Origin of the sequence: Mesorhizobium sp. M0698, assembly GCF_040320455.1 — a bacterium.
Taxonomy (GTDB): Bacteria; Pseudomonadota; Alphaproteobacteria; order Rhizobiales; family Rhizobiaceae; genus Mesorhizobium.
The window spans coordinates 557,690-784,705 of the sequence record NZ_JAMYPQ010000001.1; the positions used below are offsets into that span (position 1 = coordinate 557,690).

Below are 227,016 nucleotides of genomic sequence, written 5' to 3' on the forward strand. Positions count from 1 at the left end.
TCCAGCTCGTCGTCGGAAACCAGCCGGGTCGGCGCCAGCGGGTTCTTCAACTGCCGAAACGGCGGCTGCTCGAACGCCGCCGATCCGCCGGCACGCTTTCCCGCGCGGCCGCCGCGACGGGCGCGGTCGTTTGCCAATGCAGGTTCGGCGGGCTGAAGGGCGGCGGTCATGATAGTCCTCGTACGCTGCGGCAATGCGGCGGCATAATGGACTGCCGGCCGGCCAGCCATTGCGGAGGCGGCGACCACTAGGACGAGGGAAGCGACATGCCTGAAGGGCAGCCGGAGGGATCGTCAGGCTCTTATCTCTTCCGGCTGGCGCAAGCGGTTTTCGTTGCCGGTGCTTACCGCGATGAAAGCGAAACGCTAGTCCTGCATCATGGACCGGGCGAAACAGGACAGCGGCGAGACAGTGCAATGGGCGGCGATCACCGGCGTGATCGCCACCGTCTCGGTGTTCGCCATCGCGCAAGGGCTGAGCTATCCGCTGTTGAGCTTCATCCTGCAGCGCCAGGGCGTTTCGCCGGCCATGATCGGCCTGTCGGCGGCAATGACGCCGATCGGCTTCATCGTCTCGTCGCCGCTGGTTCCGGCGCTGGCGCGGCGTTTCGGGGCAGGGCGCACCGCGCTTACTTGCGCGGCACTTTCCGCGCTGGTGCTGGCGCTGATCGGCTGGACGCAAAATGTCTATCTGTGGTTTCCTCTGCGCTTTTTGATCGGCGCCGTCACCAACCCGCTCTACGTGCTGAGCGAAGTCTGGGTGATCGCACTGGCGCCGCCGACACGCCGCGGCCGCGTCATGGGCATCTATTCGACCATCATTTCGGCGGGCTTTGCGGCGGGGCCGCTGTGCCTGCTTGCGGTCGGCACCGAGGGATGGCCGCCGTTCCTCGTCGGCATCGCCGCATTCCTGTTTTGCGGCGCCTGCCTCGCCTCGGTGCTGGCACGGCTGCCCAAGGTCGACGAGAGCGGGCACCGCGTTTCGGTGCTGGGGTTCGTGCCGCAGGCGTGGCTGCTGTTATCGGCAGTGATCGTGGCCGCCGGTTTCGAACAGGCGGTGCTCGCCTTGCTGCCGGTCTACGGAACACATTATGGCATCGCCGAAGCGCGCATGTCGGCGCTGCTGTCGGTGATGATCGCCGGCAACATCGCTATGCAGGTGCCGCTCGGCCTGCTGGCGGAACGACTGACGGCGCGGCTGGTGCGGTTCATCTGTGTTTCGATGACGGTGCTGGGATGCGTTCTGTTGCCGGTTCTCATCGAGACGCCGCTGATCTGGCCGTGCGTCTTCATCTGGGGCGCGGTTTCCTACGGCATTTACACGATGTCGATCATTGAACTCGGCGAGCGGTTCACCGGCTCGGCACTGGTCGCCGGCAACGCCGCCTTCTCGCTGATGTGGGGCGTCGGCGGCATCGCCGTGCCGCCGCTGGCGGGCAGCGCCATGGATGTTGTTGGCGCCGGCGGCCTGCCAATGACGCTCGGTGCCATTTGCCTGGCGCTGGCAGTTGTAACGGTCATTCGAAGACGGATGGTGTGAATGCCAGAAAGCCGCCGTTTCTGACGAATGGCTTGAATGTAAGCGGCCCCATGTCGATCTTGGCTATGTCGCCACCCGACTCAACCGGAGACCTCATGACCAAATCGAATACCAAGGGCCAGCCGGGTTCGGCGGCCGAAGACCCGTTTCTCTGGCTTGAGGACAGGAGGGGCAAGCAGGCGCTCGACTGGGTGCATCACCAAAATGCAGTTACGGTCGGGGAGCTGCAGGGTGATCCGTCCTATCAGACGTCGTTCGAGACGGCGCTCGACCTGATGACAGCCGAGGATAACATCGCCGTCGGGGCCGCTATCAACGGCTATGTCTATAATTTCTGGCAGGACCGGACGAACGTACTCGGCCTCTGGCGGCGCACCACCGTCGCCTCCTACAAGACCGACAAGCCGGAATGGCAGACGATCATCGACTTCGACAGTCTGGCGGCGAAAGAGGGGGTGAAATGGGTGTTCAGCGGCGCCAGCCGGCTCTACCCCGACTTCAGCCGCTGCCTGCTCAACCTGTCGCCGGATGGCGGCGATGCCAGCGAGATGCGCGAATTCGATATCGAAAGCAGATCGTTCGTCGATGGCGGCTTTCGCGCTCCTGCCTCGAAATCGAGCTTTAGCTGGCTGGACGAGGACACGGTTATCGTTTCCGCCGCCTTCGAGGAGGACGACAAGACCCAGTCCGGTTATCCGCGCGTGGTCAAGCTTTGGCGGCGCGGCACGCCACTGGAAGCGGCGATGCCGATCTTCGAGGCGCTGAAGCAGGATCTTGCCGCCGGCGGGTCCGTCGAATTCGACGGCGACAAGCGTCATGTCTTCCTCGCCCGGACCATCGACTTCTTCGCCTCGCACAGCTTCCTGCGGCTGCCTTCCGGCGGAAACAGGCGCATCCCGTTGCCGGACGACGTCACCGATACGGCGCTGTTCAAAGGCCAGCTCGTCTTTGGCGTGCGTACCCCGTGGACTGCGCCGGACGGCACGCTGTGTAAGCCCGACGGACTCTATTCACTCGATTTCGAGCGCTGGATCGAAACCGGGCTATTCGGATCCCTCGATACCGTGCTCGAGCCGGCGCACCGCGTCTCGATCGCCGGCATTGCCCGCACGCAGGACCGGCTGTTCATCAATTTGATGGACAATGTGCGCGGCAAGGTCGTCGCCGGCAAGCGCAGCGACAGCGGCTGGGAGTTCAAGCCCGTGGCGTTGCCCGAAAACGGCAATGTCGGCATCAGCCATGCCGAGCATTTCGGTTCCAGCGTCTCCTTCTCCTTCACCGATTTCCTGACGCCGAGCTCGATCATCTGGTCGGACGACAACGCCGCGGGGCTGGCAACGGTGAAGTCGCAGCCGGCGCGTTTCGACGCGTCGTCCCTGGTCTCCGAACAGTTCGAGGCGCGCTCGAAGGATGGCACGATGATCCCGTACTTCGTCGTCAGGAGGCGCGACTTGCATGGACCCGTGCCGACATTGCTTTACGGCTATGGCGGCTTCGAAGTGCCGCTGCTGCCCGGCTATGCCGGCGTACGCGGCAGGCTGTGGCTGGAGAAGGGCAATGCCTATGTGCAGGCCAACATCCGCGGCGGCGGCGAGTTCGGCCCGAACTGGCACCAGGCGGCGCTCAAGGCCAATCGCCAGAATGCCTTCGACGATTTCGCTGCCGTCGCGCAAGATCTGGTCAAACGCGGCATCGCTACGCCCGCCACACTGGGCATCCAGGGCGGATCGAATGGTGGCTTGCTGACCGGCGTCTCGCTGACCCAGCACCCGGAATTGTTCGGTGCAGTGATCATCGACGTGCCGCTGCTCGATATGCTGCGCTACACCGAGCTGCCGCCCGGCGCGTCATGGATGGCCGAGTATGGCGATCCGGCGAAGCCGGAAGAGGCAGCCTGGCTCGCCGCCTATTCGCCCTATCAGCATGTAGACACGGATGCAGCCTATCCGCCGGTGTTGCTGACGACCTCGACCGCCGACGATCGCGTCCATCCCGGGCATGCCCGCAAGATGGCGGCACGGCTGCAGGCGGCCGGCCACGGCAAGACGCTGTTCTTCGAGGAGACCGAGGGCGGCCATGGCGGACGCGGCGACCGGCGGCCGCAGGCCGCACAGGCGGCGATGAAGTACGTCTTCCTGCAGCGGGCCCTGACTGGCACCAATTGACCGGCGTCGCTTGACCGGCACGGCTTGAACTGAGGGCTCGAGGCAGCCTAAGGTGCATGCATGGCTCGGCTGGCGAAATCGGGTTGCGCATTTGGGGTGGCGGTGACGCCGTCGTCGCGCACGCTACGCGCCGAGCTGTTGCGGCTCTGCGCTCGCATCGGCTATTCGCCGCCCGCTGTCCTCTGACGAATCCGCCCCGGCGCGAAAGCTGCCGGATTGGTTCAAGAGGAAAGACCAGACATGACCTACCAGAATTATTCGCTGAAGCAGCTTCAGCAGATCGATGCCGCGCATCACCTTCATCCGTTCACCGACCACAAAGAGATGCGCGAGACCGGCTCGCGCATCATCACCCACGCCAACGGGCCGTTCATCTATGATGCCGAAGGGACGGAAATCCTCGACGGCATGGCTGGGCTGTGGTGCGTCAATGTCGGCTATGGCCGCGACGAGCTGGCCGACGCCGCCTACGCCCAGATGAAGGAATTGCCCTACTACAACTCTTTCTTCAAATGCTCGACGCCGACGCCGGTTCTGCTGTCGAAAAAGCTGGCGGAGATCGCGCCAAGGCACATCAACCAGGTGTTCTACGGCTCGTCCGGTTCGGAGGCCAACGACACGGCGCTGCGCCTGGTCCGTCACTATTGGGTGCTGGAAGGCAGGCCCGAGAAGAACCGCATCATCTCACGCAAGATGGGCTACCACGGCTCGACCATCGCCGGCGCCTCGCTCGGCGGCATGGATTTGATGCACAAGCAGCTCGGCGGCGCCGTGCCCAACATCGTCCATGTGATGATGCCCTATGCCTATGAGCTCGCACTGCCCGGCGAAAGCGACCATGATTTCGGCCTGCGCGCGGCAAAAGCGGTCGAGGACGCGATCCTCGAAGCCGGCGCCGACAAGGTGGCCGCCTTCATCGGCGAGCCGGTGATGGGGGCAGGCGGGGTGAAGATCCCGCCGATGAGCTATTGGCCGGAGGTGCAGCGCATCTGCCGCAAATACGATGTCCTGCTGATGCTGGACGAGGTCATCACCGGATATGGCCGCACAGGCGAGTGGTTCGCCGCACAAGCCTTCGATGTCGAGCCCGACACCATCACCACGGCCAAGGCGCTGACCTCTGGCTATCAGCCGCTGTCGGCGCTGCTGGTCGGCGACCGCATCGCGGCGACGCTGGTCGAAAAGGGCGGCGAATTCTATCACGGCTACACCTATGCCGGGCATCCGGTGGCCTGCGCGGTGGCGCTGAAGAACCTCGAGATCATCGAGCGCGAAGGCCTGGTCGAGCGCGTGAGGAACGACACCGGGCCTTACTTCGCCAGGGCCCTGCAGGAACGTCTCGGTGGGCACGATCTGGTCGGCGAGGTGCGCTCGTTCGGGCTGATGGGGGCGATCGAGATCGTCAAGGACAAGGTGACCAAGGAGCGCTTCCTGCCGGCCGGCAGCGCGGCGGTGATGGTTCGCGACCACGCGATTGTCCAGGGCATGATGCTGCGCGCTACCGGCGACACGATGATCCTGTCGCCGCCGCTGATCTGGACGCGCGAGACGATCGACATGGCCTGCGACCGCATCGCCACGGCGCTCGACCTGGCGCAAGCAGATTTGCGCAAGCGGTAAGATGGAACGTTTGCCGGGCGCCCGGTAATCGGGGGCCCGGAGATTGAATGCCGCTTCATGCGAAGAGTTCGCCAGACGAGGATCTTTAAATATCTGTCTCGGGAAGGTCTCACGCGCGAACAATCGGAAGCCCTGGAAAAGGCCGCGTTCTTGATCATTAGCGCGCGGAAAGAAGCCGCGGCGCTACTGGCGCGGGCGGGAGTAACTTTACCTGATGATGGGTTTGGGTTCGGGAACCCTTGCAACGCGCACATAGAGGCGCACGGCAACTGCCCGTGCAACGATTACACGGGCGATGGTGGGCCATGTTTGACGCAGACTACCCTCGATACGGCCTTCCCCCCGTCCCGGAGTTGCGGCCATCCACCATCAAAACATCTCTCCACGTAAGGCGTATTGGAGACAGTTGATGCGCACCATTTCTTTGATCCTAGCCTTGGTTATGCAATCGGTCATCACTGTATGTCTTGCGCAGGACGCCAAAACACCTTTCAAAAGGCCGGTTCCAGAAGAGCACAAGGGCTTCGTGTCAGAAATTGAGAGTGTTTTCAGGAAATATCCAAAGGCGATCGCTCGCTACAAACTCGTGGATATCGGCCTCGTAAATATTGGCGAGATGCCGCGCGTGGAGTGCACAGTGGAATGTGAGTTTGATTCTACTTGGGGCGGATGGTGTAAGACCGTTGTGATACGGAACGAGAAGAATAGCACCCTGCCGGTTTCCATTGCCCGGTTGCTAGTCGACAGACACGCGCTTTATGATGGCTGCTGAAGCGCCGATCGGGCCCGTTGCCCGAGATCGTTGTGCGGGAGGGACACTATGGCCAAACAGGAGCAGTGGCAGCTGGAAGGCAGCGCCGCCGACCTCTACGAGCGCTACCTAGTCCCGGCAATCACAGCCCTGTGGGCTGCGGACCTGATGGATCGTGCTGCGCCTCAATCTGGTGAGCGGATTCTGGACGTAGCTTGCGGCACCGGCGTGGTGGCACGCTCGGCGGCCGAGCGTATGGGAAGTGGGCAGGTCGTCGGCCTCGACATCAATACGGGCATGCTCGCCGTTGCTCGGTCGCTCCCGAGAGGCGCTGGAGCGCGTATCGACTGGCACGAGGGAAGCGCGCTCGAAATGCCGTTCCCTGACTCCGCCTTCGATCTGGTTCTTTGCCAGCTCGGACTGCAGTTTTTTCCGGATCGATCTAGTGCGCTCCGTGAGATGTTCCGGGTTCTGGTGCCTGACGGCCGACTGGCTTTAAACGTTTTCAGCGCTATTGAGCACACTCCTGCGGCGAAGGCGCTGGCGGATGCCTTGGATCGACAACTCGGTCCAGGCGCTTCGGCAACGAAAAGGTCTGAGCATTCACTCGCTGATGCGGACGAGCTTTACCGATTGGTGGCCGAGGCGGGATTTCGTCAGGTGACCATCCACACGACGACACAGAACATCCGATTTCCCTCGTCAAGGGAATATGTGCGACTACAATTGGCGGCGACTCCGCAGGCCGGGCTGGTCAGCGGAATGGATGCCGGACATCGGGAAGCAGTCATCGCAGCGATCACCGGTGATCTAAATTTTTCGCTGGCAATCTATTCAACTGAAGGGGAGCTGATGTTCCCCCAAGAGGCCCACGTCGTGCTCGCACGCAAGTAGCGTAGCTGACCGATGAGCCATGGCACCGACGCGCTGGGGGGTTGGGGCGCGACCACCTGTGGGTCGACGTAGCTCAGGACAGCAGCCACGACGCCGACGATCATCTGGAGACGCGCCAGGGCGATCGCCTCATTGTCCTTGAAGAATGCGAAACGCAAAAACCGCGCTCCATCGGAACGCGGCTTTGCCAGATACGCATGGCGCTTCGCCAACAATACACTTGCGAAACTAACGGCGAAACTTACGGGCTCCGGTACGCGAGACCTGATCCGGAGCGCCGGGCGGATGTCCGCCTCGCAATCCGTTTTAAACGCATATCGTTACTGCAGGGTTAGCAAGAGCTTAAGCAAACCTAAATTTGCCGGCTTTCCGCTTTGGGCAGATCGAAACCTGTGAACTTGGAGCTTACGCCGGGTTACCACGGAGGAAATTAATGATGCCGGAAAAATCCGCGCCGGCATTCCCTTGTGCGTTGAACAGCGCATAGAGCTGGGCTGCCTCGGCGCCGAGCGGCGTTGCTGCACCGACGCTCTGTGCGGCCTCCTGCGACAGTTTCAGGTCCTTCAGCATCAGTGCCGCCGCGAAGCCAGGCTTATAGCCATTGTTGGCGGGCGATGTCGGCACCGGGCCGGGCACCGGGCAGTAGGTGGTCAGCGACCAGCACTGGCCGGACGAGGTCGAGGCGACGTCGAACAGCGCCTGGTGCGACAGGCCGAGCTTTTCCGCCAGCACGAAGGCCTCGGCAACGCCGATCATCGAAATGCCCAAAATCATATTGTTGCAGATCTTCGCCGCCTGTCCTGCGCCGTCGTCGCCGCAATGAACGATGCGGCCGGCCATCGGCTTGAGGATTGGTTCGGCCTTGGCGAAGGCCTCCTTCGAACCGCCGGCCATGAAGGTCAGCGTGCCGGCCGCCGCACCGCCCGTGCCGCCGGAGACCGGCGCGTCGATCGTCAGCAATCCGTGCTTGGCGGCGATGGCATGGGCCTTTCGGGCCGACTCGACATCGATGGTCGAGGAATCGATGAACAGCGCACCTTTTTTCGCCTTGGCCGCGATGTCTGTGTAAACCGACAGAACATGCTTGCCGGCCGGCAACATGGTGATGACCGCATCGGCATCCTTCACCGCCGCAACGGCATTGGCCATGACGACGACGCCGTGCTCCCTGGCAATGACGAGGTTCTCCGGCACCAGGTCGAAGCCGTGCACGGCATATCCGGCCTTGACCAGGTTGGCGGCCATCGGATTGCCCATATTGCCGAGGCCGATGAAGGCGATGGTGGTCATAATGGCGCTCCGTGGTTTGAGTAGGCAGTAGGCAGTAGACAGTAGGCAGTAGGCAGTAGGCAGTAGCAGTAAGCGACCTATTCGGGCGCAAGTTTGCTAATAAGTTGGCGAAGCATTTTCCCGATGCCCTCGGTCGCTAAAAGCACGTGATAAGCTTGATCATGCGTAGCAAGGCCAATGGGTTCAGCGATCTGGAGGTGTGTCTCGAACTCCTTCAGCGATGCCTGGGCAATCCTGAGAAATTGCTGATAGGAGCCTCTGTTGTCTCGGCCGTAACCTTCCGCGATGTTTGCAGGAATAGAGGTTGCTGAGCGGCGGATTTGGCTGGTCAACCCATACAATTCCTCTTTTGGCCATGCCTTGGTCAGGGAGTAGGTGGTGACGGCCAGATCCATCGCCTGCTGCCATACGATAAGATCCTTGTACGAATTGATCTTGCCGGTCATCTTTCTGCCTACTGCCTACTGCCTACTGCCTTACCGTCCGATCAGCGCGCGTGCGATGATGACGCGCATGATCTCGTTGGTGCCTTCGAGGATCTGGTGGACGCGCAGGTCCCGCACCAGCTTCTCGATGCCGTAATCGTGCAGATAGCCATAGCCGCCATGCAGTTGCAGGGCATCGTTGGCGACGTTGAAGCCGGTGTCGGTGACGAAGCGCTTGGCCATTGCCGACCATTTCGAGGCATCCGGCGCGTTGCGGTCGAGCTTCGAGGCGGCGGTGTACAGGAAGATGCGCGCCGCCTGCAATTCGGTCTCCATGTCGGCAAGCTTGAACTGCAGCGCCTGGAACTGGTTGATCTTCGAGCCGAAAGCCTTGCGCTCGGCGGTGTAGGCGAGCGCCTTGTCGAGCGCCGATTGCGCGCCGCCGAGCGAACAGGCGGCGATGTTCAACCGGCCGCCGTCGAGCCCGGCCATGGCGATGCCGAAGCCGGCGCCCTCGACCGACAGCAGGTTTTCGACCGGCACCTTGCAGTCCTCGAAGACGACCTGGCGGGTCGACTGCATGTGCCAGCCCATCTTGCGCTCGTTGGCGCCGAAGGAAAGGCCGGACGCATCGTTCGGCACGACGAAGGTGGAAATGCCTTTCGGCCCGTCGGCGCCGGTGCGCGCCATGACGACATAGAGGTCGCTGTCGCCGGCACCGGAGATAAACTGCTTGGCGCCGTTCAGCACATAATCGCCGCCGGTTTTGACCGCGCGCGTCTTCAGCGCTGCCGCATCCGAGCCGGAGCCCGGCTCGGTCAGGCAGTAGCTGGCCAGCCATTCCATCGAGGTCAGTTTCGGCAGGAAGCACCGGCGCTGCTCGTCGCTGCCGAAGCGGTCGATCATCGATGCCGCCATATTGTGGATCGAGATGAAGGCGGAAAACGCCGGATCGGCCCGCGAAAGCGCCTCGAAGATCAGCACGGCGTCGAGCCGGCCGAGCCCCGAGCCGCCGACGTCGTCGCGGACATAGATGCCGCCAAGGCCGAGCGGACCTGTCTCGCGGATCACATCGGCGGGGAAATACTTGTTGCGATCCCAGTCGAGTGCGTTCGGCGCCACACGGTCGGCGGCGAAGGCTTGCGCCATCTCCTGGATGGCGCGCTGGTCTTCGTTGAGTTCGAACTGGCTGGTGCCCGCATCGACAGCGGCGTCCATGGCGTGCTCCCTGATGTTTCCGGCCTGCTGGCCTGTCGTTTTTGGCTTTGCGCGCCGTCCAATCTAGACCAATGATGCCGCCGCGCAACCCGACCAGTCTCGATCCAACCATCTGGGCAGCCGCTGTGCGCGAATGCGCTTTGGAGCAAAGTGTGACGACAAATTTCGACGAACTGCTTGGACGCTTCCATGCCTATCTCCAGATGTTCGACGATGCGCTGGTGCGCGACGCCGTGGCCCGGATCGGCTGGGACATGCCGGGCCGGCAGCTTGAACCGCATGCACTGCCTTGTCTCGTCCAGCTCGACCGTATCGTCGAACTCGCTCCCGCTGCGGCCAAGCCGCTGGCGCGGCTGGTTGCGGAGCGTCGCGGCGATCTGCGCTGGGGGCAGACCTATGGCGAGGCGGATTTCGGCAAGGTTTTCATCGATAATTACGGCTGGCTGGAGGTGTTCGGTACGCGCGGCCATTTCGTCAATGAAGAGGTCGCGGCCGGCCTGCTGATCCTTGGACCCGACATCGTCTACCCCGATCATCACCATGTCGCGGAGGAGATCTACATCCCGCTGACCGGCGGCACCGAATGGCGCATGGGCGACGGCGGTTTTCGCCTTCGAGCGGCGGGCGAGGTGATCCACCATGCCTCTGACGTCAGCCACGCCATGCGCACCGGCAAGGAGCCGCTGCTGGCGCTCTATCTCTGGCGTGGTGGGCCACTGGCGGCCAAGTCGACGATCACCGGAACCGTTGCGCAGGGCAGGGACTGATATGGCCAAGGCGATCATGCTGCAGGGCACGGGTTCGGATGTCGGCAAGACGGTGCTGGTTGCCGGCCTCTGCCGCGTGGCGAAGAAGCGCGGCTTGAAAGTGCGGCCGTTCAAGCCGCAGAACATGTCGAACAACGCCGCTGTTGCCAATATTCCAGGCGATTCAGGCGGCGGCGAGATCGGCCGCGCCCAATGGCTGCAGGCGATCGCCTGCGGCGTGGCGCCGACCGTCCACATGAACCCGGTGCTGCTCAAGCCGCAGACCGATGTCGGCGCTCAAGTCGTCGTGCAGGGCAAGGTGTTCGGCGAGGCGCGGGCGCGCGACTACCAGGCGCTGAAGGGCCGGCTGATGGATGCGGTGCTGGACTCCTGGGCAAAGGTCGGCGAGGGCGCCGATCTGGTCATTGTCGAGGGCGCCGGCTCGCCGGCCGAGATCAATCTCAGGAGCCGCGACATTGCCAATATGGGCTTTGCGACGCGCGCCGGCGTGCCGGTGATCCTGGTCGGCGATATCGATCGCGGCGGCGTCATCGCCTCGGTCGCCGGCACCCATCTGATCCTGCCGGACGAGGACCGGCGTATGATCGCCGGCTATCTCATCAACAAGTTCCGTGGCGATGTCTCGCTGTTCGATGACGGCATCGAGGCGATCGAAAGATTCACCGGCTGGCGCTGTTTTGGCGTCGTGCCGTGGCTGAAGGCGGCGGCGCGGCTGCCATCGGAAGATTCCGTCGTGCTCGAACGACTGGCGTCCGGCGAGAAGCGCGCGCTGAAGGTTGCCGTGCCGATGCTCTCGCGCATCGCCAATTTCGACGATCTCGACCCGCTCAAGGCCGAACCGCAGGTCGAGGTGGTGTTCGTGCCGCCTGGTGAGCGCTTGCCCGAAGATGCGGGTCTGGTGGTCATTCCCGGCTCGAAGTCGACGATCGGCGATCTCCTGAAATTGCGCGAGAACGGCTGGGACCGCGACCTTGCCGCGCATAGGAAACGCGGTGGCCACATCGTCGGCATTTGCGGCGGCTTCCAGATGCTTGGTCATATCGTGCGCGATCCCGACGGCATCGAGGGCAGCGTTACAGAAACGCAAGGCCTCGGGCTGCTCGACGTCGAAACGGTGATGGAGCCGGAAAAGACGGTGCGCAACGTCAGCGCGCGCTCGGTGCCGTTCGATCTGCCGCTCGAGGGCTACGAAATCCATCTCGGCCGCACCACCGGGCCCGACACGCTGCGGCCGTCCGCCGTTATCAACGGCGTCGATGACGGCGCCATCTCGGCCGACGGCAAGGTATCGGGCACCTATATGCACGGGCTGTTTTCCGCCGATGCCTTCCGGGCGAAATTCCTCGAAAGCCTCGGCGTCAAAGGCGGCGGCATCGACTACCGCGCCGAGGTCGAACGGGCACTGGACGAGATCGCAGCCGAACTGGAAACCCACCTCGACTGCGACGCGATTTTTGGGCTGGCGCGTTAGATACTTTGCTTGAGCATGATCTTGTCCGAAAACCGGTCTCCACTTTTCGGGATCATGCTTTCTCGTCAGCCTTCGGCCAGTAGGTGCCGAACGACCAGACATTGCCTTCCGGATCGCGGCAGATGAATTCGCGGCTGCCATAGTCGCGGTCGGTGAGTTCTTCCAGAATCTCGGCGCCGGCGGTCTTTGCCCGCGCGTATGCCGCGTCTGCGTCAGCGACCGCAACATAGATCGACTTGCCGCCGCCCGAACCGGGCGCGCCGACCATTTTGCCGTAGGCGTCATCGCGCGCCGTGCCGAGCATGATGATCGAAGAGCCGAATGCGAGTTCGGCGTGGTGCACCACGTCGCCTTCGCCATGGCGGGCGCGGATGCTGAAGCCGAAGGCCTCGCACAGCCAGTCGATCATGTTGCCGGCATTTCTGTAGCGCAGCGCCGGGTAAACCCGCGGTGGTTCGGTGATGTTCGGCATGGCAGATCTCCTTCAACGGGTTGATCGATCAACCCAGTCTGGGCGAAGGCCGGTTGCGCGTCTTGAAGAAATGTTACCTAGCGGCAAGCGCCGTCGGCGCGACGCCTGCCAGATCGCGAAACTCGCGTACCAGATGCGCCTGGTCGGCATAGCCGCAGTCGGCGGCGATGTCGGCCCAAGCGCTGTTCGCCTGTCTCGACAGGCCAAGCGCATGGTTGAAGCGGACGATGCGCGACAGCGTTTTTGGGCCGGTTCCGACCGCATCCGTAAATTTTGCGGCAAGATGCTTGCGGCTCCAGCCAAGTTTTTCGGCAAGCGTCGAGATGCGGGTCCGGCCACTCGTCGAGACGATCGTCTCATAGGCCCAGACCATTTCGACTTGAGTGCGGTCTGCGGTTGCCAACCGATCCGCGACGAAGGCCTCAACGATGGCGAAGCGTGTGCTCCAATCCGGCAAATTGCCGAGCCTTTCGCGAAGTGCAATGCCGTCAACGCCGAGCACGTCATCCAGGCCGACCATGCGGTCGGTCAGTTCGCTCATCGGCCGTCCGAAGAAGCGACGAGCGCCGAGCGGGCTGAAATTGATCTGCACACAGCAGGCGCCGCCGAAGGATTCGATCACTACCGGCCCGGCATAAAGGCCGGCGGCAAAACTGGCGAAGCGGTCATTGTCGCCCGGGTCATGGCCGAGCCCGATGGCAAAGGGTTCGGCAAAGCTGATGACCAGCGGCACGGTCAGCGAGGCATATTCGATGGCGCGGAAATGGCCTGGCATGGTTTCGCGAAAGCCGCATATGTCGGTGACGGCGCCCTGAAGCCGATGGCTCGGCGCGCGCCGCACCATCTCGAACCGATCGAGGCCTGGGCTTTCGTGGCGCCTGCCGTCTTTGCTGTCGGCGGGCATCAAGCTTTCCTTCCGCCAAGCGACTTTAACAGACCATCCGTCGGAATCAAAAGCGCCCGGCTTTTGGCCGGGCGCTCCGAGTTGCCTGAGATTCTGAATTGTCTGGACGTGTTTAGGCGCCGCGCATCAGGCAGCCGGCGGCCAGCACGATGTAAGCGATGACGACAATCCACACAGCAGCCAAAGGGATGAACGCAAGGACGCCAAGCGCGGCGAGAACGCCGATAATGGCGATAACAAGGGATATAATGAAAATAAGCTGGGTAGGCGCACTGAGATTCATGTTCGGTCCCTCCTCAACATGATTCGTACAACGGCATAGTATCAGGCGCGCGGTCACACACCAATGAGCGCACGCAGGCGGCTTTTCCACCATCGCACCACCGTTTGCGCCAGGCCGATTCCGCGCTACCTTGCCGACGAATCGGAAGGGGCTGATGGCGATGGGATTGCTGGACCAGATACGCTCGATCTTCGACGGCGACCCCGGCGTGCGCAAGGTCGCGGACGATCCGGTGCTGTCGGCGGAGCTGCTGATGCTGTTCCGTATGATATTGGCCGACGGTTCGGTCAGCGAAAGCGAAATGACCGCCTTCAGGCGTATCTGCCGGGACGCCTTCGGCATTCCCGAAACCAGCATCGACAGCGTCATCGAATATCTCAACGAATTCGGCTACGAGACCAACGGCTCGCAGGCCGTCGCGCAGTTCCGCGACCTCGACGTCGAACGGCGCAAGCTGCTCGCCCGCCACATGGCCGAAATCGCCAAGGCCGATTCGCAACTCGCCGGGAGCGAAATGCAGCTGTTGCGCCGCACTCTCGACCTGCTCGACATCAGCCCGGCCGATGTGGTGAAGCCGCAAGGCTGAGGCATCGGCTGACTGTTGACGTTCTGAACGTCATTTGTCTGTCATAGGCCATCCTCCAAGGATAGCCTGTCACAGAAATTACCGTGTCTCACTTAAGGGGTGCAGTCCAGCACTGTCACCATAGTTCCCGTTTTCTACATCTGGCGAAAAAAATCTTTAGGCATCTAATTGCTCTATTTACCTTTGCGTATCCATCGCAAACTTTTTAAACTCTTCGATAATCTTCGACAAGTTCCTTGCCCCTCCAAATCCCTTGAAAGTACCGTCCTTTACTGTTACAAAAAACCAATCTATTTCGTCGCCATACTGAAAGCTTACGTCTGTAAACTTTCTTCCATAGAGCTGCGTCCCGTGCAAATCTATTGAAACTTCCCATCCAGGGTTGTCGATCGTATCAATTTTTATGCCGTATTGGTGTTCCCAATCGCCGTTGCACTGCCCTTGGTACCACTCCTCTAACCACTCGAGCATTGATAGGTCGACCATTAGCCCCTCCTGTTAGTCGTTTGGAACAGAGGGAGGTTTATCGCCTCCTTTGTTGGGGGACTAGGCGAAGGCGACAAAGTGCACCCGTCACCCCATCCCCTAATTCGTCACCGCAATTTAGAAAAGTTCGCCGGCAAAGTCCCGTCGCGCAATCAGATGTCGTTCAGGCCGAAAGCTGGCGTCCTGTAGCCTTGGGAGAAGGACAGTGCCCTCGAAGTAGTCACGTTTCTCACAGTCGAAGCCGCTACAATCTTCATGATCTGACTTCATTTACTTATTGAATTATCCACTATTATTATGTTATCCTCGCCGTGATAGACAAAGCTCTCCGGAGAAATCCCGCGCTCAATTACTCGCGATATGCGAATCTCAGATCTGTCAGAGAATATAATGGAAACCCATCCGGAGTCGGTGACAACGTCAATAATATTGATAGACTGCATGTATGCCAGGATAGAGCATGAAATTTTGGTATTTACTGCGATAGAACCTCTCTCAAGTACGATCATGATACTGCCGTTTTCGTACTTAATTGATCGAAATTCTTTTCCAATGAGATTTTCTTTTAGGTAGTCCATATGACGTTTACCCTCTCGCGTTCAGTTTGGAATATGTGCGAATTGACGTTCCCTTGAACTCGCCCCCCCGGAAGGTACCAAAAGTGGGGCCCGTGTAAGGGTTCAGAGATTGTCTGGCAGGACTGCCCCACTCGGGTTTGTCGCGTTCATCATTCTCAGATTCGTCGTTTCCTTGGTCAGGCAGCTTTGCTCCGCTCCGCGTCAAGCCCTTCACTTCGTGCGGCATTCATGCAAGCCCGAACGCCAGGACCAGGAAGCCCATCGCTCCGAACCCGGCGTGGATAACCATCCCGGCCCATGTGCTGCGACGCCGCTGGACGACATAGGGCAGCAGCAACGTGATCGGCACAAGGGTCAACAGGACTTGCCAGGGGAAGGCAGCGTGGAACAGCAACCACGGGATCCCGTTGACCAGCCAAGCCCGCCTGCCGAAGGCAATCTCTTGCCGCGGTAGCGCGAAACCCCGCCAGACAAACTCTTCCCCAACGATGTTCAGCACAAAAAACGGAAGCCACGCGCCGAGAATCCAGTATCGGCCGGGACCGAGCGGCTCGAAAGCCATGAACGAGGGATTAAAATTCATCCCGTCTTGCAGCATCCGGAGCGCGGCGCCGATGCCGCCGGTCAACACGCCGACGGCCGCCAGCCCTCCAACAGCCCAGAGCCAGTCGCCGCCATTCATCGGGCGAAGCCATAGCCGCGCGCCCAACGACCCCGGCCTTCCTGAACGCCGTTCCCGATACAACAGCAGGGCAGCCGTGAGAAGCAGGGGGCCAAAAAGGACGATGCTTGCGGCCAGGAACCACATCACCACAGGCTCTGCCCCGGTGGCGGAGACGAACGCCGGGACGGCTACCCGCGTTGTCAGGAACAGCAGCAGAGCACCCGCGCCGAACAGAGCAGCGGAGCCGCCCAGGCCCAGCGGAGGAACCCGATCAGGCTCCGGCCCGTCGCGCCTTTCATAACCGTTTGCTGTCAATGGCCATTCTCCCGCCCGTGTGCCGAACGAATAAGGTTAAGCCGTGCCACGAAGCGACACAGCCGGGTCCTCACTGCTCCGCAGCGTCCCGGCGTTCGCTGGCCTTTCATCGTGCCACCGGCACGATGAACTCGCTTTGCGAACCGGCTGCTCAGCCCTGTTCGTGCAGCCGTTTTGCAATCGCCCGGTGCAGGTCTGGAGCAGCAGTGACCAGCGCCTTGGCCGCCTCGGACTGCGGGTGGTCGAGCACTTCGTTCGTCCTGCCGCGCTCGACGATCTTGCCGTCATGCATGACCATCACCTCGTCGGTGATGGCGCGGGCGACGGTCAGATCATGGGTGATGAACAGATAGGCGATGCCGAGTTTTTGGTTGAGCTCGGCGAACAAATCGAGGATCTGCGCGCGGATCGAGACGTCGAGCGCCGAGACCGGCTCGTCGGCGACGACCAATTTCGGCCGCGTGATGATGGCGCGGGCGATCGAAAGGCGCTGGCGCTGGCCGCCCGAAAACTCATGCGGGTATTTGTCCATGTCGCCTGGTGAGAGGCCGACCTCGTGCAGCGCATACGCCACCATCTCGCGCCGCGCGGCGGGCGCCGGCTTCTTCTCCAGCACATGCAGCGGCTCGGCCACCAATCTCTCGACCTTCTGGCGTGGGTCGAACGAGCCGTACGGGTCCTGGAACACGACCTGCATGTCGCGCCGCGCCGGCTTCAGCTCCGCCTCGCTCTTGCCGGTGAGGGTGTCGCCGCGGAAGCGGATTGTCCCTGATGTCGGCCTGTCCAGCGCCAGGACCATGCGGGCAAGCGTCGACTTGCCGCAACCGGAGCGCCCGACCAACGCCACCGACTGGCCGGGCGCCATGGAGAAGGAAACATCGTCGACGGCGCGGATGGGAGCCCCTCGCTTGAGCAGCGATATGCGCCGTGCCGGATAGTCGCGCGTCACGCTCTCTACCTCAACCAGAGGTTTTCCTTGGCCGACGCTGTGCCTAGCCCGCGCGGGCACATGCATCGAGGCCTGCGCCAGCTGGCGCGTATAGGGATGAAGCTGTCCGGACAGAATGCGCGCCGTGTCGCCGGCCTCCATCACCTCGCCATGGCGCAGGATGGTGATGCGGTCCGCCATCTCGGTCACCACGGCGAGGTCGTGCGAGATCAGCAGCAGGCCCATGCGGTTTTCCGCTACGAGGTCGCGCAGCAGGTCGAGGATCTGCGCCTGCAGCACCACGTCGAGCGCGGTCGTCGGCTCGTCGGCGATCAACAGCTTGGGTTTCAGCGCACAGGCGATGGCGATGACGACGCGCTGGCGCTGGCCTCCGGACAACTCGTGCGGATAACGCGACAGCGGGAACTGCGCCGCCGGCAGGCCGACCCGGTCCAGCATTTTTCGCGCCCGTTCCTCGGCGTCGCCGCGGCTCGCCCTGGTGTGCCAGCGAATACCCTCGGCGACCTGCTCGCCGATGGTCTTGACCGGGTTGAGCGCCGTCATCGGCTCCTGGAACACCATGCCGATGTCGTCGCCGCGCAGCGCGCACATCTGGTCCTCGCTCGCCGCCAGGATGTCGATGCCGTCGAAGGTGACGCGTCCGCTGGCGTGCGCCGCCCAGGGCAGCAACTGCATCACCGCGAGCGCCGTCATCGACTTGCCGGAGCCGGATTCGCCGACCAGCCCCATGACTTCGCCGGGCGCGACGGAAAGTTCGATGTCCCTGAGGATGGGCGTGCCGCCGATGGTCAGCGACAGCTTGTCGATTTCGAGCAGGCTCATCGCTGCCGCCGCGATTTCGGATCGAGAATGTCGGCAATGCCGTCACCAAGCAGGTTCAAGCCAAGCACGGTGATGACGATCGCCATGCCGGGAAAGATCGCCATCCACGGCGCCACCACCATGCGGGTCTGGGCGTCGAACAGCATGCGGCCCCAGCTCGGCATTGGCGGCTGGGTGCCCAGCCCGACATAGGAAAGCCCTGCTTCGGCCAGTATGCCCAGCGCGAACTGGATGGTGCCTTGCACCAGGAGCAGCGTGGCGATGTTGGGCAGCACATGTTCGATGCTGATCAGCGTCCTGCTCTTGCCGGCGGCGCGGGCGGCGAGGATGAATTCGCGCGGCCAGATCGCCAGGGCGGCGGCCCGGGCGACGCGCGCGAATACCGGGATGTTGAAGATGCCGATGGCAATGATGGCGTTGAACGCGCCCGGCCCGAAGATGGCGGTGATCATGATTGCCGAAAGCAGCGCCGGAAAGGCGAAGACCAGGTCGTTCAGCCGCATCAGCACGTCGTCGACGATGCCGCCACGCGCCGCGGCAAAGGCGCCGAGCGGCACGCCGATGCCCATGCCGATGCCGACCGCCACCAGCGCCACGGCAATCGAGTTGCGGGCGCCGACCATGATCATCGACAGGATGTCGCGACCGAAATGGTCGGTGCCGAACCAGTGCGCCAGCGACGGCGCCTGGGTCTTGTCGGATATGACCAGTTTGGTGACATCGTAAGGCGTCCAGAAGAAGGAGAGGATCGCGACCGCGGCCACCAGTGCGGTGATGGCGAAGCCGGCAAGGAACGAACGGTTTTTGAACGCCTTGGCCAGGATGCCGGCAAGATTCTCGTCGGGGATGTCGATGTGCAGCGTCATTGCCGGCCTCTCAGGCGCGGATCGACCACTGCATAGGAGAGGTCGACAACGAAATTGACGACGATGACGGCTGCAACCAGCAGCATGACGACGCTCTCGACCACGATCAGGTCACGCTGGTTGATCGCCTGGAACACCAGGCGGCCGAGGCCGGGCAAGTAGAAGACGTTCTCGATGATGATGGTGCCGGCAAGCAGGAAGGCGAATTGCAGGCCTAAAATGGTGACCACCGGGATCATGGCGTTGCGCAGCGCATGCCGCCACAAGACAAGCCGGTAGGGCAGGCCCTTGGCGCGGGCGGTTCGGATGTAGTCCTCGTTCAGCACTTCGATCAGCGCCGAGCGGGTGACCCGGGCGAGGATCGCCGCCTGCGGCAGAGCGAGAGCGACTGCCGGCAGGAGCAGCGACTTCAGCGCCGGCCAGACACCGGCGCTCCAGCCAGGAAAACCGCCGCCCGGCACCAGCCGCAGCCAGACGGCGAACAGATAGATGAGCATCAGCGCGAACCAGAAGTTGGGCACGGCGACGCCAAGCTGGGCGGCGCCCATCGCAATCGTGTCGCCGGCCCGGCCGCGTCTGCTGGCGGAAAACAGCCCGACCGGAATGGCAATGACTGTGGACAGCGCCAGCGCCATCAGTGCCAGCGGCAGCGAGACGACGAGGCGCTCGCGGACCAGATCGATGACCGGCACCGAATAGGTGTAGGAACGGCCGAAATCGAGGCTCAGCAAGCCGCCGGCCCAATGCAGATAGCGCAGCATGACGGGAGCGTTGAGGCCCATCTGGTTGCGCAGCAATTCGATCTGGTCGGCGCTGGCGTTCAGGCCAAGCATCAGCCGCGCCGGGTCGCCGGGAATGATCTCCAGCACGGCAAAGACGACCATCGAGGCCAGAACCAGCGTGACGACGGCGATGACGAGGCGCTTGAGGAGATAGGCGGTCATGGACGTTGAGGAACCGCTGTGTTGCCGGACGCAAAACCCGGGCGAAGCTTGCGTTCCCGCCCACCCCCCTCTGTCCTGCCGGACATCTCCCCCTCAAGGGGGGAGATTGGCAGTTTCCACGCCGGCACAGTCCTTGCAACGCTAGTGGTTAGCGAAAGCGGCGGTGAGGGCTCAATCTCCCCCCTTGAGGGGGAGATGTCCGGCAGGACAGAGGGGGGTGTGACGGAGTGCAACTTTCGCCCTTCTGTCAGCGATCAATCCGTCCACTTCACCTTGGTCAGGTCGTTGGCCTGGATCGGGGCGTTTTCCCACAGGCCCTGCAGTTTGGCGTCCCAGACGCCGACCTTCGGCAATTCGTAGAGGAAGCCGACCACGGCGTCATCGGCCAGGACCTTCTGCGCCTCGCCGAGCAGCGTCATGCGCTTGGCCTCGTCGGAGGTAAGGTTCAGCTCGTCGATGATCTTGTCGAAGGCCGGGTTGTCGTAGTTGAAGTAATAGTCCTTGCGCGAATAGATATCGATGTCGTTAGGCTCGGTGTGGGAAACGATGGTCAGGTCGTAATCCTTCTTGGTGAAGACCTGGTCCAGCCATTGCGCCCATTCGACCGGGATGATCTCGAGATCGATGCCGATTTCGCGAAGCTCCGAGGCGATGATCTCGCCACCAAGCCGCGCATAGGAGGGCGGCGGCAGCTTCAGCGTCGCCTTGAAGCCATTCTCCAGGCCGGCTTCCTTCAGCAACTCCTTGGCTTTCTCCACATTGTGCGGGTAGAGGCCGGTGAGGTCGACATAGGCCTTGCTGGCGGGCGACATGTGCGAGCCGATCGGCACGCCGAGGCCGGCCGAGGCGCCGTCGATGATCGCCTTGCGATCGAGCGCAAAGGAAATCGCCTGCCTGACCTGCAGCTTGTCGAAGGGCGGCTTCTTGTTGTTGATCGACAGGATGGTTTCACCCTCGGTCGAGCCGATCACCACCTTGAAGCGTGGGTCGTCCTTGACCTGGGCGACACTGTCAGGATCGAAGAACGGAAAGGCCTGGACGTCGCCGGAAAGCAGCGCCGGAACGGCGGCGGCGGCATCTGGAATGATGCGGAACTCGGCCTTGTCGAGGAACACCGGGGCGCCCCAGTAATTTTCCGACTTGACCAGCGTGATCGACGAGCCCTTGGCCCAGTTCTGGAATTTGAACGGGCCGGTGCCGATCGGTTTTTCCTTGTTGGTGTCGGCTGTCTCAGGCGCGACGATAACCGCGTCGCCCCAGCCCATATTGTAGAGGAACGAGCCTTGCGGGTTCTTCAGCGTGACATTCACCGTCGTAGGATCGACGACCTCGACCTTGTCGATGGCGGCGAACAGGCTCTTTTGCGCGTTGACGGAATTGTCGGCGCGGGCACGATCGAGCGAGAATTTCACGTCGTCGGCGTTGAAGTCGCTGCCGTCATGGAATTTCACGCCTGTATGCAGCTTGAAAGTGTAGACCTTGCCGTCGTCGGAAATGCTCCAGCTTTCGGCGAGATCGGGCAGCACCTCGCCGTTCGGGCCGATGCGGGTCAGGCCCTCGAAGACATTGGCATAGAGTACCTCGTCGATTGCCGCGGCGGCACCCGCGGTCGGGTCGAGATGCGGGGGTTCGAGCGTAATGCCGATGACCAGGTCGGTGCGCGCGGCCATCGCCGAGGTTCCGGCGGCCAACGCCAGCGCCGCGGCGGCCAGAATGGTTTTCCACAATTTCATCGTGCAACTCCCCATATGCTAAAACACGTGCTCAAAACCCGGCGGATAGAAGCGTGAATTCGCCGCCGAGTAAATTGCGTTTCGTACCGTCCGCCGACGCCGGGAGGAATGTTTTTTCGCCCATGGCCGGATCATAGCGGGCCGGCGCCCCTCAGCAGCACGTCGAGGCCGATCGCCATCACCTTTGCCGAGTCCAGCATGTCGGCAATGCCGACCCATTCGTCGGGCCGGTGGGCGAGATCGAGAATGCCCGGGCCATAGGCGATGCAGTCATAGATGTGGCCGATGCGGGCGATGTGCTTCTGGTCATAGGTGCCGGGCGAAATCACATAATCCGGCTCGCGGTCGAATATCTCCATGATGCCTTGCGCGACCGCCTTAACCACCGGCGCGTCGCGCTCGGTCATCAGCGGCAGCACCTCCATCAGATCGCGGATTTCGTAATCGAACTTTTTGCGCTCGCGCTTCAGCCGTTCCAGAATATCGGTCACCTCGCTCTTGACCGCAGCGAGATCCTCTTCGAGCAGGAAGCGGCGGTCGATGGTCAGCCGGCAGGAATCGGGCACGTTGGGCGAGGGCAGGCCGGGCCGGAAATCCTCCGTCTGGCCGCCATGGATCGAGTTGATGTTCATGGTCGAGCGTTTTGCGCCTTCGGGCACGACCGGCATGCGCGTCATCTTGCGGTCGAGCGCCGGAAACAATTCGTCTTCGAAGGCCCGCAGCACGGCGCCCATATGGCGCACTGCGTTGTCGCCGAGGAACGGCATCGAGCCGTGCGCGATCTCGCCCTTGGTCTCGATCTCCGCCCACCAGACGCCGCGATGGCCAAGGCAGATGCGATCCTTGTTGAGCGGCTCGGGAATGATGACGTGGTCGACCTTCGGCCTGGAGAAATAGCCGAGCTTCGCCAGATGCGCGACGCCGCCAAAGCCGCCGGACTCCTCGTCGACCGTGCCTGAAATCTCGATGGCGCCGGGAAAATCGGGAAAGACCTCCATGAAGGCTTCAGCGGCGATGATCGAGGCGGCAAGCCCGCCTTTCATGTCGCATGCGCCGCGGCCATAGACCTTGCCATCCCTGACGATGCCGGCGAACGGATCGAGGCTCCAGCCGTCGCCGGGCTCGACGACGTCGATATGCGAATTGAAGTGCACGCAAGCACCCGGCGCCCGGCCATCGAAACGGGCGACGACGTTGACGCGCGGATAATGGTCAGTGTCGCCAGGCGTGCCTTCAGCACGGATGAATTCGATCTCAAAACCGCGCTTCTTCAGCCGCGCGCCGATATATTCGGCACATGGCCGATAGGCTTCGCCGGGCGGATTGATGGTCGGAAAGCGGATCAGATCCGCAGTCAGTGCAACCAGATCATCGGCTCGGTCATCGATAGCCTTGAGGAGCCGTTCGTTCGGTTCGTTCATTCGGCGAATTGAGCAGCGGATGAGGGGGTTTTGCAAGCCCGATGGCGAATTGCGAGGCGATTGCGTGTCGTTACAGCAACTATTGCGGGAAATCGTTCAAATTCGCTGCTTTGGATTGGTGAAATTGTCAGGGAGTGGGTGTTAGCTCGCTGGCTTGCCATCAAAACGCTGGAGAACAGCGCGAGGGCAGGCAGGCAAGGGGCATCAAAGGGGTTTGATTGCATGAAAAACACTGTTCTCATGGCAGCGGCATTGATGGCGATGCTGTTCGGTTCGTCGTTCGAGAGCCGGGCGGCCAGCCTGGTCGCGAACATCGATATTTCCTCACAGACGATGACGGTAAGATACGGGCTTTCGTATTACCGGTGGAGCGTTTCCACCGCCCGCAAAGGCTACATCACGCCGCGCGGCAGCTATCGCCCACAGCGGACGGCCCGGATGTGGTATTCGCGCAAATACGACATGTCGCCGATGCCCTATTCGGTGTTCTTCCGCGGCGGCTATGCTATCCACGGCACCGGCGCGATCCGGCAATTGGGGCGCCCGGCATCGCATGGCTGTGTGCGCCTCCACCCCAGCAACGCCGCCGCGTTCTATTCGATGGTGCGCAAAGCCGGCTTCGGCAATACGCGGATTCTCGTGACGAATTAGGGCCTGCTCCTCGGCCCGCAATAAAAAACCCGCCGGAGCGGCGGGTTCGTCGGGGCCAAATAGCACCATACCGAAGTTAATAGCATAGCTGCCGGCACAAAGCAAGAACAAAATAGGGCCTGTGCCCAAAAAGATCGTTCCGCTCAGGCGGCTTTGTCGCGCACTGTCGCCGGCCGACGCTTTTTGCGGCCGCTGATCTCCCAGCGCTTGTGGAACCACATCCACTGGCCGGGGTCTTCTCGCACCCAGCGCTCGACCACGTCGTTGAGAAGCTGGGTGGTGGCGCGGACGTCGACACTGCCGCCGGCGGTGCGCGGCAAGGTGAGCTTGTCCTCGATCTCGAGCCGGAAACGGTTGTTCGGCAGGCGCACGCAGCGCGCCGGGTAGACATCGCAATCATAGTGCCGCGCCAGGGTGCCGAGAACCCGGTTGCTCTCGCAGGGGCGGCCGAAGAATGTCGTCTCGAGCCCGCCCGTGAATTTCTGGTCGACCAGCACGCCGATATTGCCGCCTTTCTCCAGGATGGCCGCAAGCGCGAACGAGGCACCGGTCGAAGACGGCAGCAGCGATCCCATGCTCGAGCGGCGGGTCGAGAGGATGTAGTCGGCGAGGTAAGGGTTGTTGGGCGGGCGAAAGAGCGCCGTGATGTTCATGCCGAAGGTCGCCGCCGCCACTGGCAGCAGCTCGAAATTGCCGAGATGCCCGGTGAAGACGATATGCGGCTTGTCCTCGCCGGCAATGCGCACGAAATGCTCCACGCCCTTGACCTCGACACGGCCCGGCTTCGTCGCAGTGGGATCGTAGTCGAACAAAGCATCGAGAAAGATGTATTCGGTGGCCAGGCGGGCCATGTTGCCCCACATGTCGGAAGCGATCGCCTCGATCTCGGCATCGCTCTTTTCCGGATAGGCCTTGCGCAGATTGTCCACAGCAACCTGATGGCGCGCTACCCAAGGGCCGATGCGGCGGGCAGCGCGGTCGGCGAAATTGAGCGCCCTGTCGGGCGGCAGCAGGCGCAGCGCGGAGATGATGATCATCGCGACGCGCGCGACCAGCCAGTAGTTGAACTGGCGAAGCCGCCTGCCATAGCGGAATCCCACGTCCCTGCGGATCTTCCTGAAGGCGTTGCCGATCATTTCAGCCGACGCGCAGGATGATCTTGCCGAAGACGTCGCGGCCTTCCATGCGCTTCAGCGCCGCATCGATTCCGTCGAAGCCAACCTCGGTGTCGATCACCGGCGCGACCAGGCCCGCCGCCATCTTCTGCATGGCGTCAGCCATGTTTTCCATGCGGCAGCCGAACGAGCCTAGCAGCTTCAGCTGCTGCTGGAACAACTGCATCAAATTGATCTGCGTCGACACGCCGGAGGTCGAGCCGCAGGTGACCAGCCGACCGCCGCGTTTGAGGCACAGCATCGAGGCGGCAAATGTGTCGGCGCCGACATGCTCGAACACCACGTCGACGCCCTTCTTCTTGGTCAGCTTGCGCACGACGCCTTCGAAGCGGTCGTCGCGGTAATTGATGACGTGGTCGGCGCCGAGCGCCTTGGCCTTGTCGATCTTGTCGTTCGAGCCGACGGTGGTGATGACCGTGCAGCCCATCTTCTTGGCCAGCTGAATCGCGGCGGAGCCGATGCCGGAGCCGCCGGCATGGACCAGTATCGTCTCGCCGGGCTGCAGCCGGGCATTGTCGAACAGCATGTGCTCGACCGTGCCGAAGGTGACAGGCGCCACCGCCGCGCCGATTTCGCTCACGCCGGGCGGAGCTGGGACCAGAAGGCGCGCCGGCAGGTTGATCTTTTCCTGCGCAAAGCCGTCGAGATGGAAGCCGTGCACGCCCGAAACATGCTCGCAGAGATTGTCGCGGCCTTCGCGGCAGGCGCGGCAAAGACCGCAGGTGCGGGCGCCATAGATCGACACCAATTGCCCGGTCACAAGGCTGGAAACGCCTGGGCCGACCGCCTCGACCTCGCCCGAGGCCTCGGCGCCGACAACCAGCGGCAGCTTGCGCTTGGCGAAGGCCATGCCGCGCCAGCCCCAGACATCGATATGGTTCAGCGCCACGGCCTTGATGCGCAGCGTCACCTCGCCGAGCAAAGGCGGCGGCGGCGGCGGCAGGTCCACCGTTTCAAGGCGGCGGTCCTCGATAAGTTGCAATGCGCGCATGGTGCCTGTCGGTTCAGTCTGGCTGAAAAAGGTCGCTTAGACCGGTTCCCGCGCCATGACAAGGCAGGTGTTCTGGCCGCCGAAGCCGAAGGAGTTCGACAGGACCGTGCCGACCTCGGCGTTGCGCTTGGTGTTCGGCACCACGTCGAGGACGATCGCCGGGTCGGGATTGTCGTAGTTGATGGTCGGCGGAATGACGCTTTCGCGCATCGTCATCAGCGAAAATGCTGCCTCGACAGCACCGGCAGCCGATAGGGTATGGCCGATCATCGACTTGTTCGACGAGACCGGCATTGACGAGATCCGCTCGCCGAACACCGTCGACAGCGACAAATGCTCCATCTTGTCGTTTTCGGGCGTCGAGGTGCCATGGGCGTTGACATAATCGATCCCGTCCTCGCTCAAGCCGGCATCGGCAAGAGCGGCGCGCACCGCCGCGATCGCCGGCGAACCGTCCGGCTTGGAGCGGGTGCGATGGAAGTCGTCGGCCTTTTCGCCGCAGCCGCGCAATATGCCGAGAACGGTGGCGCCGCGGGCAAGTGCTGCCTCCAGCGATTCCAGCACCAGGGCGCCCGAGCCTTCGGCGAGCACGAAGCCGTCGCGATCCTTGGAGAAGGGTTTTGAGGCCTTTTCAGGGATGTCGTTATGGGTGGAGAGCGCGGACAGAAGCGAGAAGCGGATCAGCGCCTCGGCGGTCGCCGAGCCGTCGGCGCCGATCGACAGCGCCCTGTCGCATTCGCCGCGGCGGATCGCCTCGACGCCGAGCTGGATCGCCGTGGCGCCCGAAGCGCAGGCTGTCGACAGCGTGATCGGCAGGCCGCGCGTGCCGAAACGGTCGGCAAGCCGGTCGGCAATCGAGCCGAACTGGGTGGTCTCGAAGATGTCGAGTTCCCTGAGGCCGCGCGCCACCCGCAGCAGCCTCTCGGCACCGGTGTCGTGCGTGTCGGAATTGTAGAGCGAAAAGCGCTCGCTCCAGTCGAGCTCGACCGGCGGCGAAGCGAGGAACAGCGGTCCGCCGAAATCGCCGGCATCGAGGCCTGCCTCCGACATCGCTTCCTGGGCGGCGGTTTCGGCAAGCTCATAGGTGAGGAGACTGGCGCCCTTGGAGCTCGACGGCAGGAAGTCGACCATGCCGGAGATGCGGGTGTTGAGATGATCGACCGGGAAGCGGGTGATCGGATGGATGCCGGATTTGCCCGATGTCAGCGCCGCCCAATTGTCGGCTTTGCCGACACCGAGCGACGTCACCACGCCGATGCCGGTGACGGCGACGATGGGCCTGCCCATGTGGTCGTTCAGATTGGCCATTTGTTGTCCAAAAACCTGTTTCTCTTGGAGCGTCGGATCGCCCGAAAACCGCGTCACACTTTTCGGTCCGATGCTCTAGGCGGCTTTGATCAGCGCCATGCCCTCGAATTGGTGATAGCCGATCGCCGTTGCAAGGACGGTCTTCGGGACACCGGCAAACGGTTTTTCGACTGTGGCGTCGAAGACAGGGTAAGCGGCCTTGCGGTCGACAGCCAGGGCCGCCAGCGCAACGGCAAAGGGGAACTGCGCTTCCTTCATGTGGCCGGTCAACGTCGAAAAGCCGCGTGCGGCGATCGCCGGATTGGCGTCGAGCGCCGATTTCTCGGCGGCGGTCGCGGCATGGGCGCCCGAAGCGCCGGAGATCGCGAGCAGCTCGCCATTCGGCAATGCGGCCTGCTTCAGCAGCGTGTCGATCTCGCCATCGAGTTCGCCCCGCCGGCGCCTGGCGCGGCCGGACAGGACCGGGCCGAGTTCCGCATAGATCTTCCGGCCACGGCTTTCCGCATGCTCGCGTTGCTCCAGGACGAGAAACGCGCCGCCGGATCCGGTCACCACGCCGCCGCCTTCGGCACCTTGCCTTTGCCAGACCGGCCGCCACGCCCCGCGATGCAGGTAGCCGGCCAGTTCATAGCCGAGCAGCATGTCGGAATGTTCGGTCTGGAAAGCGCCGCCGACCAGTATATGCGTCGACTGGCCGGAGCGGATGCGCGCGGCCGCCGTCTCGACAGCGGCAACGCCGGCACCTTCCTCGCCCATGAAGGTGCGCGACGATCCCGTCACCTTGTGGACGATCGAGATGTTGCCGGCGAGCAGGTTGGAGAGCTGTGCCAGAAACAGCGTGGGGCGCAATTCCGTGGTCAGCTTCTCGTTGAGCAGCACGTCGCGGTCATTGCGGCTTTCCGATGCTGCGAGAATGGCCGCGTCGACCGCCTCGTCGCGCTCGCCGCCGCCGGCGGCCACCACCATGTCCATGGTCGCGCAGAGTTCGTCATTGCCCTTGATGCCGGCATCGTCGAGCGCAAGGCCGGCCGCATAGGTGCCGAGCCTCTGCCAGGTCTCCATCTGCCGCTGGTCGCCACGCTTGGCGATCTGCAGGTTCCAGTCGATCTCCGGCAGCGGGTGGACCGTATAGGGCGAGAAGCGCGAGGCCTCCAGAACCGGTTCAAGGCGCGGCTGGACGAGCTTTTGCCAATGCGCATCCGGACCCTCGCCCAACGACGAGACAAGGCCGATGCCTGATATGACGACGTCGCGGGGGTTCATGGGCGGCTGTTGTGGGTGAGGGCGCGTCAAGCGCTGTGCTTAGATGGCGTTCTTGGCGGCGACGAGCGCGTCGATCTTGGCGCACAGGTTCTTCATGACGAAATAGTCGTCGGTCGAGGCCTTGCCGTCATTGACCTCCTGCGTCCACTTTTCCAACGGCACCTTGATGCCGAATTCCTTGTCGATGGCAAAGACGATGTCGAGGAAGTCGAGGCTGTCTATGCCGAGATCGTCGATGGTGTGGCTTTCGGGCGTGATCGTCTCGATGTCGATCTCGCTGGTGTCGGCGATGATCTTGGCGACTTTGTCGAACGTGGTGGACAAGGGCTTTTCCTTCGATTGCGGGCGGAATCTGTCCGCATGTGTTTTGGGCTGTCTAATCGGTTTTTCCGGGCAGGAAAAGGCCTGATACGCCGGGCGCAGATGGGATTGCTGCCCAGGCAGAGCAAGATGAGATCGGAATCCAACCACGGCTTCTCGTGGCAGTGGCATTTCGGCAACACCTATCTCGCTCGACGCGAGGAGCGACCGGCCCGGTCAGAAGGTAACGCGGCCGAGCACGCGCAGTCCGTCGCCTTGCGGCTCGACGACCACGGCTTCGCCTTCGCGCGGCGAGATGCCGGTCAATTCCTTGATGTCTTCGAGATGCGTGACCATGACCAGATTGTCGGAGCCGGAATAGCCGCGGATCTCTGCCAGGATCGCAGCGATCTGAGCGGCCTTCTCCTTTTCGTCGGTCTTCAGCAGGTCAAGCGGTGCGAACGGCTCCGGCTCGCTTTCGAAAGCGATGCGGGCGGTCTCGAGGCAGCGGCAATAACGGCTGGACAGCACGCGCTCGACCGGTGCCGCGCGGGCGCCAAACAGCGCGCCGATCTTGCGCGCCTGTTGCTTGCCGCGCTCCGAGAGATTGACCTGGGTGGCGCATTTGCCGAGGTCGAAATTGGCCGCATCGGTGGTGCCTGTGACCATGGCATGGCGAAGCAGCACGACGTGCCCGCCGTCGCGCAGCAGCGCCCAGCCGGCTTCCGTCGCATGGGCTGTGGCGGAAACGGCAAGCAACAGCAGCGCCAGCACAAATCGAAGCATCAGACATCCTTTTCGGGTGACCGGCAGGCAGGTCCCCGGTGACCGGCATATAGGGACGGCAAAGCCGGCTGAAAGACAAGCCGAGTGCAACCTGCGGCCGAGACGCCTATTTCTTCGCTATCTGCTTCTTCACCAGATCGATCTTGCGGTCGGTCAGCGGGATCGGGAGTGTGTAGCCGGCTTCGGTAAAGCCCTGCTTGGCGTTCTCGAAGAATTCGATCGCCTTTTGGAATTCGGCATTGCCGCCGCCATAGCTGCCGCGGTTCCAGTGGACGTCGCCGAGATTGTTCTGCTCGAAGGCCCATTGCATCGGCTGGCTTTCGCGGGTGAAGACCTTGAGCGTTGCCTCGAAGGCGGCTTCGGCTTCGTCCAGATATTTGCCGGTGCGTTCGAGATTGCCGAGATTGATCAGGCTCATGCCGATGCCGTTCTGCGCGTTTGCCCAGTCGACGGGCGAGGTCTCGAAGGTCAGTACCTCCAGCGCCGCCCGGCGCGCGGCGATCGATGCGGCCAGTTTGCGGGGATCGGCCTCGCTCATGCTTAGCCATTGCAGCGCCGAGCCTAGACCGGCCTGCGCCAGTGCCCATTGCCGCGGCGTCGTCTCGCGCTTGTATTCGCGCAGCGCATCGCGATAGGCCTCGATCGCCTCCTCGTAATGCACCGGCTTGTCGGTCACGCCGCCGAGCAGTTGCAGCGTGTTGGCGAGATTGTAGTGGGTCATCGCCCAGTCGAGCGGAAACTCCTTTTTGGTATAGACGCGCCGTGCCGCCCGGTATGCAGCAGCCGATTGCTCAAGCCTGGCAGGATCGCGCGTGCGCTGGCCGAGCGTCTGGTAGATCGAGCCGAGATTGTTCTCCGCCGAAGCCCAATCCGTCGGAAAACGTTGGCGTGTGAATATGGTCAGCGCGTCGCCATAGGCGGCAGCCGCCTCTTCGAGCAGGCCGGTGCCGAAATCGAAACGGGCAGCACTGCTCAGCGCGTTACCGAGATTGAGACGGCTGCTCGCCCAGGAGAGCGGGAAGGTGTCGCGGGTGCGGATTTCGAGCGCGGCGCGGAATGCCGCGGCTGCCTCGTCGATTTTTGCCTTGTCGTTGCGTTGCGTGCCGAGAGACACCAGCGTGTTGCCGAGATTGTTCTGGACCATCGCCCACTGAACGGGGGCTTTTTCGCGCGTGTATTCTTCAAGCGCCAGCCGATAGGCGGCCTCGGCCTCAGTCAGGCGCTCGCCGTCCGGTTCGCGCTCCGAAAGCGCGTAAAGCGCAAGGCCAAGGTTGCTTTGCGAGGCGGCCCAGTCCAGCGGGACTTTGTCGCGCGGCCGCTTCTCCAGCGTGGCGCGCATCGCCACCACCGCCTCGTTCAGGCGTTTCGGGTCGCTCTCGCGTTCGCCGATCTTCAACAGCACATTGGCCAGGTTGTTCTGGGCCGCGGCCCAGTTGATGTCGTCCTTCTCGCGCTCGAACACGGCAAGCGAATCGCGAAAGATTTTCGCTGCCTCTTCCAGCCGGTCGGTTTCGCGCTCGCGCTCGCCGATCGTCTGCAGCACCACCGCCATGTTGTTGCGGGTGATTGCCCAGTCGCGGTTCTGCTCGCCATTGGGGATGAAATTCAGGATGATGCGGTAGGCGTCGATGGCGCGCTGCAGCGCTTGCCTGTCGCCGGTGGCGTTGCCATGCGCGTTCAGCGCTTCCGCCTCCTGGTTCTTGTAGTTCCAGCGCAGCCTGTCGTCCCATTTCTCGACCAGCGAGAAGGCCTTGCCGTAATCGTTGGCGGCCGACAGATAGTCGAAGACCAGCGCCGAAGCGTCGGCGCGCCTGGCATAGACCGTCGCGTCGGCAAGACGCTTCTGCCTGACCAGATCCTCTGCCCGATCGACCACGCCGCTGGCCTGCTCGACCCGGCCCACCGCCTGGTCGAGGAAGTTGCGCGCGGTGACGATGGCGCCCTGGCCGATCGCCTTGTCGGCCGAGGCGACGAGGCGGCTGATCTCGGGGTCGTCGGTGCGCAGCGCGTTGCGCTCGGAGATCATCTTCTTCAGGCGCTCGGCCTGCGCATCGAGCAGCTTTTGCAGGTCGGTGGGGTCCTCCGGCATCTTTTCGGTGCCGAGCGCCTTCAGCACGCCATAAAGCGCGTCGAGCGGCACGCCGTCCTGCAGCGAGGCCAGTTCGACCTGTGCCCGCTTGGGGTTCGGCAACTCGGCGATCGTCAGCAGCAATTGCCGCCGCTCGCCGGTGATCAGGTCGTCGTCGCCGGTCGGCTCCTGCGGTGCAACGCCGAAATAGAGCAGCCGGCGCAGGCTTTCATTGACCCATGGCCGCTGCCTTGCCTTGGTGTCGAGATAGACCTCCTCGGTCACCATGCGCATGACCGAGCCGAACTCGGTGCCCTTCATTGCCGCTAGGTGGCGCAGAAGTGCCGCTGCGTAGGGGCTGTTTTCGCCGACGATGCCGTCGAGTGCCGGCCGCCCCGGCTCGGCGGCAAAGCCGATCACCGTTCCCAGATTTTCCGTCGCGGTCGCGTTTGCCAGTGCCCTGGCACCGCGCACCGGCTCCAATCCGCCGGCGCTGATCGGGGAGGCCGAGGCCGTCGGCGCCCGGCGCAGCACCGCATCCGCCGGAAACGGGTTGGTGCGGCAGGCATCGAGCAACATGATCGTTACCGGCACGGTCGTCTTCAATTCGTCCATGACGGCGGAGATCGGCACCAGGGCCTGATCGGCGTCCTTCAATGAAGAAACGTCGGCGTCGACCGGCACCAGATAGTTTTCGCCGCCGGCCTCGATGCCGTGGCCGGAATAGTAGATCAAGGCGACGTCGGCGTCCTCTGCATCCTCGGCGAAACGCTCGAGGTCGCGCTTCAGCTTTGCCGTGTCGCGGTCGGTTACACTGCGCGCGTCGAAGCCGAGGTCGGTCAGCATCTTGGCGATGTCGCGGGCGTCGTTGGCGGGGTTGGGAAGAGCCGCTATGTGCTGGTATTTCGACTGGCCGACGATCAGCGCCACACCCCTGAGGCTCGCCGGCTCCGCGGCATGAGCCGAGGTCACCACGAGGCAAAGCATGGCGCCGACGAAAGCCGTCAGCCACGCCTGCTTGAAGAAGTGCTGATTTCCGACAAGGCCCATTCGCCGCGTGTCCCCCGACAACCCTGTATAGCGCTGGCATCCAACCATGAGCAAATTCGGGCAAGATCCGAGCGGCCGGATTGTTGGCCGGTACATTCGCGAGGGAAGGGCGATTGCGCCGCCGCCGGGGCTCGCCTATCACGGGAAAAATGTCTCCGCTTACCGAAACCGTCCTCTTCGTTTTCAGTCTTGTCGGGCTCGGCTATCTTGCCGGGTTGACCGGTTATTTGAAGCCGGCGAGCGGCGAGGGCGTATCCGAATTCGCCATCAACGTGGCAATGCCGCTTTTGCTGTTCCAGACCATGGTAAAGGCCGATTTCCACGGCGTGGCGCCGTGGTCGCTATGGGGGGCTTATTTCGCGGCGGTCGCGCTTACCTGGGCTGCCGGCCATCTGGTCATTACGCGCATTTTCGGACGAGACGCCCGCGCCGGCGTCGTCGGCGGCGTATCGTCGTCCTACTCCAACGTCGTCCTGCTCGGCGCGCCCTTCATGATCGGCGTGTTCGGGCCGGCCGGGTTCGAAGTGCTGTCACTGCTCGTCTCCATTCACCTGCCGGTGATGATGATGGCCTCGATCATCCTGTTCGAGATGTTCGGCCGCGGCGGCAGCGAGCCTGTGCATCCGCTCCGCGTCGTCAGGAGCTTTCTCAGGAGGGTATTCATCAATCCGCTGATCATCGGCATACTGGCCGGGCTGGCGTGGCGCTTCACCGGTGCGCCGCTGCCGGTGCTTGCGACGCGGCTGAGCGACGCGCTGGCCGGCACGGCCGCCCCGGTGGCGCTGTTCGCCATGGGGCTCAGCCTGCGCCGTTTCGGCATTTCCGGCAATGTAAGGCCGGCGCTGGCGCTGTCGGCTCTGAAACTGTTCCTAATGCCGGCGCTGGTTCTCGGCCTGGTCTGGCTGATCGGCCTGCCGCCATTGACGGCCAAGGTGGCGGTCATGGTTGCGGCGTTGCCGTCCGGCATCAATTCCTATCTCATCGCGGTGCAGTTCAACACCGGCCAGGCGCTGGCGTCGAACCAGATGACCATCGCCACCGCCTGTGCGGTCGTGACCACTGCGTTTTGGCTGACCGTGGTCGTCCATGTTTTTGGATAAGAGCCCGGGTTTTTGGATAAGAACCCGGCTGCATCGCTCTCGCTTTGGCTGGCCCAAACCCTATATGCCATCTTGTGATTGCTTGCGGGGCTTGCCCTGGGCTAAGAGCAGTGGCTCTAGCGATGCTATCGCGCACGTCCATTCACGAAATCAGCGACCGGCCCGCCAGGTGCCGAACGGAGGCGAGATCATGCTTCAGAAAACCAGCCATTTCATGCGGCAGGCCAATCTCATCAATGGCGAATGGGTGCAGGCCGATTCAGGCCAGACGGTCGACGTCAACAATCCTGCCACCGGCCTCAAGATCGGCACCGTGCCGAAGTCGGGCAAGGCCGAGACCCGCCGCGCCATCGAGGCCGCCGACGCTGCCTTCAAGACATGGCGCAAGACCACCGCGCTCGAACGCTCGAAGCTGTTGCGCAAGCTGCACGACGCGATGATGGACAATCAGGACGTGCTGGCCGAACTACTAACCATCGAGCAGGGCAAGTCGCTGTTCGAATCGAAGGGCGAGATCGGCTCGGCCGCGTCCTACATATTGTGGTTCGCCGAAGAAGGCCGCCGCACTTATGGCGACGTCGTGCCGTCGCCCTGGGCGGACCGCCGTATCCTGGTGACCAAGGAACCGGTCGGCGTCATCGCCGCTATTACGCCATGGAATTTCCCGTCCTCGATGCTGGCCCGCAAGCTCGGTCCGGCGCTTGCCGCCGGCTGTACCGCCGTGGTTAAGCCGGCGTCGCAGACGCCTTACTCCGGCCTTGCCTGGGGCGCGCTTGCCGAGGAAGTCGGCTTCCCCAAAGGCGTGATCAATATCCTGACCGGCGCCGCCGGTGAGATCGGCGACGAGATCTGTGCCAACCCGCTGGTCAAGAAGATCACCTTCACCGGCTCGACCGAGGTCGGCAAGATCCTGATCCAGAAGTCGTCGGTGACCGTCAAGAAAGTGTCGATGGAGCTCGGTGGCAATGCGCCGTTCATCGTCTTCGACGACGCCGACATCGAGCGGGCCGTCGCTGGCGCCATCACCGCCAAGTACCGCAATTCCGGCCAGACCTGCGTCTGCACCAACCGCTTCCTGGTGCAGGCCGGCATCTATGACCAGTTCGTCGAAAAGTTGGCTGCCGCGAGCGACGGCCTGAAGGTCGGTTCCGGCCTCGAAGACGGCGTCCAGCAGGGGCCGCTGATCGACGAAAAGGCGGTGGAGAAGGTCGAGGAGCTGATTGCCGACGCTACCGCCAAGGGCGGCAAGGTCGTCGCCGGCGGCAAGCGCCACGCGCTCGGCGGCTCGTTCTTCCAGCCGACGGTGATCGCCAATGCGACGCCGAGGATGCGCTTCATGAAGGAAGAGATCTTTGGCCCGGTAGCGCCGGTGTTCAAGTTCGAGACCGAGGAAGAGGCCGTGGCACTCGCCAACGACACCGAATTCGGCCTGGCCTGCTACTTCTACACCGGCGATCTCGGCCGCGCCTTCCGGGTCATGGAAGGGCTCAAATACGGCATGGTCGGCGTCAATGAAGGGCTCATCACCACCCCTGAGGCGCCGTTCGGCGGCGTCAAGGAATCGGGCCTCGGCAAGGAAGGCGGCCATCAGGGCATCGAGGACTATCTCGACACCAAATATGTCTGCATCGGCGGACTTGGTCTCTAGAAGCCTCATGCGGTAATACCGAAAAAGACCCTGAGCCGCTTCGGAAAAGGCCAGGCTGGCGTCGAGCAACGAACTTGCGAGCATGGCGATGAAGGACGGCGAGGTTTTCGGTACGACGCAGGCGGGCGAGGAAGTCCGCCGTTTCACCATTCGTGGCGGCGGCCTTACCGCCAATATTATCGGCCTGGGTGCGATCATCCAGGATCTGCACCTGGCCGGGCACGAGGCGCCATTGGTGCTCGGCTATGATCGTTTCGAGCACTATGAGACGGATACCGCCTTCTTCGGCACTGTCGTCGGGCGCTATGCCAACCGTATCCGCGACGGCCGCTTCACGCTTGCCGGCAAACGCTACCAGACCGAGCGCAATTTCCTCGAAAAGCACACGCTGCATGGCGGTTCGCAAGGTTTTTCGCGCCGTGCCTGGGCGGTTTCGCTGCATGGCAGGGATTTTGTCACGCTGACATTGCACGACCCGGACGGCATGATGGGCTTTCCCGGCGCGCTCGACGTGACCTGCACCTACCGGCTCAAGATCCCCGGCACGCTCAGCGTCGAACTGACCGCCACCTGCGAGGAGCCGACGCTCTGCAATCTCACCCAGCATTCCTATTTCAACCTGGACGACGGCGGCGCCGGCGACATTCTCGATCACCGGTTGATGCTGAATGCCGGCGCCTATCTGCCGGTCGACGCGGATCTCATTCCGACAGGCACGGTAAAGCCGGTCGACGGCACACCTTTCGACTTTCGCCAGGCGCGGCCGCTGCGCATGGAGACCGAGGGCGAGCAACTCCCCTACGACCAGAATTTCTGCCTCGCTTCGACGCGCGGGCCGCTGAAGCAGGCATCGTGGGCGCAAGGCGCGAATTCCGACGTCGAGATGGAGCTCTGGACGACCGAGCCGGGCGTCCAGCTCTATACCGGCCAGTATCTGGCACCGTCCTCGCCTGGACTGGGCGGACGCCAGTACAAGGCGTTTTCAGGCTTCTGCCTGGAACCGCAAATCTGGCCGGATGCGCCGAACCGGCCGTATTTCCCGCAAGCCACGCTGTGGCCGGGCCAGATCTATCATCACGTGACCGAATACCGGTTCAGGCTGCCTTAGGGCATGACCCCCGGAAACCGGCATGGTTTTGCTGCGCTGACCTCCGGTTCGGAAAGGATCATGCAAAATTCAAAGTGTTATAGCGTCCTTTGCGCGTCCAATGACGCGCGGCGCTCTGGAGTCAAAACGCAATCACTCTGAACGACCGACTTCGAACCCTCTCGGACCTTTGACGCCGAGAGCCCTGACGACGCAAGTTGACCCTGAGCTGCCCTTCGTCAGCCCATTTCACTGCCCGATAGCCGACATTTGCGGCACTCGGCACTGGCCCCTTGCTGACCTTCTCCAAGACGAGCCCCAAGCGCAAGTCGTGACCCCAGTGGGGACAATCGACAGGCGCGATCACCCTATGTAGCTGCTTGGCGATCGAGCCTCGAAGTCAACCTGATAGACTTTTGAAATGGGCGGCATAAAGTTCGCTTTTCTGCTTTCAATGAAAGCAACGCGAAATGGCCGAAGAACGCGCCCAACGCCGCCTTGCCGCCATATTGGCTGCCGACGTGGTGGGCTACAGTCGACTTCTGGACCTGGACGAGCAAGGAACGTTGGCCGCTTTAAGGAGGAGGAGGAAGGAAATCCTCGAACCACTCGTCCGCGACCGTCATGGCCGTATTGTGAAAGTGATGGGTGATGGCGTTCTGGTCGAGTTCGGAAGCGCGGTGAACGCCGTGTCATGCGCCGTGGACCTTCAGAAGCGGATGGCGGCCGCAAACGAGGGTGTGACCGCCGACCGGAGAATCTACCTGCATATCGGCATCAATCTGGGCGATGTCGTTGTCGAGGACGGCGATCTGTTCGGCGACGGCGTCATTATCGCAGTGCGGCTCCAGGCAATGGCCGGGGCAGGAGATGTCTGTGTGTCCGGCAGCGTCTACGACCAAGTCAAGCGGAAGCTCGATTGCGGCTTCGACGAACTTGGTCCGCAAGCGATCAAGAACGTCACCGAACCGGTGTCTGTCTACCGGATCCGGCTGTCGACCGCATCGGACGATGGCGGGCTCGCGGAGAAAGCGCCTCTGCAGCTCCCCGCCAAGCCCTCCATTGCCGTCCTCCCCTTTACGAACATGAGCAATGATCCGGAGCAGGAGGCATTTGTCGATGGCCTCACCGAAGACTTGATCACGGATCTGTCGAGGACAAGCGAGTTGTTCGTCATCGCCAGCAACTCGGCATTTGCATACAAAGGCAGGCACGTGGATGTGCGTCGCATCGCGCGAGAACTGGGAGTTCGCCATCTTCTTGAAGGTAGTGCACGGCGGGCCGCTGGACGGGTGCGTATCAACGCCCAACTGATCGACGCGATCGCGGGTGACCACCTTTGGGCCGAAAGATTCGACCGGAGCCTAGAAGATATCTTCGCCGTTCAGGACGAGGTGACCGGCAAGATTGTCGAGGCTCTGGTTGGCCGCCTGATCGCCGCGCCGGCGCGCAACAGACCGAGCAACCTGGAGGCCTATGATCTCTGTGTGCGTGCCCGGGCCCTTGGCCTGCAAACGGCGCTCACCGCGAAAGAGGCCATTTTGCTGCTGAACCGGGCAATCGCGCTCGACCCGGAATACGCGGAGGCGCACCGTTGGCTGGCACTCAACCTCTGGCTGGGCTGGGAGTTCTGGGACGAACCGATGGACCCCAACCGCGCAAGAGCGCTCGCCGAAGCACAGCTGGCGGTCGAACTCGACCCGAACGACGCCGGGAACAGATGGGTATTGGGCGTCATACTGGGACATGAGAGTCGCTGGGTGGAATCGGATGCCGAATTCGATGCTGCCCACGAGTTGGACCCCAACCACGCCGACGCTTGGGCAATGCAGGCCGAGTTGACGACGGAAAAGGGCCGACCTGCCGAAGCCATAGAGCAGGTCCGCAGGGCACTGCGACTCAACCCTCACCCGCCCGGTTGGTATTACTGGATGTTGGGCCAGGCCCAATATGCCATGGGCGACTACGAATCCGCGATCCAAACGCTGCGCAGGTCCGAAACCTATCGCACGACTTCACGACGCCTGCTTGCAGCAAGCCTTGCGCAACTTGGCCGTTTGGAGGAAGCGCGCTGGGAGGCGAAAATGTTCATGATAAGCAATCCGCACTTCACTATCCGGCACTGGTCGGATTCGCAGCCATTCCCAGCCGAAGACGTGCGCCGGCATATCGTGGAAGGTTATCGCATGGCGGGGCTGCCAGAATGACTGTCATTGGTTATACCTTCGGCCTGCTGTCGACAGGCGTCCCAAGGCTGCCGCAGCGAATATTTTGGTCTTCTGACGGAACGAAATTCGCCATATCGTGCGTTTGTTTCGCCTCATGGTGTGCTTGAACATGGCCAGTGAAGACTTTCGGCACCGGATAGCGCGACGCGAGGACCTCGCCTCCATGATTGCGCTCATGGATGCAGCGATCTCCGAACTCCAGAAACCGTTTCTCGACGATGAACAGATCCGATCCAGCCGCGCAATCATGGGGCTGGACACGCAGCTTGTCGATGATGGCACCTATTTCGTCGTGGAGCACGACGGCGTCCTGGCAGGGTGCGGTGGCTGGAGCCGGCGCACGACCATGTATGGTGGTGATCAGTCACCGGGACGCAACGCGGCACTGCTTGATCCAGCCACGGACGCGGCGCGTATCAGAGCCATGTATACGCATCCGGATTTTGTCCGGCGAGGCGTCGGCCGCCTTATCCTTTCGCTGTGTGAACGTGCCGCTAAGGCTGAGGGCTTCCGCCGTGCCGATCTGGCAGCCACGATGGCAGGAGAGCCGCTCTATCGAGCCTGCGGCTACCAACCCGCCGAGAAATTCGTCGATGACCGTGGCGGCGCTCCGGTTCCGATCCTGATGATGAGCAAGACGCTCTGAGCTACGCTCAAAGGCCACTCGCTCGCGGCCGGCACTCGCTCCGGCCAGTATGGCAGGAGGAGGATGCTGGAGATTGAACCAGGCCATCTCGAACGAAACAGGACTTCGCCTGTACTTCCGCTCCATGGTCGAGTCGCGACCGACGTGGAGGTTTTCGCGAACGTCTCGAGATGGCGCACGTGGTAGGGTGGCGCGTTGAGTTTAACCGGATCAAACGACCATCCGCTTCGGGTCCGCATCAGGTCGTAGCGAGAACGACCGCAATGGTGAAGCGCCATGATTGTCAGCAAATGGCGCTCTGTGCTCATTCCCGCCGACTAATTCAAACGGCAAGTTCCGCCCATCTGGGCCATTGGCGGCAGCCAGTCTGATTGAGTTTTGACCCTAATCCTCAAACGCCGCCCTCAGCGTTTCGAACGTCGCAAACACGCACAATGCAGCGCCCTCGGGATTCTTGGTCGGTGGCAGAGCTTCAGCTATCTGGCGGGTTATCTCAGAACCGGCTGGAGCGTTCTTTCGGCTGAGGCGACTTCAAGCCGTGACAGGAGCATTCTGGATCAGCGGGAAGTCGCGCGGCGGTCTCCAGCGCGACCCGCGAGGCTGTCATGGAGAGACTGGGCAGCACGTCCTCCTGCAGCAATTTCTGGCGATTGCGATCCATATAGTCGTTGAAGCCTGCCGTCACGAACGCGCAAGGCACGAAACACGCGCCGATCTCGCGCGACAAGGTCGCCTCAGGGGCGATGGAATGGTTGAGTACATCCGCCCCCATGCCCCGATATGCCAAGGCTTCGGCAGGCGTTGTCAGCCGGGGCCCATAACAATGGGCAGCCACCAACTGCTGTTCGATGCCATAAACGCGGCATTCGGCTGGCCAATGACGGCGGGCCGTTTCGACCAGAACCGCCGCACATCTTGGACACACGATTTGCTTGCCCGAACAGTCAAAGCTCTGACGGTCAGGAAGCAGTGAAAACGGGGTCTGCGTCAGTTCAATGATATCGGCGGTCACCACCATGTCGCCCGGCTGGATCGCCTTGTTGACGGCGCCTACAGTCGAGCAGGCGAGAACTTGCCGTACACCCGCCCGCATCAATACCCAGAACGCGCGGCGATGGCAGGAATGGTCGATACGGTCGCGGGGATTGCCGTGCGAATACATGCACAGCGCGCGTTTTGCTCTCCCTTCCGCTGTGATCGACGCATCGAACTCGAGCAGCTTCCAGTTGTCGGTGCGACCGAAAGGTGTTTCAAAACTCATGTCGCGCCGCAAGGTGCGCACACCATCGAATTCGACATCTTCCGGGAAGGCAAGCCCCCAGTTTGCCGACCCGGTGATGATGGCCAACCCTACCTGAGGGATGTCCGTCGAATGATCCGTCAGATCGTCGGCTGCATGATAATTGGTGGGCATGTTTCCAGTCTCGGTCAGGATTTTTGGCGAAGGGTCACAATCAGGACCACGGCCACGACGATGACGGTCCACAATGTCGAGATCGCCGCAATGGTCGGATCGATCTGATCGCGCAGCGACAGGAACATAAGCTTCGGCATCGTGCTGTTGCGACCGCTTGCGATGAAGATCGAAATCACGGACTCGTCGAGCGAAGTCAGGAACGCCATCAATGTCGCTGACAGCAAGCTGATCCGAAGTTGCGGAACGATGATTCCGCCAATGGACCTGGCCCAGTTTGCACCGAGGCTGCGCGCCGCCTGAACCTGGTTCCAGTCAAAGCGGGCGAGAGCGGGTAGCAACACAATGCAGGCGACCGGAACGGCCAGCACCACATGTCCGACCAGCACACCGAATAGCGTTCCGATCAGATGTTGTGCGGCCAACACAAAGAAGAGACCGATCGCAAGCAGGATACCTGGGGTGATCGAGGGGGTCAGCAGGACGCTCTGGATGGCCGCAGCGGTCTTTCCGCCCAGCCGATTCATTGAAATGCAGGCGAGCAGCGCGAAAGGCACCGCGATCAACGCCGTCAAAGTCCCAAGGATCAAACTCGTTCTGAGCGCGGCCATCCACGTTGCCGAGCCGAAGAAGTTCTCGTACCAGCGCAACGAGTAGGCGTGCGGCGGAAACTCGAGGAGATTCGACGCCGAAAAGGAAAGCGGCACCACCACGAGCGTCGGCAGCATCAGAAATGCCATGACAAGAGCGGCAAAGCTCCAGAGCAAAATGCGGGCGAGCCTGTTTTGCGGATAGGCTTCAAGCATGGGAGGCTTCCACGGTGTTCTGGGCCACCAGACGGCGTGCCGCCAGCAACATCACACCGATCAGCGCCATAAGAACGAGGAGCAGAATGCCCAGGACGCTTGCCGACCCCCAGTCCTGAAAGGTCGATAATGTACGCTCGATCCGGGTAGAGAGCGGATTTACCTTGCCGCCGCCAAGCACCGCCGGCGTGATGAAAAAACCTATGGCGTAGATGAGGACGATGATCGAACCCGAGAAGATGCCGCCCGCCGAAAGCGGCATAATGACTGTGCGGATGACCTGCCTGAGAGTGGCTCCCATGCTCGCAGCCGCGCGAATGAGATTTGGGTCGATATCGCGCATCGCAGCATAAACAGGCAGCAGAAAAAGTGGCAGCATGTAGTGCACCATGCCGATGAGCGTTCCCGTGAAGTTGTAGACCAGCGGCAATGGCTCCGCCGTCAGGCCTGAACCGGTCAAAGCCGCGTTGATCAGGCCGTCGCGCCGCAAGAGCACGAGCCAACCATAGGTACGCACCAGAATAGAGGTCCACAGCGGCAGCATAACGAACGCCATGAGCACGTTGGCCAGCCTTGGTCTGACACTGGCCAGCGCCAGCGCCAGCGGGGTGCCGAGAACAATGCAGCCCGCCAGCGTACCCAAGGACAGTTCGAGGGTCGTGACGAGCGCCGACCACGTCAGTCCGCTCGAAAGGACCTTCTGGTAGTTGCCGACGGTGTACTCACCCCCGGTGGTCAGGAAGGATTGCCGGATGATCCAAAGGATGGGCAGTATCGCCGCCAGTCCAACGATGAACAGCGCCGGGAGCGAAAGTGAAAGAAAAAACCGCCGCTCGCGCCGCGCATCCGCCGCGAGCGCCGGGTCCCGGACGACGATCACGCCATCGCTCCCGGTATCGCGTGAACCTTCGCTGCTGGTGCATATGCGGTCATCCGCTGACCGGCGGCAAGCTCGGCGCAGCCGCCGGCCAGCGCTGCCGGAATGCAGACAAGAACCTCTTGCCCGCCGTCAAGCGCCAGCGTCAAAAGCCAGTTCTCGCCGCGGAACGCTTTGGCGCGCAGTATTCCTTCGAGAGCCACTCCGTCTCCCCCGACGAGCTTCGCATCAAGATGGAAGCTTTCGGCGCGGATCATCAGAGTTTCGCGTGATGCTTCGGCGCCGTCGATTCTGCGCGCTGAGCCCGGGGCCACAATGTTGGCCTCGCCCATGAACTCCGCGACGAAGCGGGTCGATGGACGATCATAAATCCGCTGCGGCGTATCTATCTGCTGGATGCGGCCAGAATTCATCACCGCAATCCGGTCAGACATAATCAGCGCTTCGCGCTGGTCGTGGGTTACATAGATCGTGGTGATCCGTAGATGATCATGCAGACGCCGGATCTCATACTGCATGGTCTCGCGCAGGTTCTTGTCGAGCGCCGACAGCGGCTCGTCCATCAACATCACGCGCGGTTCGAAGACGATAGCCCGCGCCAATGCCACCCGTTGACGTTGGCCGCCGGATAGTGCGGCAATATTGCGCTCCGCCAGACCATCCAGCTTCACGCGGGCCAAGGTATCAAGCGCCCGCTGACGCGCCTCCGCTCTCGGTACCTTGCGCAGCACCAGCGGATACGCGACATTCGCCAGGACATTCATGTGCGGAAACAAGGCGTAATTCTGGAATACTATGCCGATGTCTCGTTTGTCGGGCGGCAGGCGGGTGATGTCTCGATCGCCCAAGAAAAGTTTACCGGAATCCGGCCTGACAAAACCGGCCAGAGCCATGAGTAACGTGGTCTTGCCCGATCCCGATGGTCCAAGCAGCGTGAGGAATTCGCCAGCCTGAATGTCGAGCGAAACATCATCCAGTGCGACGTAGGACCCATAAGCCTTGTGCACGCTTTCGATGGTGATCGCGAGCGACTTCATCATGTGCTCCAGCCTTGAAGCGCATCGCGTTCGACCGGCTTCACGCGACGCGCTTTAGGTTCTTGTTTTCATGCATGTCGTTGTCGCGCTGCACATTTTTGCGCGACATGCGTCAGAGCTGAGAGTCAGCGAGCCATCATTTCATCGAAGGCTCTTTGGGCAGCCTCGCCATTCTTGACCCACCATTCTGAATTGGAAAACACCGAAGTGCCAGCATTTTCAGGTGCGGTCGCAAGGGTCTTCAGACGGTCCTCGGGAATAAGGCCACCCTCATATGCCGCAGGATTGACTGGGCCGTAGGCAATGAAATCGGTCAGCTTGGCAACCCGCGCGGGCTGCGTCATCGCTGCGATGAGCTTCATCGCGGCTTCCTTGTTCGGCGCTCCCTTCGGCACCCCAAGACAGTCCGTGCCGATGACCGAACCCTTGAACGTGTAGTCAGCCGCGCCGCCATCTGCTTTCACGGTTTGCGCGCGTCCGTTCCAGGTAATGACCAAATCCGCCTCACCGTCTTTCAGCAACTGCGCGGACTGGGCGCCCGAGGTCCACCACACGGCGACATCTGGTTTGATCGCTTCAAGCCGCTTGATGGCGCGCTCTAGCCCTTCCGGGGTGCTGAGCACGGAATAGACGTCCGCCGGTGCCACGCCATCGGAGAGCAGCGCGATCTCGATCGAGTCTTGCGCATTGGCGCGCAACGCGCGACGGCCAGAAAATTTGGCAACATCCCAGAATTCCGCCCATGTCTTCGGCGGGTTCTCGCCATAGGTCTTGGTGTTCCACGACATGACGGTGCCATAGGAGTCAAACGGATAGCAGTAGTCGGACTTCGCACCCTCCGGGACGGATTTCGGATCGATGATCTTGTAGTCGAGTGGCTCCAGCAGCGATTGTGCGGCGGCCTGGGCACCTTCCGGTGAGCCCAGGTGAATGACGTCGGTCGTGACCGCACCCGAGGTGACCTGCATCTTCAAGGCGGCCAGGCCGTCGCTTAGGGTCTCCTCGCGGACATCATAGCCAAGCTCTTTTGCAGCAGGGCCCCACATGGCTTCCTTCATGGCGTTACCATAATCCCCACCTGCGGTCGTGATGGTGACTGTTTGCGCATGAACGGGCAGGGCAGCCGAGATTGCGAATGCTGTTAAGGAAATGCGTAGCCAGGACATAGGTTCTCCTCCCCAACTTTATCAAACATCGCTCAAAAGAGCCATTATTTTGTAATCGTAACGTTACGATTGCATCTCAATGCGCTGGAGTCAAGCTGCTTCCTACGGGAGTTTCGATTGACCGGGATGTCGAATTCGGTAACGTTATGGCGGTCAGCAAATCAGCCGGCGCTTTCGCAAATGAAGTCGGGCGAACAATGGCCAATCTAAAGCAGATCGCCGCGGAACTTTCCCTGTCGGTGACCACGGTTTCCCGCGCTCTGAAAGATGGACCGGAAGTGCAGCCCTCGACCATAGCCCGCGTCAAGGAGGCGGCTAAGCGGGTCGGCTATTTACCAAATCATCATGGTCGCGCGCTCAAAACCGGTCGAACGCAGACGCTGACGGCCGTACTCCCGATGGAAACACGAGACCATCTGTCCGATCTGTTGAAGCTTCCTTTAATCGAAGGCATGACGCTGGCGGCGCGGCAAGCCGGTTATAGTCTGTCCATCTATTCCACCACTCCCGACGACGATCCCGTTGAGAGTGTGCAGCGGCAGCTTCAGGCTCGCAGCGCAGACGGCCTGGTCATCACGCGCCTGGTGTCGGCTGATCCGCGCGTCAAGCTGCTGCTGGATAAACGCATGCCGTTCGTCGCGTTTGGAAGAACCGACATGGATATCGCGTATCCTTATGTCGATGTCGACAATGAACAGATTGCCTACGAGGCGACCCGGCGGCTCATGGATAAGGGCTGTCGACGCATTGCGCTGCAACTTCTCGTTCCGGAGGACCAGGCGAGTGCCATGCGTCTTTCCGGGTATGGAAGGGCAATGGCCGAGGCTGGTATTCCGATCGACCCATCGTTGATCGGTCATGGCATGTTCACCATGGAATCGAGCGCAGGCTGGTTCGATCGCTTGCTGGCGTCATCAGATCCGCCAACGGGCTTGGCGTGCGCCAACGAACTGGGCCTTCTGGGAGCGTTGCACGCTCTCGGCAAGCGGGGTCTTACACCAGGCCGCGACGTCCACATCGTCACCCGTGACAGCACGCGGCTGGCACGCTTCCTGCCGGCAAAGATCGGAGTTCATTCCGTGGATATGGCGGGTGTTGGACGCAAACTTATCGAAGTCCTGGAGAGCCGGATCATCAATCCGCTTGGGCCGGTGGAGACAGTCTTGGTGCAAGGCAGATTCGAGCCGGCCGAATAATCCGGGCTGCCCTCAGGGGGCCACCTCGTCTTGAACCGGCCGGATCAGCGCCTTTGCGGCAACTGCTCCCGCCGCAAGGATGCGATCCGACAATTCCGTCCCTTCCACGGCGCGCGCGAGTTGAAGCGCGCCGATGAGCGTTGCAAACATGCCCAACGCAGCGCCCTCGGGATCCTCGGTCGGCGGCAGAGCTTCGGCTATCTGGCGCACCAGGGATTGAACGCGCTCGGCATAGAGGGCTCGCGTTTCAGGCGGCTGCCGCGCGATTTCCGGCAACAACGCGGCCGAAGCACAACCCTTTCCAGGATTGTCCCGGTGCTCGGCCGATAGATACGTCTCTATGGCCATTTCCGGACCGCCGGCGGCCAACGCTTCCTGCACTTGATGCGACTGCGCGTCCAGCGCCGCCGCCACGCTTTCACGGACGAGCTCCGCCTTGGACTGGAAGTGCGGATAGAAGGCGCCGTTCGTCAGCCCGGCGTCGCTCATGATGGTCGCCAGCCCGGACGCCGCGATGCCGTCAGATCGAAAACGTTCGGCGGCGACCTCCATGATCCGGCTGCGTGACGCGTCTTTTCGGCCCTTTTCGTAGCGCATGGTCTTTCTTTCCTGTCCTGCTATTGCATTATGTTCATAATCTGATATTACGACCATAATTCAATTCGTGGAAATAAGCTAGACCTCTCGAACCTGGAACATCAAAAATGAATGGGAATTCTGAAAAAACCGCAATCGTGACCGGAGCCTCCTCGGGCATCGGCCGCGCCAGCGCCGAGGCCTTGGCGCGGGCGGGTTTCACTGTCTTCGGGACAAGTCGCCGCAAGACCAGTAATGGTCCGGGCGGAGTGACCATGCTGGCATGCGACGTGACCGATGATGCGGCCGTCAATGCGCTCGTTGCCACCGTGCTTGCGCAGACTGGCCGGATCGACCTCCTGGTCAACAATGCCGGTGTCGGTCTGCTAGGAGGCGCCGAGGAATCCTCGGTCGCACAGGTACAAGCCCTATTCGACGTCAATCTGTTCGGCGTCATGCGGATGACCAATGCGGTGTTGCCGTCGATGCGGCGGCGCGGCGAAGGGCGCATCATCAATATCGGCTCGATTCTGGGACTGGTACCCGCGCCATACACAGCTCATTACTCGGCGGTCAAGCACGCGCTCGAAGGCTATTCGGAATCGCTCGACCACGAGGTGCGCGCCTTCAACGTCCGCGTTTCCGTCATCGAGCCGGCATTCGTCCGCACCGTCTTCGACCAGAACGGCATCGAGCCGGATTCGCTGTTGAAGGAATACGATCGGGCTCGAGCCGGGTTCAAGGCGCTGCTGGGCGATGTGATGCCCAAGGCCGATCGGCCGGAAGTGGTGGCGGATGTGGTTGTCAAGGCAGCGACCGATGCCCGTCCGCGGCGGCGCTATACCGCTGGTAAGGCAGCGCGCCAGGTCAGCCTGCTGCGCCGCTTTGCCCCCGCGGGGATTTTCGACAAGAGCCTGCGCAAGCAGTTCCGACTGCCGGTCTGAACAACGGCGAGCCAGAGGATTTCACGCACATGCGACTAGCAACTACGACACATTTGGCCAGGCCCTTCGAAACGGAGGCGCCAAGCATGACACATAGATCCAATCGGTCGCCGCGTTCACCGGCGTTGTTCCAGGACGCGCCAACGCGCTCGGTCGATGTCGGCGGCATAGCTTTTGCGTACAGGGAACTCGGGCCCAGGACGGGCGTGCCGGTGATCCTGCTCAACCATCTGGCTGCTCAGCTGGACAATTTTGATCCGCGCATCGTCGATGGCCTCGCTGCGACCCGGCGGGTGATTGCCTTCGACAATCGCGGCATCGGTGCTTCGGGTGGCAAAACTCCGTCGACCATTTCCGGCATGGCGCGGGATGCGGTCGCCTTTGTCCGGGCGCTGGGGTTCGAAGAAGTCGATCTCTTCGGCTTTTCACTCGGCGGCTTCGTGGCGCAAGAGATTGTGCTGACCGAGCCCAAGCTTGTGCGCAAACTCATCCTGGCTGGCACGGGGCCGGCCGGTGGGCAAGGCATCGACAGGGTGACGCCGCTGACGATCGTGGACATGATCAAGGGCGCGCTGACTTTTCGGGATCCGAAGTACTATCTCTTCTTCACAAGAACGCCGAATGGCCGCCGCGCCGCAAACGCATTTCTGCGACGGTTGAAAGAGCGCCGGAATAACCGGGACAAAGCGGTATCGCTGAGTGCGTTCGGCGCGCAACTCAAGGCGATCAAGGCCTACGGACTCCAGGCGCCACAAGACCTGAGCACCATCCGCATTCCCACTTTGGTTGCGAATGGCGACCAGGACAGGATGGTGCCGAGCAGCAATACCTATGATCTCGCCGGGCGTATCCCGGGGGCGCATCTGGTTATCTATCCGGATGCCGGGCATGGCGGGGTATTTCAGAACTACGCCGATTTTGTCCCGAAAGCCCTGTCCTTCCTCGAGGCTGAGGCCTTGCCGCAGGGCGGCCATGCAGCTGAAAACGTTCGGCTTGTTTCGTCCCGAACAACAACAGACATTCTTAGAAAGTAACTGCCATGAAGGCATTCGTTGTCGATAAGTATAATAAAAAGGGCACCCTGAGGCTGGCCGAAATGCCGGAGCCGGAGCTCCAGGACAGCGATGTCTTGGTCGAGGTCCATGCCGCAGGGGTGAACCTGCTCGATTCCAAGGTCACAACCGGAGAATTCAAGCTCATCTTGCCCTACCGCCGGCCCTTCATCCTGGGCCACGACGTGGCTGGGAAGGTTATCCGCGTGGGATCGAAAGTCAGCAAGTTCAAGGCAGGCGACGAGGTCTATGCGCGGCCGCGCGATGGCCGGATTGGGACATTCGCCGAATTCATTGCCGTGAATGAGGCCGACGTAGCCTTGAGGCCCGAGAATCTCAGTATGGAAGAGGCGGCGTCGATTCCCCTGGTCGGTCTCACCGCCTGGCAGACGCTCATCGAACGGGCAAACCTGAAGAAGGGACAGAAGGTCTTCATTCAGGCTGGTTCCGGCGGCGTCGGGACATTTGCTATTCAGTTAGCCAAGCACCTCGGCGCGACCGTTGCGACAACCGCGAGCGCGGCGAGTGCCGATCTGGTCAAAAGTCTCGGCGCCGATGTCGTCGTCGATTACAGGAAAGACGACTTCGAGAAAGTTCTGTCGGGCTACGATGTCGTCTTGAACAGCCAGGACGCCAAGACACTGGAAGAATCCCTGAGCGTGCTGAAACCGGGTGGCAAGCTCATCTCCATCTCCGGTCCACCGGATCCCGAATTTGCCAGGGAAAAGGGACTGAACTTGATGCTGAGGCTGGTGCTGCGCTTCCTGAGTCGCGGAATTCGGGCCAAAGCCAAGCGCCGCGGCGTGCAGTTTTCGTTCCTTTTCATGTGGGCGCAGGGCGATCAGCTGAGCAAAATCACCGCTCTCATCGAAGCCGGCGCGATCCGCCCGGTTGTGGATCGGGTCTTTCCATTCGAAGCGACCAATGACGCTCTGGCCTATGTCGAAACAGGACGCGCCAAGGGCAAGGTCGTCATCAAGGTCAGATAGCAGTTGCCTCGAACGCAGCCTTGAGCGTCTCGAACGGCGCCAGGGCGCCGCGCACCTGCACGACGGCGGCGGCGACGCGATGGGCGCGCAGCACCGCCTCTGCCGGGGCATGGCTGGCAAGGCGAGCGGCGAGATAGGCGCCGTTGAAGGAGTCGCCGGCGCCGGTGGTGTCGACCGGGGTGGCGACGTGTACCGCCGGCACCGATTGCAAGGTTCCGTTTTGCGCGATCAGCGCCGGTTCCTCGCCGTTCTTGACGACGACTTCGCCGACCAGCTTTCGCAGCCGTTCAGCTGTTTTCTGCGGTGTCGTATCACCAAACAGCATCTGCTCGTCGGGAAAGGTCGGGAGCGCGATGTCGGCGACGGCGAGCGCCTCGAGGATCGCGGCCTGCGCTTCCTCGCTTTGGCGCCATAGCCGCGGCCGGTAGTTGGGATCGAAGGCGATCAGCGAGCCGGCCGCGCGCGCCTTGGCCACGGCCGTCAGCAGCACCGTGCGTGCGTCGTCGTCGAGGATTGCCAAAGTTATACCGGAAAAATAGACAAGCGCCTGGTTTTCAAGGCTTTTCTGCAAAGCGGCTGGGTCCGAAGCCAACTGCCTTGCGGCCGCATCGGCCCGCCAATAGGTGAAAGAACGTTCGGCGCCGGTCAGCGTGATCGCATAGAGGCCGGGGCGGGCGCCCGCTATCACCGGGCTGGCGCCGATGCCGATGCCGTTCTCGGCCAGGAACTTGATCTGGTCGCGTGAGAACGGGTCGTCGCCGAAGGCCGACACATAGGTCGCCGGCCGGTCGCCGCTCAAGGCATGCAGCGCCCATAAAGTGTTGAACGTGTCGCCGGCAAAGCCCATGCGCCAGTTCGGCCCGGCCTGGCCCGAAAGCTCGAGCATGCACTCGCCGATCGAGGCGATGCCGTTTCCTGCCATGAAGCACTCCTCCATCCTGCAATTGCGGTGCTGTAGCTTTTTGCAACCGGCAGCGCCATGCTTGGCAACGGCGGATTCTTGCACTGGGCGCGATTTCCCACAGGGGCGTGGGACGCGATCTGCCCAGCGAAACGTTATCCGCAGAACAGGAATGGGTTTGGCATCGTTATGGCGTTATCTTCTTGGAGGCCTCGGCCTGGCTGCCTTGCTCGCCGGCGTGCTGGCAATCGTCTATCTGACGGCGCCGCGTGCGCCGCAACCAAGCTCGGATGTAGGCCGTTCCAAGACGACGGCGAACAAGCTGTTCGTGGCGACTTTCGAGCCCGAGAAAGGCGTCATCCGGCAGGGCGAACTGGAATCCTGGCTGCTCACGCTCAAAACCGTCGAGGGTGCGCCGGTGGAAGGTGCTGCGATAACGATTTCCGGCGGCATGCCGCAGCACAAGCACGGTCTGCCGACCAGCCCGCAGGCGACCGATTACCTCGGCGAGGGACGCTATCGCATCGACGGCGTGAAATTCACGATGAGCGGGTGGTGGCAATTGCATTTTGCCATCTCCGCCGCGGCCGGCTCGGACACTGTCGTCTTCAACGTGGTGCTGTGAGCCATAGATGAGCCGGTTTTCCAGTCTTCTCGCGTTGGTGATGGTGGCGGTGCTCGCCGGCTGCGGCAGACCGGAGTTTTCCGACGCCGAGAAGCAGACCATCGCCTCATTGGCGCTGTCGAGGCTGCCGCCGCTGAAGCCCGATACCACCAATCGCTTTGCCGACGTGCCGGCCGCCGCGGCACTCGGCTCGACGCTGTTCTTCGACACCGGGATGAGCGGCGGCGGCACGGTATCCTGCTCGACCTGCCACAAGATCGACCGCCAATTCCAGGACGACCTGCCGCAAGCGGTCGGCGTCGGCCGCACCAACCGGCGGACCATGCCGCTGGCCGGCGTCGCGCATGATCCCTGGTTCTTCTGGGACGGGCGGCGCGACAGCCTGTGGGCGCAAGCGCTGACACCGCTCGAAAATCCGCTGGAGCAGGCCGGCAACCGCGCCGCCTTCGCGCATTACATCAAGGCCCGCTTCGGCGAGCGCTACGAGCGCATCTTCGGGCCGCTGCCGGACCTTTCGGGCGTGCCGGCCAATGCCAGCCCGCTCGGCACCGATGCCGAGAGGGCGGCCTGGAACGCCATGCCCGCCAGCCAAGCCGAGGAGGTCAATCGCGTCTTTGCCAATATCGGCAAGGCGATCGCCGCCTTCGAGCGCTCGATCGCGCCGCCGCAGACGCGCTTCGACCGCTTTGCCATTGATTTGGTGGCCGGCGCCAAGCCGAAAGGCGACGCCGCCTTTTCGTCGGAGGAAATCCTCGGCCTGAAATTGTTCATCGGCAAGGCCAATTGCGTGACGTGCCACAACGGCCCGCGTTTTACCGACGGCAGCTTCCACAACACCGGCGTGCCGCCGGTCGCGGGCCTGCCGCCGGATCGCGGCCGCGTCGACGCGGTGGCGCAGGTCGAGGCCGATCCGTTCAACTGTTTCGGCGCCTTTCGCGACGGCGATGCCAGCGCCTGCCGCGAGTTGCGCTTCATGGTCAAGACCGGGCCGGAACTCGTCCGCGCCTACAAGACGCCGTCGCTGCGCGGTGGCGCCACCCGTCCGCCCTACATGCATGCCGGGCAGTTTTCCTCGCTGGACGAGGTGGTGGCGCATTATTCGAAGGCGCCGGCAAGTGTCGAGGGTGTGTCAGAGGTCCACCCGCTGCAGCTTTCGGATCGCGAACGCGCGGCGCTGGTGGCGTTCCTGAAGACGCTGGCGGAGTGAGGGTGGCGGGGTAGCGATCCTTCGCGCCCCCCTCTGTCCTGCCGGACATCTCCCCCTCTAGTGGGGAGATTGGCAGCTTCGGTGCGCCGTTCACTCCTGCGACGTTTAGAGATTGGCGAAAGCGGCAGTGACAACCGATCTCCCCCCTGGAGGGGGAGATGTCCGGCAGGACAGAGGGGGCGCTGTCCCGCCGGCGTTTCCTACCGATCCTTCACCGTCTCCATCGCGACAAACGTCGAGGTCTGGGCAACGTGCGGCAGGGCGGAGATGCGCTCGCCGAGCACGCGGCGGTAGGCGGCGATGTCGGTGGTGCGGACCTTCAGCAGATAGTCAAAGCTCGACGCCATCATGTGGCACTGCTCGATCTCCGGCACCGCCTGCACGGCGCGGTTGAAGGCGTCGAGCGCGGCCGAGCGGGTGTCAGACAGTTTCACCTGGACGAAGGCGACATGGCCTTCGCCCATGCGCTCGCGGTCGATGATCGCCTGGTAGCCCCTGATGAAGCCGTCCTTCTCCAGCCGTTTCACCCGCGCCTGCACCGGCGTCTTCGACAGGCCGACTTTCGCCGCCAGTTCCGACATGGAAAGCCGGCCATTGCTGCCCAGAGCCGACAGGATGTTCCTGTCGATCCGGTCCAATTGGTCTTCTGTCACTGGATTCCTGGTCGAATTGGAGGTGATCAGTCGTAATGATAGATCGATCGATCTGTCTTGTCGATTTCTTTGGACCGACCGCAATCCCTACTTATGTTAGCTTGCGCCATTCGGTCCGGTGACCGCCGGCCCGCTCCCTTATGCTCGTTCTACAGGACCGCCATGCCAGCGCTCGACACCATCCGCCAGCAGATCCGTGCCAATTATTTGCCCGACGAAGACCAGGCGGTGAAGCGGCTGGCCGAGGCGGCCGGGCTGTCCGTGCAAGACCGCAAGGCGATTTCGGCCCGTGCCGCCGATCTGGTGCGCGCGGTGCGCGGCTCGTCCGATCCGCGGCTGATGGAGGTCTTCCTGTCCGCCTACGGCCTCTCGACCAAGGAGGGCGTGGCGCTGATGTGCCTGGCCGAGGCGCTGCTGCGCGTGCCCGACACCGAGACGATGGACGACCTCATCGCCGATAAGATCGCGCCGCACGACTGGTCGGCACATTCGGGCGGCTCGAGCTCGATCTTCATCAATGCGTCGACCTGGGCGCTGATGCTGACCGGCCGCGTGCTCGACGAAGGCGAGGGCGGCATCGAAGGCACGCTGCGCGCCATGGTGCGCCGGCTCGGCGAGCCGGTCATCCGCAAGGCGGTTGCGGCGGCGATGCGCGAGATGGGCGAGCAGTTCGTGCTCGGCCGCACCATTGCCGAGGCGGTCAGGCGCGGCCGACCGATGACGCAGAAGGGCTATCTCTATTCTTTCGACATGCTGGGCGAGGCGGCCCGCACCGAGGCCGACGCGCTGCGCTACCTCAAGGCCTATGCCGATGCCATCTCTTCGCTCGATGCCGGCGCCAACGGCCCCGACATCCGCCAGAACCACGGCATTTCGGTAAAACTGTCGGCGCTGCATCCGCGCTATGAAGTGACGCAGAAGGAAACGATGCTGCCCGTCATGGCCGAGCGGCTGCTGTCGCTGGCGCTGGCGGCGCGCCATTCGCGCATGGGCCTCAACATCGACGCCGAGGAAGCCGACCGCCTCGATTTGTCGCTCGACGTCATCGAGCGGGTGCTGGCCGAACCGGAGCTTGCCGGCTGGAACGGCTTTGGCGTCGTCGTCCAGGCCTATGGCCCGCGCGCCGCCTTCGTCATCGACTGGCTCTACGAATTGGCGAGGAAATACGACCGCAGCATCATGGTGCGGCTGGTCAAGGGCGCTTATTGGGATACCGAGATCAAGCGGGCGCAGACGCTCGGGCTCGACGGCTATCCGGTTTTTACCCGCAAGGCCAATACCGACGTCTCCTACCTGGCCTGCGCGAAGAAGCTTTTGTCGATGACCGACCGCATCTACCCGCAATTCGCCACCCACAACGCCCACACCGTCGCCGCCATTCTGTCGATGACGACGGACCGCGATACATTCGAGTTCCAGCGGCTGCATGGCATGGGCGAGGCGCTGCATGAGACGGTGCGGCGGACCGAAGGCACGCGCTGCCGCATCTATGCGCCGGTCGGCGCGCATTCCGACCTGCTCGCCTATCTGGTCCGCCGGCTGCTGGAGAACGGCGCCAATTCCTCCTTTGTCCACCAGCTCACCGACGAGGAAGTCGAGCCCGAGGATATTGCTCGCGACCCGCTCGAAACCGTCGAGAAACAGGGTCCCGCCGCCAATCCGGCTATCCCCCGCCCGCCGGCGATCTTCGGTGCGGCCCGCCGCAATTCCAAGGGCTTCGATATCACCGACACGCCGACGCTGGCGGCGATCGACAAGGCCAGGGCCGAGTTCGCCGGGCCGGACCGCTGGCACGCCAAGCCGGTCAGCCGCGCTGCCGGCTATGGCAAGCAGCGTCCGGTGGTCAATCCGGCAAAACCTTCCGAAGTGGTCGGCACGGTGAGCGAGGCCGGCGCCAAGCAGGTCGAGACCGCGGTACGCATAGCGGTGGAGGCACAACCGGCATGGGCAAGACGCCCGGTCGCCGAGCGCGCTGCCATCCTCAACCGGGCGGCCGATCTCTACGAGGCGAACGCCGTCGAGTTCTTTGCGCTCGCCGCCCGCGAAGCCGGCAAGTCGCTCGCCGACGGCGTTGCCGAGGTGCGCGAGGCGGTCGATTTCCTGCGCTACTATGCGGCCGAGGCCGCCAATGCCGAGGCGGGCACCGAGGCGCGCGGCGCCATCGCCTGCATCTCGCCGTGGAATTTTCCGCTCGCCATCTTCACCGGCCAGATTGCAGCGGCACTCGTCACCGGCAATTCGGTGATCGCCAAGCCAGCCGAACAGACGCCGCTGATCGCCTTCCGCGCTGTCCAGCTGCTGCGCGAGGCCGGCGTGCCGGAAGACATCATCCAGCTTCTGCCCGGCGACGGCCCCACGGTCGGCGGCCCGCTGACCGCCGATCCGCGCATTGCCGGCGTCTGCTTCACGGGCTCGACCGAGGTCGCCAAGCTGATCGAAAAGCAGCTCGCCGAGACCGCCGTGCCCGACGCCATGCTGATTGCCGAGACCGGCGGCCTCAACGCCATGATCGTCGATTCCACCGCACTTCCCGAACAGGCGGTGCGCGACATCCTCGCCTCCGCCTTCCAGAGCGCCGGCCAGCGCTGCTCGGCATTGCGCATTCTCTACGTGCAGAAGGACGTCGAGAAGAAGATGCTTGAGATGCTGAAAGGCGCGATGGAAGCGCTCAGCCTCGGCGACCCGTGGCGGATATCGACCGATGTCGGCCCGGTCATCGATGACGAGGCGCAAGCGTCGATCCGTGACTATTGCACCAAAATGGGCCTGCAGGGCCGGCTGATCGCCAAGCTCGAAGCGCCGAAGGACGGCCGCTTCGTTGCGCCGCACGTCTTTCGGGTCAAGGGCATCGAGGAGTTGGAGCGCGAGGTGTTCGGGCCGGTGCTGCATGTCGCCACCTTCGATGCCGACGAGATCGATGCGGTGATCGCTGCGATCAACCGCAAAGGCTATGGCTTGACCTTTGGCCTGCACACCCGCATCGAAGGCCGCGCCCAGCATTTCGTCGATGGCATCCATGCCGGCAACATCTACGTCAACCGCAACCAGATCGGCGCCGTCGTCGGCGCGCAGCCGTTCGGCGGCGAGGGCCTTTCCGGCACCGGGCCGAAGGCCGGCGGGCCACATTATCTCCGGCGCTTCCGCAAGGGGCCGGAAGCCGGCACCCATCTTGCCGAAGGCCGCAAGGTGACGGCGACCGAGCTCGCCGACAATCTGCCGGACCCGGCCTTTGGCGGCTGGTCGACGCGGCCGGATCGCGTCGCCATCCTGAGGAAACATCTGCGCGGCAAGGGTGCCGCGGCTATCGGCACTGCCGCCGGCATCGATTTCGGCCAGGTCGACCTGCCCGGGCCGACCGGTGAGGCCAACACGCTGTCGCTGTCGCCGCGCGGCCGCGTGCTCTGCCTTGGCCCGGACGCAGATACGCTGCTTGCCCAGACGATCCAGGCGCTGGCCGCCGGCAATGCGGTGCTCGCCGTCGCGCCCGGCGCGCCGGCAGCACTTTCGTCACTGACCGGCAAGGGACTGCCGCTGGCGGCCATCGACGGCAGACCGGACCCGGTCGAAGCGCGCTCGCTGCGGGTCGATGTCGTTGCCTTTTCCGGCACGCCCGAGGCCGCGCGCATCGTGCGCAAGGTCATCGCCGAGCGCGCCGGCCCGATCGTGCCGCTGATCAGCGAAGTCTATTATCCGGCCGCCTACGCCCACGAGCGCGCCGTCTGCGTCGACACCACGGCGGCGGGCGGCAATGCCAGCCTGCTGGCCGCTGCGTAGGTTCGCCAGGGCTCGCGTATCGCGGGCAGGGCGGCGCCAACTTTGGTGCCGGCATGGGGACGGTCGCTATCTGATACCGAGCGGCACTTCGAACTGCCAGGCCGAGCGACCGGCTCCGTCTGGAATAGGGGGAAAGGGAGAAGCCCGGCGGACTGCGTCGAGTGCGGCCTTGTCCAGCGCGGCAACACCCGAACTGCCCGTCAGCCTGGCCGACCGGACGCTGCCGTTCGAGCCGACGGTAAAGGCAACCGTAGCTGTGCCGGTGGCGCGCGTGCGTGTCGAATTGAAGGCCCTCACCAGCTTTGACCTGATCTTGCCGGGATAGTTCGTGACGGCTGCATTGCCGATGCCTGATTTGCCGCCCCTGCTGGCGGTCAGGATCTTGCCGTCCTTCCTGCCGTCGGCCATGCCGCGCGCGACATCCGTTTCGTGACGGCCGCCGGAGCCGGTCTTTTTCTTCTTGGAATCGGCTTTCGCAAGTGCCTTGCTCGCCTTCCTGCGCAGGGCCGGCTTTTCAGGCTCGTTTGGTTCGGCCTTCCTGGCCGGCTTGTTCTTTGCGGTTGCCTTCTTCGGCTGCTTGGGCTCCGGCCTGTCCGGCTTCGGTTCTTCCGCCGCGCCGACTGTCTCGGTCGTCTGAACTGTTTCCGCCGGCGCCGGGTCGGCTGGTGCCGGTGCGCTTGTCTCGGCAGCCTCGGCCGTTTCGGCCGCGCTGACTGGCGGCGGCACGGCATTGTCGTCGGCAGACACCAGTCTGTCGGTCGCAAGAACGTCGGGCGATGGGTCCTGGCGCGCCGGCTGCGCAGGTGCTGGTTCGGTGCGATCGGCAGGCGCAGCAGTTTCCGTGGCGGCCTCGTTGACCGGCTCAACCACTTCTTTGTCCGATGTCTCCGCCGCATCGGTGACCGGCTGGAGCGTCTCCTCTGCCGCGGCCGCCTGCGCCTCGACCGTTTCGACCGGCTTGGCGTCGAGCATGGTCACCATCGTCACGTTGGACACTTCCGGATCGTCTCCGACATCGCCGGCCGCCTGCTGCGGGTCGGCGCCGAGCAGCATTTCGCCTTGCTGGTCGGCACCTTCGATGCTTGGCCGGTCGTCCGGCAGCGTGAGGAAGGCCAGCGCCACCGCCACGTGGAATGCGCAAGAGCAGGCGATCGCCACCGTCCAGTTGCGGCGCCGCCGCGTCTGTCGTGCCTGCCGCAATGGCTCCATAGGTACCGCAGTCAAGTCGCCGTCGGCATCGGCGATGTAACTGTCTTCCGGCCTGTCGCGCGGCGAAACACGCAGGGCCCCGCGCGGGATGGCGAAATCCGGATCGTCCGGCTCCGGCGGCAGGAAACCGGCTAGTGGCCACGCCATGGTGTTTCGTGCGAATGCGGGTTCCGGTCCCAAAATTCAGACCCCGAAGGCGATGCCGGTCCTGGTCTGCGTCTTCAGCCCGCGCATGCAGGCATTCGGCTCGGCGCCGGCGCATTCCGTGGCGCTGTTGATCAACACGCGGCTGACCTTGCCGCAATCCGTGCCGGCAAGATCGAAACGCGTCACCTTGGTCTTGCCTGCCGGCAGATCCTTGAAGTCGAGCACGGTCAGCCGGTCGGCGACGCCGGCCTCGTTGAACAGCGCGATCTCGAATGCCGCCTTGGAAAGGTCGGCGCCGAGATTGTTGGTGACCACGAAGGTCAGGCGGCAGCCCTTGTCGGAGGGCCGCGCGCCGTTCAGCTCGAGGATCAGCGCCGGTGCTTGCTGTTGTGTCCACGCCGGAGCCGCCGCAAGCAATATTGCCAGCACCGCGGCGAACAGATGAAGGGATGCCGTCATGCCTTTCATTGTCTCAGCCTCCAAACCTCATCGTCGCCGCCAGCTTCAGGGTGACGCCTGGCTCGTAGACAACACTGGTGGTCGATGCGTTCAGCGGGTTGGCGTATTTGACGTCGAACAGATTGTCGGCGCGGAAATCGACCTTGAAATTGTCGGTCGCCTGGTAGCTGGCGAAGGCATTGACCAGCGTGTAGTCCCTGGCCACCGGGTTGCCCTGCGGCTTGCCGTTGTATTGCACCTCGCCGCCGATGGTCAGCCTGTCCTCGAGGAAGCGAAAGCCGAGTTGCCCGGTGACCTGGGAGGAGGGGACGGTGACAAGGTCCGCCCGTTCGCCTTCATAGGAAATCGTGTGGCCGTCGGTGAACGACGCCGAAAGCCCGGCAAAGCCCCAGGCGGCATCATAGACGCCCTCCATCTCGAAGCCGTGAATCTTGGCCTTGGCGAAATTCTGATACTGGAAGCAGATCGGGATGCCCGGACCGAACGGGCAGCCGCTGGTCGGGTCGAACGGCGAGAGCGTCACGCCGTCGATGTAATCGTCGACATTGTTGTTGAAATAGGCCGCCTTCAGCCGCAGCGCGTCGTCGGCCACAATGACGCCGTTGGTGCTGTAATTGACGCCGAATTCCACGGTCTTGCCGGTTTCAGGCTTGAGATTGGGATTGGGGAGGAACGGGAAGCTGACGCCGGCCGGATGATTGCCGCTGATCAGGGTCTCCGACAGTGAGGGAGAACGGTAGCCTTCCGCATAGGTGCCGTAGAATTGCAGGCCGGAAAGGCTGGCAGTTTCGAAGGGCGAAATGCCCACTGTGATGCGTGGCGACAGCCGGTCGCCAGAGGTTTCGCCGACATCGCTGTCGAGCTTGTAGCTGTCGTAACGCAGCCCGGCGATGACCTCGAGCCAGTCCCAGGTGAGCTTGTCCTGAACGTAAGCGCCGGAGACGTTCCTGTTGCCCGAGGGCGTATAGAAGCTGTCGCCGCCCGCCGTGCCGCCTGTCTCGACATCGTCGCCAACCCAGTCGCCGCCATAGGTCAGCTCATGCGCGATTCCAACGGTCTCGAATCTCGACGTGTTCCAAATGTCGATGCCGGAGGTGCCGATGTCGAACGTCGATTTCGAACCCGCCGGCAAAACCACGGGCAGGCCGGTGACCGGATCAAACCGGTTTTGCGCGACAAGGGTCGTCAGATCGAGCTTGGTCTTGTTGTAAGAGGCATTGATGTGGAGATCGAGCCAGCTCTTGTCTTCGTCGGTGATGTTGTAGCGGGCCGTGAACGTATTCGCCTTCAGGTCGGCGTCGTTCACCGGCGCGCTGCCGCTGGTCTCGGTCCATCCGTCGTTCGAACCGATCCAGCCCAGCTTCAGCTCGCTGTTTTCGCTGGGGCGGATGGTCGTCTTGAGGAGGCCGCTCAAAACGTCGAAGCCGGTGCCCGCTACAGTGTCGCCGCCGCCATGCTTGTAGTCGTCATAGTCGCGGTAGACGATATTGCCGAGCACGTCCCAGTTCTCGTTGATCCGATAGGCGCCGGTGGCGCTGGTGGTCCAGCCTTCGCCGTTGGTTTCGTAGCGCCCGGTCGCGGATGCCGCCCAGGTCTCGTCCGGCTTGAGGAAATCCTGCGCATCCTTGGTGTCGAAAAATACGACGCCGCCGATCGCCCCGGAGCCATAGGTGTTGGCGACCGGGCCGCGGATCACATCGACGGATTTGATCAATTCCGGATCGATGTAGAAGGTCGATTGCGTACCGTGATCCGAGCGCTGGAAATTCTGGCGGGCACCGTCGACGATGACGGAGACGCGGCCGAAATCCTGCAGGCCGCGGATGTTGATGCTGGAGCTGACACGCCTTGCGTCGGCCTGGACGGCGACACCCGGCACACCGAACAGCATTTCGTTGGGCGTGGTCGCCATGCGGCGCTCGAGCTGTTCCTCGTCGACATGGCTGGCTGAAGCAAGCGACTCGATCGCCGTCTCGCCGGTACGGCTGAGGATCAGGATCTTGTCGAGCAGTGTGGTACCCGCCGGGGCCGGCTTTACCTTTTCGGGCTGTTGAGACGGGTCAGTCTGCTGCTGGTCGGCTGCCGGTTGGGCGACCTGCTGGGCGCCGGCCGGTGTGGCGAGCAGCGGGATCGCCGCCGTGCCGGCCAGCAACGCGGCCATTTTGCTTGTCATAGAACAATGTGTCAGGCCGCTGCCCGCCAGCCGTCTCCAATTCGCCAACCCCATGCTGCAACTCCACGAATCCATGTTCGATGCTGGCTGGCTTGGGGCTCGCTGGCATTTTTCATCGCGTCCGGCGTCTTAAATGTTGACTCATTTACTCCGGTATTGCACTGCTAGATAACATGATCATTCGAGTCAAGAATTGAATCGGCATTTCACGCAGGCGCCGAGCCAGATGCCAGGCACAGGAAAGGGATCGAACCCATGAACACGCACAATCCCAGCGACTTTCGCTATCGCGTCCGCCGTTCCGACGAAAATTCCGTCCGTTTCGACCGGGTCCAATCGGCCGTGAGAATGCTGTCCAGCAACACGCTGTTCCAGGGGGAGCACGAGATCGGCATCGAGCATCATGGTGCGCTGTACCGGCTGAAGATCACCCGGCAGGGCAAGCTCATCCTCAACAAGTAGGTGGTAGAAATGGACCAGCGCGTAAAACCCGCCCCGCACGAGATCCGGCGGGCACGGGCAGACAATCCGAAAATGCGCGAGCGCGACCTCGCCGCCCAGCTCGGTATTTCGGAGGCCGAACTGGTCGCCGCGCATTGCGGCGACGGCGTCGTGCGCGTCGAGCCGCATGTCAACGACCTTTTGACTGGCCTCGAAGCTGTCGGTGAGGTGATGGCGCTGACCCGCAACGAAAGCGCGGTGCACGAGAAGATCGGCGTCTACGACAAGGTCGTCACCGGCAATCACAATGCCATGGTGCTCGGCGAGAATATCGACCTGCGTATTTTCCCAAAAGTCTGGTCGCACGGCTTTGCCGTGGAAAAGCGCGATGGCGCCGACATCCGCCGCAGCCTGCAGTTCTTCGACACCGCAGGCGAGGCGGTACACAAGGTGCATCTCAGGCCAGCCTCCAACCTCTACGCCTATCAGAAACTGGTGGCCGGGCTGGAATCGCCGAACCAGGAGCCGACGGTGGCGATTTCAGCGGGCACGGCTGACGAGACCGAGACTGCGGACAACCCGGCGAGCATCGACGATCTGCGCGACCGCTGGAGCCAGCTGACCGACGTGCACCAGTTCTTCGGCATGCTGAAGACACTGAAGATCAGCCGCCGACAGGCGGTGCGAATGGTCGGCCAGGACTACGCTTGGCTGGTCGACAAGGATGCGGTGAACGCCATGTTCAACCACGCCGCTGCTGGCGCCATGCCGATCATGTGCTTTGTCGGCAATCGCGGCTGCATCCAGATCCATTCCGGCCCCGTCGCCTCGATCAAGCCGATGGGACCATGGCTCAACGTGCTCGACCAGACCTTCCATCTGCACCTGCGGACCGACCACATCGATGAGGTCTGGGCCGTGCGCAAGCCGACCAAGGACGGCTATGTCACGTCGCTCGAAGTCTATGGCGCCGACGGCAAGATGATCATCCAGTTCTTCGGTAAGCGGCATGAAGGCGAAAGCGAGCGCGAAGACTGGCGCTTTCTGGCCGAAAACCTGCCGCGTATCCCAAGCCCGACCGCAGCCTGAGGAAAACGACGATGGTTCTTTTCTCCAGGCTGGCATCGGTCTCCAGGTCGGCGCCTGGTCCTGCGGCCGCTGTTTTCCTGGCCTTCGCCGCGCTGATGCCGGCTCAAGCCGCCGAGGGCATCGCGACTTTCGCCGACCGCTCGAGGATCGTGGCCATTGGTGGCTCGATCACCGAGATCGTCTATGCGCTCGGTGAACAGGATCGCCTTGTCGCGCGCGATTCGACCAGCCGCTATCCGCAAGCGGCGGTGGAACTGCCTGATGTCGGCTACATGCGCCAGCTGTCGCCGGAGGGTGTGCTGTCGGTCAATCCGTCGGGCATATTGGCGCTGCACGGCAGCGGACCGAAGGAAGCCGTCGACGTGCTGAAGAAATCGAGCATCCCGTTCATCGAGGTGCCCGAGCGCTATGACAATCAAGGCATTCTCGAAAAGATCCAGATCGTCGGCAAGGCCCTCGGCGTCGGCGCCAAGGCCGATGCCTTGGCCGCCGAGATAGACGCCAAGCTGAAGGCAGCTGAAAAGCAGACCGCCTCGATCAAGGAGCGCAGGCGCATCCTGTTCGTGCTGTCGATGCAGGGCGGCAGGCTGCTTTCCGCCGGCAGCGACACCGCCGCCGACGGCATCATCAAGCTTTCGGGCGGCATCAACGCCATCGACGGCTTTGCCGGCTACAAGCAATTGTCGGACGAGGCCGTCATCACCGCCAGGCCCGACGTGATCCTGATGATGAACAATGCCGGACCGGCCACCGCGGATGACGAACTGTTTTCGAACCCTGCCGTGGCTTCGACGCCGGCGGGTGCCGCCCGCAAGCTGATCCGCATGGACGGCGGCTATCTGCTCGGCTTCGGCCCGCGCACGGCCGACGCCATCCACGACCTTGCCGTCTTGCTCTATGGCGGCCAGGTCACGGATTGAGCGCGATGGCCGATCATTCGATCGCCGGTGCGGCGGGCATCATGGCGACGGCAGCCGAGGGTGACCGTTCGCGGCGCGCCCGCCTCGTCGTCGTGCTGCTCTGCGTCGGGTTGACTATCGCCGTGCTGTTGTCGCTGACCTCCGGCGCATCCGATGCCTCGGCCATCGGCGTCATGCACGACTGGCTGTTCGGCGCGTTGCCCGGCGACGCGGCATTGAGCGCCCGCGACCGCCTGATCATCCATGACATCCGTCTGCCGCGCATCATTATGGGCGTGCTGATCGGCGCATCGCTTGCTGTCTCCGGTGCCGTCATGCAGGGGTTGTTCCGCAATCCGCTGGCCGACCCCGGCCTGATCGGGGTTTCGGCCGGATCGAGCCTCGGTGCGGTCGCCGTCATCGTGCTTGGCTCGACCATGCTGGCGCCGCTGACTACGGCGCTCGGCACGCTGGCTTTGCCGCTGGCTGCGTTCTGCGGCGGGCTGGCGACGACATTGCTGCTCTATCAGGTCGCGACACGGCAAGGCCAGACCTCGGTCGCCACCATGCTGCTCGCCGGCATCGCGCTGGCGGCGCTTGCCATGGCGCTGACCGGCATCCTGATCTTCATGGCCGACGACCGGCAGTTGCGTGACCTGACCTTTTGGCAGCTCGGCTCGCTGGGCGGCGCAACCTGGCAGAAGATCGGCTCGGTCGGGCCGGTCATCGTGCTGGCGCTGGCGGCAATGCCGTTCCTGGCGCGCGGCCTCAACGCGCTGGCGCTCGGCGAGGCCACGGCCGGCCATCTCGGCATTCCGGTGCAGCGGCTGAAATACACCGCGATCGTCGGCGTCTCGGCAGCGGTCGGCGCGTCGGTCGCCGTCAGCGGCGGCATCGGTTTCGTCGGCATCGTCGTGCCGCATCTGCTGCGTCTGCTGATCGGCCCCGATAACCGTTACCTGCTGCCGGCATCGGCCCTGCTTGGTGCGGCGCTGCTGCTTTTGGCCGACGCCGTCGCCCGCACCATCGTCGCGCCGGCCGAATTGCCGATCGGCATCGTCACCGCTGTCGCCGGCGCACCGTTCTTCCTGTGGATACTGCTGCGCAAGCGCGGCGTCATCGACCTGTGAAAGTTTGCCTATGATCGAAGCGCGCGATGTCTCGGTGGCGATCGGCGGCAAGCGCATTGTCGCCAATGTCGATTTCGAGGCGCGGCCCGGCGAAATCGCGGCCATCGTCGGCCCCAACGGTTCGGGCAAGACGACCTTCCTCAGAGCACTGTCCGGCGATCTTGGCTATTCGGGAGAGGTCACCGTCAACGGCCGCAATCTATCGGCGATGAAGCCGATCGAAGCGGCGACGCTGCGCGCCGTGCTGCCGCAGGCGACGACGCTGTCCTTCCCGTTCACCGTGCGTGAGATCGTCAGGCTAGGCCTGGTCGGCGGGCGCTCCGGCGCGTTGCCCGGCGAGGACCAGCGCCTGCCCGCACGGGCGCTGGCGCGCGTCGACCTCGAGGGTTTTGCCGGCCGCTTCTACCAGGAGCTGTCCGGCGGCGAGCAGCAGCGCGTGCAGCTTGCCCGCGTTCTGTGCCAGGTGTGGGAGCCGGTGCTCGACGGCAAGCCGCGCTATTTGTTCCTCGATGAGCCGGTGTCCAGCCTCGACATCAAACACCAGCTGATCATCATGGACATCGCGTGCGATTTCGCCAGACGCGGCGGCGGCGTGGTCGCCATCCTGCACGACCTCAATTTGACGGCGATGTATGCCGACCGGATTTTCGTCATGCATCGCGGCAGGCTCGCCGCTACAGGTTCGCCGCAACAGGTGCTCAGCGACGAGCTGATCGAAAAGGTCTTCGATTGCCGGCTGAAGGTCGGTGTGTTGCCGGCCGCAAACATGCCGTTCGTATTGCCGCAGTCGGTCTGTTGATATCCAGGTGATGCCGGCCCGCAAATGGCGGTTTCCTGCGCTTCCGGCCTTCGCCGGCCGAAGCATTCATGAGAGGCGCGGCAGTTAAGGCTATGGCCGGCGCAGGCCGGTACTCACGTACCCAAACGTACGCTCCGTTCCGGTTCTCGGAACCCACCATTTTCGGCTCGGCCTGACCTGAATCTCAACAGACCTCACCAACTGAGATGCGACCAGAAATCAGGCGGCCGGCGCCCTTTGCACCAGCATGTCGATGCCGAGCAGGTGCCGCACATTCGGGCGCGCCGCCACCAGATCGGCGATCGTGTAGCGCGACAGCACGGCGAAGAAGGCGTTGAGCGCTTCGCGCAATGCCGAATTCAGCGCGCAGCTATCGACCAGCGGACATTCGGCGGCGTCGTTCTCGAAGCACTCGGCCATGGCAAAGCTTTCCTCCGTTACCCGCACGACATCGAACAGGCTGATTGATTCGGCCGCGCGGCCGAGCCTGACGCCGCCATTCCTGCCGCGCACCGTTTCGATCAGGCCGTTTTCGACCAGCGGCTGCAGGATCTTGAACAGGAAAAGTTCCGATACCGAATAGGCGGCGGCGATCTCGGGGATGCGGCTCAACCGCTCGGTGTTGGCGGCGCAATACATCAGAATGCGCATGGCGTAGTTGGTCTGACGGGTAAGCCGCATTGTGTCCTCACATAACAGTGGTTGGCGTCAATATGGCCTATAGTTTGGAACAATTCCAGACTGGCGCTGCATAATAGATGAATTCCGGCGTCAAGTTTGCGTGCACGATTGCGCGCACCGGAACCAGCGGCGCGCTTTCTGGGGCAGGCGACACTAGATAAGTTCGCATACACGATCAGGAGCGGCCCCATCATGTCACGACCAGCCCCGGTATTTGCATCCGTCGTGTCCGTCCGGTTCGACGCCGATGCCGACGCCAAGCTTTCGGCGCTCAGGCGCACCAAGTTCGTTGCCGCCGCAGCGCTTGCGTTTTGCGTGCTGGTCTTTGCGGTGGCGAAATCGCTCGAGAGCCGGCATGCGTGGTTGGGCTTCGTCGCCGCTTTCGCCGAGGCGGCGACGATCGGCGGCCTGGCGGACTGGTATGCGGTGGTGGCGCTGTTTCGGCGGCCGCTTGGCCTGCCGATCCCGCATACGGCCATCATCCCGGAAAACCAGAATCGCATCGCCGACAATCTCGGCCGCTTCATCGAGGTGAATTTCCTGGCGCCGGAACCGGTGCGCGAAAAGCTCGCCGAGGTCGACTTTTCCGCGCTGGTCGCGGACTGGCTGGCCGACCCGAACCGCGCCGCCGATTTGTCGCGCTTCGTCGGCCGGCTGGTGCCGCAGACGCTGGCGGCGGTCGAGCAATCCGGACTGCGCGGCTTCGTCACCAGCCGTATGCTGGAGCAGATCGAAAAGGTGCCGCTGGCGCCGCTCGCCGCCGAGCTGCTGTCGGCGCTGACTGACGATCGCCGTCACCAGAAATTATTCGACGAGTTCACCAAGGTGGTCGGCCGCTTCCTGAGCGACGAGCAGGCGCTGGCGACGATGCGCGAGAAGATCCGCGAGGAACTGCCGTCGCTGTTCAACCTGTTTCGCGCCGACGCCTATCTGTTGAAGAAGATCATTGCGTCGGCCGGCTCGCTGCTCGATGAGGTGCGGGCCGATCCGCACCATCCGATGCGAGCCGAATTCGACCTTTTCGTCGAAACCTTCGTCGAGCGGTTGAGGACATCCAAACAATATGCCAGGCGCGCTGAAAAGCTGAAGCGCGATTTCCTTGCCCGGCCAGAGCTCAGCGCGCTGGCCGGCGATATGTGGGACAGCCTGCGGCTGTTCATCGAACAGGACGCCAAGGCGCCGAATTCGATGATCCGCGACCATCTCGCCACCATGTTCGTCGAGGTCGGCCGCCATCTTGCCGACGACGCGCAGATCAGGGCCGACATGAACCAGGGGTTCATCGTGGCGCTGGCGTCCTTCGTCGAAAGCCAGAAGAGCGGCGTGTCGAAGTTCATCGCCGACCAGGTCAAGCGCTGGGACCTCGCGCAACTGACAAGGCTTATCGAAATGAACATCGGCAAGGACCTGCAATATATCCGCTTCAACGGCATGATCATCGGTGGCCTTGCCGGGCTCGTGCTCTACACTGCCGAACGGCTGTTTCTTGTCGGCTGACTCGTCCGAATGGACCGCTGAGCTTCGCTGCACTATCTTCCGTGCAGTGGCGGCGTTCACGGCAACAAGGGGAGAGAACCAGCATGGCAAAACGACCGGAGTCCGAGTCCTTCATCGACATGTTCGGCAAGTTCGGCCGCGACCTGAAGCTGCCGAATGTCGACGTCGAGGCGATCCTCGCCCACCACGCCAAGAACCTGGAAGCGCTGGAGAAGTCGGCACGGGCGAGCGCCGCTGGAGCCTCGGCGCTGTTGTCAAGGCAACGCGAGATGCTGCAGGACACGCTGCGCGAAATCACCGACATGGCACAAAGCTACAGAGCGCCCGGCAATCCGCAGGAAATGATGCAGAAGCAGGCGGCGTTCGCCAGGAAATCCTTCGAGACCGCGCTGAAGAATGCCGGCGAGATGGCCGAACTGGCGAGGGCGTCCGGCACCGAATCGATCGAAATCCTGCGCAGCCGCATCAAGGAGGCGATGGAGGAGATCCGCGCCGGCCACGACAAGAGGTAGCTGTTCCCCGGCAGCACACTTGCCGGCGGCGAAGACTGGCGGTTCGCGGGCCGAAGATTATGCGCTGGAATCGCATTGGCGAATTGACAGGGGCGGCCCGTCGTGGTCCGGAACAGGCAAGCGATCGGGAAAGCAGGAATGACGCAGATACGGCCGAGGACGCCGCCGACCTTCGAGCAACTCAGGGCGATGGCCGGGCAGGAGTTGGGCGTTTCGGACTGGACGCTGGTCGATCAGCACCGCATCGACCAGTTTGCCGAATGCACGGGCGATCATCAATGGATCCATGTCGATCCCGAGCGGGCGAAGCGGCAAAGCCCGTTCCGCACCACGATCGCGCATGGCTATCTGACCCTGTCGATCATCGGCGCGCTGGCGCTCGAGATGGGGATCGTACCCGAAAACACGCAGGCCGCGTTCAACTACGGTTTCGACAAAGTGCGCTTCGTGGCGCCGGTCAGGGTCGGCTCGCGTATCAGGCTGCGCACCACGCTGTTGTCGATGGAAGACAAAGGTCCGGGGCAATATCTAATGAAGGCCGCCAATACGGTCGAGATCGAAGGCGAGCAGAGGCCGGCGCTGACCGCCGAGACGCTCGTCATGCTTTATGCACGCCGCAAGCGGGCAGGGGCCTGAGAGCACAGCCTCAGGCCAGCAGGGTTCCGGCAGCGCGAATCAACGCGACATCGCCTGTTCAAGCGCCCTGAAAATCCGGTCATCTCCGGACTGCGCGACGTTGAAGCGCATGAAACGGCTGGCCGACCGGGACAGGCTGAACGCATTGCCGGGCGCAAGCACGACGTTGGCCGACAAAGCGTGACGGGCGACGTCCGCGGCATCTATTCCCTCCGGCAGCCTGCACCATAAAAACATGCCGGCCGGCTGATCTATCCACGGCACGATGCTGATTGCCCTGAGCCGGGTGCCGGTTTCTTCCATGGCGCGCGAGAGCCGCGCGCGCAGCAGATCGACGTGCTTGCGATAGAGGCCGTCCTTCAGCAGCGTCAGCACCAGTTCGGATGCAAGTCGCCCGCTGCCAAAGGACGTGGCGATCTTGAGATCGGTCAATCCTTCCATCCAGTCGCGAGGAGCGGCGATGAAGCCGCAGCGCACCGATGCCGACAGCGTCTTGGAAAAGCTTCCGATATGGATGACCCTGCTGAGGCCGTCGAAGGCCGCCAGCCTGGGCGCGGACGTGTGTTCGAAATCGGCGAAGATATCGTCCTCGATGATCGTCAGCCCCGACTGGTCGGCGAGCTTCAGCACCCGATGGGCAACGACCGGGGACAATATCGCGCCGGTCGGATTATGGAGCGCCGAATTGGTGATGTAGAGGCGCGGCCGGTGCTCGTTCAGCGCCTGCGCGAACAGTTCGATGTCCGGCCCCGAGCGCGTGTAGGGGACGCTGATCACCTTGGCCCGATGGGCGCGCAACAGGGCATGGAAGTTGAAATAGCAGGGATCGTCGACCAACACCGTGTCACCCGGTTCGAGCAGGAACCGGCACAGCAGGTCGATCGCCTGAGTGCCCGATTCCGTCAGCATGATCTGGTCCGGGGAGGCTTCGATGCCGTGCTCGGCCATGCGCCGCGCCAGCAGATGGCGTAGCGCCGGCAAGCCGAGCGGCGTGCCGTAGTCGGTCAGCGCGGCGTCGTCGGCGCGGGCCGTCGTCCGCAGTGCCCGGCGCAATCCAGCCTCGGGCATCCATGTTGCCGGCAGCCAGCCGCAACCCGGTTTCAGGACGCCGTCGCCGGCTTCCAGCGATTGGCGCGAGACCCAGAGCGGGTCGACGGCACGGTCAAGCCTGGGGCCGATCTCGGCCAGCGACAACGGAGCCAACGGTCCGGCGGCATAGAAACCCGAGCCCGGCCGCGAGCGGATCATGCCTTCCGCCGCAAGACGCTCATAGGCTTCGACCACGGTGGATTTGGAAACCTGCATGGCCTTCGCAAACGCCCGGATCGAAGGCAGCCGCGTTCCCGGCGTCAGGCTGCGCGCGGCGATCCTGTGCCTGATCGTCACCATGACGCTTTCGACAAGCGTCCGGCTGCCTTCATCAGTTGTCGTCTGCTCATCCATCCGTACTGCTCGCCCTACCATGACGGTTTTGTCAAACTGTACCTGATTGTCTCTGGCGGAGCCAGACGCCCGGCCCGATAGAGGGCGAAATCAGCGGGGCATCGATGGACAAGGCGGCGAGTAGTTGGGCGGCGAGTAGTTGGGCGGCGAGTGGTTGGGCGGCGAGTGGCTGGGTCAACGGGTTCATAGGCGTGCTGATCTTCAGCGGTTCGCTTCCGGCGACGCGCGTGGCGGTGATGGATTTCGATCCGGTGTTCGTAACGGTCGCCCGTGCGGCTTCGGCGGGCATCCTCGGCCTGGCGCTGCTGCTCGTTTTTCGTCAGAAGCGCCCGGAGCGGCGAGATCTGTTCCCGCTGGCGATCGTGGCGCTTGGCGTCGTGGTCGGTTTTCCCCTGCTGACGGCGCTGGCGCTCAAGCACATCACGTCGGCTCACTCCATCATTTTCGTCGGCCTGTTGCCGTTGGCGACCGCGATCTTCGGTGTGGTTCGAGGCGGCGATCGCCCGAAGCCGGCGTTCTGGCTGTTCTCGTGCCTCGGCAGCGCCCTTGTCGCCGGTTTCGCAGTCACGCAAGGCCTGTCGGTCTCGCCGCTCGGCGACATCTTGATGCTGGCCGCCATCATCGTGTGCGGATTGGGCTATGCCGAAGGAGCGGCGCTGTCGCGCAAACTCGGCGGTTGGCAGGTGATTTCGTGGGCGCTGGTGCTGTCGCTGCCCCTCATGCTGGCGCTGACGTTCATCACCATGCCGCCGTCGCTCGAAAGTGCCGGCAGGGGCGCATGGATTGGTCTGGCCTATGTCTCGCTGTTCAGCATGCTGATCGGTTTCGTGTTCTGGTATCGCGGCCTGGCGCAAGGCGGCATCGCCGCGGTCGGGCAGTTGCAACTGCTGCAGCCCTTCTTCGGCCTGGGGCTGGCGGCAGCGCTGCTGCATGAGCAGGTCAGTCCCGCCATGATCGCCGTCACCGCCGCCGTCGTGCTTTGCGTCGTCGGTGCCAAGAGATATGCGAGATAGGTGCGCCGGCTGCCGGAGTTGCATGCGAACCGGGTGGAATCCTCAAGGATGCTTGGCAACGATATCAGTTCGCCCGGCAGTGGCGCGGGCTGAAAATACCGCAAGGATCAGCGCCATCAGCACCAGGCCCGTCGCCACCTGGAAGGTGACCTGCATCCCTCGTGCCGCTGCCGCAGGTGCCAACACTGCCAAGCCAGTGCCTTCCCCAGCCGATGCGAAGGCAAACACTGCGCCCATCACGGACGCACCGGTGATCAGGCCGAGATTGCGCGACAGATTGAGCAGGCCGGAGACGACGCCGCGCTGGTCGGATGCGACGCCCGTCATCACGGCCGAATTGTTGGAGGTCTGAAACAGGCTGTAGCCGGTGCAGACGATGATGATCGGCACGACATAGCCGGCAATACCGAATTCCGCCCGCGACAGAGCAAAGGTGCCAATAGCGAGATCGAACAGGCCGACGATCATGATCCGGTTCGCCCCGAAACGATCGACCAGGCGTCCGGCCGGCAGCGCCGCCAATGCGGTAACCAGAGGGCCGGTCGACAGAACCAGCCCGACCATGGCTGCGTCCAGCCCGAGCGCGCGCGACAGATAGAATGGTGCGACCACCAGCGTCGCCATCATCACCGTGGCGACGATCAGGTTCATGGCGAGGCTTGCGTTCAACGCCTGGTCGCGGAACCTCGCAGGTTGGATCAAAGGGTTCTGGACCCTTGTCTGCGCAATGACAAACAGCAGGCCAGCCACGGTTGCGGCAATCAGCAAGCCGACATTGAGAGAACCAAAACTGCCACGCCCAAGGGTCATGGCGAGCGCATAGGCGGCTAGCGTCAGCGCGAGCAAAGCCGTGCCGATCCCGTCGAAACCGCGCCGACCTGGCGTCTTTTTTCCGGCCGACAGGAAGCGCCAGGCAAGCGCAAAGGCCAGCACCCCCAACGGCAGATTGATGAGGAAGATCGCGCGCCAGCCGAGGCCGGCAATCAACAGTCCGCCAAGCGAGGGGCCAAGCGTGGTGCCGATCGCCGACATGGCGCCGAGCAGGCCCATGACGCTGCCGGTTTTATCCCGGGGAACCGCGTCGGCGACAAAGGCCAGCGTCAGAGCCATCATAATGGCCGCGCCGAGCCCCTGTGCCGCCCGTGCGGCGATCAGCAGCCAGAGCGTCGGCGCGAGCCCGCAAAGCACCGATGCGAAGGTGAACAGGGCAATGCCGCCGAGCAATAGCGGGCGGCGGCCGAATATATCGGCGAGCCGCCCGGCGCTTACGATCAAGGTGGTGATGGCGAGCAGATAGGACAGGACGACCCATTGCACGAGCTGGAACGATGCGTCGAACGCCTGCATCAGCGATGGCAGCCCGACGCTGGCGATGCTGGTGGCGAGCGACGACAGCAGCGTTGAAAGCGACAGGCTTGCCAATGCCCATCGGGTCGAGCGTGCGCTCACCGGGGCAACTTCGTCCCAGGTCTTTTCAGCGGTCGATGCCAAGGTGAACTCCTTTGCCGGCAGCCCCCAATCGGAGCTGTCGGACGCTATTCCCTCGCATGATGTGGCGGAAGGCGCAGTATTTGCATCTTATTCGTGCATGAAACGCCACATCGCGGCCGAGCTGTGCTACGGTCCTTCCATGTCGTCGCCAGATCTCAATCTGCTTGTCGCCCTCGATGTGCTGCTGACCGAGGGCAGTGTGGCGCGCGCGGCCGGGCGGCTGCGCCTCAGTCCCTCGGCGATGAGCCGGACGTTGGCGCGGTTGCGCCAGGCGACAGGCGACCCATTGTTGGTCCGGGCCGGCCGTGGCCTGGTTGCGACGCCGCGCGCGCTCGAATTGCAGCAACAGGTAGGCCGAGTCGTTCAGGATGCGGAAGCGCTGCTGCGCCCGGCCAAGCTCCTCGACCTCTCTGCTCTCGACAAGGTCTTCACGCTGCGCGCCAACGAAAGTTTCGTCGAGGAGTTCGCACCGCGTCTTCTGACCCGTGTCGAAGCGGATGCACCTGGCGTGCGGCTGCGTTTTGCGCCGAAATCCGACAAGAACGACATGTCGTTGCGTGACGCGGCGGTTGATCTCGAAATCGGGGTTGCCAGTGAAACGAGCCCCGAAATGCGCATTCAGGCGCTGTTTCGCGACCGCTTCATCGGTGCGGTGCGAACGGGTCACAGGCTGGGCGAGGGCCCAATGACGCCGGAACGCTATGCGGCCGGCCGCCACATCAGCGTTTCGCGGCGTGGCCGCGAAAAGGGCCCGATCGACGAGGCCTTGAAACTGCTCGGTCTCCAGCGGACGATCGTGTGCATGGTTTCCAGCTTCTCGGCCACGCTCGCCATGGCGCGCGCCTCCGATCTGATCGCCAGCGTCCCCGAACGGCACACGCTGGGCGCGCGCACGGGCATGTACAGCTTCCCGTTGCCGGTCGATATCGAGGAGGTCACCATTTCGATGCTGTGGCATCCGCGACTCGATGCCGATCCGGCACAACGCTGGCTGCGAGCCTGCGTGCGGGAGGTCTGCGCGTCGTTTCGCTGATCCAGACTCAGGGCGTGATCTAGAATCTGGTCACCACGCCGATGCCTATGCCTTCGAAGCCGCCCATCGCCATCAATGCGGCCGGCGCCTCTTCGAGGCTGATCTTCTTGCCGACCAGCAGTTCGGGTTTCAGCTTGCCGGTGCGGATCATCTCCATCATCGCCTGGTAGCGGAAGGCCTGCATGCCGTGGCTGCCGCGGATTTCGAGCTCGAATGCGATCACCTTGTCCATCGGTATCTGCGGCCTGGCATGGTCGCCGAGCATCAGGCCGACCTGCACGTGGCGGCCGCGGCGGCGCAGGTTTGCGATCGAGTTGAACGAGGTACTGGGGTGGCCGAGCGCGTCCATCGACATGTGCGCGCCGCCATTGGTGATCTGCTTGACCGCCTTGACCACGTTCGGCGTCTTTGCCGCGTTGATCGTCGCCACCGCGCCGATCTTTTTGGCAAAGTCCAGCTTCTCGTCGGTGAGGTCGATGGCGACGACATTGGCGCCCATGGCGCTGGCGATCATGATCGCCGACAGGCCGACGCCGCCGCAGCCGTGCACCGCCACCCATTCGCCGGGCGTCACCCGGCCCTGGTCGACGATGGCGCGGAACGAGGTGACGAACCTGCAGCCGAGGCTGGCGGCGGTGGCGAATTCCATCTCATCGGGCAAGCGCACGAGATTGGTGTCGGCATGGTCGATGGCGACATATTCGGCGAACGAACCCCAGGCAGTGAAGCCGGGCTGGAATTGGTGCTCGCACACCTGGTGATTGCCCGAGGTGCATTCGAAGCAGCGGCCGCAGCCGACGGCAAACGGCACGGTGACGCGCTCGCCGCCCTTCCAGCGGGTCACCTGGTTGCCTGCGGAGACCACGACGCCGGCCAGTTCGTGGCCCGGCACATGCGGCAGGCGGATGCCGTCGTCGTGGCCCATCCAGCCATGCCAGTCGCTGCGGCAGAGGCCGGTCGCCTCCACCTTGATGACGACGCCTTCCGGTGCCGGCTCCGGATCGGGAACGGTCTGGATCGTTGGCGTTTCGCCGAACTTTTCGAAGACGACGGCTTTCATCGGCAGTTCCTCATCACTTCATGCAATTTGCGGTCTATTCGGCATCGATCTGGTTCTCAGGCGCGGCCTTCTGGAACGCCGGCAGCGCCATGCAGGCGGCATTGATGCGCGAGATCGTCGGGTAGGGCGTCATGTCGACGCCGAAGCGGGCATTGCTGGTGACCTGTGCGACCAGGCAGATGTCGGCCAGCCCCGGCGTGTCGCCATGGCAGAATGTCTTGGTCTCGGGCGAGGAAGCCAGAATCTTTTCAAGCGGCTGGAAGCCTTCGTTGACCCAGTGCCGGAACCAGTTGACGACATCCTGGTCGCCGGCGCCGAACAGTGTGCGCAGCGAGGTCAGCACGCGCAGATTGTTCACCGGATGGATGTCGCAGGCGATCATCTGCGCCAGCATCCTGACGCGGGCGCGGCCAGGCGCATCCTTGGGCAGCAGCGGCGGCTCAGGCGTGGTCTCGTCGAAATATTCGATGATCGCCAGCGATTGCGTCAGCAGCGTGCCGTCGTCCAGGACCAGTGCCGGCACCAGCCCTTGCGGATTGACCGCGAGGTAGGCGGGTTCGAGATGCTCGCCGTGGCGCAAATGATGCGGCACGTAGTCGTAGGACAGGCCCTTCATCTCCAGCGCGATCCGCACCCGGTAAGAGGTCGAGGAGCGGTAGTAGTTATGGAGGACGATGTCGCTCATCGGATCGGTTGGCCGATGGTCAGTTCGATTTCGCCGATGCCGTCGACGCCACCGGTGATCTTTTCGCCCGGCCCGACGGCGCCGACGCCAGCCGGTGTTCCGGTGAAGATCAGGTCGCCGGGCTTAAGCTCTAGCGCCTCGCTGCAAATCGAGACGATGTCGGGAACCGGCCAGATCAGTTCGGCAAGGTCGCCGTCCTGCCTGATCTCGCCGTCGACCGCGAGCCAGATGCAGCCCTTTTCGGGATGACCGGATTTTTGCGCCGGGACCAGCGGGCCGCAGGGCGCTGAACGGTCGAAGGCTTTCGACCAGTCCCACGGCCTTGCCGCCTTTTTCGCCTCGTCCTGAAGGTCGCGGCGAGTCAGGTCGACGCCGACGCCGTAGCCCCAGACATGGTCCAGCGCGCGCTCGCGCGGGATGCGAAAGCCGGCTCTGCCGATCGCGACGACCAGCTCGATTTCGTGATGCAGGTTTTGGGTCAGTGGCGGGTAGGGGATCGTGGTGCCCGAACCGACCACCGAGTCGACCACTGCGTCGCCTGGTTTGGTGAAGAAGAAGGGAGGGTCGCGCTCGTCATTGCCGAGCTCGCGGGCATGGGCTGCGTAGTTGCGGCCAACGCAGAAGATCCGGCGCACCGCAAAACGCTCCGGCGAGCCGGCCACGGCCACCGACGGGGTTGCGGGCAAGGGAAGGACGAAGCCGGTCATGCACTGTCTCTGTTTCAGTGGATATGTCGCCGGCACATTCGACCGATTTGGCCGGTCGGGCAAGGCATTGCATCGCGCAAAGGCTAGGCCTGCCGCACGGTGCCGCGGAAATCGCCGGTACATTTTGCTCTGCCGGCCAGATGGCAATGTACCATTTGGGAATAAGCCGGCCACGGCGCGAAGCGCCTGCCGCCAACGCCTGAGACTGTCGACCGTTGGTTTCGGGGAACGGACGTGACAGCCCCTTTCGGTCCGTCCTGTGCTTCGGGCGTGTCGTTATCTCGCACTTGCACAAAGTTCTGGTGCGCTGCAATATAGCTGGAGGAATGCGGCCTCCAGCCCGCCTTTCGCAGGTTCAATGAAGGGACCGGCATGACGGACATTTCCGCGACGCGTCTTGTCGTATCCAGGCCTGTGGCCGACAGCTCGGCAAGAACCAGGCTTGCCTATCTCGACGGCTGGCGCGGCCTGTCGATCGCGCTGGTGCTGATCGGCCATTTCTTCCCCGTTCCCGGCATCAATCTCGGCGTCCTGGGCGTCGAATTCTTCTTCGTGCTCAGCGGCCGGCTGATGGCCGAGATCCTGTTTGTCGAATACTATCCGCTGAAGAAATTCTTCAAGCGCCGGTTCTCCCGCATCTACCCGGCACTACTCATCTTCGTCGTCGCCGCGATGGTTGCCTTGTCCGGCACATTCATCGCCTTCAAATGGAAGGCGGCGCTGACGGCGCTGACGTTCACCTACAACTATGCCGGAATTCTCGTCACCCGCGCCGGCGCGCTCGACCATATCTGGTCGCTCTGCGTCGAAGAGCACGCCTATATCATCCTGGCGCTGATCAGCGTCGTCGTCTCGGGGCGGTCCCGGGTCATCATGTTGCTCGGTGCATTGTCGGTGCTGGCCATGGCAAACGGCGCCATCTCCTACTGGGTGCTCGCAATAGGCTACGAGGGCACCTATTGGCGCACCGACGTGCACATCGCCTCGATCCTGCTGTCGGCGGTGATATGCCTGCTCAAGGCCGACGACAGGCTGCCGGCGCTGCTCAAGGGGCCGCATGTCGCCCCGGCGGCCTCAGTAGTGGCTGTGCTCCTTTTCATGGCTGCCGTGCCAACCCCGATCCACTATCTGGTCGCGGTGCCGCTGTTGGCACTCGCCGTCAATTTGCTCGACTTCAGCAGCCGGTATCTGACCGGGTTTCTATCGTCCCTGCCGATGACGATGCTGGGGCTGTGGTCGTATTCGCTCTATCTTTGGCAGCAGCCCTTTTATCAAATCGTCGACATAAAAGGCAGTTCGCCGTGGTTGATGCTTGCGGCGGCGTTCGCTTGCGCGCTGTGCGGCTACTACATCATCGAAAAGCCGGCCCGCTCCTGGCTGAACCGCAATTGGTAGGGCGAACGGCGCCCGCCGTTCAGCCGGCGATCCGTCTTGCATAATACCGCACGGCTTTCCTGCCGCCGTGGATTACCGCGTCGCCCACTTCCGCAAAGCCGAGTGCGGCATGGAAGGCGTCCGAAGCCGGATTGGGTGGCTCGGCATTGACTTCGCAGGTGACGATCGCCTGGCCCGCGCGTGACGCCTGCTCGAACAGATCCTCATACAGCCGGCGGGCATGGCCGCGGCCGCGCGCTTTGGCGCCGACCACGACGCGGTCGACGTAGACGAACCGCGGATAGCGCTCGCGAAACCACAGGAAGTTGGGGCTGTCGTAGCTCGCGTCCTGGTCGAAGGTCATGATGAAGGCTTCGAGTGCACCGATGCGGCGCGTGTAAAACGCTTCGCCGAGCAGGAAGGACAGGCGCTCAGGTTCGAGCCATGATAATTCCGCAGCGTGCTCGTTGTTGAGCGCGAGGATGGCGGGCTCATCCTGCGGCGAAACCCGTTCGATCGGCAAACGCATTTCGATCATGTTTTTTCTTCGATCTTCCAGGATCATGTCCGGGCAGCGGCGATGGTCGCCGCCACCAGCGCCTCGTCGGTCACGGTGTTGCGGTATTCGCGGTCGAGGTCGGTGCCGCCCATGCCGACTTTCGGGTTGCGGTAGCGCATGGCACTCGGCACGTCCTTGAGCGCGGCGAAGTGCATTTCGCTCAACCCGGTTTTCCTCCGCACCTTGCTGATGTTCTCGGGATCAAGCCCGCCGCAGCCGAGGATGATGATGCGGTCGCCGGCCTGCCTGACAAGCTCGGCGAGCAGGTCCGCGCCTTCCAGTGCCGTGTCGCGCTGGCCGCTGGTCAGCACGCGGCCGACCTTGCAGCGGATCAGCGCTTCCAGCGCCTCGGTCGGGTCGCGGGTCATGTCGAAGGCGCGGTGGCAGGTGACGTTCAAGCGTCCCGCCGCCTTAACCAATTCGCTCATGCGCTGTTCGTCGATAGTGCCGTCGGCAGCGAGGCAACCGACGACGACACCGGCGACGCCGAGCTCGGCAAGCGCGCCGACATCGGCGAGCATCGAACGATATTCGGCTTCGCCATACAGAAAATCGCCGCCGCGCGGCCGCACGATGACGTGGAACGGGATCGTCGCCAGCTCGAGCGCGGCGCGCACCGTGCCGAAGCTCGGCGTGATGCCGCCCTCGATCAGGCTGGCACAGAGCTCGACACGGTCGGCGCCTGCGGCTTGCGCGGCCAGCAGGCCGTCTATGCCTTCGACGCAGATCTCGATCAACGGGAGGCGAGGGCGTTCGGTCTCGGTCATGGGCGATCCGTCGATGATTTCAGCTGGCCAGCGGTAGCATCGGGCATGGTGCGATGAAAGCCGGAAGTGTTGGCTCAATGTGCTTGCGGGCGCGCCTGCCATTCCGCCGCTTGACACATTCATAACTTAAGCGTTATACGTAACTCATAGCTGGTGGGTTATTGGTTCTCATGGAGAGCGCGTTGTTGATAGCCCAGCCAAACCGCAAACAACGGGTCCGAAGTCATGACTGAAGCAACCACAATCGAAACCAAATCCATTGTCGTCGAGCGTCTGATCCCGCATGCGGCTGAAAAGATATGGCGCGCACTGACCGTGCCGCATCTAGTTGCCGAATGGCTGATGGAGAACGACTTTGCGCCTGAGCAAGGCCATCGCTTTACCTTTCGCGCGACGCCGGTGCCTGGCTGGTCCGGCGTGACGAACTGCGAGGTGCTGAAGATCGAGCCGCCACGCCTGCTAGCCTACAGCTGGGGCGACGGCACCGAATCCGACAGCGGTCTGAAGACCGTGGTGACATGGTCGTTGACGCCCGAAGGTACAGCGACGCGGGTGCGCATGGAGCATTCCGGGTTCCGGTCCGAGGACGAGCGCGGCTACATCGGCATGGGAAGCGGTTGGCCGCGCATTCTCGAGCGGCTTGAGCGGGTGACTGCCTCGCAAAGCTGAAGATCCCGGCGCTCGCCTTGCCGCAACGCGGCGGCCGGCGAACTGACAGAACCAAGACATATCGAGACCCCGGATGTTCGTCGTCCGGGCTTGAAAAAACACGCCCGAAGGAGACCACTATGCAAGCACGATTGAAAAACCCGGTGGTGCTCATTCCCGGCGCCTTGCAGGCGCTGCTCGCGCTGGACAAGTCTACGGAAACGGCTGACCTGTCCTATGTGACGCGCAAGCTCGTCCATTTGCGCGCCAGCCAGATCAACGGATGCAGCCTCTGCGTCGATATGCATGCGCGCGAATTGAAGAAGGCCGGCGAAAAGGACGAACGCATCTTTGCCGTGTCCGCATGGCGGGAGACACCCTACTTCACCGACGCCGAACGCGCCGCGCTGGCACTGACCGAGGCGGCAACCCGGTTGGCCGACCGGCCGGATCCGGTGCCGGATGCAGTCTGGGACGAGGCCGCCCGGCACTATGACGAAAAGGCGCTTGCCGCCCTGGTCGTCCAGATTGCCCTGATCAACGCATTCAACCGGCTCAACGCAACCACCAGGCAGATGGTCGGCGCCTGGGGCTGAACGGGGCCGGATTCTCGAAAAGCCACATCAGATCCGCAGCTTGTGCGAATTCGCGCGGACGAAGTCGATGAAGGCCCGCAGCTTCGGTGGCACGAGGCGGCGGCTGGGATAATAGAGGTGGAGCGGCTCGTAAGCGGGACAGAAAGGCTCCAGCACCTTGACCAGCGCGCCTGAGGCGAGAAGCGGCGCGGCGAGGCCCTCGACCGCGAAGGCGAGGCCAAGCCCTTGCGCGGCGGCGGTAATGCACAGCGGAAGCGTGTTCACGACCAGGCATGCGTCCGGCGTGAATGCGACTTCGCGTCCCTCCACAATGAACTCCCAGGGCGAAATCGCGCGCGTGCGGGTCAGGGCGAATGCGATGCAGCGATGGGCGGCGAGGTCGGCCGGCCGCTTCGGTGTGCCGTTGCGCGCCAGATAATCGGGGCTACCCACCGCGACCATCTGCAGTGGCCCGCCCAGACGCGCGCCGATCATGTCTTTCTCGAGAAGTTCGCCGATGCGCAGGCCGGCGTCGAAGCCATCGGCGGCGATATCGACGAAGCTGTCGTCGAAAATCAGACTAAGCCGCACTTCGGGATAAGCATCCATGAACGGCCGCATCAGCGGCTCGATCAGCAGCGGAGCGGCGATCCACGGCAGGCTGAGCCGCAGCGTGCCGGCGGGACGATCGCGGCTGTCGCGCAGAGCCGCACCAGCCGCCCAGATATCTTCGGCTGCCGGACGCACATGGTCGAGGTATTGGGCGCCAGCTTCGGTCAAGCCAACGCTGCGGGTCGTCCGGTTGAGCAGCCGCACCCCCAGGCGCTCCTCGAGCCCCTTGACCGCCTCGCTCAACGAGGCCGGAGCGACGCCGAGCTCGGCGCCGGCGCGGGTGAAGCTTTTGGCCTCCGCAACCTTGACGAAGGCGACGATGCCGCTGAATTGGTCGAGGCGCATTGTAAGGATTTTCCAAATAGCCCTATCGAACTCTACTGGTTTTTCCGGCGAACGAAAGGCGTCATGTTGGGTCCGACGAACGGGCCTCGGTGTTGGGAACGGCTCGAACGGGCAAGGAGACAGGACCGATGACCAGGCTTGCTTTACTCGCCGCCGGCACTCTTCTGGCGGTGTCTGCCGCCCCGGCGCACAGCGGGCCACTGGAAGACCGCAATATCCAGCTCATCAAAGACTACTACGCAGCTTACGCGACCGGCAATCCCGAGGCCGTGCGGCCCTTCCTCGCGCCCGACATCGTGTGGCGCATTCCCGGTCATCATCCGCTCGCCGGCGACAAGCGCGGGCCGGACGAGGTGGTCGCCTTCTTCCGCGGCCTGGCCGATGGCAAGTTCAAGGCCGAGCCGATCTTCTTCCAGGCGCAAGGCGACCTCGTGGTCGACGTCCATCGCGGCTGGTCGAATGTCGGCTCAGGTCCCGAGATCGACCAGTTCTACGCGCTGATGTTCCGCATCACGGACGGCAAGATCGCCGAGGCACAGAATTTTTTGACCGACATGTACCAGTCGGACGCTTTCTACTGGGCGCATTACCCGCTGAAGCCACTGCCCAGCCGACTGGCTGGCGAGCGCTGAGACGGCGGTCTTTCTCGCAACGCGCCGCGCTTCTCATTCCAAGCCAAAGGAGACTTGCGATGCTTAAAACCCTGACACTTGCCGTAGCAACCGCCGCCGCGCTCGCCGCCTCCAATGCCGTCGCCGCACCGCGCGTCGAGCGCGTCACTTTCGCCTCGCATGGTGATCAGATCGTCGGCGAGCTCTATCTGCCTGAGGATCTGGACGCGGCAAAACCTCGGCCGGCGCTGGTCGTGACCGGCGCCTGGATGACGGTGAAGGAACAGATGCCGGCCCGCTACGCCCGCGAGATGGCCGATCGTGGCTTCGTCGCCTTGACCTTCGATTTTCGCGGCTGGGGTGAAAGCGGCGGCGCGCGCCGCCAGTATGAGGATCCTAATGCCAAGATCGCTGACATCGAAGCGGCCGTCGCCTATCTCGCGACCCGGCCCGAGACCGATCAGGACCGCATCGGCGGGCTCGGCATTTGCGCCAGCTCCGGCTATATGGTCACCGCCGCGGCAGGAAACGCCGCGATCAAGTCGGTCGCCCTCGTTGCGCCCTGGTTGCAGGATGCCGAAGTGGTCGAGCAGACCTATGGCGGCAACGACGGCGTCGCCAGGCTTGAAGCCGCCGGCGATGCGGCCGAGGCCGAGTATCGCCGCACCGGCAAGCAAGCGTTCTTGCCGGCCGCGAGCCTGACCGACGAGCGCGCGGTCATGTTCAAGATGCCTTACTACACCGAGCCCGATCGCGGCATGCTCCCGGCCTGGCGCAACGAGGCCGATCCGGCGTTCTGGCGCGGCTGGTTGAGGTTCGATGCGATCCGGGCGGCTCCGCGCCTGAACCAGCCTTTTCTGATGGTGCACAGCGAGGCGGCTGCCATTCCGCAGGGTGCGCACAAGTTTTACGCGCGGCTGACCAGCTCCAGGCGGGAGCTGTGGCTCGACAACGTCACCCAGTTCGATTTCTACGACCGTGCCGCGCCGGTGAAGGCGGCGAGCGATGCCGCCGCCGCGCACTTCCGCGCGACGCTGGGCAGTGCGGGGGAGGCGGGACAATGAGCCTCGTCACCCGCCGGCATGTCCTGGTCTCGGCGATTTCCGCTGCGATGATTTCCGCCGTCTCGGCGCCCGCCTCGAGCGCGCCGGGAGATGCGCTGACGGTCAAAGACAGGATCGCAATCACCGAGGCAGTGGCCGGGATCGGCCTCTATGCCGATCTGCGTGAATGGAACCGGGTCAGATCCTATCTCGCGGCCCGTGTCACGACCGACTATACCAGCCTCTTCGGCGGCGAGGTCACGACCAGCGGCCGCGACGCGTTGATCGCCCAGTGGCAAGGGCTGCTGCCGGGCTTCGACGCCACCCAGCACCTCATCACCAACATCACCGTCGAGGGCGCGGGCAATGACGCGGTCGCACGCAGCCATGTCCGCGCAGCCCACTGGATCGACGGGCGGTTCTGGACGGTCGGCGGCAGCTATCTCCACCGGCTGGTGCGGACGCCGGAAGGCTGGCGCGTCAACGCCATTGCCATCCATCGGTTGTACGAGGAGGGGGATCGCGCCGTTCTGGCCGCCGCCGCCGACCGGGTGAAGGCTGCGGAGTGAATCCGGTGTTCCTTGCTGGAGTGCCCGACGACCGCAGTTACTGGCGCAACACCGTGTTCTTGGTGCCTTCTTCGACCTGGTCGATGACCAGCAGCTTGACCGGATCGGCGCCGACATTGGTCGCCTGATGCCATTGCCCGATCATCTCGATGATGAAATCACCTGTTTGATAGGTGTTGCTCTTGCCGGTCTCGACGTTGGTGACCTGAAGCGTGCCGGCCTCAACATAGGCATAGCGCGGAAACGGATGCTTGTGGACCGGCAAGGTCGCGCCCGGCGCGATCTGATAGGCCGAGACCAGGACCTGGACGTTCTTCTGCGGCAGCGTGATCGGCTGGCCGGACGCGGTCTCGGTGCGAGAGGCAAGCGGGGTCACGATGACCGGCGTGCCGCTGGCATCCAGCGCCTGGGCGCTGTTTGCAAACAGTGCAGCCGTGAGCAGCAGCGTCGGCGCCAAGATTTTTCGCATGATTCCCCCCGAACTGCGTCAGCATTGCGCAGCAAGCTTTGAGGCGCAAGCTTGTCTGTTCAGGAGCGTCTTATCCCGCTCTTCTGAACATGCCTGGCGTCATGCCATGCATGGCCCGGAATGTACGGGACAGATGGCTCTGGTCGGCGAAACCTGCCGCGATGGCGGCATCGGCAAGGCCAAATCCCCGTTCGATCAGCGCGCTCGCCCGGCGCAATCGCCGGTCGCGGATATAGGCCGCCGGCGTCAGGCTAATTACCTTGTTGAAGTCGCGGATGACCTGGAACCGGGTCACGCCAGCCGCGCCGGCAAGCCGCTTGAGGTCGAGCTGCGAGCCAAGCTCGCTTTCGACAAGATCGCGGTAGAGGGAAAATCTTCGCTGCGATCCGGAGCTTTCGATCTCTTCGGCCTGTCCGCTCGAGTCGCCATGCCGAACGATCAGCCGTCGCAGCGCCACGAGCAGGGACGTCTCGGCCGTCATTGTGTCCGGGGATGTCGAGCCCTGGTGTGCTGCCGTCAATGCTGCGGCGAGACTGCTGTCTTCGATCGTCGCGCGCGAAAACACCGGAGCGCCGTCGCGGCCGAGTTCGCGGGCAAGCGCGGTCATCAGCGGCACCGAAGGATAAAACGTCCGGTAGGCCCAGCCTTCATCCGCCCCGCGTTCGCCGTCATGCCACTCCTCGGGATTGACGACGGCAATGGTGCCTGCCGGAGCGAGAACGCTTTTGCGGCCGATGCGAATGCGCTCGCAGCCAGAGGTGATCAGGGCGATCACATAGGTCGGATGCGTGTGCAGGTCGTAGCGGTGCCGGGTGAAGCGCGCCTCGAACAGGCCAAGGTCGGGGAAGCACGGATGGCGCCAGTATTTCCCGGTCTCTGCCGCTTCGTTTGTCCTTGCCATGGTCAATCCGGTTCAAGACGCCTCTCGCCGGGCCTTCTATGGCTGGCAAACCAAGCCGCTTTTTGTCGGCGGAAAGGAGGCATCATGTTGCATAATGACCCCATCGCCGCGCTGACACCAGAGGTCGTAGGCTGGCGGCGCCATATCCATGCCAATCCGGAGCTCGCATTCAATGAATACGAAACGGCGCGTTTCGTTGCAGAGAAGCTGCGCTCCTTCGGCGTCGACGAGGTGCATGAAGGGATCGGCGGCACCGGCGTCGTCGGTGTCCTGCGCAGCGGTGGCGGCGCACGCGCCATCGGCCTTCGCGCCGAGCTCGACGCGCTTCCGGTGCTGGAGAAAACCGGCTTGGCCTATGCCTCCAGGAAAGAAGGAGTAATGCACGCCTGCGGCCATGACGGCCACACCGTCATGCTGCTCGGCGCCGCCAAACTGCTCAGTCAATCGCGCACCTTCGACGGCACCGTCGCTTTCATTTTTCAGCCGGCCGAGGAAAACGAAGGCGGCAGCATGCGCATGATCGAGGACGGCCTGTTCAACCGCTTTCCGGTCGAAGCAGTCTATGCGGTCCACAACTGGCCGGGCATCAGACTGGGGGCGATCGCCGCCCGCGTCGGGCCGCAAATGGCGGCCGTCGACAATTTCGAGCTGACCTTCGAGGGTCTTGGCGCTCATGCCGCCATGCCGCAGCTCGGTGATGACCCGATCCTGGCCGCGGGCGCCTTCGTGCAAGCCGTCCAGCGCATCGTCAGCCGCTCGGTCGACCCGCAGAGCGCGCTTGTCGTCAGCATCACGCAGATCCATGGCGGCAATGTTGGCAACATCGTGCCGGGCAAGGTCTGGCTGCAAGGCACCTGCCGCTTCTTCGAGCACGGCCTTTCCGACCATTGCGAGAGGCTGATCGGCGAGATCGCACAAGGTATTGCCGCCGCGCATTCGCTCAAGGCCAGGCTCGACTACAGGAAGGGCTATCCGCCGCTGATCAATACGGCGGATGCGACGGCCCGCGCCGTCGAGGCCGCCGCCTCCGTCGTCGGCCGGGAGAATGTCTTGACCGCGTTCAGCCCCAGTCTCGGCTGCGAGGATTTCGCTTTCATGATCCGCGACGCCGGCGGCTGTTATGCGTGGATCGGCGCCGGCGAGGTCGGCCCGGGCGAAAGCCTGCACGGCGACCGCTACGTCTTCAACGACGAGATCGTGCCGACGGTAATGCGCTATTACGTCAACCTCGTCGAGCAGACGCTTCCGCGGGCCGATCCTTCTACAGCAGTTTTTCCGGCGTGATCGGCAACTCCCGGATCCGCTTGCCTGTGGCGTCGAAGACGGCGTTGGCAACAGCAGCGGCAACGCCGGTGGCGCCGAGTTCGCCGATGCCTTTGCCGCCGATCGGGCTGGCATGCTCGTCCACCTCATCGACGAAGTGGATTATGATGTCGCCGGGAATGTCGGCGTTGACCGGAATGGCGACCCCGGAAAGGTTCTTCGACAGGAACCGGCCAAGCACCGGTTCGTGCCTGCTCTGCTCCATTGCCGCCATGCCCCAGCCCCAGATGATGCCGCCCGTCATCTGGCTGCGTGCGGTGCGGGGATTGACGATGCGGCCGGCGCTGTAGCTGCCGACGGCGCGACGAAGCCTGAGCAGGCCGAGCCCCGGATCGACGCCGACCTCCATGAAAATCGCGCCGAAAGTGCGCATGGCGAGGCCTTTGCCATGCTGCGCCGGATCGAACGAGCCGGAGCCGACGATCTCGCCGATGTCGGTATGGCTCATCACGTCGGCGATCGTCTGACCGCCGGCAGCGCCTCTGCGGCGAATCTTGCCGTCCTGCATCTCCACCTCGTCCGGCAGCAGATTGGCAAGACGGGCAAGCTGCGAACGCGCATCTTCGGCAGCGGCAAGCACGGCCGCGCCCACCCCCATGGTCGATGACGAGCCATAGGTCGGCCCCGCCTCCGGCAGCTGTGTATCGCCCATTTCCAACTCGATCCTCTCCATCGGCAGGCCCAGCACGTCGGCCGCGATCTGCGGAAAGATGGTGAGTGTTCCGGTCCCTATGTCCTGGGTGCCGGTGCGGATGAGCACCGTGCCGTCCCTGTGCAGCCTGACCTCGGCTGCAGGCGTCGGGTTGCGGAAACAGCCCATGCTGCAGGTTGCCATGCCGTAGCCGATCAGCCAATCGCCGTCGCGTTGTGGCTTGCGCGGGCGCTCGCGCCAGCCGAACAGGCGGGCGCCTTCCTCATAAGCCTCGCGCAGCTTCTTCGATGACCAGGGCTGGCCGGTGGCCGGATCCGTGTCCGCATGGTTGACCAGACGCAGGTCGAGCGGATCGATGCCGAGGCGGTGGGCGAGCTCGTCCATCGCGCTTTCAAGCGCCCAGGTGCCCGGACCCTCGACCGGCGCGCGCAGCGGCGTCGGCATGGCGACGTTTGCGCGCTCCACGCGCTGGCTGAGACGCATGGCCGGCGTGGCGTAGAGACCCTTCGAGGCTTCGGTGGCGAACTCGACGAAATCGTCGGTCACGGTGGTCAGGTTGACCACGTCCTGTTGCACGGCGGTCAGCTTGCCCGACCTGTCCGCCGCCAGCACGATCTTCTGTGCCATGCGCGGCTGATAACCGAGGCAGGAATAGGCATTGGCTCGGCTTAGCGCCAGCCTGACCGGGCGCTCCATGATGCGCGCGGCGGCGGCGGCCAGCACCTGATGCGGCCAGATCCAGCCCTTGCCGCCGAAGCCGCCGCCGGTATGGCGGGAAATCACGCGGACCTTCTCGGCCGGGACATTCATGCGGGCGGCAACCACCTGGCGGACACCGTAGACGTGCTGCGTGGCGTCGTGCAGCGTCAGCTCTCCGTCATTCCATTCGGCGAGCGTCGCCGAGGGCTCCATGGCGTTGTGATGGCGCGACGGCTGCAAATAGACGGCTTCGACCGTGGCGGCGGCATCAGCAAGCCCGCGGTCGACCTCGCCCTTCGTAAACGTCGGCTCCAGGAACAGGAAGCCGCTCTCCCTCGGCACGACAGCAGCCTTGTCGATGGCGGTCCACTCGGGGGGTGCCGGCAATTCCGGCTCGGCGAACTCGTAGCGCAACGCGACGCGGCGAGCGCCGGCCTCCGCCGCCTCCAGCGTCTCGCCCAAAACAATGGCAAGCGGCTGACCCTCGTGACGTATCTCGTCGCCCTGCATGGGCATGAAGCTCTGCGCTGCCGGCGGGCCTTCGGCCTGCTGCATCTGCGTATCCGGCTCGGCCCTCGGCGATGCGAACCGGCCGAATTTGGGCATGTCCTCATGCGTGAGCACACGCACGACGCCTTCCTCGGCGAGCGCATCGTCGACGACGATCGATGTCACGCGGCCGGCGGGAACGGGCGCGGTCACGAGTACCGCATGGAGCAGATCGGGGGCAAAATAGTCGGCCGCATAGCGGGCGCGGCCGGTCACCTTGACGCCGCCGTCAGGGCGGGCAACAGGCTGGCTGATCATCATGACGGCATCCTCGCTGCTCTTTCGATCGCCCGCAAAGCGGCGGTCTTGGCCAGTTCGATCTTGTAGGCGTTCTGCGACAAGGGACGCGCTTCGGCGAAGGATTGCTCGATAGCGGTGCTCAACGCCTCGCGATCGCCGATTTCGGCACCGGCGAGCTGCTCCTCGGCGGCGCTCAGCCGCCACGGCCGCAGCGCGACGGACCCCAGCGCCAGGGCAGCCCGACGAATGATTTGGCCGTCCATCTCCAGCACAACGGCGGCGGAGACGATGGCGTATTCGTAGGATTCGCGCTCGCGCACCTTGAGGTAAGCCGATCGCGGCGCCGGCGCCGGCAGCTCGATTGCCGTGATCAGTTCGCCTTGCTGCAACACATTGTCCGACTCGGGCCGCGTATCGGGAAGCAGGTGGAATTCGGCTGCCGGAATGCGCCGGCCGCCGCTGCGGTGCGCGGTGACGATGACCGCATCAAGCGCTGCCAGCGCCACCGCCGGGTCGGATGGCTGGGTGGCGACGCAATCCTCGGTCCAGCCGAATATCGCGTGATTGTCGTTGATGCCATGCAATGCCGAGCAGCCGGAGCCGAGCTGACGCTTGTTGCATGGCAGCTGCTCTTCGGCGCGGAAATAGGCACAGCGCGTCTTCTGCAGCAGATTGCCGCCTATCGTTGCGAGATTTCTCAGTTGCGGCGATGCGGCGTTGAGGATCGCCTGGCTCAATACCGGATAATCGCGCATGACCAGCGCATGCTGCGCGACATCGTTGAGATGCGTCAGCGCGCCGATCGTCAAGCCGCCGCCGGGCAGTGCCTCGACCTGATCCAGCCCGTCGAGGCGGGAGATATCGATGATCCGCGCCGGCCCGGCAATGCCAAGGCGCAGCCAGTTGAGCAATTCGGTGCCGCCGGCGAGAAAGGCGCTGTCGGGCGCCGCACCGGCCGCGATCGTGTCGCCCAGGCTATCGGCGCGCGCGTAGACGAATGGGGTCATTGGCTCACCCTCCCGGCCGCCGCGCGCACCGCCTCGACGATTTGCGGATAGGCCGAGCAGCGGCACAGATTGCCGCTCATCCATTCGCGGATCTCGGCATCGGAGCCGGTATGTCCCTCCTCGATCAGCGCCGCCGCCGACATCACCTGGCCGGGCGTGCAGAATCCGCACTGAAAACCATCATGATCGATGAACGCCTGCTGCACGGGATGAAGCGCATCGCCGTCTGCCAGCCCTTCGATCGTCGTGACCTCGCGTCCCTCGCAGGACACGGCAAGTATCATGCAGGCATTCACACGCCGTTCGTCGAGATGCACGGTGCAGGCGCCGCACTCGCCGAAATTGCATCCCTTTTTCGTTCCGGTCAGATGAAGCCGCTCGCGCAGCAGGTCGAGCAGCGTGACGCGGGGATCGAGATCGGAAAGGCTGTGATCCTCTCCGTTCACCCGCAACCGCAATAGGTGCCGATCGTGGAAGTTCATGTGGGGTACCTCGAAGCACATGCCGTACTCGCCGCAAGGACTCGTCCAGCAAGCAGCCACCCACCTGTCGAGGCGAAAATAGGGCGGTCGATTCCGGTGAAAAGGCGCTGCCGGTCAGGGAAGGCTAAAAAACGCGCATTTGAGATTTGCGGCGGAGCGGAAAGGCCCTGCATAACTGTGGTTCACGGCCGTCCCAACATGAGCCGAATGCAGACGGTCCCCCCTTTAGGGACGATTACCATGAGCTGAAGTCACCTGGTGAGGTCTAAGATTATCTTTCCGGGAGCATGGCCGGTGCGATTGCGCTCGATCGCGGATGCCAGATCGTCGAAGCCGACCACTTCTGCAATCGTGGACCGCAGCGAGCCGTCAGCGATCTCTTGAGCGATTGTGGCTAGGCGCGCGGTGTCAGGTTTGACTGACAACCAGATGCCATGACGGCCTGCCGGGGCGCGCGAAACCACATCAGTTGCAGCGATGCTGGCCAGGATGCCGCCAGGCGATAGGACCGACCAAGATTTGTCTAAGACCTGGCCCCCGACAAGATCGACGATAAGGTCAATGTCGCTCGCAAGAACCTCGAAGTTCTGTTTCTGGTAATCGATCACTTCGTCAGCGCCCAAGGCTTGGACATGGGCCACGCTCTTGGTTGAGGCTGTAGCATAGACGGTCGCTCCAGCCGTCTTGGCGAACTGGACGGCGAAGCTGCCCACCCCACCAGCCGCGCCGTGGATCAACACCCGCCGCCCCCGAAGGTCGAAATCGGCGACCTGAAGGACTTGCCATGCCGTCATCGCTGCCACCGGTACTGCCGCCGCGTCGATGTCTGACAGGACCCCAGGCGTCTTGACGAGTTTTTCGGCATTTATCAGCAAATGGTCAGCATAAGCGCCCAGGCCACCCAGCGCGGCCATGACCCGGTCTCCGACCCTCACGCCTTCGACGTTGGAGCCGGTCCGCAGCACGACCCCCGCCATTTCGATGCCAAGCGTCGCGGGCAAAGATAACTTGAACTTGTCGCGGACGTAGCCGTCACGGATTTTCCAGTCGATTCCGTTTACTCCGGCAGCCTTGACCTGGACGAGCACTTGGTCGGGACCAGGTTCGGGGGCGGATAGCCAATCGACTTTCAAGCTCTCTGTGCCGCCATATGCTTGAAGACGTAGGGCCCGGCCGGAGCCAAGCGGTTCAGACCGGCGGGGGGCGCTTTTGAAGCCATCGGGTGGGTTCAAGAGGTTTCTCCTTCCTGTGGAAGACATGGATTGGAAGTCCCCCCGTGCAGGACTTCATTAGGCAGTCCGTCTCAGGTAAGAGACATCTATTGGACTACTGGCGTCTGGGGATTTACTTGCTTGCGCTTTACGCGCTCAAAGCAGGATAGTCGGTGTAGCCCAGGGCGGTGCCACCATAGAAAGTGGCTTGGACTGCCGCATTCAGCGCCGCATTGGTCTTCAACCGTTCCACAAAGTCCGGATTGGCCAGGACCATCTGGCCGTAGGACTCCTGATCGGCCAGCCCCGAAGCTACGTCGGCGCCGATCTGGTCACGCGGACGACTTGGCCGATTGAGGATCAACGATTGGTGCCAGAGCTTACGGATATCGGCCAGCAGCGCCTCGTCGCCCTGGTGCATGATGTGCACGTAAGCGAGCCCGAGCTTGTCGAGTTCGGCGACCAGATAGCGGTAGAGGTCCGGCCCTTCGGCGCCTTCGTCGATCCCCCATATCGTCGTCCCGGGTGACAGGCGGATCGCGGTGCGGTCCGCGCCAATCTCCTCGGCGATCGCCGTGGCGACTTCGATGGCGAAGCGCGCTCGGTTCTTGATCGACCCGCCATATTCGTCCGTGCGCGTGTTGGCGCTGGGCGCGAAGAACTGCTGGACCAGGTAGGCGTTCGCGCCGTGAATCTCGATGCCGTCGGCGCCGGCCTCGACCGCCGAGCGCGCGGCATGGCGGAAATCGGCGACCGTCTGGCGCACCTCTTCGGTCGTCAGCGCGCGCGGCGTGGGAATGTCCTGCATCCCCGTCATGGTGAACATACCCGTCCCCGGCGCTATCGCGGACGGCGCGACCCCCTGGCGGTGATGCAGCGTATTGTCGGGATGCGACATGCGCCCGGCATGCATGAGCTGGATGAAGATGTGGCCGCCCTTGTCGTGCACGGCAGAAGTGATCTTCCGCCAGCCGGCGACATGGGCAGGCGTGTAGATGCCCGGGGTGGTGAGATAGCCCTGGCCGTCATCCGAGGGCTGGGTGCCTTCGGTGACGATCAGGCCGACGCCGGCGCGCTGGGAATAATATTCGGTGGCCAGCTCGCCCGGCATACCGTCGAAGCCGGCGCGGCTGCGGGTCATCGGGGCCATGACGAGGCGGTTAGGCAGAGTGTAGCGGCCGACGCGGACAGGGGTGAATAAGGGACTCATTGGGATCTCCATTTGCTGGAGCGCTTGTCTACTATTCCAATGTCGGGATAAATCCGGCAAAAGTGAAATCAATATTCCAAATATGGAGCAATAGCGTGAGCCACTTAAACGACATGGCGCTGTTCGTGGAGGTGGCGAGAGCGAGGAGCTTCCGAAAGGCGGCTGAGGCTCTGGGCATGCCCAACTCGACTCTGTCGCGACGTATCAGCGCGCTGGAGAAGGCGATCGGCCTGAGGCTTCTGCATCGAACGACGCGCAGGATCGAGCTCACCGAGGCCGGCCAGCTCTATTACGAACGAAGCAAGCGCATCGTCGACGAGGCACGGCTCGCACACGAGCAGCTCGGCGCGATGCTGGAGCAGCCGAGCGGTGTCCTGCGGGTCTCGCTCCCGGTCGACTTCGCCACGCTTTACCTGACGCCGATCGTCGTCGATTTCGCGCGGCACTATCCCGGCATCACCTTCGAGTTCGACCTGACCCCGCGCCGCGTCGATTTGGTGGCCGAGCCGTTCGATGTAGCGATCCGCATCGGCGAGCTGGAAGACTCCAGCCTGATCGCTCGCCTGATCGGGCGCCACGCGCGCCACCTCTATGCATCTCCTGGCTACATCGAAGCGTCCGACGAGCCGGCGACACCGGCGGATCTGGCGGAGCATGAATGCATCTGCATGCCGAAGATCTGGACCTTGCATCAGGGGATGAACAAGATCGAAGTCGAGGTTGGAGGCCGCTTCACGGTCAATAGCGTCGGGATGATCCGCGCCCTGGCGGTCAACCACCAGGGCATCGCCCTCCTTGCCGAGAAGATCGTCGCCGAAGATTTGGCCTCGGGCAGGCTCCGGCGTGTCCTGCCCGAATGGCAGGGATCGTCGGTCAGCATTCACGCCGTCACCGAAACTCGCCTCATTCCAGCCAAGACCCAGCGCTTCATCGAATTCCTGTCCGCCAGGCTGGTGGAAACTTGACCCAGATCGTTACGCGGAGAAAGTCGCACGGCGGCGCGCTGCATCGCGCCTTAGCGTCGAAAAGACGGTGGCTCGCCGGAGTCGATGAAGCTGAGAAATACGAATTTGCCATACCCCTACACCAGAATGCACCAGAGTCGCCAAAAATGCGCAAACGTGACCGGACGGCGCAGAAGCCCTACGCCTCGCCGGCGGGCCGACACCGACGCTCAGGGAGCGGGCCATCGCTCTACCGCGAGGGCGGGCGAGGTGCGCACGGCTGAACTCACGGCCATCGGCATCCCCGATGCTATCTATCCAGGATGTGCGACGAGCGACTGCTCGTGAAGGTGGGTTCGGCATCACAAGGCTTCCCTGTGAGGTGAGATGGCGAGGGCCGGCAAACGGATCGATTCCGACCCTCACCGAAATGCTCGCCATCCCGGCCCGAATCAGCCTTCGCTCGGCACAGGCGTCTTGAGGAGTTGTTGCTCCCACAGGAAGGCGATGCCGCTGCCGCCGAAGTGCTGGATGAGAATCTCGGTCAGCTCTTCGACATGCTCGGTGCGCGCCCAGTCGCGCTGCCATTCGCCAGCGAGCGCCATCACGGTCATCATGTTTGCGCCAGCCGCGATCATCCGCTGGATGGCGATCTGGTGGGACTCGGTCGAAACGCCGCCCGACGCATCGGTGATCACGGACACGTCCCAGCCTTCGCCGAGGGCTTGGATGACAGGCATCGCGACGCAGACTTCGGTCCAAAGGCCTGCGATAATCAGTTGTTTGCGGCCGGTCGCCTTGACCACGTCCACCACCTTCTCGTCCTGCCAGGTGTTCACCCAAGTCCGGTCGATCACTTCCTGCCCCGGGAAGACGTCAGTGATCTGCTTGAAGAGGATGCCGCCACGACCCGCGATCACGCTGGTGAGAATGGTCGGAACATTGAAGGCTTTTGCTAGCTTCGCCAGCGCGGTCGCGTTGTTGACCACAGCTTGCGGATCGTGGCTGTTCAGGTTCGCGAGTTGGTAAGGCTGGTGGTCGATCAGAACGAGTACCGAGTCTTCAGGACGAAGAAGCGAATCAAGGCCGTTGCGAGGGGTCATCAAGACTTCCTTTCTCTGCCGCCATGGACGGCAATCTTTCTCTGCCGCTATGGACGGCAATGGGTTCACGGGAGACATGCGCCAGCGGGCGACGTTGCCTGGACGCAATTTGCCGTTCCTTTTGGTGATGCAGTAGTGCCATAATCAGGCAAGCTGTGTCGCGAAATGAGGAACGCTGAATTGGACATCGAAGATCTACAGACATTCGTCGCAGTGGCCGATGCAGGGGGCGTATCGGCCGCCGCGCGCCGGCTCGGCGTCTCCAAGTCAATCGTCAGTCGGCGGCTCTTTCGGGTTGAAGCGGAACTTGGCGTCCAGCTTCTTGCACGAACGACCCGCGGCGCCGCGCTCACCGAAGCGGGAATCACGTTCAGAGACCATGCGGCCCGGGCCAGCGCAGAGATCGATACGGCTCGGGAAACGATCCTCCCCACCGGTGAGCTGCGCGGCCGCCTGAGGGTTGCCATGCCGCTTACTTTCGGCGCGACCCACTTCGCCCCCGTGCTCGCGGAAATGGCGCGTCTGCACCCGAAGCTTCACATCCATACTTCCTACAGCGATCGCTTCGTCGATCTCATCGCAGAAGGTTTCGATTGCGCGATCCGGGGCGCCTACCTTCAAGACTCCAACCTGATCGCGAAGCGCGTCGGGCCGATCCATGGAAAGCTTGTCGCAAGCCCGGATTATATCGAGGTGCACGGGTCACCCGAGACTCTGGACGAACTCGTCACCCATCAGGCCCTCATGCAGGGAACGGAAGCCTGGCAGTTCATAAATGGCAGCAAGATTGTTACGATCCAGCCGCAGGGCAGGTTCAAGGCCGATAGCGCCACGGCGCTTGCCGCCGCGGCGGCGGCAGGTCTCGGCATCGCCTGGCTCCCCGATTGCATCACACATGAATATGTGGCCTCCGGCGCGCTGGTCCCGATCATGACACGCTATCCGGTACCTCCGGGGGCCGCGTATGTCGTCCGACCGCCGGGTCAGCATCCCACGCGGAAAGTGCGGGTGCTCACCGAGATGCTGATTGAGTACTTCAAACGGAACACGGATCTTTGGGGTCTTGACAACTAGGACACGAACGGTGCGAAGCCTCCCCACCGGCAGGAGGCACGGGGGTAAATTCTTCAGGCAACGCCGCAGGCGCGACGTCCACGCGGATTATGTTCAACCGAGTAGGCGTTGAGATCTTGCCTGTGCAGATCTGGCGCGAGGCCTCTCCGCTTTGTCCCAGCGACGCCTCGCGCGCGCAGGCTCAAAGCTATGCAATCCGCCGTCCACGAACACCTCGCGCCCGTCTGTAAGCTGCTGTCGTTGAGGCAGCGACGGCAAGTAATAACGGGCGGCAACGTTCGGACGCCGCCGCGGCGAGCTGAACGGCGCACTCGGGCGCGAAGCCGCCGGTCATCAGTATTTCCGCGCGGTAGCCGCCGAATAGGCGTGGGCGGGCGAGCCTGCTATTCTACGCCTGATTTCATCGGTCCTCGATGCTCTGACACTCTGGAAGCAGGACTATCGAGATCGACGCGTAGGGAGAAATTGCACGCTGGCGCGCAATATCGCGCTATGGCGTAGAAGAGGCGGTGGCTCCCCGGGCCGGATTCGAACCAGCGACCAACCGGTTAACAGCCGGTTGCTCTACCACTGAGCTACCGGGGAACAGAGGCTCTTGCGTGAGTGGGGCAGCCTATAGCAAACCCGTTTCGGCTTTGCAAAGAAGCATTTCGCATTTTTTCGGTGCTTTTTGGCGCAGGGCTTGCTGGCAATGGCCGGCGAGCGCCCTCATATGAGCTGTCTCTCGCCTGTCACGGAACAGAAAAGGCCGTTGCGGCTTTCTCCGGCTGATGGTGCTACTGATGCAAACGGATCGACATTTCACATGACGGCAATGAGCGACGAACAGCCACCGGCCCGGAAAATCTCGGTCTTCGGCCGCCAGTTCACCATGCCGCGCTCGCGCGGCCTCAGGATTGCGATCGGCGTTGTGCTGATCATCGGCGGCATTCTCGGCTTCCTGCCGATCCTGGGTTTCTGGATGGTACCGATCGGACTGCTGGTGCTCTCCTACGAATTTGCCCTGGTGCGTCGTCATCGGCGCCGCTTCGTCGTCTGGTGGGAGCGACGGCGCCGGCCTGACTGAGATTGCCCCGCTGACGGCCGCCAGCCTGCCATATGTCGGCGAGCGGCGTCGTCCGCCCATACGTTTACCGAGGTTGGTCGAAGCAGCTCTCCAGACGTTCGCAAAGCTCCTTGAGAACGGCGGTAGCCGATGCCAGCCGCGCCCGGTCGCGCGGCGGCAGGCTGTTTGCGCCTTCTATGCTGAGGCGGTCGATGGCATAGCGCACAAGCTCTGCAGACTGCGACAATCCGCGCGACGTGCCGTCCTTCGTAGCTGCTCGACGCATGGCGGAGCCTCCTCTTTGCCCAACGTGGCCGCCGGTTTCGGGTTCCCGCCGCCCAGAATCATGCTTAACGATAAGCTAATATGTTATTGCTAACATGGGCATTGCGTTGATAAGGCAGGGCATGGAATGTCGAGGAACCGTTGGGAATGCATGGTGGCCGCTTGACGGCATTTTCGCCGCAACCTATTGGAGCCGGGTGGAACGCCGGGAGCAATGAGGCCTCGTGGCGGAGTGGTTACGCAGAGGACTGCAAATCCTTGCACCCCGGTTCGATTCCGGGCGAGGCCTCCAATGCCCGAGCTCCCGCGCGTCAGCGCCAGGGGGCTTCAGTTCCGGTCGAAACAGCCGCGGCCTTTGCGCGGCAAGCGGATGGTTGGAACATGAGCGCTGATTTTGCCGAACGCCGGGTGAAGATGGTCGACGGCCAGATCCGCACCACCGACGTGACCAGCGCACCGTTGCTCGAAGCGATGCTTGTCGTGCCGCGCGAGGCCTTTGTCAGCGCCGGCCAGCGCGATCTTGCCTATATCGATGAGGACATCCGCATCGCCGACACGGCCGATGGCCCGCGCTATCTCATGGAGCCGTCGCCATTGGCCAAGCTGATGCAACTGGCCGATATCGGCCCAAGCGATTCGGTGCTCGATGTCGGCTGCGGCACCGGCTACTCGGCGGCGATCCTGTCGCGGCTGGCAAGCTCCGTGGTGGCGCTGGAAAGCGATGAGGCGCTGGCCGAGACCGCCACTTCGACGCTCACGGCGCTGGGCTGCGGCAATGTCACCGTGGTCCACGGGCCGCTGCCGCAAGGCCACGCAGATAAGGCGCCTTACGACGTCATCCTGATCGGCGGCAGCGTCGGGGAGGTGCCGGCGGCGCTGTTCGACCAGCTTGCCGAAGGCGGCCGACTCGTCGCCGTGGAGGGGCAGGGCAATTCGGGCGTAGCCCGGCTTTTTTTTAAGACTGGAGGGGTTGTAACGGGAAGACGCGCATTTAATGCGGCAATTAAGCCACTACCGGGATTCGAACGCATTCCCGCCTTCGAATTCTGAGTGATTTTGCCTTGCAGCGAAGGCGCTGTCATGATCGCTTGCGTTTGAACAATCGTTGCTGATCTGCATAACCGGGCGTTTCTGGGGGCTTTCAGCGGGGGAACGATAAAAAACGCGGCGCCGGCTGATCAGAAGGAGAAGCCAGCGTGGCGCAGTTCCCGTGCAAAACGAATGAGGGAATATAACGTGCCGTCTGTACGCAAGTTGCTTTTTACCGCTGTCCTCGTTTCGGCGACAGCGCTGTCTCCAATGGCCGCCTCGGCCGAAACGATCATCGGGGCCCTTTCAAAGGCCTACCAAAACAATTCCTCGCTCAATTCTTCACGCGCCGGCGTTCGTGTCACCGACGAGGGCGTCGCCATCGCCAAGTCGGGCTGGCGCCCGACCATCACCGGTTCCGCGAGCATCGATTATACCGCCAGCCACAGCAACCGGTTGCACCGAAACATCTCGTTGACCACCGGCAACTTCGGCGTCGAGATCGACCAGACGCTGTTTGACGGTTTTCAGACCAGGAACAATGTGGCGGCCGCCGAATCGCGGGTCCGCGCTTCGTTCGAAAGCCTGCGCAACGCCGAAGAAAACACTCTTTTCAACGCGGCAAGCGCCTATATGGACGTTATCCGCGACCGCCAGGTCGCCGTGCTGACCGAACAGAATCTGCAATTCCTGACCGAGCAGGCGCGTGCGGCGCGTTCGCGCTTCGAGGTCGGCGAAGGTACGCGCACCGACGTCGCGCAAGCCGACGCCCAGCGTGCCTCCGCGGTGGCGCAGTTGAGCGCCGCCCGCGCGACGGCGCTGGCAAGCGCTGCGACCTATCGCCAGATCGTCGGCGACGAGCCGGGCAGGCTCAGGCCGGCTTCGCCGGTGTCGAAGCTGTTGCCGTCGAGCCTCGATGCGGCGATCGCGATCGCATCGGCCGAGCATCCGGCCATCCTCGCCACCGCGCATCTGGTCGACGCGGCGGGGTTTTCGGTGAAGTCTGCCGAAGGCGCGTTGCTGCCGCAACTATCGGCGTCGGCAGGTGTTTCGAGCGCCTATCGCGGCACCGCGCCCGGCTCGCTCTCCTCGACACAGGATGGCGTAACCAATTCGGCGAACATCGGCGCGACATTGACGATACCGATCTATTCCGGCGGCCGGACCTCGGCATTGGTTCGCCAATCAAAGGAATCACTTAGCCAGGCCCGTATCGAGGTCGATGTCAGCCGCGACACCGTGCGCCAGGCGGTGACCTCGGCATGGTCGCAGTACACCGCTGCGCAGCAAAGCGTCACGGCCAACCGGCAGGTGGTCGCCGCCGCGCAGCTTGCCCTGAACGGCGTCATCGAAGAGCGCAATGTCGGCCAGCGCACCACGCTCGACGTGCTCAACGCGCAGGCGACCCTCATCACCGCCAAGATCAATCTTGTTAGCGCCGAACGCGACGTGGTGGTGGCGAGCTATGCCATCCTCTCGGCGGTTGGCCATTTGTCGGCAGACCGCCTTGCGCTCAATGTGACGAAGTACAGGCCCGAAGAGCACTACAACGCCGTCAAGGACAAGTGGATCGGCCTGCGCACGCCGGACGGCCGCTGATCGCCGAGCCGTGTTTTCAGCCCGCGCTCGAACGACGCGCGGGCTTTCAACTCCCGACCCTAATCTGTTGAAATCCGAGATGTCGCCAGATTGGGGATTCTCGCAAGCCGTTCCGTCGGTTACGCTGTTGCCATGATTCGAATCCGGCATTGCCGGACAGGAAATCTGAGAACGAGTCACAAGGGCGGCGGATGTGACGATGGCGACGGCAAGCAGCGTACAGCGCGAACCTTCCATGGAAGAAATACTGGCTTCCATCAGAAGGATCATCGAGGACAGCGATACCGGCCGCAAGCAGCCGGGCGACGCGGACGAGCTGCGCCAGGATCTGCAACCGGCGCCGGCAGCCGGACGGGCAGCGGAGGGGGATGCGTTCCGCTCCGAACTGCGCGGCGGACTGGAGATCGCCAAGCCGGCCACGCGCGCCGAGGTGCAGCCAACGGCCGCGCCGGTCATTGAGCGCCTGGAAACGCCGCTGCGCGCCGGCCCGGCAAAGGCAGCGGTGACGCTGGCTGAGGTGAACACCGCTCCCGAACCGCCCGCAAAGCCGGATCGGCCTGCGACAGCCAAGGCTGCCGAGACGACCGACACCATCATTGCCGATTGGCGGCGCGAGATCGCCGCGGTCGGCGACGCGATGGCCAAGCCGGAGCGCGCCGAGCCACTCCGGACGCCGGACGCCGAGCCGAAAGCCGAGGTTTTCGAGAACGAGGCGACTGCTGGACCTGTGCCGGAGCCTTCGGAAATTGGGCCGGAGCCTTCGGAAAGCGGCCCGGAGCCTTCGAAAACCGGCCCGGAATCTTCGAAAATCGGCCCGGAATCTTCGAAAATCGGATTGGCGCGTCCGGCGGCCAGCGAGGCGCCGCCCGCACGTCCGGCAATCCTTTCGGAGCATACGGGCCGGCAGGTTGCCGCCGCCTTCGGCGAGCTTTCCGACGCGTTTGCCAGCCGCAGCAAGAAGACCTTCGACGAGATGGCCGAGGAGATGCTGCGGCCCATGCTGCAGGACTGGCTGGACAACAACCTGCCGACGCTGGTCGAGCGGCTGGTGCGCGAGGAAATCGAGCGCGTCGCGCGCGGCGCGCAGTAGCAGCTTTCCGGCTTGCGGGCCTAGTTGCGCACAGCCGATGTCCTGAAACGGCCGAATTGCATTAAGCGTCCGCGCGAGGGCGAGTTGCGCGCCACGCATTTCGCCGGAGCAGCCCGCCTGCTATCGTCGATCGATGAACCGCAAACAGACCTACAGCTATCGATTGCGATCTTGGGTGCCCATGCTTACCGACGAGGAGTATCGAGAGATCGTCGGAGACCCTGCGGCGCTTTACTTTCAAACCAAGAGATTCATTTCCAAGAATGGCTTCTGGAAGGAAATGAAACATCCGGCTGCCGATCGCTATCGCGAACGCACCGGAGTCACGCTTGGCCACACGTACTGGCTTCTGCACGTCCGCCGTTCCGACTATGGCCCCGATTGCCCGGCCTGCGGAAAACCATACCGCACGCCAAGGGCGAAATTCTGTGCCGAATGCGGGCATGGGCTTGCCGCCAAGTAAAGACTCATCAGGGCAGCCAGGTGGAACAAACCCGCCGCCCTTGCGGTTGACTTGGCAACAACCTTCCGATTTACACCGGACCACAAATTCCGGACAGCGCGGACCGTTTTCCCATGCTCGAAAAGACCTACGACGCCAAAGCCGTCGAGCCGAAGATTGCCAGGATCTGGGAAGAGGCCGACGCGTTTCGGGCCGGTGCCGGGGCCGAGGAGGGGGCTGAAGCCTTCACCATCGTCATCCCGCCGCCGAACGTCACCGGCTCGCTGCATATGGGCCACGCGCTCAACAACACGCTTCAGGACATTCTGGTGCGCTTCGAGCGCATGCGCGGCAAGAACGTGCTGTGGCAGCCGGGGATGGACCATGCCGGCATCGCCACGCAGATGGTGGTCGAGCGCCAGCTGATGCAAAATCAGATCCACCGCCGCGACCTGACGCGCGATGAGTTCATCGACAAGGTGTGGGAATGGAAGGCAGAATCCGGCGGCGCCATCCTCAACCAGCTGAAGCGGCTCGGGGCCTCGGCCGACTGGAGCCGGGAGCGCTTCACCATGGACGAGGGCCTGTCCAAGGCCGTGCTCGAAGTGTTCGTGACGCTCTACAAGGAAGGGCTGATCTACAAGGACAAGCGCCTTGTGAACTGGGACCCGAAGCTGTTGACCGCCATCTCGGATCTCGAGGTCGAGCAGCAGGAAGTCAACGGCAACCTCTGGCACTTCCGCTATCCGGTCGAAGGCATGACCTTCGATCCGGAAAATCCGAAGACCTTCATTACCGTTGCGACGACCCGCCCGGAGACGATGCTGGGCGATACGGCTGTCGCTGTCCACCCCGACGACGAACGTTTCCGGCATCTCGTCGGCAAGAACCTCATCCTGCCGATCGTCGGCCGCAGGATCCCGGTGGTGGCGGACGAGTATTCCGATCCCGAAAAAGGCAGCGGTGCGGTCAAGATCACGCCGGCGCATGACTTCAACGACTTCGAGGTCGGCAAGCGTCACCGGCTGCCGGCGGTCAACATCCTCACTGTCAATGCGGCGGTGAGCCTCAAGGACAATGAGGACTTTCTCGCCGGACTGGAAGTGACGCCGGAGCGCCAGGCCGTATGGGACAGCCTCGACGGCCTGGACCGTTTCGACGCGCGCAAGAAGATCGTCGAGTTGATGCAGGCGGGCGGCTTTCTCGAAAAGGTCGAGCCGCATCGCCACGCCGTGCCGCATGGCGACCGCGGCGGGGTGCCGATCGAGCCGTTTCTGACCGACCAGTGGTATGTCAATGCGGCGGAACTGGCCAAGCCGGCGATCGCCTCGGTGCGCGAGGGCCGTACCAATTTCGTGCCCAAAAACTGGGAAAAGACCTATTTCGACTGGATGGAAAACATCCAGCCCTGGTGCATTTCGCGCCAGCTCTGGTGGGGTCACCAGATCCCTGCCTGGTACGGGCCGGACGGGCATGTCTTTGTCGAAAAGACCGAGGAAGAGGCGCTCGGTGCCGCCGTCGAATATTATCTGGCGCTGGAAGGGCCGTGGAAGGCCTGGGTCGAGGACAAGCTTGAGAATTTCCAGCCTGGCGAGATCCTGACCCGCGACGAGGACGTGCTCGACACATGGTTCTCGTCGGCGCTTTGGCCGTTCTCGACGCTTGGCTGGCCGGACCAGACGCGGGAGCTGAAGACCTATTACCCGACCGACGTGCTGGTGACCGGTTTCGACATCATCTTCTTCTGGGTCGCCCGCATGATGATGATGGGCTTGCATTTCATGGACCAGGAGCCGTTCCATACGGTCTATGTCCACGCGCTGGTTCGCGATAAGAACGGGCAGAAGATGTCGAAGTCGAAAGGCAACGTCATCGATCCGCTCGAGCTCATCGACGAATACGGCGCCGATGCGTTGCGCTTCACCTTGACGGTGATGGCAGCGCAAGGGCGCGACGTTAAGCTCGATCCGGCCCGCATTGCCGGTTATCGCAATTTCGGCACCAAGCTGTGGAACGCGACGCGCTTCGCCGAGATGAACGAAGTGGCGCGCGACGACGATTTCTGGCTGCAGGACGCCAAGCTGGCGGTCAACCGCTGGATCTTGACGGAGCTGACGCGAGCCGCGCGGGACATAACGGACGGTATCACCTCATACCGCTTCAACGAGGCGGCGGGTGCCGCCTACCGGTTCGTCTGGAACCAGTTCTGCGACTGGTACCTGGAACTGCTGAAGCCGGTGTTCATGGGCACCGACGAGGCCGCCAAGGCCGAGAGCAGGGCATGCGTCGCCTTCGTACTCGACGAGATCTACAAGCTGCTTCATCCGATGATGCCGTTCATGACCGAGGAACTGTGGGCCGAAACCGCCGGTGAGGGCAGGCAACGGCAATCGCTGCTTTGTCATGCGGCATGGCCGTCGCCCGACTTCGAGGACGAGGCGGCCGCCGCCGATATCAACTGGCTGGTCGACCTTGTCTCCGGCATCCGCTCGGTGCGTTCGGAGATGAACGTGCCGCCGGCGGCTATCGCACCGCTCGTGGTGATCGGCGCCAACGACGCGACACACGAAAGGCTCGAGCGTCAGGGCTCGGCTATCAAGCGTCTGGCGCGGGTCGGCGACATCTCGCTCGCCGAGGCGCCACCAAGGGGATCCGCCCAGATCGTGGTCAACGAGGCGACGATCTGCCTGCCGCTCGGCAGCCTGATCGACCTTGCCGCCGAGGCAGCGCGCCTGCACAAGGAGCTTGCCAAGGTGACCGAGGAAATAGCGCGGCTCTACAAGAAGCTGTCCAACGAGAAATTCGTCGCCAACGCGCCGGAAGAGGTGGTGGAGGCCGAGCGTGAAAAACTCGCCGAATATCGCGAGGCGCAAGAGAAGCTTTCGGTGGCATTGGCGCGGGTGCGCGATGCCGGTTGATCGAACAGATTGGGCCGGTTGATCGAACAGGTTGGGCCGGCTGATCAAACAAATTGGGCCTGCTGGCCGCAATAGATTCGCCGGTCACGAATCTGCCTTCCAGACAGGCCGCCTGCCACGAAAACAGGCATTCCGCAGCGTAAATCTTGAGGCAAACTGAATGTTTTTGCCCCATTGTTGCCGTAATGTAACAATGGCTGACTGGGCACGCAAAATGCCCTGTTTTGCAGTGATTTAGGGTTTTTTCCCGAGTTTTCTCATCGATCTGTATTGTGGCGGCCATTTTCCCGCCTCGGTAAGAAGGCCGACACCTTGTCGGAAATGCGTTCAGCCAAGCTGTACATGTACGCACGGCGAATTCGTTGTTGCGCCGTTAACCTGAATTGGTTCTAGCTTGATGCAAGGACATTTCGGGGAGGAGATTCATGTGTTATTCGCGTCTGAAAGTGCTGCTGGGCGCGGGGGCTTTTTCGCTGGCTTTGGCTGGGGCGGTGCAAGCCGGGGGCTTTGACCGGGGCGGCGTCAATATCGACCAGCTGTTCGACGCGGCGCCATATTCGTTCGACGCAGGCGTCACCTATGTTTCGCCACAGCGCAAACTCAAGAATGTGCAGCGTCTCGATGGCTCGGGTTTGTCGACATCGGCGGTGGACGTTGGTGGCGATTATGCGGTGCCGCATGTCGGCATCAAGGCCAACATCTTTGAGCCCGTAGACTGTCTTGCCACCTATACGAGACCGTATGGTGCGGACGCGAATTTCGGCATGAACAACGCCTATTCGCCGACAGCGGTCAAATACGCCGTCGACACAGACGATTTCGGTCTCACCTGCTCCTATAAGGTGAACGTCGGCAAGGGCGCCATACGATTCATCGGCGGTGTCTCCTACCAGCAGGTAGACGCGTTTCTTTCCCGTCAGACACTGCTCGCCTTCGGCAATACCGGCCTCGGCGTCTTCAAGCTATCCGACGAGGCATGGGGTTGGCGTGCGGGCGCAGCCTATGAGATCCCCGAGATCGCCCTGCGCGCCAGCCTGATGTACTCTTCGAGCTACAAATATGACGGGCTGTCGGGAACCGTCGACACGACCGGCTTCAGGGGCGCCTTTCCAGCGGATCTGATTCCCGGCTCTACCGGCGTGTACCCAGTCTCGGCGTCGGCTGAGATACCTCAGGCTCTGGAATTCAAGCTGCAGAGCGGTATAGCTCCTGGCTGGCTGGCCTTTGGTTCCATCCGCTGGCAGGAGTGGAGCAAGCTTGGCGTCATTGCCATCAATGGCGTGCGCAGTCCGGTAACCGGTTTGCCCTCGCCCGTTTCATTCGACCTGCTTTATCGCGACGGCTGGACGGTCACGGGCGGTATCGGGCACAAGTTCACCGATCAATTGTCGGGCGTGGTTTCGCTGACCTGGGATCGCGGCACCTCGACGACCTCCGGCTATCAGTCGGATACCTGGGCCGTTGCCAGCGGCGTCTCCTATTCGCCGAACGACCAGATCGAGGTCAGGCTCGGCGGCTCGATCGGTGTGCTGACGAGCGGGTCATCGACTTTCAGCGGTGTCGGCGACGTGGCAAATGCCGTTACCTATACCTACGGCAACGACCTGCTTCTCGCTGGTTCGGCTTCCGTCAAGATCAAGTTCTAACTATTAAATTTTAAACGACAAAACGGCCGGGCGTTGCCCGGCCGTTTTGTTCGGTGCGTCATCCGGCATTCGGCCAATGCAACAAATTGCCCCCATGATGTTCGCTCCGATAATTGTGACGTTTTGGCAACAGTTTCTGAACAACCCTCGCGCCACCCGGCCGCCCGGGAACATTGCCTATTTCCCGCCATAAACCCGGCGCACCTCGAACTTGTCTCGGGACATGCGCCAAAAGGCTAGGCGAAGAGGCAGGCCGCACTGCCCGCGGCAAGGACGAGTATGGACGCCAGAGCGATCTCCAAGGCCAAGCTGCCGAGCCGCCACGTGACCGTTGGTCCCGAGCGGGCGCCGCATCGCTCCTACCTCTATGCGATGGGGCTGTCGGCGGCCGAGATCGCGCAGCCTCTGGTCGGTGTCGCCAGCTGCTGGAACGAGGCCGCGCCCTGCAACATCTCGCTGATGCGCCAGGCACAAGTGGTCAAGAAGGGCGTGGCGGCCGCCAACGGCACGCCACGCGAATTCTGCACCATCACCGTCACCGACGGCATCGCCATGGGTCATCAGGGCATGAAGTCGTCGCTGGTGTCGCGCGAGGTCATCGCCGACTCGGTCGAGCTCACCATGCGCGGCCATTGCTACGATGCGCTGGTTGGATTGGCCGGTTGCGACAAGTCGCTGCCCGGCATGATGATGGCCATGGTGCGCCTCAACGTACCGTCGATCTTCATCTATGGCGGCTCGATACTGCCCGGCAGCTACCGTGGCCGGCAGATCACCGTGCAGGACGTGTTCGAGGCGGTCGGCCAGCATTCGGTCGGCACGATCGGCGACGCCGAGCTGCTCGAGATCGAACAAGCCGCCTGTCCGTCGGCCGGCTCCTGCGGCGCCCAGTTCACCGCCAACACCATGGCCACCGTCGCTGAGGCGATCGGCCTGGCGCTGCCCTATTCCTGCGGCGCGCCGGCACCCTACGAGATGCGCGACCGCTTCAATTTCGCTTCCGGCGAAAAGATCATGGAGCTGATCGCAAGGAACATCCGCCCGCGCGACATCGTTACCATAGAAGCGTTGGAAAATGCCGCGACCGTGGTCTCGGCCACCGGCGGCTCGACCAACGCGGCGCTGCATCTGCCGGCGATCGCGCACGAGGCCGGGATAAAGTTCGATCTTTTCGACGTGGCCAAGATATTCGAGAAAACACCCTATATCGCCGACCTCAAGCCGGGCGGCAAATACGTCGCCAAGGACATGTTCGAGGCCGGCGGCATTCCGCTCTTGATGAAGACGCTGCTCGACCATGGCTATCTTCATGGCGATTGCCTGACGGTGACCGGCCGCACTTTGGCCGAAAATATGGAACATGTTTCCTGGAATGACAGCCAGGATGTGGTCCGTCCCGCCAATAGGCCGATTACCCAGACCGGCGGGGTCGTGGGCTTGAAGGGTAACCTTGCCCCCGAAGGCGCGATCGTGAAGGTCGCTGGTATGGCGGAACTGAAATTCTCGGGTCCGGCACGCTGCTTCGATTCGGAAGAGGAATGTTTCGAAGCGGTTACGCACCGTAACTATAGCGAAGGCGAGGTTCTCGTCATCCGTTACGAGGGTCCGCGCGGCGGCCCGGGCATGCGCGAAATGCTGTCGACGACGGCGGCTCTCTACGGCCAGGGCATGGGCGGCAAGGTGGCGCTCATCACCGACGGGCGTTTTTCGGGCGCGACGCGCGGTTTCTGCATCGGCCATGTCGGGCCGGAAGCGGCTGTCGGCGGCCCGATCGGGCTGCTTAGGGATGGCGACTTGATCTCGATCGACGCGGTGAACGGCACGATCGAGGTTGCATTGTCCAAAGCCGAACTGGCGGCGAGGGCAAAAGCATGGAAGGCGCGCACGACCGACTATCAGTCGGGCGCGATCTGGAAATACGCACAGACGGTCGGATCTGCCCGCGACGGCGCGGTCACCCATCCCGGCGGTGCCAAAGAAACACACTGCTATGCGGACATCTGAGTTGTTGAGGTCGTCTGTCCTTTCGGCACTGGTTGCGCTCGCCACGTTTGGCGCGACCTTGGGCGCCGTCGGCCAGGCCATGGCCTTCGACGACAAGGTGTTCGACGACAAGACCGGCGTGAAGCCGCAGTCGAGCCCTTGGGCGGTGTTCCAGTTCGGCTTTTCCGCCTACAAGAACGGCCATAAGGAGCAGGCCGCGGAAGCGTATAAATATGCCGCGGAGAACGGCCAGATCGGCGCCACCTGGAAGCTTGCGCGCATGTATGCCGAAGGCGATGGCGTGGCGCGAGACGACTACGCGGCATTCAAGTTCTTCAGCGAGATCGTCGACCAGGATGTCGAGCCCGGTTCGCCCGAGGAAAGCTATGTTTCGGACGCGCTGGTGGCGCTTGGCGACTATCTGAGGAAGGGCATTCCCGGCAGCCCCGTCGAGGAGAACGAAGTGGCGGCCCAGGAATATTACATGCGTGCCGCTGCCAACTACCGCAATCCGAACGCCCAGTTCGAGATGGGCCAGATGTTCCTCAAGGGTGAGGGCGGCGTCAAGGCCAGCGTCAAGCAGGCCGGACGCTGGTTCCAGCTGGCGGCCGAAAAGGGCCATGCGGGCGCGCAGGCGACGCTCGGCAACCTGCTCTTCCAAAGCGGCAAGATCGTGCGGGGGCTGGCGATGATGACCGCGGCGCTCGAACGGGCCTCACCCGCCGACCAGCCATGGATCCGCGGCATGCAGGAAGAAGCGTTTGCGGCCGCCGGCGAAGCCGACCGCCGCACCGCGATCTCGCTGGCCGACGACATCCTCACCAAGGGTGGCGGCGACCAGTAGGTCGGCAGAATTTCCGTTTTGAAATCAATTGTCGGTCGGTTCCGCCGGCATGCCGCTGGGCGCCGGTGTTGAGATCGGCGTGCCCTGCAGATGTGGGGCCAGCGTGTTCTCCGGGCAGCCATCCCGCTGCTTTGTCCAGGACGTGTTGTTGAGCACCATCTCGCAACGGGCGAGGTAGCTTTGGCCGGCAAGCGTCAGGCAGGCGACCCGGCCGATCTGGAATGATTTGCCGTTAGCCAGGCACTCTGCATCGGCAAAAGCCGGCGTCGCCACCGCCATCGCAAGCGCGCAGCCGATCGGGCAGAGTGCAAATCGAGTAGTCATGGGAACCCCAGCCACCATGATGATTTCTCATCAAGCACGCGATTTGTGGCGATAAGAGGTCAACTTATCAATGTGCCGCCGGACAGCAGCTGCGGTCAGGCCGGCTGCAGCGCCAGATCGATCGCCACCGGCACGTGGTCGGAGGGTTTTTCCCAGGCGCGCACCTGTTTTTCGATCGAAGCCGAGGAAAACCAGTTGGCGGCTTCGGGCGACAGAAGCAAATGGTCGATGCGAATGCCGTTGTTCTTCTGCCAGGCGCCGGCCTGATAGTCCCAGAACGTAAAAATGTCCGGGGCGTCGGTGACGGCACGCACGGCTTCGGTGAAGCCGAGATTCTTCAGCCGCCGGAACGCCTGCCGCGTCGCGGGCTGGAACAGTGCATCGCTTAGCCAGTTTTCCGGATACTTCGCGTCGATCGGCTCGGGAATGACATTGTAGTCGCCGGCCAGGACCAGCGGCTCTTCCAAAGCAAGCCGCTCCTCGGCCCAGCGCTCAAGTCGCGCCATCCAGGAAAGCTTGTAGGAGAACTTCTTCTCGTCGTCGATCGGGTTGCCGTTCGGCAGATAGATCGAGGCAACGCGCAAGGCGCCCTTGTCGGTCGAGAACACGCCCTCGATGAAACGCGCCTGCTCGTCGGCATCGTCGCCCGGCAAGCCGCGATTGACCTCGTCGAAACGCAGCTTCGACAGGATGGCGACGCCGTTGAAGCCTTTTTGGCCGTAAGTCTCGACATTGTAGCCGAGCGCCTCGATCTCGGCGCGGGGAAACTGCTCGTCGACCGTCTTGATCTCCTGCAGGCAGGCGATGTCGGGCGCGCTTTCCGTCAGCCAATGGGTCAAATTGCCGATGCGGGCGCGAACGCCGTTGATGTTCCAGGTGACGATTTTCATGACGGCCTCGATAGGCTGGTGGTCCGGAGACTAGCGATCCGGTGGATGACGTTCGACAAGGCCGATCGTATTGCCTGCCGGGTCCTTTAGGAAGGCCATCCATTCGCTTTCCCCCGCCTGGCCGAACAGGCCTTCGGTGTCGCGATGGACGAGCGCCGGCGGCGCGGTGAAGGGAACACCGGCGACCCTTGCCGAAGCGTGGAACTCGTCGAGGCCCGATATGTCGAGATAGACGGTGCCGGCAGGCAGGCCGTCGGTGAAAAGCAGGCGCACGTCACCGGCCATGATAAAGGCGATGCCTGGCGGATCGAAACGCGCATGCAGGTTCATGCCGAGCACCTCGCGCCAGAACGCCAGCGTCGCATCGAGGTCGCGCCCGGCGGAAAGCGCGACCTGACGGACCGCGCCGATGTCGGGCATTTCTAGATCGAGAAGCTGGTGCCGCAGCCGCAGGAGGCGACCGCATTGGGGTTTCTGATCTGGAACGACTGGCCCATCAGATCGTCGACGAAATCGATCACCGAGCCGCCCATATAGACCAGCGACAGGTCGTCGATCAGCACGGTGGCGCCGTCCTTCTCGATGGCGACGTCGTCGTCATTGCGCCTGTCGACCAGGTCGAACTTGTAGGAGAAGCCGGAACAGCCGCCGCCCTCGACCGAAACGCGCACGGCCGTCTTACCGGCTTCGCTCGCCACAATCTTGGCGATCCGCCTGGCGGCGGCGTCGGTCATCTCGACTTTCATGGCGGTCTTGGCATCAGCGCCCATGGGCGTCACCTTGCATTCGGTTTCGTATGATAGGTATGAAGCGCGACGGGGCAAGTCAACTGCGGCATACGCTATGACCAACGAGTTGGGCGACATCGGATTCGGCTATCGGCCGCGCGCGGCCTATGCCAGCGACCCGGCGAAGTCGCGCGGGCGGCTGTTCGACGAGGTGGAAAGCCCGACGCGCACGCCGTTCCAGCGCGACCGCGACCGCATCATCCATTCGACGGCGTTCCGCCGGCTGAAGCACAAGACGCAAGTGTTCGTCGCACACGAAGGCGACCATTACCGCACGAGGCTGACGCATTCGATCGAGGTCGCGCAAATCGCACGCGCTCTGGCGCGGGCGCTGCGCGGCGACGAGGACCTGGCCGAGGCGGTGGCCCTGGTGCACGACTTCGGCCACACGCCCTTCGGTCATACCGGCGAGGACGCGCTGAACGAGAAGATGGCCGCCTGGGGCGGCTTCGACCACAATGCGCAGTCGCTGCGTGTGGTGACGCGGCTGGAGCGGCGCTATGCCGAGTTCGATGGGCTGAACCTCACCTGGGAAACGCTGGAGGGGCTGGTCAAGCACAATGGCCCGCTGACCGATGCCAAGGGCAAAGGGCTGAAGGGGCCGGTGCCGCAGGCTATCCGCGACTATTCCGAACTGCACGACCTCGAGCTCGACCGCTTCGCTGGTATCGAGGCGCAGTGTGCGGCGATTGCCGACGACATCGCCTACAACACCCACGACATCGATGACGGCTTGAGGGCAGGGCTGTTGACGCTGGATATGCTGGAGGGCGTCTCGCTGCCGGGGTCGATCCTCAAGGGCGTGCGTCAGCGCTATCCGGCGCTCGATGACGTACGCACCGGCCACGAGCTGATGCGCCGGCAGATCACCATCATGGTCGAGGACGTGATCGTCTCGACGACGGCCAATCTGGCGCGCATCAAGCCCGACAGCGCCGAAGCGGTAAGGGCGGCCGGCGAGACGATGGTGAGCTTCTCCGCCGAGACGGCCGTATTGGAAAAGGAGCTGAAGGCCTTTCTCTACAAGCACCTCTACCGGCATGCGGAGGTCATGCGGGTGCGCGCCGATGCCGACCAGATCGTCAGGGACCTGTTCGACGTCTATTTCGCCGATCCGCGCGCTATGCCGGATGGCTGGCGCGAAGGGCTCGACCGGGCAGAGGACCGCGTCAAGGCGCGCAGTGTTGCCGATTTCCTGGCCGGCATGACGGACACTTATGCACTCAAGGAACACAGGCGTTTGTTTGACCATACGCCGGATTTGAGCTAGGGCGGGCGCGATTTTGCCGGCCAACGAGCCGGATCCCTGCAAAACCGTCAGAGCCACAGCAATGAACATCTTCGCCGATTTCAACGCGCGAATCATAAAGGCCGTCGAAGCGCTTGATTTGAAAGACAAGGATGGCGTGTCGCCGGACCTGTCGCGCATCGCCGTCGAGCCGCCGCGCGATGCCAGCCATGGCGATCTCGCGACCAACGCAGCCATGGTGTTGGCCAAGCCGACCGGCCAGAACCCGCGTGCGCTGGCCGAAAGGCTGGCCGAGGCGCTGCGCGCCGACGAGGATATCGCGGCCGCCGAGATCGCCGGCCCGGGCTTCGTCAATCTCAGGCTCAAGGACGGCTTCTGGCAGGCGCATCTGACGGCGCTGCTCGGCGAAGGCCGCAACTATGGCCGCTCGACTATCGGCGACGGCAAGAAAACCAATGTCGAATATGTCTCGGCCAACCCAACCGGCCCGATGCATGTCGGCCATTGCCGGGGTGCTGTAGTCGGCGACGCGCTGGCCAATCTGATGGCCTTCGCCGGTTACGACGTGACCAAGGAATACGTCATCAACGATGCCGGTTCGCAGATCGACGTGCTCGGACGCTCAGTCATGCTGCGCTACCGCGAAGCGCTCGGCGATGAGATCGGCGACATTCCGGCCGGGCTTTATCCAGGCGACTATCTGATCCCCGTTGGTCAGGCGCTGGCCAGCGAATTCGGCCGCTCCCTGCTGCAGATGCCGGACGAGGAGGCGCTTGCCATCGTCAAGGACAGGACGATCGACGCGATGATGGCGATGATCCGCGAGGATCTGGCGCTGCTCAACGTGCATCACGACGTCTTCTTCTCCGAGCGGACGCTGCATGCGAACAACGCCCGCAAGATACGCTCGGCGATCAGCGACCTGACGCTGAAGGGCCACATCTACAAGGGCAAGCTGCCGCCGCCCAAGGGCGAGAAGCCGGACGACTGGGAGGACCGCGAGCAGACGCTGTTCCGCTCGACCGCGGTCGGCGACGACATGGACCGGGCGCTGGTCAAGTCGGACGGCACCTTCACCTATTTCGCCGCCGATGTCGCCTACCTCAAGGACAAGGTCGATCGCGGCTTCGTCGACCTGATCTATGTGCTTGGCGCCGATCATGGCGGCTACGTGAAGCGGCTGGAAGCGCTTGCCCGGGCGATTGCCGGCGACGAGGTCAAGCTTACCGTGCTGCTTTGCCAGTTGGTGAGGCTGTTTCGCGCCGGCGAGCCGGTGCGTATGTCGAAGCGGTCGGGCGAGTTCGTGACCTTGCGCGAAGTGGTCGAGGAGGTCGGCCGCGACCCGATCCGCTTCATGATGCTCTACCGCAAGAACGACGCGCCGCTCGACTTCGACTTCGCCAAGGTAACCGAGCAGTCGAAGGACAATCCGGTGTTCTACGTGCAGTATGCCTCGGCGCGCTGCCATTCGGTATTCCGGCAGGCGAGCGAGCAATTGGGCGAGGCCATGTTCGACCGCAACCAGCTGGCCGCCGAAGTGGCTTTGCTGACCGATGAGGGGGAGATCGGCCTGATCAGGAAGCTCGCCGAATATCCTCGGCTGATCGAAGCCGCGGCGCTCGCGCTCGAGCCCCACCGGCTGGCATTTTACCTCTACGAACTCGCTTCCAGCTTCCACGGACACTGGAACCGGGGCACCGATAATCCCGACTTACGTTTTGTTAAGGTTAACGACCGACAATTGACGCATGCCAGACTAGGGCTGGTGCAGGCTGTTTCGGACATTTTGACGTCCGGCCTGACGCTGATCGGAGCCAATGCGCCCACCGAAATGCGTTAGGTTTGAGTAAAAAACCTGTCACCTTTTGCCCACATTGCGCTGGTAAGGGCCAACCCTACGCGACGTCCATGGCGTCCGAATGAGTGCGAGTTCGGGAACAATAATGGCAGACAGAACCCATCTGAGAGCAGCCGACCACAACGACATCGCCAACGATGATCCGTTCGCGGAACTGACCAGGATCATGGGGTTCGACCCACGCCAGCCGGTCAAACCGCAAACGCCGGCCCAGCCGAAAACCGCTGCCGCCGAACCGTCGGTGGACGAGGGCGATTTCGAGATCGATCTCGAGAAGGAGTTGATGGGCGAATTCGGCGCCGACGCCAATGACAATGCTTCCCCTGCCAAGCTTCGCGAGCCGACACCCGAACCGGCCGCCGCCGACGAAATGGAGGACGCGCTTGCTGCCTCGTTCGAACAGGATTTCGCGTTCGACGACAGTGCGGCGGATGATGCTGCTCCTGTTGCGGCTACTCCTGTTGCCGCCGACGAAATTGCCTCCGCCCCCGAAAGGGCGTTCGCTCCCGCCGTCGAGCCGGAGCTCGACGACGAGTTCGATAACGCCGTCGCCGGCTCGCTCGAAGACGTGTCGCCGTTCGAGGACGACCTTTCGAGTGACGACGAACTTGCCGCCTCTGTCGACCAGGATTTTCGGCACGACGACGATGTGACGGCCAAGATCGCGGTGACCGGCGAGGATGAACCCAGGGCCGCAGCCGAGGCGATCGAGCCGGTCGACGAGCCCGCCTTCGACGATGAGTTCGACAACGCCGTGGCAAGTTCGCTCGAAGACGAGCTGATGCTCGAAGAGCATGAGCCGATGGAGCAGACCGTCGCCGTTGAAACCGCCGCGCAAGCGGCCGCGTTCGATGACGAGTTCGACGATGCCGTTGCAAGCTCGCTCGAAGACGAGCTGATGTTCGACGAGCATGAGCCGGCGGAAAACGTCGCCGCCCCGGCATCGCCGGTTGAGGCGGTTTCGGCCGATGAGGATCTTGCCGGCCATTTCGATGATGCCATGGCCGATGTCGACATGGACTTCGACGTTCGCCCGAACGAGCCTGCCGAAATCGAAGAACCAGAGTTTATCGAAGAGCAGTCGATCGAAGAGCCAGAGGCCGCCCGGCTTTCCGGCACGGCCGCTGAAGCGGCGTTCGACGACGATTTCGATCTGAGCTTCGACGATGCGCCTGCCGAGGAAGCCGAAGAGCCCGTGGCGCAGGTTGCGGCCGAACCAGCGGCGCCGGCCGCTGTCGTCCCGACGGCCCCAGTGGCTGAGGAACGCAGCCTGGAAGACGAACTGAACGCGCTGCTCGGTGCGATGAGCACACGGCCGGCACAACCGGTCAACGAACCTCAGACAAGCCCGCAGCCTGCCCAGAAGCCCGTGATGGCTGTTCAGCAGCCTATCGCGCCGGTAGTTCAGAAGCCAGCAGTGGCCGCTGAACAGCCAATGGCGGCGGTCAAAGACGTCGCCAACGAGCCGGTGCATGCTGTCGACGAGCTGGATTGGGAACTCGACGAGCACGAGCCCGCTGAGCCGCAGCAGTCCAGTGCCGCCGATGACGCCGATCTTGGCAGTGTCCTCCTCGATGAGCTTGAAGGCGAGGATTTCGGTGTTGAAGCCGCTGCCGGACCCGCGGATGATCTCGACAGCGATGCGCTCGATGCCGACTTCGCCAGGAATATCGGCCTGGATCATGACTCGGCCGACAAGAGTGCGGCAGCTGCTGCCGAAGAAGACCCGCTCGATGCGCTGAACTGGCTGACGACACGCGCCACACCGCCCGAGCCGGCCCGCTCGTGGAGCCGCGTGACACCGGTCGCACAGCCTCAGCCCGCTTTTGCAAGCCAGCCGGTGGCTTCGGCGCGTCCGGCACCACCGCCGCAGCCGGCTGCAACGCCGTCCTATCGGGCCGCACCGGTCGAAGAGAGGCCGTCCTATGAAGGCCAGGCATCCCGTGAAGATAGGTCATCCTATGAAGATCGGCCCGCCTACACGGAAGCTGCACCAAGCTCGCATCAACAGCCTTCCGCCTATGACGAGATGCCCGATGTCGAGACGGTCGACGTGCCCGAGCGCGTCGTGGCGCTGGCGGACGATCTCGACATTCCGGAGCTCAACTTCGACGATGACGAGCCGGTGGCGCCCGCCTACGACGATCTCGATGCCGATTTTGCCAGCCTTCTCACCGAAATGAATGCAACGGATATAGCGCCTGCCCCGGTGCGCAGCGCTGGCTATGACGATGAATACGATGCCGGCTTCGCGTCTGGCTATAAGCAGGATCGTAGCGAGACGCGCGCCTATGGCGCCAAGCCTGCGGAAGCCCCCGTCAGCGCGGCGGCCGCTTCCTATGCCGATGCAGCGGACGGTTTCGATCTGGGCCCATTGCCCGGTGGCCAGCCGGTTTCGCAGGCCGACGATTTCACCTTCGATGAGCTCGACTACGATCCCGAACTGGACGAGGAGATGTCGGTTCCGGGCCTTGCCGAACGCGGGGCCGAAAGGCAGCCGCGCAGGCGCGGGCTGCTGATAGGTGCGGTGGTCGGCGCCGTGGCGATCGCCGGAGGCCTTGGCGCCTTTGCGTTGACCCTCGGCGGCAAGAGCGGCGGCGATGCGCCGGTTATCGTCAAGGCCGACAACAGGCCGATCAAGATCAAGCCGGAAAATCCAGGCGGCACCGTCGTGCCGAACCAGGACAACAAGGTTTATGACGCTGTGGTCAAGGGCGCCAAGCCCGCCGAGCCGGTTCAGCAGAAGCTGGTCACCAACACCGAAGAGCCCGTGGACCTGAAAGCCGACGAACCGGAGAGCCGCGTCGTCGATCTTTCGCCCAATGACCCCGATGCCGCAGACGACATCGACGCGCCCGGCACCGCGGCGTCCGACACCGACGGGTCTGGAACCAATGCGCCCGGCACTAACGCGTCTGACTCCAGCGCGCTTGGCGCCAGTGCGGCTGGCGCTGCCGAAACCGCCGCCGCACCGGCGCCCAAGTCCGAGGATCGCATCGCGCAGGTTCTGCAGGAGGCCGAGAAGGGTGCAACCCCCGAGATCGTCGCTGTTGCGCCGCGCAAGGTACGGACCATGGTCGTGAAACCTGACGGCTCGCTCGTGGCGCGCGAGGATCCGGCGCCCGCCGCCCCGCAGATGGCTGCTGCCGAGCCGGCCGATCCGGCGCCGCAGCACGTGGCTCCGGCCGCCCAGGCCGACGCCGCGGCGCAGACCGGCACCGTGCCCCTGATCGACCAATTGACAAGTGATCCGAAGATTGGCGACCAGCCGAGTGGCGACCAGGCGAGCGGCGATCAGGCCGAAACCTCCAAGCTGCAGCCGGCGCCCAAGCCCGACACAAAGGCTGAAGCCAAGCCGTCAGCCAGCAAGCAGTCCGCCAGCACCCCGGCCACGGTTCCGGTGGCGCCGCAGCGCCCGTCCGACCAGCCGGTCGACGTGGTCGGCGAGGTCAAGCCCGATCAGGTCGCTTCCATCGATCCGGCCGCGGCCGGGGCTGGTTCGTGGTCGATACAGATCGCTTCGCAGCCGACAGTCGAAAGCGCCCAGGCGACTTACCAGGATCTGCAGCGCCGCTACGGCAGCGTGCTTTCCGGCCGCACCGCCAACATCGTCAAGGCCGAGATCGCCGGCAAGGGCACCTTCTACCGCGTCCGCGTTCCGGCGCAGTCTCGCAACGAGGCGATCAAACTGTGCACCAGCTACAAGGCTGCCGGCGGCAATTGCTTCGTGTCCCACTAGGCACCAAAACCTCTCGAAAAGCCGGCGTCCGCGCCGGCTTTTTTGCGTGAACAGAAACCTCTGAAGGCAATTGCGGGCGATTCCCTTTGTCGGCGCGAAGCTCTAAACTGTTCCGCATGACCGAATCAAAATCCATGATCCTCGGCTGCGCCGGGAAATCACTGACCCGCGACGAGATCCGTTTCTATCGCAACGAATGCCCGTGGGGCTTCATCCTGTTTGCGCGCAATATCGGCGAGACCGAGCAGATCCGCGATCTGGTCGCCGCGATGCGCGACTGCGTCGGGCGTGCGGATGCGCCGGTGTTCATCGACCAGGAGGGCGGCCGGGTGCAGCGCCTACGGCCGCCGCTGGCGCCGAACTATCCGGCTGCCGGTGCACTCGGCGCCTTGTGGCGCGACGACCATGACGCCGGCACCCGTGCCGCATGGCTGATGGCGCGGCTGCATGCCTTCGACCTGCTGCGCTACGGTATCACGGCGGATTGCCTGCCGGTGCTCGACGTGCCCATCGAGGGCGCCAGCGACGTCATCGGTGCGCGCGCCTATGGCAAGGAGCCGCGCGCCGTCATCGAATTGGGTCGCGCCGCGGCGGAGGGCCTGATGGCGGGAGGCGTGCTGCCGGTGATGAAGCATATTCCCGGTCATGGAAGGGCCTTCGCCGATACGCATTTCGAACTGCCGACCGTCGACGCCTCGATCGGCGACCTGCAGCGGCATGATTTTGCCCCGTTCAGGGAGCTCAACCATTTGCCGATGGCGATGACGGCGCATGTCGTCTATAGCGCGATCGACCCGAAGAACCCGGCCACCACATCCGGCAAGGTCATCGAAGAGATCATCCGCGACGAAATCGGCTTCGACGGCCTGTTGATGAGCGACGACACCTCGATGAAGGCACTTTCTGGGGATTTCCCGTCAAAGGCGGCGGCGATCCTTGCGGCGGGCTGCGATCTGGTCCTTCACTGCAACGGCGTGTTCGAGGAGATGGCCGGCATTGCATCGCGCACGACCGGGCTTGAAGGCAAGTCGTTTGAGCGCGCGGAGCGGGCGCTGACCTATATCAGGAACCGCGACGTGGCGGACGAGACCGAGATTCGGGCCGAATTTGCCAGTTATTTCGACGCGGTGGCCTAGCATCAAAGGAAGCGAAGTGGCGGAAACATTGGACTTGAAGGCCGGCAAGGCCGCACCGATGGACCGCTTGTGGGCCGAGAACGACGATTCCCGGCTGACCGGCGATCCGGCGTTGGTCGTCGATGTGGCCGGCTTCGAAGGTCCTCTCGATCTTCTGCTGCATCTTGCCCGCAATCAGAAGGTCGACCTGTCGCGCATCTCGATCCTGGCGCTGGCCGAACAGTATCTGGCCTTCGTCGAGAAGGTGAGGGCGCTGAGGCTGGAGCTTGCCGCCGACTATCTGGTGATGGCGGCGTGGCTGGCGTTTCTCAAGTCGAAGCTCCTGATCCCCAAGCAGCCCGGCGACGAAGGCGAAAGCGGCGAGGAACTGGCGGCGGTGCTGCAGTTCCGGCTGAAGCGGCTGGAGGCGATGCGCGACGCGGCGGCACGGCTGGTCAACCGCAACCGGCTCGGACGCGACGTGTTTGCACGCGGCATGCCGGAAATGGTTATCGTCGAGAAGCGCAATGCCTATTCGGCCTCGCTCTACGACCTGTTGACCGCCTATGCCCAGCAGCGCCAGAAGCAGGCGATCACCAATGTGACGATCGCCAGGCGCGGCGTGTGGTCGCTCAAGGATGCGCGCGACGTGCTGACCAGGCTGATCGGGTCGCTGCGCGACTGGACGGCGCTCGACAGTTTCCTGGTCGAATATCTGGCCGGCCCGGAAGAGCGGCGCACCGCGGTTGCCAGCTCGTTTGCGGCGACGCTGGAACTGGTGCGCGAAGGCAAGATGGAAATGCGGCAGGACCAGGTGTTCGCGCCGCTTTATCTGCGCGGCCGCGCCCAGGCCATCAAGATAGTCGAGGTAACACCATGAGCGAACGCGCCAACGCTTCGGTCATTCCGTTCAAGGTCGACGACGACGCCGAGCAAGGCGCGGTCGCCGAAAACCCGGCACAAAATCAGGGGCAGAATTTGTCGCGGAATCCTGGCGAGCGGCTGCATATGGCGGAGGCCGTACGGATGGCCGAGGCGATCGTATTCGCCAGCGCCGAGCCGGTCAGCGAAAAACAGCTCACTTCGCGACTGCCCGACGGCATCAACATTGCCGCGGCAATGGCCGAACTGCAGCAGATCTATGCGCGGCGGGGCGTCAATCTGGTGCGCGTCGGCGATGCCTGGGCGTTTCGCACCGCCGGCGACCTCGCCTTCCTGATGAGCCGTGACACGGTGCAGCAGCGCAAACTGTCCCGCGCCGCCCTCGAAGTGCTGGCGATCATCGCCTACCACCAGCCGGTAACGCGCGCTGAGATCGAGGACATCCGCGGCGTCGAGACGTCAAAGGGGACGCTCGACACGCTGATGGAGACCGAATGGGTGAGGATGCGCGGCCGGCGCCGCACGCCCGGCCGTCCCGTCACCTACGGCACGACCGACATTTTCCTCGACCATTTCGCACTGGAGGAGATACGTGATCTCCCCGGCATGGAGGAATTGAAGGGTGCCGGGCTGCTGTCCGGCCGCATGCCGTCGAATTTCTCGGTGCCGCTGCCGCCGGCCGACCCCGATGCGCTCACCGACGACGAGGATCCGCTGACCGACATCGACCTCGAAGAACTCGGCCTTTTGACGCCGCGCGTCACGGAAGATTGAGCCGAGCGCCATCTTAAAGCCACAGGCAGGATGGAACTGCGCCGATTGGTAGCGGGCCGCCGTGCCGAAAGTGCGTGACTTCGGCGACTCATTCATGAACTCTGTCGCAGTTCTGTTTGAATCCGAACCCGAAAGCGCATAGATCAGCGTCTGGGAAACCGTTCGAGAGAGATTTGCTATGGGTTCATTTTCGATTTGGCACTGGATGATCGTTCTGGTGATCGTGCTGCTGGTGTTCGGCCGCGGCAAGATCCCCGAGTTGATGGGCGACATGGCCAAGGGCATCAAGAGCTTCAAGAAGGGCATGGCCGACGACGAGACGGCTGAGGATAAGCGCACCGTCGAACACCGTTCCGACGAAACCGTTTCGGTACCGAAGGAAAAGGCCAGCAAAAGCTGAGCCCGAAACTTTCGTCGGCCAAAACTTGAGTCGGAACGTATAGCCATGTTCGAAGTCGGCTGGACCGAGATGCTGGTGATCGCGATCGTCATGATCGTGGTCGTCGGGCCCAAGGATTTGCCCAACATGCTGCGCACCTTCGGCCGCACAACGGCGAAGCTGCGCGCCATGGCGTCCGATTTCCAGCGGCAGTTCAACGACGCGCTGAAGGAAGCCGAACTCGACGACGTCAAGAAGTCGGTCGATTCGCTGAGAAGCCTCAATCCGGCGGCTGAGATCAGGAAGCAGCTCAATCCATTCGAGCAGGCCGCCGCCGATGTCCGTTCCGGCGTCGATGCCGTGATGAAGCCCAAGCCGGCCGTCGATGCCGCAGCTTCGACAGAGCAGACAGCCGAGCTGCTGAAGAACGGCGCAACGACGATGCCGGGCGTCAGCCCGCCGGAGCCGACGCCGGCCACGCCGATCTTTCCGGCGATGACGGACGAGTCCGTCGTGGCGCCGGCAGTGCAGGCGCAAACGACCGCAGCGGCCGTGCCGAAAAAAGCACCTGCGGCAAAGAAGAAGCCAGCGCCCGCGAAAGCCGCGGCCGCCGTCCCGGCCAAGCCGGCAAAGACTGCTGCGCCAAAGGCTGCCGCAAAAGCTGAGCAAAAAGCGCAGTTGTCAGCAGCGAAGAAGCCGGCGTCAGCAACGAAGAAGCCGGCCGCCAGGAAAACGGCGGGAGCCGCCAAGTGAGCGTTTCGGACAAGGAAAAGGACGAGATAGAAAAATCGTCGGCTCCGCTGATGGAGCACCTGATCGAGTTGCGCCGGCGGCTGATCTGGTCGATTGGCGGTTTTTTTGTTGCCTTCCTGGTCTGCTTCTTTTTCGCCAAGCGGCTGTTCAACCTTCTGGTCATTCCGTTCAGATGGGCGACCCAATGGGCCGGGCTCGACCCGCACAAGGTCGAGCTGATCTATACGGCGCCACAGGAGTTCTTCTTTACCCAGGTCAAGCTCGCCATGTTCGGCGGCATGGTCATCGCCTTTCCGCTGATCGCCACGCAGATCTACAAATTCATCGCGCCCGGCCTCTACAAAAACGAGCGCAACGCCTTCCTGCCGTTCCTGATCGCCTCGCCGATCCTGTTCCTGATGGGCGCATCGCTGGTCTATTTTTTCTTCACGCCGATGGTGATGTGGTTCTTCCTCGCCATGCAGCAGACCGGCACCAACGACCAGGTGCAGATTTCGCTGCTGCCGAAAGTGTCCGAATATCTCAGCCTGATCATGACGCTGATCTTCTCCTTCGGCCTGGTGTTCCAGCTGCCGGTGGTGACAAGCCTGATGACGCGGGTCGGCATGCTGTCGTCCACGGCCCTGGCCGAGAAGCGCAAATGGGCGATCGTCATCGCCTTCGTCGTGGCGGCGGTGCTGACGCCGCCCGACCCGATGAGCCAGATCGGCCTCGCCATTCCGACGATCCTGCTCTACGAGGTCTCGATCTGGTCGGCCCGGCTGATCGAACGCAGCAAGGAGCGCGACCGTGTGGCCCGCGAAAAGCAGGACGCCACCGAAGAGGTGGCCGAAAAGCCGGCGGACGCGTCTTCGACGTAGTTGGGGGCGAGTGGTCTTTCGCCGGCACTGTCGTATTTTGTTCTTGCTTTGTGCCGGCAGCTATGCTATTAATCTGGGTATGGTGCTGATTCGGCGCCGAGGACCCGCCCACTGAGGCGGGTTTTTTGGTTCAGATTCCTTTCGACCAAATGTTGCGAGTGCTGCCGACATCAATGTCGGCGGGACAGCGCCCCCTCTGTCCTGCCGGACATCTCCCCTCAAGGGGGGAGATCGGCCGTCATCGCGGCTTTCGCAGATCTCCGGCGCTGAAAAAGCAAGCCGTCGGCGAAGCTGCCGATCTCCCCCTTGAGGGGGAGATGTCCGGCAGGACAGAGGGGGGCGCGAAGGAACTCGGCTTGACATCTTGCATCGATCAGGGATGCGGTTTACGCCCTCTGGTCTTTGTTTTGGGCATTTCCTTGCCCCGAAACCGCCGTGCCGAGGACGAACAGACCATGCTTGACATCAAATGGATTCGCGACAACTCGAAGGCCCTTGTCGAAGCGCTCCAGAAGCGCTCGTGGTCGGCCGGGGATGCGCAGTCCACGGTCGACGACCTGATCGCCGCGGATGAGGCGCGGCGCGAGCATCTGACCGAGCTGCAGACCAGGCAGGAACGCCGCAACGCCGCATCGAAGGAGATCGGCAATGCCATGCGCTCGGGCGATGCAGCTCTTGCCGAAAGGCTGAAGGCCGAAGTCGGCGAGATCAAGGCCTTCATCCAGAATGGCGAGGCGCGCGAGCGCGAGCTCGACAAGGCGCTGAACGATGCGTTGGCAGTGCTGCCAAACGTGCCGTTCGACGACGTGCCGGTCGGCAAGGACGAGCACGACAACGTCGTCAAGCGCGTCGTCGGCGAGGTGCCGACGCGGCCGAACTGGGTGAAGGAGCATTTCGAGACCGGCGAAGCGCTCGGCATGATGGATTTCGAGCGTGCCGCAAGGCTTTCGGGTTCGCGCTTCACGGTGCTCAAGAACCAGCTGGCGCGGATGGAGCGCGCGCTCGGCCAGTTCATGCTGGACCTGCACACCACCGAGCACGGCTACGAGGAGATCCAGCCGCCGCTGATGGTGCGTTACGAAACTATGTTCGGCACCGGGCAATTGCCGAAATTTGAGAACGACTTGTTCAAGACCGAAAAGTCTCGCCGAAGAGAGGACATTGGTCAGAAGGCACTTGACCTGCTGGAAAGTGCGTCAGGCAAGAGCAACGACGAACATAGGGCTTTGTTTACCGAGGCACGCCGCGAAATTGAATTGTACCTCATCCCCACCGCGGAGGTGCCGCTCACCAATCTCGTGCGCGAGGAAATCACGCCGCATGAAAAACTGCCGCTGCGCTATACCGCGCTGACGCCTTGCTTCCGTTCGGAGGCGGGTTCGGCCGGACGCGACACGCGCGGCATGCTGCGCCAGCACCAGTTCTACAAGGTCGAGCTGGTGTCGATCACCGACCAGGAGACTTCGGTTGCCGAGCATGAGCGGATGACCGAATGCGCCGAGGAGGTGCTGAAGCGGCTCGGCCTGCCGTTCCGCACCATGACGCTGTGCACCGGCGACATGGGCTTTGGCGCGCGCAAGACCTACGACATCGAGGTCTGGCTGCCCGGCCAGAATGCCTATCGCGAGATATCGTCGTGCTCGGTATGCGGCGATTTCCAGGCGCGGCGCATGGACGCCCGCTACAAGGACAAGGACGGCAAGGGCAATCGTTTCGTCCACACGCTGAACGGTTCGGGCACCGCCGTTGGCCGCGCTCTCATTGCCGTCATCGAAAATTACCAGAACGAGGACGGCAGCGTAACCATTCCTGAAGCGCTTCGGCCTTACATGGGCGGTCTCGCAAAGATCGAATCATCGAAGTGACAAGATTGTCGGCCCCGCGTTCCTTCGCGCCCCCCTCTGTCCTGCCGGACATCTCCCCCTCAAGGGGGGAGATTGCGCCGTCATCACAGCTTTCGCCAACTGTTGGCGTAGCAAGGAAGGCGGCGGCTACGGTATTGCCGATCTCCCCCCTTGAGGGGGAGATGCCAAGTGGTGGCAAAGAGGGCAGGACAGAGGCGGGTATCGTAGAGCGCTGCCGTCAATCCAATTCTGCAAAGGCGGTCTCATGCGCATCCTCCTGACCAACGACGACGGCATCCATGCCGAGGGCCTTGCATCACTCGAACGCATCGCCCGCACGCTGTCGGACGACGTCTGGGTGGTGGCACCGGAACAGGATCAGTCCGGCTATGCGCATTCGCTGTCGATCTCGGAGCCGCTGCGGCTCAGGAAAATCGGCGAAAAGCACTTTGCGGTGCGCGGAACGCCGACCGACTGTGTCATCATGGGCGTGAAGAAGATCCTGCCCGAAGCGCCTGACCTGATCCTGTCCGGCGTCAATTCCGGCGCCAACATCGCCGACGACGTCACCTATTCGGGCACGGTCGCCGGCGCCATGGAAGGCGCGCTGCTCGGCGTGCGATCGATCGCCATCAGCCAGGCCTATTCCTATGTCGGCGAGGACCGCGTCGTTCCCTACGAGACCACCGAAGCGCTGGCGCCGGCCCTGCTCGAAAAGCTCGTCGCCATGCCGTTGCCGGACGGCGTGCTGCTCAACGTCAATTTTCCGAACTGTGCGCCGGAAGAGATCGCCGGAACTGTAGTCACTTCGCAGGGCAAGCTGGTCCACAGCCTGTGGGTCGACGAGCGGCGCGACGGGCGCGGCCTGCCTTACTACTGGCTGCGCTTCGGCCGCGAGCCAGTCGAGGGCAAGCAAGGCACCGACCTCCATGCCTTGCGCAATCGGCTGGTGTCGGTGACGCCGCTGCAGCTCGATCTCACCGCGCATGAAATCCGCGATCAACTGGCCAAGGCGCTCGCATGAACTTGAACCACGCTGCAACGGTCGACGAGCGCGAAGGTTTCGCTGCCTTCCTGCTTCGCCTGCGCGGCAGGGGGACGGTGCCGAAGGCGCTGATCGCCGCCTTCGAGGCGACGCCGCGGCGCGGCTTTCTGTCTCCGCATTTCCACTCGATAGCCTGGTCGGACCGTATGCTGCCGATCGAATGCGGCGAGGCCATCGAAGGCGCCGACCTGCAGGCGGCGGTGATCGCGGCACTTGCCATCGAGCCGGGCAACCGGGTGCTCGAGATCGGCACCGGGTCCGGCTACACGGCGGCGGTGATGTCGCGGCTTGCCGCGCGGATCGTCACCATCGACCGTTACAAGACGCTGGCCGAACAGGCCCGGCAGCGGCTCGAGGCGCTCGCCATCGGCAATGTCATCGTGCGCCAGGCGGACGGTTCAAACGGGCTGGCCAACGAAGCGCCGTTCGACCGCATCGTCGCCTGGGCGGCCTTCGACAGCCTGCCGCGCTTTCTCCTCGACCAATTGTCGAGCGGCGGCATCGTCATCGCGCCGATCGGACCCGACGAAGGCGAGCAGGTGCTGGCCAAGCTGACCAAGGTCGGCAGCCGCTTCGAACGCGAGGATATCGGCCTGGTGCGCCTGCAGCCGATCCTGCACGGTGTCGCCGCGGTCATCTGATTCCGGGTACATCGCGCCGCTTGGGGATCAGCCGAAGCCTGTCGTTTCGTCATCCCAGGGTCTCCGCGACGGAGCTTCGCTCCTGCTCCGCCCTAGGACGACGAAGTTGAGAGCCTTCCTCGAATATTTTAAGAAAATTTGCGTCTGATTCTACAGGTTTAACCGACCGGTAACATTAACGCGCTTTAATCACACTCAGTTGTACCGGGTCTGTGCGGGTTAGTGCGATGCAATTCAGTGTTTTGAAGGCAAACGGACGCAATCTGGCGCGTGGCTGCGCCGTCCTCATGATCGCAGGCGCTGCGACGGGGTGTAGTTCCCAGGTGGCGCGGTTCAACAGCGTCGATGACGTGTTCACCGCCTCGACCAACAACCAGCGCGCCATCATCGACAAGCAGGATGCTGCCCAGCCCTATCCGGGCGATGTTGCTGCCGCGCCGGTCGACGGCAGCCACACCCAGTCGGTCAGCCGCTCAAGCCTCGAACCGGTTACGGCGCAGCAGTTGCCACCGCCGGCTCCCGCCCTGGCACCCGCCGCCCGCCCGATGCGTACCGCTGCCGCGCCGGCGATGGCGCCTGCCGCTCCTCGTGTCGACAGGACGGCAACCGGCACCGTCGCTCCGGCGGCAAGGCCGTTCAAGAACGCCGAGCCCGACGCGCCGCGCATGGCGACGGCCGCCGGCGCACCGCATGCAACCGAGATCGTCGTCAAGGACGGCGAGACCATTTCCGGCCTGTCTCGGCGCTACGGCGTGCCGGCCGATGCCATCATGAAAGTCAACGGGCTGAGCGCGACCAAGGGGCTGAAGACCGGCCAGAAGCTCGTCATCCCGGCCTATGCGTATTCGAGCAACGGCGCCACGCCGAAAGTCGCCGACGCCAAGCCCGCGAACGGCACTAGGCACGACCAGCCGGCCGACGCGCCGGAGAAGGTGGCCGTGCTGCCGCAGCAGCCGAAGCTCAGGGAAGGCAAGTCTGCCGCGCAGGTGGACGCCTCGGCTGCCGCGAGCCAGCCGGAGGATGGAAAGACCGCGCCCAAAGTGGCTTCGGCGACGGCCAAGCCGGCCGGTGCCGGCGGCACCTACACGGTTCAGCAAGGCGATACGCTGTCGGCCATCGCCAGAAAGACCGGCGTCGGCGTCGTCGCGTTGAAGCAGGCGAACGGCATGCAGGATGGACTGCTCAAGATCGGCCAGACCCTGAAAGTGCCGGCAGGCGGAACCGCTGTCGTCGCCAGTGCGAAGCCGGCAAAGGTCGATCCGGTGACGACGGCCACCACCCAGCCGCCTGCCAAGGCCACGCCGACGCAGACGCTCGCCTCCTACACGCCGCCAAAGAAGGACGCGAAAGTCATCCAGCAGGCCGAGGACGACGATGCGGTGGCGCCGGACGCAACCGGCATCGGCAAGATGCGCTGGCCGGTGCGCGGCCGCGTGATCTCAAGCTTCGGCGGCGGCAAGGACGGCGTCGACATTGCCGTGCCCGAGGGGACGCCGGTCAAGGCAGCTGAAAACGGCGTCGTCATCTATGCCGGTGACGGCCTCAAGGAATTCGGCAACACGGTGCTGGTGCGTCACGAAAACGGTCTGGTCACCGTCTACGGCCACACCAGCTCGATCGAGGTGCAGCGCGGCCAGAAGGTAAAGCGCGGTCAGGAAATCGCCCTGTCCGGCATGAGCGGCACCACCGACTCGCCGAAACTGCATTTCGAAGTGCGCAAGAACTCGGCGCCGGTCGATCCTTCGACCTATCTCGAATAGACGACGAAAAGCGATTTGCGGGCCACCTGACCTTCAGCCCGCCGAGGAAGTCCGCTCCGCAAGGTGCGGGCTTCTTCTGCTGTTAGTCCTTGAGCGGCTAATCCTTAAGCGATTTGCCGAGCCGGCCTGCCAGATCCTGGGTGAACTGCCAGGCGACGCGGCCCGAACGGCTGCCGCGCGTCGTCGCCCATTCCAGCGCCTCGGCGCGCAGCGTCTCGGGATCGATGGCGAGATTGTGATGGCGGACATAGCCGTCGATCATGTCGAGATATTCGTCCTGCGAACATTTGTGGAAGCCAAGCCACAGGCCGAAACGGTCCGACAGCGAAACCTTTTCCTCGACCGCTTCGGACGGATTGATCGCCGTCGAGCGCTCATTGTCGATCATGTCGCGCGGCAACAGATGCCGCCGGTTCGAGGTGGCGTAGAAGATGACGTTGGCCGGGCGGCCCTCGACGCCGCCTTCAAGAGCTGCTTTCAGCGATTTGTAGGAGGTGTCGTCGTGGTCGAATGACAGGTCGTCGCAAAACAGGATGAAGCGGAAGGGTGCCGCCTTCAGCAGGCCCATCAGCTTTGGCAGCGTGTCGATGTCTTCGCGATGGATCTCGATCAGCTTGAGCGGCAGGTCGAGCTTGGCCGAAGCGTTGACCGCGGCGTGCACCGCCTTGACCAGCGACGATTTGCCCATGCCGCGCGCGCCCCACAACAGCACGTTGTTGGCAGCATAGCCTGAGGCGAAGCGCTCGGTGTTGTCGACCAATATGTCGCGGACGCGGTCGACGCCGCGGATCAGGCCGATGTCGACGCGGTTGACCTTGCGCACCGGTTCCAGATAGCCGGGATCGGCCTGCCAGACGAAGCAATCGGCCTCGCCGAGGTCGGTTTGCGGCACCGGCGGCGGGGCGAGGCGGGCGACCGCCTCGATCAGGCGGTCGAGCTTCTGGCTCAGGATATCGATGGTACTGTCGGTCATCTCTTGTCTTTTTTGTTTCGCTTTCAGGATGGTGCGGCAGGCCAACCTACCTGATTTCAGCGGTTTCGAAACTCGTCCCAAGCATTTGTTCGGGCATGATCTTTTGCGGAAACCGAGCGTCGCTTTTGGGGATCACCCTCTAACACGGCTCACCAGGCCGGAAAAGCAGCCGATTTGCCCGGCCGCGCAGTTGCATTGGCAACGTTACCGACTATATTCCGGCCAAATTTGGCGGGGCCGTCAAATTCCCAGAACGGTTTGGCGGCTGTTTTTAAAATTCAGGAGTACCTCGATGTTCGTGACACCGGCATACGCCCAAGGCATCGGCGGGGACTCGTCCGCAATGTTTATCCAGATCGTGCCGTTTGCTCTGATTTTCGTGATCATGTATTTTCTGATCATCCGGCCGCAGCGCACGCAGCTAAAGAAGCGCGGCGAGATGCTGGCGGCGGTTCGTCGCGGCGATACCGTTGTCACCGGCGGCGGCTTGGTCGGCAAGGTGACCAAGGTGATCGACGATAACGAGCTCGAGGTCGACCTTGGCGGCGGCACCAAGGTGACGGCGCTGCGCTCGACGATCGCCGACGTGCGCGTCAAGGGCGAGCCGGTGGCGAACCAGAACGCCAAGAAATAAAGCTCAGGAGATAACCGGGTCTTCGGGCGGCACGATCCGCAACGGGCAACGCCATATGTGGTTTTCGCGCCTTACCAAGATTCTTATCTGGCTGGCTGTTGCCGGCATGGTGGTCTTGGGCGTGATGCTTGGCGCGCGCGCTATGAAGCCGGACGGTACGCTCGTCGACCTTCTTGCCTGGCTGCCGAAGCGGCAGGCGAGTTTCGACCGGCAAGGTGGTTGGCAGATTCTGCTTGAGGTGGATAAGGAGGATCTGATCAAGAACCGGCTGGAGACGGTGCGCAATGACGTTCGCTCGCTGCTGCGCGATGCCAGGATCGGCTATACGGGCCTTGCTGGATGGGGTCGCGAGGTCAAGGTCCGCATTTCGGATCCGGCTCAGATCGATGCCGCCAAAACAGCCCTGAAAATATTCACCGATCCGGTTGCCGGGACGAACCCAGTCGAGGAGATCGCGCTTGATGAGCCGGAACCCGGATTGCTCAGCCTCACAATAACGGATGCTGGCGTCAGGCTTCGGACATTGATGGCGCTGGTGCCGTCGATGGAAGTCGTCAAACTCCGGGTTAGCGAGAGTGGCGCTTTCGAACCGATCGTGCAGCAGCAAGGCGATGACCAAATACTGGTTCGGGTGCCCGGCTTGCGGACCCCAGTCCGGTTCAAGGACATTCTCGGACGGACTGGCAAGTTGACATTTCAAATGGTCGATACGTCGTGGCCTGTGCAGGATGCGCTCAACAACCGGGCGCCGCGAGGCTCTTCGGTGCTCTATTCGCAGGACGATCCGCCGATTCCCTATCTGGTCGAAGATCGTGTGATTGTTTCCGGTGACAACATCGTCGATGCCCGGGCGACCTACAATTCGGCCATGAATGAGCCGGTTGTATCGTTCAATTTCGATTCCAAGGGTACAACGCGTTTTGCTCAAGCGACCTCACAGAATGTCGGCAAGCAGTTTGCAATGATCCTCGACAGTCAGGTGCTTTCGGCGCCAGTTATCCGCGAGCCGATCCTTGGCGGCTCCGGCCAGATATCAGGCAACTTCACCAATGAGAGCGCCAAAGAACTTGCCCTGCTTTTGCGTTCTGGTCCGTTGCCGGCAAGACTGAAAATAGTTGAAGAACGCACTATAGCGCCTGGCGGCGGGCAGAATTAGAATAGGGCAGGAGATCAGCCAATTACGTCGGAACCGATCCCGGCGGCGGCGCCAAATTGACTGCACCGCGCTCGACAATTGACGATGTGCAGGTTAAGGGCGAGCCGGTGGCGAACCAGAACGCCAAGAAATAACCGAATTGTCGGCGGAACGATCCGCCAGTACGCCCTGACGGACGACGCCATATGCTCTATTTTTCGCGCTTCAAGATGATCCTGATCTGGCTGGCCGTGGCCGCCACAGTGGTCCTCGCTGCGCCCAACCTTTTTTCCGCCAGCACGCTGGCCAAGCTGCCCGACTGGGTGCCGAAGCGGCAGATGACGCTCGGCCTCGACCTGCAGGGCGGCTCGCACATCCTGCTCAGGATGGATCCGAACGATCTGATCAAGGACCAGCTGGAGACGACGCGCGACGAAATTCGAACGCTGCTGCGCAATGCCAAGGTCGGCTATACCGGCCTTTCCGGATCGGGCCGCAGCGTTCAGGTCCGCATCACCGATGCCAATCAGGTCGATGCCGCCAAGAATGCGTTGAAGACATTAACCGATCCGGTGCAAGCTGGCCTGTTCAGCGGCGGCTCCATCCGGGAGATGACGCTGGATGAATCCCAGCCCGGCCTGCTGAAGTTCACCGTCACCGATGCCGGCATCAAATACCGCACCTCGGCGGCGCTGACGCAGTCGATCGAGGTCGTCGGTCGCCGCGTCAACGAGCTCGGCACCACCGAGCCGATCGTGCAAAGGCAGGGCGACGATCGCGTTCTGGTCCAGGTGCCGGGCCTGCAGGATCCGCAGCGGCTGAAGGAGATCCTCGGCCAGACCGCCAAGCTGACCTTCCAGATGGTCGACCAGTCGATGCCGGTGCAGGATGCGCTCAAGGGCCGCCCGCCGGCGGGGTCCTCGGTGCTCTATTCGCAGGACGATCCGCCCGTTCCCTATCTGATCGAGAACCGCGTCATCGTCTCGGGTGAAGACCTCGACAAAGCGAGTGCGACCTATAACTCCCAGACCAACGAGCCGGTGGTTTCGTTCACCTTCAATTCCAGGGGAGCGACGCGGTTCGGCCAGGCGACATCGCAGAATGTCGGCAAGCTGTTCGCCATCATCCTCGACAATCAGGTGATTTCGGCGCCGCAGATCCGCGAACCGATCCTTGGCGGCAGCGGCCAAATCTCGGGCAATTTTACTGCCGAGAGCGCCAACGACCTCGCCGTGCTGCTGCGTGCCGGCGCTTTGCCGGCGACGCTGACTGTGATCGAGGAGCGCACCGTGGGGCCTGGTCTCGGCCAGGATTCCATCCATGCCGGCAAGGTCGCGGGTATCATCGGGTCAATCCTGGTGGTGGCGTTCATGTTCGTCGCCTACGGTTTCCTCGGCTTCCTCGCCAATATCGCGCTGGCGGTGCATGTTGCGATGATCGTCGGGCTGCTGTCGCTGCTTGGAGCGACGCTGACCCTACCTGGTATCGCCGGTATCGTGCTGACCATCGGCATGGCGGTCGATTCGAACGTCCTCATCTATGAACGCATCCGCGAGGAGCGACGTGCCGGCCGCTCGGTCATTCAGGCGATCGATACCGGTTTCAGCAAGGCGCTGGCGACCATCGTCGATTCCAACGTGACCTCGCTGATCGCAACCGTGGTGCTGTTCTGGCTCGGAACCGGGCCGGTGAAGGGCTTTGCCGTCACCTATGCCATCGGCATCCTGACCACGGTCTTCACCGCCTTCACCTTCACCCGCCTGCTGGTGTCGATCTGGCTTCGCCGGGCCCGTCCGAAGGAGTTGCCGCGCGCGCCGGTGACCTTCATTCCGCCGGGAACGAAAATTCCGTTCATGGGCATCCGCCGCTGGACGTTCACACTGTCCAGCGTGCTTTCGGTGCTGTCGGTCATCGGCTTCATGACCATCGACATCAATTACGGCATCGATTTCAAGGGCGGCTCACTGATCGAGGTGCAGGCCAAGACCGGCAATGCTGATCTCGCCGACATCCGCGGCAGGCTGACGGAACTCAACATCGGCGAGGTGCAGGTTCAGCAGTTCGGCGAACCGAACGACGTGCTGATCCGCGTCGGCACGCAGGAGGGCGGCGAGAACGCCGAACAGACCGTCATCGACAAAGTGCGCGGCGAGCTGCAGGACCAGTATGATTTCCGCCGCGTCGAAGTGGTCGGGCCGACGGTCTCGGGCGAGCTTGCCAAGCAAGGCACCATTGCCATGCTGGTCGCGCTGCTCGGCATCCTGATCTATGTCTGGTTCCGCTTCGAATGGCAGTTCGCGGTCGGCGCCATCGTTGCGACCGTTCACGACGTGGTCATGACGATCGGCTTCTTCGTCATCACCGGCCTCGAATTCAACCAGTCGTCGCTGGCGGCGATCCTCACTATCATCGGTTATTCGCTCAACGATACGATCGTCGTCTATGACCGTGTTCGCGAGGATCTGCGAAAATACAAGCGAATGCCGCTGCCGCAATTGCTGAACAACGCCATCAACGAGACGCTGTCGAGGACGACGCTGACCTCGGTGACGACGATCCTGGCGCTGCTGGCGCTGGTGCTGTTCGGCGGCGAGGTGATCCGCTCGTTCACCATGGCCATGCTGTTCGGCGTCGTGTTCGGCACCTATTCGTCGATCTTTATCGCCGCGCCACTGCTTATCCTGTTCAAGCTGCGGCCGCAGGCCACAGCGTCCGATGAGGAAAAGCCGGTGGGCGGCGGCAAAGCCATAGCCACCTGACGGCTTGCCTCAAAAGTGGCCAAGGGCATCGTCATCCGCGAGGCGCATTTCCCCGGCCGCGCACCGATCGAGGCTTACGGCAATGGCGGTTTCCGCTTTGCCGACATGTCGCATCGCGGCTCGCTGCTGTGCCTGCCTTCTGGCATCTATGGCTGGGAGCCGGCCGATCCGTTGGCGCTGACGGCAGCGGATTTCACCAAGCTGTTCAACGAGGCCGCCAAGGTCGAGATCCTGCTGGTCGGCAGCGGCAAGGATCTGAGGCCGTTGCCGACCGCGCTGCGTGCCGCGCTGAAGGACGCCGGCATTTCCGCCGATCCGATGTCGACCGGGGCGGCTGTGCGGACCTACAATGTGCTGCTGGCGGAAAACCGCGCCGTGGCCGCAGCACTCATCGCCGTCGACTGACGTGGCCGAAAACACCAAAGTCGCCATGGAGACGGTGCGCGCCGCCGATCATGACCGCTATCTGACCGCGCTCTACGCGCCCGAAGACAAGCGGGACGCGCTGTTTTCGCTCTATGCCTTCAACGCCGAAATTGCCGGCATACGCGATCGCATCCGCGAAGCGCTGCCGGGCGAGGTGCGGCTGCAATGGTGGCGAGACGTCATCGCCGCCGAAGAGGATCCGACTAAGGTCGGCCATCCCGTGGCGGACGCGCTGAGGGCGACTATTTCCGCTCACCGCCTGCCCAAGGCCGCTTTCGACAATATGCTCGAAGCGCGCATCTTCGATCTCTATGACGACCCGATGCCGTCGCGCACCGACCTCGAAGGCTATTGCGGCGAGACTGCCGCAGCACTCATCCAGCTTGCGGCGATCGTGCTCGATCCGGTCGAAGCACCACGCTTTGCCGAACTTGCCGGCAGGGCAGGTTGTGCGCAGGCGATGACCGGTCTCCTGCTTCTGCTGCCGCTGCATCGCAAGCGGGGACAGTGCTTTGTCCCGGCCGATATTTTGGCGGCGGCGGGATCCTCGCCGCAAGAATTCGTTACGGGCAACGGCGGGCCGGGCGCGGAACGCGCCGTTGCCGCGATGATCGCTCTGGCACGGGAGCATCTTTCCGCCTTCGAGTGGGGAGCGTCCGCTTTACCGGTTTCATTGCGCCCGGCCTTTCTGCCGCTGGCTCTGTCGGGCGCCTATCTCGACAAGATGGAGACTGCCCGCCGCCCGCCTCTCAAGGATATGGCTCGGCTCTCCATCCTGCGCCGGCATTGGCTTTTGTTCCGGCGAGCGACGCGAGGCTGGCCGGCCGCATGAATGCTGATGACCAATGAGGAAGTCCGGGGAGGCCGCCAAGCCTGGACTGCAGGCGGCGAGCATTGCCCCGGCCGAGTAGTTTTTCATCACGATGGATTACTCGATCCGCCATCGCGCATCAGCGTCTCATAATCGCGACCGCCGTAGAAGATGTTGACGATGCGAACAAGATCGTCGCTGACAACATAGGCGATAATAGCCGAGTGCTCGAACGGCACCGTTCGCAACCCTGGTGCAATGTCATCGCGCGGCCGGCCGCCACGCGGTGATTGCCGATGCTTCGGCAGCGATCTTCGATCCGAAGCACGAATTTCAGCGCTATGTCCGGATTTCCGCCGGCCTCGATGATGTGCTTGAAAATGTCAGCCAAATCGTTTCTGGCGGTTTCACGGTAGTCGACCTCAAGCCGCTGAATCATCAGCGCGGCCTGAATACTGAGCAAACAGTCCTCGGAGATGATCGCGCACCTCTTCTCCGGTATAGCCAGGCCTCGTATCCTCGATCGACGCCTTTACACGCGCCCTGATCGAGGCCATGCGCTCGGCATGTTCTTCCTCCTCGTGCTGGAAGGCGCGAAGCGCTGCGCGGATGACTTCGCTGACCGAACCGAAGGAGCCGTCTTCAACCTTTTCGCGGATCATACGCGCCATGGCGGGCGTTACGGTGATTGACAGTTTCTCAGCGGATTCCATGGAATTTGGCCTCGCGATACAAAGTAGGATGTTATCCTACTTCTGCGCCGCGCAATCCGCAAGCAGGGAGCTACTCCGCCGCTTCGGCCTGGGAAGGCAGCCCCAGCCATTCGCGGCAGTCGGCGAGCGCGCGCGACGTCACGGCGTGCCGCTTGGCGACCGTCTTGTCCTTGCCACGCAGCCGCTTGCCTTCGATCTTCGGCGCGTCCACCGGCGGGAACAGGCCGAAATTGACGTTCATCGGCTGGAAGGAGTGCTTTCCCGGCTCGTCGTCGGAGACAATATGGCCACCGGTGATATGGTTGAGCAAGGCGCCGAAGGCGGTGGTCAAGGGCGGCAGCGACGGCGCATGGCCAAGCCTTTCGGCGGCCGCGAAACGTCCGGCAAGCAGGCCGATGGCGGCGCTCTCGACATAGCCCTCGCAGCCGGTGATCTGGCCGGCAAAACGCAAGCCGGGCCGCGATTTCAACTGCAGCGACGCATCGAGCAGCGTCGGCGAATTGATGTAGGTGTTCCGGTGCAGGCCGCCTAGGCGGGCAAATTCGGCGTTTTCCAGCCCGGGGATGGTGCGGAATATGCGCACCTGCTCGGCATGCTTCAGCTTGGTCTGGAAGCCGACCATGTTGTAGAGCGTGCCCAGTGCGTTGTCCTGGCGAAGCTGGACGACGGCATAGGCCTTTACAGACGGATTGTGTGCATTGGTCAGCCCCATCGGCTTCATCGGCCCGTAGCGCAATGTCTCGACGCCGCGCTCGGCCATCACCTCGATCGGCAGGCAGCCGTCGAAATAGGGCGTGCCTTCCCATTGCTTGAATTCGGTTTTCTGGCCGTCGACCAGTGCCTGTACGAAGGCAAGGTACTGCTCCTTGTCCATCGGGCAGTTGATGTAATCCTTGCCGGTGCCGCCGGGGCCGACCTTGTCGTAGCGCGACTGGAACCAGCAGATGTCCATGTCGATCGTGTCGAAATGGACGATCGGGGCGATGGCGTCGAAAAAGGCGAGCGCGTCGGCGCCGGTTGCGTCCGCAATCGACTGGGCGAGCGACGGCGCCGTCAGCGGGCCGGTGGCAACGATCGCCTGGTCCCAGTCCGCCGGCGGCAGGCCGGTCACTTCCTCGCGTCGGATGGTGATGAGCGGGTGGGCTTCGAGCTTCTTGGTGACCGCTTCGGAAAATCCGTCGCGGTCGACGGCGAGCGCACCGCCGGCCGGCACTTGGTGCGCATCGCCGGCGCTCATGATCAGTGAACCGGCCAGCCGCATTTCGGCGTGCAGCAGGCCGACGGCATTGGTTTGCGCATCGTCGGAACGGAAGGAGTTGGAACAGACGAGCTCGGCCAGCCCGTCGGTCTTGTGCGCATCGGTGCCGCGGACGGGACGCATTTCATGCAGGACAACGGAAACGCCGGCTTCGGCCGCCTGCCAGGCGGCTTCGGAGCCGGCAAGTCCGCCGCCGATAACGTGAATGGGGTTCTTGTCCATGAGCGCCGAAATAGTCGCTTGGCGCAAGGATTGCAATTGCCAGGGATCGCACCGCAAGTGGGCTGCCTAGGAAAGACCGCCCAAAACAACAACACCCGCCGAGGGAGGAGATCCGGCGGGTGTCGTTTTGTTGGTCGATCCTCGGGAGGAGGTGAAGATCGACCGTATTCGCCATCGCCGGGGAGGAGGTCGGCTTTGACGAAATTCCTTTCGCCATTTGAAAGGGCGCGAAACCCTTTTTAGAAACAACTTAGAAACAGCGCCCGCCGGGGGAGGAGGTCCGGCGGGCGCCGTTTTTGTGGTCAACCCTCGGGAGGAGGTGAAGGCTGACCGTATCCGTCAGGGTCGGGGAGGAGGTCGACCCTGGCGAAATTCTTGTGGTTAGATCGCCCTGCGAGCGACCATCTTGATCTCGTCGCGGACGATGCCGAGATCGTTGAGCTGGCGATTCGACAGGCGACCCAGCTCGGTAACCGTCTCGCGGTAGACGCGCCAGTTACGATAGTTGCGGATCAGGTTCATTGTCGTTCTCTTTTCAAAACTGGTTCGGACCATTTGCGGCCCGAAGGATTAGACCGCCTTGCGGGCGACGTAGTGAATGTCGCTGCGGCTGATGCCGAGGTCGGTCAGTTCACGGGTGCTCAGGCGGTTCAGCTCGGACACGGTGTCCCTATAGCGGCGCCAGTTGCGATAGTTGCGGATCAGGTTCATGGTAGTCTCGTTTCGTCTTTCTTTCGGATCATTCCGTCTTTGTGTGCACCGTGAAAATAGGTGGGGTCATATCGATTTAAAAGCGCTATTGGTGCATGGCAGCAATGCAAATTGTGCAATGCAGCATTAACGCGCGTCCGGTTTTCCGCCCAGATCGGAAAATGCCGTTAGGTCAAACGTTTGGCCGGACGAGCTAAAAGGACCAAGCAAAGGGGGAGGGGCATGGCGAGCTATTCGTCACGGGTCAGGTCGGATATCGCGCGATGGCAGCAGGCTGGCCTGATCGACGCGCCGACAGCCGATACGCTGATACGCGACGTCGAGGCAAACGAACGCAAATCGCTGAGTTTCGGCTCGATCCTGGCGATGATGGCGGCGCTGCTGTTCGGCGCGGCTATCCTGATCTTTATCGCCGCCAACTGGGAAGTCATCCCGCGGCTGGTGCGGGTCGCGGCACTTTTTGCCGTTATCCTTGCCGGCTATGTCGGCGGCGCGGTGCTGAAGATGCGCGACCATGCGGCGATCAGCGAAGCACTGTGGATCGTCGCGGCGGCGGCATTCGGCGGTTCGATCGCGCTGATCGGCCAGATGTATCATTTGTCGGGCGACGAGGCCTCGGCCTTGATCACCTGGGGCGCCGGCACGGCGCTGGCGGCGGTGGCGCTGCGCTCAAACCCGCTGACCGTCGCTGCCGTCGGCATCGCCGATGCCTGGCTGTTCCTGAGAGGGTTCGACTACTTCCGGCGCACGGAATTTCCGCATCTCTTCGTGGTCATGGCGCTAATTCTGTTCGCCGTTTCGTTCTGGACGCGCAGCCAGGCGGCGCGCCACCTGATCATCCTGTCGGTCCTTTTCTACCTCGTGCTGTTGGCCATGGAATACGACACGCTGCAAGTCGCCATCCCGCTCGTTGCCGCGTCGGTGCTGCTTTTTACCGCTGCGATCTTTGCTGCCGGGCCGGTCGAGAGGGTTTTGCAACTCGGCGGCAGGTTGCCCTTGCACGCGCTGATCGGCTTTCTCACCGGCCTGGCGATGATCCAATTCGAACTGGCGGATGAAAGCAGCTACAATAGCGGCTTCGCCATTGCCTCGGCTGTTGCGCTGGCCGGCATCGTCGCGGCGATCGTGCTGGGCGGCCGCGAGAGCCGGGGACTGCGCTGGGTTGCCTATGCGGGCTTCGCCTTCGAACTCGCCATCATCTATGTGGTGATGCTGCAATCAATGCTCGACACGGCAGGCTTCTTCCTTGCGGCGGCGGTGCTTCTCGCCGTTCTTGCTTTCATTATCATCCGCATAGAAAAGCGCATGAACGCCTCGAACATGACAGGAGCGGCGGCATGATGACCGGCAAAAGACTGATCATCTCGGCGCTGGTCCTGGCGCTCGTCCAGATCGGCTTTCTGAGCTGGATCATCGCCGGACGCGAGGCGATCCTGCGCGATGGCAAGCAGGTCCTGCTCAGGGTCGAGCCGATCGATCCGCGCGATCTCTTGCGCGGTGACTACATTCTGCTCGGCTACGATATTTCGCGCATACCGGTGAAGCTGATCGGCAACATTCCGGCCGGCAAGCTTTCCAGCGAGGAAACGTCGATCGTGGTCAGGCTGAAGCAGGGCGCCGACGGCTATTGGGGGCCGACCGCGGCTTGGTTCGGGCAAGCGCCGGCGCCGGCAGCATCCGATGAAGCCGATATCGTCGGACACGTCTCCGAGGGCTGGAATATCAGCCAGGGAGCAACGACGATCGCGCCGGATTACGGCATCGAGCGCTTCTATCTGCCGGAAGGCGAGGGGATGGCGATCCAGAACGACATGCGGGTGCGGCCGTTCGGCATCCGGGTGGCGATTGCGGCCAACGGCACCGCGCAGATCAAGGCGCTGGTGGACGGCGACAAGACACTGTTCGAGGAGCCGCTTTACTAGATCGCGCTACGGCCTTGGCAATGATCCTCCTTCGCCAAGGCTTTGGAGGAGCTTCGAGTGGCCTGCCACCCGAAGCTCGAAGAGCGAAGGATGGTGCGGATGAAGGGACTCGAACCCCCACGCCTTTCGGCACTGGAACCTAAATCCAGGGCGTCTACCAATTCCGCCACATCCGCATTGCCCGGCCAATCCCATGTAGCCATCATTCTGTCAATGTCAGAGCCCACATCGGCATCCTTGGCCGGAATGCAAAGATGGTTGAAAATCGGCCGCGCCTGTGACAAAAGGCGTGTCGAATGTGACGGGACGCGACGATCCGCTTCTGCAGAATGTGATAAGAAGTAGGAAAAACAAAGACTTATTCACATTTTGGAGCGTATTTCTGGAGGATTTGTGCCGCGTTGAGCGGACAGATCGCCAAGTCCCGCACCAAAAGCCATTCCCGGCAAGATCATACCGGCAGGCTGTAAACGGCAGGGGCCGTTTGACGGCCTCATTGGTGGAAACAAAGGTTTTATGATGCAGGTCACCGAAACGCTCAACTCCGGTCTCAAGCGCGAGATCAAGATCACCGTGCCGGCCGGTGACATGGAAGCCAAGCTGATGGCGCGGCTCTCCGACGCCAGGAACAAGGTCCGCATCAACGGCTTCCGCCCCGGCAAGGTGCCGGTGCAGCATCTGCGCAAGGTCTACGGCAAATCATTCATGGCCGAAGTGGTCAACGAGATTCTCAATGATTCGACCCGTTCGATCATCACCGGGCGCGGCGAAAAGGCCGCCATGCAGCCTGAAGTGATCATGACCGAGGACGAGAAGGAAGCCGAGAAGATCCTGGCAGGCGGTGCCGATTTCGAGTTCCGCCTGAACTATGAGGTCATTCCGCCGATCGAGATCAAGGATTTCTCCGACATCAAGGTGACGCGCCAGGTGTTCGACGTGCCGGATGAAGAGATCGACGAGCAGGTCAAGCGTGTCGCTGAATCCGCCCGCACTTACGAGCCGAAGACCGGCAAGGCCGCCGAGGGCGATCGCGTGACCATCGATTATGTCGGCAAGATCGACGGCGAAGCCTTCGGCGGCGGCGCCGGCACCGATCAGCCGCTGGTGCTCGGCTCGAAGGAATTCATCCCCGGCTTCGAGGACCAGCTGGTCGGCAGCAAGGCCGGCGACGAGAAGCAGGTCACGGTTACCTTCCCGGAAAACTACCAGGCGGCGCATCTGGCCGGCAAGGAAGCCACTTTTGACGTGACGATCAAGGAAGTGTCGAAGCCCGGTGCGCTTGAGATCAACGACGAGATGGCCAAAAATCTCGGCCTTGAATCGCTGGAGCGCCTGCGCGAGGTGGTGCGCGGTCAGATCGAGAACCAGTTCGGCTCGATAACGCGCCAGAAAGTCAAGCGGCAGTTGCTCGACCAGCTCGACGCTGCTTACTCGTTCGAGGCGCCGTCCAAGCTCGTCGAGGCCGAGTTCAACAACATCTGGAACCAGGTCAACCGCGACCTCGAAGCTGCTGGGCGCACCTTTGCCGACGAAGAGACGACGGAAGAAGAAGCGCGTGCCGAATACATGCGGCTTGCCGAGCGCCGCGTGCGTCTCGGCCTGGTTCTCGCCGAAATCGGCGAGAAGGCCGGCGTCACCGTGACGGACGAGGAATTGCAGCGCGGCCTGTTCGAGCAGGTGCGTCGCTATCCGGCCAACCAGCAGCAGGAAGCCTTCGAATTCTATCGCAATAATCCCGAAGCGCTGAACACGTTGCGCGCGCCGATGTTCGAAGAGAAGGTGGTTGACCATCTGCTCGGCCAGATTTCGGTCACCGATGTCAAGGTCAGCAAGGAAGAGCTGCTGGCCGACGACGAGGATACGGAGACAACCAAGGCCAAGCCGGCGAAGAAGGCGGCTGCGAAAAAAGCGGACACCAAGAAGGCCGACGACGACGCTGAAGAGCCGAAGAAAAAGGCCGCGCCGAAGAAGAAGGCCGCCAAGGACGCTGAATAACGTCCCTGCTGAATTCCGAAAGGCCGCCTTCTCGAGGCGGCCTTTTTCGTTGTGGCGCAGACGCAACGGATTTCACGCATCTGGCGGTCGAGGTAGCGATATGAAGCTTTGATGATTATCTGCGCTGGGTTGCTGACCGCAGCGGTTGTTGGAGGCATCGTTGAGACAGTTCTTCGGTATCGGAAGCGTGGCGGCGGCGTTCCTGCTTGCGTCGGTCTGCGGCATTGCCCAGGCTGATACGGTTCTCGACAACTGGCGGTTCGACAAGAGCAGCGATGGCCTTGTCACCGCCTCGCTTTACGCGACCAACAAGCTCATCACCGGTGGCGGCGCATTGAGCTACAGCCCGGTTTTGACGATCGCCTGCCGGACAGCCGGCGAACCGCGTTGGAGCGAATGGCTGCAACTGAGCGACACCGTTTCCGCCAGCCGAACCATCGCCATGTCGGTGACTGTCGGCCAATCCGGCAAGCTCAACGAAAGCTGGTCGGTCGGCCCGCGCAGCAGAATGCTGGTCCGCGACGGTGCCGACGGCATCAGGCGACTGATTTCCGCGGACCGGCTGCTGCTGTCCTGGCGGTTCGGGCTGCTGTCGGGGCGCGGCAAAGCCGAGTTTGACCTCACCGGAGTTGAAGAGGCGATCGGCCGGATCGCCGCCAGCTGCAACACCAAATTGCCTTGAGCAGATTGTCCGCATTAAACCTTTGCATGGCCGAACTCTACCTGCCGGCCGGGTTCTGTGGTATGTAGGTGCCGCAACCCCAGGCATTGGATATCCGTTCTGCCATTCAAGAGCGCATGCCAGCGGACTAAATGTCGGCCTGTGCAGGTCAGCCAGGGCAAATTGGCGATCAGGGAGGAAATGCCATGCGTGCCATTGTGTTTTTTATCATCATGTCCGTCGCCACCGTCATTGCCGGCCCCTCGCGGGCACAGGATGCCGCGGCGGGTGAGAAGGTCTTCGCCAAATGCAAGGTCTGCCATATCGCGGACAAGGATCAGAACAAGATCGGTCCGTCCTTGAACGGCGTCATCGGCCGAACGGCCGGCACGCATCCAGGGTTCAGCTATTCCAAGGCTATGACCGAGGCCGGAAAATCCGGCGTTAAATGGGACGAAGCCACGCTGACGACCTACCTTCGCGATCCCAAGGCGATGGTCAAAGGAACCAAGATGGCGTTTGTCGGCCTCAAGAAAGACGAGGACATCGCCAACGTCATTGCTTATCTGAAGCAATTCTCCAAATAGCCCGGCTCTTCCGCCGGATCTTGGCATAGCAAACAGGTCGAGGCATAGCCTCGGCCGCAATCTGCCGGCAGTGTCGGTGGGAGGGCGGCTCGTTGCAAAAAAGACATTGGCCGGCTAGGCTGCCATTCCCATCGGTGGTCGTCTGAATGTCGACTGAAGAAAGCCGTCTCAAGGATACCGGCATCCGCCTCTCGGAGGCGACGGCGGGTGATTTCTTTGCGCTTTTGAAGCCACGCGTCATGGCGCTTGCCGTGTTTACTGCCTTCGTCGGCCTGATGATGGCGCCCGGCGTGATGAATCCAGTTATCGCCGTAATTGCCATCGGCGCAATCGCGGTTGGAGCGGGAGCCGCCGGCGCGCTCAATATGTGGTACGACGCAGACATAGACGCCTTGATGTCTCGCACGTCCAAGCGACCAATTCCGTCCGGTCGCGTCACGCCTGGCGAAGCTCTCAGCTTCGGTCTGGTGCTTTCCGCACTGTCGGTCATGACGCTCGGCGTGCTGGTGGGGTGGCTCGCCGCATCGTTGTTGGCGTTCACCATCTTTTTCTATGTTGTTATCTACACGATGTGGCTGAAGCGCTCGACGCCACAGAATATCGTCATAGGCGGCGCGGCAGGCGCCCTTCCTCCGGTGATCGGGTGGGCTGCTGCAACCGGCGCAATCGGCATTGAAAGTCTCATCCTGTTTCTGATCATTTTCCTCTGGACGCCGCCTCATTTCTGGGCGCTGGCCCTTTTCAAGGTCGGTGACTATGCCGCGGCGGGGGTCCCGATGATGCCGAATGTGGCCGGCCAGCACTCGACCAGAAAACAAATCTTCGCCTATTCGCTGCTCTTGGCGCCAATCGGCGTGCTTCCTTGGGGCTTCGGCTTCGCGAGCGGATATTACGGCACTGTTTCAGCCGCGTTGGGTGCAGGTTTCATTTGGCAGGCCTGGAAGGTTCTCGTCGCCGACAAGGAGATGAAGCCGGCAAAGGCACTGTTTGCGTATTCGATTGTCTATCTTTTCGCAATATTTGCGGCGTTGCTTGCCGACACCATTGTAATGCGAGTGATCGCTTCAGCCGACTATTGACCCCGGCTCAAAACATCACGTTGGCAGAGCACAAAATCCCAGCAACAGCAGAATAATGACGCCAAGGCCGAGTATGAGAACTGTCCTTCCGTCCATGACCTTCACCTTCGACTAGAAGAGCATATCGAAGAACGGCGTCCGTAGCTAGTCAGGCTACCCGGGAGCTCCTACTCCCGGGCCTTCCTACAAAGCGCGACAAGTCCCCCGCATGAGAGTATATTGATCATGGTGCAGGTCGCGGTTTGCGTGGGCCAATCATGCAGAACGGCAGCACCGTAAAACGCGACCTTACCGGACCTGGTCTGGAGGAATGGTCATGGCAAGCTTTCACGTGATAGCAGGCGCCAGCGAGACGCTGGAACACACCAGAATTCGAAAAATCGGTGTCTCCGATCTTTTTGATGCGCTCAGGCGTGGCGTCGATGATTTCATGGTCAAACCGTCGCACATCGTTTTTCTCTGCCTGATCTATCCGATTGCGGGAGTCGTGCTTGCTGTCTGGACATCAGGTAACAACACGCTGCCATTGCTGTTTCCGCTTGTATCCGGCTTTGCACTGATTGGTCCGTTCGCGGCGATCGGCCTCTATGAGATCAGCCGGCGACGGGAAGCCGGGCTCGACGCCTCGTGGAGGCACGCCTTTGAAGTCAGGAGTTCTCCGGCACTGCCGGCTATTGCAGCGGTCGGCGTCATGCTGCTTGCGATCTTTATCGCCTGGCTTTTGACGGCCCAGATATTCTACCAGACCCTGTTCGGCCCGGCGCCGCCGCAATCGCTGTCCAGCTTCATCAGTGAAATATTCGCCACGGGACGCGGCTGGACGCTCATCATCCTGGGTCACGCCATCGGCTTCGTGTTCGCCGCGGTTGTGTTGTGCACCACGGTCGTCGCATTCCCGTTGTTGCTCGACCGCGATGTCGGCGCCTACGAAGCCATCCACACCTCGGTGCGCGTTGTCCTGGCCAACCCGATCGTGATGGCCGTGTGGGGCCTTATCGTCGCCGTCGCCCTGATCGTCGGCTCGCTGCCAGTGTTCGCCGGGTTGGCAGTCGTGCTGCCGATCCTTGGTCATGCGACCTGGCATGTCTATCGGAAAGTTGTGGAATCGCCGCCGGCCACCAGACCGTGAGCTGAAAAAAACCTGCCCTGCGCGCACCGGTGAAAGTGCCGGTGCGGGCAGGGTGGGGCAGAGCTTTCAATAGGCCGGGTGGCTGAAACGGGCCTGGCGCGCGTCCTTTGTCAGGTCGCGGAAATCCTTGCCGCTCACATGCACCAGCGTCCTATGGTCACCGCCCTCGAAATAGACTTCGGGAGCGTCGCCGAGGCTTTCATCGAGGACCACTGGCACATCATAGGCAGCGCCGATCGGCGGCACAGCGCCGACATCGCAATCGCCGAACAACGAGACCACCTCGTCTTCGGAGGCAAGTCCAAGAGGCTTGTCCATGACATCCTGCAATGTCGCGAGTTCTATCCTGTGCGTGCTTGGAACCACGGCGAGCGCGTAGCCACGGTCGTGGTGAACGACCACCGATTTGGCCATTATGCTGCCAGGCACATGTGCCGCAATGGCGGATTGTCTGCTTGTCGCCGTGCGGTGATGCTCGACGGTGTCGTAGGAAATTCCTTTTCTGTCGATGAAGTCCTTCAGTCTGTTTGCGATGGTCATCTTGGGCGCCCCTTGCTGGTGTTCGCGACGCATGTGGAAACGCCGGCATTGCCTGTCGTTTCCGATACCAACAGAAATGGACCAGCCGTGGATTGTTTCAAGGCGAAGGCTCCAGGACCGGACCGCCTGGATCCGGATTGCATGTCAGGGCCCGGCCCCGAAAAACGCCATTCGGGTGAGAAGCGTGTAGTCCGCTTCGAAGACCATCATCGTCACGAACACCAGCACCAGCACCGGCGGCAGGATGATTGCATATGTCAGCGCCAGCCGTTCCCAGGCCATGTGCATGAAGATGGCGACGATCAGCCCTGCCTTGAGGATCATGAAGATCAGGATCAGCGACCATCTGAGATAGCCGTGGAGACCGAAATAGTCGACCAGATAGGAGCAGGTGCTGAGGATGAACAACCAGGCCCAGACCACCAGATAGAGCTTGATCGGGTGCTCTTGATGAACCTCCGCCGGGGTAAACCCGGTCGTCGTCGCATCATGGGTACGGGCGCTGTCCAGCGCATGCTGTCCCAGGCCGTTTGCGGTTGCTTCAGCCATGTCCTGCCTCTCACCAAAGATAGAAAAATGCGAAAATGAACACCCAGACCAGGTCGACGAAATGCCAGTAAAGCCCCATGATTTCGACGTTCTCGTAGCGGCCCCTCCGGCTGGTGAAGAAGCCGGGCCGTCCGACGTCGTAGTCTCCGCGCCAGACCTTTCGCGCCACGATGATCAGGAAGATCACCCCGATCGTCACGTGCGTGCCGTGAAAGCCGGTAATCATGAAAAAGGATGCGCCGAACTGGGCAGCGCCCCAAGGATTGCCCCAAGGCCGCACGCCCTCGGTGATCAGCTTGGTCCATTCGAAGGCCTGCATGCCGACGAAGGTCGCGCCGAGTGCTGCGGTCAAGAGCATCAGCACTGCCGTCTTGCGGCGGTCGCGGCGGTAGCCGAAATTGACCGCCATGGCCATCGTTCCGCTGCTCGAGATCAGCACGAAGGTCATGATGGCGATAAGGATCAGTGGAATGTCGGAGCCGCCGATGCGCAGGGCGAAGACCTCGCTCGGATTGGGCCACGGCACGCGTGTTGAGATACGCGCGGTCATGTAGGAGAGCAGGAAGCAGCCGAAGATGAACGTGTCGCTGAGCAGGAAGATCCACATCATGGCCTTGCCCCAGGACACGTTTTTGAACGCCCGCTGATCCGAGGACCAGTCGGCGGCGATGCCTTGCCAGCCTGCGGGCCGCGGCTCTGTTCGGCCGATGTGGGCCAGTGTCGTCTCTGCCATCCGCCCGTTCCTCCTAGGTCAGCAACCCTCGGCAAATGTCGATTAAAGTCGAAGCCCAGCCGGCCAGAAGCGCAAAGATGGCGAGCCAGACGAAAAGCAGGAAATGCCAGTACATGGCGCACAGCTCGACACTGAGGCGAAGCCGCTGCGGCTGCGCTCCGTTCCAGGCGCCGACGCTCGTTCTGCCCAGCCCGACCAGTCCTCCCAGTATATGCAGGCCATGCATTCCCGTTAGCAGGTAGAAGAAGCTGTTGGCCGGATTGGATGCCAGAAAATAGCCGTCCGCACTCAGTTCCCGCCATGCCACAAGCTGTCCAATCAGGAAGACGAGCGCCGTGAGTCCAGCGGTGGCGAGGCCAAGCCTGACCATGTCCACTTGACCCTTGCGCGCCGCGAGCGAAGCGCACTGTATCGCAATGCTGCTCAAGACCAGTACGCCGGTGTTAAGCCAGAGCAGGGGCGGGATGGGCAGCGGCCGCCAATCCGACAGCGCCATGCGCATGAAGTAAGCACTGGTGAACAGCGCGAACAGGCAGCCGACGACGGCAAGGAAGACGCCGAGACCGATCTTTGCGGTCGGCAGCGCCGATCGGTCCAGAGCGACAAAATCCCCGATCATACCTTGCTCGAGCCACGGTTTCGTCATTAGCCGCTGATGGGAAAGCCACCACCCGGCAATACCGGCGATCACGAGCAGGAAGACCAGGATTACGCTCATGCCGGCTCCCTGGAGGGCGCGAAGGAGCCCGGAACGTTTTGCGGTATGAAGTCCTCCTTGGCTCCCGGTACGCTGTAGTCATAGGCCCAGCGATAGACGATCGGCAGATCCTTGCCGAAATTGCCGTGGGCGGGCGGTGTTTCGGGCGTCTGCCACTCGAGCGTCGTTGCCCGCCACGGATTGCCGCCAGCCTCACGGCCATGGCGGATGCTCCAGATGAGATTGAACAGAAACACAATCTGAGCAAAACCGACTATAAAAGCCATGATGCTGATAAACGAGTTCAGGTGATGGGCCGATTCCGTCATGATCGTCATGTCGGTCAATTCGTTGTACCGCCGCGGCACGCCCATCAAGCCGAGATAGTGCATGGGAAAGAAGATCAGATAGGCGCCGAGGAAGGTGACCCAGAAATGGAACCGGCCCAGTGTCTCGTTCAGCATCCGGCCGGTGACCTTCGGATACCAGTGATAGATCGCGCCGAAGATTACGATGATCGGGGCAACCCCCATGACCATATGGAAATGGGCGACGACGAACATCGTGTCCGACAGCGGAACGTCGACGACGACATTGCCAAGAAATAGCCCAGTCAACCCGCCATTGACGAAGGTGACGATGAAGGCCAAGGCAAAAAGCATCGGTATGGTGAGGTGGATGTCGCCGCGCCACAGCGTCAGCACCCAATTGTAGACCTTGATGGCTGTTGGGACGGCGATGATCAATGTCGTTGTGGCGAAGAAAAAGCCGAAATAGGGATGCATGCCACTGACATACATGTGGTGCGCCCAGACCACGAAGCTCAGCGCGCCGATGCCGACGATGGCCCAGACCATCATGCGGTAGCCGAAGATGTTCTTGCGCGCGTGGGTGCTGATCAGGTCGGATACGATGCCGAAGGCCGGAAGCGCCACGATGTAGACCTCCGGATGGCCGAAGAACCAGAACAGATGCTGGAACAGGATCGGGCTGCCGCCGCCGTGCTGCAACTGTTCGCCCATCTCGACGATCGCCGGCATGAAGAAGCTGGTGCCGAGCGCCCGGTCGAGCAGCATCATCACGCAGGCGACGAACAGCGCCGGGAAGGCGAGCAGCGCCATGATGGTGGCGGTGAAAATACCCCAGACAGTAAGCGGAAGGCGCATCAGCGTCATGCCGCGCGTGCGCCCCTGCAGCACCGTCACGACATAGTTCAAGCCGCCCATGGTAAAGCCGACGATGAACAGGATCAGCGAGACAAGCATCAGGATGATGCCCCAGTCCTGGCCGCCTGGCGTACCGGTCATGATCGCCTGCGGCGGATAGAGCGTCCAGCCGGCACCCGTCGGTCCGCCGGGCGCAAAGAAGCTCGACACCAGGACCAGCACGGCGAGCAGATAGATCCAGTAGCTCAGCATGTTGACATAGGGAAAGACCATGTCGCGAGCACCAACCATCAACGGGATCAGATAGTTGCCGAAGCCGCCCAGGAAGAGTGCCGTGAGCAGGTAGATCACCATGATCATGCCGTGCATGGTGATGAACTGGTAGTAGGCTTCCGGGGTGATGAAGTCGAATGTGCCGGGGAAGCCGAGTTGCAGCCGCATCAGCCAGGATAGCACCAGCGCGACCATGCCGATCGCTGTCGCCGTCGCCGAATACTGGATGGCGATGACCTTGGCGTCCTGCGAGAAAACGTATTTCGTCCACCAGCTGTGCGGATGGTAGAGTTCCATTTCCGCGACTTCGGCCGGCGGTACCGCATCTGCAGGTGTGATATCGACCATAGGAACACCTCCGTGCCCTTTTCGGCCAGCCCGACAGTTCGGGCTTGCCACACTAATTTCAATCCCGACGGCGCGCCGTCGTTCCGGTTTCCTACTCTGCCGAGCCCATCTGCTGGGGGGCGGACAGCTGCGCAAAAGTCTGCTGCTGGCCAAGCCACGCCAGATAGTCTTCCTGAGTATCGACCATGACCACGCCATGCATCATCGGATGTCCCTGGCCGCAGAGTTCGGCACACAGGACCTGGAAGGTCCCCGTCTTGGTCGGAGTGAACCAGAAATAGGTGACCGAGCCCGGGATCATGTCCATCTTGGCGCGGAATTCCGGCACGTAGAAATCGTGCAGCACATCGACCGAGCGGAGCAGCATCTTGACCGGTTTGCCTACCGGGAGGTGCAGGTCGGCCGCTTCCACTACGACATCGTCCTGGCCGTTGGCATCGGTGGCGATGACGCCGAGTGGATTTTCAGCGTTGACGTCGCGAGTGTCGGATGTGCCGAGCTTGCCGTCCTTGCCGGGGAGGCGGAAACTCCATTGCCACTGCTGGCCGACGACTTCGACCTCGGTTGCGTCGCTTGGAACGTTAACGAACCGGCTCCAGACGAACAGGCCTGGAACGAGCAAAGCGGTGACGCCAACCGCGGTGACGACCGTCAGCCAGGATTCGAGCCGCCTGTTCTCAGGTTCATATGCCGCCTGATTGCCTTCCCGATGACGGAAGCGGAAGACGCAATAGGCCATGAAAAGAACCACGGCGGCGAAGACGACACCGGTGATCCAGAAAGTTATGATGATGGTGTTGTCGATATAGTCCCAGTTCGAGGCAATCGGCGTCCACCACCATGGGCTCAGGAAGTGGAACAACACCGAGCCCACGACTATCAGAACGAGTACAAGCGCAACGGCCATGTCCCGGTTCCTCCCGGTATTCCAAGCGGCGCAAGCCGTCCCGGGAAATACCAAGTGCATCATAACTTGATTTGCGATGAAAATTCTAGAGCCGGCTGTGGGAAGGGCAAAAATACCATTTCGGCGCTGGCGGTCCTTCGGTTCGGTGGCAGCGCGTGGCAAACATCGTCAGCGTCGAGTAACCGGCAAGGGCGGGCACGCCGAATGTGCTCGGCAGAGTCACCGGAACGGCGATCGTCGGGGATCGTCGCGCGCAGGTTCTGCAGGAACAGCAGCATGACGAAGAACGTCAGCACGATTGCTTCGACCAGTGTCCGTTCACCTGCTCGACGCTCGACGAAGGGAGTGGAGCCACTTTATTGGCCGGCAGATGTCACCCGCCAAACTGTGTTGCCGACGTCGTCGGCGATGAGCAGGGCCCCGGTTTTGTCTACAGCCAGGCCGACAGGCCGGCCGCGCGCCTTGTTGTCCTTGTCCAGGAAGTCAGTCACCACGTCGGTAGCGACGCCGCTCGGACGGCCGCCGCTGAATGGTACGAACACTACCTTGTAGCCATTGAAGCGCGTGCGGTTCCAGCTGCCATGCTCGCCAACGAAGGCGCCGCCGCGATATGCCTCGGGAAGGCTGGTTGCCGTATAGAAGGCCAGTCCCAGAGGGGCGACGTGGGAACTCAGTGCATAATCCGGAACGATCGCTTTTGCGACCAGGTCCGGACGTTGGGGCATGACGCGGGGATCGAGATGCTGGCCGTAATAGCTGTATGGCCATCCGTAGAAGCCGCCATCCTTTACCGAGGTCAGATAATCCGGCACGAGATTGGGGCCGAGCTCGTCGCGCTCATTGATCACTGCCCAGAGCGCCCCGGTCTGCGGCTCCCAGCTCAGGCCGTTTGGATTGCGCAAACCGCTGGCGAAAATGCGCGACCGGCCGGTGGCCCTGTCTACCTGCCAGATGGCGGCGCGGTTCTTCTCCGCCTCGATGCCGTTTTCGGCGACGTTGCTGTTCGAGCCGATGCCGACATAGAGCAGCGAGCCGTCGGGGCTTGCCACCAGGCTCTTCGTCCAATGGTGGTCGATCGGGCCGCCGGGCAGGGCGGTTAGCGGCGTCCCGGGCGCGGTGATCTTTGTGTCACCGGTGTTGTAGGGATAGCGGACGATGGAGTCGGTATTGGCGACGTAGAGATCGCTTCCCACCAGCGCCACGCCAAAGGGGGAGCTCAGGTGGTCGAGGAATACGCTGGTCAGCTCCGGCTTGCCATCGCCATCGGTGTCGCGCAGCAGCGTAATGCGGTTGCTTGGGCCGCTGTCGCCGCCCGAGGTGACCCAGGATTCGATCCAGCCCATCACCAAATCCTTGGGCCGTTTGATCGGTTCACCACCCGGCGCCTTGGACTCGACCACCAGGACGTCGCCATTGGGCAGCACGTAAAGCGACCGCGGATGCTGCAAGCCGTGGGCATAAGCCTGGATCTGCAGCCCCTGCGCGACGGTCGGCTTTTCGTCGTTCTTCCATCCGACCACGGAAGCGAGATGCATGGGCGGGAAGAAATATTGGATCGGCTCCGGCAGGTTTGGATTCGGCCCTATCTGACTGCTGGGATCCGGGTCGTTGCCGCTGCACGCTGCAAGAGTGATCGCCGCAGTGCAAACGAGGACGGACACCGCGATGCGCCTGGTCTGACCGATGGAGCTTGCTATGCGCATCAATCCGCCACTCCGACGTGATGCCGGTACACCATGGACCAGCCCAGCCAACCAGTGAAGATGAGGATGAGCACGACAACCGCCGAGAGGATCAAGCCGGTAGGAACGATGGAGGTCCATGCATCGCGGGTGTGCACGAGCATGTTGATGATGGATAACGCCAGCGCCAGAAGATTGCCGAGCACGTGCGGCCAGGCGGGGGGCTGTGCCCTTATCAGCGGATTGGCCAGGAAATCGATCAGCCCCGCGATCGCTGCTAGGCAGCCCATGATCACGCCGATGGTAACCAGCCAAGCGGAGAAGTCAGCCCACATCATCTCCGCTGTTCGCCAATAGGCTAGATCCGTCAGCAGGGTGCCGACGAAGCAGGCGATCGGAAATGGCACGAGCATCGGATGAATAGGATGTCCTGCAATCCTGGCCGTCGAACGCGGATTGTCACCGACCATAATGCGCCATCCTCCCTATTCTCGTCCAAACAAACGCCGCCTGCCCGGCCTCCGGCGGCTGTTGCCGAGAGACCGGCAGACGATCGATAGATCCGTCAGGCCCAAAAAAGGGCGCTGGCTGGCTGCGCCTGTTAGGCGGCGGACTGGGTCGGCGGGTTCTGATACATCATCCAGAGCTCGATCGCCGCCAGCACGGCGACCAGAATGCCGATCACGACATGCACGGTCATCGCCGTGGTCGCCTGGAATCCAAGCACCCAGGGCGATGCGAGAACCCACAGTCCGACGACCAGGTTCACCCACTCTTCCCACACGGCAAATGCTGCGAGGGCGGCAACCGAAAGCACGACGATCAAGATTCCGCTGCCGAGGGCGTTCTGCGTCTGCGGGCCTGCCGCAAATGCGAAGATCCAGGGAGAGAAGAACAGAATTGCCCCAAGGATCAGGTTGGCTACGTCACAGAGCCTGGCGTTTGTCCACTGGTTCATGGCATCCTCCATAAGGAGCGTTTATGGCTCCCGAGTTCGGCAAGGTGGTGCCTGAGTTCGGCGCGATACGCCCGAAGCCGCTCACTCCGTGTCACGGCAGTGCCCTTGCCCGGCCGGAGTTGCGCATGTGGCGAACTCCAGTCAAATCCGGCTATCTAACTGAATTCCGGGCTTTATGTTCCATTGGGCACCGGCACGCCTGGATCAATTGATGGTGATCGAACAAATCCAAACCTGCCTGTCAGGGGGCGGCGGGGCGGCGGCGCGTAGCTCATTCTGTCTTTTTATCGAGCCGGTGAAACATTTCTCATGGATCGCAGTTCTTGGATGCAGAGGAGTTGAATAAGGGAAACCTGATTGCACGGGAGGAGCACGGACGGCACAACTATAAATACGCTCTGCATAGAATACTTCGCAACGGGAAGCTCTCGCTTGTCTTGGTTGCCGCCGAAGCTTGTTTGAAAGACGGCGATCGCCGCCGAAAAGATTTTCTAAATGAAAATAGCCCAGATCGCACCGCTAACCGAATCCGTGCCGCCCCGAACCTACGGTGGAACCGAGCGAATTGTTTCGTATCTGACCGAAGAACTTGTCCGACAGGGCCACGAGGTGACGCTGTTCGCCAGCGCCGATTCTCGTACCTCAGCCGAGCTGGTGCGGTGTTGCGACGTCGCGCTGCGCCTGAACCCCAGGGTCCAGGACGGTGGTCCGCACCATGTTATGATGCTTGAACGGGTGCGCCGGCGAGCCGATGAATTCGACGTTTTACATTTCCACGTCGATGTCCTGCACTTCCCCATAATTCGGGATTTTGCCAGACGAACGGTTACCACGCTTCACGGCAGGCTCGACCTGCCCGATCTGGCGCAGCTTTATGCGATGTTCGACGACGTTCCCCTGGTCTCGATCTCCTTCGACCAGCGCCGGCCCATGCCGCCCGTCAATTGGGTTGGAACCGTGCATCACGGCCTGCCCCGCGATCTTCTGCCATTCCACCCGAACACCTCTGGCTATCTTGCGTTTCTCGGTCGCATCTCGCCGGAAAAGGGGCCGGAAGCGGCCATAGAAATAGCAGCGCGGGCCGGGTTTCCCCTGAAGATCGCCGCCAAGATCGACAAGGTGGACCAGTCGTTCTGGAAGGAAAGGGTCGAGCCGCAAGTGCTGCGGCATTCGAACGTGGAGTTCATTGGCGAGATCGATGAGCGGCAAAAGGCGGATTTTCTGGGCAATGCGATAGCGCTTTTGTTTCCGATCGACTGGCCGGAACCCTTCGGGCTCGTAACGATCGAAGCAATGGCCTGCGGTACGCCGGTGGTTGCGTTCCGGCGTGGCGCCGCCCCGGAGATCATCGATGACGGTGTGTCCGGATGGATCGTGGATACGGTGGAGGAAGCCGTGGGCGCGCTCCGGCGCATAGACAGCCTCGATCGCGCACGAGTGCGGCAGACGTTCGAGAAGCGGTTCACGGTCGAGCGCATGTGCAGCGATTATGTGGCACTCTACCGAGCACTCACGAGCAGCACGGCAGACGCAGTTGCCCCCACAAACGAGCTCTCCAGAAATATCGCGATGGTGGCTGTGCCGGGCTGAGGAACCGACTAATCCACATACAGACCACGACGGCGGAGTCCGGGAGCGCCTGCGGGGTCTTGTCGCCGGGCGCGGCGATCGCGCCAGAAGCCTTTGATCAGCAGCAAGCCTTCCCGGGGCTAATGCTTTCGCGAGCGGCGGCGCACTGCCGCCCGGTCCGGATTGACGCGCGCTACTTTCGCTGCAAAGGTGTTTTAACGACTTGTTTACCATGCGTCAGTCAGGGGTGGGGGGAATTTGGAACGGTTTCTGGGCGCGAACCGCCTTAATTGGGATGATCGGGCCGAACTGCACTCGACCGACACAACGGGCAGCTACCACATCGAGAATGTGCTGGCCGGCGGATCCAATCTCTATGAGCTGGAAACACGCGAGCTCGGCGACATCGCCGGCAAGGATATCGTCCACCTGCAGTGTCACATCGGTCTTGACACGATCAGCCTGAAGAATCTCGGCGCAGGCAGCGTGACCGGGCTCGACTTTTCACCGACGGCGATCGTGGCGGCGCGGGATTTTGCTGCGAAGGCAGGCACCGACGTGCGCTTCGTGGAAGCGCCACTGTTCGAGGCGGTGGAAGCGCTCGGCCGGACCTTTGATATCGCTTACGTTACTTGGGGTTCGGTAAACTGGCTGGACGACGTGTTCCGTTGGGCGCGGGTGGTTGCCGATCTTCTGCGACCCGGCGGCCGCCTCTACATGGCCGAGGGCCATCCATTGATGTTTCAGTGCGATCGAAAGGCCGCGGCCCTGGAATTGAAGCACGACTGGCGAACGCCGATAGCTCGGCCGCTCGCCTGGAACGAGGAACTGACCTACACCGGCGATGATCGTATCTTGAAGCATCCTCGCTATTATGAATGGATCCACCCGATCAGTGACGTGGTGAATGCGCTGATTTCAGCTGGTCTGACGCTCGATTTTCTCAATGAGCATGACACGGTTTCGTGGCAGCACTTTTCATTTGCCGTGCGGGCCGGCAAGGATATGTACGGCCTACCCGAGAACTCTCCCAAGATACCGATGGCCTATTCCATTGGCGCGACGAAGCGCAGCGTCGGCAAGATACCATACCTTGTGTCTCCCAAGGCGATTGAGGGGCACTAGTCCAGGTCAACGCTCCAGAGTACTCGGGTCGGAGCGTCGACTTGTGCAATCGCGCTCGTGCGCCTCGATCTTCCGAGCAAGGCTGATCTAGCTGGCGTTTCATGTTGGTCCGCATCGTGCAGCCCGCCTTCAGCATCGCTGTCGGTATCGCAGCCGGCGTCAGCCGTCGGAAAATGAAATTTCTCAGGAGTATGAAGGTCAAATTAAACATTGAAAGCTAATGTTCCTCATCGGGTCGACCCCGAGAACCTGAAAACGGCACTTGAGGAATCGCCTATTGGCTTTTTTCCGCGCTAGGTTCAACGGCATCAAGGAGGCCGTCTTTTCGTCGGCAAATATTCCGGCGGCGATCGCGTTTGTCGTCATCCTTGTCAGCGCAGCGTTCGCGGAGCACCAGAACAAAATCGTCTCGGACCAGGCCGTCCGTGCGGACGTGCTGACCAAGGTCAATCTCATCCGCGCCAAGCTCGAAGGCAATATCAATGGAAACCTCCAGCTCGTGCGTGGACTGGTCGCCGCGGTCGTGACCGAGCCCTATATGGGACAGCAACGCTTCGCCTCGCTCGCGAGCAATCTGTTTGGCGCCGACTCGCAATTGAACGATATTGCCGGCGCGCCCGATCTGGTCGTTTCCCTTATGTATCCGATGGAGGGTAACGAGCAGGCGATGGGTCTGGACTACCGCAAGAACGAGCGGCAGCGTGCAGCTGCGCTAAGGGCGCGAGACGAACGCAAGCTGGTGCTTGCCGGTCCCGTCGACCTGAAACAGGGAGGACAAGGCTTCATCGGCCGCTTTCCGGTCTTCGTGCCGAGCGCTGGCAATACGGAACGGTTCTGGGGTATCATTTCCGCCGTTGTCGACGTGCAGCGCCTTTACAGAGCGAGCGGCTTGCTTGACGACGATCTCGGGATCGACGTAGCGCTGATCGGCAGGGACGCCCTCGGTCACCGAGGTGGTCAATTCTACGGCAATGAGGAGATCAGCAAAAGCGATCCGGTGACGGCTGACGTTTTGCTTCCTTCCGGCTCGTGGCAGCTCGCGGCCATTCCCAAAAATGGCTGGCCTTCGACGCCAAGCAACGCATGGTTGTTGCGCGCGATCATGGCGACGGCCGGAGCCTTGGTTGTGTTCCCTTTCCTGGTCACAGGCCGCCTGATTGGCGAAAGACAGCGCAATTATGCGGAATTGCGTCGATTGTCACGACGCTTGGAACTCGCTCTGGAAGCTTCGGCTATTGGGGTTTGGGAACACGATCTCGCGACCAACGAGCTTACGTGGGATGATCGCGTCAACGAAATATATGGCAAACCAACCGGCGAGCACCGGGGCTACCCAGACTGGGCGGGAGCAATCCACCCAGATGATTTGGCTGGCGCCAACGCGGACTTCGACAGGGCAGTGGCCAGCGGACGACCATATTTGTCTGAGTACCGGATTGTGCGTCAGGATGGCGAGATCCGTCATGTCCGGTCCAAGGCGATCCTCTACCGGGTCGCAAACGACACCCCAAAAATGATCGGCGCGGAATGGGACGTGACTGCCGACGTCCTGCTGAACAAGGATCTGGTTCGTGCAAAACAGCTGTCCGAGTCGAAAAATGCAGAACTCGAGTCGGCCAAAGCGCGCATAGAGCACATCGCGCTTCATGATTCGCTGACCGGCTTGCCCAACCGGCGTTACCTCGACCAGGTACTGGAACATTACGCGGCAAACGCCAGGCGCTCAGGCGGGCACGCGGCACTGCTTCACATAGATCTGGATCGGTTCAAGCACATCAACGATACGCTGGGCCACGCCGCCGGTGACGCGATGCTGGTTCACGCGTCAACCGTGCTCAGGTCGAAGGTCGGCGACGAGGGATTCGTCGCCCGTATCGGGGGAGACGAATTCATCGTTCTGTGCGTGGTGCGCGACGATACCAAGCAACTGGCGCTGCTCGCCGACCGCATCATCAGCCAGATGCGCGAACCCGTCTACTATCAGGGTCATCGATGCCGTTTTGGTGTCAGCGTGGGAATCGCTGTCGATAACGCAAAAGATGTCGAAGCCAAACACCTGCTGGTGAACGCCGATATCGCCCTTTACCGAGCAAAGGGGCGGGGCCGCAATCGATACGAATTCTTCACCGACGCGATGCAAAGCGAAATCGTCGATACTAAGCGGATTGCCGACGAAATTCTCGGCGGCCTCGAGCGCAACGAGTTCATCCCCTTCTACCAGCCCCAATTTGACGCAAAGACGCTCGAAATCGTTGGGGTTGAGGCGCTGGCGAGGTGGAAACATCCAATAAAGGGTATTTTGGCGCCCGACATCTTCCTGAGGATTGCAGAAGAACTGAACGTCGTCTCGATCATCGACCAAGCCATATTGAAGCAATCGCTTTCGGATTTCGAAGAGTGGTCCGCTGCAAAACTTCACATTCCGCGGGTGTCGGTCAATGTCTCGGCCAGGCGCCTTCAAGACGAGGAGCTCATCAAGAGCCTGCGAGAACAAAATATCAAGAAAGGAACAGTTTCGTTCGAGCTTGTTGAGTCGATTTTCCTGGACGAGAACGACGACCTTGTCACCTGGAATATCGAGCAGATAAAAGAGCTGGGGATTGACGTCGAAATAGACGATTTTGGTACCGGCTACGCTTCGATGGTCAGTTTGCTGAAGTTGCAGCCGCGCCGGCTGAAGATAGATCGGCAGCTGGTCACCCCAATCGTCAAATCTCCGCAGAGAAGGCAGGTTGTCTCGTCGATCATTGAAATCGGCAAGTCGCTGGGTATCGAGGTCGTGGCGGAAGGCGTCGAGACGATGCAGCATGCACGGCTACTCAAGGGCCTGGGCTGCGACATATTGCAGGGTTATGCCTTCGGCCACGCATTCGATTCCGAGGGACTTAAGACCTTTGTCCGATCGCGACGCCTGCGCACGGCCAGCTGAGCCTCGGCGCCAGAATTTATCGAGCCGACCGCCTTCACGTTGCGGTACAGAGGCGCACAGCGGACAAAGCAGAAAACAACGCCAAACCTCAGATCAGCAGCAGGCCCTTCATGCTGGAGTGGCCTTTCCTGCCGATGATGATGTGGTCGTGAACGGCAATGCCAAGCGGTTTGGCCGTCTCTATGATCAGCTTGGTCATCTCGATGTCGGCGCGCGACGGCGTCGGGTCTCCCGACGGATGGTTATGCGCCAGAATGATCGCCGTGGCGGAGAGCTCCAAGGCGCGCCTGACCACCTCGCGCGGATAGACCGGTGTGTGGTCGACGGTGCCGACCTGCTGGACTTCGTCGGCGATCAGCGCGTTTTTCTTGTCGAGGAACAGGATGCGGAACTGCTCGCGCTCCTCGAAGGCCATCACCGACCGGCAGTATTCGAGAACCTGCGTCCAGGTCGACAACAGCTCGCGGCCGGCGATCTCGCCGCGCGCCATGCGCTGCGCCGTTGCCGCAACCACCTTGAGGTCGAGCGCCACCGCCGGGCCGATGCCCTTCACCTCCTGCAGGCGCTCGACGGGCGCGCCGAGGACCTCGGCCAATGTACCGAAGCGTGCCAGCAATGCCTTGGCGACAGGCTTGGTGTCGGCGCGGGGGATCAGCCGAAACAATAAAAGCTCGAGCAGTTCGTAGTCGGGGAGGGTGTTGGTACCGGCGGCGAAGCGCTCGCGCAGGCGGTCGCGATGGCCGAGATAATGCGGCTTGTCGGCGGCCACCGCCTTCGCGGGTGATCGCACTGGCCTTTCGGGAAAGAAGGCCCGCTCGTCGTCGTCACCGTTCATGGCTGCCCCACCCAGCATTTGCCGGGCAAGGTAACGCCCGATCTGCCAGACACTAGGCCCGCAGGCCGGGGCGGTCGAGGTTTTTTGGCGACAGCGTGAAGATCTCGCAGCCGGTCTCGGTGACGCCGATCGTGTGCTCGTACTGCGCCGACAGCGAACGGTCGCGCGTCACCGCGGTCCAGCCGTCCGACAGCACTTTCACATGCGGCCGGCCGAGATTGATCATCGGCTCGACGGTGAAGATCATGCCCGGCCGCATCTCGACGCCTTCGCTGGCGCTGCCGTAATGCAGGATATTCGGCGCGTCGTGAAACAGCCGGCCAACCCCGTGGCCGCAGAAATCGCGCACCACCGAGCAACGCTCGGCTTCGGCATAGGTCTGGATGGCGGCGCCGATGGCGCCGGTTCGGGCGCCCGGCTTGATTGCCGCGATGCCGCGCATCAGGCACTCATACGTGACTTCGAGCAGCCGCTCCGCGGCACGCTTGATCGTGCCCACCGGATACATGCGCGAGGAGTCGCCATGCCAGCCGTCGAGGATATAGGTGACGTCGATATTGACGATGTCGCCATCCTTCAACGGCTTGCTGTCGGGTATGCCGTGACAGACGACGTGGTTGATCGAGGTGCAGGATGATTTCGTGTAGCCACGGTAGTTGAGCGTCGCCGGAAGCGCGCCATGGTCCATCCCGAACTCGAAGACGAAGCGATCAATCGCTTCGGTGGTGACGCCGGGCGCCACAATCGATACCAGTTCGTCGAGGCAGCGCGCGGTGAGATCGCAAGCCTTGCGCATGCCGACAAAACCTTCCTCGTCGTAAAGACGGATCTGGCCGGTGTTTCTGAGCGGTGCCGTGGCGGCGTCGAGATAGGTGACCATTTTTATCCGTCTTGCAGGGATGCGAGGCCTGGATGAGCCTCCGCGAGAGAAACCTTCCCAGATTTGGCACTGGAAAGCGCAAGGTTCAAGGACGAACTGCCGGCGACGGCCGAAGACCGGCGATATTCACGCCTGGGAGCATTCTCCTTGCCTCTAGCGGCCCATGCTTCGCCGGGTTCATTGACCACCGTAGTGACGACACATTTCTAGGCGAGAAGCGGCCCAGGCATTAAGCCGCCACGGCAATTTTTTGCGACGAACGGCGTTGCTGCGGGGGTGTCAGTTCGGGAGAGATCGAATGGACAGACTGCAATTCGAGGTGCCGGTGCGGATCGCGCCTGTGCCCGGCCAGCCGGTCGAGGAAATCTACAGTGTCGAGCAGGCGCTCGATTTTCTGCAAACGTGGCCGGTTCGCCGGAAGGGACCAACCTACCAGGCCGCGTTCAATGCCTGTTTTGGCGCCACGGTGGACATCGTCGAGACCGAAGACGCATGGCGGGCCTTCATGGCCTTTTGCCGGGTGAGCGGCCTGCTTGCCAGGGACATGATGGTTCCGCGCAAGCGCGGCGGCGAGGCGAGGGGACTGCGGGCGTAGACAGCCTTCGACGTAGTCCTCAGTCGTCTTCGCCTCTTCTTGCCGACATCCCCATCAGAGTGGCGGGTCCAGCAAAGCTTGCGCAGCATCACGCTGGCGATAGACATAATGCCAAGTTGAAATGCTGGTACGCCCAAGGGGAATCGAACCCCTGTTACCGCCGTGAAAGGGCGGTGTCCTGACCGCTAGACGATGGGCGCGCTCAGATGTGAGCGCTTATAGTTGCGTCGCGACAAACCGGCAACCCGTCTGCCGCCGGCTGCGACAACTTTTTTCCTTTGGCTCCAAACCGCGTCTTTCCGACAGCCAAGCTGGTTTTTGCGGCATGATGCAACGCCGCCGAAGGGCCTTCGCGGTGACGGAAGATCCTCGCCCTAGCCGCGCCTGCGGCAGCGCCAGTTCCAGTCGCGCTCCGGTCCGACATCGACGTGAACGGATTCGGTGTGGCAGTAAGTGCCGACGCCGCCGCGGCCCGGCATGGTGCGGATGTAGCTCGCCAGTTCCCACTTCGAGACGCCGGGGACCTGGATGTCGGCGGCGGCGCAGTACATGTGCAGCGAATTCTTGGCGCCGTTGGCGCGGCGGTTGCGGGCCGGATCGCGATAGCCGGAGGTGACCGTCATCTTGCGGCCGTAGTGGCCTTCGATCGTCTTCAGCACGCGAACCAGCGACGGCTTCAAGCAGGCGACATCGACGCTTTCGTTCTGTTTCAGGAGGCCGTTGGGCGCCAGCCGGGCGAGGCCGGCGGCGGAGGCGACCTGGTAAGCGCCACCCGAACCTTCGTCTTCGTTGAGATCGACGTCACTCTCATCGTCGAGGCCGGATTTGCGCTTGATCTCGAACAGCGCCGTCTGGCGCACGCCGGGCAGCGCATCGGCCGTGAAGTGGCTGGTATCGCCCGTCGACACCAGCTGCACCGGCTTTTCAGCCGAATTGGCCGAGGCCAGGGTAACGGTGGGTTTTGCCGCAGGCGTCGCCTGCACGACCGTTGGCTGCCCGCCCGATCTGCTGTTGGCCGGCGATGCTGCCGAAGCGGGGGTGGCGCTGAACAGCGAGGCCAGGAAGTTTTTCTTCGGTGCGTAGGCCTGTGGCTGCGGCATCTCGCCGGCGGTCACATAGACCGGGTTGTTCATCGCCGGCGCTGCGGCCTTGGCGTCGGGCTTCGATGCATCAGCACTGTTCTGTGCCACGGCCTGATCGGCCGTCTGGGCGTTTGGTTGCAGCGGCTGCGGCGTGTGTCCCGCGATCGTCTCGGCTGCCGTGGGAACGGCGATCGGGAAGCCGGCATCGGGCTTGGCCCCTGGCTTGGCCACTGGCACATAGGCGACCTGCTCGGGAAGGTTGGCGTCGCCGTCGGCATTCATCGTCATTTGTGCGCTTGTCATCTGCGACGATGATGCGGCCGTGCTGGCCTGGGGCGCACCGGCGGCCGTGCTGATTTCGGTAGCCGAGGTATTGTAGCCTGGCATGCCGACCGACATGGTCGGGTCGCCGGCCGAGGTGCAGGACGCCAGGAGCACCGAGAAAAGCGCCGCCACAATGGCGCGGCTTTCTCCCTTCGCGAGGCGCGATCCTGCTGATCTCAAAACAAAATTCCCCCTCGATATCCGACCGGTTCGTCATTGGCGCGGCGTCGAAACGTCTCGTCGAAATGACCCTTGTTCCCCGAACCGGAAACGAGACCTGTGTCAAATCTGCAAGCCTCAAAGTAATTTGGCGGCTAGAGGATGAATCAAGGCTGCTCAGGGTTGACGGCACCATTTCGCCCGCTTTTGGCGGCGCGTCAACTCACCACACATTACAGATGGTTACACGCGCACCTTGACATAGGTGCCGGGGGCTTCGCCTAGAACTTGCATATGCTCGCCCGGTTTGCGGGCCGGTACGCGGGTATTGTCCTTGGCTTCGATCCAGCGTTGCCAGTGCGGCCACCAGGAACCGGGATGGTCGGTGGCCCCGGCGAGCCACTGGTCGAAGTCGCCGGCCGGCTTGCCGCCGGTCCAGTAGTGATATTTCTGCGCCGCCGGCGGATTGACGACCCCGGCGATGTGGCCGGAGCCGGCCATGACGTAATCGACCTCGCCGCCGAAATATTTCGAGCCGAGGAATACCGACAGCGCCGGCGCGATATGGTCCTCCTTAGAGGCGAGGTTGTAGACCGGCATGGTAACGTCCTTCAGCGAAACCGTGCGGCCCGCCAGTTCCATCATGCCTTGCGAAAGCCTGTTCTCGAGATAGCAATTGCGCAAATAGAAAGAATGGTTGGCAGCGCCCATGCGGGTCGAATCGGCATTCCAGTAGAGCAGGTCGAAGGGCAGGGGATCCTTGCCGCGCATGTAGTTGTTGACGACATAGGGCCAGATCAGGTCGCCCGAGCGCAGCATGTTGAAGGCGGTCGCCATCTTGGTGCCGTCGAGATAGCCTTTTTCGTTCATCGCCTTTTCGACGGCCGCGACCTGCTCCTCGTCGACGAACACTTTTAGATCGCCGGCATAGGTGAAATCGACCTGGGTGGTGAAGAAGGTCGCCGATTTGATGCGGTGGTCGCCTTCCTGCGCCATCAAGGCCAGCGCTGCCGCCAACAGCGTGCCGCCGACGCAATAGCCGATGGCGTTGACTTGCCTTTCGCCGGTGGCCTTCTCGATCGTGTCGAGGCCGTATTGCAGGCCCTCCCTGATATAGGCCTCCCAGCTCTTGGCGCCGTGCCGCTCGTCCGGGTTGATCCAGGAGATTACGAACACGGTGTGGCCTTGCTCGACCGCCCAGCGAATGAAGGATTTTTGCGGGTTGAGGTCGAGGATGTAGTATTTGTTGATCCATGGCGGGCAGATCAGCAGCGGCCGCTTGAGCACGGTGTCGGTAGTCGGCTCGTATTGCAGGATTTCGGCGACGTCGCTGCGGCCGACCACCTTACCCGGGGTGGCGGCGAGATTCTTGCCGATCTCGAAGGGCGAATAATCTGCCTGCCGCAGCTTCAGGTCACCCTTGCCCGCGGCGATGTCCTCGGCAAGCATCTTCATGCCGCGCACCAGGTTTTCGCCGTTGGAGGCGACAGTCTCGCGAAACAATTCCGGATTGGTCAGGATGAAATTCGACGGCGAGATGGCATTGGACACCTGCTTGACATAAAAGCCGGCCTTGTGGCGGGTGTGCTCGTCCAGGCCGTCGGCGTGCTCGACCAGTTCGGCCGCCCAGCGCGAGGTGACCAGATACGCCTGTTTGAGGAAATCGAAGAAGGCGTTGCGGCCCCATTCCGGGTCCTGGAAACGCTTGTCACCGCGCTCGGGCTTGACCGCGTCCTCGGCGTCCTCGGCGCCGGCGCCGATGCGCTGGACGGCGTTGGCCCAGACGGTCATGTAGCCGGAAAACAGCCGCGTTTGCGCCTCCAGCGCGCGCTGCGGGTCGGAGAGCCAGTACTCGGTGAGCTTGGAGAACGTCTTCACCATGTCGACGACCGGCTCGGCGACGTGATCGCGCACCTCGCCCTTTTCCCGCGGCTCGGCCCATGCCGAGGCGGCCTTGCCGGCCTGCTCGATCATGCGGGCCATGTTCAGAGCGAAGCGCTCCGGGTCCTTCACCAGATATTGCTCGACGGTCGAAGGTTGGTCATCTTCCGCTTTGCCCGAATCGGGTGTTTTGGACATGGTTCGCGGGGTTCCTCCCGAAGCGTTTTGTTGACATATTACCATGGGATATCGAACAGGGTCCAATGTGCTCTAACCCGGCCGCCAGGAAAACAATATGACGATTAATATTGGCAAGAACGTTTTTTCCGGCACTGGTCGTTTTTGCCGCATGGCGCTCGTCCTGTTGGCGATGGCCGGTTGCACGAGCAGCAACATAGAAGGTGCAGCGCCCGCCACCGGCCTTGTCGGCGCGAAGGACACCGGTTCCTATCCGAACCTGAACATCCGGCCGCAGGTGGCGGCCGAGCAATTCACCGACGAGGAAAAGAACGCCAAGCTCGCCCAACTGAAGGCCGAGGAGCAGAGCCAGGCCGCCAAGGGCGGCGGCGTCAAGGTTGCGGACCAGGCAGCGCTGGACCAGCTGGCAAAAAAACACGGCGCCGAGGCGCTGAAGCAGATCGAAGGCAAATGCGACCCCGCTCTCGACCCTAGTTGCAAATAAGCTTATACGCGCGACCGCAACCTCACTGTCTGGAACTGCCATGGAAGAATTTCACAAGGTCCGCCGGCTTCCGCCCTATGTCTTCGAACAGGTCAACCGGCTGAAGGCCAGCGCCCGTTCGCGCGGCGCCGACATCATCGACCTTGGCATGGGCAATCCGGACCTGCCGACGCCCAAGGCCATCGTCGACAAACTCTGCGAGGTGGTACGCGATCCGCGCACGCACCGCTATTCGTCGTCGCGCGGCATTCCGGGCCTGCGTCGTGCCCAGGCCAACTACTATGCCCGCCGCTTCGGTGTGAAGCTCGACCCGGACAGCCAGGTGGTGGCGACGCTCGGCTCGAAGGAGGGCTTTGCCAATATGGCGCAGGCGATCACCGCCCCCGGCGATGTGATCCTGTGCCCCAACCCGACCTATCCGATCCACGCCTTCGGCTTCATTATGTCAGGCGGCGTCATCCGCTCGCTGCAGGTCGAGCCGGACGACGGCTTCATCCCGGCGTTGGAGCGCGGCATCCGCCATTCGATCCCGAAGCCGCTGGCACTGATCCTCAATTATCCATCCAACCCGACGGCACTGGTCGCTTCGCTCGATTTCTACAAGGAGGTGGTGGCCTTCGCCAGGAAGAACGACATCATCATCCTGTCGGATCTTGCCTATTCGGAGATCTATTTCGACGGCAATCCGCCGCCTTCGGTGCTGCAGGTGCCGGGCGCCATAGACGTCGCCGTCGAGTTCACCTCGATGTCGAAGACCTTTTCGATGCCGGGCTGGCGCATGGGTTTTGCGGTCGGCAATGAACGGCTGATCTCGGCGCTGACGCGAGTGAAATCCTATCTCGACTACGGCGCCTTCACGCCAATCCAGGTGGCGGCGGCGCATGCACTCAACGGCGACGGCGCCGACATCGCCGAAGTGCGCGACGTCTACCGCAAACGCCGCGATGTCATGGTCGACGCCTTCAGTCGCGCCGGCTGGACCATTCCCGCACCGGCGGCATCGATGTTCGCCTGGGCGCCGATCCCGGAGCCGTTCAAGCACCTGGGCTCGCTTGAATTCTCCAAGCTCCTGATCGAGCACGCCGACGTCGCGGTGGCGCCGGGCGTCGGCTTCGGCGAGCATGGCGACGATCACGTGCGCATCGCGCTGGTCGAAAACGAGCACCGGATCCGGCAAGCGGCGCGCAACATCAAGCGCTTCCTCGCATCCAGCGCCAAGCAGCCGAATAACGTCGTGCCGCTCGCCGCGCATCGCTGATTTTCTACACATGAACCGACTGAATGGGGCGTCGCCGGACATGGCTGAAGCGTTGCGTGTTGGAATTGCCGGGCTCGGCACCGTCGGTGCGTCGGTGGCCCGCGTGCTACGCGACAAGGCGGCCGAACTGACGCGGCAGTGCGGGCGCGACATCGTCGTGTCGGCGGTTTCGGCCCGCGATCCCAAACGCGACCGCGGCGTTGATCTTGGCACAGCACAGTGGTTCGACGACGCCGTCAAGATGGCGCAGACCGCCGAGATCGACGTGTTCGTCGAGCTGATCGGCGGCGACGAAGGCCCATCACGCTCGTCCGTCAAAGCGGCGCTCGAGGCCGGCCGCCATGTCGTCACCGCAAACAAGGCGTTGCTTGCCAAACACGGGGTGGCATTGGCCGAGATCGCCGAGAGGAAAGGCGTGCTGCTCAATTACGAGGCGGCGGTGGCCGGCGGCATTCCGGTTATCAAGACAATGCGCGAGGCGATGGCCGGCAATTCGGTGACCCGCGTTTTCGGCATCCTCAACGGTACCTGCAACTACATTCTGACGCGCATGGAAGCCGAGGGCCTGTCTTTCGATGCCTGCCTGAAGGATGCGCAACGGCTGGGCTATGCCGAAGCCGACCCGACCTTCGACATCGAGGGTCACGACACCGCGCACAAGCTGTCGATCCTGACCAGCCTTGCCTTCGGCACGAGGATCGCCGCCAACGATATCTACATGGAAGGCATCTCCAACATCAGCCAGGCCGACATCCGCGCGGCCGGCGATCTCGGCTACCGGATCAAGCTGCTTGGCGTCGCCCAACGCACCGAAAGCGGCATCGAGCAGCGCGTGCACCCGACCATGGTGCCGACGGCCTCGGTCATCGCGCAGGTGCACGGCGTCACCAATGCGGTGGCGATCGAAACCGACATCCTCGGCGAATTGCTGCTTTCCGGCCCTGGCGCCGGCGGCAACGCCACCGCGTCGGCGGTGATCGGCGACATTGCCGACATCGCCAAGAGCCGGCCTGGCTTCCAGCATGGTCCGGTCTTCGGCCGGCCGGCGAAGGAATTGAAGCCTTACAAGAAAGCGCAGATGCGCAGCCATGCCGGCGGTTATTTCATCCGGCTGACCGTACACGACCGCCTCGGCGTCTTCGCGGCAATAGCCAAGCGCATGGCCGACAACGACATTTCGCTGGAATCGATCGTCCAGCATGCCGCCGGGCCGGAAACCGAGGCACAGAAGACCGTCATCCTGGTGACCCACGAGACGACCGAGGCGGCGGTGCGCAAGGCCGTCGACGGCATCACCAGGGACAGCCTTCTGACCGACAAGCCGCAAGTCATCCGCATCGAGCGGGCCGGATAGCAGTCTCACATTTTGCGTTTAATCGATTGATATTGCTGCGCTTTCAAAAAGGTCCAGCGCAGGTCTTGCTGTTGTCACGGGGCTTTGACACAAGAAGCGCGTCTCTGGCGGGAGGCTAAACTGCCAACGAGGATTGTCCATCGATGAATGTGGCCCAGAACATTGTCGCCGGCCTCGACCGGATACTGACCATGGAATTGGTGCGCGTCACCGAACGCGCCGCGGTCGCGGCCGCCAGATTGCGCGGACGCGGCGACGAGAAAGCCGCCGACCAGGTCGCGGTCGATGCCATGCGGCAGGAGCTCAACCGTCTTGCCATCAACGGCACGGTGGTGATCGGCGAAGGCGAGCGCGACGAGGCGCCGATGCTCTATATCGGCGAGGAGGTCGGTACCGGCAAAGGCCCCGCTGTCGACATCGCGCTCGATCCGCTCGAAGGCACGACGATCTGCGCCAAGAACCTGCCCAATGCATTGGCTGTTATCGCCATTGCCGAAAAAGGCAGCCTTCTGTTCGCGCCCGACGTCTATATGGACAAGATCGCGATCGGCCCGGGCTATGCCGACGGCATCATCGACATCGATGCCTCGCCGGCCGAAAACATCGCCAGCCTGGCCAGGGCCAAGGGCGTGCTGGTGGCAGAGATCACCGCCTGCATCCTCGACCGGCCGCGCCATGGCGCCTTGATCGAAGCCGTGCGGGCGACAGGCGCCGCGATCCGGCTGATCGGCGACGGTGATGTCGCCGGGGTCATCCATACCACCGACCCGGACGAGACCGGCATCGACATCTATCTCGGCACCGGCGGCGCGCCGGAAGGCGTGCTCGCAGCTGCCGCCTTGCGCTGCACCGGTGGCCAGATGCAGGGCAAGTTGATCCTCGATACGCCGGAAAATCTGGCGCGCGCCGCCAAGATGGGCATCTCCGACCCTAAACGGATCTACCACACGCAAGACATGGCACGCGGCGACGTGCTGTTTGCCGCGACCGGCGTCACCGACGGCAATATGCTGGCCGGCGTCAAGTTCGGCCGCAATTTCATCACCACGCACACGATCGTCCTGCGATCGTCATCGCGGACCGTGCGCGAAATCAAGGCCAGGCACCAGGATCTGGAAAAGTTTTGATTTCGACTCAGTTAGCCGTTGCATACTGTGCGCAATGACAAATTGCAGACGGCGCGTCACGTGACTGGGGAAAGACGCTTTTTCCTCGATGTCAGGCAGTCGGCCACCGGCGTTTCCTGGGAACACCGGCTGACCGAGCGTCAGGACATGGCCGCGCTCGCCATCGCGCAAGGGTATGGCGTGCCCGATATCGTGGCACGCGTGCTGGCCGGGCGTGGCGTCACCGCCGAGCAGACCGAGCAGTTTCTGGATCCGACCATCCGCAACCTGCTGCCCGACCCGGCATCGCTGACCGACATGGACAAGGCCGCCTCTCGCATCGCCCAGGCGGTGATGGCCAGGGAAAAGGTGGCGATCTTTGGCGACTACGATGTCGACGGCGCGGCCTCATCGGCGCTGCTCAAGCGCTTTCTCGCGCATTTCTCGGTGCCGTCGGAGATCTACATACCGGACCGCATCTTCGAGGGCTACGGCCCCAATCCGGAAGCGATGCGCGAACTCGTTTCGCGCGGCGCGACGCTGATCGTCACCGTCGATTGCGGCACCAATAGTGCTGCTTCCATCGACGCGGCGAAGGCCGTCGGCGCCGACGTCGTGGTGCTCGATCACCATCAGGTCGGCGGGCCGTTGCCGGCGGCGACTGCGGTCGTCAACCCCAATCGCGAGGACGACCTTTCCGGCCAAGGTCATCTTTGTGCCGCCGGTGTCGTCTTCCTTTGCCTGGTGCAGACCGCGAAGATTCTGCGCAGCCGCCTGCCGGATGCCGCACCGCCGGACCTGCTTGGCCTGCTCGATCTGGTAGCGCTTGGCACCGTCTGCGACGTGGTGCCGCTCACCGGCATCAACCGCGCCCTCGTTGTCAAGGGGCTGCAGGTTGCGCGGCAGCAGAGGAACGAAGGGCTGGCGGCATTGGCGCGGGTCTCGCGTATCGGCGAGCCGATCAACACTTTCCATCTGGCCTTTCTGATCGGTCCGCGCATCAACGCCGGCGGGCGCATCGGCGACGCAGCACTTGGCAGCCGCCTGCTTGCAACCGACGACCCGGTCGAAGCCCGCACCATCGCCGAGACGCTGGATCGGCTCAACCAGGAGCGGCAGTCGATGGAGCAGGAGATGCTGGCCGCGGCGCGCTCAGAGGCCGACGCCGAGCTTGCCGGCGGCAATGGTCCGGCCATCGTGGTCACAGCCAGCAGCAACTGGCATCCTGGCATTGTCGGCCTGCTTGCCTCGCGGCTCAAGGACCATGCGCGCCGGCCCGCATTTGCCATCGCCTTCAACGCCAATGGTGTCGGTACCGGTTCAGGCCGTTCAGTGTCTGGCTTCGACCTCGGCCGGCTGGTGCGCGAGGCTGCCGATGCCGGACTTATCGTCAAGGGCGGCGGCCACGGAATGGCGGCCGGCATCACTGTCGAGCGGGCGAAGCTCGGCGAACTCAGGGCTTTCTTCGAAGAGCGCGCGGCGGTGGACGTGTTCCGCCTGCAAGGCGAGGAGAGCCTGGCGATCGACGGCGCGCTTGCCGCCGAGGGCGCCACGCTTGCGCTGCTCGATGCGCTTGAGAGGGCAGGGCCGTTCGGCGCCGGGCATGTTGCGCCGGTGTTCGCGCTGCCGCGCCACCGGCTTGTCGATGCGCGGGCGGTCGGCAGCAACCACATCCGCGCCGACCTGCAGTCGGAAAGCGGCGGCCGCATCCAGGCGATCGCCTTTCGCGCCGTCGACACGGCTCTTGGCGAATTCCTGTTCAAGAACAGGGGTAAGCCGGTGCATGTCGCCGGCTCGCTGTCGGGCAACCACTGGAACGGCAACCGCACGGTGCAATTTCGTATCGTCGACGCGGCGCTTGCCTGAGAGCTCGCTGCCGCCCTGCCTAAGCGAGGACGGTCTGCAGCCGGGTCAGGTCGCCGATCTGCGCCATCGTTGCCTGGTAGCCGATACGGATCGCTTCGTCGGCGCGGTGGAATTCGGTCAGGCCGATATGGCTGAGCTTCGGCTGCAGCGATATGTCCGGCGGGTCGCCGGCCAGCCTGGCGCGCGAAATGCGGTCCTGGATGATGTTGAAGGCCTCGACCATGACGCCGGTAATGCCGAGCCGCGTCTCGCGCGACTGGCGTTCGGGATCGGCGTGGCCGGCCCTCGGCGCGTCTTTCTCGATGACCAGCTCGCCGGCATTGTGCTTGATCACCGCGGCGCGGCCGAACAGATCGTAGTGAAGGTTCACCGCAACCACGAGCGGCTGCTCGTAGGCACGGCAGACCGAGACCGGCACCGGATTGACCAGTGCGCCGTCAACCAGCACACGCCCATTGCAGGCGACCGGCTCGAACACGCCGGGCAGCGCGTAGGAGGCGCGCATTGCGGTGCTCAACGAGCCGCTCGACAGCCAGATCTCATGGCCGGTGCGGATTTCCGAAGCGACGCAGACGAATGGTTTTGGCAGGTCCTCGAAGCGGATGCCGGCTATGTGCTCGCGCAGCCGCGCATCGAGCTTCATGCCACCGAACAGGCCGCTGCCGCGTAGATTGAGGTCGAGAAGGCCAAAAATGCGCCGCCTGGTCAGGCTGCGCGCGAATTCTTCCAGCTCGTCAAGCTTGCCGGCAACATAGCAGCCGCCGACCAGCGCGCCGATCGAGGTGCCGGCGATCATCGACACTTCGATGCCGGCTTCGTCAAGCGCGCGCAGCACGCCGATATGCGCCCAGCCGCGCGCACAGCCGCCGCCCAATGCCAGCGAAATCCCTGTTTTGCCCGGAGATTTGGTTTCGGATGCGCCCGCGGCCGAGGAGAGGCCATTGGCCTCCCGAACGTCAGGTCTGTTGCGCAATGACGCCCAGTCGAGCATCACAATCTCCCTTGTCCCACGGCCATCCTATAGGCGGGCCGTATCGAAATCATGAATATACGTGGCTGAAGTGCTGCGAATGGTTCATATTGATGGTGTATTGCGCTTTCGATACGTTTTTTCCGCATCGAACAGCGGCTTGCTGCCGTCGCTGGCAAGTGTCCCTTTGCCATCGCTCAGCCCCACCGTCCGATAAAAGCATGAACGTCGGCCGGTGTGACAAGTTGCTTGGTGACCCAGCACTTTGACGCGCAACCATATCGCGTCCTGGTCACAATCCGTGAGCATCTCGACAACCTCCTGGACATTGCCCGAGGTTTCGCCCTTCTTCCACAGCGCGTTGCGCGAACGCGACCAGTAGTGCGCGATGCCGGTCTCGAGCGTCAGCGCCAGCGCCTCGGCATTCATGTGCGCGACCATCAGCAGCATGCCGTCTTCGGCATCGGTGACGACGGCGGTGACGAGGCCGCCGGCATCGAAGCGCGGCGAAAGGACCGTGCCTTCCTCAAGCGCCTTCTTGTCTGAGGGAGCTTTCGGGAACTCCAATGCCGACATTCGCCGGTCCTTATTTAACTAAGGTGGGGCGGGTCTGATCAGTTCCGCCGCCGCGCACCATGGTGACGAAGCGGACCTGCTCTTCGGGTGTATCCTTGAAGACGCCAGTGAAGGTCGAGGTCAGTGTGGTGGAGCCCTGTTTGCGGATACCGCGCATGGCCATGCACATATGCTCGGCCTCGAGCATGACGGCGACGCCACGCGGATTGAGCACGTCCTGGATGACCCCGGCAATCTGCGCCGTCATCGCTTCCTGGGTCTGCAGACGATGGGCGAAGATGTCGACGACGCGGGCGATCTTGGACAGGCCGACGACCTTGCCGTCCGGCAGATAGCCGACATGCGCCTTGCCGATGATCGGCACCATGTGGTGCTCGCAATGCGAGTGGAACGTGATGTCCTTGACGATCACGAGGTCATCGTAGCCGGCGACTTCCTCGAAGGTGCGGCCGAGTTCCTCGGCCGGACACATGTCGTAGCCGTTGAACATTTCGCGGAACGCCTTAGTGACGCGCTTCGGCGTGTCGATCAGACCCTCGCGGTCAGGGTTGTCGCCGGTCCAGCGCAGCAAGGTGCGCACCGCGGCTTCGACTTCGGCCTCGCTTGGCCGGTCGGTGACCGGCTTTTCCATATAGGCCGACTGCGGCATGAGTTTCTTGATAACGGCGTCCATAAAGGCGTCTCCCGTAGTTCCTCTCTTAGGAGGAACGAGTTGAACGGACCACGACCTTTCGGGTGTTAGAAACTCGCCCGGTTTCCAGCCCGTAAGTGGCGTGAACAGATTTGGGCATGACGAGGTTTGTGGTCGCCTTGTCGATACCCGACTACCGCCATTATATATGTTCGTGCCGAGCGAAAGGAAGACGCCAGAGCGGCAATCGCTGTTCGCTGGGCGGCGACGGATTGGAAAAATATGATCGACGATGTCTACAATGCGAAAATTCTGGGTTTTGCCGGAAATATCGCACGGATCGGCCGGCTCGACCGGCCCGACGCAACCGCACGAGCACATTCCAAACTGTGTGGCTCGACCGTGACCGTCGATCTGAAGATGGATGACGGCGTCGTCAGCGATTTCGCGCATGACGTGAAAGCCTGTGCGCTTGGCCAGGCGTCGTCTTCGATCATGGCGCAGCATGTCGTCGGCGCCAGTGCAGAAGAATTGCGCAGCGTGCGCGAGACGATGCTGAAGATGCTGAAGGAAAATGGCCCGCCGCCCGAAGGCCGCTTCGCCGACCTGAAATACCTGGAGCCGGTGCGCGACTATAAGGCGCGCCACGCCTCGACCATGCTGACCTTCGACGCAGTGGTCGATGCCATCGGCCAGATCGAGAAGAAGCGGGCGGAAGAGGCGGCTTAAACCTTGGCGAGAAAATGCCGGCTTTCGGCGAATTCCGCCCGGACCCACTCGGCAAAAGCCCTGGCTGGCTCGGAAAGGTCATTCAGCCTTCTGGCCACTAGCCAATAGGCGCCCGACGCGACGTCGATGTCGAAAGGCTTGATCAGCGCGCCGGACGCAAGTTCTTCGCCGATCTGCAAAAGATCGCCCAGCGCGACACCATGTCCAAGCAAGGCTGCCTGCTTCGAAAGCGAAGCATCGGCCAGCATCGGGCCGCGCGCAGGCACGGCATCAGCCGTCACGCCCGCCGCTTCGAACCAGCGCGCCCAAGCCTGACGGTTTTCTTCGTGCAGCAATGTATAGCGACCAAGGTCGATCGGCTTTTCCAGAGCTGGGCCGGATGCAAGAAGTGCCGGCGACAGAACTGGGGAATCGACGACCGCGGCAAGCTGTTCGGCTTCGCTGCGTGGCCATGAGGTGGCGTGTGCACTGAAACGTAGGGCAAGTTCGGGCTGATCGCTGCGAAACTCTATCAACCTCGGGTCGACCTCAAGGGAAACGTCGATGTCGGGTCGCAACTCGCGAAACCGGTTGAGCCGCGGCACCAGCCATACGGATGCGAGCGATGGCTCAACGCTGACACGTACCACGGACTGCGTCGGGGCCGCCGTCAATTCCGAAAGCAGCCTGTCGATGCCCTCGAAACTTCTGACCAACTGGTCGAGCAGCCGCCGGCCGGTGTCGGTCAACTCGACGCGGCGATGATGGCGGAAGAACAAAGGTTGGCGCAGGAAGGTTTCGAGCTCGCGGATCTGTCGGCTGATCGCCGCCTGCGAAACATAAAGCTCCTCGGCCGCACGGCTGAAGCTCAGGTGACGACCGGCTGCTTCGAAGCTTCTGAGAGCCGTCAGGGGGAGGTGTCCGCGCTTCATTCGCATAACTCAGAGTTATCTGACGTGGACGTTATTCTCGTTTGAAGAGCAAGGCCAGCGGCGCTCTAATCGGTGCTCAAGGAGTGCCGCCATGATCCAGTTTCTCAACATTCTGGGCGATGTCGTACGGATCGCGACGTTTCAGTGGTACGACGAGAAACCGCATAGGGATTGGTGCGAGGAGAGGCCGCCGACCAGCGTCGCCGTATGTCGGAAGCCGACGCCCGACCGCTACCCGGTTCGCCGTACCAGGCCATGACGGGATTGCCGGAACGGCATTGCGTTCCTGGCCCGATGCGCACATCTATCACGTAGGGAAACGCGATGTGGAGACTGCGGTGGTCGGCCAACATCGGCAAGCGCACGGCGCCAGACCGATTCGACAAGGACGCAATTGGCCCGGCCCGTGGCGCAAGACGCCGGGCCGCGTCTTCGGCACGTCGCTTGTCCGACTCTACCAGCTGACGCTGTCCGGCTTCGTCGGCAATTCCTGCCGGCATCTGCCGACCTGTTCCGAATACGCGCACGAAGCGATCGCCCGCCACGGGCTGTGGGCCGGCGGCTGGATGGGGTTTTTCCGGGTGCTGCGCTGCGGACCGTTCGGCACGCACGGCATCGACCGGGTGCCTGAGGCACTGGCTGATCGCTACCTCTGGTTCATGCCATGGCGGTACTGGCGGATCGGGAAAAAACGTGGCGACCTGGACAGTTGACCGCAACTGTGCGGTGCACAAAGGGACCGCTTTTTACGATCTGGTAGGGTTAACCGCAGCTTGCGCTGACATAGCGCATTTGAGACAAAATCGAGACAAGACACCTCGCTAAGCCGCTCCTGACACCCTTCAGGAGAGATTACCAAATGCGCCGGATAGATCGTCTTCCCTTCGTTTTCGCCGTGGTTCTCTATGTCTTGGCGTGGCTGATGGGTTTTCCGATCCGTGCGCAATCGGCGCCGCTCGGGGACGTCGAATGCACGCTGATCGTCGACGCCGCAAACGGCGAGACGCTGTATCGCCAAGGGACCTGCGATCAGCGCTTCAGCCCCGCCTCGACATTCAAGGTTCCGCTGGCGCTGATCGGCTATGATGCTGGAATCCTGAGCGACGAGCATACGCCAAGCTGGGAGTACAAGGCAGAGTTCAATGCCCCGAAACGGGACCGCAAGACCGTCGACCCGACGATCTGGGGAAGGGATTCGGTCCTTTGGTTCTCACGCGAGATTACGCGCCGGCTCGGCAGCAAACAGTTGCCGGCTATGTGTCCAGATTGGACTATGGTAACACCGAAGTCTCCGGCACTGCCGGCAAGAATGACGGCCTCACCCATTCCTGGGTGAATTCTTCGCTCAAGATATCGCCGGTCGAGCAGGTCGATTTCCTGCGCAAGCTGCTGGCGCGGAAACTGCCGGTCTCGGACAAGGCCCATGCGATGACCAGCGCGATTGTCCCGACCTTCCGGGCAGGCGGCTGGACGGTGCAGGGCAAGACCGGAACGACCAGGCTCGGCGACAGCGCCGACAAGCGCTCGCTTGGCTGGTTTGTCGGCTGGGCGCAGACCGATGCCCGCAAGATCGTCTTTGCCCGCCTGGTAGTCGATACGAAACGTGCCGACACGCCAAAGGGGCTCAAGACGCGGGCGATGTTCCTGAAAGATCTGCCGAATCTCCTCAGGTGACCTACATCCGGCTTTACGGCGCCGAAAACTGCCCATAAAAGACCGCTCGCCGCCGGACGCATCCGGCTCTTACTGATGCATGTCGTAGCCCCAAAACCGCTAAGCAGTCTTGGGCGACATGCATTTCACCACCCGCGCTCGTTTGCGGGACTGGATAGGAGAATCTTATGCTGAATTCCGTTTCCCTGACATTTCCCGATGGTTCCGTTCGCGATTACGACGCGGCGATGACCGGCGCCGGCCTGGCGGAATCGATCTCGAAGTCGCTGGCCAAGAAGGCCGTTGCCTATTCGATCGACGGCACAGTGCGCGATCTTTCCGACCCGATCGGCAGATCGGGCAAAGTCGAGATCATCACCCGCGAGGACCCGCGTGCGCTGGAGCTCATCCGCCACGATGCAGCCCATGTGCTGGCCGAAGCCGTGCAGGAACTTTGGCCGGGAACGCAGGTGACCATCGGGCCGGTGATCGAAAACGGATTCTACTACGATTTTGCCCGCAACGAGCCGTTCACGCCCGACGATTTCCCGGTGATCGAGAAGAAGATGCGCGAGATCATTGCGCGCAACAAGCCGTTCACCCAAGAGGTCTGGTCGCGCGAAAAGGCGAAGAGGATCTTTGCCGACAAGGGCGAGCGCTACAAGCTTGAGTTGATCGACGCCATCCCCGAGGATCAGGACCTCAAGATCTATGCACAAGGCGACTGGTTCGACCTTTGCCGCGGCCCGCATATGGCCTCGACTGGCCAGATCGGCAACGCCTTCAAGCTGATGAAGGTCGCCGGCGCCTATTGGCGCGGCGATTCGAACAACCCGATGCTGACGCGCATCTACGGCACGGCCTGGGCCGACCAGGCGCAGCTCGAAGCCTACCAGACGATGCTGGAGGAGGCCGAGAAGCGCGACCACAGGAAGCTCGGCCGTGAGATGGACCTGTTCCACTTCCAGGAAGAGGGCCCCGGGGTCGTGTTCTGGCACGCCAAGGGCTGGAGGATGTTCCAGAACCTGGTCAATTACATGCGTCGCCGCCTCGACGAACAGGGCTATCAGGAGGTCAACGCGCCGCAGGTGCTCGACAAGAGCCTGTGGGAGACGTCGGGCCACTGGGGCTGGTACCGAGACAACATGTTCAAGGTGACGGTTGCTGGCGACGACACCGACGACGACCGGGTGTTTGCGCTGAAGCCGATGAACTGCCCCGGTCACGTCCAAATCTTCAAGCACGGGCTGAAATCCTACCGCGATCTGCCGGTAAAACTTGCGGAATTCGGCAATGTGCATCGCTATGAGCCGTCCGGCGCGCTGCACGGGCTGATGCGCGTGCGCGGCTTTACCCAGGACGATGCGCACATCTTCTGCACCGAGGAACAGCTCGCCGACGAGTGCATCAAGATCAACGATCTGATCCTCTCGACCTATGCCGATTTCGGCTTCGACGAAATCACCGTCAAGCTGGCGACCCGCCCCGAAAAACGGGTCGGCACCGACGCGATGTGGGATCATGCCGAGGGCGTGCTGCAGGACGTGCTCGACAAGATCGCCGCGCGGTCGGGCAACCGGATCAAGACGGGCGTCAATCCGGGTGAGGGCACGTTCTACGGGCCGAAGTTCGAATATGTGCTGAAGGACGCCATCGGCCGCGACTGGCAATGCGGCACCACGCAGGTTGATTTCAACCTGCCGGAACGGTTCGGCGCCTTCTACATCGGCTCGGATTCGGAAAAGAAGCAGCCGGTGATGGTGCATCGCGCCATCTGCGGCTCGATGGAGCGTTTTCTCGGCATCCTGATCGAGAATTATTCCGGCCATTTCCCGCTCTGGTTCGCGCCGCTGCAGGTGGTGGTGGCGACGATCACTTCCGATGCCGACGATTACGCGCGAAAGGTCGTCGCGCAGCTGAAGGCGGCCGGGCTGATCGCCGAGGCCGACCTGCGCAACGAGAAGATCAACTACAAGGTCCGCGAGCATTCGCTGGCCAAGGTCCCGGTCATACTGGTCTGTGGCAAGCGCGAGGCCGAGGAAGAAACGGTCAATATCCGTCGTCTCGGGTCGCGCGACCAGGAATCGCTCGGCCTCGCAGCCGCCGTGAAGCTGCTTGCCGACGAGGCGGTGACACCCGACCGCAAGCGCCGCGCGGCCTGAACCAGTCGACCAGCAACGAATGGCGGTGGAGCGATCCACCGCCATTTTTTATATTTTATATGCCTGTCACGCCGCGCGCCTATCTGGCAAATCGATCGACGTGCGCGTCGGCAACGCGCTGGCGCGACGCATGCGCAAGGCAGCTTAGAGGGGCGCGCCTCAGTCGGCGCCTTCCTCGGAATCGATGGCCGAAGCCTCGGTGGCCAGAACCTCGATGTCCTGGTTGTGCCCAGCCACCACCGTAAAATCCTTCTGGTAGATGCGGTCGCGGTTCTTGGCGATGATGGTGTAGTCGCCCTCGGCCAGCACCATCGAGGCAAAGGCGCCGACGGTTTCCTTGATCGGATCGCCGGATTCATTGAGCAACGACCAGGAGGTGTCGGCGATAGCCTCGCCGCCTGGTTCGCGCACCAGCTTCATGGTCATCTCGGCGGCACGGTGCTCGACCGTCGCTTCGGTGAGCTTGCCGGCCTCGACGCGGATGTCGGAGCGGATGACCGCGTTCACCGCGCCATAGGTCGACACGACGTGGTAGGTGCCGGCATTGAGCCGCACGACGCTGTTCGGCTCGACATCGGGTATGATGAGGGCGCGATCGCCATCGGCCGCGGCGTGGCTCTCATAGATCGAGAAGCGCAGCTTCTTCGGCGGTATGCGTACCCCGCCGGACAGCACGGCATCGAGCTTGAGGCCACCGGCATCGAGCACGAGGCTCTCGCGCTTGGCTTCCTTGCCGACGGTGATGCGCTTGGTGGCGCCGGCCCGCCCGTAGGAGGCGTGGACCAGATACGAACCCGGCTCGAGCTGGAATATGGCGGTGCCGCCATGAGCGGAGGCGACCATCGGCAGCTTGCCGTCGCTGGCCGATTCGGGTTTGAAGACGCGCCAGACGATGCCGCGCGTGATGTCGGCGCCCTTGTCGGTCAATTGCGCCGACAGCGTGATCGCCCCGCTGCTGCCCAATGCCAGCGATGTCTCGCTTTTCGGAGGCGCATAGCCCGAAATTCCGGGAAGCTTCAGCTCGCCGAGGCCGTCCACATCCTGGGCGACGGCAAGCGAAACCGGCACCATCAACAGTGCGGCAGCGAGCCATATCAGGAAAAGACGCAATGTCCCCTCAAACATGCCTTGCGTTGAAGCCCAAGGCGGTGGCAATTTCAAGGCTTAAGAGTCCGGTCGGCTTCTGCTACAGGGCTCTTTGTTCGGCGCGCCGCGCCAATGCCCAAGCCGCCCGATGTCCCGATGGTGCGCTTCAGCTCAAATTCCAGGAGACTTGCGCCCATGGCGTCGCCGATCATCGATTTTCTGCTGAGCCGAAATTCCGCGCCGATCCCGGATTTGAAAGAACCGGCACCGGGCGATGCGGAGATCGCGACGATGATCGCCGCCGCCTCGCGGGTGCCGGACCATGGCCGGCTGGAGCCTTGGCGTTTCATCCTTTATCGCGGCGAGGCCCGCATCGAGATCGGCAAGAAGCTGGCAGAACTTGCCGAACAGCGCGAAGGGCCGCTGCCGGAAGGCCGGCGCAACCAGGAATTGGCGCGCTTTTCGCGGGCACCGCTGGTCATCGGCGTGATTTCTATCCCCAGGGAAAATCCAAAGATCCCGCAATGGGAGATGTTCCTGTCCGGCGGCATGGCGGCGATGAACCTGATGCTTGCCGCCAATGCGCTGGGCTACGGCACCAACATGATCAGCAACTGGTATTCCGACGTGCCCGGGGGCAGGGCGATCCTCGGCCTGGCGCCGCATGAGCGGGTCGTCGGCTTCGTCCATATCGGCTCCTACCAGGGGCCAGCACCGGAACGACCGCGGCCCGATCCGGCAAAGCTCTATGCCGACTATTCAGGGCCGTGGGTGGGATAATTTCGGCGCGGAACAGACCCCTAAGGATCAAGCTCCGATGCCTTGGCTCGCGCCAGGAGCCGCTCTGCGAGCTTGAGATGCGGCCGGTCGTACATCTTGCCATCCATGCCAACGACGCCGGGATTTCCTGCCGCCTCGAACGCCTCGACGATCGCCAGGGCGCTTTTCACCGCTTGCGCCGAAGGCGTGAAGGCGGCGTTGATGACCGGCACCTGCGCCGGATGGATCGCCATCTTGCCGGTGAAACCGTCGCGCTCGGCCTCGGCGCATTCGGCCTCGAAGCCGGCCATGTCGCGAAAATCCGGAAAGACGGTGTCGATTGCCGCGACTTCCGCGGCACTTGCGGCAAGCATGGTCATGGTGCGGGCGAGGCGGAACACATCCGTGTAGCGGCCATTCGCGTCGCGCGTCGCGCGTGCGCCGATTGCCGCCGACAGATCTTCCGCGCCCCAGGTGACGCCGACAAGCCGCGCGCTTGCACGGGCGTAGGTCGCTGCGGCCAAGACGCCTGCGGCCGTTTCTGTGATGATCGGCAGGATCCTTATCGCTCCATCCGGCAGGCCGCCTTCGGCTTCGTGCACCCTGAGCTTGGCCGAGAGATGCTGGACATCCAGTCCGCTGTTCGACTTAGGCAGCATGATGCCGTCTGGTTTCACCGGCACGAGCGCCGCCAGATCGTCGTCGGTCAGTCCGGTCGAAAGATCGTTGACCCGAACATAGATCGCGGAGCTGGTCCGGTGCCTGTGCTCGGCGATAAAACGCGCCGCTGTGTCGCGCGCCAGACCTTTGTTCTGCGCGGCAATCGAATCCTCGAGGTCGATGATGACCACGTCGGCGCCTACGCCAAAGCCCTTCTCCAGCTTCTTTTCCGAATCGCCGGGAACGAAGAGCAGAGAACGCATCGGCTATGCCTTTTTCATCATCATGGCTTGCCTCGTGCATTTGGCAACCAGCACGTCGTTCTGGTTATAGGCGCGGTGCTCGAACTCGACGATACCGCGGTCCGGTTTCGACCTGGAATCGCGCACCGAAACCACCGTGGTCTCGACGCGAATGGTGTCGCCATGGAAGACGGGGTGCGGAAACACTGTCTCCTTCATGCCGAGATTGGCGATGGTGGTGCCGACGGTGATGTCATTGACCGAGATGCCGATCATCAGGCCCAGCGTGAACAGCGAATTGACCAGCGGTTTGCCCCATTCGCTCTTCGCCGCGAAGTCGAAATCGATGTGCAGCGGTTGCGGGTTCAGCGTCATCACCGAAAACAGCATGTTGTCGCTTTCGGTCACGGTCTTGCGCAGCGTGTGCTTGAACACATGGCCGACAACGAACTCCTCAAGATAAAGCCCGGCCATGGTCGATCTCCTCCGCTGCTTCAGGGTTGATAGGCGTTGCATATCGCGCTCGCAAGCCAGTTAACGAACATGGTGAACCGTTCGTAAACCATTTGTGCCTACGGTCTCCACCAGGGTCAGAAGCGTTCTGGCAAGGGGCGTAAGCAGGCGACATGGTCGTTTCGCATTTCCTGAAATGGATCCATACGGCGAAGGTGTCGGAGCGTGCTGCGGCGGCAAGCGCGCTGGCTCGCGCCTATGTCGACTCGGAGCTGCCTTTCGAGGACCGCTGCGCTGCCGAGGCGGCGCTGACGCTGCTGCTCGATGACGCATCGTCGAAGGTGCGGCTGGCGATCGCCGATGCGCTTTCCATGAGCCATCATGCGCCGCCGCAGATCGTCAGCGCGCTGGCCTCGGACCAGCCGGAAGTCGCAGCCTTGGTGCTGGCGCGCTCGCCGCTGCTCACCGATGCCGACCTGATCGATCGGGTTGCCGGCGGCCAGAAAGCGACGCAGAAGGTGATCGCCGACCGGCCACGCGTCTCGATGTCGGTTGCGGCGGCGATCGCCGAGATCGGCGAGCCGGAAGCCTGCGCCACGCTGCTCGCCAACAGCGGCGCCGATATCGCATCGATCAGCTTTCGGCGCATGGCCGAGCGGCACGGCCACCTGCCTCTGGTGCGCGAAGCGCTGATTGCCGACGCGCGCCTGCCCGCCGATTGCCGGCATTTGCTGCTGGTCAAAGTGGGCGAGACGCTCAAGGGCTCGCCGCTGGTGCTGGCGCTGATGGGCGCCGCCAGGGCCGAGCGCGTCATGCGCGATGCTTGCGTCAAAGCCTCCGTGACACTGATCGAAGGCACGCGTGCAGAGGAACATACCGCACTTGTCGAACATCTGCGCCTGCGCGGCGACCTGACCGCAAGCTTCGTCATCCGCACCATTGCGCACGGCAAGGTCGACTTCTTTGGCTCGGCGCTGGTCGCGCTCAGCCAACAGTCCGAGCAACGGGTGAGGGCACTGCTGGCCGGCGGGCATGACGTGGCTCTGCAGGCACTGTTCCGCAGCGCCGGGCTTACCGCCGCCACCCACGCCATCATTCTGCGCGCGCTGAAGGTCTGGCGCGAGGTCGCCAATGGCAAACGCCTCGCCGGCGTCCAGGAAGTCAGTTGGCTGATGCTGAAGGAATTGGGCGGACAGTCCGCCGAAGGCGATCTCGCCGGGCTGGTCAAATCGATCCATCTCGACGCGCTGCGCGAGAACGCACGCGGGCACGCGCTGGCGATCGCTGCTGCCTAAACCCGGTCTTTCGCGAAAAAGTCCGGAAAATCCTCAATCGCGGCGGCGATGATGCGCAGCGAGGCGGCGGTCTGCAGCATTTCGGCTGCGACGCTGCGCTCCGCGATGCCAGCTGCATACTGCCTGGCGACCGCGACGGTCGCCGTCTGCGGCTCGCCGGGCCGCCTGAACAGCAGTTCGCGTGCCAGCCCGCGCAGGAAATTGGTGATGGAAAGTGCTGTTTCAGGCGGGATCGCGGAACTTTGCTGCGCGTTGCGCAGCCGCAGGATTTCGAGGCCGACGGTAACCGCAGCTATGCCGCCGCCGAGAACCGCGTCGCCTTTCTTGCCGGCGTTCTGCAGCAGTGGCATCAACTGGTTGATCCGGTCGTAGGCAAGGCTTTCGAAGGCCGATCGCCGCGGCAGGCGGTCGTGCAGGCAAAGGCGTGCAAGATCTTCGCGCATGGTTTGCAGGATGCGGTTGACTGTAACCCAGGGGTCGGCGGGCAGCACGACGGCGAAGACGCCGATCGCCAGAAGAATGCCGACAAGGACCGCTGCCGAATTGGCGAGGAACGGCTCCGGATCGTAGGTCATGACCTGATGTGGGCTGAGGAAGGCGAGGAAATTGATCGCAAAGGCCGTTGCCACGCCGACGTAGCGCGGATTGGCCATGGCCAGTGCCGCTGGCACCAGGATCGGGACGACGAAAACCGCGAACCAGCCAAAGCCCGGCAGCGCTGGAAGTGCCATCTGCCCGACCACAAACGCGAACGGCAGGGCGAGCAACGTGCCCTCGAAGAAGTTCCATGCCGACCGGATCGGATCGGCGCGCGCGGCGAACAAGCTGGAGACAACGGCGACCAGAATGACCGTGCCCGTCGCGTCCGACCATTTCGTCGCCAGCCAGAAGCCGGCGACCAGGAGCGTGGCGATTGCTGCGCGCACGGCATTGCGCGATGCCGCACGGTAATCGCGGTGCACCACCAGCGCTGGCTGCCGGCGTTCGCGACTGGCATGAGACGGGGGAGAGCGCAGTGCATCCAGGCCGCGCAGCACTTGCTGCATTGCCTCGGCGAAGTCGGCGGCAATGGTTAGGCGGGTGACAGTGCCAGCCCAGTCAATGTCTTGCCCGGCCGCGATGTCAGGCATCTGCCGTGCCTTGCCGGCGATTGCGTCGAGCCGCGCCACCCAGGGCGCCGTATCGTCCAGCGCGCCCGGCTTGGCTACCAGTTCGCCGACAACGGCCTGCAACTCGGCGCGAACGGGGATGAGGGCTGCATTCTTCGGCGCGGCGTGGGCATGCAGCGCACGCGCCGCTGACAGGGCCGACAGAAGCTGGCCGATGGTACGCCGGACAGGATAGGCGCGGGTGGCGAGGCTCGGCCCCTCCAGCCTTGCGTAGGTGCGCATCTCGCCGAGCGTCTGGACGTCGCCGATCAGCTTGCGGTGCAGCCCGGCAAGCTTTTCCGCATCGCCGCCGGAAAAAGCGCCGTCCGCATAGGCCGCCAGGTCGAGAATGCTGCGTTTCAGTCTTGAGATGATGGCGTCGGCGGCCAGTTTCGGCAGGATCAGCCGGCTGGTCAGCGCAGCGCAGACGATACCAAGCACGATTTCCGCGCAGCGCGCCACGGCGAGATCGATGACGAGGTGCGGCTGGCCGAAAGCCGGCAGGCCGATGATCATCGCGGTGTAGCCGGCAAGCGCCGCGCCATAGGCTTCCGGATTGCGTAGCAGCGACGAGACCAGCGAGCAGATGCCGATCCAGACGGCAAGAACTGCAACCAGCAACCACGGGTTGGCATCGAAAACAGTGGTAATGCCGATCGCCGCCAGCGCGCCGGCAAGCGTGCCGAGGAGACGATAAAACCCCTTCGCCAGCACCATGCCGGCGACCGGCTGTGCGACGATGAACACCGTCATCATCGCCCATTGCGGGTGGTCGAGCTTCAGCGCATAGGCGGCCAAAATCGCGATGAGGCCGGCCGAAACGGTGCGCAGGGCAAAGATCCAGTCCGAGCGCGTCGGCCGCGTCAGGCCAGCGATCCGCGTGCCGATATCGTCCTTCAGCCGCGCCCAGGTCAAGTGCTCGTCTCCAGCTCAGAAGGCCAAGCTAGCGGCGGGAGCTCAGATATCCAGCACTTCCGTCTCGGCGAATTCCGCGCGTTCCTGGATGAAGCGGAAACGGGCCTCGGGCTTGGTCCCCATCAATGCGTCGACCGCATCCTTGGTCGCCGCCTCGGCATCGATAACGTCGACCCGCAGCAGCGTGCGCTTTTTCGGGTCCATGGTGGTTTCCTTGAGCTGGGCGGCCATCATTTCGCCCAGCCCCTTGAAGCGGCCGATTTCGACCTTGCCGCGCCCGGTGAATTCGGTGCGCAGGAGTTCGTCCTTATGCGCATCGTTGCGGGCATAGGCGATCTTGCCGCCTTGCCGGATCGAATACAGCGGCGGCACCGCCAGATAGAGATGGCCGCCGCGGACCAGGCTCGGCATCTCCTGGTAGAAAAAGGTGATCAGCAGCGAAGCGATATGGGCGCCGTCGACGTCGGCATCGGTCATGATGATGACCCGGTCGTAACGCAGGTCCTCGTCGCGATATCTCGAGCGCGTGCCGCAGCCAAGCGCCTGGATGAGGTCGGATATCTGCTGGTTGGCGGCAAGCTTGTCGTTGCCGGCGCTGGCGACGTTGAGGATCTTGCCGCGCAGGGGCAGCACCGCCTGGCTGGCGCGGTCGCGCGCCTGCTTTGCCGAACCGCCGGCCGAATCGCCCTCGACGATGAACAGCTCGGCACCGGCGGCGGCATTCTGCGTGCAGTCGGCGAGCTTGCCGGGCAGGCGCAGCTTGCGCACCGCACTCTTGCGCGACACTTCCTTTTCCTGGCGGCGGCGCACCCGCTCGTCGGCGCGCGCGATCACCCATTCGAGCAGTTTCGAAGCTTCCTGCGGATTGTCGGCCAGCCAGTGGTCGAACGGGTCGCGGATAGCGCTTTCGACGATGCGGATCGCCTCGATCGTCGCCAACCTGTCCTTGGTCTGGCCGACAAATTCCGGTTCGCGGATGAACACCGACAGCATGCCCGCCGCCGAGATCATCACATCCTCGGAAGTGACGATCGAGGCGCGCTTGTTGCCGACCAGGTCGGCATAAGCGCGCAAGCCGCGCGTCAGGACGTTGCGGAAGCCGGCCTCATGCGTGCCGCCTTCGGCGGTCGGAATGGTGTTGCAATAGGAATTGATAAAACCGTCGCCGCCGAACCAGGTTACCGCCCATTCGAGCGAACCGTGGCCGCCCTGCTTCTCGCTCTTACCGGCAAACATTTCACGGGTGACCTGGAATTCGTCGCCGAGCGAGGCTTTCAGATAATCCTTGAGGCCGCCCGGAAAATGGAATTCTGCCTTGGCCGGCGTCGTGTCCTTTTCCTTGATCAGCGAGGGATCGCAGGTCCAGCGGATTTCGACACCGCCGAACAGGTAGGCCTTTGACCGCGCCATGCGGTAGAGCCGCGCCGGCTCGAAAGCAGCACCCTTGCCGAAAATCTGCTCGTCTGGATGGAAGCGGATCTTCGTGCCGCGGCGGTTGTGCACCTCGCCGAGCTGCTCCAGGCCGGTCACCGGAACGCCTCGCGAGAAGCGCTGGCGATAGAGCTTGCGCCCAATCGCGACCTCGACCTCGAGATGGTCGGACAGCGCGTTGACCACGGAAACGCCGACACCGTGCAGGCCGCCGGACGTCTCGTAAACCTTGCTGTCGAACTTGCCGCCTGAATGCAGCGTCGTCATGATGAGTTCGAGCGCCGGCTTCTTGAATTTCGGGTGCGGATCGACCGGAATGCCGCGGCCGTTGTCGGTTACGGACAGGTATCCGTCGGCGGAAAGCTCGACATCGATGAAGGTCGCATGGCCGGCGACCGCCTCGTCCATCGAATTGTCGATGACCTCGGCGAACAGATGGTGCATCGCCTTGTCGTCGGTGCCGCCAATGTACATGCCCGGGCGGCGGCGCACCGGCTCCAGCCCCTCCAGCACTTCGATATCGGCGGCACTGTAGCTCTCGCTGGCGTCGCGGGGCGCCGGCCGCTTCGCCGCCTGCACCAGCGGGTCGGCCGGGCGCGCGGCGGCGCGAGCCGGTTGCGGCTGCTTGTCCAATTTGGCGAAAAGATCGTTATTGTCGTCCATGCCGGTCCTGGATTCCGATGCTGCGAATCACCACCCGATACTGCCACGCTTTTTGCGGGCAGGCGACGGAGGTTCCTGTTACGTTCGAGGATAGAGCCTCTTACTGCAAAACCATTCGACAACCAAGCGGCGGAAATGGGTCGAAGCCTGGAGCATCGACGCTTTGTAAACCCTGTCCGAAGGTTACGCCGCAAGATTGGCTGAAAAAACGGTATTTGCGGACTGTCGCTGACCTAGAATGCAGCGGAACCCTCAAGAGGCTGTCGCTTAAGCATGTTGGATTACAGTTCGCTCCTGCTCGCGGCGGCGCTGTCGGGCACGTGCCTTAGCATCACCATGTTTGCGATCTGGTTCACCGCGCCACAGGCACGCTTTGTGCTGACGGTGGCCTGCGGCATTCTCGTGCTGGTCGCACATGTCGTGTTGTTCTGGCATTACACCAGGGATCCAAGCGCCTGGCTTTGCCAGATCGTGCTTGCGCTTCTCAGCCTCGGCTTCCTGATTCTCTGCCTGTCGGCCATGCAATATCTCGGCATAGGCGACTACAGGCGCGCCATCTTGCCGACCTTGGTTGCGATGGCTGTTTGCACAGGCGCGACGTATCTCGGATTTGATGGTGTCGGATTTATTGTCACCTACGCAACGGTAACGGCGCTGCTCTCGCTCATCGGAGCGATGTTCTGGATTGAGGGTGGTCACGATCGCCGGATATTGCTGGTCGTCTCGTTCCTGAGCGGCGTCTGTGCCCTGTCGTTCGGACTTTGCGGCGCGGTCCTGCTGGTCAAGGGCCAATGGGTGCTGGGTGTCGCGCCCGACAATTGGGCCGAGCGGGTGAATTCCGTCGTGGCCGTCGCCTGCATGACCGGGCTCGGCGCATTGACGCTCTCCCTGCACCATTTGCAGGCGCAAATCGAATTGAAGGCCGAGACGATGACCGATCCATTGACCGGGCTGATGAATCGGCGGGCGTTGACGGCACTCTACGGCGAGCGGGTCTTCGGCCCGTTCATGTCCGTCGCCATGTTCGACCTCGACCATTTCAAGAGGACGAACGACGTATTCGGTCACCCGGTCGGCGACCAGGTCCTGCGCCGCTTCGCCGGCGTCATCAGGAAGTACGCCAGAACCGGCGTCGACGCCTTCCGACTGGGCGGCGAGGAATTCGTGCTCGTCATGTCGCGGATGACGGAAGAGAAGGCCTATGACATTGCGAGCAAGATCAGCGTCGCCTTCGGCACGGAAGTCGTGGCCACCCAACTCGGTCCGTTGCGAAGCACAGTCAGCGGCGGCATCGGCTTTGGCGGAACAAACGGCACCGGTCTCGACGATGTGCTGGCCGAAGCCGACGCAGCACTCTATGCGGCAAAGCGCGCCGGGCGAAATCGCGTCGTCGTTCGGGACCGGGCGAGCAAGGCCGACGGGCCGGCCTTGCGTTCTGCCTGATTGAGGTTTCTATCTGCTTGTTAGACCCATGATCTTGTCCGAAAACCGGATTCCACTTTTCGGGATCATGATCTATTCCGCCGCACCCAGATATTCCGACAGCGGCGGGCAGGAGCAGACAAGGTTGCGGTCGCCGGCGACATTGTCGATGCGTGACACCGGCGGCCAGTATTTTGCCGCCGTGTCGGCATCGCCGGCGGGGTAGGCCGCCTCCAGGCGCGAATAGGGATGGGTCCACTGACCGGCCAACGCCTCGGCGGCGGTGTGCGGCGCATTGACTAGAGGATTGTCGGCCAACGGCCATTCGCCCTTCGCCACCTTGGCTGCCTCGCCGGCTATGGCGATCATTGCCTCGCAGAAGCGATCCAGCTCGCGCTTGGGCTCGGACTCGGTCGGCTCCACCATTAGTGTGCCGGCTACCGGGAACGACATGGTCGGTGCATGGAAGCCATAGTCGATCAGCCGCTTGGCGATATCGTCGACGCTGATGCCGGCGCTGTCTTTGAGCACGCGGGTGTCGAGGATGCATTCATGCGCAACGCGTCCGTTGCGCCCTTTGTAAAGCAGGGGGAAATGCTCGCCGAGCCGCGTCGCCACATAGTTGGCGGAGATGATCGCCGTCTCGGTCGCCTGCTTCAGGCCGGAAGCGCCCATCATGCGGATATACATCCAGGTGATCGGCAGGATGGAGGCACTGCCGAACGGTGCCGCCGCCACGGCATGGGCCGAGCCTTCGGTGATGTGGCCGGGCAGATATGGCTTCAGGTGCGCCTTGACGCCGATCGGGCCGACACCGGGGCCGCCGCCGCCATGCGGGATGCAGAAGGTCTTGTGCAGGTTCATGTGGCAGACATCGGCGCCGATATCGCCGGGACGGGCGAGGCCGACCAGCGCGTTGAGGTTGGCGCCGTCGAAATAGACCTGGCCGCCATGGCTGTGGACCAGCGCACAGAGATCGCGCGCGCCTTCCTCGAAGACGCCATGCGTCGAAGGGTAGGTGAACATCAGCGCCGCGAGATTGTGCGCATGCTCGGCCGCCTTGGCCTGCAGGTCTTCCATGTCGATATTGCCGTCCTCGGTGCAGCGCACGACGACAACGCTCATGCCGGCCATGGCCGCGCTTGCCGGATTGGTGCCATGCGCCGAGGACGGAATCAGGCAGACGGTGCGATGGCCTTCGCCGCGTGAGCGGTGGTAGCCGCGAATGGCGAGCAGGCCGGCATATTCGCCCTGGCTGCCGGCGTTGGGCTGCAGGGTCACCGCGTCGAAGCCGGTGATCTCCGCCAGCCAGCCTTCCAGCTCGTCGATCATGGCGCGATAGCCTGTCGAATGGTCAGCCGGGGCGAAGGGATGCAGGTTGGCGACATCAGGCCAGCTCACCGGCATCATTTCGGCGGCGGCGTTGAGCTTCATGGTGCAGGAACCGAGCGGGATCATGGCGCGGTCAAGCGCCAGGTCCTTGTCGGACAGCCGGCGCAGGAAGCGCATCATGTCGGTTTCCGAGTGGTTTTCGCGGAAGACGGGCTGGGTGAGAAACTCGTTGCCGCGCGGTTTTCCTGGCATGGAACTGCTGGCGGCAACGCCGGCCTTGGCGCCGAAAAGTGCTGCGATCGCCTCCAGATCGGCTTCGGTGGAGGTCTCGTCGAAGCTGATGCCGACATGGTCGGCGTCGATGACGCGCAGCAGCCGGCTGGTCTTTTCTGCGGCGGCGGCAATCGCGCCGGCTCTGCCCTTCACTTCCACGGTCACAGTGTCGAAGCGGCTGTCGCCGAGCACCGAAACGCCCGCTGCCTTGAGGCCGGCAGCCAGGCGGTTGGCCAGCGTGTGGACGCGGCCGGCAATCGCCTGCAGCCCGGCAGGGCCATGCCAGATCGCGTAGGCCGTCGCCATATTGGCGAGCAGCGCCTGTGCGGTGCAGATGTTGGACGTCGCCTTGTCGCGGCGGATATGCTGCTCGCGTGTCTGCAAAGCGAGGCGATAACCGGGACGGCCCTTGCTATCCGTCGACTGGCCAACGAGCCGGCCGGGCATCAGCCGCGTCAGCCTGTCGGAGACGGCGCAATAGGCGGCGTGCGGCCCGCCAAAGCCCATCGGCACGCCAAAACGCTGCATCGGGCCGACGGCGATGTCGGCGCCAAGCTTGGCCGGCGCATCGGTCAGCGTCAGGCCAAGCGGGTCGGCGATGAAGACGACCAGCGCGCCGGCCGCGCGGGCCTTGTCGATTGCTGCCTTGTGATTGCCGTAGACGCCGAACGTATCGGGCCAGGAGACCAGCAGGGCGGCGGTGTTGTCGTCGATCACCTCGCCGTCGACCTCGATGCCGAGCGGCTCGGCACGGGTGCGCACGACGTCCAGCGTCTGCGGGTGCGGCGTGCCGGCCAGTGCCACCTTGGTGCGCTTGTCGCGATGATGGCGCAGCGCGATGCCAACCGCTTCGGCCACCGCCGTCGCCTCGTCGAGCAGCGAGGCCGACGCCACCGGCAGGCCGGTCAGTTCTGTCACCAGCGTCTGGAAGTTGAACAGCATTTCCAGCCGGCCCTGACTGATCTCGGCTTGGTAAGGCGTGTAAGCCGTGTACCAGGCCGGGTTCTCGAACAGGTTGCGCTGGATCACCGGCGGCACGTGGACGCCATGATACCCGGCACCGATGAAGCTCTTCAGCACCGTGTTCTTTGCCATCGTCGCCGCGAGCTCGGCCAGCGCTTCCGCTTCGCTTGCGGGCGCGGGCAGGGCCAGCGGCCGGTCGAGCCGGATCGACTTCGGCACTGCCTGGCTGATCAGGGTCTCGACCGAAGGAACGCCGATCGTCGCCAGCATGGCTCTGACGTCATGGAGGCCCGGGCCGATATGGCGAGCCGAGAAGGGGTAGGGTGCTGCGGTCATCTTCCTGGTCCTGCTATCAACCAATATGGGCTTTGTAAGCGGCTTCATCGAGGAGTCCGTCGAGTTGGCTCTCATCGGCCAGCTTCATCTTCCACAACCAGCCGTCGCCGGTTGCCGCCGAATTGACGAGTGAAGGATCCGATGACAGCGCGGTGTTGGCCTCGGTGATCTCGCCGTCGACGGGCGCGTAGACATCCGATGCGGCCTTGACCGATTCGACCACCACGGCGGTGTCGCCCTTGGCCAGCTTCTTCCCCGGCTCCGGCAGTTCGACGAAGACGAGATCGCCGAGCTGCTGCTGCGCGTAATCGGTGATGCCGACCGTGGCGATGCCGCCCTCGACGCGCAGCCATTCGTGATCTTCGGTGAAATAGGTCTTTGCCATTGAAATCATCCTTTGCGGTAGCGATGGGGCGTGAAGGGCAAGAGGTGGATGTCGACCGGGATTTTCGTCCCGCGAACGTCGGCGAACAGTTTTGCGCCGGATTTGGCAAGCGGCGTCTGGACGTAGCCCATGGCGACCGGATGACCGGCCGAGGGGCCGAAGCCGCCTGAGGTGACATGGCCGGCAGGGTTGCTGTCAGCATCGAAAAGGGCAGCACCGGCGCGCACCGGCTGGCGGCCTTCCGGCTTCAGGCCGACGCGTTTTTGCGCCGGACCGCGCTCCAGGATGGCGCGCAGCGCATCGGCGCCGATGAAGGCGCCAGAGGCGCGAACCTCCTTGGGGATGGCCCACATCAGCCCGGCGCTGGCCGGATCGATCTCCGGCGTGATGTCCAGCCCGTGCAGGCACAGTCCGGCTTCGAGCCGCAGGCTGTCGCGGGCGGCAAGGCCGACCCACATCACCCGCTCGTCCTCGAGCAGCCTGGCGACGAGGTTTCTTGCATCCGCTTCCGTCAGGCCGATCTCAAAGCCGTCTTCGCCAGTATAGCCAGACCGGCTCATGAACCAGTTTTCGCGCGGCTCGATGCCGTGCATGAACACCAGCGAACCGGTCTCGATGCCGGCGCGGGAAAGGGCAGCCCACGCCTCGGGGCCCTGGATGGCCAGGAAGACGCGGTCGAGCGCGTCCACTTTTACATCGAAATCGCCCTCTGCATCGAAATTTTTGGCCAGTGCGCGCAGATGCTTTTCGTCGGCGGCGGCGTTGCCGGCATTGGCGACCATCATGAAGCGCTCGGCGCCGAGCCTAGTGACGATCAGATCGTCCAGAATGCCGGCCGCCTCGTTGAGGAAGAACGTGTATTTGGACTGGGAAACCTCAAGCGCGCCGGCATCGAACGGGCAGGCGCGGTTCAGAAGCGCTGCTGCGCCCGGGCCGCTGATTTCGAACAGCTTCATGTGCGAGATGTCGAACAGGCCGGCATGCTCGCGGCTATGAAGGTGCTCCTTCATCACGCCGGCCGGGTAGGTCAACGGCATCGACCAGCCGGCGAAGGCGCCGAAGCGCGCACCGGCTGTCATGTGCAGATCTTCGAGGGGGAGGTGTTTGGTGTCGTCGCCCGTCATGTCATCTCCAGAGTCGCACGCAAGCGGCCGCGAATGGCGACCAGTCCGTGCCCCTCTGTCTGAAGCCTGAGAGACTCGCGCCCCGTAACTCTGTCGGCAGCGCTTACACCTTCGGCGCGGGGGCAAGCCCCGACTTTCCAGAGTGTCTTTCCCGTCTACGGTTCTTTTGCCTGAGAGATTTCGGGCGATTTCCCCTTCGGCGGCAGCTCTCGCTGCTCTCTCCCGCAAACAGGTAGGACTCGGTCAGGAGCCCTCGACTCGTCATCCATAGCCCGTGGACGACACCTTGTCACCTGCCGGCGACATTTTTACAGCCAAGTCTTCTGCGGGCCTTCTTTACAGGCAAGCCTTCGCTAACCACGCCGCTTGCCGGTTTCTCAAGACCTTGCCGATATACCGCATAAGGGCCGGCAATTACCGGCGGCGGGCGGGGAAGAAAATGGGCGAATTGATCATGAGCGCGCCGGTGGCCGGACTGACCTCGAAAAATCGGATCACGGCGGAAGACGTGGTCATGCTGCGCGGCGAAGTGTTCGGCGACGGCGTGGTAACGCGCGGCGAGGCCGAGGCGCTGTTTGCGCTGGATGCAACGGCGAGGGACAAATGCGCAGAATGGCTTGAGTTTTTCGTCGAGGCCGTCACCGATTTCATCGTCCACCAGGAAAAGCCGGCGGGCTATGTTTCGCAAGACAATGCCGACTGGCTGATCCGGACGATTTCGCGCGACGGCATGGTCGACAGCCAGACCGAACTCGAGCTGCTGGTGCATGTGCTGGAAGTTGCCAAATCATCGCCGAGCACGCTTTCCAGCTATGCGCTGGAGCAGGTCGCTCATGCGGTCGTGGACGGCAAGGGGCCGCTGATGACCGGCGGCAGGCTTATCCCTGGGTCGATTGCCAAGGCTGAGGTCGAGCTGTTGCGCCGCATCCTTTACGCCTACGGCGGCGATGGCAACATCGCCATCAGCCGCGCCGAGGCCGAGGTGCTGTTCGAGATCAACGAGCGGACAGCGGCGGGCGACAACGATCCGTCCTGGAACGATCTGTTCGTCAAGGCGATCGCCAATTTCGTCATGTGTTCGGCCGGCTACGAACCGCCGGTGCGCGACGTGGCGCTGCGCCGGGATTCGTTCTACGAGCAGGCCGATCCGGAGATCGGCGGTTTCTTCAGCCGTATGGTGTCGGGTGGCCTGTCCGGCATCATGGAAGCCTATCGCTCACCGGGCGATATCGAAGCCGAATGGGAGTCCAAGAACAAGGCAGCCGAGGCACTGGCCCGCCGGGCCGAGACGGTCGATGCCGGCGAAGCGAAGTGGCTTGCTGAACACATCGGCGACCGGCCGCTGCAGGAGAACGAGCGTGCGCTGCTGACGCTGATCAAGCACGCCTCGCCGGAAATCCATCCGGCGCTCAAGCCGCTGATCGACAAGGTTGCGTGAGCCTTTTACGAGCAACCGAGCGTCACTGCCAACCCTGAAGCGATGCGAACGGACAGGCAGCCAATTAACTGGACAGGCTCAAGTGCATCTCTAGCGACTGATTACAGCCGACGGCAGCGCATTAACCTTTCCGAGGACAGGCAACATCAGCCAGGACCGGTAGACAGCCCTTAAGCGACAATGTCCTGAATCAGGCGCGCGAGTGGGGCTTCGTCGCCGGAAAAGCTTGAGATCATGGCCTTCATGACCCGATCGCGATCCAGTTCGTCATCGTCGAAACCATGGCCGGCGTTGTCGGCTAATATCGCCAGAAACGCCAGCTGAGTGCGGCCGTTGCCTTCTCGGAAGGGGTGTATCGCATTGATCTCAGCGAGAACGTGTGCTGCGCCAGCTGCAAAGACCTCGGCTGATGTACTGGAATAATGGCCGGCGGCTGAGAGTTCTCCGAAAACCCGCTGCATCTCGGCATCGATGTACTCGGGGTAGCAAAACCAGTTACCGCCCTTGCCGATGCGGATGGTGCGCGGTTCACCGGCCCACGCATAGACGTCCTGAAACAGGTGACGATGCAGTGCCAGATAGTGCGGATAATCCAGATCACCAGCTGGAAAAGCCTCATCGGCCCGGGTCAGAAACAGAGCGAGCTCAAACTCGTCGAGTTCGGACTGATCATGAATGTCGAGGAGGTTGCGAAGGACAGTCGTGCCCGGATAGCACAGAGGATCGGATTCTGCGGCATAGACCAAGGTCCGCTACTTCTTGCGCGCCTGTTCTTTGATGAGCTTGCGTCGCTCATCACCGCTCAGCCCACGCTGCGAGCTTTGCTCAAGGATATGCCCCATGCGTGGACTTAGCTTCATACCTTCGACGGCGCTGATTTTGGCGCCTCGACTGCTCGTCAGGACATAGTGTCCGCTCTTTGGCGAGCGATCTAATTTGGGGGAACGACTTTTCATCTGGCAACGCTAGCACATGCCGGCCAAGGGGACCAAAGCGAATTTTGCGGCCGTGAAACAGCTGAATCCGACGATCATGGAGCGAGCGCGCCACTGTCGCTGAAATACGGTCGCTGATCGACAAGGTCGCATAAGCAGTCGCGCGACCCTATTGCTTGGCGGGCTCCGGCTTGGCGCTGGTGTCGAACCGCGACATCCATTTGAAGCTGCCGAACCAGTAGCGGCGCACGCCGCCAATGGTGCCGTCGGCGGTGCGCGCGCCGATCCAGTTGTTGACGTATTGGATGAGGCGGACATCGTCCGGGCGCATCGCAAACGCTTCCGGCGTCCGCAACAGCGGGCCGCCCACCATCGTCAACTTCGCGTCATAGAGCCTGGCGGCCATCTGCGGCGTCGGCGACGTCGCGACCATCGCCTGTGCGTCGCCGCCGATGATCGCGGCGAAAACATCTGAGGTATTGTCGAAAGACAGGATGGTCGCCTTGGGAAAAGCTTCCTTCGCGGCGGCTTCATCGGTGGAATTGGACAGCACGGCGATCTTGTATCCCGGCGCCGCCACTGCCTTTCCCGGCCTTTTCCCAAGGCTGGCGATCGTCGCAACCATACGGATATCGGCGGTACCGGTCTGGTTGGAGAACACCACCTCGCGTGCGCGTTCCGGCGTGCTGGCGTAGCCCGCCGCGATCATGTCGAAATCACCCTTGAGCAGTCTTGTCTTGAGGTCGTTCCAGGGCACCTCGACCAGCTTCAGGTCGACGCCGAGATCAGACGCCAGCGCACTGGTCAGGTCGACATCATAGCCGGCGAACTTCCCGTCGGCCTTCTTGAGGATCCATGGCGGGTTGAGCGCCACGCCGATCGTCAGTGTCTTCTGGTCGATGATGCGCTTGAGGCTGTCGTCCGCCCGGGCTGGCAGCAGCGACAAAGCCAACCAGGCAGAAAGGGCAAGTATAGTTGTGGCGATCATCCTAGCGCGCATTAATATAACCTCGCTGAGCCCGTCCGGTTGTCAGATTTACACAGAGGTGCCATTCTGTCGATAGCGGACCCTGATGGAGAGTTGCGATGTCGACACGGATGACGGTTACCGGTTCGATGATGTTCCTGGTTTGCATCCTGGGCAATCCGGCGAAGCTTTCGCTGCTGCCGGCGGCAGCGCAGGCTGCGGGGGCAAAACGCGTGGTCTGCTCCAGCGCCGATTACCGCTATTCCTATTGCGGGGTCGATACGCGCCGCGGCGTGCAGTTGACCTCCAGGCTGTCGAAGGCGCGTTGCGTATACGGTAGAAGCTGGGGCTATGACGGCGGCGGCATCTGGGTCGACAATGGTTGCTCGGCCGAATTCGCAGTCGCCGGCCCCAACCGCAATCCCTCTGCTGGCGACGTCGCCGCAGCCATTATCGTCGGCGGCGTGGTAGGCGCCATTCTCGACAACGGCAATTCGCATCGCCATCATTCCGATAATTACTATCCGAAGCCGCGCCCGCGCCGTTACGACCAATCGATCGATCCGACGCCGCAATTCGACAATCAGGGCAACCCCAACTTCGATACCCACGGCAACTACCAGGGACCGCACGGGCTGGGCAAGCTTGTCACCCCTGACGATAATCCTGACCTGAATCCGGCCCTGCGCAGCGACGGCGACGACAGCGACGACGACAGTTAGATGAAGCTTGGGTCAGGTTTCGGTCAGATGCCGCCGTACCAGTCGTAGCCATTGTCCTCCCAATAGCCGCCTCTGCCGCCGCCGAGATTGGCGAAGCCGTCGACCAGCTCGATCTTGGAGAGGTATTTCGGCATCTTGTAGCCGAGCTGGCGCTCGACGCGGACGCGCAGCGGCGCGCCGTTTTCGACCGGCAACGGCTTGCCGTTGAGGCCATAGGCAAGGATCGTCTGCGGATGACGGGCATCGACCAGGTCGATCGAGCCGTAATATTTGATATCGCCGGCCAGGCTGCGGTCGATCGTATCGAGGCAGTGGAACATGACGTAGCGCGCTTGCGGCTTGACCACTGCCTGGTCGAGCACCAGCGACAGCGGCGTGCCGGTCCATTTGGCAATGCAGCTCCAGCCTTCGACGCAGTCGTGGCGGGTGATCTGGGTGCGGCTCGGCATGTTCATCAGCTGCTCGCGGCTCAGCGACAGCGGTTTTTCGACGAGGCCTGAAACCTCCAGCCGCCAGTCGGCGAAATCGCTGGCGAGCAGGCCCTTGTAGAAATCGTCGTCCGGTGCGGTGACACCGTTCGGCCGCTGCGGCTGGCGAATGTCGGCCTCGGTGAACTCCGGCGCCAGCGCGTCACGGCCGGCAAGCAGTCGCTGCGCCCGCCAGGTCAGGCCATTGGCGCTTTCGAGGAAGCTGCGCAGGCTGTCGCCGACGCCAAGCTGGCTGTCGAAGGCGTCGCAGCCCGACAGCATGATGCCGGAAAGGCCGAGGCTGGCCGAGGTCAGGAACTTTCTTCGGCTTATCTGTAGCTTGGAGCTGATCTCGAATTTCGCCATGTCAGGCACTCCTCTCTGGCGCATTGTCGCCATGCGCCGGCGGGTCGGTTCGGTACCACCCGGTGATGATGGAGCGCAGCTCGTTGATCGGGCCGGCGGCCAGGATCATCAGGATGTGGATAATGAAGAAGGCGACGAGCAGCAGCATCACCGTGAAATGAATGGTGCGCGCCGTCTGTCGGCCGCCGAGCACGTCGTTCAGGAATGGCAGCACCGAATCCATGCTCGGCGACATGGCAAGGCCGGTGATGATCATCAGCGGCAACAGCACGAACAGCACGCCGCCATAGGCCATCTTCTGCAGCGTGTTGTAGTCGCGCGTGTGATGGAACCTGAGCTTGGCGTGCTCGACAATGTCTCGCGGCAGGCGCCTGAAATCATCGAGGCGCGGGGCAAGATCGCGGCGCAAATGGCCGTTGATCAGGCTGGCGACCAGCCAGACCAGCAGCGTGGTGGTCAGCACCCAGGCAAAGAAGAAATGAACGACGCGCGCGGTGCCGAGATCGTAATAGGAAGGGATCGTCGCCCAGGACGGGAAGGCACGGGAGGTCTCCTGGCCGGCCGGACCCGACCAGCCGAGCACGCCAGTGGTATCGAAGCGCTTGCCGAAGATTTCGGTATAGCCGCGCGGGCCAGTCGCCGTATTCTCGGCGCCAATGGCGAAGACGGTGTTGTTGTAGCCAAAACCCGACTCCTTGCCGATGTAGAGCTGCGGGCGGGCGTTGAAGATCTGCAGGCCGGAAAGCAGCATGAAGAACAGCGCGATCGCCCACAGCCAATGCGTCAGCCGCGTCCAGCGCGACTGGCGATAGATCAGCGTCGCATCACTCGGCGCGGCGGTATCTGCTCCGGCGGCTTGGTTTCTGGCAAGCGATTCCATTTGTTGTTCCCTCCGGCCGCGCGTTCGTCGCGGCCTCGTCAGATCTCTTCTCCTCCCAATACGTCGCCAGCCTAAGCGATGTTTCACCCGATCACGGATTTATTACGGACTGCCGAGGCTGACGGCGAGGTTGACCGCGGCTGCCACGATGACCGTGTTGAAGAAGAACGACAGGATCGAGTGCACAAGCACGACACGGCGCATTTGCGAGGTCGTGATGTTGGTGTCGGCGGTTTGCGCCGTCATGCCGATCACCGTGGCGAAATAGAGGAAATCCGAGCCTTCCGGCCGCTTGCCGCCCGGGAAGTCAAGGCCGCCGACCGGAATTTTCTTTTTTGTGTCGCCATCCATCGCATCGCCGTCCAACCAGTAGAGATGCGCGTAGTGAAGTGCCGCCATCGCATGGATGGTCAACCAGCCAAGCGGGATAGACAGCAGCGCCACCGTAAGCTCGACGGTGTCCGCGCTCTTCTCCCTGTTGATCAATTGAAACAACGAAATGATGGCAATAGCGACGACAATCAGCGTGACCGCGAAGATGGCCAGTACCGGCAGGTCCGTGTCGCCTGCATTCTTGCGCAGATAGCTGCCGGTAAGCCGCGGCATGTGGGCGATGACAAGAACGAGATAGGCGGCAAAGAACACATTGGCGCCGATCGAATAGGCAAGCGGCGCACGCCAGACCAGCGCGGCGCCAAAGGCTGCCACGCCGATGCAGGCCGACACCGCGAACGGCGTGTGGCGTCGCATGGGCATCTTGGTCGGGGTACCGGTCGCCATGGCCTTCAGTCCGCTGACGCGGATTTCAGCGCCCGCCGTAGGATGCGGTCAAGCTCGCCGAGGAACCGCGAGCGATCCTGCGGCGCGAAGCTCGAATTGTAGCCCTTGCTTTCGCCGGTTTCGCGCAGATGCTGCTTGAGATCGCGCATTGCCACCGCCATGCCGATCGTTTCGGGCGTAAACGGGCGTCCGGTCGGACCAAGTACGTGGGCGCCAAGCGCCACAGCGCGGGCGGCAAGCGGGATATCGGCGGTCACCACAATGTCGTTGGACCGGGCATTTTCGACGATCCAGTCGTCGGCGGCATCGGCGCCCTTGGAGACGACGACATTGCGGATCATCGGATCGCGCGACGGACGCAAGCCGCCATTGGAGACGAAGGTGACGACGATGCCGTGCCGCTCGGCGACTTTTTCGACCTCGGCCTTCACCGGGCAAGCGTCGGCATCGACGAGAATAGCAGGTGCGGGCATCGTTGTTCCAAATGTGAAAGAGCCGGGCGGCGTCGCCCGGCTCGATCGATGATAGTCGAGCGGCTACTAGGCCGGCAACGCGCCGGATCTCTTGGCCGTCCAGGTGGCGATATAGTCCATCAGTCCGGGATTGAGGCAATCATAAGGTTCGAGCCCGATCGACTTCAGCTGTGACCTTATGCCATCCATGCGGCTCGGATCGACACCGGACTCGATGATCGAAGAGACAAAGGCGGTGAAGCCCGGCGGCGACCAGCCGTCTTCCTGGAAGCGTTCGGGATGGATGAACGACAGCCCCTTGAAAGCGTGGTCGCGCTCGACCGGGCCGTGCATGTGGACGCCGCAGCCGGTGCAGGCATGGCGCAGGATCAGCGCGCCCGGATCGACGATCTTCAGCTTGTCGCCGTTTTCGGTCACCGTCACATCGTTTGTACCGGCAACCGCCACGACCGAGAACAGCGCGCCTTCCGGCTTCCAGCATTTGGTGCAGCCGCAGGCATGGTTGTGGGCGATCTGGCCCTTGACCTTGACCTTCACCGGGTTGCTGGTGCAGGCGCAGACCAGCGTGCCGCCGGCAAAGTCGGCCTTTTGCCTGGGCAGTCCATTGTCGATTTTAGGATGCAGTTTTTCCGGCATTTTTGTCTCCTCCCGTGTTGAACATCTGCATTTTCGGCCGCTGGCTGGTTAGCCGGCGGCTTTCTCCTCCTCAGTAAACCACGACGCTCCTGATCGACTTGCCTTCATGCATCAGGTCAAAGCCCTTGTTGATGTCCTCGAGCTTCAGCGTGTGGGTGATCATCGGATCGATCTCGATCTTGCCGGCCATGTACCAGTCGACGATCTTCGGCACGTCGGTGCGGCCGCGCGCGCCGCCGAAGGCGGTGCCCATCCAGGTGCGGCCGGTGACCAGCTGGAACGGCCGCGTCGAGATCTCCTGGCCGGCGCCGGCAACGCCGATGATGACCGACTTGCCCCAGCCGCGATGCGACGATTCTAGCGCCTGCCGCATGACTTTGGTGTTGCCGGTGCAGTCGAACGTGTAGTCGGCGCCGCCGATCTGGTCGGCGCCGCGCTTGGTCATGTTGACGAGATGAGCCACGACATCGCCGTCGATCTCCTTCGGATTGACGAAATGCGTCATGCCGAATTTCTCGCCCCAGGCTCGTCTGTCGTTGTTCAGGTCGACGCCGATGATCATGTCGGCGCCGGCAAGGCGCAGGCCCTGGATGACGTTGAGGCCGATGCCGCCGAGGCCGAAGACGACCGCCGTCGCGCCTTGCTCGACCTTGGCCGTGTTGATCACAGCACCGATGCCGGTGGTGACGCCGCAGCCGATGTAGCAGATCTTGTCGAACGGGGCGTCGGCATTGACCTTGGCCACCGCGATCTCGGGCAGCACGGTGAAATTGGAGAAGGTCGAGCAGCCCATATAGTGGAACAGCTTGTCCTTGCCGATCGAGAAGCGCGAGGTGCCGTCGGGCATCAAGCCCTGTCCCTGCGTGGCGCGGATGGCGGTGCACAGATTGGTCTTGCGCGACAGGCAGGACGGGCACTGCCGGCATTCCGGCGTATAGAGCGGGATGACATGGTCGCCCTTCTTGACCGAGGAGACGCCCTTGCCGACGTCGACGACGATGCCGGCGCCCTCATGGCCGAGGATCGCCGGAAACAGGCCTTCCGGGTCGGCGCCCGACAGCGTGAACTCGTCGGTGTGGCAGATGCCGGTTGCCTTGATCTCGACCAGCACCTCGCCATCACGGGGACCTTCGAGGTCGACCTCCATGATCTCCAGCGGCTTTCCGGCGGCGACGGCGACAGCGGCGCGCGTTTTCATCAGGCAATCCTCCCAAGGCAGTCTGCAATCCAGGTTAGATTTAACTTACCATTCAGCTCTGCGCTATGCACGAAGCGACGTTCTGACCCCGGATTTTCGTCAGCGCCCGCCGATTTGCATGCGGGATAGGCTCCGACTTTGCCTTGACCGGCCCCCTGAAGCCCATAAAACGGGAAGCCCGTAAAAGAAGGGCAGCCGAGGGACGAGGCCTGCATGTTCACAAAGATCCTGGTCGCCAACCGTGGCGAGATCGCCTGCCGCGTGATCAAGACGGCGCGCAAGATGGGCATCGCCACCGTTGCGGTCTATTCCGACGCCGACCGCGACGCCGTGCATGTCGAAATGGCCGACGAGGCGGTGCATATCGGGCCTTCGCCGGCTGCGCAAAGTTATCTGGTCGCGGAAAAGATCATCGCCGCCTGCAAGGCGACAGGAGTAGAGGCCGTGCATCCCGGCTACGGTTTCCTGTCCGAGCAGGCATCCTTCTGCGAAGCGCTGGAGCAGGAAGGCATCGTCTTCATCGGCCCGAAGCCCAAGGCCATCAAGGCGATGGGCGACAAGATCGAATCGAAGAAGTTCGCCAACGCGGCCAAGGTGTCGACGGTGCCCGGCTGGCTCGGCGTCGTCGAAAGCGCCGCCCATGCCGAAAGAATAGCCGGCGAAATCGGCTATCCCGTGATGATCAAGGCTTCGGCCGGCGGCGGCGGCAAGGGCATGCGCATCGCCTGGAGCAAGGCAGAGGTGCGCGACGGCTTCGACCGGGCGCGGTCTGAGGCCAAAAGCTCGTTCGGCGATGACCGCGTCTTCATCGAAAAATTCATCGTCGATCCGCGCCATATCGAAATCCAGGTGCTCGCCGACGCGCATGGCAACACGCTCTATCTCGGCGAGCGCGAATGCTCGATCCAGCGCCGCAATCAGAAGGTCGTGGAGGAGGCGCCGTCCCCGTTCCTCGACGCCAAGACCCGCAAAGCCATGGGCGAGCAGTCGGTGGCGCTGGCCAAGGCCGTCGACTACCAGAGCGCCGGCACGGTCGAGTTCATCGTCGACAGCGACAAGAACTTCTATTTCCTGGAAATGAACACGCGGCTGCAGGTCGAGCATCCGGTGACGGAACTCGTCACCGGCATCGACCTGGTCGAGCAGATGATCCGCGTGGCGGCCGGCGAAAAGCTCGCCATCAAGCAGAGCGATGTCAAGCTGAACGGCTGGGCGGTGGAAAGCCGCCTCTATGCCGAAGATCCGTATCGCAACTTTCTGCCGTCGATCGGCAGGCTGACGAAATACCGGCCGCCGGAAGAGGGAAAATTCGGCGAAATCGTTATCCGCAACGATACCGGCGTTACCGAAGGCTCGGAAATCTCGATGTTCTACGACCCGATGGTCGCCAAGCTGTGCACCTGGGCGCCGACACGGCTGGCGGCGATAGACGCGATGTCGGAAGCGCTGGACAGTTTCGTCGTCGACGGCATCGAGCACAACATACCGTTCCTGGCGGCGCTGATGCAGCATCGGCGCTGGCGGGAAGGTCTGATATCGACCGGCTTCATCGCCGAAGAATACCCCGATGGCTTCGCGCCCATCGTGCCGAACAGCGAAGAAAAAGCGGTGCTGGCCGCGATTGCCACCGCGGTGGAACTGCTGCGCCGCGACCGGCTCGACCGGCTGGGCGGGCGGCTGGCGCCGCATTCGGGTGCCTTGAAACGCGATTGGGTGGTGAAGATCGGCCGGGACTATCTTTCGGTCGCCATCGTCGAAGGCATGATTTCCATTCCGATCGAGCTTGACCTGTCGATCGACGGCGGCGAGCCACTGACGGTGACCTCCGACTGGCGGCCGGGCGATCTCATCTGGCGCGGCACGGTCGGCGGCCGCAAGGTCGCGGCGCAAGTCAGGCCGGTGCTGAACGGGTTCCGCATCGCCTGGAAAGGCATGTCGGTGACAGCCCGCGCCATGCTGCCGCGCACCGCCGAGCTCGAACGGCTGATGCCGGAAAAAGTGGCGCCGGACACCTCCAAGATGCTGCTTTGCCCGATGCCCGGCCTCGTCGTCTCGATCGCCGTTGCCGAGGGGCAGGAGGTCAAGGCCGGCGAGACGCTGGCCGTGGTCGAGGCGATGAAGATGGAAAACGTGCTGCGCGCCGAGCGCGATCTCATCGTCTCGAAGCTCAACGCCAGGCCAGGCGACAGCCTTGCCGTCGATGCGGTGATCATGGAATTCGCGTGAGGCCGAAACCCCCGCCCTCGACGCCCGTCAGAAGTTGGCGGGACAGCGCCCCCCTCTGTCCTGCCGGACATCTCCCCCTCCAGGGGGGAGATTGGCAGCCTCGGCGCCTCGCTCGCTCCTGCAACGTTGGAAATTGGCGAAAGCCGAGATGATGGCCAATCTCCCCCCTCGTGGGGGAGATGTCCGGCAGGACAGAGGGGGGCGCGAAGGAACGCGACCTTGCAATTGGTTGGGCACGCTCGCTTGAGGAGGAACAAGGCGAGGCCGTGAGGAATTCGCACTTTTTCCCCGTCGCGCCGTATTTTGTTCTTGCTTTGTGCCGGCAGCTATGCTACTAATTTGGGTATGGTGCTAATTGGCTCCAACCCGCCCGCCAAGGCGGGTTTTTGTTTTCGGGCTTCGACTGACGTGGTGGTTGCTGCGGACTTAGCTCGGCTCCTCGTGCCACGGCTCAACCTCGCAAAAGGCGTCAATCCAGGCATGAAAACTTGGCGCAACCTCATCGACGGTTCCAAAGTCGTGATCGAAGAACCAAATTGCCCGCATGTCGGCGCTGTCGCCGCCAAGCTGGTTTGCATTGAAGCAGAACTTGTTTCCTAACGAATCGCTCGCGATAGCTACAAGCCGGTCAGGCATCCCGATTTCACGCCAGCCAAGCGTTTCCTCGACTATCTCCTTCGGAGAATAGAAGTTAGCAAGATCATGCAGATCCAGTTTACGCTCGACGATCGCGTTTAAAAGCGCGATCGTGGGCCGAGGCAACCCGACGTCAAGTACTGCCTTTCGATAGTCTTCGGGAAAGTGGACGCCTAGCTGCTGCTCAGCAGCACCCAAATCCTCCTCGGAGACTGAGTAAGGGGGATATGCAGGGGTGGTCCACTTCTCAACGAATCGCGAAAGTGACATGCGCGCTACCTTACAACACGGAATAGGCTAAGCAGCTTGGGAACGCATGGCAACGCCAGCTTTCCCCAAGCCATCTCGGTGGACTCCGGTTTATCGGTTCTCGGCCTGATCACTACCGCTGGACTCGTGTTACCCGGTGCCGGACAATACATCTTCATCGACTGAGTCCTTGTGAGGCGGCGCGAAAAAACCATGGCGGATGAAAGACTTCCACGCGATCCCTTGCTGCGCGAGGCCTATGCAAAGGCGTCGCGGGCGGAGGCGGCGGCGCGTCGGTTCATTCATCTGCGCGTGCATTCGGCCTATTCGCTGCTCGAAGGTGCCTTGCAGCTCGGCAAGATCGTCGGCCATGCGGTGCAGGACGAATGCCCGGCAATCGCCGTCACCGACACCAACAATCTGTTCGGCGCGCTGGAATTCGCCCAGAAGGCGGTAAAGGACGGCATCCAGCCGATCATCGGCTGCCAGATCGACCTCGCCTTTTCCGGCGAGGCGAGCGACAGCCAGCGCGACCGCAGGCGGCAAGGACCGGAGATGCGGCCGGTCGTCCTGATCGCCGCAACCGAGGCCGGCTACGGCAATCTGGTCAGGCTGGTCAGCCGCGTCTACCTCGAGACACCGCCCGGCGAAGCGGTGCATCTGACGAGCGAGATGCTGCAGGGCCATTCCGACGGTCTGATCTGCCTTACGGGCGGGCCGCGCGGTCCGATCGGCACTGCCTTGAAACAGGATCGCCGCGAACTCGCCGAGACCCGGCTCTCGGCGCTCAAGGGCCTGTTCGACGACCGGCTCTATGTCGAGCTTGAGCGCGTGTCCGGCTACGACCGCGCCATCGAGCAGTCGTCGGTCGATCTCGCCTACCGCCACGATCTGCCGCTGGTTGCCACCAACGAGGCGTTTTTCTTCTCTCGTGAAGACTATGAGGCGCATGACGCCCTGATCGCCATCGCCGAAGGTTCCGTGGTTGCGGCCGACAATCGCCGCCGCCTTTCGCCCGACCACTTCCTGAGAAGCCAGGCCGATATGGCGAGGCTGTTCGCCGACCTGCCGGAGGCGATCGACAACACGGTCGAGATCGCGCTGCGCTGCTCGTATTACCCGAAGACCCGCAATCCGATCCTGCCGCGCTTTGCCGGCGGCGATGTCGCCGACGCCGATGCTGCGGTGAAGGCGGAGGCGCAGGAGCTTGCCAGGCAGGCGCATGAAGGGCTGGAGGCGCGGCTGGCGGCGCACGGGCCGACGCCCGGCTATACCGTCGAGCAATATCGCGAAAGGCTGGATTTCGAGCTCGGCGTCATCGAGAAGATGAAATATCCGGGCTATTTCCTGATCGTTGCCGACTTCATCAAATGGGCCAAGGCACAAGGGATTCCGGTCGGCCCGGGCCGCGGTTCGGGCGCCGGCTCGCTGGTCGCCTATGCCACGACCATCACCGACATCGATCCACTGCGTTTTTCGCTGCTGTTCGAGCGCTTCCTCAATCCCGACCGCGTGTCGATGCCCGACTTCGACATCGACTTCTGCCAGGACCGGCGCGAGGAAGTCATCCGCTACGTCCAACAGAAATACGGGCGCGACCAGGTTGGCCAGATCATCACCTTCGGCACGCTGCAGGCGCGCGCGGTGCTGCGCGACGTCGGCCGCGTGCTGCAGATGCCTTACGGGCAGGTCGACAAGCTGAGCAAGATGGTGCCGTCGAACCCGGCCAATCCGGTCAAGCTCGCCGACGCCATCGCCAACGAGCCGCGCTTTGCCGAAGAGGCGGAGCGTGAGCCGATCGTGCAGACGCTGCTCGATACGGCGCAGAAACTGGAAGGTCTTTATCGGCACGCCTCGACGCACGCCGCCGGTATCGTCATCGGCGACCGGCCGCTGTCGGAGCTGGTGCCGATGTACCGCGATCCGCGCTCGGACATGCCGGTCACCCAGTTCAACATGAAATATGTCGAGCAGGCCGGGCTGGTGAAATTCGACTTCCTTGGCCTGAAGACGCTGACGGTGCTGGACAGGGCCGTCAAGCTGATCCGCCGCCGCGGCATCGAGATCGATCTTGCCCACATTCCGCTCGACGACCCCGAAACCTACGCCATGCTGTCGCGCGGCGAGGTGGTCGGCGTGTTCCAGGTGGAAAGTGCCGGCATGCGCAAGGCGCTGATCGGCATGCGGCCCGACTGTATCGAGGACATTATCGCGCTGGTCGCGCTCTACCGGCCGGGGCCGATGGAGAACATACCGACCTACAACGCCAGAAAGCACGGCGAGGAGGAGATGGCGTCGATCCACCCGAAGATCGACCATCTCGTCAAGGAGACGCAAGGCGTCATCGTCTACCAGGAACAGGTGATGCAGATCGCGCAGGAGCTCTCCGGCTATTCGCTGGGCGAAGCCGATCTGCTGCGCCGCGCCATGGGCAAGAAGATCCGCGCCGAGATGGACAAGCAGCGCGAGCGCTTTGTTTCGGGCGCGGTCGAGCGCGGCGTCGGCAAGCCGCAAGCCGACTTCATCTTCGACCTGCTGGCAAAGTTTGCCGACTACGGTTTCAACAAATCGCATGCCGCCGCCTATGCCGTCGTCTCCTACCAGACCGCCTATCTGAAGGCGCATTACCCCGTCGAATTCCTGGCGGCATCGATGACGCTCGACATGGGCAATACGGACAAGCTCGCCGATTTCCGCCAGGATGCGCTGCGCCTCGGCATCGAGGTGGTGGCGCCGTCGGTCATGACGTCGTTCCGGGATTTCGAGGTCGGCGAGAACCGCATCTTCTATTCGCTGGCCGCGCTCAAGGGCGTCGGCGACGCGGCGGTCGAGCACATCGTCGCCACGCGCGGCGAAAAACCCTTCAAGAGCCTCGCCGATTTCTGTGAAAGGGTCGATCCGAAGATCGTCGGCAAGCGCGTCTTCGAAAGCCTGATCATGGCCGGCGCGCTCGACTGCTTCGGTCATGACCGCGCCGCGATGATGGCCGGCGTCGAGCGGATGATGGGGCTGGCGTCGCTGGCGCAGCAGAATGCCGTCACCGGCCAGCATGACATCTTTGGCGCCTCGCTCGGCGCACAGTCGCAGGCGCTCAACTTGCCGGCGACCGATCCCTGGCTCGCCGCCGACCGCCTGCACCGTGAATTCCAGGTGGTCGGGTTCTATCTCTCGGCGCATCCGCTCGACGAATACAAGGCGGCGCTGCAGAAAATGCGGGTGCAGACCTGGGGCGAGTTTTCGGCCGCCGTCAAACGCGGTGCTGCCGCCGGCCGGCTCGCCGGCACGGTGACCACCAAGCAGGAGCGCAAGACGCGCACCGGCAACAAGATGGGCGTCGTGCAGTTCTCCGACACGTCCGGCCAGTATGAAGCGGTGCTGTTTTCCGAGGGGCTGGCGCAATACCGCGACTTGCTCGAACCCGGCCGCTCGGTGGTGATCACCGTTTCGGCCGAGGACAGGCCTGAAGGCGTCAATCTGCGCATCCAGACCGTGCAGTCGTTGGAGGAAGAGGCAAGCCGTATCCAGAAAGCGTTGCGCATCTTCGTCAGAAATGACGCACCGGCATCGACACTCCAATCGCAGCTTGGCCAGCGTGGCGACAGTCAGGTGAGCATCATCGTCATCAAGGAAGGCGGCGAGGGCGAGGTCGAGATCGAGTTGCCAAACCGCTACCGCGTATCGCCGCAGATCGCGTCGGCGATGCGGGCGGTGCCGGGCGTGGTCGAGGTGGAACTGGTCTAAGAGTTAGCGCACGCTTATGAAGCGGCGATCTCCGCCGGTTGCGGTGCTCTCCGCTGCAGGTTGAGCAGATTTCCCATGAGGATCAGCAGGGCGCCACCGGCGGTGAAGGCGTCGATCTGCTCGTGATAGAGCAGCCATCCGATCACCGCCGACAGCGGCACGCGCAAAAAGTCCATTGGCGAGATGACCGTCGCATCGGCATAGACAAGTGCGCGGGCCATGCAGAAATGCGACGACATGCCGGTGAAGGCGATGAGCAGGATCCACGGCCAGAGCTCAAGCGGCGGGTTTTGCCATTCGTAAAGCGCCGGGACGAGCCCAAGCAGCGACTGGATGATCAGCATCCAGAAGATGATGCGCACGACGCTGTCCGTCCGCGTCAGCGACTTGACGAGAACCACCGAGACGCCGAAGCAGACCGCGGCTCCCAGCACGATAACATGCCCCGGATTGACCGCGCCGACGCCCGGACGCACGATGATCACCACGCCGATCAGCCCGAGCACGATCGCCGCCAGCCGTGGCCGGGAGAGCCTTTCGCCGAGGAAAGCGACGGCCAGCAGCGCGGTCCAGATCGGCGTCGTGAATTCGATCGAGATCAGCACCGCAAGCGGGATCAGCGTCAGGGCGTAGAGCCAGGCAGCCTGGCCGGTATAGTGGACGACGTTGCGGGCGATATGAGCCAGCGGGCGTCCGGTGCGCATCGCCGCAAAACCGCCTGACATCATGACCAGCGGCAACAGGATGAAAAAGCCGATCACCGAGCGCAGCTCGAGCACCTGGAAGACGTTTAGTTCGGCCGTCGTGGCGCGGCCAGCCACCGACATCGCCAGGAACGAGGCGATCGACAGCGCCATCCAGAACGCGGCCTTGGGGATCGAGGGTGCGGGTGCCATGCGGCTATGTCGCAAGCCGGAGCGCTCATCGCAACCGCTAGCCGACGCATTCGGCTGGGCCAGCCGTGCAGCGCTTCACGCAGTGATGTTGAAGCCGGAACTCGCGACTGAGGGAAGCGTTGGTCTGTCACTGCTTGCGTTCTGTGTTTTGGATACCAACGAGGAGCGGTCCGATGAAATCATTCGCACGATTTGTACTTGCCGGCTGCCTGACGGCCGGGGCCGGCGCAGCGCATGCCGACGATCCGGATTTTCTTCGCTCATTCCAGGGGAATTTCGCCGGCAAAGGCATCGTCAAGGTGACCACCGATGCGCCGACGGTGAATGTCTCCTGTCATTTCAATTCCGACGCAACGTCGAGCTCGCTATCGCTCGACGGCAGCTGCCGCGGTCTTATCGTGGTAACGCGCGCCATCAGCGCCGATCTCAAATCGAGCGGGACGAAATACACCGGCACCTATGTCGGATCGCGCACCGGGCCGGCGCAATTGAGCGGCAGCCGCTCCGGCAACGCAATCAATCTCGGCATCCGTTGGGCCAAGGAGGTCAATGGCGATCGCAGGGCGCAAATGACTGTTGAGAAAACCGGCGAGGACGGCATGCGGCTGACCGTTATCGATACCGATCCGAAAACTGGAAAAAGGGTGGTGACCAGCAGGATCGATCTGCGGCGCACCTGACGGGCTCACTCCTCGACCGGTTCGGGCGGATGGGCATCGCGGCCCTTGCCGAAGGTATAGCCGGTTTCCACCGCCCTGCGGCCGAACTTGCCGCGCAGCGTGTCGATGGCGCCTTCGGCCATGGCGCGCTTGCGTGACTGGACGTCGACCAGGTCGGGCGGGTCCGCCCGGTCATCGTCGGAGAGATCGCTGACGCCAATGCCGAGCAGCCGGTATTTCGTGCCATCCGCTTCCTTGCGCAGCAGCTCGAGCCCGGTCTGAAAGATGCGGTCGGCCAGCCGGGTCGGATCGCCGAGCTGGCGATTGCGCGTGCGGATCTTGAAATCCTGGGTCTTCAGCTTGAGGACGACGGTGCGTCCGGCAATGCCGGATTTCTTCAGCCGGGCCGAGACTTTTTCCGACAGCGCCCTCAGCACCGAAACCAGTTCGTCGACGGAGGCGATGTCGGTATCGAAAGTGGTTTCTGCCGACACACTTTTCGCGTCCTGGTCGGGAACGACGCGACGGTCGTCCTCGCCGCGCGAAAGCCGGTAGAGCCGGTCGCCCATGACGCCGTAGCGGCGCATCAGATCGCCACGTTCCATGCGCTGCAACTGGCCGATGGTGCGGATGCCGTCGCGCTCGAGCGTGGCGGCAAAGGCCTTGCCGACCCCCCAGATCAGCGTCACCGGCTGCTCGGCCAGGAAGCCGATAGCCTCGGCCTCGCCGATCACCGAAAAGCCGCGCGGCTTGCGGAAGTCCGACGCCACCTTGGCCAGGAACTTGCAGTAGGAAAGGCCGGCCGAAACGGTGATGCCGATCTCCTTTTCCACGCCGAGTGCGAAGCGCGCCAGCACCACCGCAGGCGGCAGGCCATGCAGGCGCTCGGTGCCGGCGAGGTCGAGAAAGGCCTCGTCGATCGAGAGCGGCTCGACCAGCGGCGTCAGCGCCTGCATCATGGCGCGCACCTCGCGGCCGACGCGCACGTATTTTTCCATGTCCGGCGGCAGGACCACCGCTTCCGGGCAGGCTTCGAGCGCCTTGAACATCGGCATTGCCGAGCGCACGCCGTGGATGCGGGCAATGTAGCATGCGGTGGAGACGACGCCGCGCTTGCCGCCGCCGATGATCAATGGCCGGTCCTTCAACGCCGGGTTGTCGCGCTTTTCGACCGCCGCGTAGAACGCGTCGCAATCGATATGGGCAAGGCGCAGCCGGTAGAGCTCCGGATGGCGGGCGAGCCGTGGACTGCCGCAGCGCTCGCAACGGCCTGCCTCGCTGCGCTGAAAACTCAGGCAGTCGCGGCAAAAACCGTGTTCGGGATTGTTGACAGGGGCCGCCATCGCTGCGAACATAAAGAGAACAAATGCAATGGTACGTCAGGACGGACGCCACGACAAGGCGGTGGGCCGGGAGAGAGCTCATGAATACGACCATAGCGCCGCTAGTGCCCGAGCTTTGGGCGGATTTCGAAGATCTTTTCGGTAGGCAAGGCGCCTGCTACGGCTGCTGGTGCACACATTTCCGGCTGTCGCCCGCAGCGCGCCGCGCGAGCAACCGGGAGCGCAACAAGGACCACATCAAGGCGCGGATCGAGGCCGGGCCGCCGCCCGGCCTGTTGGCCTTCGAGGGTGGCCAGGCGGTCGGCTGGATGCAGATCGGCCCGCGTGCCGACGTGCCCGAATGGAATAACCAGGGCAGGGGGTCGGCGCCGATCGACCCCGCCGACGCCAGCGATCCGGGCGTCTGGGCGATCTCCTGCTTCTTCATCCGCACCAAAGCACGCGGCAAGGGCCTGTCGCACCGCCTGGTCCAAGGCGGCATCGAGTTCGCCCGCCAGAACGGAGCGCGGCTGATCGAAGCCTGCCCGATCGATCTATCGAAGGATTCGCGCTCGATCGGGCTGTTCGTCGGCTCGTCGCGGGTCTTCGAAAAGGCCGGGTTCCAGCGGTTGGTCGAACGTAAGCCAGGCCGACCGCTGATGCGGCTGGTGCTGTAACAGCTCCGCAACACATAGGCCTTCTCTTGCGGCTGCGATGGTATTTGCCTACCAGTGATAGAACGGCTTGAGGGCCGCGATTAAGTGAGGATCGAGATGAAGCGCGTTTTGCCACTTGTTTTACTTCTTGCCTGCAGCGCACCGGCCTTCGGCCAAGCGGTCGACAGGCAAGGCGCGAAGCAGCTTTCCGACGATCTGGCGCACTACATCGGCAAGAAGCTGTTCGATATCGGGTTCGTGAAAATTTCAGTCGACGGCGATGCCTACAAGCTCGCTTTCGACTTCAAGCCAGTCACGGATTTGATGGCAAAGCAGCAAGCCTTCAAGTTCGACGTCACGCCTTACTTCATCTTGGTCAAGCCACGCCAAGATGGACACTGGGACGTTTCGGCGGACGTGTCCCCGAAGGGGTCTATCGATTTCGTTGGCCCTGAGGGGGCGCAGCACATCGACTTCTCCGTGTCGGACAACAAGTTCACCGGAGTTTATGACCCCGACCTGGCCGCTTTCGCGAGCGCAACCGGTTCGATGGCTGGCATGACGATGACCACCCGAGAGCCCAAGCAGCAGGCGGATGTCACGGTCGGTGCTGGCACTGCCGTAATAGTTTCGACCAAATCCGCAAATGGCGGCATCGATTTCACGGTGATGGAAAAAATAACGAACTTCGCCGAAACGATCAAAGTCAACGATCCCAAAAGTGGGTTGAGTTTTCCGGCTGCTGTAAAAGCGCCTGAACTTTCCGTGGATGCGTCCGGCAAGGGTTTGCGGACAAAGCCGCTGCTCGACCTGCTTGCTTTCATCGTGGCGACTGATGATGCAGCCAAATTCAAGGCGGATGAGGCGGAGTTCAAATCGCTTCTGACGGCAGCACTGCCATTGTGGGAGCGGATCGACGGCACCTACGGCTTCAAGGACTTTGTGGTGGAGAGCCCGGTAGGCAAGTTCGGTGCGACGCAACTGAATACCGCCGTCGGCATGGACGGCATCGCCAAGGACGGCAAGATCAACTACGCGTTCAAGGTTTCCGGCCTGACAATACCACAGCAGGTGCTGCCCAGCTGGAGCGTTGCGTTGCTGCCGACGGATATCGACCTCAACTTCGGCGGCACCAACATCGATCTGGACAGCATGGCGAAGAAAACCATCGAAACCCTTGATTTCAGCAAGGATCCACCGCTGCCGGCAGATTTCGGCAACCAGATCTTCGCCGATTTCCTGGCCAAGACGCCAAAGGCCATTCTCGGACACAGCACGATCAAGAACGGCAACATCGAGATTGCGATGGAAGGTGAAATGACGTTCCCCGGCAAGAAGCCCGAGGCGAGCATGACCATCGATGTCGCGGGCTATGACAAGATTGTGGAGGCTCTGCAGACGGCGGCCAAGACCGAGCCGGAAGCGGCGCAGTATTTCCCCTTCGCACTCGCCGTCAAAGGATTTGGCAAGGCGCTGCCGGATGGTCGACTGGAATGGGTCGTCAACGCTAAGGCAGACGGTTCGGTCACGGTCAACGGCGCCATGCTGAAGCCGGCCGATGCCGTTCAGGACAACCCCGTCATGGACCCAAGCGAGGCTACCGTTCCGGATCATGGCTCGGGCGAGAATGACAATGGCGGGGCAGGGGCGAAGTTGAAACCCTAAGCGCCGAGCTTGGAGCGGTTCATCGTTTCCCGGAAACGCCGAACCGCTCCATGTCTTTGTTTTTGCACAATCCGGACGGAAAACCGTTTCACACTTTTCCTGGAATTGCTCTAGAAGCGGCTGGCGTTAACGCCCGAGTGCGCTCACGATTTTCGCCGCCGCGATCTGCCCGCAGTCTCGGGATCGCCGCTTATATCGAATGCTCATGATTGTCGTCGCCGAGCGGCAGCGCCCGCAATGCCTTGCCGACTGCGGCGGGCGGCGTTCCGGTCTCCTCGGAAAAACGCATCAACGTCGGCTCGTGGGCAAGGATGAACTGCAGCACGCCGGCCAGGAATCCCGGCTCGCCCGCCGCCCGGCGGATGGAATGGGCTTCGATGCCGGTGATCGCCAGGAAGCGGGGCAGAAGTTCCGAATCGGCGGCGACGAAGCCCAACGCCTTTACGGCAACCGTTTCCGCTTCCTCGCGCATTGACGCTGCGTTTGCCATCGCTACCTTCCTTCATGGGCGGAATCGTTCTGTTTTCGCAGTAGTGGCAAGTGTCGCCGGCAGCAAGCTCGCCGACCTGGAATCCGAACGCTTTTAGGGCGACCGGTTTCCGTTTCGTCAATCATATTGCCGTATAGTGGGAACAGGTTTGGTGCGTGCCGACAAGGGGCGCATGACGGCACCCTTCGAGTGGAAGGCCAGCCGGGACGGGAAATCGATGCCAAAGAAGGTTATGATCGTCGAAGACAACGAGCTCAACATGAAGCTCTTTCGCGACCTCATCGAAGCGAGCGGCTACGAGACGGTGCGCACACGCAACGGCCTGGAAGCGCTGGATCTGGCGCGGCAGCACAGGCCGGACCTCATCCTGATGGACATCCAGCTGCCGGAAGTGTCGGGCCTCGAGGTCACCAAATGGCTGAAGGAGGACGATGATCTCCACGTCATCCCGGTCATCGCCGTCACCGCCTTCGCGATGAAGGGGGACGAGGAGCGCATTCGCCAGGGCGGCTGCGAGGCATATATCTCCAAGCCGATCTCGGTGCCGCGTTTCATCGAAACCATCAAATCCTACCTGGGCGATGCCTGATGTATCTTTCCAGCCGAGCCGGAGCTTTGTGAAATGACCGCGCGGATCCTCGTCGTCGACGACATCCCAGCCAATGTCAGGCTGCTGGAGGTTCGGCTGCTCGCCGAATATTTCGAGGTCCTGACCGCCACCAACGGGCCGGACGCGATCGAGATCTGCGAGAACGGCAAGGTCGACGTCGTGCTGCTCGACGTGATGATGCCCGACATGGACGGGTTCGAGGTCTGCCGGCGGCTGAAGGGCGACCCGGCGACATCGCACATCCCTGTCGTGATGATCACCGCGCTCGACCAGGTTTCGGACCGGGTGCGCGGCCTCGAGGCCGGCGCCGACGATTTTTTGACCAAGCCGGTTAACGATCTGCAGTTGATGACGCGCGTCAAGAGCCTGGTCAGGCTGAAATCGCTGACCGACGAGCTGCGGCTGCGCGCCTCGACGACACGCAATATCGGCATCGAGGAGCTTTTGAGCCGCAACTTCGCTACCGACGATGCGGTGCCGAAGGTGCTGCTGGTCGACGAGCGCAAATCCTCGTTCGAGCGCATCCAGAAGATGCTGCGCGGCAGTGCCGATCTCGACGTCGCCAACGATCCGCATGCCGGCTTCTTCCAGGCCGCCGAGCAGCCGTATGAATGCGTGATGATCTCGACGGCCTTCGCCGATTTCGACCCGCTGAGGCTCTGCTCGCAATTGCGCTCGCTCGATCGCACCCGTTTCCTGCCGATCATCCTTCTGGCGGACGAGGGCGAGGAGGGGCGTATCATCCGCGGCCTCGAACTCGGCATCAACGATTATCTGATGCGGCCGATCGACCAGCAGGAGCTGACCGCGCGGCTGCGTACGCAGGTGCGCCGCAAGCGCTACAACGACCAGCTTCGCGCCAGCGTCACCCAGACCATCGAGATGGCGGTGACCGATGCCCTGACCGGCCTGCACAACCGCCGCTATCTCGACAGCCATTTGCAGACGCTGTTCGACCGCGCCGTAGCACGGCGCCGGCCGCTGTCGGTGATGATCACCGATCTGGACCGCTTCAAGAGCATCAACGACGCGCATGGCCATGACGGCGGCGACGACGTGCTGCGCGAATTCGCGCGGCGGCTGCGCAAGAATGTGCGCGGCATCGATCTAGCCTGCCGCTTCGGCGGTGAGGAGTTCGTCGTGGTGATGCCGGACACCGACGGCGCGGTAGCCGAAAAGGTCGCCGAGCGCATTCGCGCCGAAATCGCCCAGCTGCCGTTTGCCATCGGCACCGAAGGCAAGGCCGTCGAAGTCACCGTCAGCGTCGGCGTGTCGTCGGTGCTGAAGGGGGTAGACACGGTCTCCGCGCTGATGAAACGCGCCGACCTCGCGCTCTACGAAGCCAAGAGCGGCGGCCGCAATCGCGTCGTCGCCAAGGCGGCTTAGCACCGAACACCAATTGCCCGGTCAACGCGACAAGGTTACGAATTTACCTTAATCCAAGCGATTTGCGAGGCTTGGTTAAGAAACGGTTGATTTCCATAAGTTGTTGCGCAAATGTGCAGCCCTTAGACGTAACCGGCACGAGGCTAGATCGCCGGTTCGACCCGAAGAATACCCCATGATGCTCAGGTCCGCCGCATCTCCTGGGTCCGTGGGGTCGGCCGGCCGGCGCTGGCACATAGTGGCCTCCTCGTACCGCTGCCAAACGCCGGCCGGCCCCCAATTTTCAAAACACATCAGGATTCTACGCCAAGACCTGGAAAACGCTTGGTTTTTGTAGCGGCAGCGACAGCGCCCTTTGAAATAGCCGGCTGGGCAGAGCGTATGCGCCCGCAGTCGGTTGACAGGGCCTGTCTTCTATGCAGAAATTGGTTGGACCATTGAGCCATTTGGTGACCCGTTGGCATGACCGAATTCGGCCTTTCCCCCATACAGGCAACTGCTCGCGACGACGCGGTACTCAAGGCGCTGGCCGGCTTTGTGATGCGGGAAGCTCTCGGGCCCGGCCAGAGACTGCCGACCGAACGCATCCTTGCCGAGCGCCTCAAGGTGAGCCGCAACACCGTGCGCGAGGCGCTGACGCGCTGGGAAGGGCTCGGCCTGGTCGAACGGCGGCAAGGCAGCGGCACCTATCTCAAGGGAGTGGTCTCGCTGGACATGCTGCACATGCCGCTGACGCTGGCCGGCGGCAATGATTTCACCAGCCTGATGCAGACGCTGGAAATCCGCCGGGCACTGGAAGCGGAAGCCGCCGCCCTGTGCGCCGTCCGCGCGGGCCAGGCAGATCTCGTCGGGATCGGGCGCAAGCTCGACATTATGGAGCAGGCCTTCCACACCCGCGCCGGGATGTCGGCGGAGGAGGACTGGGAATTCCACCAGTCGATCTACCGCAGTTCCGGCAATCCGCTGTTCGAGCAGATCATCGCCGCCATGCACGAACTGTTCCATCGTTTCTGGGAGCATCCGCTCGGCGTGCGTGATTTCGGCCACGCCAGCTTTCCCTACCACCGCACCATCTACGAACGCATCGCCGCGCACGATCCGGAGGGGGCCCGGGCCGAGGCGCTCAAGCTGATCGCCACCGTCGAGGACGATCTGAAGCGCGGCGCGGCCAAACTCGAACTTTCAGGCCAGAAATGAGCGATCATCCCGCCGGTTTCGAAAACGACTATCTCGCCGAGGCAGCGACGCTTCTCGCCCATGACGAGCCTTTCCCCGGCGGCGCGGTGGTCCCGCCGATCTACCAGACTTCCCTCTTCACCTTCGCCAACTATTCCGAGATGGCCGACACATTCGCCGGCAGGCGACGTCAGCCGATCTATTCGCGCGGCGACAACCCGACGGTCATGGAGTTCGAGGCGCGTGTCGCCGCTCTCGAAGGCGCGGAGGCCGCGCGCGGCTTTTCCAGCGGCATGGCGGCGATCAGCGCCACGGTGCTTGCTTTCGTCGGTGCCGGTGAGCGCATGGTTGTCGTGCGCAATTGCTACGGCGATGCCTACCGGCTGTTCGAACGGCTTTTGCCACGGCTCAACATCAAGGTCGACTATGTCGACGGTTCCGATCCGGACGCGGTCGCGGCAGCACTTCCCGGCGCCAAGCTGCTCTACCTGGAAAGCCCGACGTCGATGATGTTCGAGCTCCAGGACATAACCCAGCTGGCGCGGCTGGCCAAAGAGCAGGGCATCATCACCTCGATCGACAATTCCTGGGCGACGCCGGTGTTCCAGAAGCCGATTTCGCACGGTGTCGACCTGGTGCTGCATTCGGCCTCGAAATATCTCGGCGGCCACAGCGACACCGTCGCCGGTGTGGTGGCCGGTTCGGCCGCCCATATCCGACATATCAACGAGCAGACCTATTCCTATCTCGGCGGCAAACTTTCGCCTTTCGAGGCCTGGCTGTTACTGCGTGGCCTGCGCACATTGCCGCTGCGGTTGCCGCATCACATGAAGAGCGGGCTGACCATCGCCGAACGGCTGAAAGCGCATGACCATGTCGAGCGGGTCAACCACCCGGCCTATTCCAACCATCCAGGCAAGGCGACGCTTGCCGGCTATGCCGGGCTGTTCTCGTTCGAAGTGACGGAAGACGTCGACATCCCGGCTTTCGTCGATGCGCTGAAACTCTTTCGCATCGGCGTCAGCTGGGGCGGCCATGAGAGCCTGGTCGTTCCGGCAAAGGCCTCGCTCGAGCAGACGCCGGGCCTGAATTCGATGGCGCGCTTCGGCGTCAGCCCACGAACCATCCGCCTCAGTGTCGGATTGGAAAGTGTCGAAGACCTGTGGGCGGATGTTGCCCAGGCCTTCGACAGAGCAAAAAGATAAAGGAGCCGTTCAAAATGGGAGTGCTGAACATGAAAAAACTGAGCATCCTTCTTGGTGCCGTCGCGGGTCTGGCGATTTCCGCCGGCAGCGTGCTGGCCGATTCCACGGTCAAGATGGTCGAGGTCATCACCAGCCCGCCGCGTACCGAATTCCTCAAGAAGCAGATCGCCGAATTCGAGGCGGCCAATCCGGGTGTCAAGGTCGAGCTGGTATCGCTGCCCTGGGGACAGGCGTTCGAGAAGTTCCTCACCATGGTGCAGGCCGGCGACACGCCCGACATCGTCGAGATGCCAGAACGCTGGATGGGCCTTTATGCGACCAACGGCCAGCTCGAGGATCTCGGGCCATACATGGCCAAATGGGACGATGCCAAAACGCTGGGCGAGCGTGCCAAGCAGTTCGGCTCGACGGTCGATAACAAGCAGTACATGATCCCTTACGGCTATTACCTGAACGCGCTGTTCTGGAACAAGAAGCTGTTCAAGGAGGCCGGTCTGGACGGTCCGCCGGCGACGCTCGATGAATTCGTCGAGGACTCCAAAAAAATCTCGGCGATACCGGGCAAATACGGCTACTGCCTGCGCGGCGGCCCGGGCGCCTTCAACGGCATGCATATGTTCATGAACATCGCCGCCGGCAAGGGCGGCTATTTCAACGAGGACGGCACCTCGACCATCAACGAGGAAGGCTCGGTCAAGGGCCTGCAGATGCTCGCCGACATGTACAAGAACGGCCTGGCGCCGAAAGATGCGGTGAGCTGGGGTTTTAACGAGACCGTCACCGGCTTCTACAGCGGCACCTGCGCCATGCTGAACCAGGATCCCGACGCGCTGCTCGGCATCGCCGACAAGATGAGCGCCGACGATTTCGCCGTGGCGCCGATGCCGGTCGGGCCGAGCGGCAAATCCTATCCGACGCTCGGTTATGCCGGCTGGGCGATGTTCGCCAATTCCCAGCACAAGGACGATGCCTGGAAGCTGATGGCGACGCTGTTGTCGCCCAAGGACAATCTGGAATGGGCAAAGGAAGTCGGCGTCATTCCAATCCACAACGGCGCCGACCAGGACGCCCACTTCAGGACCGAGCAGTTCAAAGGCTGGTTCGAGGAACTGAACAACGGCGACAAATACGAGATGGTGACGCCTCCGACGCATCTGGAAAACCTTGGCAATTTCGTAGACCAGGTGGCGATCAAGAATTTTCAGGAAGTGCTGCTTGGCCAGAAAGCGGCCAAGGACGTGGCTGACGAATGGGCCAAGTTCCTGACCAAGGAACAGCAGGACTGGCTGGCCAAGAACAAGAAATAGCTTTTGTTCCTTCTCCCCGTTCACGGGGAGGGGGTGTCACGAAGTGACGGATGAGGGGCGGCGCCAACCCGACTTGGCTCGCGCTGCTTCTCATCTGCCTGCCCGTCCTCCACAGCAGCTGCGCTGCAGCTGCGGAGGGTGGACCGGCATCTCCCCGTAAACGGGGAAGGCGCTGTCGCCAGCCCGTGCTTACCCAGGAGACGATCCAGTACCAATGACCTATGCCGTGTCCGAAATCCGATCCGCCGGCAGGCCGCGAAAGAAGCGGCTATCCCATGCCGCGATCGAGCCTTGGCTCTATCTCAGCCCGGCGATCGCGCTGCTGGTCGTCGTGCTCCTGGTGCCGCTGGTTATCGGTGTCGGCTACTCGTTCCGCAAATTCTCCGCTTTCAAATCCGAATATGTCGGGCTTGGGCAGTATCAGGCGATGCTGTCGGATCCTGTGCTCGGGCAGGCGCTCGTCAACACCCTATGGTGGACGGCAGCCAGCCTGTTCTTCCAATTTTTCCTTGGACTCGGCCTGGCGCTGCTGCTCGATACGCCGTTCCGGGGCAGAAAGATCGTGCAGGCCGTGGTGTTCCTGCCTTGGGCGGTACCGTCCTTCCTCTCGGGCCTGACCTGGGCCTGGCTGTTCAACCCGATCATCGGGCCGCTGCCGCATTGGCTCTACGCCTTGGGGCTGAAAGCCGAGCCAACCAACGTGCTCTCCGATCCCTCGACAGCCATGTGGGGGCCGATCGTCGCCAATGTCTGGTTCGGCATTCCCTTTTTTGCCATCACGCTTTTGGCGGCGTTGAAGTCGATCCCGTCAGAACTGCATGAGGCGGCGGCGATCGACGGCGCCTCGCCGTGGCAGCGCTTTACCAAGGTAACGCTGCCGTTCCTGGCACCGACCATCGTCATCACCGTCATGCTGCGCACCATATGGATCGCCACCTTCGCCGACCTGATCTTCGTCATGACCGAAGGCGGGCCTGCCGGTTCGACCGCTACCGTCCCGGTCTATATCTACGTCAGCGCGTTCAAGTCGCTGGACAAAGGCTATGCCTCCGCAGTGGCGGTGCTGCTGCTTGCCTTGCTAATCGTCTACGCGGTTGCGCTTATCGGCATCCGCCGGTCGCTGGTGAGGCACGTCTGATGATTGCCGGACGCTCCGCTTCCTCGCGCGTCCTCGGCGGTATCGGCCTTTACGGCGCCATCGCCGCCTATATGGCCTTCGCGTTGTTCCCGATCTTCTGGACGTTGAAGATCTCGGTCACGCCGGAGCGGCTGCTCTATTCCGAAGGCATCACTTTCTGGCCGTCGCAAACGACGCTGCAGAACTTCGTCACCGTGCTCGAAGCCAGCGATTTCCCGCGTTACTTCCTGAACAGCGTTATCGTTTCGGTTTCGACGGCAGCCTTCGTAACGGTGATTGCCACGCTGGCCGGCTACGCCATGTCGCGATTTTCCTTCCGCGGCAAGGCGACCCTGGCCATCCTGCTTCTGCTCACCCAGACGTTCCCGCTGGTGATGGTCATTCCGCCGATCTACCGCATCATGGGACAGATCGGCCTCATCAACAGCCTGACCGGCCTCGTCATCATCTACACCGCCTTCAATACGGCCTTTGCGACCTTCCTGATGCAGTCGTTCTTCGACGGCATTCCCAGGGATCTGGAAGAGGCAGCGATGATCGACGGCTGCACGCGCCTGCAGGCGATGCGCAAGGTGATCGTGCCGCTGACGCTGCCCGGCATGGGTGCGACGCTCGGTTTCGTCTTTACCGCCGCCTGGAGCGAGTTGCTGTTTGCGCTGATGCTGATTTCCAGCGACGACCAGAAGACCTTCGCGGTCGGCCTGCTCACCTATATCGGCAAATTCGCGGTCGACTGGGGACAGATGATGGCGGCTTCCATCCTGGCGCTGATCCCGGTCTGCGTCTTCTTTGCCTTCCTGCAACGCTACCTCGTCACCGGCCTTACCGCCGGCGCCGTCAAGGGATAGATCGATGGCCTCCGTTACACTCGACAAAGTCCGCAAAGACTATGGAGCCGTGCGCGTTCTGCACGCGGTCGATCTCGAAATCGCCGACGGCGAGTTCGTCGTTCTGGTCGGCCCGTCCGGCTGCGGGAAATCGACCCTGCTGCGCATGATCGCCGGGCTGGAGGAGGTCTCCGACGGGCAGATCCATATTGGCGAGCGCCTGGTCAACGACATCGCGCCAAAGGACCGCGACATTGCCATGGTATTCCAGTCCTACGCGCTCTATCCGCACATGGACGTGTCGAAGAACATGGGCTTCAGCCTGATGCTGAGAAAGGCCGGCAAGCCGGCAATCGATGCAAGGGTGGACAGTGCCGCCAAGCGGCTCGGGCTCGATGCGCTTCTGCAGCGCTTGCCGCGGCAATTGTCCGGCGGCCAGCGCCAGCGCGTCGCCATGGGACGGGCCATCGTGCGCGACCCGAAGGTCTTTCTCTTCGACGAGCCGCTTTCGAACCTCGACGCCAAGCTGCGCGTCCACATGCGTGCCGAGATCAAGGCGCTGCACCAGCAATTGAAGACCACTTCGGTCTATGTCACCCACGACCAGACCGAAGCGATGACAATGGCCGACCGCATCGTCGTCATGCATGACGGCCTCGTCCAGCAGGTCGGTGTGCCGCTCGATCTGTACGACCGGCCGGTCAACATGTTCGTCGCCGGGTTCATCGGCTCGCCCGGCATGAATTTTCTGCCTGCCGTAGTTGAAAAGGGCGCCAAGCCGGATGCCATCCTGGCCGACGGCCAGAAGCTGAGGCTGCCGGACAGCCTGCCGCTTAGGGATGGCGATGCGATCACCGTCGGCTTGCGGCCCGAGCATATCTGGCTCGCCGACAATGGCGCGCTGAAGGGCGAGGTGGGTGTCGTGGAGCCGCTCGGCCTGTCCACCCAGTTCTATGCCAGGCTTGCCGGCCAGCAGGTCTGCGTGTTTGCCATGGGCCGGGCCAGCGTGAAGCCGGGTGAGGCCGTGCGCCTGTCGGCTGATCCGGCATCGCTCCATCTGTTCGATCCGGCAAGCGGCGATCGCATCGGCTAATCCTGCATCCCGAAATGAAAAACGCCGCCCGGAAGGCGGCGTTTCGGTACTGCGAGAGAAAACCCGATTACTTGATCTTGGTTTCCTTGAATTCGACGTGCTTCTTGGCGACCGGGTCGTATTTGCGGAACGACAGCTTGTCCGTCTTGGTGCGGCTGTTCTTGCTGGTCACGTAGAAGAAACCGGTGTCGGCGGTCGACAGAAGCTTGATCTTGATGTTTGCGGCTTTGGCCATGATGTTCGTCCGTTAATGTTCGTGGAGTTTTGGCCGCTGGAGCACGGGAAACACCCGGACGCGGGAAACTTGCCGCGACACATAAAGAACGCGCCCGGAAAGTCAACCCTTGTCCACATTCACCCTTGTCCAGGTTTATGCGTCTTCCCTGACTGGCAACGCCTTCTTCCAGTCTCCCGTCGTGTTCCACCAGCGGTTCGGGTTGGCGCGGTCGTCGAGACCCTTGGAGCGGCTGGCAAGCAGTGGCTGAATGCGGATCACCGGTTCCTGATAGCTGTGAACCTGATAAATCGCCTCGACGACGCGTGCGGCGAGCTTCTGGTCATCGGGCAGTTCGAACGACACCTCGACAGTGCCCGACCGCCTGCGCAATTCCGTCTCGGCGCCGGCGGCGGCACCTTCAAGCGGCCGGTAACGTTCGATGCCGTCCGCCGACTGAAAGGCATTGCTGTCATATTTGCCCATTCTGAGCGGTGCGATCGCGACCACCGCCTCCATGATGCGGTCGACATCAGCTGCCGGTGCCTGAAAGGTCACCAGCAGCAGCAATTCCATCCGCAGCGATTTCGTTTCAAAGCCACTATCGATCATCCGAGGTCTCCCTGCTTATGCACTTTGGGGGAGCATATACTCGAGCCCTCCTGACATGGTTGTGTCAGTAGTTGGTCAGCAGTGGGAGCGATGTCGGCAGCTGGGCCGACTCAGAGGATTTTGCGGAGCAGCCTGGTGCCGACCAGCACGATATAGCAGGCGAAGAACAGGCCGAGCGCCCAACCGAAGCCCGACGGCCCGAAAGCGTCCATGCCGATGCCGATTGCCTGCGGGCCAAGCACCATGCCGACGCCGTAGCAGAGAACGAAGGCGGCGTTGGCGGAGGCCAGTTCGTGGCCGGAAAGCTGGGAGCCGAGGTGAGCAAGACCGATTGTATACATAGCGGCGACCACACCGCCCCAGATGAACAGAAGCGCTGCCATCAAATGCCAGTTATGCGCGAAGAACGGCATGAAGACCGTGCCGGCAAGCCCGACAGTGGCACAGGCCATCAGCAGATAGCGGCGGTCGCTGACGCGGTCGCTGATCATGCCGATCGGGATCTGCAACAGCACATTGCCAAGCCCGATCATGGTGAGCAAAAGGGCGGCGTCCGCCTCTGAGTAGCCGATGCGGCTACCGTAGACCGGGAACAGTGCAAAGCCGCCGGTCTCGACCGCGCCGAACACCAGCACGGCGGCGGTTGCCGTCGGCACCAGCCAGATGTAACGCAGGAAATTGCTGGTTTCGCCGTCCGAGACGATCGTCGGGCTCTCGTTGCGTGCCGCCAGGACCGGTATGGCAGCGAGCGTAACCAAGGCGATGGTAACGCCGAAGGGCAGGAAGCCACTGCTGCCGAGATGGGCGAACAGCCAAGGCCCGGCGGCAAAGCCGAGAGACAGCACGGTGGCATAGATGCCGAGGACCAGTCCGCGCCGGTGTGGCGGCGCCGAGGTGCTGATCCAGAATTCCGACAGGATGAACAGCACCGTCAGCGCGATATGCAGCAGCACGCGCAGCGGAAACCACATCCAGAAAGCTGGCGCGAAATGGAAACCGACAAAGGCCAGCGCCCCGGCGGCGATCATGGCAAGCATCGTCCAGGCGACCCCGAACCGCATGGCGAGCGGGGTGGCGAGCGGCGCGCCGGCGATAGAGGCGAGGCCGGCGACCGCGGTGTTGAGACCGATCATCGACGCGGAATGGCCACGCGTTTCCAGGATCACGCTGAGCAGCGGCATGCCAAGGCCGATGGCAATGCCGACGACGCTGATCGACGAGATCGCCGCGACCATCGGCAGCCAGTGTACGCGTTCCTTGCCCTGCGGCTGGATATCGACTGTCATGGAATGCCTGGCTGCTCTAGAGAATTTCGCGGACGAAGCGATTGCGGACAAGCCGGTAGAACGGCACGGGACCGCCGGGGCTCAGCAGCGGATCCCGGACGAGCCGGGTTTCCAGCTCCTCCAGGACCGTGCGCGTGATGTCTGGAATATCGGCTTGCCGGGCCTTGGCCAGCGGCAGCCAAACGACGTCTTCCAACTCGTCGGTCGGACCGCCATCCGGCAGTTGCACGGCGACATCGTCGCGCCATGCGGCGAGAAAGCGCGTATCGAAGCGGCGCACCCGGTTGGGCGGGGTGATGGCGCGTGCGACGAAGCGCAGCGCTTGCAGTGATGGGATGACGCCGTGTTCGACAAAGCCCTGCCAGTCGCGCCTGGCGGTTGCGAACACGCCTTTTTGACCGATCAGCAGGCCGGCCTCCTCATAGGTTTCGCGGATTGCCGACAAGGCAATGGCGCGGGCGCGAGCCGGGCTGGTGCGACCGATGCCAGCGGTCAATCTCGCTTCTTCCTCGGGATGAAGTGCGGTGGCTATCGGGATGCGGCTGTCGGCCGGATCTGTGCGGCCGCCAGGAAACACGAATTTTCCCGGCATGAAGGCATGACGGGCGTGGCGCCGGCCCATCAGCACCAGGAATTCGTCGCCTTTGCGATCGAGCAGGATCAGCGTCGCGGCGTCGCGCGGGCGTATAGGCTTGGCCTCGAGCGCGTTCCGCTCAACCTTGTCGACTTCCGCCTTGGTCATAACGTCCATGCGCTCGACCTAGCGGAATCTTCTCCGATGCGAAAGTGGCGTCCAGCCATGCCGATTGCGCCAGCCTCGGTTTCAAGCCTCGGGATGCGACTCGATCAGATCTTCTTCACCGCCAAAGCCGTGCATATAAAACGCCCATTGCAGGCCGATGACAGCGCCCTTGACCGGCTGCAGCAGGACGACGGCGAGAATGATGGTCAATGGCACCCAGATGGCGATGTGCTGCCAGGTCGACAGCGTCGAGGTTGCCTCGACACCCATGAAGGCGCCGAGCACGATGTGGCCGACAATGACCACCACAAGATAGGCCGGCAGGTCGTCGGCGCGATGGTGGTGAAGTTCCTCGCCGCAATGATCGCATTTGTCGACGGTTTTGACGAAGGCGCGAAACAGCTTGCCCTCGCCGCAATGCGGGCAGCGGCCGAGCATGCCGCGCTTCATTGCCGTCCATAGCGGCCGGGCGGTCCGGCCCGAGTGATGTTCGCCGCCGAAAATCCGTTCTTCCACCTGCAGTTCTGTTGGCATTACCGTCTCCTGCCGCGCGAGCCTGGACGCGATTGCGACGCCCGGGCGCGGCCTTTGGCCTTGTGGAACGACCGTTTGGAGCCGGGCAGCGGCTTTGGCTCGGTCAGCATCTCGAAACGCATCGCGCCGGCCATCGGCGCCACCTCGATCAGGCGAACCTCGACGCGATCAGCAAGCTGATAGCCCTTGCCGGTGCGTTCTCCGAAAAGCGATCGAGCAGTTTCGTCGTATATATAGTAGTCGCCGCCCAGGGTTGAAACCGGAATGAAGCCATCCGCGCCATACTGCGGCAATTGGACAAACAGGCCCGATTTGGTGACGCCCGAGATGCGGGCGTCGAAACGGTCGTCGATGCGCTCGGCGAGATAGGCAGCGATCAGCCGGTCGACCGTGTCGCGCTCGGCGGCCATCGCGCGCCGCTCGGTCGCCGAAATCAGCGCCGAGACCTCTTCCAGCCGCTCCGCCTCGTCCTGCGTCAGGCCCCCCGGACCAAGGCCGAGTGCGGCAATCAGCCCGCGATGCACGATCAGATCGGCATATCTGCGGATCGGCGAGGTGAAATGCGCGTAGCGCTTCAGGTTGAGGCCGAAATGGCCGATATTGGCGGGCGAATATTCGGCCTGGCTCTGCGAGCGCAGCACCACTTCGTTGACGAGCCCCTCATTGTCGGCGCCGCGCACGCGAGCGAGGATGCCGTTGAACTGGTTCGGCCGCATTTGCGCGCCGCGCGCCAGCGACAGGCCGAGCGTCTGCAGGAATTCACGCAACGATTCCTGCTTGGCGAGCGAGGGCGCATCGTGGATGCGGTAGACCAGCGCCTGGCGCTTCGCCTCGAGTGTCTCGGCGGCGGCGACATTGGCCTGGATCATGAACTCTTCGATCAGCTTGTGCGCGTCGAGCCGCTCCGGCACGACGACCTTGTCGACGGTGCCGTCCTGCTTGAGCAGGATCTTGCGCTCGGGCAGATCGAGCTCAAGCGGCTGGCGCGTGTCGCGGCCGCGCTTCAGGATCGTGTAGGCGTCCCATAGCGGCTTCAGCACCGTATCGAGGATCGGGCCGGTCGTGTCGTCCGGTGCGCCGTCGATCGCCGCTTGCGCCTGCTGATAGGCGAGTTTCGCCGCCGACTTCATCATGACGCGATGGAAGGAGTGTCTGAGTTTGTGGCCATCGGCCGAGAAAGTCATACGCACCGCTATCGCCGGACGATCCTGGCCCTCGCGCAGTGAACAGAGGTCGTTCGAGATGCGCTCCGGCAGCATCGGTACGACGCGGTCGGGAAAATAGACCGAATTGCCGCGCTTCAGCGCTTCGCGATCGAGCGCCGTGGCATAGCGCACGTATGCAGCGACATCGGCAATGGCGACGGTGACAACCACGCCGCCGGCGTTCTTCTCGTCGGTGTCGGGCATGGCGAACACCGCGTCGTCATGATCCTTGGCGTCGGCCGGATCGATGGTGAGCAGCGGCAGCTCGCGCCAATCCTCGCGTCCGGCAAGCGTCGCCGCCTTGACTGCCTCCGCCTCGGCGATGACGTCGGTGGGAAAAATATGTGGAATGTCGTGTGCATGGATGGCGATCATCGAGACCGCCTTTTCGCTGGTCAGCGACCCCAACACCGCCAGAACCTTGGCTCGCGGCAGCCCGTAGCGCGAGGCCCGCGCCGGCTCGACCTCGACCAGGTCGCCGTTCTTGGCGCCGTTCTGGAATTCCTTGTCGACGACCAGCTCCGGCTGACGCCTTTCCACCGGCTCGATGCGGAACGTGCCGTCCTTCAGCACACGGAAAACGCCGAGAACCGCATCGGTGCGCTTCTCGAATATCTTCATAACCCGGCCGGTATAGGCGGGGCCTGCCGGATCGTCGGTCGGAAAGGTCTTGGCCAGCACGCGGTCGCCGATACCAGGCGTCGGCCCATTGCCGCCGCGCGACACGCGGATCGCTATGACCGGAGGTTCGCCATTGCCAATCGCTTCGGTCGGGTGCGCCAGCAGCACACCGTCGGCGTCACGGCCGAAGATGTCGAGCACCGCGACGTGGGGCAGGGCGCCGACACGGGCAAGCCGCTTGCGCTCCTTGGTCAGCAGGCCTTCATCCTGCAGGTCGCGCAAGACGTCCTTCAGCCAGATGCGGTCTTCGCCGCGCAGCGCAAACGCCTTGGCGATGTCGCGTTTTCCGGCGCGGTCCGGATTTTCGGCGATGTAACGCAGTATCTCTTCGCGTGAAGGCCGGTAATTGTCCCTGACCTTGGCACGGGTATCGGCGGTGCGCAGATCGCCGTGGCTTCTTCCGGAGACTTTGCGCGCCAACCCGTCCTATCC

The 227,016-nt window shown here is 62.8% G+C and carries 210 protein-coding genes, 4 tRNA genes, 2 pseudogenes and 1 riboswitch (2 of these 217 only partly in view); of the genes and pseudogenes, 108 read left to right on the top strand and 108 right to left on the bottom strand.

All coding sequences use genetic code 11. From position 1 onward, the window contains the following. On the bottom strand, positions 1-170 hold the start of the coding sequence (locus NKI16_RS02800) for a trimethylamine methyltransferase family protein (protein ID WP_023676493.1). It extends 1,408 nt beyond the left edge of the window; the window shows 170 of its 1,578 coding nt (coding positions 1-170); its start codon is at positions 168-170; its stop codon lies beyond the left edge, outside the window. 208 nt (positions 171-378) lie between these two features. On the opposite strand from NKI16_RS02800, the gene NKI16_RS02805 reads away from it, so the two are divergent. The 6 genes from NKI16_RS02805 to NKI16_RS02830 all read left to right on the top strand — a co-directional run bounded on the left by NKI16_RS02805 (position 379) and on the right by NKI16_RS02830 (position 6,969). Then, positions 379-1,539, top strand: coding sequence for an MFS transporter (locus tag NKI16_RS02805; protein WP_023676492.1), 1,161 nt, complete (start codon positions 379-381; stop codon positions 1,537-1,539). A 95-nt stretch (positions 1,540-1,634) separates the two neighbouring features. After that, a complete protein-coding gene (locus NKI16_RS02810; protein ID WP_023676491.1) occupies positions 1,635-3,704 on the top strand; it encodes a prolyl oligopeptidase family serine peptidase in 2,070 nt (689 codons plus the stop codon). 240 nt (positions 3,705-3,944) lie between these two features. Further along, positions 3,945-5,324 carry an aspartate aminotransferase family protein gene (locus NKI16_RS02815; protein ID WP_023676490.1) on the top strand — a complete coding sequence of 460 codons (1,380 nt, stop codon included), beginning with the start codon at positions 3,945-3,947 and terminating at the stop codon, positions 5,322-5,324. A gap of 57 nt (positions 5,325-5,381) precedes the next feature. After that, complete coding sequence (locus NKI16_RS02820; protein WP_352587685.1) at positions 5,382-5,714, top strand: DUF6422 family protein; 333 nt, start codon at positions 5,382-5,384, stop codon at positions 5,712-5,714. 19 nt (positions 5,715-5,733) lie between these two features. Beyond that, positions 5,734-6,096 carry a hypothetical protein gene (locus tag NKI16_RS02825; RefSeq protein WP_023676489.1) on the top strand — a complete coding sequence of 121 codons (363 nt, stop codon included), beginning with the start codon at positions 5,734-5,736 and terminating at the stop codon, positions 6,094-6,096. A gap of 48 nt (positions 6,097-6,144) precedes the next feature. Continuing rightward, positions 6,145-6,969: a class I SAM-dependent methyltransferase gene (locus NKI16_RS02830; protein ID WP_023676488.1), complete on the top strand. Its 825-nt coding sequence runs from the start codon at positions 6,145-6,147 to the stop codon at positions 6,967-6,969. Positions 6,970-7,374: 405 nt separating this feature from the next. Here NKI16_RS02830 and mmsB read toward each other — a convergent pair whose 3' ends face one another. From mmsB to NKI16_RS02845, 3 genes are all read right to left on the bottom strand, one after another. Beyond that, entirely contained in the window at positions 7,375-8,259 is an 885-nt protein-coding gene (gene mmsB, locus NKI16_RS02835; RefSeq protein ID WP_352922240.1) for a 3-hydroxyisobutyrate dehydrogenase, read from the bottom strand. Positions 8,260-8,336: 77 nt separating this feature from the next. After that, entirely contained in the window at positions 8,337-8,705 is a 369-nt protein-coding gene (locus tag NKI16_RS02840) for a four helix bundle protein (RefSeq protein ID WP_352624623.1), read from the bottom strand. A gap of 30 nt (positions 8,706-8,735) precedes the next feature. Next, positions 8,736-9,902 carry an isobutyryl-CoA dehydrogenase gene (locus tag NKI16_RS02845; protein WP_352624621.1) on the bottom strand — a complete coding sequence of 389 codons (1,167 nt, stop codon included), beginning with the start codon at positions 9,900-9,902 and terminating at the stop codon, positions 8,736-8,738. 152 nt (positions 9,903-10,054) lie between these two features. On the opposite strand from NKI16_RS02845, the gene NKI16_RS02850 reads away from it, so the two are divergent. Together NKI16_RS02850 and NKI16_RS02855 are read left to right on the top strand one after the other, a co-directional pair. Further along, positions 10,055-10,669, top strand: coding sequence for a dimethylsulfonioproprionate lyase family protein (locus NKI16_RS02850; protein WP_352624619.1), 615 nt, complete (start codon positions 10,055-10,057; stop codon positions 10,667-10,669). A gap of 1 nt (position 10,670) precedes the next feature. Next, positions 10,671-12,140: a cobyric acid synthase gene (locus NKI16_RS02855; protein ID WP_352624618.1), complete on the top strand. Its 1,470-nt coding sequence runs from the start codon at positions 10,671-10,673 to the stop codon at positions 12,138-12,140. Between the two features lie 52 nt (positions 12,141-12,192). Here the strand turns inward: NKI16_RS02855 and NKI16_RS02860 are convergent, their stop codons facing one another. The 3 genes from NKI16_RS02860 to NKI16_RS02870 all read right to left on the bottom strand — a co-directional run bounded on the left by NKI16_RS02860 (position 12,193) and on the right by NKI16_RS02870 (position 13,799). Continuing rightward, the gene (locus tag NKI16_RS02860; RefSeq protein WP_352624616.1) at positions 12,193-12,612 is read right to left on the bottom strand and encodes a VOC family protein; all 420 of its coding nucleotides are present in this window, start codon (positions 12,610-12,612) and stop codon (positions 12,193-12,195) included. A gap of 73 nt (positions 12,613-12,685) precedes the next feature. Continuing rightward, positions 12,686-13,516 (bottom strand): helix-turn-helix domain-containing protein, encoded by an 831-nt coding sequence (locus NKI16_RS02865; RefSeq protein ID WP_352624614.1) that lies wholly within the window; start codon positions 13,514-13,516, stop codon positions 12,686-12,688. Positions 13,517-13,628: 112 nt separating this feature from the next. Then, positions 13,629-13,799, bottom strand: coding sequence for a hypothetical protein (locus tag NKI16_RS02870; RefSeq protein WP_352451984.1), 171 nt, complete (start codon positions 13,797-13,799; stop codon positions 13,629-13,631). A 154-nt stretch (positions 13,800-13,953) separates the two neighbouring features. Between NKI16_RS02870 and NKI16_RS02875 the strand changes: the two genes are divergently transcribed. Beyond that, positions 13,954-14,385: a TerB family tellurite resistance protein gene (locus NKI16_RS02875; protein WP_023676479.1), complete on the top strand. Its 432-nt coding sequence runs from the start codon at positions 13,954-13,956 to the stop codon at positions 14,383-14,385. Positions 14,386-14,562: 177 nt separating this feature from the next. On the opposite strand, the gene NKI16_RS02880 is transcribed toward NKI16_RS02875, so the two are convergent. The 7 genes from NKI16_RS02880 to NKI16_RS02910 all read right to left on the bottom strand — a co-directional run bounded on the left by NKI16_RS02880 (position 14,563) and on the right by NKI16_RS02910 (position 23,163). Continuing rightward, on the bottom strand, positions 14,563-14,871 hold the full coding sequence (locus NKI16_RS02880; RefSeq protein WP_352587702.1) for an immunity 53 family protein: 309 nt from the start codon (positions 14,869-14,871) through the stop codon (positions 14,563-14,565). 804 nt (positions 14,872-15,675) lie between these two features. Further along, on the bottom strand, positions 15,676-16,428 hold the full coding sequence (locus NKI16_RS02885; RefSeq protein ID WP_352624613.1) for a CPBP family intramembrane glutamic endopeptidase: 753 nt from the start codon (positions 16,426-16,428) through the stop codon (positions 15,676-15,678). 151 nt (positions 16,429-16,579) lie between these two features. Further along, entirely contained in the window at positions 16,580-18,199 is a 1,620-nt protein-coding gene (locus tag NKI16_RS02890) for an ABC transporter ATP-binding protein (protein ID WP_352624611.1), read from the bottom strand. Beyond that, the gene (locus NKI16_RS02895) at positions 18,196-19,065 is read right to left on the bottom strand and encodes an ABC transporter permease (RefSeq protein ID WP_023676471.1); all 870 of its coding nucleotides are present in this window, start codon (positions 19,063-19,065) and stop codon (positions 18,196-18,198) included. Before NKI16_RS02895 ends, NKI16_RS02890 begins: the two co-directional genes overlap by 4 nt. Then, entirely contained in the window at positions 19,062-20,009 is a 948-nt protein-coding gene (locus NKI16_RS02900) for an ABC transporter permease (RefSeq protein WP_023676470.1), read from the bottom strand. Before NKI16_RS02900 ends, NKI16_RS02895 begins: the two co-directional genes overlap by 4 nt. A gap of 254 nt (positions 20,010-20,263) precedes the next feature. Continuing rightward, positions 20,264-21,742, bottom strand: a complete 1,479-nt coding sequence (locus tag NKI16_RS02905) for an ABC transporter substrate-binding protein (protein WP_023676469.1) — start codon at positions 21,740-21,742, stop codon at positions 20,264-20,266. Positions 21,743-21,873: 131 nt separating this feature from the next. Further along, positions 21,874-23,163 carry an acetylornithine deacetylase/succinyl-diaminopimelate desuccinylase family protein gene (locus NKI16_RS02910; RefSeq protein WP_023676468.1) on the bottom strand — a complete coding sequence of 430 codons (1,290 nt, stop codon included), beginning with the start codon at positions 23,161-23,163 and terminating at the stop codon, positions 21,874-21,876. A 222-nt stretch (positions 23,164-23,385) separates the two neighbouring features. Between NKI16_RS02910 and NKI16_RS02915 the strand changes: the two genes are divergently transcribed. Further along, on the top strand, positions 23,386-23,814 hold the full coding sequence (locus tag NKI16_RS02915) for a L,D-transpeptidase (RefSeq protein ID WP_023676467.1): 429 nt from the start codon (positions 23,386-23,388) through the stop codon (positions 23,812-23,814). Positions 23,815-23,957: 143 nt separating this feature from the next. On the opposite strand, the gene NKI16_RS02920 is transcribed toward NKI16_RS02915, so the two are convergent. The 7 genes from NKI16_RS02920 to NKI16_RS02950 form a co-directional block, all read right to left on the bottom strand. Next, positions 23,958-24,950 (bottom strand): lipid A biosynthesis lauroyl acyltransferase, encoded by a 993-nt coding sequence (locus tag NKI16_RS02920; RefSeq protein ID WP_031211715.1) that lies wholly within the window; start codon positions 24,948-24,950, stop codon positions 23,958-23,960. A gap of 1 nt (position 24,951) precedes the next feature. Continuing rightward, complete coding sequence (locus NKI16_RS02925) at positions 24,952-25,980, bottom strand: zinc-binding dehydrogenase (RefSeq protein WP_023676465.1); 1,029 nt, start codon at positions 25,978-25,980, stop codon at positions 24,952-24,954. Between the two features lie 36 nt (positions 25,981-26,016). Further along, on the bottom strand, positions 26,017-27,288 hold the full coding sequence (locus NKI16_RS02930) for a beta-ketoacyl-ACP synthase (RefSeq protein ID WP_023676464.1): 1,272 nt from the start codon (positions 27,286-27,288) through the stop codon (positions 26,017-26,019). 75 nt (positions 27,289-27,363) lie between these two features. Continuing rightward, entirely contained in the window at positions 27,364-28,551 is a 1,188-nt protein-coding gene (locus tag NKI16_RS02935; RefSeq protein WP_023676463.1) for a beta-ketoacyl-ACP synthase, read from the bottom strand. Positions 28,552-28,590: 39 nt separating this feature from the next. Beyond that, the gene (locus NKI16_RS02940; protein ID WP_023676462.1) at positions 28,591-28,875 is read right to left on the bottom strand and encodes an acyl carrier protein; all 285 of its coding nucleotides are present in this window, start codon (positions 28,873-28,875) and stop codon (positions 28,591-28,593) included. Positions 28,876-29,088: 213 nt separating this feature from the next. Next, the gene (locus NKI16_RS02945; protein WP_352454578.1) at positions 29,089-29,637 is read right to left on the bottom strand and encodes a histidine phosphatase family protein; all 549 of its coding nucleotides are present in this window, start codon (positions 29,635-29,637) and stop codon (positions 29,089-29,091) included. 106 nt (positions 29,638-29,743) lie between these two features. Beyond that, positions 29,744-32,755 (bottom strand): caspase family protein, encoded by a 3,012-nt coding sequence (locus NKI16_RS02950; protein ID WP_352782373.1) that lies wholly within the window; start codon positions 32,753-32,755, stop codon positions 29,744-29,746. 149 nt (positions 32,756-32,904) lie between these two features. Between NKI16_RS02950 and NKI16_RS02955 the strand changes: the two genes are divergently transcribed. From NKI16_RS02955 to NKI16_RS02975, 5 genes are all read left to right on the top strand, one after another. Beyond that, positions 32,905-33,855 carry an AEC family transporter gene (locus NKI16_RS02955; RefSeq protein ID WP_352624606.1) on the top strand — a complete coding sequence of 317 codons (951 nt, stop codon included), beginning with the start codon at positions 32,905-32,907 and terminating at the stop codon, positions 33,853-33,855. Positions 33,856-34,045: 190 nt separating this feature from the next. Then, entirely contained in the window at positions 34,046-35,503 is a 1,458-nt protein-coding gene (locus tag NKI16_RS02960) for an NAD-dependent succinate-semialdehyde dehydrogenase (RefSeq protein WP_352644749.1), read from the top strand. 82 nt (positions 35,504-35,585) lie between these two features. Next, positions 35,586-36,611, top strand: coding sequence for an aldose epimerase family protein (locus tag NKI16_RS02965; RefSeq protein WP_352782371.1), 1,026 nt, complete (start codon positions 35,586-35,588; stop codon positions 36,609-36,611). Between the two features lie 449 nt (positions 36,612-37,060). Continuing rightward, positions 37,061-38,797 carry an adenylate/guanylate cyclase domain-containing protein gene (locus NKI16_RS02970; RefSeq protein WP_352782370.1) on the top strand — a complete coding sequence of 579 codons (1,737 nt, stop codon included), beginning with the start codon at positions 37,061-37,063 and terminating at the stop codon, positions 38,795-38,797. A gap of 97 nt (positions 38,798-38,894) precedes the next feature. After that, a complete protein-coding gene (locus NKI16_RS02975; RefSeq protein WP_352840360.1) occupies positions 38,895-39,464 on the top strand; it encodes a GNAT family N-acetyltransferase in 570 nt (189 codons plus the stop codon). Positions 39,465-39,957: 493 nt separating this feature from the next. Here the strand turns inward: NKI16_RS02975 and NKI16_RS02980 are convergent, their stop codons facing one another. From NKI16_RS02980 to NKI16_RS03000, 5 genes are all read right to left on the bottom strand, one after another. After that, positions 39,958-40,878 (bottom strand): phosphorylase family protein, encoded by a 921-nt coding sequence (locus tag NKI16_RS02980; protein WP_023676454.1) that lies wholly within the window; start codon positions 40,876-40,878, stop codon positions 39,958-39,960. A gap of 14 nt (positions 40,879-40,892) precedes the next feature. Continuing rightward, positions 40,893-41,684 (bottom strand): ABC transporter permease, encoded by a 792-nt coding sequence (locus NKI16_RS02985; RefSeq protein WP_352624600.1) that lies wholly within the window; start codon positions 41,682-41,684, stop codon positions 40,893-40,895. Next, positions 41,677-42,564: an ABC transporter permease gene (locus NKI16_RS02990; protein ID WP_352782368.1), complete on the bottom strand. Its 888-nt coding sequence runs from the start codon at positions 42,562-42,564 to the stop codon at positions 41,677-41,679. The genes NKI16_RS02985 and NKI16_RS02990 overlap by 8 nt, the downstream gene beginning before the upstream one ends. Beyond that, positions 42,561-43,598, bottom strand: a complete 1,038-nt coding sequence (locus tag NKI16_RS02995) for an ABC transporter ATP-binding protein (RefSeq protein ID WP_023676451.1) — start codon at positions 43,596-43,598, stop codon at positions 42,561-42,563. Before NKI16_RS02995 ends, NKI16_RS02990 begins: the two co-directional genes overlap by 4 nt. Before the next feature lie 125 nt (positions 43,599-43,723). Then, a complete protein-coding gene (locus NKI16_RS03000; RefSeq protein WP_023676450.1) occupies positions 43,724-44,764 on the bottom strand; it encodes an ABC transporter substrate-binding protein in 1,041 nt (346 codons plus the stop codon). Positions 44,765-44,910: 146 nt separating this feature from the next. Between NKI16_RS03000 and NKI16_RS03005 the strand changes: the two genes are divergently transcribed. Continuing rightward, a complete protein-coding gene (locus NKI16_RS03005; protein ID WP_245274687.1) occupies positions 44,911-45,960 on the top strand; it encodes a LacI family DNA-binding transcriptional regulator in 1,050 nt (349 codons plus the stop codon). A 12-nt stretch (positions 45,961-45,972) separates the two neighbouring features. On the opposite strand, the gene NKI16_RS03010 is transcribed toward NKI16_RS03005, so the two are convergent. Then, complete coding sequence (locus NKI16_RS03010) at positions 45,973-46,557, bottom strand: TetR/AcrR family transcriptional regulator (protein WP_023676448.1); 585 nt, start codon at positions 46,555-46,557, stop codon at positions 45,973-45,975. Positions 46,558-46,664: 107 nt separating this feature from the next. Between NKI16_RS03010 and NKI16_RS03015 the strand changes: the two genes are divergently transcribed. The 3 genes from NKI16_RS03015 to NKI16_RS03025 all read left to right on the top strand — a co-directional run bounded on the left by NKI16_RS03015 (position 46,665) and on the right by NKI16_RS03025 (position 49,521). Next, entirely contained in the window at positions 46,665-47,480 is an 816-nt protein-coding gene (locus NKI16_RS03015) for an oxidoreductase (RefSeq protein ID WP_023676447.1), read from the top strand. An 86-nt stretch (positions 47,481-47,566) separates the two neighbouring features. After that, positions 47,567-48,514 (top strand): alpha/beta fold hydrolase, encoded by a 948-nt coding sequence (locus NKI16_RS03020; RefSeq protein ID WP_023676446.1) that lies wholly within the window; start codon positions 47,567-47,569, stop codon positions 48,512-48,514. A 5-nt stretch (positions 48,515-48,519) separates the two neighbouring features. Then, positions 48,520-49,521: an NADP-dependent oxidoreductase gene (locus tag NKI16_RS03025; protein WP_023676445.1), complete on the top strand. Its 1,002-nt coding sequence runs from the start codon at positions 48,520-48,522 to the stop codon at positions 49,519-49,521. Here the strand turns inward: NKI16_RS03025 and NKI16_RS03030 are convergent. Further along, positions 49,514-50,443 carry a sugar kinase gene (locus tag NKI16_RS03030; RefSeq protein WP_023676444.1) on the bottom strand — a complete coding sequence of 310 codons (930 nt, stop codon included), beginning with the start codon at positions 50,441-50,443 and terminating at the stop codon, positions 49,514-49,516. The genes NKI16_RS03025 and NKI16_RS03030 overlap by 8 nt on opposite strands. A gap of 157 nt (positions 50,444-50,600) precedes the next feature. On the opposite strand from NKI16_RS03030, the gene NKI16_RS03035 reads away from it, so the two are divergent. Together NKI16_RS03035 and NKI16_RS03040 are read left to right on the top strand one after the other, a co-directional pair. Next, complete coding sequence (locus NKI16_RS03035) at positions 50,601-51,047, top strand: FixH family protein (RefSeq protein ID WP_023676443.1); 447 nt, start codon at positions 50,601-50,603, stop codon at positions 51,045-51,047. A gap of 7 nt (positions 51,048-51,054) precedes the next feature. Then, a complete protein-coding gene (locus NKI16_RS03040; RefSeq protein WP_023676442.1) occupies positions 51,055-52,254 on the top strand; it encodes a cytochrome-c peroxidase in 1,200 nt (399 codons plus the stop codon). A gap of 200 nt (positions 52,255-52,454) precedes the next feature. Here NKI16_RS03040 and NKI16_RS03045 read toward each other — a convergent pair whose 3' ends face one another. Beyond that, the gene (locus NKI16_RS03045) at positions 52,455-52,907 is read right to left on the bottom strand and encodes an Lrp/AsnC family transcriptional regulator (protein ID WP_023676441.1); all 453 of its coding nucleotides are present in this window, start codon (positions 52,905-52,907) and stop codon (positions 52,455-52,457) included. A 162-nt stretch (positions 52,908-53,069) separates the two neighbouring features. Here NKI16_RS03045 and putA point away from each other — a divergent pair, with 162 nt between their 5' ends. Continuing rightward, a complete protein-coding gene (gene putA, locus NKI16_RS03050; RefSeq protein ID WP_023676440.1) occupies positions 53,070-56,681 on the top strand; it encodes a bifunctional proline dehydrogenase/L-glutamate gamma-semialdehyde dehydrogenase PutA in 3,612 nt (1,203 codons plus the stop codon). Positions 56,682-56,747: 66 nt separating this feature from the next. Here putA and tolA read toward each other — a convergent pair whose 3' ends face one another. Genes tolA through NKI16_RS03065 form a run of 3 tightly spaced genes read right to left on the bottom strand, consistent with a single transcriptional unit; the run spans position 56,748 to position 60,657 of the window. Beyond that, complete coding sequence (gene tolA / locus NKI16_RS03055; RefSeq protein ID WP_023676439.1) at positions 56,748-58,037, bottom strand: cell envelope integrity protein TolA; 1,290 nt, start codon at positions 58,035-58,037, stop codon at positions 56,748-56,750. Positions 58,038-58,073: 36 nt separating this feature from the next. Beyond that, positions 58,074-58,505 carry a hypothetical protein gene (locus NKI16_RS03060; protein ID WP_023676438.1) on the bottom strand — a complete coding sequence of 144 codons (432 nt, stop codon included), beginning with the start codon at positions 58,503-58,505 and terminating at the stop codon, positions 58,074-58,076. Between the two features lie 4 nt (positions 58,506-58,509). Next, a complete protein-coding gene (locus tag NKI16_RS03065) occupies positions 58,510-60,657 on the bottom strand; it encodes a TonB-dependent hemoglobin/transferrin/lactoferrin family receptor (RefSeq protein WP_245274686.1) in 2,148 nt (715 codons plus the stop codon). 267 nt (positions 60,658-60,924) lie between these two features. Between NKI16_RS03065 and hemP the strand changes: the two genes are divergently transcribed. From hemP to NKI16_RS03090, 5 genes are read left to right on the top strand one after another with little or no spacing between them, the layout of a single operon-like run. Further along, positions 60,925-61,131 (top strand): hemin uptake protein HemP, encoded by a 207-nt coding sequence (gene hemP / locus NKI16_RS03070; RefSeq protein WP_023676436.1) that lies wholly within the window; start codon positions 60,925-60,927, stop codon positions 61,129-61,131. A gap of 9 nt (positions 61,132-61,140) precedes the next feature. Then, positions 61,141-62,199: a hemin-degrading factor gene (locus NKI16_RS03075; protein ID WP_023676435.1), complete on the top strand. Its 1,059-nt coding sequence runs from the start codon at positions 61,141-61,143 to the stop codon at positions 62,197-62,199. Positions 62,200-62,210: 11 nt separating this feature from the next. Then, the gene (locus NKI16_RS03080) at positions 62,211-63,119 is read left to right on the top strand and encodes a heme/hemin ABC transporter substrate-binding protein (protein WP_023676434.1); all 909 of its coding nucleotides are present in this window, start codon (positions 62,211-62,213) and stop codon (positions 63,117-63,119) included. Positions 63,120-63,124: 5 nt separating this feature from the next. Further along, positions 63,125-64,228 carry a FecCD family ABC transporter permease gene (locus tag NKI16_RS03085; RefSeq protein WP_023676433.1) on the top strand — a complete coding sequence of 368 codons (1,104 nt, stop codon included), beginning with the start codon at positions 63,125-63,127 and terminating at the stop codon, positions 64,226-64,228. Positions 64,229-64,238: 10 nt separating this feature from the next. Then, positions 64,239-65,027, top strand: a complete 789-nt coding sequence (locus NKI16_RS03090) for a heme ABC transporter ATP-binding protein (RefSeq protein ID WP_352622462.1) — start codon at positions 64,239-64,241, stop codon at positions 65,025-65,027. 219 nt (positions 65,028-65,246) lie between these two features. Here the strand turns inward: NKI16_RS03090 and rirA are convergent, their stop codons facing one another. Next, the gene (rirA, locus tag NKI16_RS03095; protein WP_023676431.1) at positions 65,247-65,708 is read right to left on the bottom strand and encodes an iron-responsive transcriptional regulator RirA; all 462 of its coding nucleotides are present in this window, start codon (positions 65,706-65,708) and stop codon (positions 65,247-65,249) included. Between the two features lie 192 nt (positions 65,709-65,900). On the opposite strand from rirA, the gene NKI16_RS03100 reads away from it, so the two are divergent. The 3 genes from NKI16_RS03100 to NKI16_RS03110 all read left to right on the top strand — a co-directional run bounded on the left by NKI16_RS03100 (position 65,901) and on the right by NKI16_RS03110 (position 68,353). Continuing rightward, positions 65,901-67,205: a DUF445 domain-containing protein gene (locus tag NKI16_RS03100; protein WP_023676430.1), complete on the top strand. Its 1,305-nt coding sequence runs from the start codon at positions 65,901-65,903 to the stop codon at positions 67,203-67,205. A gap of 83 nt (positions 67,206-67,288) precedes the next feature. Then, complete coding sequence (locus NKI16_RS03105) at positions 67,289-67,717, top strand: phasin family protein (protein ID WP_023676429.1); 429 nt, start codon at positions 67,289-67,291, stop codon at positions 67,715-67,717. Positions 67,718-67,855: 138 nt separating this feature from the next. Further along, on the top strand, positions 67,856-68,353 hold the full coding sequence (locus NKI16_RS03110; protein WP_023676428.1) for a MaoC family dehydratase: 498 nt from the start codon (positions 67,856-67,858) through the stop codon (positions 68,351-68,353). A 39-nt stretch (positions 68,354-68,392) separates the two neighbouring features. Here NKI16_RS03110 and NKI16_RS03115 read toward each other — a convergent pair whose 3' ends face one another. Next, on the bottom strand, positions 68,393-69,796 hold the full coding sequence (locus NKI16_RS03115; protein ID WP_352517638.1) for an aminotransferase-like domain-containing protein: 1,404 nt from the start codon (positions 69,794-69,796) through the stop codon (positions 68,393-68,395). Between the two features lie 104 nt (positions 69,797-69,900). Here NKI16_RS03115 and NKI16_RS03120 point away from each other — a divergent pair, with 104 nt between their 5' ends. Further along, on the top strand, positions 69,901-70,809 hold the full coding sequence (locus NKI16_RS03120) for a DMT family transporter (RefSeq protein ID WP_023676426.1): 909 nt from the start codon (positions 69,901-69,903) through the stop codon (positions 70,807-70,809). 42 nt (positions 70,810-70,851) lie between these two features. Here NKI16_RS03120 and NKI16_RS03125 read toward each other — a convergent pair whose 3' ends face one another. Continuing rightward, positions 70,852-72,300 (bottom strand): MFS transporter, encoded by a 1,449-nt coding sequence (locus tag NKI16_RS03125; RefSeq protein ID WP_502897551.1) that lies wholly within the window; start codon positions 72,298-72,300, stop codon positions 70,852-70,854. A gap of 139 nt (positions 72,301-72,439) precedes the next feature. On the opposite strand from NKI16_RS03125, the gene NKI16_RS03130 reads away from it, so the two are divergent. Beyond that, positions 72,440-73,333 carry a LysR family transcriptional regulator gene (locus tag NKI16_RS03130; protein WP_023676424.1) on the top strand — a complete coding sequence of 298 codons (894 nt, stop codon included), beginning with the start codon at positions 72,440-72,442 and terminating at the stop codon, positions 73,331-73,333. A gap of 19 nt (positions 73,334-73,352) precedes the next feature. On the opposite strand, the gene NKI16_RS03135 is transcribed toward NKI16_RS03130, so the two are convergent. From NKI16_RS03135 to NKI16_RS03145, 3 genes are read right to left on the bottom strand one after another with little or no spacing between them, the layout of a single operon-like run. Continuing rightward, positions 73,353-74,393: a zinc-dependent alcohol dehydrogenase family protein gene (locus NKI16_RS03135; RefSeq protein WP_023676423.1), complete on the bottom strand. Its 1,041-nt coding sequence runs from the start codon at positions 74,391-74,393 to the stop codon at positions 73,353-73,355. Positions 74,394-74,427: 34 nt separating this feature from the next. Then, positions 74,428-75,078 carry a maleylacetoacetate isomerase gene (gene maiA, locus NKI16_RS03140; protein ID WP_023676422.1) on the bottom strand — a complete coding sequence of 217 codons (651 nt, stop codon included), beginning with the start codon at positions 75,076-75,078 and terminating at the stop codon, positions 74,428-74,430. Further along, the gene (locus tag NKI16_RS03145; protein WP_023676421.1) at positions 75,075-75,785 is read right to left on the bottom strand and encodes a fumarylacetoacetate hydrolase family protein; all 711 of its coding nucleotides are present in this window, start codon (positions 75,783-75,785) and stop codon (positions 75,075-75,077) included. Before NKI16_RS03145 ends, maiA begins: the two co-directional genes overlap by 4 nt. A 372-nt stretch (positions 75,786-76,157) precedes the next feature. Here NKI16_RS03145 and NKI16_RS03150 point away from each other — a divergent pair, with 372 nt between their 5' ends. Next, complete coding sequence (locus tag NKI16_RS03150) at positions 76,158-77,180, top strand: acyltransferase family protein (protein ID WP_023676420.1); 1,023 nt, start codon at positions 76,158-76,160, stop codon at positions 77,178-77,180. Positions 77,181-77,199: 19 nt separating this feature from the next. Here NKI16_RS03150 and NKI16_RS03155 read toward each other — a convergent pair whose 3' ends face one another. Further along, positions 77,200-77,688: a GNAT family N-acetyltransferase gene (locus NKI16_RS03155; RefSeq protein ID WP_023676419.1), complete on the bottom strand. Its 489-nt coding sequence runs from the start codon at positions 77,686-77,688 to the stop codon at positions 77,200-77,202. Positions 77,689-77,720: 32 nt separating this feature from the next. After that, positions 77,721-78,485 (bottom strand): copper homeostasis protein CutC, encoded by a 765-nt coding sequence (locus tag NKI16_RS03160; RefSeq protein WP_023676418.1) that lies wholly within the window; start codon positions 78,483-78,485, stop codon positions 77,721-77,723. Positions 78,486-78,710: 225 nt separating this feature from the next. On the opposite strand from NKI16_RS03160, the gene NKI16_RS03165 reads away from it, so the two are divergent. Then, positions 78,711-79,154, top strand: coding sequence for an SRPBCC family protein (locus tag NKI16_RS03165; RefSeq protein WP_023676417.1), 444 nt, complete (start codon positions 78,711-78,713; stop codon positions 79,152-79,154). Between the two features lie 119 nt (positions 79,155-79,273). Continuing rightward, a complete protein-coding gene (locus NKI16_RS03170) occupies positions 79,274-79,729 on the top strand; it encodes a carboxymuconolactone decarboxylase family protein (RefSeq protein ID WP_023676416.1) in 456 nt (151 codons plus the stop codon). A 27-nt stretch (positions 79,730-79,756) separates the two neighbouring features. Here NKI16_RS03170 and NKI16_RS03175 read toward each other — a convergent pair whose 3' ends face one another. Then, positions 79,757-80,665, bottom strand: a complete 909-nt coding sequence (locus NKI16_RS03175; RefSeq protein ID WP_023676415.1) for a LysR family transcriptional regulator — start codon at positions 80,663-80,665, stop codon at positions 79,757-79,759. 128 nt (positions 80,666-80,793) lie between these two features. Between NKI16_RS03175 and NKI16_RS03180 the strand changes: the two genes are divergently transcribed. Genes NKI16_RS03180 through NKI16_RS03190 form a run of 3 tightly spaced genes read left to right on the top strand, consistent with a single transcriptional unit; the run spans position 80,794 to position 82,888 of the window. After that, on the top strand, positions 80,794-81,297 hold the full coding sequence (locus tag NKI16_RS03180) for a nuclear transport factor 2 family protein (RefSeq protein ID WP_051406120.1): 504 nt from the start codon (positions 80,794-80,796) through the stop codon (positions 81,295-81,297). Between the two features lie 59 nt (positions 81,298-81,356). Next, the gene (locus NKI16_RS03185) at positions 81,357-82,340 is read left to right on the top strand and encodes an alpha/beta hydrolase (RefSeq protein ID WP_023676413.1); all 984 of its coding nucleotides are present in this window, start codon (positions 81,357-81,359) and stop codon (positions 82,338-82,340) included. Continuing rightward, a complete protein-coding gene (locus tag NKI16_RS03190; RefSeq protein ID WP_023676412.1) occupies positions 82,337-82,888 on the top strand; it encodes a nuclear transport factor 2 family protein in 552 nt (183 codons plus the stop codon). Before NKI16_RS03185 ends, NKI16_RS03190 begins: the two co-directional genes overlap by 4 nt. Positions 82,889-82,925: 37 nt before the next feature. Here NKI16_RS03190 and NKI16_RS03195 read toward each other — a convergent pair whose 3' ends face one another. Both NKI16_RS03195 and NKI16_RS03200 read right to left on the bottom strand, forming a co-directional pair. Further along, positions 82,926-83,357: a cupin domain-containing protein gene (locus NKI16_RS03195; protein ID WP_023676411.1), complete on the bottom strand. Its 432-nt coding sequence runs from the start codon at positions 83,355-83,357 to the stop codon at positions 82,926-82,928. Between the two features lie 70 nt (positions 83,358-83,427). Then, positions 83,428-84,258 (bottom strand): AraC family transcriptional regulator, encoded by an 831-nt coding sequence (locus tag NKI16_RS03200; RefSeq protein WP_023676410.1) that lies wholly within the window; start codon positions 84,256-84,258, stop codon positions 83,428-83,430. 84 nt (positions 84,259-84,342) lie between these two features. Between NKI16_RS03200 and NKI16_RS03205 the strand changes: the two genes are divergently transcribed. Continuing rightward, positions 84,343-85,542, top strand: a complete 1,200-nt coding sequence (locus NKI16_RS03205; RefSeq protein ID WP_023676409.1) for an amidohydrolase — start codon at positions 84,343-84,345, stop codon at positions 85,540-85,542. Here the strand turns inward: NKI16_RS03205 and NKI16_RS03210 are convergent. The 5 genes from NKI16_RS03210 to NKI16_RS03230 form a co-directional block, all read right to left on the bottom strand. Then, positions 85,520-87,742, bottom strand: a complete 2,223-nt coding sequence (locus NKI16_RS03210) for a xanthine dehydrogenase family protein molybdopterin-binding subunit (RefSeq protein WP_352782362.1) — start codon at positions 87,740-87,742, stop codon at positions 85,520-85,522. The genes NKI16_RS03205 and NKI16_RS03210 overlap by 23 nt on opposite strands. Continuing rightward, complete coding sequence (locus NKI16_RS03215; RefSeq protein ID WP_352454535.1) at positions 87,739-88,728, bottom strand: FAD binding domain-containing protein; 990 nt, start codon at positions 88,726-88,728, stop codon at positions 87,739-87,741. Before NKI16_RS03215 ends, NKI16_RS03210 begins: the two co-directional genes overlap by 4 nt. Further along, positions 88,725-89,210, bottom strand: coding sequence for a (2Fe-2S)-binding protein (locus NKI16_RS03220; RefSeq protein ID WP_352454534.1), 486 nt, complete (start codon positions 89,208-89,210; stop codon positions 88,725-88,727). The genes NKI16_RS03215 and NKI16_RS03220 overlap by 4 nt, the downstream gene beginning before the upstream one ends. A 251-nt stretch (positions 89,211-89,461) precedes the next feature. Then, positions 89,462-90,442, bottom strand: a complete 981-nt coding sequence (locus NKI16_RS03225; RefSeq protein ID WP_352922245.1) for an NADP-dependent oxidoreductase — start codon at positions 90,440-90,442, stop codon at positions 89,462-89,464. A 127-nt stretch (positions 90,443-90,569) separates the two neighbouring features. Continuing rightward, positions 90,570-91,643, bottom strand: a complete 1,074-nt coding sequence (locus tag NKI16_RS03230; protein WP_352579198.1) for an alkene reductase — start codon at positions 91,641-91,643, stop codon at positions 90,570-90,572. Positions 91,644-91,726: 83 nt separating this feature from the next. Between NKI16_RS03230 and NKI16_RS03235 the strand changes: the two genes are divergently transcribed. Further along, complete coding sequence (locus tag NKI16_RS03235; protein ID WP_352579197.1) at positions 91,727-92,596, top strand: LysR family transcriptional regulator; 870 nt, start codon at positions 91,727-91,729, stop codon at positions 92,594-92,596. 431 nt (positions 92,597-93,027) lie between these two features. Here NKI16_RS03235 and NKI16_RS03240 read toward each other — a convergent pair whose 3' ends face one another. Next, positions 93,028-93,678, bottom strand: coding sequence for a hydrolase (locus tag NKI16_RS03240; protein ID WP_352451920.1), 651 nt, complete (start codon positions 93,676-93,678; stop codon positions 93,028-93,030). A 180-nt stretch (positions 93,679-93,858) separates the two neighbouring features. Here NKI16_RS03240 and NKI16_RS03245 point away from each other — a divergent pair, with 180 nt between their 5' ends. Next, entirely contained in the window at positions 93,859-94,752 is an 894-nt protein-coding gene (locus NKI16_RS03245) for a LysR family transcriptional regulator (RefSeq protein ID WP_352579196.1), read from the top strand. A gap of 510 nt (positions 94,753-95,262) precedes the next feature. Here NKI16_RS03245 and NKI16_RS03250 read toward each other — a convergent pair. Then, positions 95,263-95,337, bottom strand: a tRNA-Asn gene (locus NKI16_RS03250). A gap of 220 nt (positions 95,338-95,557) precedes the next feature. On the opposite strand from NKI16_RS03250, the gene NKI16_RS03255 reads away from it, so the two are divergent. Then, complete coding sequence (locus NKI16_RS03255) at positions 95,558-95,818, top strand: hypothetical protein (RefSeq protein ID WP_023676401.1); 261 nt, start codon at positions 95,558-95,560, stop codon at positions 95,816-95,818. Positions 95,819-95,882: 64 nt separating this feature from the next. Here the strand turns inward: NKI16_RS03255 and NKI16_RS03260 are convergent, their stop codons facing one another. Then, a complete protein-coding gene (locus tag NKI16_RS03260) occupies positions 95,883-96,083 on the bottom strand; it encodes a hypothetical protein (protein WP_156937330.1) in 201 nt (66 codons plus the stop codon). Positions 96,084-96,300: 217 nt separating this feature from the next. On the opposite strand from NKI16_RS03260, the gene NKI16_RS03265 reads away from it, so the two are divergent. The 9 genes from NKI16_RS03265 to NKI16_RS03305 all read left to right on the top strand — a co-directional run bounded on the left by NKI16_RS03265 (position 96,301) and on the right by NKI16_RS03305 (position 107,633). Then, a tRNA-Cys gene (locus NKI16_RS03265) sits at positions 96,301-96,374 on the top strand. 89 nt (positions 96,375-96,463) lie between these two features. Then, entirely contained in the window at positions 96,464-97,132 is a 669-nt protein-coding gene (locus NKI16_RS03270; protein ID WP_352454512.1) for a protein-L-isoaspartate O-methyltransferase family protein, read from the top strand. 186 nt (positions 97,133-97,318) lie between these two features. Next, the gene (locus NKI16_RS03275) at positions 97,319-98,710 is read left to right on the top strand and encodes a TolC family outer membrane protein (RefSeq protein WP_352451400.1); all 1,392 of its coding nucleotides are present in this window, start codon (positions 97,319-97,321) and stop codon (positions 98,708-98,710) included. Positions 98,711-98,909: 199 nt separating this feature from the next. Continuing rightward, positions 98,910-99,800, top strand: a complete 891-nt coding sequence (locus NKI16_RS03280) for a DUF2497 domain-containing protein (protein WP_352577583.1) — start codon at positions 98,910-98,912, stop codon at positions 99,798-99,800. A gap of 133 nt (positions 99,801-99,933) precedes the next feature. Further along, the gene (locus NKI16_RS03285) at positions 99,934-100,263 is read left to right on the top strand and encodes a zinc ribbon domain-containing protein (protein ID WP_352451398.1); all 330 of its coding nucleotides are present in this window, start codon (positions 99,934-99,936) and stop codon (positions 100,261-100,263) included. Positions 100,264-100,376: 113 nt separating this feature from the next. Continuing rightward, positions 100,377-103,160 carry a valine--tRNA ligase gene (locus NKI16_RS03290; RefSeq protein WP_352622446.1) on the top strand — a complete coding sequence of 928 codons (2,784 nt, stop codon included), beginning with the start codon at positions 100,377-100,379 and terminating at the stop codon, positions 103,158-103,160. Between the two features lie 425 nt (positions 103,161-103,585). Beyond that, the gene (locus NKI16_RS03295) at positions 103,586-104,806 is read left to right on the top strand and encodes an OmpP1/FadL family transporter (RefSeq protein ID WP_352622444.1); all 1,221 of its coding nucleotides are present in this window, start codon (positions 103,586-103,588) and stop codon (positions 104,804-104,806) included. A 279-nt stretch (positions 104,807-105,085) separates the two neighbouring features. Beyond that, positions 105,086-106,810, top strand: a complete 1,725-nt coding sequence (gene ilvD, locus NKI16_RS03300; protein ID WP_352577585.1) for a dihydroxy-acid dehydratase — start codon at positions 105,086-105,088, stop codon at positions 106,808-106,810. Next, positions 106,797-107,633 carry a tetratricopeptide repeat protein gene (locus NKI16_RS03305; protein WP_023678939.1) on the top strand — a complete coding sequence of 279 codons (837 nt, stop codon included), beginning with the start codon at positions 106,797-106,799 and terminating at the stop codon, positions 107,631-107,633. The genes ilvD and NKI16_RS03305 overlap by 14 nt, the downstream gene beginning before the upstream one ends. Positions 107,634-107,657: 24 nt before the next feature. Here NKI16_RS03305 and NKI16_RS03310 read toward each other — a convergent pair whose 3' ends face one another. The 4 genes from NKI16_RS03310 to erpA all read right to left on the bottom strand — a co-directional run bounded on the left by NKI16_RS03310 (position 107,658) and on the right by erpA (position 109,617). Then, positions 107,658-107,975: a hypothetical protein gene (locus tag NKI16_RS03310; RefSeq protein WP_023678938.1), complete on the bottom strand. Its 318-nt coding sequence runs from the start codon at positions 107,973-107,975 to the stop codon at positions 107,658-107,660. A gap of 77 nt (positions 107,976-108,052) precedes the next feature. Further along, complete coding sequence (gene xth / locus NKI16_RS03315; RefSeq protein ID WP_023678937.1) at positions 108,053-108,847, bottom strand: exodeoxyribonuclease III; 795 nt, start codon at positions 108,845-108,847, stop codon at positions 108,053-108,055. Positions 108,848-108,877: 30 nt separating this feature from the next. Next, on the bottom strand, positions 108,878-109,267 hold the full coding sequence (locus NKI16_RS03320) for a VOC family protein (RefSeq protein WP_023678936.1): 390 nt from the start codon (positions 109,265-109,267) through the stop codon (positions 108,878-108,880). Positions 109,268-109,269: 2 nt separating this feature from the next. After that, positions 109,270-109,617, bottom strand: a complete 348-nt coding sequence (gene erpA, locus NKI16_RS03325) for an iron-sulfur cluster insertion protein ErpA (protein ID WP_031212336.1) — start codon at positions 109,615-109,617, stop codon at positions 109,270-109,272. Between the two features lie 73 nt (positions 109,618-109,690). Here erpA and NKI16_RS03330 point away from each other — a divergent pair, with 73 nt between their 5' ends. The 13 genes from NKI16_RS03330 to NKI16_RS03390 all read left to right on the top strand — a co-directional run bounded on the left by NKI16_RS03330 (position 109,691) and on the right by NKI16_RS03390 (position 126,534). Further along, positions 109,691-110,905 carry a deoxyguanosinetriphosphate triphosphohydrolase gene (locus NKI16_RS03330; RefSeq protein ID WP_352622440.1) on the top strand — a complete coding sequence of 405 codons (1,215 nt, stop codon included), beginning with the start codon at positions 109,691-109,693 and terminating at the stop codon, positions 110,903-110,905. 61 nt (positions 110,906-110,966) lie between these two features. Next, complete coding sequence (gene argS / locus NKI16_RS03335; RefSeq protein ID WP_352622438.1) at positions 110,967-112,724, top strand: arginine--tRNA ligase; 1,758 nt, start codon at positions 110,967-110,969, stop codon at positions 112,722-112,724. Between the two features lie 103 nt (positions 112,725-112,827). Further along, the gene (locus tag NKI16_RS03340; protein ID WP_352622436.1) at positions 112,828-116,481 is read left to right on the top strand and encodes an SPOR domain-containing protein; all 3,654 of its coding nucleotides are present in this window, start codon (positions 112,828-112,830) and stop codon (positions 116,479-116,481) included. Between the two features lie 116 nt (positions 116,482-116,597). Beyond that, positions 116,598-117,617 (top strand): beta-N-acetylhexosaminidase, encoded by a 1,020-nt coding sequence (nagZ, locus tag NKI16_RS03345; RefSeq protein WP_352451390.1) that lies wholly within the window; start codon positions 116,598-116,600, stop codon positions 117,615-117,617. Positions 117,618-117,675: 58 nt separating this feature from the next. Beyond that, positions 117,676-118,476: a segregation and condensation protein A gene (locus NKI16_RS03350; protein WP_023678931.1), complete on the top strand. Its 801-nt coding sequence runs from the start codon at positions 117,676-117,678 to the stop codon at positions 118,474-118,476. Continuing rightward, entirely contained in the window at positions 118,473-119,252 is a 780-nt protein-coding gene (gene scpB / locus NKI16_RS03355; RefSeq protein ID WP_352451389.1) for an SMC-Scp complex subunit ScpB, read from the top strand. The genes NKI16_RS03350 and scpB overlap by 4 nt, the downstream gene beginning before the upstream one ends. A gap of 178 nt (positions 119,253-119,430) precedes the next feature. Then, positions 119,431-119,652: a twin-arginine translocase TatA/TatE family subunit gene (locus NKI16_RS03360; RefSeq protein ID WP_023678929.1), complete on the top strand. Its 222-nt coding sequence runs from the start codon at positions 119,431-119,433 to the stop codon at positions 119,650-119,652. A 45-nt stretch (positions 119,653-119,697) separates the two neighbouring features. Then, on the top strand, positions 119,698-120,384 hold the full coding sequence (gene tatB / locus NKI16_RS03365; protein WP_352622434.1) for a Sec-independent protein translocase protein TatB: 687 nt from the start codon (positions 119,698-119,700) through the stop codon (positions 120,382-120,384). After that, a complete protein-coding gene (gene tatC, locus NKI16_RS03370; RefSeq protein WP_023678927.1) occupies positions 120,381-121,244 on the top strand; it encodes a twin-arginine translocase subunit TatC in 864 nt (287 codons plus the stop codon). Before tatB ends, tatC begins: the two co-directional genes overlap by 4 nt. 455 nt (positions 121,245-121,699) lie before the next feature. After that, the gene (gene serS, locus NKI16_RS03375; protein ID WP_352622432.1) at positions 121,700-123,109 is read left to right on the top strand and encodes a serine--tRNA ligase; all 1,410 of its coding nucleotides are present in this window, start codon (positions 121,700-121,702) and stop codon (positions 123,107-123,109) included. Between the two features lie 244 nt (positions 123,110-123,353). Next, entirely contained in the window at positions 123,354-124,112 is a 759-nt protein-coding gene (gene surE / locus NKI16_RS03380) for a 5'/3'-nucleotidase SurE (protein WP_352467008.1), read from the top strand. Next, a complete protein-coding gene (locus NKI16_RS03385) occupies positions 124,109-124,774 on the top strand; it encodes a protein-L-isoaspartate(D-aspartate) O-methyltransferase (RefSeq protein ID WP_352500868.1) in 666 nt (221 codons plus the stop codon). The genes surE and NKI16_RS03385 overlap by 4 nt, the downstream gene beginning before the upstream one ends. Before the next feature lie 227 nt (positions 124,775-125,001). After that, positions 125,002-126,534, top strand: coding sequence for a peptidoglycan DD-metalloendopeptidase family protein (locus NKI16_RS03390; RefSeq protein ID WP_352622430.1), 1,533 nt, complete (start codon positions 125,002-125,004; stop codon positions 126,532-126,534). A gap of 97 nt (positions 126,535-126,631) precedes the next feature. Here NKI16_RS03390 and NKI16_RS03395 read toward each other — a convergent pair whose 3' ends face one another. After that, on the bottom strand, positions 126,632-127,507 hold the full coding sequence (locus NKI16_RS03395; RefSeq protein ID WP_352622428.1) for an ATP-binding protein: 876 nt from the start codon (positions 127,505-127,507) through the stop codon (positions 126,632-126,634). Between the two features lie 292 nt (positions 127,508-127,799). Here NKI16_RS03395 and yajC point away from each other — a divergent pair, with 292 nt between their 5' ends. From yajC to NKI16_RS03425, 5 genes are all read left to right on the top strand, one after another. Then, a complete protein-coding gene (gene yajC, locus NKI16_RS03400) occupies positions 127,800-128,141 on the top strand; it encodes a preprotein translocase subunit YajC (RefSeq protein ID WP_352588014.1) in 342 nt (113 codons plus the stop codon). Between the two features lie 55 nt (positions 128,142-128,196). After that, a complete protein-coding gene (locus NKI16_RS03405) occupies positions 128,197-129,297 on the top strand; it encodes a SecDF P1 head subdomain-containing protein (protein WP_352587894.1) in 1,101 nt (366 codons plus the stop codon). Positions 129,298-129,482: 185 nt separating this feature from the next. Beyond that, the gene (gene secDF / locus NKI16_RS03415; protein WP_352568850.1) at positions 129,483-132,035 is read left to right on the top strand and encodes a protein translocase subunit SecDF; all 2,553 of its coding nucleotides are present in this window, start codon (positions 129,483-129,485) and stop codon (positions 132,033-132,035) included. Positions 132,036-132,050: 15 nt separating this feature from the next. Beyond that, positions 132,051-132,440 carry an Mth938-like domain-containing protein gene (locus NKI16_RS03420; RefSeq protein WP_352622426.1) on the top strand — a complete coding sequence of 130 codons (390 nt, stop codon included), beginning with the start codon at positions 132,051-132,053 and terminating at the stop codon, positions 132,438-132,440. A gap of 25 nt (positions 132,441-132,465) precedes the next feature. Next, the gene (locus NKI16_RS03425; RefSeq protein ID WP_023678918.1) at positions 132,466-133,293 is read left to right on the top strand and encodes a phytoene/squalene synthase family protein; all 828 of its coding nucleotides are present in this window, start codon (positions 132,466-132,468) and stop codon (positions 133,291-133,293) included. 86 nt (positions 133,294-133,379) lie between these two features. Here the strand turns inward: NKI16_RS03425 and NKI16_RS34040 are convergent, their stop codons facing one another. From NKI16_RS34040 to NKI16_RS03450, 5 genes are all read right to left on the bottom strand, one after another. Further along, positions 133,380-133,511 carry a hypothetical protein gene (locus NKI16_RS34040; RefSeq protein ID WP_502897552.1) on the bottom strand — a complete coding sequence of 44 codons (132 nt, stop codon included), beginning with the start codon at positions 133,509-133,511 and terminating at the stop codon, positions 133,380-133,382. Positions 133,512-133,694: 183 nt separating this feature from the next. Next, positions 133,695-133,985 carry a type II toxin-antitoxin system ParD family antitoxin gene (locus NKI16_RS03435; protein WP_352922249.1) on the bottom strand — a complete coding sequence of 97 codons (291 nt, stop codon included), beginning with the start codon at positions 133,983-133,985 and terminating at the stop codon, positions 133,695-133,697. A gap of 70 nt (positions 133,986-134,055) precedes the next feature. Continuing rightward, complete coding sequence (gene trmFO / locus NKI16_RS03440; protein ID WP_352622422.1) at positions 134,056-135,465, bottom strand: methylenetetrahydrofolate--tRNA-(uracil(54)-C(5))-methyltransferase (FADH(2)-oxidizing) TrmFO; 1,410 nt, start codon at positions 135,463-135,465, stop codon at positions 134,056-134,058. Between the two features lie 381 nt (positions 135,466-135,846). Next, complete coding sequence (locus tag NKI16_RS03445; RefSeq protein ID WP_023678914.1) at positions 135,847-135,987, bottom strand: DUF1127 domain-containing protein; 141 nt, start codon at positions 135,985-135,987, stop codon at positions 135,847-135,849. Between the two features lie 48 nt (positions 135,988-136,035). Then, on the bottom strand, positions 136,036-136,176 hold the full coding sequence (locus NKI16_RS03450) for a DUF1127 domain-containing protein (RefSeq protein WP_023678913.1): 141 nt from the start codon (positions 136,174-136,176) through the stop codon (positions 136,036-136,038). Positions 136,177-136,398: 222 nt separating this feature from the next. On the opposite strand from NKI16_RS03450, the gene NKI16_RS03455 reads away from it, so the two are divergent. After that, complete coding sequence (locus tag NKI16_RS03455; RefSeq protein ID WP_352622420.1) at positions 136,399-137,517, top strand: DUF2157 domain-containing protein; 1,119 nt, start codon at positions 136,399-136,401, stop codon at positions 137,515-137,517. After that, positions 137,514-138,098, top strand: a complete 585-nt coding sequence (locus NKI16_RS03460; RefSeq protein ID WP_352622418.1) for a GDYXXLXY domain-containing protein — start codon at positions 137,514-137,516, stop codon at positions 138,096-138,098. Before NKI16_RS03455 ends, NKI16_RS03460 begins: the two co-directional genes overlap by 4 nt. 91 nt (positions 138,099-138,189) lie before the next feature. Here NKI16_RS03460 and NKI16_RS03465 read toward each other — a convergent pair. Then, positions 138,190-138,274: transfer RNA gene (locus tag NKI16_RS03465), tRNA-Leu, on the bottom strand. Between the two features lie 343 nt (positions 138,275-138,617). Here NKI16_RS03465 and tig point away from each other — a divergent pair. The 5 genes from tig (at position 138,618) to NKI16_RS03490 (ending at position 143,549) form a co-directional block, all read left to right on the top strand. Beyond that, positions 138,618-140,093 (top strand): trigger factor, encoded by a 1,476-nt coding sequence (gene tig / locus NKI16_RS03470; RefSeq protein WP_023678910.1) that lies wholly within the window; start codon positions 138,618-138,620, stop codon positions 140,091-140,093. Between the two features lie 160 nt (positions 140,094-140,253). After that, on the top strand, positions 140,254-140,775 hold the full coding sequence (locus NKI16_RS03475) for a hypothetical protein (protein WP_023678909.1): 522 nt from the start codon (positions 140,254-140,256) through the stop codon (positions 140,773-140,775). Between the two features lie 212 nt (positions 140,776-140,987). Continuing rightward, positions 140,988-141,341, top strand: a complete 354-nt coding sequence (locus NKI16_RS03480; RefSeq protein ID WP_502894605.1) for a c-type cytochrome — start codon at positions 140,988-140,990, stop codon at positions 141,339-141,341. Positions 141,342-141,487: 146 nt separating this feature from the next. Continuing rightward, positions 141,488-142,420: a heme o synthase gene (locus tag NKI16_RS03485; protein ID WP_023678907.1), complete on the top strand. Its 933-nt coding sequence runs from the start codon at positions 141,488-141,490 to the stop codon at positions 142,418-142,420. A gap of 316 nt (positions 142,421-142,736) precedes the next feature. Next, positions 142,737-143,549, top strand: coding sequence for a DUF2189 domain-containing protein (locus NKI16_RS03490; protein ID WP_023678906.1), 813 nt, complete (start codon positions 142,737-142,739; stop codon positions 143,547-143,549). Between the two features lie 66 nt (positions 143,550-143,615). Here NKI16_RS03490 and NKI16_RS03495 read toward each other — a convergent pair whose 3' ends face one another. The 10 genes and pseudogenes from NKI16_RS03495 to NKI16_RS03540 all read right to left on the bottom strand — a co-directional run bounded on the left by NKI16_RS03495 (position 143,616) and on the right by NKI16_RS03540 (position 151,402). Continuing rightward, entirely contained in the window at positions 143,616-144,089 is a 474-nt protein-coding gene (locus NKI16_RS03495; protein ID WP_023678905.1) for an aminoacyl-tRNA deacylase, read from the bottom strand. Between the two features lie 144 nt (positions 144,090-144,233). Then, on the bottom strand, positions 144,234-144,638 hold the full coding sequence (locus tag NKI16_RS03500) for a cytochrome C oxidase subunit IV family protein (protein WP_023678904.1): 405 nt from the start codon (positions 144,636-144,638) through the stop codon (positions 144,234-144,236). 10 nt (positions 144,639-144,648) lie between these two features. Next, positions 144,649-145,371 carry a heme-copper oxidase subunit III family protein gene (locus tag NKI16_RS03505; RefSeq protein ID WP_023678903.1) on the bottom strand — a complete coding sequence of 241 codons (723 nt, stop codon included), beginning with the start codon at positions 145,369-145,371 and terminating at the stop codon, positions 144,649-144,651. Positions 145,372-145,384: 13 nt separating this feature from the next. Beyond that, positions 145,385-146,089, bottom strand: a complete 705-nt coding sequence (locus tag NKI16_RS03510; protein WP_023678902.1) for a cytochrome c oxidase subunit 3 — start codon at positions 146,087-146,089, stop codon at positions 145,385-145,387. Continuing rightward, on the bottom strand, positions 146,086-147,855 hold the full coding sequence (gene ctaD, locus NKI16_RS03515) for a cytochrome c oxidase subunit I (protein ID WP_023678901.1): 1,770 nt from the start codon (positions 147,853-147,855) through the stop codon (positions 146,086-146,088). The genes NKI16_RS03510 and ctaD overlap by 4 nt, the downstream gene beginning before the upstream one ends. A gap of 91 nt (positions 147,856-147,946) precedes the next feature. Next, positions 147,947-148,762, bottom strand: coding sequence for a cytochrome c oxidase subunit II (gene coxB, locus NKI16_RS03520; protein ID WP_023678900.1), 816 nt, complete (start codon positions 148,760-148,762; stop codon positions 147,947-147,949). 157 nt (positions 148,763-148,919) lie between these two features. Continuing rightward, positions 148,920-149,112 (bottom strand): annotated as a pseudogene (locus NKI16_RS03525) (efflux RND transporter permease subunit); the annotation flags it as partial. A gap of 6 nt (positions 149,113-149,118) precedes the next feature. Continuing rightward, positions 149,119-150,465: a PQQ-dependent sugar dehydrogenase gene (locus NKI16_RS03530; protein ID WP_023678898.1), complete on the bottom strand. Its 1,347-nt coding sequence runs from the start codon at positions 150,463-150,465 to the stop codon at positions 149,119-149,121. Continuing rightward, a complete protein-coding gene (locus NKI16_RS03535; protein WP_023678897.1) occupies positions 150,465-150,914 on the bottom strand; it encodes a DUF2231 domain-containing protein in 450 nt (149 codons plus the stop codon). The genes NKI16_RS03530 and NKI16_RS03535 overlap by 1 nt, the downstream gene beginning before the upstream one ends. Before the next feature lie 131 nt (positions 150,915-151,045). Beyond that, positions 151,046-151,402 carry an SPW repeat protein gene (locus NKI16_RS03540; protein ID WP_023678896.1) on the bottom strand — a complete coding sequence of 119 codons (357 nt, stop codon included), beginning with the start codon at positions 151,400-151,402 and terminating at the stop codon, positions 151,046-151,048. A gap of 495 nt (positions 151,403-151,897) precedes the next feature. Here NKI16_RS03540 and NKI16_RS03545 point away from each other — a divergent pair, with 495 nt between their 5' ends. The 3 genes from NKI16_RS03545 (at position 151,898) to NKI16_RS03555 (ending at position 157,025) form a co-directional block, all read left to right on the top strand. Next, positions 151,898-152,992, top strand: a complete 1,095-nt coding sequence (locus tag NKI16_RS03545; RefSeq protein ID WP_023678895.1) for a glycosyltransferase family 4 protein — start codon at positions 151,898-151,900, stop codon at positions 152,990-152,992. Between the two features lie 237 nt (positions 152,993-153,229). Beyond that, entirely contained in the window at positions 153,230-154,096 is an 867-nt protein-coding gene (locus NKI16_RS03550) for a class I SAM-dependent methyltransferase (protein WP_023678894.1), read from the top strand. A gap of 349 nt (positions 154,097-154,445) precedes the next feature. Continuing rightward, the gene (locus NKI16_RS03555; protein ID WP_036239064.1) at positions 154,446-157,025 is read left to right on the top strand and encodes a bifunctional diguanylate cyclase/phosphodiesterase; all 2,580 of its coding nucleotides are present in this window, start codon (positions 154,446-154,448) and stop codon (positions 157,023-157,025) included. An 88-nt stretch (positions 157,026-157,113) separates the two neighbouring features. On the opposite strand, the gene radC is transcribed toward NKI16_RS03555, so the two are convergent. Both radC and map read right to left on the bottom strand, forming a co-directional pair. Then, positions 157,114-157,860, bottom strand: a complete 747-nt coding sequence (gene radC, locus NKI16_RS03560; RefSeq protein WP_023678891.1) for a RadC family protein — start codon at positions 157,858-157,860, stop codon at positions 157,114-157,116. A gap of 52 nt (positions 157,861-157,912) precedes the next feature. Continuing rightward, on the bottom strand, positions 157,913-158,740 hold the full coding sequence (gene map, locus NKI16_RS03565) for a type I methionyl aminopeptidase (RefSeq protein WP_023678890.1): 828 nt from the start codon (positions 158,738-158,740) through the stop codon (positions 157,913-157,915). A 298-nt stretch (positions 158,741-159,038) separates the two neighbouring features. Here map and NKI16_RS03570 point away from each other — a divergent pair, with 298 nt between their 5' ends. Beyond that, a complete protein-coding gene (locus NKI16_RS03570; protein ID WP_023678889.1) occupies positions 159,039-159,335 on the top strand; it encodes a DUF982 domain-containing protein in 297 nt (98 codons plus the stop codon). Between the two features lie 125 nt (positions 159,336-159,460). Here the strand turns inward: NKI16_RS03570 and NKI16_RS03575 are convergent. The 3 genes from NKI16_RS03575 to phaC all read right to left on the bottom strand — a co-directional run bounded on the left by NKI16_RS03575 (position 159,461) and on the right by phaC (position 162,979). Then, positions 159,461-159,535: transfer RNA gene (locus NKI16_RS03575), tRNA-Glu, on the bottom strand. A 174-nt stretch (positions 159,536-159,709) separates the two neighbouring features. Continuing rightward, positions 159,710-160,816, bottom strand: coding sequence for a YcbK family protein (locus NKI16_RS03580; protein WP_245274770.1), 1,107 nt, complete (start codon positions 160,814-160,816; stop codon positions 159,710-159,712). Between the two features lie 327 nt (positions 160,817-161,143). Next, complete coding sequence (gene phaC, locus NKI16_RS03585) at positions 161,144-162,979, bottom strand: class I poly(R)-hydroxyalkanoic acid synthase (protein WP_352622412.1); 1,836 nt, start codon at positions 162,977-162,979, stop codon at positions 161,144-161,146. A gap of 97 nt (positions 162,980-163,076) precedes the next feature. Here phaC and NKI16_RS03590 point away from each other — a divergent pair, with 97 nt between their 5' ends. The 5 genes from NKI16_RS03590 to recJ all read left to right on the top strand — a co-directional run bounded on the left by NKI16_RS03590 (position 163,077) and on the right by recJ (position 169,047). Beyond that, on the top strand, positions 163,077-163,463 hold the full coding sequence (locus tag NKI16_RS03590) for a hypothetical protein (protein ID WP_023678887.1): 387 nt from the start codon (positions 163,077-163,079) through the stop codon (positions 163,461-163,463). Positions 163,464-163,503: 40 nt separating this feature from the next. Next, on the top strand, positions 163,504-164,721 hold the full coding sequence (locus NKI16_RS03595) for an LL-diaminopimelate aminotransferase (RefSeq protein WP_023678886.1): 1,218 nt from the start codon (positions 163,504-163,506) through the stop codon (positions 164,719-164,721). A gap of 40 nt (positions 164,722-164,761) precedes the next feature. Continuing rightward, a complete protein-coding gene (locus NKI16_RS03600; protein ID WP_352500850.1) occupies positions 164,762-166,075 on the top strand; it encodes a homoserine dehydrogenase in 1,314 nt (437 codons plus the stop codon). Positions 166,076-166,218: 143 nt separating this feature from the next. Continuing rightward, complete coding sequence (gene glpX / locus NKI16_RS03605; protein ID WP_352922254.1) at positions 166,219-167,202, top strand: class II fructose-bisphosphatase; 984 nt, start codon at positions 166,219-166,221, stop codon at positions 167,200-167,202. 60 nt (positions 167,203-167,262) lie between these two features. Then, entirely contained in the window at positions 167,263-169,047 is a 1,785-nt protein-coding gene (gene recJ, locus NKI16_RS03610; protein ID WP_023678883.1) for a single-stranded-DNA-specific exonuclease RecJ, read from the top strand. Positions 169,048-169,066: 19 nt separating this feature from the next. Here the strand turns inward: recJ and NKI16_RS03615 are convergent, their stop codons facing one another. The 3 genes from NKI16_RS03615 to folE all read right to left on the bottom strand — a co-directional run bounded on the left by NKI16_RS03615 (position 169,067) and on the right by folE (position 171,266). Further along, positions 169,067-170,038 carry a patatin family protein gene (locus tag NKI16_RS03615; RefSeq protein WP_023678882.1) on the bottom strand — a complete coding sequence of 324 codons (972 nt, stop codon included), beginning with the start codon at positions 170,036-170,038 and terminating at the stop codon, positions 169,067-169,069. An 84-nt stretch (positions 170,039-170,122) separates the two neighbouring features. Then, entirely contained in the window at positions 170,123-170,593 is a 471-nt protein-coding gene (gene hisI, locus NKI16_RS03620) for a phosphoribosyl-AMP cyclohydrolase (protein ID WP_352568834.1), read from the bottom strand. Between the two features lie 10 nt (positions 170,594-170,603). Next, complete coding sequence (folE, locus tag NKI16_RS03625; RefSeq protein WP_023678880.1) at positions 170,604-171,266, bottom strand: GTP cyclohydrolase I FolE; 663 nt, start codon at positions 171,264-171,266, stop codon at positions 170,604-170,606. 240 nt (positions 171,267-171,506) lie between these two features. Here folE and NKI16_RS03630 point away from each other — a divergent pair, with 240 nt between their 5' ends. Continuing rightward, entirely contained in the window at positions 171,507-171,953 is a 447-nt protein-coding gene (locus NKI16_RS03630; RefSeq protein ID WP_023678879.1) for an iron-sulfur cluster assembly scaffold protein, read from the top strand. On the opposite strand, the gene NKI16_RS03635 is transcribed toward NKI16_RS03630, so the two are convergent. Then, positions 171,950-172,864 (bottom strand): LysR substrate-binding domain-containing protein, encoded by a 915-nt coding sequence (locus NKI16_RS03635; protein ID WP_023678878.1) that lies wholly within the window; start codon positions 172,862-172,864, stop codon positions 171,950-171,952. The two genes, NKI16_RS03630 and NKI16_RS03635, sit on opposite strands and share 4 nt — an antisense overlap. A 91-nt stretch (positions 172,865-172,955) precedes the next feature. On the opposite strand from NKI16_RS03635, the gene NKI16_RS03640 reads away from it, so the two are divergent. The 4 genes and pseudogenes from NKI16_RS03640 to thrS all read left to right on the top strand — a co-directional run bounded on the left by NKI16_RS03640 (position 172,956) and on the right by thrS (position 176,679). Beyond that, positions 172,956-173,123, top strand: a complete 168-nt coding sequence (locus NKI16_RS03640; protein ID WP_198023609.1) for a hypothetical protein — start codon at positions 172,956-172,958, stop codon at positions 173,121-173,123. Positions 173,124-173,202: 79 nt separating this feature from the next. Further along, the gene (gene yidD / locus NKI16_RS03645) at positions 173,203-173,577 is read left to right on the top strand and encodes a membrane protein insertion efficiency factor YidD (protein ID WP_031212323.1); all 375 of its coding nucleotides are present in this window, start codon (positions 173,203-173,205) and stop codon (positions 173,575-173,577) included. A 146-nt stretch (positions 173,578-173,723) separates the two neighbouring features. Beyond that, a pseudogene (gene blaOXA, locus NKI16_RS03650) lies at positions 173,724-174,538 on the top strand (class D beta-lactamase). A gap of 167 nt (positions 174,539-174,705) precedes the next feature. After that, positions 174,706-176,679, top strand: coding sequence for a threonine--tRNA ligase (gene thrS / locus NKI16_RS03655; protein WP_023678876.1), 1,974 nt, complete (start codon positions 174,706-174,708; stop codon positions 176,677-176,679). Positions 176,680-176,838: 159 nt separating this feature from the next. Here the strand turns inward: thrS and NKI16_RS03660 are convergent, their stop codons facing one another. After that, the gene (locus tag NKI16_RS03660; RefSeq protein WP_023678874.1) at positions 176,839-177,804 is read right to left on the bottom strand and encodes an RgsD C-terminal domain-containing protein; all 966 of its coding nucleotides are present in this window, start codon (positions 177,802-177,804) and stop codon (positions 176,839-176,841) included. 156 nt (positions 177,805-177,960) lie between these two features. Here NKI16_RS03660 and NKI16_RS03665 point away from each other — a divergent pair, with 156 nt between their 5' ends. Then, positions 177,961-178,545 (top strand): nitroreductase family protein, encoded by a 585-nt coding sequence (locus tag NKI16_RS03665; RefSeq protein ID WP_023678873.1) that lies wholly within the window; start codon positions 177,961-177,963, stop codon positions 178,543-178,545. 20 nt (positions 178,546-178,565) lie between these two features. Here NKI16_RS03665 and NKI16_RS03670 read toward each other — a convergent pair whose 3' ends face one another. Together NKI16_RS03670 and NKI16_RS03675 are read right to left on the bottom strand one after the other, a co-directional pair. Next, a complete protein-coding gene (locus tag NKI16_RS03670) occupies positions 178,566-179,447 on the bottom strand; it encodes an HpcH/HpaI aldolase/citrate lyase family protein (RefSeq protein WP_023678872.1) in 882 nt (293 codons plus the stop codon). Between the two features lie 3 nt (positions 179,448-179,450). Then, positions 179,451-179,942 carry a MaoC family dehydratase gene (locus NKI16_RS03675; protein ID WP_502894602.1) on the bottom strand — a complete coding sequence of 164 codons (492 nt, stop codon included), beginning with the start codon at positions 179,940-179,942 and terminating at the stop codon, positions 179,451-179,453. 110 nt (positions 179,943-180,052) lie between these two features. Between NKI16_RS03675 and NKI16_RS03680 the strand changes: the two genes are divergently transcribed. Continuing rightward, positions 180,053-181,174, top strand: a complete 1,122-nt coding sequence (locus NKI16_RS03680; protein WP_023678870.1) for a DUF2336 domain-containing protein — start codon at positions 180,053-180,055, stop codon at positions 181,172-181,174. Here NKI16_RS03680 and NKI16_RS03685 read toward each other — a convergent pair. Next, positions 181,171-183,237: an FUSC family protein gene (locus NKI16_RS03685; protein WP_023678869.1), complete on the bottom strand. Its 2,067-nt coding sequence runs from the start codon at positions 183,235-183,237 to the stop codon at positions 181,171-181,173. The genes NKI16_RS03680 and NKI16_RS03685 overlap by 4 nt on opposite strands. A 42-nt stretch (positions 183,238-183,279) precedes the next feature. After that, positions 183,280-185,331 (bottom strand): DNA topoisomerase IV subunit B, encoded by a 2,052-nt coding sequence (gene parE, locus NKI16_RS03690; RefSeq protein ID WP_352622405.1) that lies wholly within the window; start codon positions 185,329-185,331, stop codon positions 183,280-183,282. A 273-nt stretch (positions 185,332-185,604) separates the two neighbouring features. Here parE and NKI16_RS03695 point away from each other — a divergent pair, with 273 nt between their 5' ends. Continuing rightward, on the top strand, positions 185,605-186,774 hold the full coding sequence (locus NKI16_RS03695; RefSeq protein WP_023678868.1) for a GGDEF domain-containing protein: 1,170 nt from the start codon (positions 185,605-185,607) through the stop codon (positions 186,772-186,774). Between the two features lie 72 nt (positions 186,775-186,846). Here the strand turns inward: NKI16_RS03695 and gcvP are convergent, their stop codons facing one another. The 3 genes from gcvP to gcvT are packed head-to-tail and all read right to left on the bottom strand — an operon-like array spanning position 186,847 to position 191,166. Then, positions 186,847-189,657 (bottom strand): aminomethyl-transferring glycine dehydrogenase, encoded by a 2,811-nt coding sequence (gcvP, locus tag NKI16_RS03700; protein WP_023678867.1) that lies wholly within the window; start codon positions 189,655-189,657, stop codon positions 186,847-186,849. Between the two features lie 16 nt (positions 189,658-189,673). Further along, positions 189,674-190,042 carry a glycine cleavage system protein GcvH gene (gcvH, locus tag NKI16_RS03705; protein ID WP_023678866.1) on the bottom strand — a complete coding sequence of 123 codons (369 nt, stop codon included), beginning with the start codon at positions 190,040-190,042 and terminating at the stop codon, positions 189,674-189,676. 5 nt (positions 190,043-190,047) lie between these two features. Continuing rightward, a complete protein-coding gene (gene gcvT / locus NKI16_RS03710; RefSeq protein ID WP_023678865.1) occupies positions 190,048-191,166 on the bottom strand; it encodes a glycine cleavage system aminomethyltransferase GcvT in 1,119 nt (372 codons plus the stop codon). 148 nt (positions 191,167-191,314) lie between these two features. Beyond that, positions 191,315-191,401, bottom strand: a riboswitch (glycine riboswitch). A gap of 204 nt (positions 191,402-191,605) precedes the next feature. Between gcvT and NKI16_RS03715 the strand changes: the two genes are divergently transcribed. Beyond that, the gene (locus NKI16_RS03715; protein WP_023678864.1) at positions 191,606-192,604 is read left to right on the top strand and encodes a hypothetical protein; all 999 of its coding nucleotides are present in this window, start codon (positions 191,606-191,608) and stop codon (positions 192,602-192,604) included. Between the two features lie 170 nt (positions 192,605-192,774). On the opposite strand, the gene NKI16_RS03720 is transcribed toward NKI16_RS03715, so the two are convergent. Then, the gene (locus NKI16_RS03720; RefSeq protein ID WP_023678863.1) at positions 192,775-193,350 is read right to left on the bottom strand and encodes a Fic/DOC family protein; all 576 of its coding nucleotides are present in this window, start codon (positions 193,348-193,350) and stop codon (positions 192,775-192,777) included. Positions 193,351-193,708: 358 nt separating this feature from the next. Continuing rightward, positions 193,709-194,539: a transporter substrate-binding domain-containing protein gene (locus NKI16_RS03725; protein ID WP_084641473.1), complete on the bottom strand. Its 831-nt coding sequence runs from the start codon at positions 194,537-194,539 to the stop codon at positions 193,709-193,711. A gap of 86 nt (positions 194,540-194,625) precedes the next feature. Between NKI16_RS03725 and NKI16_RS03730 the strand changes: the two genes are divergently transcribed. Next, positions 194,626-195,228, top strand: a complete 603-nt coding sequence (locus NKI16_RS03730) for a DUF3011 domain-containing protein (RefSeq protein WP_023678860.1) — start codon at positions 194,626-194,628, stop codon at positions 195,226-195,228. Between the two features lie 23 nt (positions 195,229-195,251). Here the strand turns inward: NKI16_RS03730 and NKI16_RS03735 are convergent, their stop codons facing one another. The 6 genes from NKI16_RS03735 to NKI16_RS03760 form a co-directional block, all read right to left on the bottom strand. After that, the gene (locus tag NKI16_RS03735) at positions 195,252-196,061 is read right to left on the bottom strand and encodes a molybdopterin-binding protein (protein WP_023678859.1); all 810 of its coding nucleotides are present in this window, start codon (positions 196,059-196,061) and stop codon (positions 195,252-195,254) included. Position 196,062: 1 nt separating this feature from the next. Continuing rightward, positions 196,063-196,941, bottom strand: coding sequence for a cytochrome b/b6 domain-containing protein (locus NKI16_RS03740; protein ID WP_023678858.1), 879 nt, complete (start codon positions 196,939-196,941; stop codon positions 196,063-196,065). Between the two features lie 102 nt (positions 196,942-197,043). Beyond that, the gene (locus NKI16_RS03745) at positions 197,044-197,721 is read right to left on the bottom strand and encodes a DUF1345 domain-containing protein (RefSeq protein WP_352640840.1); all 678 of its coding nucleotides are present in this window, start codon (positions 197,719-197,721) and stop codon (positions 197,044-197,046) included. A 5-nt stretch (positions 197,722-197,726) separates the two neighbouring features. Next, on the bottom strand, positions 197,727-198,194 hold the full coding sequence (locus NKI16_RS03750; RefSeq protein WP_352454435.1) for a YaiI/YqxD family protein: 468 nt from the start codon (positions 198,192-198,194) through the stop codon (positions 197,727-197,729). Positions 198,195-198,260: 66 nt separating this feature from the next. Next, positions 198,261-198,830 carry an S-(hydroxymethyl)glutathione synthase gene (gene gfa, locus NKI16_RS03755; protein ID WP_352766741.1) on the bottom strand — a complete coding sequence of 190 codons (570 nt, stop codon included), beginning with the start codon at positions 198,828-198,830 and terminating at the stop codon, positions 198,261-198,263. Positions 198,831-198,900: 70 nt separating this feature from the next. After that, on the bottom strand, positions 198,901-200,028 hold the full coding sequence (locus tag NKI16_RS03760; RefSeq protein ID WP_352922257.1) for an S-(hydroxymethyl)glutathione dehydrogenase/class III alcohol dehydrogenase: 1,128 nt from the start codon (positions 200,026-200,028) through the stop codon (positions 198,901-198,903). 213 nt (positions 200,029-200,241) lie between these two features. Between NKI16_RS03760 and NKI16_RS03765 the strand changes: the two genes are divergently transcribed. Continuing rightward, a complete protein-coding gene (locus NKI16_RS03765; protein ID WP_352622659.1) occupies positions 200,242-202,254 on the top strand; it encodes an acetyl-CoA carboxylase biotin carboxylase subunit in 2,013 nt (670 codons plus the stop codon). 426 nt (positions 202,255-202,680) lie between these two features. On the opposite strand, the gene NKI16_RS03770 is transcribed toward NKI16_RS03765, so the two are convergent. Continuing rightward, the gene (locus NKI16_RS03770; RefSeq protein ID WP_352622657.1) at positions 202,681-203,160 is read right to left on the bottom strand and encodes an SMI1/KNR4 family protein; all 480 of its coding nucleotides are present in this window, start codon (positions 203,158-203,160) and stop codon (positions 202,681-202,683) included. 192 nt (positions 203,161-203,352) lie between these two features. On the opposite strand from NKI16_RS03770, the gene dnaE reads away from it, so the two are divergent. Continuing rightward, on the top strand, positions 203,353-206,880 hold the full coding sequence (dnaE, locus tag NKI16_RS03775) for a DNA polymerase III subunit alpha (RefSeq protein WP_352641077.1): 3,528 nt from the start codon (positions 203,353-203,355) through the stop codon (positions 206,878-206,880). A 14-nt stretch (positions 206,881-206,894) separates the two neighbouring features. Here the strand turns inward: dnaE and NKI16_RS03780 are convergent, their stop codons facing one another. Beyond that, positions 206,895-207,776 carry a DMT family transporter gene (locus NKI16_RS03780; protein ID WP_352622653.1) on the bottom strand — a complete coding sequence of 294 codons (882 nt, stop codon included), beginning with the start codon at positions 207,774-207,776 and terminating at the stop codon, positions 206,895-206,897. 173 nt (positions 207,777-207,949) lie between these two features. On the opposite strand from NKI16_RS03780, the gene NKI16_RS03785 reads away from it, so the two are divergent. Continuing rightward, entirely contained in the window at positions 207,950-208,456 is a 507-nt protein-coding gene (locus NKI16_RS03785) for a hypothetical protein (protein ID WP_352594501.1), read from the top strand. 5 nt (positions 208,457-208,461) lie between these two features. On the opposite strand, the gene NKI16_RS03790 is transcribed toward NKI16_RS03785, so the two are convergent. After that, the gene (locus tag NKI16_RS03790; RefSeq protein ID WP_352594500.1) at positions 208,462-209,790 is read right to left on the bottom strand and encodes a DNA polymerase IV; all 1,329 of its coding nucleotides are present in this window, start codon (positions 209,788-209,790) and stop codon (positions 208,462-208,464) included. Positions 209,791-209,858: 68 nt separating this feature from the next. On the opposite strand from NKI16_RS03790, the gene NKI16_RS03795 reads away from it, so the two are divergent. After that, positions 209,859-210,434, top strand: a complete 576-nt coding sequence (locus NKI16_RS03795) for a GNAT family N-acetyltransferase (protein ID WP_023679991.1) — start codon at positions 209,859-209,861, stop codon at positions 210,432-210,434. 303 nt (positions 210,435-210,737) lie between these two features. Beyond that, a complete protein-coding gene (locus NKI16_RS03800; RefSeq protein ID WP_352646496.1) occupies positions 210,738-212,078 on the top strand; it encodes a hypothetical protein in 1,341 nt (446 codons plus the stop codon). Between the two features lie 190 nt (positions 212,079-212,268). Here the strand turns inward: NKI16_RS03800 and NKI16_RS03805 are convergent, their stop codons facing one another. Continuing rightward, the gene (locus NKI16_RS03805; protein ID WP_352568802.1) at positions 212,269-212,568 is read right to left on the bottom strand and encodes a DUF3572 domain-containing protein; all 300 of its coding nucleotides are present in this window, start codon (positions 212,566-212,568) and stop codon (positions 212,269-212,271) included. Positions 212,569-212,740: 172 nt separating this feature from the next. On the opposite strand from NKI16_RS03805, the gene NKI16_RS03810 reads away from it, so the two are divergent. The 8 genes from NKI16_RS03810 to NKI16_RS03845 all read left to right on the top strand — a co-directional run bounded on the left by NKI16_RS03810 (position 212,741) and on the right by NKI16_RS03845 (position 221,310). Then, a complete protein-coding gene (locus NKI16_RS03810; protein ID WP_348625950.1) occupies positions 212,741-213,157 on the top strand; it encodes a response regulator in 417 nt (138 codons plus the stop codon). A 33-nt stretch (positions 213,158-213,190) separates the two neighbouring features. Beyond that, entirely contained in the window at positions 213,191-214,564 is a 1,374-nt protein-coding gene (locus NKI16_RS03815) for a PleD family two-component system response regulator (protein WP_352594498.1), read from the top strand. Between the two features lie 462 nt (positions 214,565-215,026). Beyond that, complete coding sequence (locus tag NKI16_RS03820) at positions 215,027-215,761, top strand: FadR/GntR family transcriptional regulator (protein WP_352622652.1); 735 nt, start codon at positions 215,027-215,029, stop codon at positions 215,759-215,761. Then, positions 215,758-216,945, top strand: a complete 1,188-nt coding sequence (locus NKI16_RS03825) for a PLP-dependent transferase (protein WP_352622650.1) — start codon at positions 215,758-215,760, stop codon at positions 216,943-216,945. The genes NKI16_RS03820 and NKI16_RS03825 overlap by 4 nt, the downstream gene beginning before the upstream one ends. A 29-nt stretch (positions 216,946-216,974) precedes the next feature. Further along, the gene (locus tag NKI16_RS03830) at positions 216,975-218,252 is read left to right on the top strand and encodes an ABC transporter substrate-binding protein (protein ID WP_031212851.1); all 1,278 of its coding nucleotides are present in this window, start codon (positions 216,975-216,977) and stop codon (positions 218,250-218,252) included. Between the two features lie 214 nt (positions 218,253-218,466). Further along, entirely contained in the window at positions 218,467-219,390 is a 924-nt protein-coding gene (locus NKI16_RS03835; protein WP_352622648.1) for a carbohydrate ABC transporter permease, read from the top strand. After that, positions 219,390-220,238: a carbohydrate ABC transporter permease gene (locus tag NKI16_RS03840; RefSeq protein WP_352613810.1), complete on the top strand. Its 849-nt coding sequence runs from the start codon at positions 219,390-219,392 to the stop codon at positions 220,236-220,238. The genes NKI16_RS03835 and NKI16_RS03840 overlap by 1 nt, the downstream gene beginning before the upstream one ends. A gap of 4 nt (positions 220,239-220,242) precedes the next feature. Next, the gene (locus NKI16_RS03845; protein WP_352622646.1) at positions 220,243-221,310 is read left to right on the top strand and encodes an ABC transporter ATP-binding protein; all 1,068 of its coding nucleotides are present in this window, start codon (positions 220,243-220,245) and stop codon (positions 221,308-221,310) included. Positions 221,311-221,377: 67 nt separating this feature from the next. Here the strand turns inward: NKI16_RS03845 and rpmG are convergent, their stop codons facing one another. The 7 genes from rpmG to topA form a co-directional block, all read right to left on the bottom strand. Next, on the bottom strand, positions 221,378-221,545 hold the full coding sequence (rpmG, locus tag NKI16_RS03850; protein ID WP_006201775.1) for a 50S ribosomal protein L33: 168 nt from the start codon (positions 221,543-221,545) through the stop codon (positions 221,378-221,380). A 135-nt stretch (positions 221,546-221,680) separates the two neighbouring features. Continuing rightward, on the bottom strand, positions 221,681-222,136 hold the full coding sequence (locus NKI16_RS03855) for a YqfO family protein (RefSeq protein WP_352622644.1): 456 nt from the start codon (positions 222,134-222,136) through the stop codon (positions 221,681-221,683). Positions 222,137-222,246: 110 nt separating this feature from the next. Next, positions 222,247-223,422 carry an MFS transporter gene (locus NKI16_RS03860; RefSeq protein WP_023679978.1) on the bottom strand — a complete coding sequence of 392 codons (1,176 nt, stop codon included), beginning with the start codon at positions 223,420-223,422 and terminating at the stop codon, positions 222,247-222,249. A gap of 16 nt (positions 223,423-223,438) precedes the next feature. Beyond that, a complete protein-coding gene (locus NKI16_RS03865) occupies positions 223,439-224,173 on the bottom strand; it encodes an NUDIX hydrolase (protein WP_352622642.1) in 735 nt (244 codons plus the stop codon). A gap of 72 nt (positions 224,174-224,245) precedes the next feature. Continuing rightward, complete coding sequence (locus NKI16_RS03870; RefSeq protein WP_023679976.1) at positions 224,246-224,698, bottom strand: DUF983 domain-containing protein; 453 nt, start codon at positions 224,696-224,698, stop codon at positions 224,246-224,248. Continuing rightward, entirely contained in the window at positions 224,698-227,004 is a 2,307-nt protein-coding gene (rnr, locus tag NKI16_RS03875) for a ribonuclease R (RefSeq protein WP_502897555.1), read from the bottom strand. The genes NKI16_RS03870 and rnr overlap by 1 nt, the downstream gene beginning before the upstream one ends. A gap of 6 nt (positions 227,005-227,010) precedes the next feature. Further along, positions 227,011-227,016, bottom strand: partial view of a type I DNA topoisomerase gene (gene topA, locus NKI16_RS03880; RefSeq protein ID WP_352622640.1) — the end only. It continues 2,610 nt past the right edge of the window; only the last 6 of its 2,616 coding nucleotides appear in the window; its start codon lies off the right edge, out of view — the gene reads right to left on this strand; it ends in the stop codon at positions 227,011-227,013.

Coding starts and splice junctions, on each gene's coding strand:
- NKI16_RS03540 (WP_023678896.1), bottom strand. CDS start 151,402: ATGAACCAGTGGACAAACGCCAGGCTCTGTGACGTAGCCAACCTGATC.
- NKI16_RS03530 (WP_023678898.1), bottom strand. CDS start 150,465: ATGCGCATAGCAAGCTCCATCGGTCAGACCAGGCGCATCGCGGTGTCC.
- NKI16_RS02825 (WP_023676489.1), top strand. CDS start 5,734: ATGCGCACCATTTCTTTGATCCTAGCCTTGGTTATGCAATCGGTCATC.
- NKI16_RS03195 (WP_023676411.1), bottom strand. CDS start 83,357: ATGCGAAAAATCTTGGCGCCGACGCTGCTGCTCACGGCTGCACTGTTT.
- tolA (WP_023676439.1), bottom strand. CDS start 58,037: ATGGCGTGGCCACTAGCCGGTTTCCTGCCGCCGGAGCCGGACGATCCG.
- NKI16_RS03460 (WP_352622418.1), top strand. CDS start 137,514: ATGATGACCGGCAAAAGACTGATCATCTCGGCGCTGGTCCTGGCGCTC.
- NKI16_RS03835 (WP_352622648.1), top strand. CDS start 218,467: ATGACCTATGCCGTGTCCGAAATCCGATCCGCCGGCAGGCCGCGAAAG.
- NKI16_RS03310 (WP_023678938.1), bottom strand. CDS start 107,975: ATGGTGGCTGGGGTTCCCATGACTACTCGATTTGCACTCTGCCCGATC.
- NKI16_RS03360 (WP_023678929.1), top strand. CDS start 119,431: ATGGGTTCATTTTCGATTTGGCACTGGATGATCGTTCTGGTGATCGTG.
- putA (WP_023676440.1), top strand. CDS start 53,070: ATGCCAGCGCTCGACACCATCCGCCAGCAGATCCGTGCCAATTATTTG.
- NKI16_RS03155 (WP_023676419.1), bottom strand. CDS start 77,688: ATGCGTTTGCCGATCGAACGGGTTTCGCCGCAGGATGAGCCCGCCATC.
- NKI16_RS03570 (WP_023678889.1), top strand. CDS start 159,039: ATGGACAGACTGCAATTCGAGGTGCCGGTGCGGATCGCGCCTGTGCCC.
- NKI16_RS03815 (WP_352594498.1), top strand. CDS start 213,191: ATGACCGCGCGGATCCTCGTCGTCGACGACATCCCAGCCAATGTCAGG.
- scpB (WP_352451389.1), top strand. CDS start 118,473: ATGAGCGAACGCGCCAACGCTTCGGTCATTCCGTTCAAGGTCGACGAC.
- phaC (WP_352622412.1), bottom strand. CDS start 162,979: ATGTCCAAAACACCCGATTCGGGCAAAGCGGAAGATGACCAACCTTCG.
- NKI16_RS02880 (WP_352587702.1), bottom strand. CDS start 14,871: ATGGTCGACCTATCAATGCTCGAGTGGTTAGAGGAGTGGTACCAAGGG.
- NKI16_RS03500 (WP_023678904.1), bottom strand. CDS start 144,638: ATGGCTGAAGCAACCGCAAACGGCCTGGGACAGCATGCGCTGGACAGC.
- NKI16_RS02965 (WP_352782371.1), top strand. CDS start 35,586: ATGGCGATGAAGGACGGCGAGGTTTTCGGTACGACGCAGGCGGGCGAG.
- NKI16_RS03040 (WP_023676442.1), top strand. CDS start 51,055: ATGAGCCGGTTTTCCAGTCTTCTCGCGTTGGTGATGGTGGCGGTGCTC.
- gcvT (WP_023678865.1), bottom strand. CDS start 191,166: ATGACGGGCGACGACACCAAACACCTCCCCCTCGAAGATCTGCACATG.
- hemP (WP_023676436.1), top strand. CDS start 60,925: ATGAACACGCACAATCCCAGCGACTTTCGCTATCGCGTCCGCCGTTCC.
- secDF (WP_352568850.1), top strand. CDS start 129,483: ATGCTCTATTTTTCGCGCTTCAAGATGATCCTGATCTGGCTGGCCGTG.
- NKI16_RS03660 (WP_023678874.1), bottom strand. CDS start 177,804: ATGTTTGAGGGGACATTGCGTCTTTTCCTGATATGGCTCGCTGCCGCA.
- NKI16_RS03715 (WP_023678864.1), top strand. CDS start 191,606: ATGGGCGAATTGATCATGAGCGCGCCGGTGGCCGGACTGACCTCGAAA.
- NKI16_RS03295 (WP_352622444.1), top strand. CDS start 103,586: ATGTGTTATTCGCGTCTGAAAGTGCTGCTGGGCGCGGGGGCTTTTTCG.
- NKI16_RS02950 (WP_352782373.1), bottom strand. CDS start 32,755: ATGGGCCTTGTCGGAAATCAGCACTTCTTCAAGCAGGCGTGGCTGACG.
- NKI16_RS02870 (WP_352451984.1), bottom strand. CDS start 13,799: ATGAATCTCAGTGCGCCTACCCAGCTTATTTTCATTATATCCCTTGTT.
- NKI16_RS03340 (WP_352622436.1), top strand. CDS start 112,828: ATGGCAGACAGAACCCATCTGAGAGCAGCCGACCACAACGACATCGCC.
- NKI16_RS03215 (WP_352454535.1), bottom strand. CDS start 88,728: ATGACCCCATTCGTCTACGCGCGCGCCGATAGCCTGGGCGACACGATC.
- NKI16_RS02860 (WP_352624616.1), bottom strand. CDS start 12,612: ATGCCGAACATCACCGAACCACCGCGGGTTTACCCGGCGCTGCGCTAC.
- nagZ (WP_352451390.1), top strand. CDS start 116,598: ATGACCGAATCAAAATCCATGATCCTCGGCTGCGCCGGGAAATCACTG.
- NKI16_RS03480 (WP_502894605.1), top strand. CDS start 140,988: ATGTCCGTCGCCACCGTCATTGCCGGCCCCTCGCGGGCACAGGATGCC.
- NKI16_RS03455 (WP_352622420.1), top strand. CDS start 136,399: ATGGCGAGCTATTCGTCACGGGTCAGGTCGGATATCGCGCGATGGCAG.
- NKI16_RS03745 (WP_352640840.1), bottom strand. CDS start 197,721: ATGGCGACCGGTACCCCGACCAAGATGCCCATGCGACGCCACACGCCG.
- NKI16_RS02895 (WP_023676471.1), bottom strand. CDS start 19,065: ATGACGCTGCACATCGACATCCCCGACGAGAATCTTGCCGGCATCCTG.
- NKI16_RS02985 (WP_352624600.1), bottom strand. CDS start 41,684: ATGCTTGAAGCCTATCCGCAAAACAGGCTCGCCCGCATTTTGCTCTGG.
- NKI16_RS02875 (WP_023676479.1), top strand. CDS start 13,954: ATGGCGATGGGATTGCTGGACCAGATACGCTCGATCTTCGACGGCGAC.
- NKI16_RS03735 (WP_023678859.1), bottom strand. CDS start 196,061: ATGGCGAAATTCGAGATCAGCTCCAAGCTACAGATAAGCCGAAGAAAG.
- NKI16_RS03665 (WP_023678873.1), top strand. CDS start 177,961: ATGGCGTCGCCGATCATCGATTTTCTGCTGAGCCGAAATTCCGCGCCG.
- NKI16_RS02865 (WP_352624614.1), bottom strand. CDS start 13,516: ATGCCCGCCGACAGCAAAGACGGCAGGCGCCACGAAAGCCCAGGCCTC.
- NKI16_RS03115 (WP_352517638.1), bottom strand. CDS start 69,796: ATGGATGAGCAGACGACAACTGATGAAGGCAGCCGGACGCTTGTCGAA.
- tig (WP_023678910.1), top strand. CDS start 138,618: ATGCAGGTCACCGAAACGCTCAACTCCGGTCTCAAGCGCGAGATCAAG.
- NKI16_RS03805 (WP_352568802.1), bottom strand. CDS start 212,568: ATGGCAAACGCAGCGTCAATGCGCGAGGAAGCGGAAACGGTTGCCGTA.
- NKI16_RS03675 (WP_502894602.1), bottom strand. CDS start 179,942: ATGCAACGCCTATCAACCCTGAAGCAGCGGAGGAGATCGACCATGGCC.
- NKI16_RS03785 (WP_352594501.1), top strand. CDS start 207,950: ATGAAATCATTCGCACGATTTGTACTTGCCGGCTGCCTGACGGCCGGG.
- NKI16_RS02915 (WP_023676467.1), top strand. CDS start 23,386: ATGAAAAACACTGTTCTCATGGCAGCGGCATTGATGGCGATGCTGTTC.
- NKI16_RS03395 (WP_352622428.1), bottom strand. CDS start 127,507: ATGACCGACAGTACCATCGATATCCTGAGCCAGAAGCTCGACCGCCTG.
- NKI16_RS03485 (WP_023678907.1), top strand. CDS start 141,488: ATGTCGACTGAAGAAAGCCGTCTCAAGGATACCGGCATCCGCCTCTCG.
- NKI16_RS03615 (WP_023678882.1), bottom strand. CDS start 170,038: ATGCTCGACTGGGCGTCATTGCGCAACAGACCTGACGTTCGGGAGGCC.
- NKI16_RS03505 (WP_023678903.1), bottom strand. CDS start 145,371: ATGGCAGAGACGACACTGGCCCACATCGGCCGAACAGAGCCGCGGCCC.
- NKI16_RS03160 (WP_023676418.1), bottom strand. CDS start 78,485: ATGACCGAGACCGAACGCCCTCGCCTCCCGTTGATCGAGATCTGCGTC.
- NKI16_RS02970 (WP_352782370.1), top strand. CDS start 37,061: ATGGCCGAAGAACGCGCCCAACGCCGCCTTGCCGCCATATTGGCTGCC.
- NKI16_RS03255 (WP_023676401.1), top strand. CDS start 95,558: ATGACGGCAATGAGCGACGAACAGCCACCGGCCCGGAAAATCTCGGTC.
- NKI16_RS03825 (WP_352622650.1), top strand. CDS start 215,758: ATGAGCGATCATCCCGCCGGTTTCGAAAACGACTATCTCGCCGAGGCA.
- NKI16_RS03005 (WP_245274687.1), top strand. CDS start 44,911: ATGGCGGTCAGCAAATCAGCCGGCGCTTTCGCAAATGAAGTCGGGCGA.
- NKI16_RS03590 (WP_023678887.1), top strand. CDS start 163,077: ATGACGATTAATATTGGCAAGAACGTTTTTTCCGGCACTGGTCGTTTT.
- NKI16_RS03820 (WP_352622652.1), top strand. CDS start 215,027: ATGACCGAATTCGGCCTTTCCCCCATACAGGCAACTGCTCGCGACGAC.
- NKI16_RS03770 (WP_352622657.1), bottom strand. CDS start 203,160: ATGTCACTTTCGCGATTCGTTGAGAAGTGGACCACCCCTGCATATCCC.
- erpA (WP_031212336.1), bottom strand. CDS start 109,617: ATGGGCGCTGATGCCAAGACCGCCATGAAAGTCGAGATGACCGACGCC.
- NKI16_RS03445 (WP_023678914.1), bottom strand. CDS start 135,987: ATGAACCTGATCCGCAACTATCGTAACTGGCGCGTCTACCGCGAGACG.
- NKI16_RS02855 (WP_352624618.1), top strand. CDS start 10,671: ATGGCCAAGGCGATCATGCTGCAGGGCACGGGTTCGGATGTCGGCAAG.
- dnaE (WP_352641077.1), top strand. CDS start 203,353: ATGGCGGATGAAAGACTTCCACGCGATCCCTTGCTGCGCGAGGCCTAT.
- NKI16_RS03270 (WP_352454512.1), top strand. CDS start 96,464: ATGAGCGCTGATTTTGCCGAACGCCGGGTGAAGATGGTCGACGGCCAG.
- NKI16_RS03490 (WP_023678906.1), top strand. CDS start 142,737: ATGGCAAGCTTTCACGTGATAGCAGGCGCCAGCGAGACGCTGGAACAC.
- maiA (WP_023676422.1), bottom strand. CDS start 75,078: ATGAGCGACATCGTCCTCCATAACTACTACCGCTCCTCGACCTCTTAC.
- parE (WP_352622405.1), bottom strand. CDS start 185,331: ATGGACGACAATAACGATCTTTTCGCCAAATTGGACAAGCAGCCGCAA.
- NKI16_RS03545 (WP_023678895.1), top strand. CDS start 151,898: ATGAAAATAGCCCAGATCGCACCGCTAACCGAATCCGTGCCGCCCCGA.
- NKI16_RS03730 (WP_023678860.1), top strand. CDS start 194,626: ATGTCGACACGGATGACGGTTACCGGTTCGATGATGTTCCTGGTTTGC.
- NKI16_RS03240 (WP_352451920.1), bottom strand. CDS start 93,678: ATGACCCCTCGCAACGGCCTTGATTCGCTTCTTCGTCCTGAAGACTCG.
- NKI16_RS03740 (WP_023678858.1), bottom strand. CDS start 196,941: ATGGAATCGCTTGCCAGAAACCAAGCCGCCGGAGCAGATACCGCCGCG.
- ctaD (WP_023678901.1), bottom strand. CDS start 147,855: ATGGTCGATATCACACCTGCAGATGCGGTACCGCCGGCCGAAGTCGCG.
- NKI16_RS03145 (WP_023676421.1), bottom strand. CDS start 75,785: ATGACCGGCTTCGTCCTTCCCTTGCCCGCAACCCCGTCGGTGGCCGTG.
- NKI16_RS03780 (WP_352622653.1), bottom strand. CDS start 207,776: ATGGCACCCGCACCCTCGATCCCCAAGGCCGCGTTCTGGATGGCGCTG.
- NKI16_RS02820 (WP_352587685.1), top strand. CDS start 5,382: ATGCGAAGAGTTCGCCAGACGAGGATCTTTAAATATCTGTCTCGGGAA.
- map (WP_023678890.1), bottom strand. CDS start 158,740: ATGGTCACCTATCTCGACGCCGCCACGGCACCGCTCAGAAACACCGGC.
- NKI16_RS03320 (WP_023678936.1), bottom strand. CDS start 109,267: ATGCCCGACATCGGCGCGGTCCGTCAGGTCGCGCTTTCCGCCGGGCGC.
- NKI16_RS02995 (WP_023676451.1), bottom strand. CDS start 43,598: ATGAAGTCGCTCGCGATCACCATCGAAAGCGTGCACAAGGCTTATGGG.
- NKI16_RS03810 (WP_348625950.1), top strand. CDS start 212,741: ATGACGGCACCCTTCGAGTGGAAGGCCAGCCGGGACGGGAAATCGATG.
- NKI16_RS03190 (WP_023676412.1), top strand. CDS start 82,337: ATGAGCCTCGTCACCCGCCGGCATGTCCTGGTCTCGGCGATTTCCGCT.
- gfa (WP_352766741.1), bottom strand. CDS start 198,830: ATGCCGGAAAAACTGCATCCTAAAATCGACAATGGACTGCCCAGGCAA.
- glpX (WP_352922254.1), top strand. CDS start 166,219: ATGAATGTGGCCCAGAACATTGTCGCCGGCCTCGACCGGATACTGACC.
- serS (WP_352622432.1), top strand. CDS start 121,700: ATGCTTGACATCAAATGGATTCGCGACAACTCGAAGGCCCTTGTCGAA.
- NKI16_RS03180 (WP_051406120.1), top strand. CDS start 80,794: ATGACCAGGCTTGCTTTACTCGCCGCCGGCACTCTTCTGGCGGTGTCT.
- folE (WP_023678880.1), bottom strand. CDS start 171,266: ATGGACGCCGTTATCAAGAAACTCATGCCGCAGTCGGCCTATATGGAA.
- yajC (WP_352588014.1), top strand. CDS start 127,800: ATGTTCGTGACACCGGCATACGCCCAAGGCATCGGCGGGGACTCGTCC.
- NKI16_RS02910 (WP_023676468.1), bottom strand. CDS start 23,163: ATGAACGAACCGAACGAACGGCTCCTCAAGGCTATCGATGACCGAGCC.
- NKI16_RS03495 (WP_023678905.1), bottom strand. CDS start 144,089: ATGACCATCGCAAACAGACTGAAGGACTTCATCGACAGAAAAGGAATT.
- NKI16_RS02890 (WP_352624611.1), bottom strand. CDS start 18,199: ATGAGCCTGCTCGAAATCGACAAGCTGTCGCTGACCATCGGCGGCACG.
- NKI16_RS03640 (WP_198023609.1), top strand. CDS start 172,956: ATGATCCAGTTTCTCAACATTCTGGGCGATGTCGTACGGATCGCGACG.
- NKI16_RS03305 (WP_023678939.1), top strand. CDS start 106,797: ATGCGGACATCTGAGTTGTTGAGGTCGTCTGTCCTTTCGGCACTGGTT.
- NKI16_RS03765 (WP_352622659.1), top strand. CDS start 200,242: ATGTTCACAAAGATCCTGGTCGCCAACCGTGGCGAGATCGCCTGCCGC.
- NKI16_RS02955 (WP_352624606.1), top strand. CDS start 32,905: ATGTCTCCGCTTACCGAAACCGTCCTCTTCGTTTTCAGTCTTGTCGGG.
- hisI (WP_352568834.1), bottom strand. CDS start 170,593: ATGTCGGCATTGGAGTTCCCGAAAGCTCCCTCAGACAAGAAGGCGCTT.
- NKI16_RS03025 (WP_023676445.1), top strand. CDS start 48,520: ATGAAGGCATTCGTTGTCGATAAGTATAATAAAAAGGGCACCCTGAGG.
- NKI16_RS02930 (WP_023676464.1), bottom strand. CDS start 27,288: ATGGCCAATCTGAACGACCACATGGGCAGGCCCATCGTCGCCGTCACC.
- NKI16_RS03385 (WP_352500868.1), top strand. CDS start 124,109: ATGAACTTGAACCACGCTGCAACGGTCGACGAGCGCGAAGGTTTCGCT.
- NKI16_RS03680 (WP_023678870.1), top strand. CDS start 180,053: ATGGTCGTTTCGCATTTCCTGAAATGGATCCATACGGCGAAGGTGTCG.
- NKI16_RS03075 (WP_023676435.1), top strand. CDS start 61,141: ATGGACCAGCGCGTAAAACCCGCCCCGCACGAGATCCGGCGGGCACGG.
- gcvP (WP_023678867.1), bottom strand. CDS start 189,657: ATGACCGCAGCACCCTACCCCTTCTCGGCTCGCCATATCGGCCCGGGC.
- NKI16_RS03200 (WP_023676410.1), bottom strand. CDS start 84,258: ATGGCAAGGACAAACGAAGCGGCAGAGACCGGGAAATACTGGCGCCAT.
- NKI16_RS03105 (WP_023676429.1), top strand. CDS start 67,289: ATGGCAAAACGACCGGAGTCCGAGTCCTTCATCGACATGTTCGGCAAG.
- NKI16_RS02905 (WP_023676469.1), bottom strand. CDS start 21,742: ATGAAATTGTGGAAAACCATTCTGGCCGCCGCGGCGCTGGCGTTGGCC.
- NKI16_RS02815 (WP_023676490.1), top strand. CDS start 3,945: ATGACCTACCAGAATTATTCGCTGAAGCAGCTTCAGCAGATCGATGCC.
- NKI16_RS02935 (WP_023676463.1), bottom strand. CDS start 28,551: ATGAACCCCCGCGACGTCGTCATATCAGGCATCGGCCTTGTCTCGTCG.
- NKI16_RS03725 (WP_084641473.1), bottom strand. CDS start 194,539: ATGCGCGCTAGGATGATCGCCACAACTATACTTGCCCTTTCTGCCTGG.
- rirA (WP_023676431.1), bottom strand. CDS start 65,708: ATGCGGCTTACCCGTCAGACCAACTACGCCATGCGCATTCTGATGTAT.
- NKI16_RS02980 (WP_023676454.1), bottom strand. CDS start 40,878: ATGCCCACCAATTATCATGCAGCCGACGATCTGACGGATCATTCGACG.
- radC (WP_023678891.1), bottom strand. CDS start 157,860: ATGAACGGTGACGACGACGAGCGGGCCTTCTTTCCCGAAAGGCCAGTG.
- NKI16_RS03100 (WP_023676430.1), top strand. CDS start 65,901: ATGTCACGACCAGCCCCGGTATTTGCATCCGTCGTGTCCGTCCGGTTC.
- NKI16_RS02810 (WP_023676491.1), top strand. CDS start 1,635: ATGACCAAATCGAATACCAAGGGCCAGCCGGGTTCGGCGGCCGAAGAC.
- NKI16_RS03435 (WP_352922249.1), bottom strand. CDS start 133,985: ATGGAATCCGCTGAGAAACTGTCAATCACCGTAACGCCCGCCATGGCG.
- NKI16_RS03870 (WP_023679976.1), bottom strand. CDS start 224,698: ATGCCAACAGAACTGCAGGTGGAAGAACGGATTTTCGGCGGCGAACAT.
- NKI16_RS03865 (WP_352622642.1), bottom strand. CDS start 224,173: ATGGACGTTATGACCAAGGCGGAAGTCGACAAGGTTGAGCGGAACGCG.
- NKI16_RS03795 (WP_023679991.1), top strand. CDS start 209,859: ATGAATACGACCATAGCGCCGCTAGTGCCCGAGCTTTGGGCGGATTTC.
- NKI16_RS03595 (WP_023678886.1), top strand. CDS start 163,504: ATGGAAGAATTTCACAAGGTCCGCCGGCTTCCGCCCTATGTCTTCGAA.
- NKI16_RS03800 (WP_352646496.1), top strand. CDS start 210,738: ATGGCAAAGCAGCAAGCCTTCAAGTTCGACGTCACGCCTTACTTCATC.
- NKI16_RS03165 (WP_023676417.1), top strand. CDS start 78,711: ATGACTGAAGCAACCACAATCGAAACCAAATCCATTGTCGTCGAGCGT.
- NKI16_RS03760 (WP_352922257.1), bottom strand. CDS start 200,028: ATGAAAACGCGCGCCGCTGTCGCCGTCGCCGCCGGAAAGCCGCTGGAG.
- NKI16_RS03600 (WP_352500850.1), top strand. CDS start 164,762: ATGGCTGAAGCGTTGCGTGTTGGAATTGCCGGGCTCGGCACCGTCGGT.
- NKI16_RS03450 (WP_023678913.1), bottom strand. CDS start 136,176: ATGAACCTGATCCGCAACTATCGCAACTGGCGCCGCTATAGGGACACC.
- NKI16_RS03390 (WP_352622430.1), top strand. CDS start 125,002: ATGCAATTCAGTGTTTTGAAGGCAAACGGACGCAATCTGGCGCGTGGC.
- surE (WP_352467008.1), top strand. CDS start 123,354: ATGCGCATCCTCCTGACCAACGACGACGGCATCCATGCCGAGGGCCTT.
- NKI16_RS03695 (WP_023678868.1), top strand. CDS start 185,605: ATGTTGGATTACAGTTCGCTCCTGCTCGCGGCGGCGCTGTCGGGCACG.
- NKI16_RS03670 (WP_023678872.1), bottom strand. CDS start 179,447: ATGCGTTCTCTGCTCTTCGTTCCCGGCGATTCGGAAAAGAAGCTGGAG.
- NKI16_RS03535 (WP_023678897.1), bottom strand. CDS start 150,914: ATGGTCGGTGACAATCCGCGTTCGACGGCCAGGATTGCAGGACATCCT.
- NKI16_RS03425 (WP_023678918.1), top strand. CDS start 132,466: ATGGAGACGGTGCGCGCCGCCGATCATGACCGCTATCTGACCGCGCTC.
- NKI16_RS03230 (WP_352579198.1), bottom strand. CDS start 91,643: ATGGAGATCCCAATGAGTCCCTTATTCACCCCTGTCCGCGTCGGCCGC.
- NKI16_RS03175 (WP_023676415.1), bottom strand. CDS start 80,665: ATGCGCCTCGACCAATTCAGCGGCATCGTCGCCTTCGTCAAGGTTGCG.
- NKI16_RS03135 (WP_023676423.1), bottom strand. CDS start 74,393: ATGAAAGCCGTCGTCTTCGAAAAGTTCGGCGAAACGCCAACGATCCAG.
- NKI16_RS03790 (WP_352594500.1), bottom strand. CDS start 209,790: ATGTTCGCAGCGATGGCGGCCCCTGTCAACAATCCCGAACACGGTTTT.
- thrS (WP_023678876.1), top strand. CDS start 174,706: ATGCTGAATTCCGTTTCCCTGACATTTCCCGATGGTTCCGTTCGCGAT.
- NKI16_RS03750 (WP_352454435.1), bottom strand. CDS start 198,194: ATGCCCGCACCTGCTATTCTCGTCGATGCCGACGCTTGCCCGGTGAAG.
- NKI16_RS03580 (WP_245274770.1), bottom strand. CDS start 160,816: ATGTCGGTCGGCATGCCAGGCTACAATACCTCGGCTACCGAAATCAGC.
- ilvD (WP_352577585.1), top strand. CDS start 105,086: ATGGACGCCAGAGCGATCTCCAAGGCCAAGCTGCCGAGCCGCCACGTG.
- NKI16_RS03010 (WP_023676448.1), bottom strand. CDS start 46,557: ATGCGCTACGAAAAGGGCCGAAAAGACGCGTCACGCAGCCGGATCATG.
- tatB (WP_352622434.1), top strand. CDS start 119,698: ATGTTCGAAGTCGGCTGGACCGAGATGCTGGTGATCGCGATCGTCATG.
- NKI16_RS03210 (WP_352782362.1), bottom strand. CDS start 87,742: ATGATGATCAGCCAGCCTGTTGCCCGCCCTGACGGCGGCGTCAAGGTG.
- NKI16_RS02945 (WP_352454578.1), bottom strand. CDS start 29,637: ATGCTTCGATTTGTGCTGGCGCTGCTGTTGCTTGCCGTTTCCGCCACA.
- xth (WP_023678937.1), bottom strand. CDS start 108,847: ATGAAAATCGTCACCTGGAACATCAACGGCGTTCGCGCCCGCATCGGC.
- NKI16_RS03085 (WP_023676433.1), top strand. CDS start 63,125: ATGGCCGATCATTCGATCGCCGGTGCGGCGGGCATCATGGCGACGGCA.
- NKI16_RS03840 (WP_352613810.1), top strand. CDS start 219,390: ATGATTGCCGGACGCTCCGCTTCCTCGCGCGTCCTCGGCGGTATCGGC.
- NKI16_RS03330 (WP_352622440.1), top strand. CDS start 109,691: ATGACCAACGAGTTGGGCGACATCGGATTCGGCTATCGGCCGCGCGCG.
- NKI16_RS03000 (WP_023676450.1), bottom strand. CDS start 44,764: ATGTCCTGGCTACGCATTTCCTTAACAGCATTCGCAATCTCGGCTGCC.
- trmFO (WP_352622422.1), bottom strand. CDS start 135,465: ATGGACAAGAACCCCATTCACGTTATCGGCGGCGGACTTGCCGGCTCC.
- NKI16_RS02920 (WP_031211715.1), bottom strand. CDS start 24,950: ATGATCGGCAACGCCTTCAGGAAGATCCGCAGGGACGTGGGATTCCGC.
- mmsB (WP_352922240.1), bottom strand. CDS start 8,259: ATGACCACCATCGCCTTCATCGGCCTCGGCAATATGGGCAATCCGATG.
- gcvH (WP_023678866.1), bottom strand. CDS start 190,042: ATGGCAAAGACCTATTTCACCGAAGATCACGAATGGCTGCGCGTCGAG.
- NKI16_RS03065 (WP_245274686.1), bottom strand. CDS start 60,657: ATGGCCGCGTTGCTGGCCGGCACGGCGGCGATCCCGCTGCTCGCCACA.
- NKI16_RS03130 (WP_023676424.1), top strand. CDS start 72,440: ATGTCGTCGCCAGATCTCAATCTGCTTGTCGCCCTCGATGTGCTGCTG.
- NKI16_RS03845 (WP_352622646.1), top strand. CDS start 220,243: ATGGCCTCCGTTACACTCGACAAAGTCCGCAAAGACTATGGAGCCGTG.
- NKI16_RS03405 (WP_352587894.1), top strand. CDS start 128,197: ATGTGGTTTTCGCGCCTTACCAAGATTCTTATCTGGCTGGCTGTTGCC.
- NKI16_RS03290 (WP_352622446.1), top strand. CDS start 100,377: ATGCTCGAAAAGACCTACGACGCCAAAGCCGTCGAGCCGAAGATTGCC.
- NKI16_RS03110 (WP_023676428.1), top strand. CDS start 67,856: ATGACGCAGATACGGCCGAGGACGCCGCCGACCTTCGAGCAACTCAGG.
- NKI16_RS03280 (WP_352577583.1), top strand. CDS start 98,910: ATGGCGACGGCAAGCAGCGTACAGCGCGAACCTTCCATGGAAGAAATA.
- NKI16_RS02830 (WP_023676488.1), top strand. CDS start 6,145: ATGGCCAAACAGGAGCAGTGGCAGCTGGAAGGCAGCGCCGCCGACCTC.
- NKI16_RS03060 (WP_023676438.1), bottom strand. CDS start 58,505: ATGAAAGGCATGACGGCATCCCTTCATCTGTTCGCCGCGGTGCTGGCA.
- NKI16_RS03510 (WP_023678902.1), bottom strand. CDS start 146,089: ATGAGCGTAATCCTGGTCTTCCTGCTCGTGATCGCCGGTATTGCCGGG.
- NKI16_RS03830 (WP_031212851.1), top strand. CDS start 216,975: ATGAAAAAACTGAGCATCCTTCTTGGTGCCGTCGCGGGTCTGGCGATT.
- NKI16_RS03185 (WP_023676413.1), top strand. CDS start 81,357: ATGCTTAAAACCCTGACACTTGCCGTAGCAACCGCCGCCGCGCTCGCC.
- NKI16_RS03020 (WP_023676446.1), top strand. CDS start 47,567: ATGACACATAGATCCAATCGGTCGCCGCGTTCACCGGCGTTGTTCCAG.
- NKI16_RS03220 (WP_352454534.1), bottom strand. CDS start 89,210: ATGAACTTCCACGATCGGCACCTATTGCGGTTGCGGGTGAACGGAGAG.
- NKI16_RS03030 (WP_023676444.1), bottom strand. CDS start 50,443: ATGGCAGGAAACGGCATCGCCTCGATCGGCGAGTGCATGCTCGAGCTT.
- NKI16_RS03150 (WP_023676420.1), top strand. CDS start 76,158: ATGACGGACATTTCCGCGACGCGTCTTGTCGTATCCAGGCCTGTGGCC.
- NKI16_RS03630 (WP_023678879.1), top strand. CDS start 171,507: ATGATCGACGATGTCTACAATGCGAAAATTCTGGGTTTTGCCGGAAAT.
- NKI16_RS03350 (WP_023678931.1), top strand. CDS start 117,676: ATGGACCGCTTGTGGGCCGAGAACGACGATTCCCGGCTGACCGGCGAT.
- NKI16_RS03260 (WP_156937330.1), bottom strand. CDS start 96,083: ATGCGTCGAGCAGCTACGAAGGACGGCACGTCGCGCGGATTGTCGCAG.
- NKI16_RS02900 (WP_023676470.1), bottom strand. CDS start 20,009: ATGACCGCCTATCTCCTCAAGCGCCTCGTCATCGCCGTCGTCACGCTG.
- NKI16_RS03015 (WP_023676447.1), top strand. CDS start 46,665: ATGAATGGGAATTCTGAAAAAACCGCAATCGTGACCGGAGCCTCCTCG.
- NKI16_RS02925 (WP_023676465.1), bottom strand. CDS start 25,980: ATGCGCGCATTGCAACTTATCGAGGACCGCCGCCTTGAAACGGTGGAC.
- NKI16_RS03860 (WP_023679978.1), bottom strand. CDS start 223,422: ATGACAGTCGATATCCAGCCGCAGGGCAAGGAACGCGTACACTGGCTG.
- NKI16_RS03170 (WP_023676416.1), top strand. CDS start 79,274: ATGCAAGCACGATTGAAAAACCCGGTGGTGCTCATTCCCGGCGCCTTG.
- NKI16_RS03080 (WP_023676434.1), top strand. CDS start 62,211: ATGGTTCTTTTCTCCAGGCTGGCATCGGTCTCCAGGTCGGCGCCTGGT.
- NKI16_RS03285 (WP_352451398.1), top strand. CDS start 99,934: ATGAACCGCAAACAGACCTACAGCTATCGATTGCGATCTTGGGTGCCC.
- rpmG (WP_006201775.1), bottom strand. CDS start 221,545: ATGGCCAAAGCCGCAAACATCAAGATCAAGCTTCTGTCGACCGCCGAC.
- NKI16_RS02845 (WP_352624621.1), bottom strand. CDS start 9,902: ATGGACGCCGCTGTCGATGCGGGCACCAGCCAGTTCGAACTCAACGAA.
- NKI16_RS03205 (WP_023676409.1), top strand. CDS start 84,343: ATGTTGCATAATGACCCCATCGCCGCGCTGACACCAGAGGTCGTAGGC.
- argS (WP_352622438.1), top strand. CDS start 110,967: ATGAACATCTTCGCCGATTTCAACGCGCGAATCATAAAGGCCGTCGAA.
- NKI16_RS03855 (WP_352622644.1), bottom strand. CDS start 222,136: ATGATCGATAGTGGCTTTGAAACGAAATCGCTGCGGATGGAATTGCTG.
- NKI16_RS02960 (WP_352644749.1), top strand. CDS start 34,046: ATGCTTCAGAAAACCAGCCATTTCATGCGGCAGGCCAATCTCATCAAT.
- NKI16_RS03635 (WP_023678878.1), bottom strand. CDS start 172,864: ATGAAGCGCGGACACCTCCCCCTGACGGCTCTCAGAAGCTTCGAAGCA.
- NKI16_RS03090 (WP_352622462.1), top strand. CDS start 64,239: ATGATCGAAGCGCGCGATGTCTCGGTGGCGATCGGCGGCAAGCGCATT.
- NKI16_RS02840 (WP_352624623.1), bottom strand. CDS start 8,705: ATGACCGGCAAGATCAATTCGTACAAGGATCTTATCGTATGGCAGCAG.
- coxB (WP_023678900.1), bottom strand. CDS start 148,762: ATGGCCGTTGCGCTTGTACTCGTTCTGATAGTCGTGGGCTCGGTGTTG.
- NKI16_RS02805 (WP_023676492.1), top strand. CDS start 379: ATGGACCGGGCGAAACAGGACAGCGGCGAGACAGTGCAATGGGCGGCG.
- NKI16_RS03120 (WP_023676426.1), top strand. CDS start 69,901: ATGGACAAGGCGGCGAGTAGTTGGGCGGCGAGTAGTTGGGCGGCGAGT.